Source organism: Cryobacterium sp. TMB1-7 (assembly GCF_004402435.1).
Lineage (GTDB): Bacteria > Actinomycetota > Actinomycetes > Actinomycetales > Microbacteriaceae > Cryobacterium > Cryobacterium zongtaii.
This window is the reverse complement of the sequence record NZ_SOFZ01000020.1, coordinates 56,872-282,313: the sequence shown is the minus strand read 5'-3', so window position 1 is coordinate 282,313 and position 225,442 is coordinate 56,872. Positions and strand designations below refer to the sequence as shown.

The window sequence follows — 225,442 nt, the reverse complement described above, 5'->3', positions numbered from 1 at the left end:
TCCTTGTGATCGGCCAGTACCTCGACCAGATCGACGAGCTCGCCGAGGCCCTGCAGGCGCCCAAGCTCACCGGGGCCACGCCGGTGGATGAACGCGAACGGCTGTACCAGGCGTTCAGGGTGGGAGAGGAGAACCTGCTCGTGGTGTCGAAGGTGGCTAACTTCTCGATCGACCTGCCCGAGGCCTCCGTCGCCATCCAGGTATCCGGATCCTACGGGTCCCGGCAGGAGGAGGCCCAACGCCTCGGACGGCTGCTGCGCCCGAAGGAGTCCGGCCTCACCGCCAGCTTCTACACCCTCGTCGCCCGCGACACCGTCGATCAGGACTTCGCCCAGAACCGCCAACGTTTCCTGGCCGAGCAGGGCTACTCGTACACGATCCTCGACGCGCACTCCCTCGCCCGTCCCACCGTGGCCGCGAACTGAGAGAAAAGCCCCAGAATCGCCAAGTTTTAGGGGCTCAGCTCACAGTTCGCGGGCGCGAAGGTAGCGCAGCAGCAGGGTGTCGCCGGCCGGGAGGGCGTGGGCCAGGCGCATCCGGCGCGGTGATGCGTCCGGCGCGCCGGCGATGCGCGCTGCCCGGCCGGACTCCAGCAGCGGGGCCAGGGTGAGGCAGAGCTCGTCCACGGCATCCGCGGCCAGGAGTGAGCCGAACAGGCTCGGGCCGCCCTCGCAGAGCACCTGCGGGTAGCCCCGCGCGGTGAGCGCGCGCACCATCAACGCATGGTCGACGGATGCCTCCCCGCAGACCCACACGTCGGCCACCGCGGCGAGCGCCGCCCGGCGTTGGGCGGGGGCCTGGGCGTGGGTGATCACGATCGGCCGGGTGGCGGCGGCGGTGAACACCGGGTGCGCCGGGTCCAGGTCGAGACGGCCGGACACCAACGCCACCGGCGGGTGCTCCGGTAGCGCGTGGGCAACTCGCCAGGCCACCGCCTCGTCGGTGAACCGGATGCCCCCGTAGCCCTCGGCGCGCACGGTGCCCGCACCGACGAGGATCACGTCGGTGAGCATCCGCACGGTGTCGAAAACCAACTTGTCGGCGTCGTCGCCGAGCCCGCCGCTCAGGCCGTCGTGGGTGGCGGCGCCGTCCAGGCTGCTGATGAAGTTCACCCGCAGGTGCGGGGCGGACCTGTCGTGCACCGTGTAGCGGGCCAGCACGTCGCCGGGATCGATGGCGCTCATCAGGTGAGGTTGTGGCGCAGGTACGCCGGTTCGCGCCAGCCGAGAATAGCTTCGGTCATCCGCACGGCGTCCACCGCGGCCGCCACGTTGTGCACCCGCACGATGCGGGCGCCCTGCATGATGCAGTAGACGACGGCGGCGAGGGTGCCCTCCACCCGCTGGTCGCGGCCCCGGTCGAGGGTCTCTCCGATGAAGTCCTTGTTCGAGACCGCCACCAGCGTGGGCAGGCCGAGCGTGGTGATCTCCGCCAACCGGCGGGTCAGCTCGAGGGAGTGCCGGGTGTTCTTGTTCAGGTCGTGCCCGGGATCGATCACCAGCCGGTCGGCCGGCATCCCGTGGTCGAGGGCGCGCTGCACCCTGGCCTGCAGGAAGCCGGACACCTCGGCGGCGACGTCGGTGTACTGCGGCGCCGGGTACGGCGTGCGGGGCCGGGCCAGGCTGTGCGTGATCACCAGAGTGGCGTCGCTGTCCGCGACGACCTCGGCCATCCGCGGGTCGTGCACACCGGTGGTGTCGTTGATCACGTGCGCGCCGGCGTTGATGCTGGCCCTGGCCACGTCGGGGTCGAAGGTGTCGACGGAGATCACGACGCCGGTGCCCCGTAGGGCGGCGACGACGGGTACCACCCGGTCGATCTCCTCCGCGACCGGAACGGCCGGACCCGGGGCGAACTTGGCCCCGCCGATGTCGACCCAGTCGGCGCCGTCGTCGATGGCCCGATGTGCCGCCGCCACGGCCTGATCGAGCGCGAAAGTGGCGCCCTGATCATAGAAGGAGTCCGGCGTGCGGTTGATCACCGCCATTACCGCCACCTCACGCGCGAAGTCGAAGTCACGCCCGTTGATGCGGCGCCGGGGCACGTCCAGCCGGGGCCGGATGACCCCGGTCGGGTCGGTCGAGCTGACCATCTGACTCCTTGTGGTGTTGGGCCGCGGTGCGACGGCGACGGGTGTGCGTTCAGGCGGCGCCCGGTGACGGATCGAGCAGGTCTTCCCAGGCTATGCTCTCATCCGCCAGTCGGCGCTGGTCCACCCTGACGCGCCGCGGAAGACGACCTCGACCTGCCGAAAGCGCTGTCACCGGATCATCCGCACACATACCGCCCACTCACAGGAAAGCACCAGCTAACGCGCAGATACTAGGGGCATGACTGACGGCCCCCGCATCCTTATCGTTGACGACGAACCCAATATCCGGGATCTTCTCACCACCAGCCTCCGCTTCGCCGGGTTCGCCGTGCGCGCCGTGGGAAACGGTGCCCAGGCGATTTCCGCCGTGCTTGAGGAAGAGCCCGATCTGATCATCCTCGACGTGATGCTGCCCGACATGAACGGCTTCGGCGTCACCAAACGCCTCCGTTCGGCCGGTTACACCGCGCCGATCCTCTTCCTCACAGCCAAGGACGACACCGAAGACAAGATCACCGGCCTCACCGTCGGTGGCGACGACTACGTCACCAAGCCGTTCAGCCTCGACGAGATAGTGGCACGGATCAAGGCCATCCTGCGCCGCACCATGCACGCCGACGAAGACGCGGTCATCCGTGCCGGCGAGCTCACCATGGACCAGGACACCCACGAAGTCCTCGTCGGCGACCAGCCCATCGAGCTCAGCCCCACCGAGTTCAAGCTGCTGCGCTACCTGATGCTCAACCCGAACCGGGTACTCTCCAAGGCGCAGATTCTCGACCACGTCTGGGAGTACGACTTCAACGGCGATGCGGGCATCGTGGAGTCCTACATCTCCTACCTGCGCCGCAAGGTGGACATGCACTCCAGCGAGCCGCTGATCCAGACCAAGCGCGGCTTCGGCTACATGCTCAAGGCCGCCAAGGCATAGACCCAGTTTCCCCTCCTTAGACTGGAACCATGCATGTGGCCCTGATGGACCGTTGGAGCCGGATTTCGCTCCGCTCCAAGATCACCGGTGTGACCGTGCTGATGCTGACCCTCGGCCTGCTCGTCTCCGGGGTGGGCACCATGGTCATCCTGCGCAACTACGTCGTGCAGCAGGTGGATGCCAGCCTGCAGACCGAGGCGCAGACCACCCTGATGGACTATCGCAACTCGATGGCCAACGGCAGCGCCGCCGGGGTGGACTCCGACTACTTTGTCGCGATCTATGACCAGAACGGTGTTCTGAAGGACCGCACCTGGCGGGACCGCCCGCGCTCCAGCCTGCCCGCGGTGACCATGGCGTTGGACCTGCCCAGCGTGATCGCCATGAACGGCGCCGTGCAGAAGCTCTCTGACGCGGAAGGCTCCACCGAGTTCCACGCGGTGGCGGTGCCGTTCGTGATCAACTCCACCGGCACCTACGGCACCCTGCTGATGGCTGTGTCCCTGCAATCAGCGCAGAACACCGTCAACACGTACCTCAGCATCTTCCTCGGCTTCGGGGTGGGCGTGGTGCTGGTGGGCGCCATGCTCACCCGGCTGCTCGTCACCACGACCTTCGCGCCGCTGCGCGAGGCCGAGCGTACGGCGGCGGCCATCGCCGACGGCGACTTCAGCCAACGGCTGGGCGGGGCCACCCCCAATACCGAGGTCGGCCGGCTCAATCGGTCCCTCAACACCATGCTCAGCCGCATCGACCGGGCCTTCAAGGACCGGGCCCGCACGATCGACCAGATGCGCCGCTTCGTCGGTGACGCCAGCCACGAGCTGCGCACCCCACTGGTCTCGGTACGCGGCTACGCCGAGCTCTACCGGATGGGCGCACTGCAGACCCCCGAAGACGTGGCCCAGGCCATGGAGCGGATCGAGAAGGAGGCGATCCGCATGGGCGGTCTCGTCGAGGACCTGCTCGAGCTCGCCAGGCTGGATGAGACCAAACCCCTCGTCCTCACCCGAGTGGACCTGCTGCCCCTCGCCCACGACGCCGCGCTGGACGCGATGGCCTCCTCCCCCGGTCGTCAGGTCACGGTACTGACCAGCCATCCCACCGAGTTCGACGCGGAAGCCCCGGCGTCGTCCATCGATTTGGCGCACTCCACCGGCGAGGTCGCACCAGCCCCGCTGACGCCTTCGCCGACCCCTGCCGCCGAGGGGACACCGGCCAAGCCCGCGGCAGCCAAAGCCGCCGCGACCAAGGGTGCGGCCACGAAGGGCGAAACGTCCGGCACCGGCACCATCTCGTTCGCCGGCGCCACCCTCGCCCGCCTCCGCACGCGCAGGCCCAGGCGCACGGATGCGGCTACTCCCGCCGCCGAGACCCCCGAGGTAGTGGAGGCCCCACCTGAGCTGGACGCGGTGATCATGGCCGAAGAGAACAAGGTGCGCCAGGTCATCACCAATCTGATGGGCAACGCCCTCCGGTTCAGCCCGGCCGACAGCCCGGTGGAACTCGAGGTCTCCGTCGACCGCCGCAACCAGCGGGCCTCCATCTCGATCATCGACCACGGCGAGGGCATCCCGCCACAGATCCGCGACAAGATCTTCCAGCGCTTCTGGCGGGCCGACACCTCCCGCGCCAGGGAAACCGGCGGCAGCGGACTCGGCCTGGCGATCGTGGCGTCCATCGTGGCCAGCCACAACGGGTCGATCGAGGTCGTCGAGACCCCGGGCGGCGGAGCCACCTTCCGGGTCTGGTTCCCGCTGGCCGAGTCGCCCGCCGCCCCGCAGGCGCTCACGTCGCCGACCCTGGACTGACCGGCGCCGGCGGCGGGGCCCCGCTCCTCCCCAGCCCGGTGGGGCGGCCGGTTGTCCTCAGGGCCGCCTCGGGCCCTTCGGCGGCTTCCCGCACGCCGTAGCGTCGCCCGCGGGCGTCACCCCGACGCCTACACGAGCGGACGGAGCCTCTTGATGACCCAGTTCCAGGTCGACAGCGATGCATTGATCACCACCACCGGCGCGGCACGCGCCACCATGGCCCGCATCCAGGCCGAGGTGGCGGCGCTACTCGGTCAACTCACCGGGCTGGAGGGTTCCTGGACAGGGCAGGCGTCGGCCCAGTTCCAGGGGGCCGTCGCGGCGTGGCGCACCACGCAGCTGCACGTCGAGCAGAGCGCGGATGCGCTCAATCAGGCGCTCGGGCAGGCCGGCCAGCAGTACGCCGAGGTGGAGCAGGCCAACGCCCGGCTGTTCGCCCGGTAGCCCGACACCGGATACGACAAAGGCTGGGCGCCTCCCGAAGGAGACGCCCAGCCTGAGGTGGTGCGTTAGTGCAGGGGCTGCGGGACTTAGAAGTCCATGCCACCAGAGGGGTCGCCGGCCGGAGCCGAGTTCTTCTCGGGCTTGTCGGCGACAACGGCCTCGGTGGTGAGGAAGAGTCCGGCGATCGACGATGCGTTCAGCAGCGCGGAGCGGGTGACCTTCACCGGGTCATTGATGCCGGCAGCGATCATGTCGACGTACTCACCGGTTGCGGCGTTGAGGCCGAATCCGACGGGCAGGTTGCGTACCTTGTCGGCGACAACGCCCGGCTCCATGCCGGCGTTGAGCGCGATCTGCTTGAGCGGAGCGTCGATGGCAACACGCACGATGTTCGCGCCGGTTGCCTCGTCGCCGACGAGGTCAAGAATTGCCTTGCCCTCGAATGCGGTCTTGCCGGCCTGGATCAGGGCAACGCCACCACCGGCGACGATGCCCTCTTCGACGGCTGCCTTCGCGTTACGAACGGCGTCCTCGATGCGGTGCTTGCGCTCCTTGAGCTCAACCTCCGTCGCGGCGCCGGCCTTGATGACGGCAACGCCACCGGCGAGCTTCGCCAGGCGCTCCTGCAGCTTCTCACGGTCGTAGTCCGAGTCGGTGTTCTCGATCTCGTTGCGGATCTGCTGAACACGACCGGCGATGGCCTCGGCGTCGCCGGCACCCTCGACGATGGTGGTCTCGTCCTTGGTGATGACGACCTTGCGGGCGTTACCGAGCAGGTCGAGGGTGACGTTCTCGAGCTTGAGGCCGACCTCCTCGGAGATGACCTGGCCACCGGTGAGGATGGCAATGTCCTGCAGCTGCGCCTTGCGGCGGTCGCCGAATCCGGGGGCCTTGACGGCAACCGACTTGAAGATGCCACGGATCTTGTTCACGACGAGCGTGGCCAGGGCCTCACCGTCGACGTCCTCGGCAATGATGAGCAGCTGCTTGCCGCTCTGGATGACCTTGTCGACGATCGGCAGCAGGTCCTTGATGTTGGAGACCTTGGAGTTGACGATCAGGATGTACGGGTCTTCGAAGACCGCTTCCTGACGGTCGGGGTCAGTGACGAAGTACGCCGACAGGAAGCCCTTGTCGAAGCGCATGCCCTCGGTGAGCTCCAGCTCGGTGCCGAAGGTGTTCGACTCCTCGACGGTGACAACACCTTCCTTGCCGACCTTGTCGATGGCCTCGGCAATGATCGCGCCGATTTCGGCGTCACCGGCAGAGATGGAGGCCGTGGCCGCGATCTCTTCCTTGGTCTCGATCTCCTTGGCGCTGGCGATGAGCTCGGCGATGACCGCAGCGGTCGCCTTCTCGATGCCACGCTTGAGGCTGATCGGGTCGGCGCCGGCTGCGACGTTGCGCAGGCCTTCGCGAACCAGGGCCTGAGCGAGGACGGTGGCGGTGGTCGTACCGTCGCCGGCGACGTCGTCAGTCTTCTTGGCGACCTCCTTGACGAGCTCCGCACCGATCTTCTCGTACGGGTCGTCGAGCTCGATCTCCTTGGCGATGGACACGCCGTCGTTGGTGATCGTGGGGGCGCCCCACTTCTTCTCCAGCACGACGTTGCGTCCGCGCGGGCCGAGGGTCACCTTGACCGTGTCAGCGAGGATGTTGAGGCCGCGCTCAAGGCCGCGACGGGCCTCTTCATTGAAAGCAATGATCTTTGCCATATGTGTTTCTCGTCCCTCCCGGACGTTACCAAAACGATGATGGGTTAGCACTCCGAACAGCAGAGTGCTAAACCGATTCTGGCACTCTGGGGTCGAGAGTGCAAGTGAACGGCGGGGGCCGGTGCCGGGTTCCGGTCGACCTACGGCACCAGTTCCACGCTGCCGTCGTCGGTGGGTACCAGTTCGATCCAGGTGTTGCCCGGTGCGAGCTCGATCGTGGCCCCGACAGCGTCGGCCAGCCGGATCGGCGCGGCCGCGGCATCCTTGAACCAGGTGGCGGGCATCGTCGAACCGCCGGTCGACACCCACGCCGTGCCCGACCCGGTCAAGATGGTGCGGGGCACGTCGCTGCCGCGATCGACCTCCACCCGCAGCACCACGACGTTGGTGGCGTTGAGCTGGGCACCGGTACTGTCCAGGTCGGCAGCGCCGTCCTGGCTGCGAAGGTACCCGGTGGCCGCCGGGTCCCAGGCCCAGGCCCTCCCGCCGGATTCGGAGAACCGGGTGACGATGGTGGTGGTCCGATCGCCGGCGAGGGACGCTGTGGCCTCCGCGGCGCTGTCGGCGTAGTCGAACTGGCCGGGCGGCGGCGCGAGGTCGGAGTGCAGGGTGACGGTCTCGTCCGCGGCGAGCACCACATCGTGCGGTGAATCCCGGTCGTCGGACCGGACGAACAGGCCTCCGGCGTCGTCGTCGAAGACCACGTTCAGCAGCGGAGAGGCCCTCATCGCGGCCACGAACTGCGGCTGGCCGCCGGAATACGCCACGATGCCGCCGAACGAGCTCAGGATCTCCGGGTCCATCGGACGGATGGAACGTACCGGGCCGACAGCATCCGGCACGTCGGAGTGCCAGAGGGCGACGTAGCGGGTGATGCCGCCCTCGACCAGCTCTTCAAAGACCAGGTCGGCGCGCTCGAGACCGAGCTGCGGCCTCGCGGCCGGGTGGTTGTCGATCTTCACGGCCAGGGACGGATGCTCGGCACGGGACGGGTCCACCGGTGTGCCGCGCAGCGGCATGATGCCCGGTTGCGGTGTCGGGTCCGCCGACGCCGTCGCTTCGGGCACCGGCGCAGAGCAGCCGACCAGCCCCAAGCTCAGTCCCAGGCCCAGCCCCAAGCACAGGCCCGCGCCGATCAGGGCCGCGCCGCCAGGCGTCCGCCGTCCGGATCGGATTCGACGGGGAGCAGCAGGGAACATCCGAAACGCAGTCACGCCACACACCCTAGCCCGCCCGGTATGTCTGCCCGGGGTCACGGTGGTGGCGTGACTGACACTCGGTGGTCGACCGATCATCCAATGATCAATGGTCGAGCACGTGCGTGGTGTTCTCAGCTGGTTGAGGCTGGCTGCGTTCGACGCCGGGCGGTTAGGCCGGGCGAACCGACTCGGCCTGCGGACCCTTGGCTCCGGTACCGAGTTCGAAGATGACGTGCTGGCCTTCCTCGAGAACCTTGTAGCCGTGCATGTCTATGGCGGAGTAGTGAACGAAGACGTCCTGCCCACCTCCATCGACGGTGATGAAGCCGAAACCCTTTTCAGCGTTGAACCATTTGACGGTTCCGTTCGCCATGTGAAACTCCCCTGTTGCAGTGTTGTGTTTCGGCACTCACCCGTTGGTGCTACCGGGCCTGGCGCAGAAGCTGCGTCCACCGTCTCGAAACGAGCACTCTCGGGTAGAGAGCGCTCAGCCGAGAAAATGAGCGACCACTGCAGACACTAGTGACGGGAGTGAAACTCAATAGGGGGTTGACTGGGAAGGGCAACCCCAGTAGGACGGGGAGTCGTCGGGCCGGGTCAGCCGGCGGGCATCGCGTAGTCGCTGCCCACGACGACGGTGAGGGTGGCATCCGAGCCCGCGAAGTCATCCGCCAGCAGGACCTCGGAACCGGGCAGCAGAGCCGCCACACCGCGTGCAGCGCCCTCCAGGGCCGCGTCCGCGTAGTAGACGGTCGTCGTGACGACGTCCTCGGTGTCTGCGTCGCTGGTGCTGCCGACGGTCCAGCCGCCGGTCGTGAGCAGGTCGCCAACCGACCGGGCCACCCCGCTCGTCGGAGTCCCGTTGAGCACCGTGACACTCGCACTGGGGTCAGTGGTCGGCTCGGCGGTGGGCACCGGCTCCGGCGTGGGCTCCGCGGTCGTGGTCTCGGCCTCGATGCCGGGAATGGTGATATTCAGCCGGTTGTTCAGGACCGTCAGACCGATCGCGCCGACCCCGATGAGGAGGGCGGTCGCGGCGAGGGCCCACCAGACGGCTACCCAGCGACGCCCCTTCTTGGCTGGTGCGCGGTGCGCCCCCACGCGGTCGAGCTTGTGCGGGAGGTCATCGAAGCGGTCTTTCGGGTACGAAGTGGGCATCGTCTGTCTGGTTCGATCCTCGTTTGGCTGAACACACGGTAGGAGGTTCCCTACTCGATGGGGCGGATGGCTCGGGCCGACCGCGCCTGCGACCGTGCGTCACGCATCCGTTGCAGTCGGTTGACCAGCATGGGATCGTGGGCGAGGGCAAGCGGGGAGTCGAGCAGGGCACCCAACAATTGATAGTACCGGGCGGCCGACAGACCGAATTCGGAGCGAATGGCCTGTTCCTTGGCACCGGGGTGTGACCACAGTCGCCGCTCGAACGCGAGCAGGTTTTCGTCACGAGGGCTGAGCCCGACGGAGCCCTCGGCGCCCCGCGTGCTCTCGTCGTGCCCGCTGGTCGCCATACGCGTCATCTTATTTGGCACGGACTGGGTTTTCGCTGACCGGTCCCGCCTGTCGCGCAACACGGACCCGCTAGCGTCGAGGGTGGGAATCGGCTGGGGAATCACCGGGTGCGCCGCATGCGGGAATGCCGGGGACCCCGGCCGAGTTTACGCTGGAGGCAGTTCTCTGCCGAGACTGGATCGAAAGGACGCACCATGGACTACGAGGTCACCAAGTCTGACGCCGAATGGAAGGCGGAGCTCACCGCCGAGCAGTACGCCGTGTTGCGCGGGGCGGCCACCGAACGCGCCTGGACCGGTGAGCTCCTCGACGAGGGTCGTTCGGGCGTCTACACCTGCGGCGCCTGCAATGCCGAGCTGTTCAAGAGCGGCACGAAGTTCGACTCCGGCTGCGGCTGGCCGAGCTTCTACGAGTCCGTGCGGCCAGAGGCCGTGGAGCTCATCGAAGACCGGTCGCTCGGCGTGGTGCGCACCGAGGTGCGCTGCGCAGCGTGCGGTTCGCACCTGGGCCACGTGTTCGACGATGGTTTCGGCACCCCCACCGGAGACCGGTACTGCATGAACTCGATCTCGCTCAACTTCACCCCCGTCGACTAGTCCGGCGCCGGCCTCCGCGGCCGCGACTGTTACCCGTGCGGACAAGTGCACCCGGCATACCGGGTGCACTTGTCCGCGGCGGGACCAGTTGCGTGGTCACCGGGCACCTCAGCCTTCGCGCAGCGGACGCAGCCGCGCCAGCGCCTTCGGGCCCATCCCGTGCAGTCGGGCGAGGACGTCAAGGTCCGTCGCACGCAGGTCGTCAACGGTCAGGATGCCGGCGGCCACGAGCGCGCGCCGCGCTGGAGCAGGGATCCCCTGAGCCAGCCAGACCGCCTCATCCGCACCCGCACTGCCAGAACCGTCCTGAGCCATGTCTCCAACCTACGATTCGGGTTCCGGAGCCGCAACGGTTCCCCGTACGGTGCAGGGTTCAGGCGAAGGCATTCACTCCGGTGAGCTCGGCCGAGAACGCCCAGAGCCGGGCCGCCGCATCCGGATCGATAGCGTGGTACTCGACCCCGCTGATCCGGGCCGTGGAGCTGTCGGGCTCGGTGGGTTCGGCGATGTCACAGTCTTCGCAGTAAACGCCGCCCATCCCGTCGAGCATCGGCGACGTGGCCGCCCAGGTGGAGGTGGCGGCACCCTGCTCCGGTGATTTGAACAGCGGATTGACGGTGCCATTCTCGGTCATCCAACCCGCGGCGACCATCTCCTCCCGGGGCAGGTGACGCTGCAACTCGGTCATGATGCCGCCGGGGTGCACCGCGAAGGCGCGCACGCCACGGGTGGCGCCGAGAGCATCCAGGTGCACCGCGAAGAGGCTGTTGGCGGTCTTCGCCTGTCCGTACGCCTGCCACTTGTCGTAGCCGGCGCTGAAGTCGGGGTCGTCGAAGCGGATGCCGCTGAGCTTGTGGCCCGTCGAGGAGAGGGCAACGACCCGAGCGCCGCCCTCGGCCGTAAGCGCGGGCCAGAGCAGGTTGGTGAGCACGTAGTGGCCGAGGTGGTTGGTGGCGAACTGGGATTCCCAGCCGTCTCCGACCCTGGCCTCGGCGGACGCCATGATGGCGGCGTTGTTGATCAGGATGTCGAGGCTGCGTCCGGTGGCCACGAATCGTTCGGCGAAGGCGCGCACGCTGACCAGATCGGCCAGGTCGAGGGCCTCGACCTCCACGGCGTTCAGGCCGTGCGCAGCCAGGGCGGCCCGGGCCACCTCCGGACGCCGGGCCGGCACGATCACCTGGGCGCCGGCCGCGGCGAGAGCGGCGACGGTTTCGATGCCGAGGCCGGAGTAGCCGCCGGTGACGATCGCCGTCTTACCGCTCAGGTCGACACCCGCGAGCACCTCGGTCGCGGTGGACTGGGCGGTGAATCCGGTGGACAGGGCGTGCTGGGGCGTGAGGGTCATCGCTCCAGCGTACGCTCGCCCACTGCGGGATCCTGCGAGGTCAGCAGGCCGGGGCCGGCCGGCACGGATAGACTTCCCCCGACCGGCCGGGAAGTCCGGCATTGGGGGAACTGATGCTCAGCAATCTGACTGGTTGGCACGCGCTCATCATCCTGGGCGCGCTCAGCACGATGGTCCTGGTCGCCCTCGCGATCGTATTCTTGGCCATTCGCGTGGCGCGCCGTCGGCAGGTGGGCGATCACGCTGACCGGTTGGCGCAGCTGGAGCAGTTGCATGCCAGGGGACTGTTGTCCGACGCCGAATACGCAACCAAGCGCCAGGATATCCTCGGGCGGCTCTGACGCGACGGGTACTGCGGTCCCGCATACGCTACCGGTCGGCGCCGTAAGTCAGGCCACACCCAGGCCGACCCGGTCGCCCGGCCCGATCTCGCGCACCACGCGGGCCGGGTTGCCGGCGGCGATGACCCCGGCCGGCACGTCCTTGGTGACGACGGAGCCGGCGCCGATGATGCTGCCCGCGCCGATGGTCACGCCTGGGCAGACCACGACGTTGCCGCCCAGCCAGACGTCGTCTTCGATGGTGATCGGCGAGACACGCTCGAAGCCGGCGCGGCGTTCCGCAACGTCCACGGCGTGAGTCGGGGTGTACAGGCGGGCGCTGGGTCCGACCAGCACGTTGGCGCCGATGGTGATCTCGCCACCGCCCAAAGCGAGGAAGTCCGCATTGATGAAGGTGTTGGCGCCCACGTGCAGCCGGGACCCGTAGTCCAGGTACAGCGGCGGCCGGAAGTCCGCGCCCGCTCCCACGCTGCCGAGCAGCTCAGTGAACAGCGCATGCGCCGCGGGCTGGTCGTCGTCGTAGAGCGCGGTGATCTGCCGGCAGGTGCGTTGAGTGCTCGTCGTCATCTCGGCGAGTTCGGGACCGGAGCGATACCGGTACCAGTCCCCCGCCACCATCTTGTCGAATTCGGAGCGAGCAGAATCCTGGGGTGTTTTGTTGTCTGTAACCACAAACCCAAGCGTAGCCCGTTGCCGGGTCGGCGTCAGACCGACGACTCACGCCCCTCCGCCAGCCGGCGTCGTTCGGCCAGCTCGGCCTCAAGACGACGGATGCGGGCCTGTTCGGCGTGGAAGTCGATCTCGCGGTCGAGAGCGGCCAGTTCCTCCTCGGTGCTCGACACCCGGCGTGCGGGCAGCACAGCGGATGCCCCGGCCGATGCGGGCCCGCTGCGCGGCGCGCTTCTGCTCGACCGCGCGGCCGGGGCGGGATACTCCCGGCCGATCGCGAACCAGATCAGGCTGCCGATCACCGGGAGAAAGATCACCAACAGCACCCAGAGGACCTTGGGCAGGTGTTTCACCTGGCCGTCCTGCCGGGTGATGATGTCCACGAGGGCGGCGACGATGAGAACCAGGAGCACAGCGGAGAACAGCGCATACATGCCGGTCAGCCTAGTGAACGGGGCGCTCGACCGACCAGCCCCCATTTGCGGCCGGATGCTGCGACCGGTCAAACCCGCCCCGGCCGGGTCCGTGGGGCCTTGCGTTGTCGATTCGTCCGGGCCAGCGTGGACTGGGACGCCGGCACGCCCGCACCCTATCGAGGAGGACCCCGACATGGACGCGCACCCCGACCCGTCGGCGCCGGCGAAACCATCGCCCGACCCACTGGCGGTGATCCGCTCCCGCGGCTACCTGCGCATCCTGTTGCTGGCCGGGCTCATCGGGGTGCCGGTGTCGATCGCCGCCTACGGCTTCCTCGCGCTGGTCGACTGGCTGCAGGAGTACCTGTTCACCGGACTGCCCGGTGTTCTGGGCTTCGCCGACGTGCCGCTCTGGTGGCCGTTTCCACTGTTGGCCCTGTCAGGACTGTTGGTGGGTCTGTGCATCCAGCGACTGCCGGGCACCAGCGGGCATCCGCCGTCTGAAGGGTTCAAGGCCGGCGGCTTCCCGCAACCCCGGGAGCTGCCCGGAGTGGTGCTTGCTGCTCTGGCCACCCTGGCTCTCGGCGCCGTACTCGGTCCGGAGGCGCCGCTGATCGCGCTCGGTGGCGGTTTGGGCGCCCTGGCGATTCGGCTGATCAAGAAAGACTCACCGCCGTCGGCCGTGGCGGTGGTCGCCTCCGCGGGCAGTTTCGCGGCGGTGAGCACCCTCCTCGGCTCGCCGCTGCTCGGCGCCTTCCTCTTGATGGAGGCATCCGGGCTGGCCGGCGCGATGCTGGGGGTGGGCCTGCTGCCCGGTCTGCTCGCCTCCGGCATCGGCTCCCTGGTCTTCGTGGGCCTGGACTCCTGGACCGGCCTGGGCACGTTCTCCCTCGCACTCCCCGACCTGCCGTCGTTTTCCACCCCCACCGCGGCCATGTTCCTCTGGGCGCTGGGGATCGGGGTCGCCTGCCCGCTGTTGGCGTGGGGCATCCGGGCCCTGGCCCGCATCGTGCGCCCGTACGTGCACGCCCATCGGCTCCTGGTGACCCCGGTGCTCGGCCTGGCGATCGCGGGCCTGGCCGTGCTGTTCGCGCAGGTGACCGGGGAGGACACCGGCGAAGTGCTCTTCTCCGGCCAGTCGGCCTTGCCGTCGCTGATCAATGACGGGGCCTCCTGGCCGCTCGGCGCCGTCGGGCTGCTGATCCTGTGCAAAGCGCTCGCCTACGGCCTGTCGCTGAGCGCGTTCCGCGGCGGTCCGGTGTTCCCGGCCATGTTCGTCGGTGCCGCTTTGGGGATCGCGGCCTCGCACCTGCCCGGCATGGCGCTGGTGCCGGCGGTGGGGGTGGGCATCGGCGCCATGTGCGTGTCGATGCTGCGCCTGCCGCTGACCAGTGTGCTGCTGGCCACGGTGTTGCTCAGCAGCGACGCGTATGCCGTGATGCCGCTGGTGATCGTGGCGGTGGTCGTCGCGCACGTGATCACCGGCCGGTTACCCGAGCCGCCGGGCCGGCGGCTGAGCGGCGCGCTCCCCTCCGCCAGCCCGTCGACGGTCTGACCCGGCCTGCCCGCAATCAGGGTGCGGCGTCCCAGAATCCCGCGTGCACGGAGGCCGCTGCGTCGATCAGGGCGGGGCCGGCGACGATCACGGTGTTGCCGCCGCGGGCGAACACCTCCCGGCAGGGCAGGTCGAGCGTCGCTTCGCCGCCTTGTTCCGGCACCATCTCGCCGAGCATCTGCTCGGGCAGCGCGTAGGCGACCCGGCCGATTCCGGCCCAGTAGATGGCGCCGGAACACATCACGCACGGTTCGGTGCTCGTATAGAGCGTGCTCGCGTGCAGGTCGTCCCTGGAGAGCCGGGCACTGGCAAGGCGAACGAGGTTGGTCTCGGCATGGCCGGTCGGGTCGCCCGCGGTGACCACGCTGTTCTGGCCCTCGATGATCGTGCCGTCACGGGCCACCAGGATGGCGCCGAACGGGTGATTCCCGTTCGCGCGCGCCAGACGAGCCACGTCGATGGCCCGGGCGAGGTGCGTCTCGTCGGCTGCCGAGATCAGGGTCGGGTCGGCGACGGTCTCGCTGTCCGGACGGAATCCGGTCACAGGGCGACGTCCTCCACGGTCTCGGTGAGCAGGGCGCGCGGATTGCGCATCAGAGCAGCCCCCGGACCCTTCCAGAGTTCCTCGAGCGCGACCTTCATCTTCTCGGCATCGGTGCGGGAGCCGAAGTCAAGATCGATCCGGACCGCCGAACGGTCGTCGACCGGGCGCATGACCCGGAAGCTGCTGACGCCGGCCGTCTTGCGGCCGAGCGGATCAGAGTCGAACATCTGCTTCCACGCGTCGTAGTCCCCGACGGAGTGTTCGATGTGCAGGGTGAACATGGGAATCCTCGATTCCGCCGGCACTGAGGCTGGCCGGCACGCGGACATCGTAGCCCGGGCAGTGCCGTCGAGAAGTGCCGAAAAGATGGGGCCGGCCACGGGACTTGAACCCGTAACCCCCACTTTACAAGAGTGGTGCGCTACCAATTGCGCCAGGCCGGCATGAGGCGATCGAACTGCCTCGAGCATTCATCCTAAATCACCCGGCGACCGGATGCCGACGCAATCGTGCATCGGCGCGGCATCCGGCCCGGGAAACGACCGGTTACCCGGCCGGCGTCGGAGTGGGCGTCGGCGTCGCGGTGGAGTACGCCTCGCTGGCGGCCTGCAGCACGAAGGCCGCGAACTCCTTGGCGTCGTCGAGGGCGCCGACGTACTGCTTGCCGTTCACCAGCACCGTCGGGGTTCCGGTGATCGCTTCGAGGGAGGACGAGTTCGGGATCGGTCCGCTCAGAGCCCGATCCGTGGAGGCGAGAACCCAGGACTTGAAGGTGGTCTCGTCGATGCACTCGTTGATTGCGGTGATGTTCTCCGACACACCCGAGCTCTTCACGATCGCCTTGATCTCGTCGTCACTGAGACCGGCGGTGCCTTCGACGGGCTGGGCCGCAAAGAGCGCCGAGTTGAACGCCAGGAAGTCGTCCGGCGCGGAATCCGCCACGCACGCGGCCGCGTTCGCGGCACGCAGTGAGTACTGGGTTCCGGCGGACTTGCTGGTCAGGATCGAGATCGGGTGGATCTCGACGGTGGCGGCGCCGGAGTCTACCCACTGAGAGATCTGCTCGGCGTTGGTGGTCTCGAAGGTGCCGCAGAACGGGCAGAGGTAGTCGACGTAGACGCGGATGTCGGCGATGGTCCCGGTGGCGTCCGGGGTGGACGGCACCGGCTCGGCATCCGGCTGCAGCGCGGGGGTGGTCACCGCGGTCAGGCCCTCGCCGACCAGGAGACCGTCACTGGCCATGTTGCGCGGGCCCGGTCCGGCGGGCTGAACGGAGTTGACGATGATCAGGACGATGGCCGTCACGACGGCGATGGCGGCCAGGGCGATACCGCCCTGCAGGAACACCCGGTTGCGGCGATCCCGCTTCTTCTGCTCGACTCGAATCTGTGCTGCCTTCGTGCGCGCTGCGTCGCGTCGCTGATTCTTCGAGGGACGGGGGTCGCCTGGGCCGCCAGTTGTCATGGATGATCGCTCCGAGTTGAGGGGGTGCGCTCGCGGTTGTGCGCGGTAGCACTCCAAATAGTAGGACCCCAGTCTGGGAAATAACCAACCGGCAGCTCACAGCGGGCTCACTGCGGGCTCACCGAGTCCCTCCGGCGCGCGGTGAGCTGTCAATTCAGCGGTCACCCATCCCGGGCATGCCATACTAGAGAGGTCTTGCGCTGGCGCTACGTCGGCCGGACATAAATCCCATCACAACGGATCGTCCGGCACGTACCTGCCGGTGAAGGAGAATAACGAAAAAATGGCTTCAGTAACCTTTGACAAGGCCACCCGTCTGTACCCGGGTTCCACCCGCCCGGCGGTCGATCACCTCGACCTGTCGGTCGCCGATGGTGAGTTCCTCGTCCTGGTCGGCCCGTCCGGCTGTGGAAAGTCCACCTCGCTGCGCATGCTCGCCGGCCTCGAAGAGGTCAACGACGGCGACATCTTCATCGGCGAGCGCAACGTCACCGACGTTCCCCCGAAGGACCGTGACATCGCCATGGTCTTCCAGAACTACGCCCTGTACCCGCACATGACCGTCGCAGAGAACATGGGCTTCGCGCTCAAGATCGCCGGCGTCAACAAGGACGAGCGCGCCACCCGCGTTCTCGAAGCCGCCAAGCTGCTCGACCTCGAGCCTTACCTCAGCCGCAAGCCGAAGGCCCTCTCCGGTGGCCAGCGTCAGCGTGTTGCCATGGGTCGCGCCATCGTGCGTCAGCCTCAGGTGTTCCTCATGGACGAGCCGCTGTCGAACCTCGACGCCAAGCTGCGCGTGCAGACCCGCACCCAGATCGCGTCGCTGCAGCGTCGCCTGGGCGTCACCACCGTCTACGTCACCCACGACCAGACCGAGGCGCTCACCATGGGTGACCGCATCGCTGTCCTCAAGGATGGCGTCCTGCAGCAGGTCGGCACCCCGCGCGACCTGTACGCCAAGCCGAACAACGTCTTCGTTGCCGGCTTCATCGGCAGCCCGGCCATGAACCTGTTCCTGGCCGACGCCGTCGACGGCGGCATCAAGTTCGGCACCGCGACGGTCCCCGTATCCCGCGAGACGCTGTCCGGAGCCAACGGCCCCAAGGTCACCATCGGAGTGCGCCCCGAGGACATCCAGCTGTCGACCACGATGGGCGAAGGCCTCGCCGTTGACGTCGACCTGGTCGAGGAGCTCGGCGCCGACGGTTACCTGTACGGCCACTCCACCGTCGAGGGCAAGCGCACCGACATCGTCGCCCGCGTCGATGGCCGTTCGCACCCGTCGGCCGGCGACACCGTCTACCTGACCACGACGCCGAACCACCTGCACGTGTTCAACGCAGAGTCCGGTCTCCGTCTCGGCGGCGCCGTCACCGACTAAGCACTGATCGACAAACTCGACCGCCGGCAGTTTCGGCGGTCGAGTTTGTCATATCGGCGCCCGGGTTCCCCGGCGCCTTTTCCTCGTCTTCGTGCCGATTCCGGCCGGGGCGGCTTGCGGCCCTGACGGGCCTTTTCGATAGTTAGGCTCCTCATGAGCGGTTCTCTCAACATCACCTCCGCCACGGCCGATCCGGCCCTGCTCGATCTCCCCTGGAACGTTCCGCTGGATGCCTGGCCGAACGAGAACATCGCCTCGCTGCCCAAGGGCCTCTCCCGGCACCTGGTGCGCTTCGCCCACCTCAGTGGCCGTGTCGTGGCCATCAAGGAGACCACCAGTGAGATGGCCAAGCGCGAGTACGAGATGCTCCGCACCCTGCAGAGCCTGGAAATTCCCTGCGTCGAACCGCTCGCGGTGATCACCAACCGCACCGACGAAGACGGTGACCCGCTCAACTCGGTGCTGGTGACCCGGCACCTCAAGTTCTCGCTGCCCTACCGGGCGCTGTACTCCCAGGCCCTGCGCCCGGATACGGCCACCCGCCTCGTCGATGCCCTCGCCCTGCTGCTGGTGCGCGTGCACATGGTTGGCCTGTTCTGGGGTGACGTGTCGCTGTCCAACACCCTCTTCCGCCGGGACGCCGGGGCGTTCGCGGCCTACCTCGTCGACGCCGAGACCGGGCAGCTCTACCCCGGCGGCCTGTCGAACGGGCAGCGCGAGAACGACCTCGAAATCGCTCGGGTGAACATCGCCGGCGAACTGATGGACCTCGAGGCCGGCGGCCGCGTGGCCGACGAGCTCGACCCTGTGAACGTGAGCAACGGCATCGTCGCGGCCTACCGGCTGCTGTGGAAGGAACTCACCGGATCCGAGTCCTTCGCCAGCAGCGAGCGCTGGCGCATCACCGAGCGCGTGGAACGCCTCAACCACCTCGGTTTCGACATCGAGGAACTCGCGATCAAGACCGACGAGAACGGCACGACAGTGCGCATCCAGCCCAAGGTCGTCGACGCCGGCCACCACCAGCGCCGGCTGCTGCGCCTAACCGGCCTCGACGCCGAGGAGAACCAGGCCCGCCGCCTGCTCAACGACCTCGACTCCTACGGGGTCGCCTACGGCAACCCCGATGCCGACGAGGAGATGATGGCGCACGAGTGGCTGGTGCGGGTCTTCGAGCCCGTCGTGCGCGCCATCCCGCGTGAGCTCAAGGGCAAGCTCGAGCCCGCCGAGGTGTTCCACCAGCTGCTGGACCACCGCTGGTACATGGCGCAGAACGCGAACCGGGACATTCCGCTGGCCGAGGCCGTCACCTCGTACGTTCAGGATGTGCTGCGTCACCGCCGCGACGAAGCCACCGTCATCGACCCGCCCACCACGCCGATCGAGGTGCAGGAAGGCGACGACGACGACCTCGAGTCTGACGAGGTCGGCGCCGACGCCGACGATTGGCGCCTGAACGTTTAACACAGCCCCATGAGTTGCGCCAGAATGCCCCTTCGGCAGGTCCGAAGGGGCATTTTGCGCGTTCTGGCGACACTTGGCTGCGCCGACTTGCGCCCAAAGACCCCTTCGGATGCTCCCTAGGGACACTTTGCGGCAACTCACGCATCTGGGCCCACGAAGTGGCGCCCGCAGGGTCTCCGGGACGGGACGCGCGGCACCCACCGAAGCACCCGCATCCATAATCAGCACGCCCTGAACCGGGCCACAGCACCTCCACCACCAACAAGAAACGGCGCAGACCGACCCCGAAGGGACGATCCACGCCGTTCTCAGACGAACAACCTGGCGGGTTAGGCCTCCGCCGCCGCGGCAGCCTTGGCGGCCTTGGCCGCGAGGGCCTCGGCGCGCAGCTTGGAGATCTCGTACAGGGTGACACCGGCGGCGATTCCGGCGTTCAGCGACTCGGTGTTCGCGTTGATCGGGATCGACACGATGGCGTCGCAGGTCTCGGTGACGAGGCGGGACAGGCCCTTGCCCTCGCTGCCGACGACCACGACGATGGGACGCTCGGCATAGCCGAGGCCCAGCTCGGGCAGCTCGGTGTCGCCGCCGCCGTCGAGGCCGATCACGAGCATGCCGCGCTCCTTGAGCGCCTTGAGCGTCTGGGTGAGGTTGGGAGCCATGGCCACGGGCAGACGGGCGGCCGCACCGGCCGAGGTCTTCCAGGCCGACGCGGTCACGCCGACGGAACGCCGCTGCGGCACGATGACGCCGTGGCCGCCGAACGCCGCGGTGGAGCGGATGATCGCACCCAGGTTGCGCGGGTCGGTGATGCCGTCCAGCGCCACGAACAGCGGCTTGTGGCCGCGGCTGATGGTGAGGTCGAGCAGCTCGATCGGGTGCGCGTACTCGTACGCGGGCACCTTGAGCGCGAGGCCTTGGTGCACGGCGTCCTTACCGGAGAGCCGGTCGATTTCGGGGCGCATGACCTCGAGCACCGGGATGTTGCGGGTCGTGGCGAGCTTGAGGACTTCCTTGACCCGGTCATCCATTTCGATGCGGGTGGCCACGTACAGCGCCGACGCGGGGATCTTGGCGCGCAGCGCCTCGAGCACCGAGTTGCGGCCGGTGACGACCTCGAACTCGGCATCCGACTTTGCCTTGCGGGTAGACGAACCGCCGCCGCCGGTGTTGCCGGTTCCGGTGTTGCGGCCGGTGCGCGGGGCACCGGAGCCGCCCGGGGCGCGGCTGCGGCCGCCGCCGGCCGCGGCGAAGCGGTCCTTGGCGGCCTTGGCCTTACCGGCGGGGTGGTACGGACGGTCTTCGGCCTTGGGGGTGGGCTTCTTGCCCTCGAGAGCCTGACGGCCCTGGCCGCCGGAACCGACCTGCGGTCCCCTGCTGCCCTTGCGCACCGCGCCGGTGCGCGACTTGCGATCTGTGTTCTTCATCAGTCAAAACTCCAATGTGCACCCGACGGGGTGTCTTCGATGGTAATGCCGGCGGCGACGAGCTCGTCCCGGATACGGTCTGCAGCCGCGTAATCGCGGCTCTGCCTGGCGGTCTCCCGGTCGTCGAGCAGGCGCTCGACGAGGGCGGTGAGGGCCACCATGGCGGGTTCATCTGTCGCGACGGCCCAGCCGGGCGACAGGGGGTTGATGCCGAGGACTTCGCTCATCGCGAGAACCTGACCGCGCGCGGCCGCGGCCGCGTGCAGGTCCTCGGCGTCGAGGGCCGCGTTGCCGGCGCGCACGGTGTCGTGCAGCACGCCGAGCGCCTGCGGAACTGCGAGGTCGTCGTCCATGGCCGTGGCGAAGTCATCCGGCACGATCTCGACGCCGGAGCCGGCGAAGCGGGTGTCGGCCAGGCGCCGGTCGGCGCGGTCGAGGAAGCTCTCAATGCGTTCGAGGGCGGCCTCGGCCTCGGCCAGCGACCCCTCGTGGAAGTCGAGGGTGGACCTATAGTGCGCGGCGCCGAGGTAGTAGCGCACCACGATGGCGCGGGCCTGGTCGAGCAGCTCGGCCGCGTAGACCGAGTTGCCCAGCGACTTGGACATCTTCTGGCCGTTGGTGTTGACCAGGCCGTTGTGCACCCAGAAGTTCGCGAAACCGTCACCGGCCGCATTGGACTGGGCCAGCTCGTTCTCGTGGTGCGGGAAGCGCAGGTCGAGGCCGCCACCGTGGATGTCGAACTGCGGGCCGAGGTAACGAGCGGCCATGGCGGAGCATTCGATGTGCCAGCCGGGCCGGCCGGTTCCCCACGGGGAGACCCAGCCCGCCGAGGCAGGTTCGTCGGCCTTGTGACCCTTCCAGAGGGCGAAGTCGCGCGCGTCGCGCTTGCCGCGCGGGTCGGCGTCGGTGGCCGCTTCCATGTTGTCGGGGTTCTGCCGGGTCAGCTCGCCGTACGCGGGCCAGCTGCGGGTGTCGAAGTACACGTCGCCGGAGTCGTCGGCGGCCGGGTAGGCGTGCCCGTTGTCGATGAGGCGGCCGATGATGTCCTGCATCTCCTGCACACTCGCGGTGGCGCGGGGTTCGTAGGTGGGCGCCAGGATGCCCAGCTTCTGGTAACCGGCGGTGAACTCGAGCTCGAAGCGGTAGGCGAGCGCCCACCACTGCTCGGTGGTGCCCGCAGCGTTCAGGAGGATCTTGTCGTCGATGTCGGTGACGTTGCGGATGAAGGTGACATCGTTGCCGCGGTAGCTGAGCCAGCGGCGCAGCTGGTCATAGACCAGGGCGCTGCGCAGGTGACCGATGTGCGGCGACGACTGCACGGTGGGTCCGCAGACGTAGATTCCCACCTTGCCCGGAACGATCGGCAGGAAATCGCGAAGGGTCTGGGCCTTCGAGTCGTATAGTCGCATGCTCACTGGTTCAGTTTAGGCGAGGGTCGGTCGGATGCTCGGGTGGGGCTGATCGGGTGAAGCAGTGCGGTGGCCAGGGCGGCGATGCCCTCGCCGCGTCCGGTGAAGCCCAGAGCGTCGGTGGTGGTCGCCGATACCGACACCGGGGCGTGCAGGATGCCGGTGAGCAGTTCCTGGGCTTCGATCCGGCGAGGGGCGAGCTTGGGGCGGTTGCCGATGATCTGCACCGTCACGTTGCCGACCCTGTAGCCGGCCTCGGTGACCAGGCGCAGGGTCTCGGTGAGGAACACCTCGCCGTGTGCGTCGGTGAGGCGGGGGTCTGCGGTGCCGAAGACCTGGCCGATGTCGCCCAGCCCCGCGGCGGCGAGCATGGCGTCGCAGATGGCGTGCACGGCGGCGTCACCGTCGCTGTGCCCGGACAGGCCCCGCTCCCCCGGCCAGTGCAGGCCGGCCAGCCACAGGTCGCTGGTGTCATCGAAGGCGTGCACGTCCAGCCCCGTACCCACCCGCGGGTCGGTGGATGCCGGTGCGCCGACGTCGTCGCGGAGCAGGAGTTCGGCGCGGCGCAGGTCCCAGGCGGTCGTGACCTTGAATGCCAACGGGTCACCGGGGATGACGCTGACGGTGTTGCCGGATGCGGCGACCAGCGCCGCGTCGTCGGTGAGATCCTGCGCATCCGCTGACGGCAGGGTCGCGGCCCAGGCGAAGGCGGCGTCGAGCATGGCGCGGGGAAAGCCCTGCGGGGTCTGCACGGCGGAGAGCTGTGACCTGTCGACGGTGCCCAGGATGGTGGCAGCCGCGTCGACGCTCTTGATGGTGTCCACCACGGGAAGACCGGGCACAATTCCGTGGCCGGTGCTGCGGACGGCGGCCACCACGGCGTCGATCAGAACGGCGGGGGTCAGCGCTCTGGCGGCGTCGTGCACGAGCACCACGGTGGCACCGGACCGCACCACGGCGAGCCCGCGGGCCACGGATGCCTGCCGGGTGTCGCCGCCGGCGACGACGTCGAGGTACCATGCGGCGGGGCCGGCGACGCGGCCGGCGATGGTCCTGGTCTCGGCCAGGTGCGTCTCGGGCGCCACCACGATGACCTGGGCCGGTTCGTTCAGGCCGAACACGCCGGCGAGGGCGTGCTCGAGGATGCTGCGGTCCCCCAGCGGCACGAACGCCTTGGGCTGGTCTCTGCCGAGCCGGCTGCCGCTGCCGGCGGCGACGACGATGACCGCGACGGCGGATACCGGGAATTCAGTCATGTCTGGAGGCTATCTGGTGGGGCGCGGTGACGCAGGGTGGAAAGGGCTGGGTGAGGCTGGGGCTGAACGTGCGAAAGGCGGCACCGCGGGGTGCCGCCTGTCGTTGGAACAGGATCTTCTACGAGGCGAGCACCTCATCGAGCACGGTTGATGCCTGGTCCTCGTCGGTCTTCTCGGCCAGGGCCAGTTCGGAGATGAGGATCTGCCGCGCCTTCGCGAGCATCCGCTTCTCCCCGGCTGACAGGCCGCGGTCCTGATCCCGGCGCCACAGGTCGCGCACGACCTCGGACACCTTGATGACGTCGCCACTGGCAAGTTTCTCCAGGTTGGCCTTGTACCGGCGTGACCAGTTGGTGGGTTCTTCGGTGAACGGAGCGCGCAGGACCTCGAAGACCCGGTCGAGGCCGTCCTGACCGATCACGTCGCGCACACCGACAAGATCGACGTTCTCGGCGGGCACCTCGATGGTGAGGTCCCCCTGGGTGACGTTGAGTTTCAAATACAGTTTTTCTTCACCCTTGATGATGCGAGTTTTCACCTCGGTGATCGTCGCAGCGCCGTGGTGGGGATAAACGACTGTTTCGCCGACTTCAAATAACATGTATTGATATCCCTTCAGCAACGTCTATGATACCACCCCTCCCCGGCACCCTTTTGAGGGGATATTCGCGGCTCATCAGGGTCCGCCCTGCCCGGCACGATTCCGTAAGGTAAACTCGAGCCAAATCTGCAGCGTTCACGCCACTTGGGCTGAACGCTGAACTCTTGTGGAGGTCTTGTGAGAGCGCGAACCATGGCAACCGTCGTAGTGGCGGCCGGCATCCTGTTGGGCACCAGCGGATGCAATCTGTTCGCCCCCCAGGCGACGACCATCCAGTACGACGCCAGCGACGGCGTCAGCGGGGACCTGGGCGACTTGGCCATCCGCAACGCGATGCTGATCACCGAGGACGGTGAGAACGCCAACCTCGTCGTGCACGTGGTGAACAGCGCCGACGAAGACATCGAGCTGCTCGTGCAGTACGAGGGTGTCGACGAAAAGGTCGACACGACCCTGACGATCGACGCCAACGCGACCACCGAGATCGGGATCCCCGGTGGCGAGAGTGTCGCCGTCCAGAACCTCAACGCAACAGCGGGTTCGCTGTTCCCGGTGTACTTCCAGTACGGCGACCTGACCGGCCTCGAGCTTCTCGTGCCGGTGCTCGACGGCACCCTGGCGGAGTACTCCACCCTGGTGCCCACCGAACCTCCGGTTCCCACGGTGACACCGACGGAGCCCGCCGCCGAGGTCCCGGCGCCCGCGGCGACCCCGGAAGCCACCACGGCCCCGTAACTTCCGCGAACCGCATCACAATGCCCCGTGACCTTGGGTCACGGGGCATTCTGATGTTTCAGGGGCGGATGGCCGCCCGGCGGGTCAGGCCTCGAAGCGGTAGCCGAGCCCGCGCACGGTGACGAGCATCGTGGGCTCCGACGGCGTCGCCTCGATGCGCGAGCGGATGCGCTTGATGTGCACGTCGAGGGTCTTGGTGTCACCGAAGTAGTCGGTGCCCCAGACGCGGTCGATCAGCTGCCCGCGGGTAAGCACCCGGCCGGCGTTGCGCAGCAGGAACTCGAGCAGCTCGAATTCCTTCAGCGGCATGTTCACCACGGCGCCGGACACCGACACCGTGTGCCGTTCGATGTCCATCCGCACGGTGCCGGCGGCGAGGACGCCGTCATCCTCTTCGGCCGGATCGGTGTGCCGGCGCGACACAGCCCGGATGCGCGCGAGCAGCTCACGGGTCGAGTACGGCTTGGTGACGTAGTCGTCGGCGCCCAGCTCGAGCCCCACCACGATGTCCACCTCGGAGTCCTTGGCGGTCAGCATGATGATCGGCACCGCGGAGCGGGTGCGGATCTCCCGGCACACCTCGGTGCCGGGGAGGCCGGGGAGCATGAGGTCCAGCAGCACCAGATCGGCACCGGCCTTGTCGAATTCGGCGAGGGCGCTCGGGCCGTCCTCGGCCACCGTCACCTCGTAGCCCTCCCGTTCCAGCAGGAAGCTCAGCGGCTCGCTCAGCGCCTGCTCGTCTTCAACAAGAAGGATTCGGGTCATGGGGTGTCTCCTGTCGCCGCTGGTGCGGGGTGGGTCGCCTCTGGCAGGCGAATGGTGAAGGTCGAACCATGGCCGGGCTGTGACCAGACCCGGATGTCGCCGCCATGGATCTGCACGACGTGCTTGACGATGGCCAGGCCGAGGCCGGTGCCGCCGGTGTTGCGGGACCGGGCCTGGTCGACGCGGAAGAACCTCTCGAAGATCCGGTCCAGGTCGCTCTCCGGGATGCCGACGCCCTGGTCGGTGACGGTGACCTGGATCACCCCGTCCGACACTCGCGCCCCCACGCCGACCCTGGAGCCCGGCGCCGAGTAGTGCACGGCATTGGCGACCAGGTTGTGCACGGCCATCACGAGCAGTCTCTCGTCGCCGTAGACCTTGGCGCGGGACTTCTTGCCCAACGCGATGGTGATGCGGTCGGCATCTGCCACGACCCGGTTCTGGTCGATGCCGGCGGCCACGATGTCGTCGATGTCGAGCAGTTCAGGTTCCCGGAGGGCGTCTTGGGCCTGCAGCCTGGAGAGTTCGATGATCTCCTGGGTGAGCCGGGCCAGCCGGCCGGCCTCGGTGGTGAGGCGGTCGGCGAAACGCCGCACCTGCACGGGCTCGTCGGCGGCGTGGCCGAGGGCCTCGGCGAGCAGCCCGACGGCGGCGATCGGGGTCTTCAGTTCGTGGCTGATGTTGGCGACGAAGTCCCGGCGCACCTCGTCGAGCCTGAACGCCTCGGTGCGGTCCTCCGCGAGCAGCAGCACGTAGCGGGAGCCCAGCCGGGCCAACCGCACCCGCAGGTGCATGCTCGCGTCGCCGAACGGGCCCCTGGAGAGCACCAGCTCCTCCGACACGGCCTCTCCGGTGCGGCGCACGCCGCGGGCCAGGTCCAGCAGCTCCGGATGGGCCAGCTGCTGGTTCACCACCAGCCCCATGTTCAACGCCCCCGGCGAGGACTTGATCACGTTGTTCGACGGGTCCAGCACCAGCCCGGCGCTCTCCAACGCGTCGAGAACCTGGTCTATGCCGTCCGGAACCGCCGGGTTGACCACCTCGGCGGCCCGCTTGCCGTGCCGTTCCGCGACATACAGCAAGGTCACGAACCCGGCACCGACGGTGAGGCCCAGTGCCAGAGACAGCAACACAAGCCAGGTCGATTCCATTTCACCAGATTAGTGACTCTGGCACGAGTCGATCGCGACGGCAAGGGTGGGCACACGCTACTTTGGTAATTGTTCAGTCGCACGGCACCTGCCGTTAACCCTCGTTCGCCAATATTGTTCGGGGGCCAGGCGGGTCTCATGCGTTCGCGCGCTTTGGCGCGACCAGGAAGGACCACAGACACAATGCGAGAAGTATTTCAGCAAGAGCTCGCCGAGGTGCAGGACCGCCTCGCCGAGATCGCACGCCTCGTGGCCATCTCCATCGAGAAGGCCACCCAGGCTTTCAACAAGTCCGATGTGGCGCTGGCCGAAGAGGTCATCGCCGACGACGACAAGATCGACGCCCTCACCGTTGAGCTCGATGAGCTGGCCATCACCATCCTGGCCCGGCAGCAGCCGGTGGCCCGGGACCTGCGGATCGTCGTGAGCGCACTGCGCATCAGTGCATCGCTCGAGCGGATGGGCGACATGTCAACGCACATCTCGCAGCTGGCCAGGTACCGGTTCCCCGACAAGGTGATCCCCAAGAGCCTGCGCCCGACGTTCGCCGAGATGGGCGCTCTCGACGTGAAGATCGCGAAGATGCTCGCCGAGCTGCTCACCACCGAGGACATGCAGCTGGCCGAGGACATCCGCAACGAGGACGACAAGGTGGACGCGTTGCACCTGAGCGTGTTCGACGCCGTGCTCGGCGAGACGTGGAAGGGCCAGGCCGCCGACACCGTCGACGCCACCCTCGCCAGCCGTTACCACGAGCGGTTCGCCGACCACGCGGTGTCGATCGCCAAGAAGGTGCAGTACCTGGGCACCGGCGACTGGCACCAGCCGACGCCGACCGAATAGGTCGCATCCGCACACGAAAAAGCCCCCGTCAGCGACGGGGGCTTTTTGTTGGGCTGTGGGTTACTTCTTACCCTGGGCCGCGACGGCGGCGGCGCCGGCTGCGGCAGCGGCGGGGTCGAGGTACTCGCCGGCGCCGATCGGCTTGAGGTCTTCGTCGAGGCGGTAGACGAGCGGGATGCCGGTGGGGATGTTCAGCTCGGCGATGTCGGCGTCGGAGACACCGTCGAGGTGCTTCACCAGGGCGCGCAGCGAGTTGCCGTGCGCGGTGACGAGCACGGTCTTGCCGGTGCGGAGGTCCGCGGCGATGTCGGACTCCCAGTACGGCAGCATCCGGGCGATGACGTCCTTGAGGCTTTCGGTGCGGGGCAGGTCGTCACCGAGGTCCGCGTAACGCGCGTCGTTGGCCTGGGACCACTCGGAGGAGTCGTCGAGCACGGGCGGCGGCACGTCGAACGAACGACGCCAGGTCTGGAACTGCTCCGGACCGTAGGTGGCGAGGGTCTCGGCCTTGTCCAGGCCCTGCAGAGCGCCGTAGTGGCGCTCGTTGAGGCGCCAGGAGCGCTTGACGTCGATCCAGAGGCGGTCGGCCTCTTCGAGGGCGATGTTCGCGGTCTGGATCGCGCGGGTGAGCACGGAGGTGTGCAGGATGTCCGGCAGCAGACCGGACTCGGCCAACAGCTCGCCGGCGCGCAGAGCCTCGGCCCGGCCCTGGTCGCTCAGACGCACATCCACCCAACCGGTGAAGAGGTTTTGCTGATTCCAGGTGCTGTTGCCGTGGCGGAGGAGGATGAGGGTATAGGGAGCAGACATGCTCCAACTCTAGCGAGGCGCACGCGGACACACCGTACCCGTCTGCGTGACGAAAGTCCCGCCGGATACCCCGCATTCAGCCGCGGGGAACCCGCACGCCCAACCGCGGCAACCGCGGGATCTCCGCCACGGACCCGGCCGACTCCGGCACGATGACCTCCTGGCTGGCGGTGATCGAGAGGCCCTGGGAGAGCACGTGCAGGGTCACCGTTCCCGGCACCGTGCGCTTGATGACGGCGAGGGCGATCGGTCCGAGCTCGTAGTGGATGGCGCTGGAGGTGATGGCGCCCACGGTGCGGCGCTCGGGTGCGGCGTTGGCGACGAACCTGTCGCCCTGCACCTCGTCGCCGTGCGCGGGCAACACCGAATCGGAACCGTCCAGGTGCAGCAGCACCAGCCGGCGCGGCGGGTGGCCGAGGTTGTGCACCTTCGCGACGGTCTCCTGACCGCGGTAGCAGCCCTTGTTCAGGTGCACGGCGCTGCGCAGCCAGTCCAGTTCGTGCGGGATCGTGCGCTCGTCGGCGTCCAGGGCGCCGCGGGGGCGCCAGGCAGCAATGCGCAGCGCCTCCAGGGCCAGGATCCCCGCGGCCAGCACGGTGCCGGCGGCGATGGCGTCACGCAGAGCCGGCAACGACGACCGCGGGATCAGGACCTCAGTCCAGTGCCAGGCGGCGCCGGGGTGGTCGGTGTCGGCGGCGTACTGCCAGCCGCCCGGAGCGACCTCTGACCACGGGTCGCGCCAGACCAAGGGCACCCCGTTCGGGCTCGCCGGGCCGAGCGGGAGCGCCGCGGGGTCTGCGGCCATGGTGCCGATGGTGGCGTAGGCGAGGGTGTGGTCCACCACCTGCACACGCAGGGTGAACCGCATCCGGTCGAGCCAGGCCTGCAGGCCGGGCAGCTCGGCGGCCTCGACGAGCAGCCAGCTCTCCACTCCGTCGTCGATCAGGGCGATGGCGTATTCGAGGTGGCCGGCGGGGTCGAGCAGCAGGGTCTCGGTGGACTGGCCGGGAGTGAGGCCGCGCAGCTCCTGGCTGGACATCGAGTTGAGCCAGGTGAGCCGGTCGGGGCCGGCGATGGAGAGCACCCCGCGGTGGGACAGGTCCACGATGGCCGTCCCGGCCAGCAGCTTGCGTTGTTCGGTGTTCGGGCTCCCGTAGTGCGCGGCGACGCCGACGTCGATGCCGTCGGCTTGCACGGCGCCGTCGAGTTCGAGAAGCGGCGACCCTGCGGCGGCTGCGAGCGGTTCGGCGGTGGTGGTCATCGAGCTCTCCTTCGGTGAATGCTCCGGGCGCCCTGCCGACGAGACCGCCTGAGCGCTGTCGACAGGGGGGAACTCCGGCCCATATGCTAGCCCAACGGTCTGAGCGGTCCCCCGTATTCCCCTCACGTCCCGGCCGTCACCCGGCAAGGAGCTATAAATGCGTCTTCCCGCCCGTTCGATCGCCGCACTCCGCCTCAGTGCGGCGGCACTGACCCTGATCGCCGTCGGCGCCACGTTCTTCTCCACGGCGTCGCGGGCCACCATCAACCCGTTCAACTTCTTCGGGTTCTTCACCATCCAGTCCAACCTCCTGGCGGCCGCCGCGCTGAGCGCCACCGCGGTGTTGGTGCTGCTCGGCCGGACGGCGCCGGCCTGGCTGGTCCTGGCCAGGGCGGCGACCACGGCATACATGATCGTCGTCGGCCTGGTCTACAACACCCTGCTTGTCGGCCTGCCCGGCGGCGTGGAGCTGCCCTGGGCGAATACCGTGCTGCACGTTGTCTTCCCGGTGTATTGCCTGCTCGATTGGGCGCTCGTGGCTGACCGGGGGCCGCTACCGTGGCGCCGCCTGTGGGTGGTGCTGGTCTATCCGGTGCTCTGGTGCGCGGTTGTCCTGGTGCGCGGCGCGACGGACGGCTGGGTGCCGTACCCGTTCCTGAACCCGGTGACAGGGTACGGCTCGGTGCTGCTCTACGTGCTGCTGATCGCCGTGGCCGTCATCACGGCCGGCGCGGCGGTGTTCGGGCTCAGCCGGTTGCGCCCGGTCACGGTGCGCAGCGAGCCGGTCAGGACGCGCGGCTGAGCCGTCCGGACGCGTGCGATTGCAGGTCCTGGCCGAGCGCGGCGATGTCCCATGCCCAGAGCAGATGGCTGTCGACGAGGCCGTAGAGCCGGGTGGCGGCCGCGTACGGCTTGGCACCGCTGGTCTGCACGATGGCATCGGTGGCGAGATCGATGCGCGGACCCTTCACCTGGCCGAGGTAGAGCTCGATGATGCCGCCAGGATGCACCAGGCTCACCTCGATGTCGAAACCCCCGTCGGTGTTCCGCAGCGTCTCCACGGCTTCCGCGGTCTGGAACGGCGCCGGCCCGACACCGGGCAACAGGCCGGGGCCGGGGTCGCCGGCCTCTTGGGGGCGGCTGAGCCGCCAATAGCCGGTTTCGGTCATCAGCGGGACCGGTGCACCGGTCGGGGCGACGGTGCCGTCGGCATCCGGGTCGGCCGGTTCGGGCTCGAGCCAGGTATACGAGCTGTAGTTCAGGTGCGGCAGACCGTCGTGGCTGAAACTGATCCGGTGCCCGAACTCACGGGTGACCTTCTTGCCGTCAACTGTGTAGTCGAGGATCCCCGACCCCTCCCAGACGCCGATCAGCCACGACAGCGGAACGAGTTCGGACGGGAGGCCGACCGGAAGTTCGTACACGCTGGGTTACCGCTGGCCCCGGAACAGCTTGAACAGCACGATGCCGGATACCCAGGCGATCGACAGGCTGGCCAGCGCGAGGAGGCCCAGGAACAGGATTTCGAGTGCGAGCGTTGACATGCCCCAACTCTAGCCGTTGGCCGGCCGGAAGCCGCCAGGTGAGGCGAAGTGTTATACGAGGCCGATCAGGGCGAATAACCCCGTCGCGGCACCGAGAACGAGCACGGCACCCACCAGGCTGAGCGTGACTCTGTGCACGTAGCCTTCCTTCTGCCCCGTGGACAGTTGGGCGGCCAGGGTGAGGATCGTACAACCGGCCAGGGACAGGCTGACCCACACCAGCCGGTCCGCGGGGGCGACAAGGACGCCGGTCAGCACCGCACAGACGACGGCGACCAACCAAATCATCACTACACTCAAACGCTTCCAGCTCACTGTCCCATTCTGCACGCCCGAGTCGCATTCCGTGGCACGCTAGTATGGGCCGCACGATACTTGGAGGACCTGCGTGGCGCAGCTGTTGATCCTGACCTCGGCCCTGAATAATGACGTTCTACCGGCCCTGGCGTTGCTGTCCCACAGCACACGACTCATTCCGGCCCAGGCCGATCAGCTCGTCACAGCGCCCGATTCCGACCTGATTCTGGTCGACGCCCGGTCCAATCTGATGGCCGCCAAGTCGCTCTGCCAGATTCTGCGCACCACGGGAAGCAGTGTGCCGCTGCTCCTGGTGATCACCGAGGGCGGTCTGACCGCGGTCAGTCCGGACTGGGGTGTCGATGACGTGGTGCTGGACACCGCCGGCCCCGCCGAGGTCGATGCTCGCATCCGGCTCGCCGCCGGCCGCACCCCGCACAACTCGCCCTCCCCCACCATCCGCGCCGCCGGTGTCGTCATCGACGAGGCCAGTTACTCCGCCAAGGTGCACGGCAAACCGCTCGACCTCACCTATAAGGAATTCGAGCTGCTCCGCTTCCTCGCCGCGCACCCGTCGCGGGTGTTCACCCGGGAGCAGCTGCTCAGCGAGGTGTGGGGTTACGACTACTTCGGCGGCACGCGCACCGTCGACGTGCACGTGCGGCGGCTGCGCGCCAAGCTCGGCGACCAGGAGTCCCTGATCGGAACGGTGCGGAACGTCGGCTACCGGTTCAACGTGTACGAGGAAGAAGGAGATCGTGTCCCGCACTCTGTCGGCGCCTGACCTGTCCGACGCCGCTTTCGCGGCACGCTTCCACGACGTGGCCGATGCGGCTGCGCACACGGATGGCTACCGCCCGTTCAACGAACAGGCCTTGCTCGATGCCCGGTCGGGGCGGCGCAGCCCGCAGCTGCTGCTCGAGGGCGAAGAGGCTGTCGGCGCCGCGATCGTCGGGGAGGGGCAGATCGCCCTCGTCGTGCATCCGCGCTATCGCCGGCGCGGCCACGCCACCGCCGCGCTCCGCCGCCTGTTCGAGGATGAGGGCGGCATGTCCGGCGACCTCACCGCCTGGGCCCACGGCGACCTGCCCGGCGCCCGCACCCTGGCCGACAGGTTCGGCTTCAGCGCCGTGCGCACCCTGCTGCAGCTGGAACGTCCGCTGACCGACGCCGACACCGAGGCCTCCCCTGTGCTGCCCGACGGTGTCGCCATCACCGGGTTCCGGGCGGCCACCGCCGACGAGCCCGGCGACAACGCCGACTGGGTGAGCCTGAACGCGCTGGTCTTCGCCACGCATCCCGAGCAGGGCGCCGTCACCGAGGCCGATCTGGCCGCCCGCATGGCCGAACCCTGGTTCGACGCCGGCGACCTGCTGCTGGCCCGGGCGAGCACGGATGACGCCGCGCCCGGACGCATCCTGGGTTACAACTGGGTCAAGATCGAACCGGGCGCCCCGCTCGGCGAAATCTACGTGCTCGGCGTGCATCCGGATGCCGCCGGCGCAGGCCTCGGTCGCGCCCTCATGCTGGCGGGCCTGGCCCGCCTCCGGCGGCGCGGCTGCTCGAGCGTGGAACTGTATGTGGAGGCCGAGAGCGCCGGGCCGGTTCGCCTGTACCGCAGCCTCGGATTCACCGACCGCACGGTGGATGTGCAGTACCACCGTTCGCCTCGTTAACGTTCCGTTCACCGTGAACGTCGCGCCCGCTCGGCGCCGGGTGTCAAGATGGACAGATGGACGGCGACAACATCCCAGGCACCTCAGGGCTCGAGAGCGAACTCGACGACGATTTTGACCCCCAGATCGGCAAAAACGATCCGGCGCTACCGAGCGAGCGGTACCTCGACCGGGAGCTGAGCTGGCTGGCCTTCAACCAGCGGGTACTCGAACTCGCCGAGGACCCGGCCCTGCCGGTGCTCGAACGGGCGAACTTCCTGGCCATCTTCGCCAACAACCTCGACGAGTTTTTCATGGTGCGGGTCGCCGGCCTCAAGCGCCGCATCCTCACCGGGCTGGCCGTGCCCACCAATGTGGGCCGAGCCCCGCAGGATGTGCTCTCCGACATCGCCGCCGCCGCCCACGTGCTGCAGGACCGGCACGCTCACGCGTTCCAGGAGCTGGTGCGCCCGGCGCTGGCCGAACACGGCGTGGACATCGTCACCTGGGACAGCCTGAGCGACGTGGACCGCCGGTCGTTGCGCGGCTACTTCGGCAATCAGATCTTCCCGGTGCTGATGCCGCTGGCCGTCGACCCCGCGCACCCGTTCCCCTATATTTCCGGTCTGTCGCTGAACCTGGCCGTGCGCCTGCACAGCTCCAAGACCGGCAAGCAGGAGTTCGCCCGCCTCAAGGTGCCCTCCATGCTGCCGCGCTTCGTGCGGGTGGACCGCACCGAGTCCGTCGACAAGGTGCGCTTCATCACCCTCGAGGACCTCATTGCCAACCACCTCGAGGACCTCTTCCCCGGCATGGACATCCTCGAACACCACGTGTTCAGGGTCACCCGCAACGAGGACGTCGTCATCGAGGAAGACGACACCGAGAACCTGATCAAGGCCCTTGAGAAGGAGCTGCTGCGCCGCCGGTTCGGCCCGCCCATTCGCCTCGAGGTCACCGAGGACATGGACGAGGTGACCCTGGGCCTGCTCGTGCGTGAACTCGACGTGACCGAGCAGGAGGTGTACAGGCTGCCGGCGCCCCTGGACCTCGGCGGGCTGTTCGATCTGCGCATCGACCGTCCCGACCTGCACTACACGAAGCACGTGCCCACCACGGCCGCGCAGCTGCTCACCGGCGAACCCAACGACGAACCCGACATCTTCCGCGCCATCAGCCGCGGCGACGTGCTGCTGCACCACCCGTACGAATCCTTCGCGACCAGCGTGCAGGCGTTCCTCGAGCAGGCCGCCGCGGACCCGAACGTGCTGGCCATCAAGCAGACCCTGTACCGTACCTCCGGCGACAGCCCGATCGTGGAGGCGTTGATTGCCGCCGCGGAATCGGGCAAGCAGGTTCTCGCCCTGGTGGAGATCAAGGCCCGCTTCGACGAGCAGGCGAACATCTCCTGGGCGCGCAAGCTGGAGAAGGCCGGCGTGCACGTTGTCTACGGCCTCGTGGGCCTGAAAACACACTGCAAGCTGGCCCTGGTGGTGCGTTATGAGAAGGGCGTGCTGCGGCACTACAGCCACATCGGCACCGGCAACTACAACCCCAAGACCAGCCGCATCTACGAAGACATGGGGCTGCTGACCGCGGATGACCAGGTCGGCAAGGACCTGACCCGGCTGTTCAACGAGCTCTCCGGCTACGCGATCGAGAAGAAGTTCAAGCGCCTGCTGGTTGCTCCCCTCCACCTGCGCAAGGCCCTGCTCAAGCGCATCGCCGATGAAACCGCGAACGCGCTGGCCGGCAAGCCCGCCGGCATCCGCATCAAGGTCAACTCGATGGTGGACGAGGACATCATCGACGCGCTGTACCGCGCCAGCCAGGCCGGTGTGCCCGTTGACGTGTGGGTACGCGGCATCTGCAGCCTCAAGCCCGGCGTGCCCGGCATGAGCGAGAACATCCGGGTGCGGTCGATCCTGGGCCGCTACCTCGAGCACTCGCGGATCTTCTCCTTCCACACCCTGGGCGAGACCCAGGTCTACATCGGCAGCGCGGACATGATGCACCGCAACCTCGACCGTCGGGTGGAGGCGCTGGTGCGCCTGGTCGACCCGCGGCACCTGGGCGAGGTGGATGCCCTGTTCACCCGGGCGATGGACGAGCGCACCTCGTCGTGGTGGCTCGACGAGAACGGTGAGTGGACCCGGCACCACCAGGACGCCGACGGGAAGCCGCTGGACGACATGCAGAACCGGTTGATGCAGCAGATCGGCCAGCGCAAGCGACCCGTGAGCCGCCGATGAGCGACCTCGCCCCCGTGTTCGCGGCCGGAGCCGTCTGCTGGCGCCTCATCGACGGCCGGATGCACGTGCTGCTGATCCACCGCACCGTGCACGGCGACATCACCATCCCCAAGGGCAAGGTCGACCCCGGCGAGACGCTGCCGGTCACAGCCGTGCGGGAGATCGAGGAAGAGACCGGGCTGGCCATCGCCCTGGGCGTCCCGCTGGGCGTGTCGGAGTACCCGATGCCCAACGGCAAGGCCAAGATCGTGCACTACTGGGCCGCCGAGGTGCTGCCGGAGCACATTCTGCGCTCCACCTTTGTGCCCAACGGTGAGGTCGCCGCCCTGGAATGGGTGACCATCAAGAAGGCCAGGACCTACCTCAGCTACGCCCCGGACGTGGAGATCATCGACGCGTTCGCCCGCCTGGTGGCCCAGGGCATCACGAGCACCTTCGCGATCATCGCGCTGCGCCACGCCAAGGCCACCGCGCCGCACGACTGGTCTGGCCCGGACGCCACCCGCCCGCTCAGCGAACGCGGCGTGACCCAGGCCGCCGCCCTGGTCCCCACGGTGAGCGCCTGGCAGCCGCAGCGCATCTTCACCAGCACCGCCACCCGCTGCGTGACCACCGTGGCACCGCTGTCGGCCGCGACAGGGGTGCCGTTCAAGCGCACCGACCTGATCAGCCAGGACGCTTGGGAGCAGGGCACCTCCGATGTGCGCCACAACGTAGGCAAGCGCATCCGCGCCCGCAAGACCGCGGTGCTCTGCAGCCACGGCCCGGTCCTGCCAGACATCCTGCGCGAGATCGCCCTGGCGACGGGCTCCCCGATGACCCAGCAGCTGGGCAACGCCGCGGCGTTGTCGCCCAGCGGGTTCTCGGTCGTGCACCTCTCCAGCGACAACCCGAGCGCGGGCATCCTCGCCATCGAGACCCACCCGCCGCGCCTCTAACAAGGTTCTCCCAGCGCTCACAGACCCGACCGGGACTGCGGGCGCTGATGTGCGCAGCGCAGGTGGCACGAGGTCCACTCGACGGATGTCGTTTACCTCCCGTTCACCAAGGAGGGGGAGTGTCGTTAACCACACGGATTAGCGTCTACCGAGGGCCAGCACCGGCCCGAAGTTCGCAGGATTCTCCTGTGATCGCATTCCCTGTAGTCAACCTGAAAAGGATCCTTGTGAATCTCATGCGTTTTGGCCGCCCCGCGGTCATTGCTATTGCCGCAGCCCTCGTTCTTTCCTCCTGCGCCTCGAACGAAGCCGGCAGCACGGCTACCGACGACGCCGCGGACAGCACCCTCACCGGCACGATCAACGCCGCGGGCGCCTCCTCGCAGGGCTCGGCCCAGGAAGCGTGGATCTCCGCTTTCCAGACGGCCAACCCGGACGTCACCATCAACTACGACCCGTCGGGCTCCGGCGCCGGCCGCGAGACCTTCATCGCCGGCGGCACCGACTTCGCCGGTTCTGACTCCTACCTGAGCGACGAGGAGCTGGCCGGCACGTTCGCCGCTTGCGCCCCCGACACCCTCGCCGTCGACCTGCCGGTCTACATCTCCCCGATCGCCGTCATCTTCAACGTTGAGGGCGTCACCGACCTCAACCTGGATGCCGACACGCTCGCCAAGATCTTCACCGGCGCCATCACCACCTGGAACGACCCGGCCATCGTCGCGCTGAACGCCGACGCCGACCTGCCGGCCACCGCGATCACCGCCGTGCACCGCTCGGACGACTCGGGTACCACCAAGAACTTCGCGGACTACCTCTTCCAGGCCGCACCCGACGTGTGGACCGAAAAGCCGGCCGACCCGTTCCCGTACGCCACCGGTGAGGGCGCCCAGGGCACCTCCGGTGTCGTCGACGCCGTCACCAACGGCACCGGCACCATCGGCTACGCCGACGCTTCCCGCGCCGGTGACCTCGGTGTCGCCAAGATCAAGGTCGGCGACGAGTTCGTCGAGTACACGGCCGAGGCCGCCGCAGCAGTCGTCGACGGTTCGCCGCTCGTCGAAGGCCGCGCCGACAACGATCTGGCCGTCAAGCTGGACCGCCTCACCACCGACGCGACGCACTACCCGCTCGTTCTGGTGAGCTACGCGCTGGTCTGCACCGAGTACGCGGACGCCGAACAGGGCGCCCTCGTCAAGGAGTACGTCAGCTACATGGCCAGCGAGGACGGCCAGGCTGAGGCTGCGGCATCCGCCGGCGCCGCACCGCTGTCCGCTGACCTGCAGGCCAAGGTTGCCGCTGTCCTCGAGACCGTCAAGTAACTCAACATCCGCTGAGCTTCCGGCTTCAGTAACACCGCCCGGCAGGGCGATCGCGTTGCACGCGGTCGCCCTGTCGGGCACACTGAGGCTTGGGGTCCGGCTCAAGATCCACCCTTACCGGTAACACCTCACCCCTCCAGGGAGACGCTCGGAATGACGACCGCAGTTGACCGTATTGCGATCAAGGCCAAGGAACGACCGGGCGACCGCATCTTCTCCACCGCAACGGTGGTAGCAGGCAGCCTGATCCTGGCCATGTTGGCCGCCGTGGCCCTGTTCCTCTTCGTGCAGAGCATCCCCGCCTTCGTGGCGCCGGCTGACGCCTTCAAGGGCGACTTCAGCAACTTCTGGTCCTACGTGGCCCCGCTGGCCTTCGGTACGGTCTGGTCGGCCTTCCTGGCCCTGCTGATGGCCGTGCCCGTCGCCATCGCCGTGGCCCTCTTCATCTCGCACTACGCCCCGCGCAAACTCGCGCAGGGCCTGGGCTACCTCATCGACCTCCTCGCCGCCGTTCCCTCCGTGGTCTTCGGCCTCTGGGGCATCGGAGTGCTGGCCCCGATGGTGCAGCCGTTCTACGCCAACCTCGTCGACTGGTTCGGCTGGTTCCCGCTGTTCGCCGGCCCCGTGTCCGGCACCGGCCGCACGATCCTCACCGTGGCCATCGTGCTCGCCGTGATGGTGCTGCCGATCATCACCGCCATCTGCCGGGAGATCTTCCTGCAGACCCCGGTGCTCTACGAGGAAGCCTCGCTGGCCCTCGGCGCCACCCGCTGGGAAATGATCACCATGGCCGTGCTGCCCTTCGGCCGCGCCGGCATCATCTCCGCCGCCATGCTGGGCCTGGGCCGCGCGCTCGGCGAGACCATGGCCGTGGCCATGGTGCTCTCCCCCAACCCCGAGGTGATCTTCCAGCTGCTCACCTCGCAGAACTCCAACACCATCGCGGCCAACATCGCGCTGAACTTCCCCGAGGCACACGGCGTGGGGGTCAACATCCTGCTGGCCACCGGCCTCGTACTCTTTGTCATCACGCTGATCGTGAACATGATCGCCCGCGTGATCATCAACCGCCGCAAGGCCTTCTCAGGAGCGAATTGATGAGCATCACCATGACCGCCTCCTCTCCCGTGACGAACTCCCTCACCGCCGGCAAACTGCCCAAGAACGCCCCCATGATGGTGCTCGCCGCCAGCTGGCTGGTCGTGGGCGCCATCTTCGCGGTGATCTTCCTCTCCGGCGCGACCGAGAGCTTCAACTGGGCCGGCACGCTGTTCTTCGGAACCGTCCTGTACTGCATCGCCCTGTTCCTGTTCTCCTACTTCGTCGAGGGCACCCGCCGGGCCAAAGACCGCCTGGTCACCGCCCTGGTCACCATCGCGTTCGTGGTGGCGCTGATCCCGTTGATCTCCCTGGTCGGCACGACCATCGTCAACGGGCTGCCCGCCTTCATGACCCCCACCTTCTTCACCGAGTCCCAGCGGAACGTCGTGGGCGCCGGCGGCGGGGCCCTGCACGCCATCGTCGGAACCCTCTTCGTCACCGGGTTGGCCACCCTCATCTCGGTGCCGATCGGGCTGCTCACGGCCATCTACCTCACCGAATACGGTCGCGGCCGGCTCGCCCGCGGCATCACCTTCTTCGTCGACGTGATGACCGGCATCCCCTCGATCGTGGCCGGCCTGTTTGCCTACGCCCTGTTCTCGCTGCTGTTCAACGACCCCGGCATCCGGTTCGGCTTCGGCGGCTCGGTGGCTCTGTCGGTGCTGATGATCCCGGTGGTGGTGCGCTCGAGCGAAGAGATGCTCAAGCTGGTGCCCAACGAGCTGCGCGAGGCCGCCTACGCACTCGGTGTGCCCAAGTGGCTGACCATCGTGAAGGTGGTGCTGCCGACGTCACTGGCCGGCATCGTCACGGGCATCATGATCTCGATCTCCCGCGTGATCGGCGAGACCGCGCCGTTGCTGATCGTCGCCGGCTTCACCGCCAGCATGAACTACGACCTGTTCAACGAGCGGATGATGACCCTGCCGGTGTTCGTTTACAACCAGTACGCCAGCCAGGGCGCCGATTCGCAGGCCTACATCGACCGGGCCTGGGCAGGTGCGCTCACCCTGATCGTGATCGTCATGCTGCTCAACCTCGTGGCCCGGCTGGTCGCGCGCACCTTCTCCCCCAAACTCGGCCGCTGACGCAGCCGCCGCCCAGACTCCAGCTTCAACAGATTCGAAGGAACACATGTCCAAGCGCATTGAAGTCAACGACCTCGACGTCTACTACAGCAAATTCCTCGCCGTGGAGGGCGTGTCGCTGACCATTGAACCGCGCACGGTGACCGCGCTGATCGGCCCCTCCGGCTGCGGCAAGTCCACGTTCCTGCGCACCCTCAACCGCATGCACGAGGTAATCCCCGGCGCTCACGTCGACGGTGAAGTGCTCATCGACGGCAACAACCTCTACGGCCCCGGCGTCGACCCGGTGCTCGTGCGCCGTCAGGTCGGCATGGTGTTCCAGCGGCCCAACCCGTTCCCCACCATGTCGATCGGTGACAACGTTCTGGCCGGCGTCAAGCTGAACAACCGTCGGATGGCCAAGAGCGACGCCGACGCGCTGATCGAACGCTCGCTGAGCGGCGCGAACCTCTGGAACGAGGTGAAGGACCGCCTGGACAAGCCCGGCTCGAGCCTCTCCGGCGGCCAGCAGCAGCGTCTCTGCATCGCCCGCGCCATCGCCGTGCAGCCCGACGTGATCCTGATGGACGAGCCCTGCTCGGCGCTCGACCCGATCTCCACCCTCGCGATCGAGGACCTCATCGAAGAGATGAAGACCGACTACACGATCGTCATCGTGACGCACAACATGCAGCAGGCCTCGCGGGTTTCGGACCGCACCGCGTTCTTCAACATCGCGGGCACCGGCAAGCCGGGCAAGCTCATCGAGTACGACGACACCACCACGATCTTCTCCAATCCCACCGTGCAGGCCACCGAGGACTACGTCTCCGGCCGCTTCGGCTAACCACGCACCCGTTGCTCCCGCCGCCCGGTCGACCCCAAGGTCGCCCGGGCGGTCTTTCGTTCCCGCCGTGCGTGTTCCCCGTCTACCACCGTCGTGTCGCGAAAGCGGCCAAACGGTCACCTCGTGCCCCGCGAAGCAGCCACGCGGCCGCTCTCGCGGAACCGTCGTGTCGCGAGAGCGGCCAAACGGTCACCTCGTGCCCCGCGAAGCAGCCACGCGGCCGCTCTCGCGCCACGGGTGGCTGCGCTAGGCGCCGGTGCGAGCCAGCAGGGACGCGTTCAGGGCGCGGGTGAGCTCGGTGTCGTGGGGGAACTCCACGCCGTCCAGGGCGATCACAGCGACCGCGAGACGCACGCTGGAGACCAGCCACGCCGCATCCGCCGCCCGCAGCTCATCGACCGTGACATCGCGGTACTCGACGCTCTCCCCGTGCGCGGTGAGGTACTCGAACACGCTCTGCTGGGTGGTGCCGTGCAGGATGGCGCCGCTCGGCGCCGGAGTGACGTAACGGCCGTCGATGCGCAGAATCACGCTCGACGTGGGGCCCTCCATGACATAGCCGTCGTGGGTGAGGAAGATGGTGTCATCGGCGCCACGGCGCTTGGCCTCGCGCAGGGCAGCCATATTGATGGCATAGCTGAGGGTCTTGGCGCCCATCAGCAGCCAGGGTGCCTGCTCGGCGACCCCGCGCGGGTACCCGCGGTCGAGGGTGATCACCCTGATGCCGTGCTCGCGTACCGCGGTGAAGTCGGCGGCGCGGGTGGCGTGCAGCCAGGCGGTGGGCGCGGGTCCGTGCTCGACGCCGCGGCTGAGCACGAACTTGAGCGCCAGTTCGCCCTCGCCGGGGATCCGGGCCACTGCATAGGCGATCGCGGCGCGCCACTGGGCGGGGTTGGGCACCGGCAGGTCGCAGATCTGGGCGGAGTTGATGAGCCGGCTGATGTGCGGCTCAACCTCTTGCGGGTGCCCGTTGACCACGCTGAGGGTCTCGAAGATGCCGTCGCCGCGTTGGGTGCTCAGCTCGGCGACCCGCAGTGCCGGGGCGCCGGAGTCGATCTCGTGGAACGTGTCCACGAAGTCGGTGCGGGTGGAGTCGGCCGGCTCCGGGTCGATGAGCAGCGTGAAAGGCAGGGTCATGTCTCGAGCCTACCCACCCGGCGCAGCCGGCCTCCAGCTCTAGGGCACACAGCGAGCATGCGCCAGCGAGTTGCCATTTGGCGCCCCTTCCGGCTCCCTGAAGGGGCCCGAACCGGCAACTCACCGCTGGGTGCGGGGCCGACTTGCCAGTTGCTGCCCCTTCCGGCGGGGGGGGGGCTTTGCGGCAAGTAAGGATGCTGCCGGCCAGCGACTTCGGTCAAGGTACCGCTTCAGGGCCCCGGACGGGAGACTCTGCGGCAAGTCGGGGTCATCGGGATGCTGGCCTCGCGCCACGCGGGCCGGCGCCGACCGGCACGGGCAGGTACGGGCAGGCCCGGGCGGGTACGTGCCGGCCGGGCAGGTACGTGCCGGCCGGGCAGGTACGTGCCGGCCCGGTCCGGACCGGCAGGTGCCGGCACCGGGTGCGAGACCGTTGGCGAGCGAGCTAGCTCTGGATGGCGACGATCGGGTCGCTGGTGGGCTGCTCGGATCCACCCGAGGGTTCCACCGTGACACCGACGGCGTCACCGGCGGACATGGTGCCGTCGAGCACCCGCCAGGCGGTGCCGGAGCCGTCGGAGTCGAAGGTGCCCGCCGGGACGGGCCCTGCGGTTCCGATGTACCAGAGCTGGTAGTCCTGGTCGTCGCCGAGGGCGGGCAGGTCGTCGACGATGATCGCGGACAGGCCGAGCTCTCCGGACCACACCAGCGTGGCATCCTGGCCGTCGGCGGTCTTGGTCGACGCCCGCTGGCTGTCGGAGGCCGCGTTGATCTCGGCGAGGCTGGCGGCCTGCTCTTGGGCGAAGTCCTGGCTGGGATCGCCGTAGAGGGCTTGGCCGGCGAACGTGCCGCCGACGAAGAGGGCGGCGGCGGCCGCTGCCGCGACGAGGTACCCGGCGGGACGCTGGAACCAGCGGCGCTGGGCCCGTTCGGCGGCAGAGCCCGGGGCGCCGGCGGATCCCTTGCCGGCGGCGAACTTGTCGGCCGAGGACGCCGAAGTCGAGGCGCTGCCCGGAACGGCAGCGGCGCGAGCGGACGCGGAACCGATCGGGATGGCCGCGGGCGGCGCATCCGTCGTGGCGGTGGGTTCGTCAGGAGTCACCGAGTCGGCCGCGGGCGGGAGCGGGGAGAGCTGCGGGGTGGAGGCCAGCTGGGCCATCAGGCCGGCCTTGAGCGCGCTGGAGGGCTGCACAGGCGCCACCGACAGACTGAGGGCCACGGCGGTGTCGCTGAGTTCGGCGGCCTCGATGCGGGCCTGCTCCGACTGAGCCAGGTACCGCTCGTATTCGGCGGCCTCGTCGGCGCTGAGGGCGTGCAGGGCGTATGCGCCGGCCAGGTCGGCCGGGTTGTTGGTGGGACCGTTGCCGGTCAGATCGATATCGGGCTTGTCGGTGTCGCTCATGCGCCCACCCCCAGTTCATCTCGCAGACGAATTAACCCGTCGCGCAGCCGGGTTTTCACGGTGCCGAGCGGGATGTGCAGGTGGTCGGCGACCTCACGGTGACTGTAACCGCTGAAGTACGACAGGCTCACGGCCTGGCGTTGCAGTTCGGTCAGTCTGGACATCGCCTTCTCCACCCTTTCATGCTCGATTTTGACCTCGACGGTTTCGGCGACGTGGTCATAGGGCACCGCGAGGTCGCGGATTCCGATTTTGGTGTCCCGGTCGCGGCCGGCCTGCGACGACCGAATCCGGTCGATCGCACGTCGGTGCGCCATGGTCATGATCCAGGTCGAGGCCCCGCCACGCTGCGACTCGTACCGCGATGCCGTCTGCCAGATCTCCAGGAAAATCTCCTGGGTCACTTCCTCCGACTGTGCGTGATCGATCAGTACGCGCTTGACAAGGCCAAGCACCCGTGGAGCGATCTGGTCGTAAAGCTCACCGAAAGCCGATTGGTCGCCTTCGGCTACCCGAGCGAGCAGCTCTTCTTTCGAAGGCGCTGTCGACGAGGCGTCGAGGTCGAACTCAGCAGTCATGAGATCCAGCATGTCAGGTCCAGTCCCCTTCCATGCTTAGGGTTCGGTACCGAGTCCCTGCTGGATTGGTCTGGAGCGAAAAAGATCCGCCCGGGTGGCCGCCGGGCAAAGTGAAGGCCGGACCGCAGAACGCCTCTCGGCGTGAGGCCGTTCTAGACGGCGAATATTGGAGCCCGGGGTTACTACGGTCCGGCCAGCATCAAGTGTAAACGACATCGGCTGAGAGTTCATTCCGGGATGCCCGGGAAATTATTCGAGGGAGTCGCTGCGCCACAGCCGGGCGCAGGAGGTGAACTCCTGCGCGGTAGTGGAGAACCGCAGGGCCCGGGTGGTCAGCTCCGAGGAACGGCCAGGTTCGGTGCTGTCCAGGTCGTCGGCGACACTCGCGCAGCCGGCGCCGATCACCCGGCAGAAGGCGGCTGCCCGGTCCAGGGCGACGGCGAAGTCGCCGGTGAATACGCCCCGGAGGATCTCGTCGGCGAGCAGGATGATCTCGGCTGGACCGGTCGGCACCGCCGCACCGGCGACGAGGGGGTCGATGGTGACGGCCACGTCGATACCGCGCTGGTAAAGGAACGCCGTGCCATCGGCATCCTGCCGGATCAGCAACCGCACCAGGTAGATGCGCCAGAGCGCGCCCGGCAGGCTGCGCGGCGTGGCCCGCGACCACAGCTCCGCCACCGCGTCTATGCCGTGCTCGTCGGTGTACGCCACCAGGCGCTCCACGACCTCGGGGTCGGGGCTGTCACGCACCCTGGCGATCAACGCCTGGGCGGTCTCGTGGGCGACCCGGCTGATCTGCGCGGGATCTTCGCCGCCCATCATCGATTCGAACTTGGCGCCCGAGAACTGGGTGGGCTTGTGGAAATCGTCGGCCATCGCTCTCCTCCTGGCTTTCAGGGCAGCGTAGTCGGGTACGTCGCCGGTTGGTGTGGGTGTTGCCGGCCGACGTCTGTGGCGGATGCATCCACGCTAGTCACAAAAACCGTCCGCCAATCCACGCTAAGTTATTAACCGCGGGCCTCTAGCTCAGTTGGTAGAGCAAAGGACTTTTAATCCTTGGGTCGTCGGTTCGAGCCCGACGGGGCCCACTTTCTTAACGCCGGGGGTGTTCTCGGGTGCCGGGACACGGCCGGTCGATCGTGCCGCGTCTGACGGCTCAGGACGGCCCCGATTCGTTGCTGTCGGCATCCCGGATCACCAGGAGCATGGTGCCCTCGGGATCGCGCAGGTACGCGACCCGTTCACCCCACGGCATGTCGGCCGGCGGCACCACGACAGCCGCGGCCGCGGCCTCGACCACGGCCGCCAGGTCGGGCACGTCCGGCTCACCGCGCTCGGGAAACCGGTAGTCGACAACGCCGGACAGCACGCTCACATACCATCTCCAGGTGGTCGCGAGATCGACACAATTGACGACCGGGAACAGCTCACCTCTGGCCATGGCCCCACCCTAGGATCGTCACCGCAATCCCACAACGGCCGCCGAGACTGGGCACGCGCACGGAATGTCCTGCGAGTCTTCAGTGTTTCCCCCTCCCTAGACGCGCATTCTGGTGTGCTGTAGTCCGGCCGCGGGCGCGTAATCGGCGCTTCGGCGCAGGACGGCGCACATACCGCGCGTCAGGAGAGGAGCCCAGTGCGCAAGAACATCGACGTCGAGGTGGAGACCGGCGTGATCGAGAAGTACCGCCGACACCCCAACGGCAATGGGTGGGTGTCCGGCAAGTCGACCGTGCAACCGAGCGCGTTCATCTCCGAGTCCGCCTACATCGAGTCAGGCGCGCAGGTGGGCCGGGAGTCGTGGGTCGGGCCGGGCAGCTGGATCGACCACGACGTCGTCATCGGCGACAAGGTGTTCGTCGGCCAGAACGTGCACATCGGCGAGGGCAGCCTCGTCTCGGGCGGTGCCCACCTGGGCAGCCATGTGCGCATCGGCCGCAACGTGCGGATCGCCGCCGGTGTACGCCTGGACCGGGACACCCGGGTGCCCGACGGCACCGACGTGGCCGCAGGCAACGTGGGCGCGGACGGTCGCCGCTCACACGGGCTGGCCGCGTGAGCATCCGTTTGGCCCGGTAAAAGCGCAAAACCCGCGAGCACCCGGTGCACGCATCCGGCTCCGACAGGAGCAGGATGGGGTCATGACACGTCGCGCACCGGTCAAGGACATCAACGAAGACGACCTCGTTATCGGCACCCCCAAGAAGGCCGCCGCCGGCCTCGAGGCGGTGGTGGTGGCGCTGGACCGCGGCATCGCGCAGGCCGGGGTCGGTCGCACCGCCCGGGCGTTGCTGCGGCTCAACCAGCGAAACGGCACCGACTGCCCGGGCTGCGCCTGGCCGGAGTCGACCGGGCACCGCAAAACCGCCGAGTTCTGCGAGAACGGCGCCAAGGCCGTGGCCGAGGAGAACACCCTCCGCACCGTCGGACCGGGATTCTGGGCCGAGCACTCGCTCGCCGACCTGGCCGACAAGACCGAGTACTGGCTGGGCAACCAGGGCCGCATCTCGCAGCCCGTGGTGGTGCGCCCCGGCGACACCCACTACTCCCCCATCGCCTGGGAAGACGCCTTCGCGCTGATCGGCGAGAAGATCCGCGCCACCACCGCGGACCGCACCGTGTTCTACACCTCGGGCCGCACCGCCAACGAGACCGCGTTCCTGTACCAATTGTTCGCCCGGTCGATCGGCACCAACAACCTTCCGGACTGCTCGAACATGTGCCACGAATCCTCCGGGTCGGCACTGAACCCCACGATCGGCATTGGCAAGGGCACCGTCTCGCTGGAGGACATCCACGTGGCCGAACTGATTCTGGTGGTGGGCCAGAACCCGGGCACCAACCACCCTCGGATGCTGTCCGCCCTGGCCGACTGCAAGGCCAACGGCGGCAAGGTCGTCGCCGTGAACCCGCTGCCCGAGGCCGGGCTGTTCAACTTCAAGGACCCGCAGACCCCCACCGGTCTGGTGGGCCACGGGGTGCCGTTGGCCGACGAGTACCTGCAGATCAAGGTCGGCGGAGACCTGGCCCTGTTCCAGGCGCTCGGCCACCTGCTGCTCGAGGAGGAGGCCCGGGTACCCGGTTCCGTGGTGGACCAGGAGTTCATCGACCTGAATACCGACGGCATCGAGGCGTACCGGGCCGCCCGCACCGAGATCGACTGGGTCGAAACCGAGAATGCCACCGGGCTGTCGCGTCTGGAGATCAGCGTGGTGGCGAAGATGCTGGCCGCGTCGAAGGCCACCATCATCTGCTGGGCGCTGGGCCTGACTCAGCAGCCGCACTCGGTGAACACTCTCAAGGAGATCATCAACCTGCTGTTGCTGCAGGGCAACTTCGGCAAGCCCGGCGCCGGCGCCTGCCCGGTACGCGGGCATTCCAACGTGCAGGGCGACCGCACCATGGGGGTGTGGGAGAAGCCCAAGGAGGCCATGCTCGCCGCGCTCGACGCCGAGTTCGGCATCGTCTCACCCCGCGAGCACGGCCTCGATTCGGTGAATACCGTCGAGGCGTTCGAGAACGACGACGTCGACGTGTTCGTGTCGATGGGCGGCAACTTCGCGCTCGCATGCAGCGACACCGACCTGCTCGAGGCCGCGATGCAGCGGGTGGGCCTGACCGTGCACATCTCCACCAAGCCGAACCGGTCGCACGTGGTGCACGGGGTCACCTCGCTCATTCTGCCGACGCTGGGCCGCACCGACACCGATGACAAGCATCCGTCGGGCCGGCAGGTTCTGTCGGTGGAGGACTCGATGTCGATGGTGCACGCCACCCAGGGCAGGCTCGCCCCGGTCTCCGAGCACCTGCTGGCCGAACCGGTGATCGTGGCGCGGATGGCCAGGGCCACGCTCGGCGACGACCACCCGGTGGATTGGAAGGCGATGGCAGAGGACTACGACGTCATCCGCGACCACATCGCCCGGGTGCTGCCGGGTTTTGAGGACTTCAATAAGCGGCTGCGCGACAAGAACGGCTTTGTGCTGCCCAACCCGCCGCGCGACACCCGCAGCTTCGCCACCGACATCGGCCGGGCCCGGTTCACGGTGAGCCCGCTGGAGTACCTCACCCCGCCGCCCGGGCACCTGATTCTGCAGACCATGCGCAGCCACGACCAGTACAACACCACCTTCTACGGGCTGGATGACCGCTACCGCGGCATCAAGGACGGCCGCCGGGTGATCCTCATCCACGCTGACGACGTCACCGAGCTGGGCTTTGCGGACCGCGATCTGGTCGACGTGATCAGCACCTTCGGCGGGCAGGAACGCCGGGCCGACAAGTTCAGGCTCGTGGTGTACCCCACCCCGCGCGGCTGCGCGGCGGCGTACTTCCCCGAGGCGAACCAGCTGATGCACCGGGAGTTGGTGGCCCGGGAATCGAACACCCCCGGCTACAAGGCCATGAGTGTGCGGTTCATCGCACACGAGGCCGGGCTTCCGGTTCTGAGCTGACGCCGGGCCGCTGAGGCGGGCAGCTGTTGCCCGATCGGACTTCTGCGCCCGGTGCGCCGGACGCAGAAGTCCGATCGGGGCACAGTCGAGGCTGGGTCAGACCGCGGCGAGCGCGCCCTGCACGATGCGCTCCTCACCGGCGTAGATCACCATCGAGTCGCCGCGGACGAAGCCGACCAGTGTCAGGCCCACCTCGTGCGCGAACTCGGCGGAGAGCGACGACGGCGCTGACACCGCGGCGAGCACCGGGATGCCGGCCATCAGTGCCTTCTGGGCGAGTTCGAAGCTGGCCCGGCTGGAGACCATCAGCACGGTCCCGCGCAAAGGAAGCAGGTTTTCTTTGACCGCCCAGCCGATCACCTTGTCGACGGCATTGTGCCGGCCCACGTCTTCCCGCATCACCAGCATCTCGCCCGTGGCCCCGACGAACAGGGCGGCCGCGTGCAGGCCCCCGGTCTTCTCGAACACCGCCTGCGCCTGGCGCAGCGTGTCGGGGAACGTCGTGAGCAGTTCGGCGTCGACGCGGACGGCATCCGCGCGCACGTCCCAGGTGGACTTGGTGCGCACGGCATCGATGCTTTCCTTGCCGCACAGCCCGCAGGAGCTGGTGGTGAGGAAGTTCCGCTCCATGCCGGGGGTGGGCCCGGCGACGCCGGGCGCCAGGCGCAGGTCGAGCACGTTGTACGTGTTCACGCCCTCGGCGGTGGCACCGGCGCAGTACCGGGCGGTGGCGAGGTGCTCCGCCTGGGTGAGGATGCCCTCGGAGACCAGGAAACCGGCGGCCAGATCGACGTCGTGGCCGGGGGTGCGCATGGTCACGGCCAGGGAACGGCCGTTGACCCGCATCTCGAGCGGCTCCTCCACCGCGAGCACGTCCTCCCGGCGGATCGGCGGCTGGCCCACCGTAAGCCGGGTGATCTTGCGCCGTGCCGTGACTCTACTCATGGGTGCCCTCCTCGGGAGTGCGTCGGGTGTGCCCGTGCGGGATCACCGGAACCTCCTTCGAGCCTAATCCTCGGATTCGAATGGTGGGAGGGACCGGGCCGTTCGCGAAAGCGGGCCTATGGCTGCTTCGAGCGCCGCGAAGTAGCCATCCGGCCGCTCTCGCGGAAGGGACAACACGCTAGAGCGGGACTGTGGCTGCTGGATGGTCGGGGCGGCGTGGGCATCCGGGGACGATTGCCGCGTACCGTGGTGTCATGGCACTTCCCCCTCTCGTCGAGCCCACCGGCCCGCTCAGCCCCACCGAAACCGCGCGTCTGCAGCAGGTGCGCAACCTGCCCCAGCTGCGACTGCCGCCGATCGATGACCTCGGGCACCGCCGCCTCGCGGCCGCCCGCGTGCTGGTGCTGGGCACCACGGGACTCAGCGCGCCCGCCGTGCGTTCCCTCGCCGCGGCCGGGGTGGGCACCATCGGGCTGGCCGACGTGGGCCCGCTCGACGTCGACGCCCTGGTGCTCGCCACCACCACCATCCTGACCCTCTCCCCCGACACCGCCGTGACGGCGCACGACGAGGACCTCACGGCCGAGTCGGCTACCCGCATCCTCGGCGGCTACGACCTGGTGATCGACGGCAGCGACCTCACCCCGCAGCCGTTCCTCGTTGGCGACACCTGCGCCAGCCTCGGCCTGCCGCTGGTGTGGGGCTCCGTGGCCCGCGGTAACGCCGAGGTGTCGGTGTTCTGGTCGAGCCCACCACGACGCAGCGGCCAGCGCTCGACCCGGTTGCGCGACTTCTTCGGCACGGATGCGGCCGGCGCGGCCGCTGCCCCCGCCGACCCCGGCGTGCTCGGTGCGCTGCGCGGCCAGGCCGGCGCGATCCTGGCGGCGGAGGCCGTCCGCCTGATCACCGGCACCGGCGAGCCGCTGATCGGCCGGGTGCTCACCATCGATGCCGAGTCCGGCCGGTTCGACGCCGCTCAGCTGCCGGTGGCTCAGCCTGCCGCCTCCGGTGCCGTGATCGAGACCGACGGCGCGGAATCCGCGCCCGGTGCCTCACCCGGTGCCACCATTATTGCCACCGCCACCGCCACCGCCACCGAGGAGTGACACCATGAGCACGAACATCCCGCTCCCTCCCGAAGCCCTCGACGAGTGGCTGGCCGCCCTCGCGACCCGGCTCGGCCTCGACGCCGACGTTGTCCCCACCGGACTGCTACTGGACGTGGCCCGGGACGTGGCGCACAATGTGGCCCGGCCGGCGGCGCCGCTGAGCCTGTTCCTGGTGGGGCTGGCTGCCGCGCAGAACGGCGGCAGCGCCGAGGACATCACCGCGGCGAGCGCCGCTGCGACCGAGCTCGCTCTGGGCTGGCCCGCCCCTTCCGAGTAACGGCTCTCCCACCGAGTAGCCCCGCTCAAACGAGTTGCCCAGGCACACCGGGGCATCTCGTCCGGAACAGGGCATTTCGGCGTTCCCTAGGGCCGCTTCGCGACGGTCAGCAGGATCGCCGCATCCTCTTCGGCCTCGAGGCTGTGCCTGGCGTCGGGCACGATGAGCAGGTCGCCGGTGCGCGCCTGCCAGGAGTCCTCCCCCACGATCAGGCGCACCCGCCCGCTCACCACGAAGACGGTGGCGTCGCCCGGGTTCTCGTGCTCGGCCAGGACGGTGCCCTTGACCATGCCGATGACGGTCTGGCGCAGCACCTTCTCGTGGCCGCCGTATACGGTGTCGGCCGCCCGGCCGCTGCTGGCGGTGGTGGCCGCGGCGAGTTGCTGGCGGGCGAGGGCGTCGATCGAGATCTTCTGCATGTCGCCAGCGTACGACTCCGCCGCCGGTCCGGGTTACCGGGTCGCGCTGGTGGCGCGAATGACCTCGTTGAGGGTGTCCCGCAGGGCGATCAGGGCCTCGGGCGACATCTCCAGGGTGCCGGCCACCCGTTCCGGGATGGTTTCGGCGATGTGGCGCAGCTCGCGGCCGTGCTCGGTCAACGTCACCTGCAGCGCACGCTCATCGGTCGCCGACCGCTCGCGGCGGATGTGGCCGGTCGCCTCCAGCCGCTTGAGCAACGGTGACAGGGTGGCCGGCTCCAACCGCAGCACCTCGGCCAGGCTGCGAAGGGTGCGCGGATGCTGCTCCCACAGCGCCAGCATCACCAGGTACTGCGGATGGGTGAGGCCCAGCGGCTCCAGGATCGGCTTGTACAGGGCCACAGTCGTGCGTGCCGCGACGGTGAGGGCGAAGCAGACCTGGTTCTCCAGGGCGAGCACGTTCGGTTCGGTCATCGCGTCTCCTGAGCGGGCATCCGGGGCCGGGCATCCGTCGTCTGGCACCCGTGGCCACGCCGCCATTTAGTTAGTACACTAACTATTATGACCTCTGCCAAGAAACGCAAACCGACCATCAAGGAGGCCGGCGGCTTCACGGCGTGGTTGAACGGTCGATTGTTGCCCTTCATCGGCCCGCCGCCGCTGGGCCCGTACGACGACGAGGTGCCTGCGCAGGAGCGCCCGGTGGCCCGGTGCCCGCTCTGCGGGGAGCCGATGACCGCGCACGACATCGACCGCAGCGGCGAGCGCACCCAGCTGCGCTGCCCGCAGCCCACGGTGGCCGAGTAGGACCCTGCGCGCCATCCCGTCGCCGGAGCGCACGCGGTCAGGTGTGCGGGCGCCGCGCCGTTATGCGGGTGGCGTGCCACCCGCATACCGGCGCCTGACCCGCCGACCGGCACCCGGTACCGTCATCCACCTAGAACTGGGCGTCGATCTCCACCACGAGGTCCCAGGCGCCCTCTTCGGCGTTGCTGAGCACCACCACGTCGAGACCGCTCTTGGGGTAGTGCCGCAGGATGCCGCTGGCGCCGGCGTTGACGCCGTCCTTGTAGTACGAGCGCACCTTGCCGTTGTCGTCGAGGTCGAACTCGAGGCCGAAGCCGTACTTCACGTCGTCGTCGTAATCCACCTGCGGGGTGAAGAACTCGTCGGTGTACTCCTTGGAGAGCAGCTGGCCGCCGCGGACGGCGTTGAGGAAGTTCATCAGGTCACCGGCGGTGGTGTGGGCGCCGCTATCGGGCGAGCCGATCGCCGGGGAGCTGTAGATGTTCGAGACCCAGCTGCCGTCCTCGCGGCGGTCCCAGCCCTCGGCGACCCGCTCCACAGCGTCGCGGCGGTCGAAGAAACCGGAGTCGGCCATGCCCGAGCGGGCAAAGACCTCTTCGCGCACATAGTCGCGGTAGGACAGGCCGGAGGCCCTCTCCACGGCCAGCCCGGCGAGGATATAGCCGACGTTGCAGTCCTCGACCTGCACCCCAGGCGGGGCCAGGCGCGGCTTGTCGGCGAACAACGGCAGGAAGTCGATCGTTTCGATCAGCGAGTAGTTGGGGGTCACAGCCCAGTACTCGTCGTAGTCCTCGCCGGCCTCCTCGTCGACGTCATCGGCGATGCCGCTGGTGTGGGTGAGCAGGTGCAGCAGGGTGACGTCGGTGCCGATCGAGCTGCCCCCCAGGTCCACGTACTCGTGGATCGACGCCTCGAGGTCGAGCCGGCCGGCTTCCACCTGCTGCAGCACGGCCACACTGGTGAAGAGCTTGGTGATCGACGCCGTGTCGAAGCGGGTGTCCAGAGTATTGGGCACCTGCCAACGCGGGGTGGCGAACCCGCGGGCCGCCTCAAAAATGGTGCGGTCGCCGTCACGCACCAACACCACGCCGGAGAAATCGCTGTCATCGAGAAAAGTCTGTATTGCCTGGGTATCCACCCTTCGAGCGTAGCGAACGGCGACGGCTTTCGTGCCGACGGCTGGGCCGGTGCCGGCCGCCCCGCACGCCCCGGCGCTCAGCGATCAGCCGCGGTGCCGGGACTTCTTGGCCAGGGCGGCGAGGTCGATCTTGCCGACGGCCCGCATACTGGCGGCGCGGGCGGCCTCGTAGCCGGGCTGGTTCGGGTCGACGCGCTGGGCCAGGAGACGGGCCGCGAGCGCGTCGTTGATCTCCTGGAGCGCATCCGCTCGGGCCTTCTGTACGAGAGCGGCGACCTGTTCGTCGTCGTCGGCTATCTCCCGCAACCGTTCGGCGACGTGGTCGTGCAGGGTGCGTCGCCGACCCAGCCGCACGACGTCCCTGCGCTTGTTCTCCAGCTCCCGGCTCTTGCCCGCACCGGTGGTGCGCGAGAGGTGGGCGCCGAGGCGTTCGACGCGGGTGGAGTCCTCGTCGTTCTGCCGGGCCACCTCGAGCAGTGCCTGCCTGGCGAACGCGGCATACTGTGCCGGGTCATAGTCGCTGTGGTCGCGGAGGGCGCCGACGATGATGCGGTTCTTCAGGGCCATCCGCACGGCGGCGAGGGCGATGAGCATGCCCTCGTCGACGATCCTGCCGGTGGAGGGCGTGGCCGGGCCCGGGGTGGCGCTGCCCTGGGTGTTGTGCGAACCGTTCTCCACCGTTTCAGTATGGCTCACCGCGGTGGGCGCCGTCAGAGTGTCCGGGCATCCGCATCGGCCGGATCCGCCAGGTGCCGGGCGGTCACAGGCCGAACACGAGCACCGCCCCCTGGGCGAGCGAGAAGATCAGCAGGCCGGCCAGCGCACCGACGACGGTTCCGTTGATTCGGATGAACTGCAGGTCCTTGCCCACCTGCAACTCGATCTTCTCGGTGGTCTCGGCCGGGTCCCACCGCTCCACGGTTTCGGTGATCACGCCGGCGATCTCGTGCCGGTATTTCTGCAGCAGGTAGCCGGCCGCATCCGCCAGCCAGCGGTCGATGCGGGCGCCCAGCGATGCGTCGCGCACCAGCCGGCCGCCCACATCCAGCACCGTCGAGGTGATGCCGGTGCGCACGGCGCTGGCCGGATCGGCCAGGGCGCTCAGCAGCGACTGCTTGACGGACTCCCACGCGTCGCCGGCGAACTCGCGCAGCTTGGCGTTGTCGACCAACTCGAGCTTGAGCACCTCGACCCTCTCGATCATGGTGTCATCGTGCTGCAAGTCGTCCATCAGCTCGGCCAGGTAGCGGTCGATGGCTGCGCGCAGCGGATGCTCGGGGTCGGCCTGCACCGTCGCCACAAAACCGAGCACCTCGCGATAGGCCTTGTCGTCGACCATTTCGCCGACGAAGCCGGGCACCCAGCGGGGCAGCCGGGTCGACACCGAGGTGCCGAAGGCCTCGGGGTGGGTCTGCAGCCAGCTCTGGGCCTTGTCCACCAGCAGGTCCACCGCGGCGTGGTGCCGACCGGAGACCACCAGGTTCTCGCCCAACCGGCCCAGGCTCGGCGCCCACGAAGGTTCGAGCAGGTGCTCACGGGCGACGCCCTCGAGCAGGTCCTTGATGTCGTCGTCGCTGAGCAGGTCGAGCAGCCCGGTGCCGGCGTGCGCGAGTTCGTCGGTGAGCCGTTCGGCGTTGGCGGGCTGCACCAGCCAGGCGCCGAGGCGGCGGGAGATGCCGATGGACTCGAGCTTGCCGCGCACCACGGCATCGGAGAGGAAGTTCGACTCCACGAATTCGCCGAGGCTCTCGCCGATCTCGTCCTTGCGGTTGGCGATGATGTTGGTGTGCGGGATGCGCAGCCCCAGCGGGTAGCGGAACAGCGCGGTGACGGCGAACCAGTCGGCGATCGCGCCCACCATGCCGCCCTCGGCGGCGGCACGCACGTACTCGAGCCACGGGTAGCGCTCCTGCAGCGCGAACGACACCGCGAAGACCACGGCCATGGCCACGAGCAGACCCAGGGCCAATCGCTTCATGCCCACGAGTGCGACCCGGCGGGCCTCGTCGGAGGCGCTGAGTGGGGCTCGGCCGCCGGGAGCGGTGGGGGCGGATGTACTCAGGGAGGGTGTTGCCATGGGTCTGGTCGTTCCTCGTCGGTCCGGGAGCGCGGTGTGCGCAGCGCTCCCGCCACCCTAGGCCGGGTTGCTCAGGCTGCGAAACCCGTCGGGGTGATTCCCCAGCGAACGACCCAGTCCTCGCCGGGAGCCAGCCAGCGGAGGCCGTGGCCGGAGTTGAAGGCATCCGCCGGAGCGGTCATCGGCTCGATCGCCACGGCCTGGCCGAGTTCGGTGGTCTCGCCGCCGTCCGCGGTGCCGGTGCGCACCGGGAAGTTGCGCGGCGTGAACGCCTGCACGTAGGCCATGTTCTCGTCGCCCCAGAGTGTGACCCGGCGGCCGTCCGGAGCGGTGAGGGAGTGCTCCCCGCGGCCGTCCCGAACGATCACACCGCCGAACCCGTCGTCAAGGTCGAGGTCGTCCACCCGGGCGCCGGCGCGCAGGTCGAACGCGGTGCCGTCGACGGGGCTGACGCCGATGGGGTTGAGCCGGTGGTCAACGTCGATGTGGCTGGTCGCGTTCAGGCGCAACACGAGGTCGCCGGTGGGCACGTCACCGATCTTGAGGTAGGGGTGGGTGCCCAGGGCGACCGGGGCACTCTCGCTGCCGACGTTGCGGATGGTGTGGGTGACGGCCAGGCCGTCGGCCGTGAGCGCATAGCTGACGGTGGTGTCCAGCTGGTACGGGTAGCCGGCCTGCGGGTAGACCGTGGCGGCCAGGGTCACCTCGGCGTCGCTCTGGGCGACCAGCCGATAAGCCGTGACGGCGAGCAGCCCGTGGATGGCGTTCAGCCGCGCCGGCTCGGTGATGGCCAGCAGGTGCCGCACTCCGTGCTGGGTCCAGATCGCGTCGCGGATGCGGTTGGGCCAGGGCACCAGCACGGTCCCGGCGCCGAGCGGCGGTACGGACGTCGCCGCGAAGCCCTCCACCAGGTCTGTGCCGTTGAGTGCATATTCACGGATGCCGGCGGCGACCTCGGTGATGGTCGCCGTGGCCGGGCCCTGCGGGGTCTGCAGGGTGAGGCTGTATTGGGTTCCGGTGGCGGCAGCAAACGACATGGTGGACTTTCGGATCAGCTCGGTTGGAGCACGGCGAGGCCGGCCTCGCGGAGCGGGGCCAGGGTGAGCGGGTCGGCGGCCGCATCCGTCACCAGGGTGTCGAAGGCGGCAAGCGGGCCGATCCGGCCCAGGTGCACCTGCCCTAGTTTGGCACCGTCGGCGACGATGATCGCGCGCGCCGCAGCGGCGAGCATCAGGGTCTTCACGCCGGCCTCCGGCAGGTTGATATTGGTGACGCCGCCGTCGGCGTCGACGCCGTTGCAGCCGATGAAGGCGAGGTCGGCGTGCACCTGGCTGAGCACGGTCGCGGCGAGCGGGTCGACCAGCGAGTGCTGCAGCGGGCGCAGCGACCCGCCGGTGACGATCACGGTGAACCGTGGGATAGCGCTTTCCAGGGCCAGGGCGATGCTCAGCCCGTTGGTGATCACGACGATGTCGGTGAGGTCGGTGCGGGCCACCAGGGCCCGGGCGATCGCGAGAGTCGTGGTGCCCACGTCGAGGATCACGCTCTGGCCGCTGGCCACCAGCGATGCGGCGAGCTCGCCGATCTGCTGCTTGGGGATCACCGAGGAGACGAGCGCTTCCTCGAAGGAGAACTCCCGGTCGGGACGGCTCGTGGTGGCGATCCCTGCGGGCACCGCACCGCCGTGGATGCGGGTGAGCGTGCCGGCGCTCTCCAACTGGTCGAGATCGGCGCGGGCGGTGACGCCGGAGACGCCGAAGGTGTCGCTGAGCTCACTGACGCGCACGAAGCCGCGTTCGTCGACGAGCCGCTGGATCTGTTCCCGGCGCTGGTGGGCGGGCAACAAATCCCGGTCGGTCGGATGTTCCGCTGAGGCCATACCGCAATCTTCACTTATTTTGTGTCGCTTTTCAATACGCAAGTAGTGGTTTCGGTTGCGCAAATCGGCTAGCGTTGATGCCATCATGACTCCCACCCCAGAATTCGTCGCAGACACCGCCATCGCACGCCAGGCGCACACCCTGGCCGACGGCCGCGAGCTCATCTATTTCGATGACCCCGACACCACCCTGTCGCCCGACCGGGCTCCCGACCTGCGCGACCTCGGTCCGCGTCCGGCGAACGCGCGCATGCGCCAGGACCCACTCAGCGGCGAATGGGTGTCCATCGCCGCGGCCCGGCAGAACCGGGTGTTCCTGCCGCCGGCGCACCTGGACCCGCTCGCGCCGTCCACCCCGGAGAACCCCTCAGAGGTGCCCAGCAACTACGACGTGGCCGTGTTCGAGAACAAGTCGCCCTCGTTCGGCCCGCTGCTCACCGACGACGACGCGCCCACCGGCCTGGACGATCTGCGCACGATCGGGCTGGGGCGCATCCGCACCTCGGTCGGCCGCTGCGAGGTCGTCTGCTTCAGCCCCGCCACCGAGGGCTCGTTCGGCAGCCTCTCGGTCACCCGCGCCCGCACCGTGATCGAAGCCTGGGCCGAGCGCACCCACGCGCTCTCCCAGATGCCCGGCATCGAGCAGGTGTTCCCGTTCGAGAACCGTGGCGAGGCCATCGGTGTCACGCTGCACCACCCGCACGGCCAGATCTACTCCTACCCGTACGTAACCCCGCGCACCCAGCGGCTGATCGACTCGATCGAGAGCTACGGCCCCACCCTGTTCGCCGACATCCTGGAAAGCGAACAGGCCGGCGAGCGAGTCATCCTGCGGGGCGAGCACTGGACGGCCTTCGTGCCGTTCGCCGCCCGCTGGCCCGTCGAGGTGCACATGCTGCCGCACCGGCAGGTGGCCGACTTCGCCGGCACCACTCTGGCCGAGCGCGACGAGCTCGCGGTGCTGTACCGCCGGCTGCTGCGCGGCATCGACCAGCTCTACTCCACGCCCACCCCGTACATCGGTGCCTGGCACCAGGCGCCGGTGAACGTGCACCGGGACGACATCCGGCTGATGCTGCAGCTCACCAGCCCGCGCCGCGCCGAGGACAAACTGAAGTTCCTGGCCGGCTCCGAGGCCGCCATGGGCGCCTGGATCGGCGACGTGACGCCCGAGCAGGCGGCCGACAACATCCGTGCAGCGATCGCGCGGTCGGACGCCGCCGATGCCGCAGCCACCGACAGCACCACCGGAAAGGCCCACTCGTGAGCGACCACCAGAGCATTCTCAGCGGCTTCCAGGGCCGGTTCGGCCGCGACGCCGACGGCCTGTGGTTCGGCCCCGGCCGGGTCAACCTGATCGGCGAGCACACCGACTACAACGACGGCTTCGTCTTTCCGTTCGCGATCAACCGCCGTGCCGTCGTGGCCCTCGCGGTGCGAGACGACCGGATGCTACGGGTCGCCAGCTCCTTCACCGACGAGGTCGTCGAGATCTCGCTCGACGACCTCTCCCCCGAGACAGTGTCGGGCTGGTCGGCGTATCCGCTCGGCGTGGCCTGGGCCCTCGGCGAACACGGCGCGGACCTCGAAGCGGTGACCGGCTTTGACGCCTACATCGACTCCGACGTGCCAATCGGCGCCGGGCTGTCGTCTTCCGCGGCAATCGAGTGCGCCACCGCCGTGGCCCTCGACGAGGTCTGGAACCTCGGCTTCGACAAGCGGGTGCTCGTGCGGGTGGGGCAGCTGGCCGAGAACCGGGTCGTTGGCGCGCCCACCGGCATCCTGGATCAGTCGGCGTCGCTACTGGGCCAGACGGATGCCGCCGTGTTCCTGGACTGCCGCAGCTTCGAGTCCGAGGTCATCCCGCTCGGCTTCGACGCCGCGGGCCTCGAGCTGCTGGTGATCGACACCAAGGTCAGCCACGCGCACGCCACCGGCGGCTACGCCGACCGACGTGCCTCCTGCGAAAAGGGCGCGGCACTGATGGGCGTCGGGTCGCTGCGCGACCTCACCGTGGACGACCTGCCGCGGGCCGCGTCGGTTCTCGACGAGGAGACATACCGCCGGGTGCGGCACATCCTCACCGAGAACCAGCGGGTGCTCGACACCGTGCAGGTGCTGCGCGAAGAGGGTCCCAGCGCCATCGGTGCATTGCTGGATGCGTCGCACGCCTCCATGCGCGACGACTTCGAGATCTCGGTCGCCGAGCTCGACCTCGCCGTGGAGACCGCCCGCACCGCCGGCGCCCTCGGGGCCCGCATGACCGGCGGCGGTTTCGGCGGCTCTGCCATCGCGCTCACCCCGCACGCACTGATCCCCGCGGTGCAGCAGGCCGTGTCTTCTGCGTTCGCCGCCGCGGGCTTCACCGCGCCCGACATGTTCGTGGTGCGCGCCGCGGCCGGGGCCGCCCGCCTCGTCTAACGAGACACCGTCCGCGATCGAATTGCGGACTTCCCGCCTTCGTTTCACCAGCTAAGGCGGGAAGTCCGCAATTGAGTCTCAGGGCGCCCCGAGTGTCGGTGGCTCGGCTCACGCTGTCCACATGAACGAGCCGACCCCCACCATCCACGACGTCATCCACACCGTCTTTGGCGGCGCCTTCGACGAGAGCACGGGCATCAGGCGCCGCCGCGTGCAGCAGGACGAACAGGACCTGCGCGCCGCGCGCAGGCGGCCGAGAGTCTTGGCCAAGATGTCCGTGCAGGACCGCGAGCACCTGGAGCGCGTGATCGGCCGCGTCACGGATCACCCATCGTCGACCGGCCCGAGATCGAGGGCAGGCAGTCGACGATCCACCCCAGCTTCGAGTGGGTGAGGCTCCGGAGATCCGCCTTGACGACCTGCCCGAGCGGCCGCGGACGGTTCCAGTGTGCCGAAGGCTGGTGGCGGACGCCTATTTCGCCGGAACGACGGGGGTCGCCTCGCCGCCGGTGAGGCGGAGCAGCTCGGCGAACGTGGTGGGGAAGACCGTGTGCGCGTGCCCCGCCGCGGCCCAGACCACGGGGTAATCGGCCAGGTCCTCGTCAACCAGGGTGCGAATCGGCGACGGATGCCCGACGGGCGCGACCCCTCCGATGACCTGCCCGGTGGCCTCTTTCACCAGGTCTTTCGACGCCCGGCCGATGGTGCCGTCAAGCCGCTCCCCCAGCCAGGCCGTGTCCACGCGGTGCGCGCCGGAGGTGAGCACCAGCAGCGGCGCGCCGTCGAGGGTGAAGACCAGTGAGTTCGCGATGGCGCCCACTTCGATGCCCAACGCGGCGGCTGCCGCGACAGCGGTTGTGGCGGCGTCGTCGAACCAGCGGATCTCGGGGTCGAGACCCTGGGCGTTCAGCGCCAGGCGCACTCTGTCGACGGCCGGATGCGCGGTGTTCACCATTCCTGCATCCTAGATGCCCCCCACCTTCCGCCCACCTGGTCGAACGGTCGAAAGGACATGGGCCGATAAATAGGACGCTTTGGGCCTTGGGCTCAAGGGGTCAGCGCAACACGGCGTCGGATTACTAGGGTGGACCCATGACCGCCGACAGTGCCGCCCGCCTCATCACCCTGCCCGACCGTCCGGGGCCCCGGGTGGCCGAGAGCGCATTCGTCGCCGCCGGCGCCGTGCTGGTGGGAACCGTGAGCCTGGCGGAGCACGCGAGCGTCTGGTACAACGCGGTCCTGCGCGCCGAGGCAGAGCCCATCCGCATCGGCGCGCGCTCTAACCTGCAGGACAACGTCTCCTGCCACGTCGACGGCGGGTTCCCGCTGACCGTGGGCCGCGACGTCTCGGTGGGCCACGGTGCCGTGCTGCACGGCTGCACTGTGGAGGACGGCGCCCTGATCGGCATGGCCGCCACGGTGCTCAACGGTGCCGTGATCGGCGCCGGCTCGCTCGTGGCCGCGGGCGCCGTGGTGCTCGAGGGCACCATCGTGCCGCCGGGCTCCCTGGTGGCCGGCGTGCCGGCCAAGGTGCGCCGCGCCCTCACGCCAGAGGAAATCGAGGGCATCCGGCACAACGCCGTGGCCTACCTGGGCCATGCAGCGCTGCATCGCCTCGCGAACTGAGAGCCCCAGAATCGGCGGGATTCTGGGGCCTACCTCACGGTTCGCGGAACGAGACTAGGGCTTGAGCAGGCGCTCGGAGGCCTTGACCACGTTGGCCAGCAGCATCGCGCGGGTCATCGGACCCACGCCACGGGGGTTCGGCGAGAGGTAACCGGCGACTGACGCGACGTCGGGGTGCACGTCTCCGGTGAGGATGCCCTTGCCGGTCTCCGGGTTCTCCACCCTCGTGATGCCCACGTCGAGCACCGCCGCGCCGGGCTTGATCCAGTCGGCCTGCACCAGGTGCGGCACTCCCACGGCGGCCACGACGATGTCGGCGCGGCGCACCTCGGCGGCCAGATCGACGGTGCGGGAGTGGGTGAGGGTGACGGTGGCGTCCAGGCCCTTGCGGGTGAACAGCAGGCCCAGCGGGCGACCCACGGTGAGGCCGCGGCCGATGACGACCACGTTCTTGCCCGCAATCGGCACGTCGTAGCGGCGCAGCAGCTCCACGATGCCGGCCGGGGTGCAGGGCAGCGGCGAGCTGAGCTCCCCCTCGATGCCGAGTACCAGGCGTCCGAGGTTGGTGGGGTGCAGGCCGTCGGCGTCCTTGGCCGGGTCCATCAGCTCGAGCATGGCGTTCTCGTTGTGGCCCACCGGAAGCGGCAGCTGGATGATGTAGCCGGTGACCTCACGGGCGGCATTGAGGTCGGCAATCGCGGCGCGCACATCCGCCGACGTGGCGGAGCCGGGCAGGTCGACGCGGATCGACTCGATGCCCACCTCGGCGCAGTCCCGGTGCTTGCCGGCCACGTAGGAGCGCGAGCCCGGGTCGTCGCCGACGAGCAGGGTGCCGAGGCCGGGCACAGAGCCCAGCGCGGCCAACGCGCGTACGCGCTCGGTGAGTTCAAGCTTGACCTGGGTCGCGGTGGCGACGCCGTCGAGGGTGAGTGCGGTCATGCGACATCCGATCTGTTGGTAGTACTGCGCGCCGGCCCCAGCCTGGGGCCACGCGCCAATCGGGCAGCGGCCCTGCCGGCCCCCGACGCGGGGGCGGCGAAGTGCTGCCGGGTGCGGGCGGTGACGGATGCGCTGACGCTAGTGGCCGCATCCGTCACGACCCGACGGACCTACTGGGACAGGCCGGGGTAGAGCGGGAACGCGTCGGTGAGGCCCTTCACCCGAGCGCGGAGCGCGGGGATGTCGGCGCCGGGCTTGAGCGCTTCGGCGATGACGTCGGACACGACGGTGAACTCGGCGTCGCCGAAACCACGGGTGGCCAGGGCCGGCGTGCCGATGCGGAGGCCGGAGGTGACCATCGGCGGGCGCGGGTCGAACGGCACCGAGTTGCGGTTGACAGTGATGCCCACCTCGTGCAGCGCGTCTTCGGCCTGCTGGCCGTTGATCTCCGAGTTGCGGAGGTCGGCGAGCACCAGGTGCACGTCGGTGCCGCCGGTGAGCACGTCGATGCCCGCCGCGCGGGAGTCGTCGGCGGTGAGCCGGTCGGCCAGGATGCGGGCGCCGCGGAGGGTGCGCTCCTGGCGTTCCTTGAACTCGGGCAGCGCGGCGAGCTTGAACGCGGTGGCCTTGGCGGCGATCACGTGCATGAGCGGGCCGCCCTGCTGGCCGGGGAACACGTTGGAATTGAGCTTCTTCGCCAGCGCGGTGTCGCGGGAGAGGATGAAGCCCGAGCGCGGACCGGCGAGGGTCTTGTGCACGGTGCTGGAGACGACGTCGGCGTACGGCACCGGCGACGGGTGCAGTCCGGCGGCGACGAGTCCGGCGAAGTGGGCCATGTCGACCCAGAGCTTGGCGCCCACCTCGTCGGCGATGGCGCGGAACGCGGCGAAGTCGAGCTGGCGGGGGTAGGCCGACCAGCCGGCGATGATGACCTGCGGCTTGTGCTCGAGCGCCTTGTCGCGCACGACGTCCATGTCCACTCGGAAGGTCTCCGGGTCGACGCCGTAGGCGACCGGGTTGTAGAGCTTGCCGGAGAAGTTGAGCTTCATGCCGTGGGTGAGGTGGCCGCCGTGCGCCAGCTCCAGACCCAGGATGGTGTCGCCGGGGGTGGCGATCGCGGAGAGCACCGCGGCGTTGGCGGTGGCACCGGAGTGCGGCTGCACGTTCGCGTATTCGGCGCCGAACAGGCTCTTGGCCCGGTCGATGGCGAGCTGCTCGGCCACGTCGACGTACTCGCAGCCGCCGTAGTAGCGACGGCCGGGGTAGCCCTCGGCGTACTTGTTGGTGAGCACCGAACCCTGCGACTGCAGGATGGCGCGGGGCACGAAGTTCTCGCTGGCGATCATCTCGAGGTAGTCGCGTTGGCGACCGAGCTCCTGCTCGAGGATCGCGGCGATCTCGGGGTCGACGACCTCGAGGGGCTCGTTGAAGGTGGAGGGTACGGAACTGGTAAGCACACTGTCGGACACGGGAAAACTCCTTGAGACTATCGATGGATGTGTCGTGGCCCAGGCGTGCGGTCACTAACCGTGTCAGTCGCTCCCCGATGGTGACCCATCTTTCGTGCTACGCCAGTCGCGACCCGGCAATACTATCAGCCGCGTGCGTTCCGAAGCTCGTCGATCACGAGCAGATCGGGCCGCAGGTGGTCGGTCTGGTAGGAGGCGCGGGCCACGAGGTGCGCGGCCATCGGAGCGGTGAGCGCCTGGAAGAGCACGATCGCGACCACCAGGGTCACGGTGCCGACACTGAAATTGGTCACCGCGATGTCCAGGGTGACCGCCATGAGGCCGAGGATCTGCGGCTTGGTGGCGGAGTGCAGCCGGGTGAGCACATCGGGGAAGCGCAGCAGGCCGACGCCGGCCGCGAGGCACATCAGGGCGGCGAGAAGCACAAGGACCGCGGTGACCACGTCGCTCCAGAGGGCGTTCATGCGCGGTTCCGGCCGGGCAGGAATCGGGCGACGCTGAGCGAACCGAGCACGGCGAACAGGGCCAGCACCAGTAGCACCGGCAGGTTGTCGGTGTGCCGGTTGAACGCCATCTCGGCGCCCAGCGCGCAGATGATGGTGGCGACGAGCACGTCGGAGGCGATCACCCTGTCCAGCACCGATGGTCCGCGGATGATGCGGTAGACGGCGGCGAGGGCGCCGGCGCCGAACATGAGGCCGGCGACGATCGCGACGATATCCATGGGGGTCATGCCGGGGCTCCGTTCTGGGGGTCTGTGGGGGTGTGCGGCCCGGCCGACCGGTCGAGGCCGTGGCGCAGGTCTTCTTCGGCGCGCACCCTGGAGACCCGCTCGACGTCTTCGGCGGAGCCGAACGCCAGCACGATGCGTCGCTCGGTGGCCAGCACCCGGGCCCGGAACTTCTGGGTCGCCGCCACGTCGTGCATGTTGATCACGTGCAGGTACAGGGTGGAGTCGAGCCGTTCGATGTCGACCACGATGGAGCCGGGCACGATGGAGGTGGCCACGGCGGTCCAGGTGAGGATGAGGTCGCTGCGGGTGCGCAGGTGCACCGCGACGATGGCGTTGCTCGGGGTGTAGGTGGGGCCCAGGGCGAGCCAGGACACGTCGACGGAGGCGCGCACGATGTCGAAGAGCAGCTTGCCGAACAGCCAGGCGCTGCGCCAGAGGTTGATTCGGCCGCTCAGTTGCACGGCCGGCAGGTAGAAGACGATGGAGACGACAGCGGCGAAGATCACCCCGGTGAGCAGGTTCAGCCAGGAGAATTTGCCCCATAGCAGCGCCCAGAGCAGCACCAGGCCGAGGAACAGCGGCAATTGGTTCAGGGCGGCGGCGAGGCGCTCCCGGCGCGCGCTCACGGGGCACCGCCGGGGAAGACGGCGTCGATGTAGGTCGACGGCTCTTCGATGTTCGCGGCGGCGCGGGCGGCGAGGTCGAAGGCGGGGCCGGCGAAGACGGTGAGGCACACCGTGAGCGCCAGCATGGTCGCGGTGGCCGCGGTCATCAGCGGTGATGTGGTCTTGGTCAGCACGGTGCCCTCGTCGTGCGGGTCGTCCTGCAGGGCGCTGAGCATGGCGGAGTCGTAGTTTTCCACGTCGCGACGCGGCCGCCAGAACGCCATGTTCCAAGCCCGGGCCAGCGCGTACAGGGTCAGCAGCGACGTCGCGGCACCGCCGGCGAGCAGCAGGTAGTTCAGGCCCCCGCCGACCTGCACGCCCGCGTCGAACAGGGCTACCTTGCCGAGGAAGCCGGAGAACGGCGGGATGCCGCCGAGGTTCATCGCCCCGATGAAGAACAGGATGGCGACGAACGGGGCGGCCTTGAGCATCCCGCCGAGCCTGGCCAGCGAGGTGGTTCCGCCAATGCGCTCGATAAGCCCGGCGCACAGGAACAGTGTCGTCTGGATCATGATGTGGTGCACGACGTAGTAGATGGTGGCCCCGATCGCCGCCTCGGTGCCGATGGCGATGCCGAAGATCATGTAGCCGATGTGGCTGACCAGGGTGAACGAGAGCAGTCGTTTGATATCGGCCTGGGCCAGCGCGCCGAGTATGCCGATGACCATGGTGAGCAGGGCCACGATCATCAGCGGCACCTGCAGTCGGTTATCGGGGAAGAGCAGCGTCTGGGTGCGCAGGATCGCGTAGACGCCCACCTTGGTGAGCAGTCCGGCGAACACCGCCGTGACCGGGGCCGGCGCCGTCGGGTAGGAGTCCGGCAACCAGAACGAGAGCGGGAACACCGCCGCCTTGACGCTGAAGGCGATGAGCAGCATCAGCCCGAGGATCAGCTGCACGTCGCCGGGCAGCTCCGGGATGCGTTCGGCCAGCAGCGCCAGCGTGACGGTGCCGGTGGCGCCGTAGATCAGGGCGATGGCGGAGAGGAACAGGATCGAGGAGACCAGGCTCACGACGATGTAGGTCACGCCGGCGCGGATGCGTGCACCGGTGCCGCCGAGGGTGAGCAGCACGTAACTGGCCGAGAGCAGCATCTCGAAGCCCACGTACATGTTGAACAGGTCACCGGCGATGAACGCGTTGAACAGCCCTGCCGCCAGGACCAGGTAGGTGGGGTGGAAGATCGACACCGGGGTCTCTTGGTCGCCCTCCACGATGCCCTGGCCGACGGCGAAGAGCAGCACGCCCAGCAGCATCAGCGCCGAGACTATGAGCATGATCGCCGACAACCTGTCGACGACGAGCACGATGCCCCACGGCGCCTGCCAGTCGCCCACGTGCACCACGGCGGGTCCCTGCTGGTCGACGAGCATGAGCAGGATGGCGCTGATCACCACGACGGCCGCCAGCGAGAACACGCTCACCGCCACCTGGTAGCGCGAGCGGCGGCCGAGGGCGAGGGTGAGCGCGGCGCCGAGCAGCGGGATGGCGACCACGAGGGGCACGAGTATGTTCATCAGGTGCCGGCCTCCCGGTCGCTGTTGCCGGTGTTGTCGGCTCCGCTGCTGTCGTCGTCGCTGCCGTCCTCGCTGGCGTCGAGCGACGCCTGCACGGCGGCCTCGTCGTCGGTGGAGGAGCGGAAGGTGACCTCGGAATCCCCGGAGGTCTCCGCGGCGTGCTCGTCGGTGAGGGTGTCGCCCTCGTCGCCGAGCTGGGCCAGCCACCAGGACCGGTAGATCAGCGCGAGCAGCAGTGCGGTGATGCCGAAGTTGATCACGATCGCGGTGAGCATCAGCACCTGCGGCACCGGGTCTGCCATGGTGTCGTCCAGGGACGTGCCGGTGACGATCGGTGAGCTGCCGGGCCGGCCGCTCATGATGAAGATGAGCAGGTTGGTGGCGTTGCCCACGAGCAGGAATCCGATCAGCACCCGGGTGAGGCTGCGCTCGAGCATGATGTAGATGCCCGCGGCGTACATCACCGCCATCACGATCACCAGGGTCAGGGAGGCGCTCATCGCGGGTCTCCTTCCGGTGCGTTACGGCTCTCGCCGGCCGGCTGAGTGATCGGGGCCGTGTCAGGTCCGGTGCCGGGCGCGGGCGCCTCGGCGGGGGTCCACTCCGACGACGCGTCGAAGCCGAGAGCGTCGCCGGCGTCGCTGGAGGCGTTGCCGATCGGTGGCACGGTGGAGTGGTCTTCTCCGTCGTCGCCGGGTTCGTCGAGTTCGCTCTGCCGGTCGATCTCGCTGCCGAGGCTGCGGAGGATGTCGAGGACCAGGCCGATGACCACGAGGTACACGCCGATGTCGAAGATGCTGGAGGTGCCGAAGGAGAGGTGGCCGAGCACCGGCAGGTCCGCCTCGAAGTACGCCGACTCCAGCGGGATCCCGGTGACGAACAGCGATCCCACGGCCGTGCCGACGGCGAGCACCACGCCGAGTCCCAGGATTTTGCCCGGGTCGATCGGGGCGGCTTCGCCCAATTCGTACCGGCCGCCGGCCAGGTACCTGGCCACCAGGGCCAAGCCCGCCAGCAGGCCGCCGGCGAAGCCGCCGCCGGGCAGGTTGTGGCCGGCGAAGAGCAGGTAGATCGACACGATGATGGCCGGGTGGAACAGCAGCCGCACCAGCACCTCGATGATGATCGACCGGTTCTCGGCCGACTGGGTGCGACCGCCGAGCAGCCAGGACTGGCGGGTCACGGCGTGGCCGGCGGAGCTCGCGTGCGGGTCGGCCACGACGCGGCGGCGGTTCTTCGGCTCGCGGCGTTTGCGGGACTCGCGGAGCCTGGGCATTTCTGTGCTGCGACCGGACACGAACAGCAGGCTCGCGACGCCGGTGGCCACCACGATGAGCACTGAGATCTCGCCCATGGTGTCCCAGGCCCGGATGTCGACGAGCATCACGTTGACGATGTTGTTGCCGTGGCCCTCTTCGACGGCCAGCCTGGGCAGTTCCGCGGCGATGCTCTGCGCCTGGCGGGCGCCGAGGGAGATGACCGCGATGGTGCCCATCACGATGCCAACGAGGGCGCCGATGATCGCCCGCCGGCGACGGTGCATCGGGCGGTTGTGCTCGGCGATGCGGCTGGGCAGCCGGCGGAGCACGAGCACGAAGACCACGAGGGTGATCGATTCGACGAGCGCCTGGGTGAGCGCCAGGTCGGGGGCGCCGTGGAAGGCGAACAGGGCGACCAGGCCGTAGCCGGTGACGCCGGCCAGCAGCACCGCGGTCATCCGCTGCCCGACCCTGGCGGCCATCACGGTGGCGATGATCATGACCAGGCCGATGATCACCTGCCCCGGGTAGTCCCAGAGCACGATGGCGTCGGGCCAGGTGCGGTTGACGAAGGACGCCGCGCCCAGCGCGAGCACGAACACCACGAGGATGGTGGACAGGTACTGCGGCAGACCGCCTCGCTGGGCGAGGTGGGTGGTGCGGGCGGCCACCCTGTCGATGAATCGCACGGTGTGGCCATAGCCGTGGCCGGCGTCCACCCAGGCGGGCACGGCGGCCTGCCAGCGGGCCACCCGCTTGCGCTGGGCAAAAATGACCAGGCCCAGCAGCACCACGATCGTGCTGAGCAACAGGGCCGGTTCGAACCCGTGCCAGAGCGCCAGGTGGTAATCGCCGCCGCCGGGCACGGTGTCGGCGTACGCGGCCAGCATCGGGTCGAGCAGCATAACGAATGGGCCCAGCAGCACGGTGGCGACCGAAAGGATGCCGGGGGCCAGAGCGAAGTCCCACCGACTGGCGTGCAGGGGGGTGTCGCTGATCACCGGGCGGGTGCCGAACGCGCCCCAGAAGAACTTGGCGCTGTAGGCGACGGTGAGCACCGAACCGAGCGCGGTACCGGCCAGGGCGATCCAGCCCCAGCCGTCGCCGGCCAGGCCGGCCTCGAGGAACGCGGTGAACACCGACTCCTTGGCGACGAAACCCAGGAGCGGCGGCAGGCCGGCCATCGACGCGACGGCGATGAGGGCGATGGCGGCGAGCGCCGGTTCGCGGCGGCCGATCCCCGAGAGCTTGCGCCAGTCGCGGGTACCGGCGCGGTGGTCGATGATGCCGACCACGAGGAACAGGGTGGCCTTGTACAGCGCGTGGGCGAGCAGCAGCGCCGCCCCGGCGAGGGCAGCGTCGCGGGTGCCGAAGCCGACGACGACCATGAGGAAGCCGAGCTGGCTGACGGTGCCGTAGGCGAGCATCAGCTTGATGTCGTGTTGGCGCAGCGACCGCCAGGCGCCGACGAGCATGGTCCAGATGCCGATGGTGACCAGCACCGGCAACCAGCCCGGCGAGTCCGCGTAGCCAGGCGCGAACCGGGCGGTGAGGTAGATGCCGGCCTTCACCATCGCGGCGGCGTGCAGGTAGGCGCTCACCGGGGTGGGCGCGGCCATCGCGGCGGGAAGCCAGAAGTGGAACGGGATCAGAGCCGACTTCGACAGCGCACCGACCAGGATCAGCAGCACCGCCCAGATCGCGATCGGGGTCCCGCTGGGTTCGGCGACGATCGCGGCCAGCGAGGTGGTGCCGGCGTCGACGGAGATCATCACAACGCCGATGAGCATCACCAGGCCGCCGAAGGTGGTCACCAGCAGGGCCTGCAGGGCGGCACCGCGGCTTTCCCGTTTGGTCGTGTAGTGCCCGATCAGCAGGTAGGAAAGCACGCTGGTGATCTCCCAGAACATGAACATCACCAGGATGTCGTCAGCGGTGACCAGACCGTACATGGTTCCAGCGAAGGCGAGCAGCAGCGCGGCGAACCGGCCCAGGCTGGGCTCGTCGGCGTCGAAGTAGCGAGCGCAGTAGATGAGCACCAGCGCACCGACACCGGTGACGACGAGGGCCAGCAGCCACGCGAGCGCATCCACCCGGAAGGACAGACTGATGCCCAGCTGCGGGATCCACGGCAGGCTCTGGGTGACGGCGCCGCCGACGGTGACCACGCTCGTCTGGGTGAGGGTGTAGCCGAACGCCACAGTGGGCAGGATGGCCACGACATAAAAAACGCGCAACCCGATCAGGCGGGTGAGCGTGGGAGTGAGAACGGAAACGAGCAGGAAGACCAGGAGAATTGTCGCCATGGGGCCTCCCGGCTCTCTGTAAAAGAGTGTCGTCTCTACGGTCAGAGTGTCGCTGCCCAGTCTACAGGAGGGGTCTTTCGACCCTGACCGTTGAGCATCCGTCGACTAGTGTTGCCGCAAACCCCAGATCGGATGCTCCACGTGACCACTCGCACCACAGGGCCTGACCGCCCCGAGAACTCGCCCGCACGCACCAGCGCCACACCGCACCGCTCCGGCCACGAGGAAACCCCGCTCGAGCACATCGACGACGCCCTGAGCGTGCACGAGGACCAGGGCCTGCACAAGGGCCTCAAGGCCAGGCACGTGCAGATGATCGCGATCGGCGGCGCCATCGGCACCGGCCTGTTCCTCGGCGCGGGCGGCCGGCTGGCCATCGCCGGTCCCGCCCTGGTGTTCGTGTACGCGATCTGCGGCTTTTTTGCGTTCCTGATCCTGCGGGCGCTCGGCGAGCTAGTGCTGCACCGGCCGACCTCCGGCTCCTTCGTGTCGTATGCGCGGGAGTTCTTCGGGGAGAAGACCGCGTTCGTGACCGGCTGGCTGTACTGGCTGAACTGGGTGATGACCGCGATTGTGGACGTGACCGCGGTGGCGCTGTACATGAACTTCTTCGGCAAGTACTGGGCCCCGTTCGGCGACGTGCCGCAGTGGCTGTTCGCGCTGCTGGCCCTCGCCGTGGTGCTGGGCCTCAACCTGCTCTCGGTGAAGGTGTTCGGTGAGCTGGAGTTCTGGTTCGCCCTGATCAAGGTCGTCGCCATCGTGGTGTTCCTGATCGTGGGCACCTGGATGGTCATCTTCGGCACCCCGGTGGAGGGCGCGACGGTGGGCTTCTCCCTGATCGCCGACAACGGCGGCTGGCTGCCCAACGGCCTGCTCGCGTCGGTGCTCGTGGTGCAGGGCGTGGTCTTCGCCTACGCCTCGATCGAACTGATCGGCACGGCCGCCGGCGAGACCGAGAACCCGGAGAAGGTGATGCCCAAGGCCATCAACACGGTGATCGTGCGCATCGCGGTCTTCTACGTCGGGTCGGTCCTGTTGCTCTCGCTGTTGTTGCCGTACACGGCATACGAGGCCGGCGTGAGCCCCTTCGTGACGTTCTTCGGTTCGATCGGTGTCGAGGGCGTCGACGTGATCATGAACCTCGTTGTCCTCACCGCAGCGCTGTCCTCGCTGAATGCCGGCCTGTATTCCACCGGACGCATCCTCCGGTCGATGTCCCTGGCCGGGTCGGCCCCCCGGTTCGCCGACAAGGTGAGCCGCAATGGGGTGCCGTTCGGCGGCATCCTGCTCACCGGTGTCGTCACCCTGCTCGGCGTGGCCCTGAACGCGCTCGTTCCCGACGAGGCGTTCGAGATCGTGCTGAACATGGCCGCGATCGGCATCATCAGCGCCTGGGGCATGATCGTGCTCTGCCAGCTGCGGTTGCAGGCGTGGGCGAAGGCGGGCATCCTCACCCGGCCGGCGTTCCGGATGCCCGGTGCCCCGTTCACCGGGTACCTCACGCTGGCCTTCCTCGCGACGGTGCTCGTGCTGATGGCGTTCGACTGGCCGGTCGGCACCCTCACCATCAGCTCGCTCGGCCTGATCATCCCGGCGCTGATCCTGGGCTGGTTCGCCTGCCGTGGCCGGATCCTCGAGATCGCGGCAGCTCGGCCGCCGCTGCCCACCGCCAAACGCTAGGCCGGTCTGCCCCGCCAACTGTTGCCCGTGCGGACAAGTGCACCCGGTATGCCGGGCGCACTTGTCCGTTTCGGCACCAGTTGCGGCGGGGCTCAGACGGCGCGGCGGCGGATGACGATGTCGCTGAACAGCACCAGGGCCAGGGACAGCAGGATGATGGCCACGTACACGAACGGCACCGTGCCGAGCCCCACCCGGTCCAGCAGGAACGCTCCCACGAACGCGCCCAGGCCGATGCCGATGTTGAAAGCCGTGGTGTACACGGCGCTGGCGGTGTCGCGGATGCGCACCGACGCGGTGTGCAGCAGCCGGGTCTGCAGCAGCGGCGGGAATGAGCCGAACGCCAGGCCCCAGACCAGGAACGCGATGATCGCCACGGGCAGCACCTCGGTGGACAGTGCCAGCACGCTCACGCTGACGGCGGTGACCGCCAGGCCGAGCACCAGGCCCAGCTGCGGGCGCTTGCTGAACACCACCCCGCTGATGAACAGGCCGATCGCCCCGGCGATGCCGTAGGCGAAAAGCAGGGGTGCCACGGCGTCGCTGCCCACGCCGAGGGTGTCGCTGAGGAACGGGGCGATGTAGGTGTAGAAGGTGTAGTGCCCGATCATGGTCAGCGCCGTGATCACGCAGACCAGCGCGACGGCGCCGATCGTGGCATCCCGCGGCAGCTTCGCGGGCAGCGTGACCGTGCCGGTGGCCGTCGTCACGGGCTGTGCCGGCTTGGCGTTGTAGTGGTCGACCTTGGGCAGGAACTTCCAGATCACCACGGCGCCCACGAGCATCAGCCCGGCGAGCACCACGAACGAGAGCCGCCAGCCGAGCAAGTGGCCGAGGAAGGTGCCCAGCGGCACCCCGAAGACGAACGCCAGTGTGCCACCGGCGATGGTGATCGAAACCGCGCGGGCGATCTGGTCCCTGGGCACGAGGTGCGCGGAGTACGCGCCGACCACGCCCCAGAACAGGCCGTGCGCCAGCCCGCCGATCACCCGGGAGATCACCACGAAGGTGTAGTCGGGGGCGATCGCGGTGAGCACGTTGCTCAGCGCGAACACGACCAGGACCATCAGGATCAGCCCGTGCCTGGGCATCCGGCGGGTCAGCAACGCCAGCGGCGTGCTGGTGATCACGACGGTGAAGGCGAACCAGGACACGAGCAGCCCGACCTGGGACTGGCTCACGCCCAGCGAGCTGCTCATTTCCGGCAGCAGGCCGGTGGGCAGCATCTCCGAGGTGACCGAGAGGAACACAGCGGCGGAGAGGGCGATCAGGCCGATCCAGGGGAACGGTCCGGTGGGGGCTTTTTCGTTCGGACCGGGAACGCCGGTCGATGGCAGCGTGATGGGCGCGGTGAATGACATGGGTGCTGTGGCTCACAGACAGGATGCCGCTTGCCCGAGGCCAACGGCTGTCACGGCTGGCTGCGCGGGGTTCTTCAAGCGGTGCGCGCCGACGTGCGCGCCCGGGGCCGGTGAGATTCCGCCGACCACGGACTAGCTTAGCCGAGTGAGCCCGCAAACGACAGGGTCGCCCGGCGCAACCGGCCGGCCGGCCGCTGATGCCGGTGTGCACCGGCAGTCCCGGTAATCTGGTTCGATGAACACCAGTCTTCCGGCTCCCGTGCACCACCACCACCTGGTCGTCACCCTCGTCTGCCCCGACCAGCCCGGTATCGTGCACGCCGTCAGCGGCGCGATCGTTCAGGCCCGTGGCAACATCACCGAGAGCCAGCAGTTCTCCAGCGCCGACACCGGCCGGTTCTTCATCCGTCTGCAGGTGGAGTCCCCCGCGAACCGCGACGAACTGCAGGCCGCGCTCGCGCCGATCATCGAGCGGTACGCCATGGCATCCGTCATCGACGTTGTCGGGCGGCCGCTGCGCACCCTGGTGCTGGCCTCCACCGCCGGGCACTGCGTCAACGACCTGCTCTTCCGCCAGCGCGGTGGCCAGCTGGCCGTCGAGGTGCCGCTGGTGCTCAGCAACCACGGCACCCTGCGCGACCTGGTCGGGTTCTATGGCGTGCCGTTCGAATCGCTGCCGATCACGGATGCGGCCAGCAAGGCCGCGTTCGAGGCTCGCGTGGTCGACGCCGTCGAGGCGAACGACATCGAACTGGTGGTGCTGGCCCGGTATATGCAGATCCTCTCCCCCGAGCTGTGCGCGTATCTCGAGGGCCGCGCGATCAACATCCACCACTCGTTCCTGCCCGGCTTCAAGGGGGCCAACCCGTACAAGCAGGCCCACGCCCGCGGTGTGAAGCTCATCGGCGCCACGGCGCACTTCGTCACCAGCGACCTGGACGAGGGTCCGATCATCGAGCAGAACGTCGTGCGCGTGGATCACTCCCGCACCCCCGCCGAACTCGTCGCGATCGGTCAGGACGAGGAGAGCCGCACACTCACCCAGGCGGTGAAGTGGTTCGCCGAGAACCGGGTGCTGCTCGACGGAGCACGCACCATCATCTTCAAGTAGCCCGGTCGGTAGGATTGGCGGGTGAACGACACCCGCCCCACCCCGACCATCGGCGCCAACGACATCCTGCGTTTTGTGCTTGAACTGTTCGCCTTCGTGAGCCTGGCGCTCTGGGGGTTCCTGGCCTGGCCGCTGCCGTGGCCGGGCATCCTGGTGGGCATCCTCGCGCCGGCCTTCGCGATCCTGGTCTGGGCGCTGTTCCGCTCGCCCAAGGCCGTGTTCCGGCTCGACCCGTTCGGCAAGGCGATCGTGGAGATCTTCGTGTTCGGCGCCGCGGCGTTGGCCTGGTGGGACCTGGGCCAGCCGATTGTTGCCGGCGTCTTCGCGGTGGTGGCCACCGTCAGCGGTGTGCTCTCCGGCCGCAAGGAGCTCAGCGCCTGAGCATTACTGCAGCAGACCGATGATGGCGCCCATCACGGTGAAGGACACCACGTTGTACGACCCGTTGATCGCGAACAGCACGAGGCTTCTCCGTTCGAACAGATAGTTCACGCCGAAGGCTGCGGCCACGAACGTCGAGCCGGTCGCGAATCCGGCGAACGTGCCGAAGCCCGGCCCGTTCGAGCCGATGAACACGGCCAAGCTGATCGCCATGACGATCGCCAGGATCGCCGAACCGATGAAGACCCGCGCGGTGCCGTGCTTCAGCTGTTCGTCGGTGACGCCCGCCGCGCGCTGCCACGGGCGGGCGAACACCACCGAGTACCAGAGCCCGCCGATCACGAACGACGAGAGTGCGGCCAGCGCGACCGCCAGCCAGTTGAATGACACGTCCATGTCTACTCCCGGGATACCTGGTCCCGGCCACTCCGGGACACTGTCACGCTAACCATCAGGGCGCGGTGCGTCTTGTAGAAAATTCCGGCACCGTCGGCGACGGCACACCCTCCGGCTCATCCAGCGGCACGAAGGCGGCGTAGTCCACACCGAAGCGGGTGACGATGTCGAGGTACCGGCTGGGCGAGAAGCCCGTGAACGCCCGGAAGACCCTGATGAAATGGGGCTGGTCGTAGTACCCGGACGTGGCCACCAGATCGGCCCAGCTGGGCATCGGCCCCTGCAACGGCAGTGCCTGGATGAACTGGCGGAACCGGACGATGTCCGCGTAGGCCTTGGGGGTGACCCCGCACCAGGACTTGAAGTCGTCGATCAGGCGGTGGTGGCTGAGCCCGGCGGCCGCCGCGATCTCCGGCACCGGCGCATCCGGGTTCTGGTGGATGCCGGCCCAGGCCCGCAGCACCGCCGGCGGCGCCGAGCCTGGCCGTCGCCGGGCGCGCAGGTGGTCGATCAGCAGCGCCACCGCCACCGCCGGGTCGGGGGCCCGCCGCGCGGTCTGCCGCAGCGCGTCGGTGTCACCGAGCAACCCCTGGCTCTCCCGCACGGTGCCGGTCAGCTCGTCGGCGGGCAGATCGAGGAACCTGGCGGCGGCGAACGGCGCCAGCTCGGCGGCGACGTGCCGGATCGCCGACGGGCTCTGGGTCATCAGGAACCGTGGCTGCAGCCCGGACAGGAAGCCCGCCCCGAGCGTGCGCGCCGCGCCGGTCTCCAGGTCGAACACCCGATACGGGTCGGACAGGTTAAGGATCAGGTGCAGGGCGGGCTGCGGGAAGATGCGCTCGTAGCGTTGCTCCGCGGGCTGCTCGAGGTACCACAGCCGCAACACGTCCGGGGCCAGATCGGCCGGCGCGGGCACCTCGAGGTAGGCCATGCCCCCACCGTAGGACCGACGGCTGCCGCTGGCTACTCGACCGGGCAGGGTCTGCAGGAGTTGTGCGGCTCAGCGGTCGACGGCGTCGGTGACCGGCGGCTCGGCGGCGGGGTGCGCGGGCAGGCCGGCGGGCATCCGCAGGGCGTAGAGGGAGGTGGCGACGAAGAGCAGCCCGCCGAGCAGGAACGCGGCCGGGTACGAGACGGTGTCGGCGAGCAGGCCCGCCACGAGGGGGCCGACGATGGCGCCGAAGTCGGAGAACATCGAGAAGATCGCCACCGGGCGGCCACCCGCGGTGCCGGCCGCGTCGCCGACGGATGCCGCCGGCGCGGTGCCCATGAATGCCGCGGCGACGCCGTAGACACAGAGCAGCGCGGTGAGCAGCCAAATGTTCGGGGCGAATGGGATCGCCGTGATCGTCACGGCCGCCACCAGGAAAGCGCCGATGATGGCAGGTTTCCGTCCGACGGTGTCGACGAACCTGGACGCGGGCGCCAGAGCAAGGGTCTGCGCGACCGCGGCGACGGCGAACGCGATTCCGGTCCAGGCGCTCGGTCCCTTGAGTACCTCGACGACGAGCACCGGCACCAGGGCGCCGCGCACCCCGAACGACGACCAGCCCTGGGAGAAGTTGGCCAGGCAGGCGGCGCGGAACCGGGGGTCGCGGAGCACGCTGCGGAGCGGGAGCATCGGTGTCGGAGCGCCCGTCAAGCCGGCGCCGGCGCGCGTGGCCGGCTGCAGCAGAACCAGCCCGATCACCCCGGCCACGGCGAGGGTGCCGGCGTAGAAGAAGAACGGCGCGGTCAGCGAGATGGTGGCGAGCAGGCCGCCGAGCGCCGGCCCGGCCATTCCGCCGATGAGGAAGCCGCCCTGGTAGAAACCCACGGCGCGGCCGCGGATGCCCGGCGCGGTGGTGCGCAGCAGCAGGGTCATCGCCGCGACGGTGAACATCGCCGAGCCGATGCCGCCCACTCCCCGCAGCAGCAGCAGTTGCGGGTAGCTGCCGGCGATGCCGACCAGGCCGCTGGAGACCGCCACGATGCCGATGCCCACGGCGAGGATGGTGCGTTCGCCGGCCCAGTCGATGAGCTTGCCGCAGACCGGGCTGGCGACGAAGCGCATCAGGGCGAACGCCGACACCACCGCGCCGATCTCGAGGTTGCCCACGCCGAAGCTCTTCACGTACACCGGCAGTACCGGCACCACGACGCCGAAGCCCACCATGACGAAGAACGCGATCACACCGAGCACATAGACATCCCGGCCGAGGCGGGGTTCGTTAGCCGTTCGGCTGGTGGTGGGCCCGAACGGCAAACGGATGCGTCGCATCCCTCCAGATTAGGCGCTCGCGGGCCCCTGGAAGATCGCCAGAGTCAGCGGGTGGGCACCGGCTGTGTGGCCGCGGGAATTCGGGCGGCCACCCCGCGGGCCCGCACGTCGCGGCGCCCGCCGATGGCCCGCAGCGCGTTGAGGATGGTGGCCAGGTCCACCAGCTCCTGCAGCAACGCGCCCACGGTGGCGGGGATCAGCCCGAACGCGGCGGCGATCATCAGGCCGATGCTGAGCGCGATGCCGAGCCAGATGCTCTGCAGGGCGATCCGCACGGTGTCCCGGCCGATTGCGACGGCCCGGGCGGCGCGGGACAGGTCGTCGAGCAGGATCACGGCATCCGCCGATTCGCTGGCCGCGGTGGACCCCTTGGCGCCCATCGCGATGCCCACGTCGGCCACGGCGAGCACGGGCGCGTCGTTGACGCCGTCGCCGACCATGATCACCGGCCGCTCCCGGATGGCCCGCACGGCGTCGACCTTGTCGGCCGGCAGGCAGTCCGCCCGCACCCTGGTGATGCCCACCAGCCGGGCAATGTGGTTCGCGGTCGGCCGGGTGTCGCCGGTGAGCATCACGGATTCGCGCACGCCCAGCCGCTCGAGCGCCGCGATGGTGGCGCGGGCGTTGTCGCGCACCTGGTCGCTGGCGACGATGCAGCCCGCGTACCGGCCGTCCACGGTCAGGTAGATGGCCAGTTCGCCGCCGGACAGGTCGGCCGGGTAGGCATCCGGGGCGTGCTCGGCCACAAACGACAGCTTTCCTACGACCACCTCCTGGTCGCCGAACCGGGCCGTGACGCCGTGCGCGGGCACCTCCACGGCCGACTCGGTGCGCTGCAGCGCGAGGCCGCGCGTTTCGGCGGCGGTGATGACGGATGCGGCGAGCACGTGCGACGAGTACTGCTCGGCCGACGCGGCCAGGCTGAGCAGCTCGTCCTCGCTGAACGGGTCCTCCGGGCAGACCCGGGCGATGGCCGGCGTGCCGTAGGTGAGGGTGCCGGTTTTGTCGAAGACCACAGTATTGGCGCGGGCGAGTTTCTCGAGCACTCCCCCGCCCTTGACGATGATGCCGTTCCGGGCCGCCCGGCTCATCCCGCCCATGAACGCCACCGGGGCGGCGAGCAGCAGCGGGCACGGGGTGGCGACCACGAGCACCTCGGCGAAACGCACCGGGTCACCGGAGACGAACCAGGCCAGGCCGGCGATCAGCAGCGCCCCCGCGGTGAACGGCACCGCGTACCTGTCGGCGAGGCGCACGACCGGGGCCTTGCTCGCGGCGGCCTCCGCCACCAGCGCCACGATCTGCTGGTACTGGCTGTCGGCGGCCAGGGCGGTGGCGCGCACTGTCGCTGCGGCCTGCCCGTTGATGGAACCGCTGAGCACAGGGTCGCCCGCGTGCCGCTCAACGGGCAGGCTCTCGCCGGTCAGCGAGGACTCGTCGAACGCGGCCGAGGCTGAGACCAGGTCGGCGTCCACGGGTACGATCTCGGCGGGCCGCACCAGCAGCAGGTCGCCGATCTGCACCAGGGTGGCCGGCACGTCGTCAACGTCGGAGGAGCCGCCCCGCAGCAGGTGCGCGATCTGCGGCACCCGGTCGAGCAGGGCGTTCAGCTCCCGCTGGGCCCGCCCCGCGGCGTAGTCCTCGAGCGCGGCGCCGCCGGAGAGCATCAGCACGATCAGCAGGGTGGCCACGTACTCGCCCACCAGGATGGTCGCGATGATGGCCATGATCGCCAGCAGGTCCACGCCGAACGAGCCCTGGCGCATCCGTTTGATCATGCCGACGCCCTGGATGCCGACAACGACCAGGCCGAGGGCGGAGAACAGCCACTGCACGGCGACCGTCAGCCCGGCGGCCCACAGCAGCAGTCCGAGCAGGCCGATGAGGATGGTTGCCGCCACAACCGGATACCGGCGGAATGCTCCCGTGAGCGTGGACATGGCTCCATTGTCACCTCGGATGCCCGTAGGCACCAGCAAGGAGAGCCTCCGCTTGTCGCCGTACCCGTCGGGCCAACTGTTCCCGGTGCGGACAATTGCGCCCGGCGTACCGGGCACATTTGTCCGTTTCGGCGACAGTTGGGCGCAGAAAAGGCCCCGCCGGATCGACGGGGCCTTTTCGGGTGCGGGCGGGCGGGTTAGGCCAGGCGGGTCTGCAGGTTCTCGGCGATCGCGGCCAGGAACTCCTCGGTGGTGAGGTAGCCCTGGTCCGGGCCGACCAACAGCGCGAGGTCCTTGGTCATCTTGCCGCTCTCGACGGTCTTCACGACCACATCCTCGAGGGTGTGCGCGAACTCGGCGAGCGCCGGGTTGCCGTCGAGCTTGGCGCGGTGCGACAGGCCGCGGGTCCAGGCGTAGATCGACGCGATCGGGTTGGTCGAGGTGGGCTTGCCCTGCTGGTGCTGGCGGTAGTGCCGGGTCACGGTGCCGTGCGCGGCCTCGGCCTCGACGACGCTGCCGTCGGGGGTGGAGAGCACGCTGGTCATCAGGCCGAGCGAGCCGAAGCCCTGCGCGACGGTGTCGGACTGCACGTCGCCGTCGTAGTTCTTGCAGGCCCAGACGTAACCGCCCTCCCACTTCATCGCCGATGCGACCATGTCGTCGATCAGGCGGTGCTCATAGGTGAGGCCGGCGGTCTCGAAGCGGTCCTTGAACTCGGTGTCGAAGATCTCCTGGAAGATGTCCTTGAACCGGCCGTCGTACGCCTTGAGGATGGTGTTCTTGGTCGACAGGTAGACCGGGTAGTTGCGCTCCAGGCCGTAGTTGAGCGAGGCGCGGGCGAAGTCGATGATCGACTTGTCGAGGTTGTACATGCCCATGGCCACACCGCTGCCCGGCGCCTGGAAGACCTCGAACTGCTGCGGGTCGCCGCCGTCCTTCGGGGTGAAGGTCATGGTGAGGGTGCCTTCGCCCTCGAAACGGAAGTTGGTGGCGCGGTACTGGTCGCCGAACGCGTGGCGGCCGATGATGATCGGCTTGTTCCAGCCCGGCACCAGGCGCGGGATGTTGGAGATGATGATCGGCTCACGGAAGATGGTGCCGCCGAGGATGTTGCGGATGGTGCCGTTGGGCGACGCCCACATCTTCTTCAGGCCGAATTCTTCGACCCGGGCCTCGTCCGGGGTGATGGTGGCGCACTTGACGCCGACGCCGTGCTTCTGGATGGCGTGAGCCGCGTCGACGGTGATCTGGTCGTCGGTCTCGTCACGCTTCTGGATCGAGAGGTCGTAGTACTCGAGGTCGATGTCGAGGTACGGGTGAATCAGGGAGTCCTTGATGGCCTGCCAGATGATGCGGGTCATCTCGTCCCCGTCAAGCTCGACGACAGTACCTGCAACCTTGATCTTCGACAATGGATTCTCCTCAGTGAGTCGGGGCGTGGTGGCCGTCAACAATCCTAGCCGAGGGCGGTAACTGTCTCGACATCGAGACAGTTGGCCGGCGTTTCGGTGACGGTCGCCGAGTCCCCCACAAACCCGACTACCTGCCGCCGTGGCCGGGCGATAGCCTTGGGTGTATGCCTGAACTCCGACTTGAAGAACTGTCCGCGCGCAACATCGTCGCGGCCAATAACCTGAGCCTCAAGCCCGGTCAGGAGCAATTCATCGCGCCGGTCTCGTATTCGGTCGCCGCATCCGTGATCAACCCGGCCACCGCCTGGCAGCGTGTCGTATTGCTCGACGGCGAGGTCGCCGGGTTCATCCACGGTAATTTCGACCCCGAATCCGCCCAGGAGGAATTCCGCGCCTGCATCTGGCGGATCAACGTCGACGCCGAGGCCCAGGGCATGGGTGTGGGCAAGTTCGCCGCCGATGCCCTCGCCGAAGAGGCCCGTCACCGCGGTTTCGACCGCATCACGGTGATCTGGGAGCCCGGCGAGGACGGCCCTGAGGCCTTCTTCCACCGCATCGGCTTCGTCGACATCGGCGAAACCGAGTTCGGTGAGGTCATCGGCGCGCTCACCCTCTAGCCGGTGCGCCTCAACCCGGCCAGCCCGTTCGTGGAGGCCGTGCTCGACGTCGTCGAGGCGATCCCACCCGGCCGGGTGATGACCTATGGCGACGTCGCCGCCGCCCTCGGCTCCCGCGCCGCCCGGGTGGTGGGCCAGACGATGGCGCAATTCGGGTCGGATGCGCCGTGGTGGCGGGTGATCCGCGCCGGTGGGCATCCGCCGATCGGCCACGAGAGCCGGGCGCTGGTGCACTACCGGGCCGAGCAGACACCGTTGCTGCCCGGTCCCGAGCCGGAGTCCGGCTACAGGGTGGACCTCAGCCGAGCGCGCTGGCGTCCCTGACAGGGCCGGCCGGCCCGGCAGTGTCAATGTGGGCGTCGGTGTCGGTGTCGGTGTCGGTGAGGCTCAGGCTGAGCTCGAGCAACCGGGTCCGCCACTCCTCGACCCGCCCGGGCTGGTCGATGCCCAGCACCGCCACCGGCGTCTCGCCACGGCGGTAGACGGCCAGCAGGTCGCCGGTGTCGACCCCGCCCGCCTCGATCGTCATCGACTCGCCACCGTGCACCCGGCCGGCGAACTGCACCAGGGCGCCGGCCTGCTCCGAGGTCAGCGTGGCGGGCGCCCCCGCCCCGCCCGGGTCGACCCCGAGCAGCGCGGCCATGGCGATCGACGGTCGGTTGCGGGTGTCGCTGAAGTGCGCGATGCGGCGGTGCGCCCCGGTTTCCGGGTCAAGCCAGGCCGCACAATCACCGACCGCGACGATCCCGGGCACGCCGGTGCCGCCGGCCGCGTCGGCGACCACCCCGCCGTGCAGGTCCCGGCCACCCGGGTCGAGTGCGGAGCCGCCGAGCCAGCCGACCAGCGGCACCGCGCCGATGTCCAGCAGCACCAGGTCGGCTCCGATCTCTTCCCCGCTGCTCAGCCGCACCCCGGACACCCAGCCGGGGCCGATCAGCTCGGTCACCCGCAGGTCGGTGCGCACGGTGATGCCCCGGCGCTCGTGCAGCCCGAACACGGCGCCGGCGACGGTGGCGCCGAAGGCCGTGTGGAGCGCATCCGTGCTACTGACGAGCACCGTCACCCGCAGACCCAGGTCACGGGCGGTCGACGCCACTTCGAGGCCGACGACCCCGGAGCCGACCACGACCAGGTGGGCGCCGGGCAGCAGTTCTTCGCGGAGCGCCAGGGCGTCCTCCACGGTGCGCAGCGTGTGCACCCCGCGGGGCATGGTCGCCATGCGGCGGGCGGCGGAGCCGGTGGCGATCACCACGGCGTCGGAGTCGACGGTGCGGCCGTTGGCCAGCGTCACCCGGTGCGTGGCCGCGTCGAGCGCGACGGCCGCGACCCCCAGGCGCCAGTCGGCGTCGAGGTCGTCGTGAGGGGCCTCGAGCGCCAGTTCATCGATCGTGGTCTGCCCGGTGAGGAAGCCGCGGCCGAGCGGCGGCCGGTCGTAGGGCCGGTGGCGTTCGCTGCCGAGCACGGTGATGCGGCCGGTGTAGCCGTGGGCGCGGAGGGCGACGGCACTGGCGTGGCCCACCACCCCCGCACCCACGATGGTGACTGAGTCCATGCTGGGTGATCCCCCGATCAGACAGGCTGACACCTACGGATGACCGTGCGGCGCCGGCTCGGGAACGAGGCTGCTCGTTCACGGCGGTTGTGTTCTCTGGCACCAGATTCGCTGCCAGCCCAGGGAGTGTCAAGCGCGTCGGGCCGGTTCCCGGCAAGTGGTTCCCGACCCTCAACATCCCCGAAACACCCCCGACTCAAACCACCCGCGAACCGCGACCCAAGCACCGAAAGCCTCAAGTTTCGGGTACTTGGCTGACAGTTCGCGAGTGGTCAGACGAGGGACTCGCGCCAGGCGGCGTGCAGTCGGGAGAACCGGCCGGTTCCCGAGATGAGCATGTCGGGGGTGCCGTCCTCGACGATGACGCCGTTCTCCATCACCAGCACCCGGTCGGCGATCGCCACGGTCGACAGGCGGTGCGCGATGATCACCGCGGTGCGGTCGCTGAGCAGCGTCTGCAAAGCCTCCTGCACCAGCCGTTCGCTGGGGATGTCCAGCGAACTGGTGGCCTCGTCGAGGATCAGCACCGCCGGGTCGGCCAGGAACGCCCGCGCGAACGAGATCAGCTGACGCTGGCCGGCGGAAACCCTGCCGCCGCGCTTGTTCACGTCGGTGTCGTACCCGCCGGGCAGGCCCACGATGAAGTCGTGCGCGCCGACGGCCCGCGCGGCCGCCTCGATCTCCGACCGCGTCGCATCCGGTTTGCCGATCGCGATGTTGTCGGCGACGCTGCCACTGAACAGGTACGCCTCCTGGGTCACCATCACGATGGCCCGGCGCAGGTCCTTGGGGTGCAGGTCGCGCAGGTCGACGCCGTCCAACAGCACCCGGCCGTGCGACGGGTCATAGAACCTGGAGATCAGCTTCGCCAGGGTCGATTTGCCGGCGCCCGTCGAGCCGACCAGGGCGATGGTCTGCCCGGGTTCCAGGGTGAGGCTGAAGTGCGGCAGGATGACCCGGTCGGCCTGGTACTCGAACTGCACGTTGTCGAAGTGCACGGCACCCTTCGAGGTCCACAGGTCCACCGGCGTGACGGGGTCGGGCACACCGGGCTGCTCCTCGAGCACCCCGGAGATCTTCTCCAGCGCGGCTGCGGCCGACTGGTAGGAGTTGTAGAACATCGCCATCTCCTCCATCGGGTCGAAGAACCGGCGGGTGTACAGCAGCGCGGCGAGCAGCGCACCGATGGCCAGCTGCCCGTCGGCCACGCGGAAGCCGCCGACCAGCAGCACCGCGGCGACGGTGACGTTGCCGATCAGGATCAGCCCGGGATCGAACACGCCGAACAGTTGGATAACGCGGGCGTTGACCAGCCGGTACGACTCGACGAGCTTGCCGAAGACACCCTCGTTGCGCTTCTCGGTGCGGAACGCCTTGACCGCGCGGATGCCGGTCATGGTCTCGACGAACTGCACGATCAGGCTCGCGGACGCGGTGCGGGACTGGCGGAACAGGTGCTGCGAGCGCACCTGGAACCAGCGGGTCAGCGCGAGCAGTGGCACGAGTGCAACGAGCAGCACCAGCCCGCTGACCCCGTCGAGGGCGAAGAGGGCGATGCCGGTGAAGGCCATGTAGAGCAGGCCCTGCACGAGCTGGTTGATGCCGGAGTCCAGCAGCTCCCTGATCGCATCCAGGTCGCTGGTCTGCCGGGAAATGATGCGTCCGGAGGTGTACGACTCGTGGAATTCGAGGCTCAGCCGTTGGGTCTGCAGGAACACGCGCTTCCGCAGGTCGATGAGCACGGCCTGGCTGATCCGGGCGGAGAGCACGGTGTACCAGGCGATCAGTAGCGCCCCGGTGATGCCGGTGATCAGGTAGATCGCCCCGGTCGCCGCCAGCGGCACCCAGTCCTGTTCGAGCAGGGCGGGCAGGCCCTTGTCGATGCCGAACGCGATCAGGGCCGGGCCGGCGACCTGCGCGGCGGTGGACACGACGACGACGAGCATCGCCATGACCACCGACCAGCGCACCGGGAACAGCAGCGAGCCGAGCAGGCGCAACGACCGGCGCCGGATCTGCGCGCTTTCGGCCTTGGTGTAGTCGAGGCGCTCTTCGCCTTCGACACCGATGACACTCACAGTGCTTCTCCCGCTCGCTCGGACTCTCGTCGTTCTTCGTCCTCCAGGCTGGAGATGACGAACTTGTAGTGCGGGCTCGAGGCCAGCAGCTCGGAGTGCGTGCCGACGGCGGTGATCTTGCCCGCCTCGAGCAGCGCCACCCGGTCGGCGAGCATCACCGTGGACGGGCGATGCGCCACGATCAGGGCGGTCGTGGACGCGAGCACCCGGCGCAGGGCGGCCTCGACCAGCGACTCGGTGTTCACGTCCAGCGCGGAGAGCGGGTCGTCGAGCACCAGGACGGCGGGTGCCGCGGCCACGGCGCGGGCCAGCGCCACGCGCTGTCGCTGCCCGCCGGAAAGGCTCATGCCCTCTTCGCCGACGAGGGTGTCGACACCGTTGGGCAGGTCGTGCACAAACGCCGCCTGCGCGATCTGCAGCGCCTCGGCCAGGGCCGCGTCGGCCTCCGGGGTGCGCTCGGCGAACTCCGGGCGGCCCAGCAGCACGTTGTCACGCACGGATGCCGAGAACAGGGTGGCGTCCTCGAACGCCATGGCGATGTGCCGGCGCAGCTCGTCGCGGCGGAGGGCCCGCACATCGACCCCGTCGAGGGTCACCGAGCCATCCGTCACGTCGTACAGCCGGGTGGTGAGCGCCGTCAGGGTGGACTTGCCGGAGCCGGTGAGACCGACCAGCGCCATGGTCTCGCCGGGTTCGAGCACCAGGTTCACCCCGTCGAGCAGGTCGGGAAACCGTTCGGGTGAGTCCGCGTAGCGGAAGTGCACGTTCTCGAACGCGAGTCGGCCGCGCGGGCTGGTGATCGTGACCGGGCGGGGCGGGTCGGTGATGGTGTTTGGCGTGTCCAGGATGTCGAAGAACCTGTCGGTGGCGGTGCGGGTGTCAAAGGTCATCGACAGCAGGAAGCCGATCGACTCCACCGGGAAGCGCAGCACGGTGGCGGTGGCGAAGAACGCCACCAGCTCGCCGACGCTGAGCTGGCCCTGGCTGGTCAGCCAGACGCCGGAGACCAGGCAAAGCGCGAACGCGACGTCGGGCACCAGCAGCAGCCAGAGCCAGATCCCGGCGATGGCGCGGGCCTTCTCGATCTCGGTGCCGCGCAGCTCCTCCGCCTGGCTGGCGAAGCTCTTGAGCGCGAAGCTGCCACGGCCGAACGCCTTGAGCACCCGGATGCCGTGCACCGACTCCTCGACGGCGGTCGCCAGGTCGCCGGACTGGTCCTGGCTGCGCCTCGCGATCACGGAGTACTTTTCCTCGAACACGTAGCCGTAGATCCAGATCGGGATCGAGCAGACCAGGAAGATCACGCCGAGGATCCAGTTCATCGACAGGAGGATCACCACGCCGGCGATGATGGTGAGGAAGTTGACCACGAGCAGCACCAGACCGAACGAGATCCAACGGCGGATCATGTTGAGGTCGCTGACGGCGCGCGAGAGCAGCTGCCCGCTCGGCCAGCGGTCGTGGAAGGTCACGGGCAGGTCCTGCAGCCGGGCGTACAGGGCGTTGCGCATCCGGGATTCGATGTGGGTACCGGGAACGAGCACGAACCAGCGGCGCAGCGCGATCATGCCGGCCTCGAGCACGCCGAGGCCGAGCACGATGAGTACGGCGGGCCAGATCGGTGCAGTGTCTCCCTGGCTGAGGGCGCCGTCGACGAGTTGCTGCAGCACCTGCGGGATGGCCAGGGCCACCAGCGAGGCCAGCAGTGCCGCGAGCATGCCCAGGCCCAGCCTCGGCAGCGCGGGCTTGGCATAGGGATAGAGCCGCAGCAGGGTGCGGAAGGTGTTGGAGCGCGCAGCGGGCGTGGGCGCAGTGTGCGGCGGATGCTGTGGAGCGGTGGTGGTCATGAGAGAGGTTCCTGGCTGGGCCGGCTCCGGCGCTGAAGCGCCGGTGGGCTGGATGATGCGGGGCTGGGTGGGTGCGGGAGCCGCGACGAAGCCGTTGGTGCTGGCGGCGGTGCCGACGGTGCTCCTGGCGGCGTGCGGTGGTGCCCGGTGCCGGCGCGGAATGACCACGTCCGGAAGAGGAAGCGGGCGGTGACGCCCGCTGAAATGTGCGGCCCGCGCAGACGCGGGCGGGTGGAGTTCTCTGGCCGGGACCTTAGACGGAGGCGAGTCGGAGCGCCGAGACGAAGGCAGCGCCGGTCGCAATCGATGCGTACCTGGAGCGAGCTGTCTTGGTCATGTCGGCCTCCTGAGCGTTTCGTGTCATCGTCTTGTGCCCCCCTTGTTCAGGCAGCCTTTCAGGATAGGGCCACGGACGACTCCGGCGCAAGCAGAATTTTCGCTCAGCGAACGCGCACGCTCAGGCAGGTGACACAGCCCTCGAGCTTCTCGAACTCGGTGATGTCCACGGTCACGGCCCGATAGCCGAGCCCGGTGAGCAGCTCGGTGGTGCGCGGCGCGGCGGCCGACATCAGCAGGGTGTGCGCGTCGAGCACAACCACGGCGGTACCCTCCGCTTCGGGTACCGGCACGAACCTCTCGAACAGTCCCGGGTCGTCCACGAGCGGCGGGTAGCCGATGATGGTGCCGTCCGGCAGGGCGGTGATAGCGGTCTTGAGGTGCAGGGCTCGGGTCACCGGAACCGGGACCACGGTGTAGCCGAGGGGTTCGACGATGTCGGCAAGCTGCGCCGCACCCTCAGCGTTGGTGCGCAGGCTCTGCCCCACGTAAACGGTGGCGCCCACCTTGAGCACGTCACCGCCGTCAAGGGTGCCGGGCAGGTCGATCCGGCGCACCGTGAGTCCCAGGGCGCGCACGGCCGCCTCGGCACCGGCCGTCTCGCCGCGTCGGCTGGGCGCACCAGGGCTGGCGAGCACGGCGGTGTCGCCGAAGAGGATCACGGCATCCTCGATGAAGACGGAGTCCGGCTGGTCGGGTGCCGGATCCACCTCGGTGATGGCCCAGCCCTCCGACTGCAGCGCCGCCACGTAGCCGTCCCACTGCGCCCGGGCCAGCCCGAGGTCGATCGGCACACGATCGATGTGGGTGATCTCGCCCTCGGCGAGGATGTCGACGGGCCGGCGGACCAGCACGCGCCGAGCGGTGCCCGGCAGAGTCACATCGCCAGGGAGGGCCGAGTCGCCGGAGGTTGTCATGCGCTCAGCCTAATCGCAGACGAATTGTTCCCCGTGCGGACAACGCGGCAAGCGCAGCATCCGTCAGTTGCCGCAAAGTGCCCTCTCACCCACCGCGAAAGGGCCGGATGCGGCAAGTCGGCGAGCGAAGCATCCGTCAGTTGCCGCAAAGCGCCCTCTCACACGCCGCGAAAGGGGAGGATGCGGCAAGTCGGCGAGCGGAGCTATTGGGCGGACAGGAAGTCGAGGGTACGCGCGACGACGACCTCGGGTTGTTCCTCGGCGATGTAGTAGCCGGTGCCCGGAACGTGCTCGAGCGTGAAGTCGTCGGCGTCCCCTTCGTAGCCGCCGAGGATCTCCGGGTGCTCCCGGGTCGGATCGTTGTTGCCGTAGAGGACGGTCCCGTAGAGCGACAGAGTCGGAGTGGTCAGACGTGTGCCGCGGTAGGCGCCGGTGCTGCTGCGTTTGGCCTCGCTCAGAATGAAGTGCCGGTACAGTGCCGATCCGGCATCCGCTCGCGCCGGGTCCTTTAGCCGGGACACAAAGGCGTCGATGTCTTCGGGTGCGAAGACCGACGGGTCGCTCGTGTCACCGGTCATCAGCCGGCGCGGCAGCCGTTGTCGTCCGGTGCGGAGGAGCCAGGGTCCCAGACCCGGTATTGCGATGGCGAACATCGACCAGATCCGCCAGACGTACAACAGCGCCCGGGGGTGGAATTCGGGGTACGGGTGCGGGGTGGCAAGTGCGACGAATCTCTCGACTCTCTCGGGATGAGCCAGGCACACCCGAAACCCGACGATGCCGCCCCAGTCGTAGCCGAGAATATTCACCTTGTCCAGGTGCAACGCGTCGAGCAGCGCAACGACATCCGCTACCAGCTGCTCGCTCGTGTATCCGTCGGGCGGGGCCTCGGTCCAGCCGGCACCGCGAAGGTCCGGGCAGATCACCCGGTAGTTCGCGGCGAGGGCCGGGATGACCTTGCGCCAGGCCCACCAGTGCTGCGGGAACCCGTGCAGCAGCACGAGCGGCGGGCCGCTACCCGCCTCGGCCACGTGCATCCGCAGCCCCGGAAGATCGAGGAACCGATGTCGGACCCCGGCCAACTCCGGCCACGAGCCCGTGCCCGTGCCATCGAGGCGGCTTGTTCCATGACTGAATTTGCCCGAGGGCTTCATCGCACTCATGCCGCCATAATACTACGGACATAGTGTCTCGTCCACTATGTCTATAGTGAAAGAATGACTCCGATTCGAGTGCGCGTCCTGGAAGCCGCGATCGACCTCCTCGCGACGGGCGGGTTGCGTGCGCTCACCCACGTTCGTGTCGACGAACGCGCCGACCTGCCGAAGGGGTCCACCTCCAACTACTTCCGCACGCGGGCCGCCCTGCTGATCGGCGTCTCCGAGTGGATCGTGGAGCAGGAGCTTCGTCCAGTGCGAGTGGCGTTCTCGCCGCGTTCACCGGCCGAGCTCATCGACGCGATGTGCACCCTGCTCGAGGTGACGACCCACGAGAACAGGGAGCTGACCACGGCGAGGCTCGTGCTGTTCATGGAAGCCAACCACAACGCCGAGCTTCGAGAGGCGCTGTCCCGGGGCCGGGCGGCCCTGGGCGAGGGCATCGTGTCCGCTCTCGCCGAGCTGGGCGCCCGTGATCCGCAGGCCGCGACGGAGGCCATTGCCGCCTGTTTCGAGGGCCTCCTCCTGCACCGCATCGCCCGGCACGACAGCACCGATCCCCGGCCGATCTTCGAGACCGTCGTGATGGGCGCGCTCGCCTGACCCGCACCCTTGCCCGGCCTCGCCGCCGCCCCGCAACGCCGACGCGGCCGCTCACGAGTTGCCGTAAAGTGCCCTTTCGTTCGGCGCGAAGGGGCCGGATGCCGCAAGTCGGCGAACGCCACCTCTGTCAGTTGCCGCAAACCTCGCCTAAACGCGCCGCGACGAGGCAGGATGCGGCACATCGGCGGCCCGACGGAGGGCGCCAGACTAGCGCGGCGCGGGCAGGGTCTCGGGGGCGTCTTCCCAGTCCTGCACGGTGATGGACTCGGTGAAGTGCTGGGCGCGTTCCTTGCCACCCTCGTCGCCGGAGAACAGTCCCGGCGCCTCGATCACCGGGCGCGCGGGCTTGCGCGAGTGGCTCGACGGGCGCACCGGCGGGGTCTCCGGCTGCTGGCGCACCTCGACGCGGTTCAGCGGCAGGGCATCGGGGTTCTCGGCGTTGACCCAGTCGATCAGGTTCTCCCGCACGAAGCAGCGCAGGTCGAACAGGGTGGGTGCGTCCTGCGCCGTCACGAGCACGCGCACGCGCACGAAGCCGCCCACGGCATCCGTCACCTGAAGAACGACAGCCCGGCCGTCCCACAGGTCGGTCTGGGCGACGACCCGGTTGAGCTCGTCGCGCATCGCGGCGGGGTTGACACGCCAGTCCAGGTCGAAGTCAATCTGGCCCAGCAGTTCGCTGTTGTGCCGGGTCCAGTTCTGGAACGGGGTGGTGGTGAAGTAGGTGGACGGCAGCACCATCCGCCGGTCGTCCCAGATGTGCACGACGATGTAGGTGAGGGTGATCTCCTCGATCTTGCCCCACTCGCCCTCGACGATCACGACGTCGTCGACCCGCAGCGCGTTGTTGAACGCCAGCTGCATACCGGCGAAGATGTTCGCCAGGGTGGACTGGGCGGCCAGGCCTGCCACGACACTGAGCAGGCCGGCGGAGGCGAACAGGCTCGCACCCACGGTCGCGGCGCCGGGAATGCTCAGCAAAACCGTGCCGATGGCGCAGATGATGATGATCACAACGCCGATGCGGCGCAGCATCCGCAGCTGGGTGCGTACCCGGCGGGCCACCCGGTTGTCGCGCACGTCGATGCGGTACTTGTTGGCGGTGATTTCCTCGGCGTAATACAGCAGCGCGCACAGCAGCCAGGTGGCGCTGCCGATGAACAGGGCCCGGAAGACGAAGCCCACCGTGGCCTCCCAAGCTTCGGGCACATCGAGGTAGCCGGCGACAGCCAGCCACAGCGCGCCGATCAGCACGGTCATGCGGAACGGCACCCGGATCAGCTTCACGAGCACCCGCGCCCAGGACCTGCGCTTGCCGACCATGCGGAAGGAGAAGGCGGCGATCGCGGTGATCGCGAGGGCGAGAACGATCGCCGCGACAACGGCAACCGGGAAAGCGGGCAGGGACAGCCCGAAAACTTCGATCACAAGGGACCTTTCCGTGTCAGGTCTGAGGAGGACTGCAACGGCGGTGTCACGTGGACCTCCCATCATGTCAGCCCAGACTGAGAAGAGCCACACAACGACGAACGCCGGGGCGACATCCGAGAGATACGGATGCCGCGCCCGGCGTCAGGTCCCTGCCTCACGGTCAGTGGAAGAAGTGGCGCTCCCCGGTGAAGTACATCGACACACCGGCGGCCGTCGCCGCGGCGATGACCTCCTCGTCGCGCACCGAACCGCCGGGCTGCACGACCGCGGTCACGCCGGCCTCCAGCAGCACCTCGAGGCCGTCGGCGAACGGGAAGAACGCGTCGGACGCGGCCACGGCGCCTTCGGCCCGCTCCCCCGCCCGACTCACGGCCAGGTGGCACGAATCGACCCGGTTGACCTGGCCCATGCCCACACCCACGGATGCGCCGGCGTGCGCGAGCAGGATCGCGTTGGACTTCACCGCACGGCAGGCCTTCCAGGCGAACTCGAGGTCGGCGCGCGTGGCGTCGTCGACCTCGGGGCCCGACACCAGGCGCCACTCGGAGGTGTCCAGGGTGTCGAAGGTGTCGGTCTCCTGCACGAGCAGGCCGCCGGAGATCTGGCGCAGCTCCAGCGACGAACGACGGTAGTCGGCCGGCAGCTCGAGCAGACGGATGTTCTTTTTCGCGCTGAGCAGCTCGAACGCGGCCGGCTCGAAGCCGGGCGCAACGAGCACCTCGGTGAAAATCTGGCTGACCGTCTCGGCCATACCCAGCGTGACGACGCGGTTGGCCGCGATGACCCCGCCGAACGCGGAGACCGGGTCGCAGTCATGCGCACGGTGGTGCGCAGACGCGATGGCGTCGGGGGCCTTGGGGTTCGCCACGGCGATGCCGCACGGGTTGGCGTGCTTGATGATCGCCACGGCCGGTTCGCTGAAGTCGAACGCGGCGCGCACGGCGGCATCCGCGTCGACGTAGTTGTTGTAGGACATCTCCTTGCCGTGCAGCTGCACGGCCTGGGCGATGCCCTGGCCGCCCTCGCCGAGGTAGAGAGCTGCGGCCTGGTGCGAGTTCTCGCCGTAGCGCAGCACGGCCCCGCGGCTGGCTTCGATCGCGAGGGTCTCCGGGAACAGCAGGTCGGTGGGGTCATCGCTGTCGGCGCCGACGATGGAGTCGAACGCCTCGAGGATCTCCTCGCCGAGCGACTCCGCGTCGTCCTGCCACTGGTCGTAGACGTTCTCGGTGAACCAGGCCGACACACTGAGGTCGTAGTTGGCGGTGTGTTCGAACGCGAGCGAGGCCAGCTTCTGCCGCAGCCGAAGGGTGCTGCCGCCGGCGCCGACGGCCGTGATGATCTCCGGGTAGTTCTCCGGGTCCACGACGATGGCCACGTTGGGGTGGTTCTTGGCGGAGGCACGCACCAGCGCCGGGCCGCCGATGTCGATCTGCTCGATCACGTCGGCGGGTTCCGCACCCGACTCTACGGTTTCGACGAACGGGTACAGGTTCACCACCACGAGCTGGAACGGGGCGATCGACAGGTCGGCGAGCTGGTTCTCGTGCGCCTCGAGGCGCAGGTCGGCGAGGATGCCGGCGTGCACGCTCGGGTGCAGGGTCTTCACCCGGCCGTCGAGCGACTCCGGGAACCCGGTGACGGCGGCGACATCCGTCACGTCGTGGCCGGCGTCACGGATGGTGGCGGCGGTGGAACCGGTGGAGACCATCTCGACCCCGGCGGCGGCCAGGGCGTTGGCCAGTTCGACCAGGCCGGTCTTGTCTGAAACCGAGATCAGCGCGCGCTGCACGGGAATGACGTCCCGGTCGCGGTAGAGGCTCCGGGCGTTGGTGTGACCGCTCATATGGGGGAATGCTCCTTGAGATCGACGTGTCCGTTGGCGATGTCGAGCACGGCCTGCACGAGCAGGCGGCGTTCGACGAGTTTGATGCGGTCGTGCAGCGAGTCCTGGGTGTCGTCGGTCAACACCGGCACCCGTTCCTGGCTCACGATCGGTCCGTCGTCCACGCCGTTGTCGACAACAATGATGCTGGCGCCCGTCTGGGTCGCCCCGGCGGCGAGCGCGTCGCGCACCCCGTGGGCGCCGGGGAACTCGGGCAGGTAGGCGGGATGGGTGTTGATCAGGTGCGGCGACAGTGCGCCGACGACCCGCGGCGGCAGCAGCCTCATGAAGCCGCTGAGCACGGTGAGGTCGGGCTCCCAGTGCTGGATCTGCTCGAGCAGCGCGTCGCCCCACGCGTCACGGTCGGCGTAGGAGGCGAACGGCACCGTGAAGGTCGGGATGCCGAATTCCTCGCCGAGAGCGAGCCCCTCGGCGTCGCGGTCTGCACCGATGGCGATCACCCGGGCGGGGAACTCCGCATCGGCGGACGCCTCGAGAAGCGCGCGCAGGTTCGAGCCTCCGCCGGAGATCAATACGACCAGTGACAGCACCATCCGAGCCTACCGTTTCGTTGAGAGTTCCTCGGCACCGGAGTCCGTGCTCCGGGCCCGTCGGCCACCGACGAGCATACCGAGTGCGGCGGCGATGCCCACCTCCAGGGCGGTCAACGCCCCGACGAGCAGCGGGTTGGGACCGACTTCGGCGAGCCGCCCCGGTCCCATCGCCCCGGTCGACCACCAGGCGAGCAGGCCAAGCAGGATGCCGGCGACAACGCCCATCAGGGCACCGGTGCCGAGCATCCGCGCCGTGCCGTGCAGGGCGTTGGCGCGCTTGTCGACGCTTTGCCGCACGAGCACCGCCACCACGAAGCCGATCAGCACCGGAACGAGCAGGCCCAGGAAACCGAACTCCAGGGTGCCGTTCGGCAGCGCGCCGAACAGCGGCAGGCCGGGCACGGAGCCGAGCGTCGTGCCGAGCGGGGAGACGCTGTTGCCGGTGCCGAGGGCGATCCCGGGGCCGACGAACCAGCTGGCCGCCCAGACGACGACGTTCGGGATGAAAGCGAGCTGCCCGATCGTGAGGGCGATGCCGCCCATCACCCCGGCCTGCAGAGTCTCGTAGAGCCCGATCACGGTGGCGAAATTGGCCAGCACCGACACGCACACGGCCACGGCGGAGACGACCATGATGCCGGCGACGACGGCGGTGCCACCGCGGAGCGCGGTGCCGAGCTGGCTGCGCAGTTCGGCGGGGATCCGGGCCAGCTGGTTGGCGACCGGTCGTCTCACCCGGTCCGGCAGCACCGTCCCGGCCGTGCGGTTCGCACCGGCCAGGCCGATCAGCACACCGGTGGCGAAGACCAGGGTGGGCAGCAGGATGCCCTGCACCGGCGCCGGTGTGACGACGGCGGTTCCGGCGGAGAAGGTGAGCAGCGCGGCGAGCAGCCCATAACTGAGCACGGCCACACCTGCCGCGGTGAGGCTGTACTCGGTGCCGGCGGCGCGGCGGCCGGTGCGCACACCCAACAGCACCGAGAGCAGGGCGAAACCGAGCAGCGCGATGCTCAGGGTGAACGGCAGTTCTGCGCCGGCCAGGCCCAGCGAGGCCGAGACGTCGACGGGCAGCTGCACCGTGAGGTCGACGCCGTTGCCGAGCAGCCAGACGTCCACGGCGGCACGCCAGAAGACGAACCAGTCGATGCCCAGACCGTAGTGGGTGCCCCACAGGATCGTGAGCGGCACCAGGGCGATGCCGACTCCGATGGCGACGACAACGAGCGCCTCGAGCGCGGCGAGCAGGGCAGTCGTTATACGGTTCATATCCGAGAGGGAGCTTATCCTGGCCCGGCTTCGGGTTCGTCGTACCCCGCCGGGCTCGGGCCGAATCCCCGGCGAATCCGCCTTAGATCCCGCCGTCCACCGACCGGATCACCGGCAGATCCTCGTCGGGCACCAGCACCGCGGTATCCCGGTTGAGCGACTCGCCGCGGAAGAACGGCTTGGCGCCGGCGAAGAACGACCAGACGATCATCAGCAGCACCCCGAACAACAGCGACCCGACGCCGACCACGAAGACACCGCCGACGCCGAACAGCACCGTGTAGCCGTAGTCGGGATCGAGCATGTCCCACACCGAGAACCCGAACGCCGCGGTGAGCAGCAGCGACCCGAGCAGCGGGAAGACGAAGCGCATCCAGGCGTTACGCCAGCTGGTGAACAGGTCGTGCCGGAAGTACCAGACGCAGGCGTAGCCGGTGATGGCGTAGTAGAACGCGATCGCCAGGCCCAGGGAGAGGATGGTGTCGTTGAGGATGTTGGAGCTGACCAGGGTCATTCCCACGTAGAAGGCCACCGCGACGATGCCCATGATCAGGGTGGAGAACGACGGGGTGTGGAAGCGCGGGTGCACCTGGGCGAACCGGCTCGGCAGGGCCTTGTAGACGGCCATCGCGAGGGTTCCCCGGGCGGTGGGCAGGATGGTGGTCTGGGTCGACGAGATCGCCGAGATCATCACGGCGGCCACGAGCAGCCAGGCCCACGGCCCGAACACGGCGTCCTTGAGCGCAAAGAAGACGTCATCGGCGTTGCCATCGTTGCCGAGGCCGAATCCCTCGGTGCCGAGGCCGGCGTAGGCCATTGCCGCGACGGCGACGCCCACGTAGGTGACCAGCAGGATGATCGTGGTCAGCACCGCCGCCTGGCCCGGGATCCGTTTGGGATCCTTTGTCTCCTCGTTCAGCGACAGGCAGGTGTCCCAGCCCCAGTAGATGAACAGGGCCAGCAGCACGCCCTCGACAAGGCCGGAGAACGAGGTGAGGGCGAACGGGTTGAACCACTCCGCCTGCGGGGTGGTCGAGCCGGCCGGGGCGGAGCCGTCGAACACCGCCCACAGGGTGAACACCGTGAAGAGGATCAGCGCCAGGTACTGGAAGCCCAGCAGCACGTTCTGCAGCTTTTCGCCGATCTCGATGCCCCGGTAGCTCACCCACACCATCAGAGCGATGAACACCACCCCGGTGAGGGTCACGAGAAGCGCGTTCTCGGCCAGGTCCGGCGCCACCAGCAGCCAGAAGTAGATTCCGCCGATCTGGGCGAGGTTGCCGAGCACCACGATGCCGGCCACCGCCACACCCCAGCCGCCCATCCAGCCCACCCACGGGCCGAACGCCTTGGTCGCCCAGGTGAACGTCGTGCCGCAGTCGGGGATGTCCCGGTTCAGCTCCCGGTAGGCGAACGCCACCAGCAGCATCGGGATGAACGCGATGACGAACACCACGGGGGCCTGCGCACCCACGGCGAGCACCACAAAACCCAGCGTGGCGGCCAGGGAGTACACCGGGGCCGTGGAAGCGAGCCCGATGACCGTGGAGCCGAATAGGCCCAGCGTTCCGGCGGCCAGGCCTTTGCCCGAGGCGGGGGCGGGCTCGGGCCGGACCGGGGCCGTAGCGTCGTTGCGGGACATGGTCCTCCGATCGAAGGCCGCGGCATCCGCTTGTGCGGGTACACGCGTGCGTGCATAGTACTCGCCGCCCCGCGCGCGACAAAGGGCCCGCCGGATCGGCGGGCCCTTCGTCGTTCGGTGCGGTCTACAGCGCGGCGAGGACCTCGCGCAGCAGGGTCGCGGTCTCGCTCGGCGTCTTGCCGACCTTGACCCCTGCGGCCTCGAGGGCCTCCTTCTTTCCCTGCGCGGTTCCTGCCCCGTCGGAGACGATGGCGCCGGCGTGGCCCATGGTCTTGCCCTCCGGTGCGGTGAAGCCGGCCACATAGCCCACGACAGGCTTGGTGACGTGTGCCTTGATGTACTCGGCGGCCTTCTCCTCGGCGTCGCCGCCGATCTCGCCGATCATGACGATCGCGAGGGTCTCCGGGTCGGCCTCGAACGCGGCGAGCGCGTCGATGTGGGTGGTGCCGATGATCGGGTCGCCGCCGATGCCGATGGCGGTGGAGAAGCCCAGGTCGCGCAGCTCGTACATCATCTGGTAGGTCAGGGTGCCCGACTTGGAGACCAGGCCGACCGGTCCCTTGCCGGTGATGTTCGCCGGCGTGATGCCCACGAGCGCCTCACCGGGCGTGATGATGCCGGGGCAGTTCGGCCCGATGATGCGGGTCTTGTTGCCCTTCTCCTGGGCGTAGGCCCAGAACTCGGCAGAGTCCTGCACGGGCACGCCCTCGGTGATGATCACGAGCAGGCCGATTTCGGCGTCGATCGCTTCGAGAACAGCGTCCTTGGTGAAGGCCGGCGGCACGAACGCGATGGATACATCCGCGCCGGTCTTCTCCATGGCTTCGGCAACCGTGCCGAAGACGGGCAGTTCGACGTCGCCGTGGGTGACGGTGGTGCCGGCCTTGCGGGCGTTGACGCCGCCGACGATCTGGGTACCGGCCTTGAGCATCAGGGCGGTGTGCTTGGTGCCCTCGCCGCCGGTGATGCCCTGAACGATGACCTTGGAGTCCTTGTTGAGGAAGATTGACATTCTGTTCCCTTACTTCGCGGCGTTGGCGAGTTCGGCGGCCTTGGCGGCGCCCTCGTCCATGGTGGCGGCCAGGGTGACCAGCGGGTGGTTGGCCTCGTTGAGGATGCGGCGGCCTTCTTCGACGTTGTTGCCGTCGAGGCGCACCACGAGGGGCTTGTTCGCGGCGTCGCCGAGGGTGGCGAGCGCGCCGACGATGCCGTGGGCCACGGCGTCGCAGGCGGTGATGCCGCCGAAGACGTTGACGAAGACGCTCTTGACCTGCGGGTCACCGAGAATCACGTCGAGGCCGGCGGCCATGACGGCAGCGGATGCTCCGCCGCCGATGTCGAGGAAGTTGGCCGGCTTGACGCCGCCGTGCTCCTCGCCGGCGTAGGCCACCACGTCGAGGGTGGACATGACCAGCCCGGCGCCGTTGCCGATGATGCCGACCTCGCCGTCGAGCTTCACGTAGTTGAGGTCGTTCTGCTTGGCCTTGGCCTCGAGCGGGTCGGCGGCGGCCTTGTCCTCGAGCGCGGCGTGGCCCGGGTGGCGGAAGCCGGCGTTCTCGTCGATGGTGACCTTGCCGTCCAGGGCGATGATGTCGCCCTCTTCGGTGAGCACCAGCGGGTTGACCTCGACGAGGGTGGCGTCTTCGCCGGCGAACACGCTGTACAGCTGCACGAAGACCGGGGCGACCTTGTCAACCAGCTCGGCCGGGAACTTCGCCTGGACGGCGATCTCCTTGGCCTTGGCCAGGTCGATGCCGGCGGTGGGGTCGATGGCCACGTAGGCGAGAGCCTCGGGCTTCTCCACCGCGAGGACCTCGATCTCCACGCCGCCCTCGTAGCTGGCGAGCGAGAGGTAGGAGCGGTTGGAACGGTCCAGCAGCACGGAGAAGTAGAACTCCTGCTTGATGCGGGCTCCCCCGGCGACCATCACCCGGTGCACGGTGTGCCCCTTGATGTCCAGGCCCAGAATGGCGCGCCCGGCGGCTTCGGCTTCATCCGGGGTCTTGGCGACCTTCACGCCGCCGGCCTTGCCGCGGCCGCCGACCTTGACCTGCGCCTTGACGACGACGACACCGCCGAGCTTCTCGGCTGCGGCGCGCACCTCCTCGGGCGTGTCTGCGATGATGCCCGGCAGAACCGGGACTCCATACTGCTCAAACAGGTCTCTGGCCTGGTATTCGTAAAGATCCACGCTGCTCTTCCAATCCGCGTCATAGCGTTCCGTGCATGGGGTAGGTGTGGTCTGGCTCCCGGCGCGAAACTAGCTCGACGTCGAGAGATACTGACCATCTCAAACTCTACCTTCTCAGATGAGCGGCCGTGCCCGCTGGTCGAGCGCCGGTATTCTGGGCCCATGCCGAATCGCAATGCCAGCCTCGCCATCGTTTCGCTTGCGGCAGGTCTGGATGCGGCCATGCTGCTGCTCTTCGTGGTGATCGGTCGGGCCAGCCACGGTGAGGGCCTCTGGGGCGTGCTGGTCACCTGGTGGCCGTTCCTGGCCGGTCTGGTCGTTGCCTGGCTGGTTCTTACGGCCCGGCGCACACCGCTGCGGATCGTCTGGACCGGGGTGGGCGTGTGGCTGATCACCGTAGTCGTGGCGATGCTGCTACGAGTCGTCAGCGGTCAGGGCGTGCAGCTCAGCTTTGTGATTGTGACCTTCCTCGTCCTCGGGGTGTTCCTGCTCGGTTGGCGCGCCATCGCGCTGTTAGTGCAACGCCAGCGCCGCCGCGGCGCATCCGTAGAGGGCTCCCGCCTCGCTGGTTGAGCCTGCCCTCGCGGGTTGAGCTTGTCGAAACCCGGTGACGTGCCGGCGATACCCGGCCCGCTCGCGCGCCCCGACCCCGCCGATGCCCTGTGCCCGGCCGCCGGGCTGGGCCACAATATCTGCGAACGGTTCGCTCGCCCTGGCATCCCCGGGCGGCCCGACCCCGCAGGAGGATCACTCATGAGCACCCTGTCGATCGACCCGAAGACCCTGGCCGAGGAGGCCTACCTCTACCTGTACCCGCTGGTGCTGATGGAGGTCACCCGGCAGCAGAGCATCAACACGGCGCCGGGACGCATCTTCGGCCGGGGTCCCGAGAACACCTTCGTGCATACCCGCAGCTTCCCGGCGGCCGAGTTCCGCGACGTCGTGCGGCCCAACTTCGACACCCTCTATTCGATCGCCTGGCTCGAGCTCGGCGCGGGCCCTGTCGTGATCCACCTGCCCGACACAGCCGACCGCTACTACCTGTTGCCCCTGATCGACATGTGGACCGAGGTCTTCGCCAACCCGGGCAAGCGCACCACGGGGACCGCGGCGCTGGACATCCTCGTGGTGCCGCCCGGCTGGTCGGGCGAGCCGCCGGACGGCCACGCGCTCATCCAGGCGCCCACCCCGCACGTCTGGGTCGTGGGCCGGTTCCAGACCAACGGTGTCGACGACTACCCGGTGGTGCGGGCGCTGCAAGACCAGCTGTCGCTCACTCTGCCGCCGGAATACGTGGAGTTTCCGCTCGACCCGACGGTGGACTCAACCACTCCGCCGTTGCGCACGGTGGCCCAGCTGAGCGGTGTGGAGTTCTTCCGCCGCGCCGCCTCGGCGTTGCGGACCGTGCCGGTGCACGGGACCGACTTCTCGGTCCTTGCCCGGATCCGGCACCTCGGCATCGTGCCGGGCCTGTCCTTCGACAGCACGCGGCTGGATGCGGCGGACACCGCTTTGTTGGAGGACGGGGTGGCCGAGGCCAGGGCGACCATGCTGGCCACCCTGCCGCTGATGGGCCGGCGTGTGAACGGCTGGTTGCTCAACGTGGAGACCATGGGCAACTACGGCAACGACTACCTCAAGCGCGCCGTGGTCGCGCTGGTGGGCCTCGGCGCGAACCCGCCGGAGGACGCGGTCTACCCGATCCTCATGACGGATGCCGACGGCCGGCCCCTCGACGGAGGGAACCGCTATCGGCTGCATTTCGAGAGGCACGAGCTGCCGCCCGTCGACGCGTTCTGGTCCCTGACCATGTACGACGCGGACGGTTTCCCGGCCGCCAACCCGATCGACAGGTACGCGATCGGCGACACGGATGCGCTGCACTACAACGCCGACGGGTCCCTCGACCTGGTCCTGCAGCACGAGCGGCCGGCGGATGACTTGATCGCCAACTGGCTGCCGGCGCCGCTGGGGCCGCTCGGGGTGACGATGCGCCTGTACGGCCCTCGCCGCGAGGTGCTCGACGGCGCCTGGGTGCCCCCGGCGGTCACCCGGCTGGAGGTAAGGAAAAAGTGACTTTACCAGGACGGGATCGGACGCAGCATCCCTTTTTTCGACCGATGTCCTGATAAACGGCCGTCAGCCGCACGAGGCCCCGCACGAGCAGTCGCCCAGGCGCGACGCTGCCGATCCGTCCCACCAGTGTCAGCGGTCGACGGACTCGTCATCGTCAGTGTCGTCGCCGAGGTCGACGAGCCGGTTGTCGGCGTCGTCGCCCCACTCGTCGGTGGTCTCCACGTCGGTCGGCGCGATGTCCTCGGCGTTGGGAAGCAGCTCTTCGTCCGCGGGGATCTCAAGGTCGTCGACGACGCGGTTATCGTCGAGCGCCTCGGGGTCGTGCGGCCACAGGCCGTCGGATTCCTGGGTCATGATCGAACCTCCTTCGGACGCGAGCCGACGCTGAACGGTGCGGGTATCGGGTGACCGGGACGGCTGCAGTGCGCGGGTCCCGGTGCAGGACACCGTACCGTCGTCGGTGGTCGGCGACAAGGCGTCGGTGGCCCACACGGCACGGGTCAGAGTGGGGTGCCGGCGCGCCGGGCCAGGCCCGCGCGGGTGGCGACCACGATCACCAGGGCGACGGCGCCGCCCAGAACCGTTTCCACGACCCTGTCGACCAGAAGGTCCGACACCGGCACCGGGCTGCCCAGGTGCGACACCGTCAGCGCCAGCGGTGTGATGAACAGCAGCGCGGCACCGTAGTGTTTGCCCACCAGGATCTCGGCGCCGAACTGGCCGATCGCGATCACCAGGATCAACACCCAGACGGGCGGGCCCGGCAACAGCACCAACCCCGTCACCAGGACCCCGAGCGCGGTGCCGAAAATACGGTGGAACGCGCGGGAGGTGGAGTGCCTGGCGCCGGGCGGCGGCAAGACTGCCACCACGCTCACCACCGCCCAGTACGGATGACCGATGCCCACGAGAATGGCCAGGCCGCCGGCGACCAGGCTGCCCACCACCATCTGCCCGATCGACAGCCAGACCCGGCCGTCACGGTACGCGGTCGGGTTGAGGCGGGGCTGCCTCGGCAGCTGCTTGAACAGCGGGGCCGACCGCTCCGGCGCGGCCCTGCGCAGCAGAGCGCCCGACATCGTCACCAGCCAAGCGAAGGCGGCACCGGCCACGCCCACGAGCAGCCGGGTCAGCACCTGGTCGGGCTCGGTGGGCACCTGGGCGCACACCGTGTAGGCGAACACGAAGAACAGCGGCGTGCCGGGGAACAGTCCCATCGTGTTGACCAGCAGCACTCCGAGAACCAACACCACGATCAGGCCCAGCGTCAGCAGGCCGAGCGGCGCCCCGAGCGCCGCCAACAGCAACCCGAAACCGATGCTGCAGACCATCCCCACGGCCGCCACGCTCACCGACCTGGCCCGCAGCCGGTACGGTTCGCTGCGTCCGAACAGGGCCGTCATGCCGCCGAACGAGGCGTACACGGCCCAGTCGATGCGCCCGGCAAGCACCAGCACGATGAGCGGAATCACCATAGCCAGCGTCGCCCGGGTGGCGACCTCCAGGTCGAGGGCGCGCAGGGACCGCGCCCACTGCCTCAGTGTCTCGGGCCGGGAGCGGGCATCCGCTGAATCGTCGTGGTGTGGCGCCGTCACTCGATCTTCTCGATCGGGGCGATCTTGATCAAGAGCTTCTTCGCCCCGCTGGTGTCGAACTGCACGTGCGCGATGCGTTTGGTGCCTTCGCCGGTGACCTGGTTGACCTTGCCGTCACCGAAGTCGACGTGACGGATGCGGTCTCCCGCGTTCAGGCTGAGGTCACCGTTGTCGCGCACCTGCGCGGTGACCCGGTTGGCCCACTCGGTCTTCGGCTTGGGTGCCGGCGGCAGCTGGCCCGGGGTGCCGCTGCGGCTGCCGAAGCCGCCGCCGTCGCGGCGCGCGTTGAGCGCCCGGGGCTGGGTGCCGCCGCGGGAATTGGCCATGCCGGGCGACTGTTTCCAGTCGATCAGCGTGGCCGGGATCTCCTGCAGGTAGCGGCTGGGCATGGCCACGTTGACCTCGCCGAACTGGGCGCGGGTCATCGCCAGCGACAGGTAGAGCCGCTGCCGGGCCCGGGTGATGCCCACGTAGAAGAGACGCCGTTCCTCGGCGGGCCCGCCGGGTTCACCGGCCGACATCTGGTGCGGCAGCAGCCCCTCCTCGACGCCGGTGAGGAACACGGCCTCGTATTCGAGGCCCTTGGCGGTGTGCAGCGTCATCAGCGACACGGTGCCGGAGGCGTCGTCGAGGTCGTCGGCGGCCGCGACGAGGGACACCTGGGTGAGGAAGTCGACCAGGCCGGCGTCGGGGTTCTCCCGGTTGAAGTCCTTGGTCTGGGCGACGAGCTCCTCGATGTTCTCCGCCCGCACCTCGTCCTGCGCGTCGCGGCTGGCGCGCAGCACCGCGAGCAGACCGCTGCCGTCGAGCAGGAAGGTGAGCAGGTCGCTGACGTTGGCGGCTCCGGCCGGGTTCTCCGGGTCCATCATGAGGGCGGCCGAATCGAGCAGGGTTGCCAGCTGCAGAATCGCGCCGGTCACCTTGGGCCCCAGGCCCAGCCCGCCGGAGTCACGCATGGCCTGGCGGAAGGAGATGCCGTTGGTCTCGGCGAAGCTGGCCAGCTGGGTTTCGGTGGCCGGGCCGATGCCGCGCTTGGGGGTGTTCAGGATGCGGCGGAGCGCCAGTTCGTCCAGCGGGTTGGCGACGGCGACGAGGTAGGCCAGCGCATCCTTGATCTCGGCGCGTTCGTAGAACTTGGTGCCGCCGACGACGCGGTACGGCACCGCGGCGCGTACCAGGATTTCTTCCAGCGCACGGGTCTGCGCGTTGGTGCGGTAGAACACCGCCATGTCGCGGTAGGCCATACCAGCGCGGTGCAGCACCTCGATCTCGTCGGCCACGAATTGGGCCTCGTCGTGCCCGTTGTACGCGGTGTAGCCCACGATCTTCTCGCCGTCGCCGCCGGCGCTCCAGAGCCGCTTCTCGCGGCGGTCGAAGTTGTTGCCGATCACGGCGTTCGCGGCCGAGAGGATGTTCTGGGTGGAGCGGTAGTTCTGCTCGAGCAGGATCACCTTGGTGCCGGGGAAGTCCCGTTCGAACTCGGTGATGTTGCGGCTGGAGGCGCCGCGGAACGCGTAGATGGACTGGTCGGAGTCGCCGACGACGGTCAGCGACGCACCGGGGATCTGGCCGGAGGCATCCTGCAGGTTCTTGACGTGCAGGCCCGCATCCTCCATGTCGTCGGCCAGTTCGGCGTCGACAGGGCGGGTGAGCTCACGCACCAGCGCGTACTGGGCGTGGTTGGTGTCCTGGTATTCGTCGACCAGGATGTGCCGGAACCGGCGCCGGTACAGTGCCGCGACCTTGGGGAAGGCCCGGAACAGGAACACGGTCTCGCCGATCAGGTCGTCGAAGTCGAGGGCGCTGGCCGCGCGCAGCCGCCGCGTGTACTGGCGGAAGATCTCGACGAACATGACCTCCTGCGGGTCGCTCATGTTCGCGTTGCGGGCGTAGGAATCGACATCCGCGAGCTCGTTCTTGAGCTTGGAGATCTTGGACGCCACGTTGCCGGGTGTGAAGCCGAGGGTATCGGCGTCGAGCTGTTTGATGATGCGTTTGATGGTGACCTTGGAGTCGGCCGAGTCGTAGATGCTGAAGTTCGCCGACAGTCCCGCGCTCTCGGCCTCGCGGCGCAGGATGCGCACGCACGAGGAGTGGAAGGTGCTGATCCACATGCCGTCGGATGCCTGACCGAGCAGGGCCTTCACTCGTTCGCGCATCTCGGCGGCGGCCTTGTTGGTGAACGTGATCGCCAGGATCTGGCTGGGCCACGCCTCGCGGGTCTCGATCAGGCCGGCGACCCGGCGGGTGAGCACGCTGGTCTTGCCCGAGCCGGCGCCGGCGACGATCAGCAGGGCCGGGCCGCGGTACTTGACGGCCTCGAGCTGCTGCGGGTTGAGGCCGTCGAAGAGCGGGCTCTGCTGCTCGGAACCGGCGTCGGGGCCCGCTCGTCCGTCGAGGATGATCGGGGTCGCGGACGCCCTGGTCGCGGGGGCGTTGGGCAGGTCTGGAGACAAAGTCATGGCCAGCCAATTCTAGGCGCAGCCGCCGACATCCGCCCCGCGGCGGGTAGGGGTCAGGCGGGTGAGAGCGGATGCGGCAGCCCGGCGGACAGCCCGTCGCGCACGTGTACCGCCAGGTCGGGCTGGTCGGCGAAGACCCCGTCGATGCCGGTGTCCATGATGGTGCGGAACTCGGCCTGCCAGTTGCCGAAGTCGGCCTTGCGGGTGCCGACCCTGAAGCTGGGGGCCAGGAACCGGTTCTCCGGTCGCAGCGTCCAGGTGTAGATCGCCAGGCCGGCGGCGTGGGCGGCGTCCACCAGGTCTGAGGCGCCGTCGATGTTGCCGTCAGGGCCGGTGTGCAGGATGAGGGATTTGGGCACGCTGATGCCGTCGAGCTGGTGGCCGAGCTGGTACAGCGCCAGGTCGGTGAGGTAATCCGCGTAGGTGGTGGCCCGGTCGCCGAACCTGGCAACGAGATCGGCGGGTGCTCCGCTGGCCTCGAGCAGGAACACCCGACGGCCGAAGACGCCGCGCGCCTGCACCTGGGCCAGCACCGTGCGTTCGAAGCTCTCGATGGTGAGCCGGCCCTCCCCGGTGTTCCAGCCGGCTTCGTTGACCTCGGCGGCGAACAGTTCGTCCAGCGGCAGCCCGATGGACTCGAAGTAGCTGGCGTGCTTGATCTCGGCGACAACGCCGAGCTCCCGATCCAACGGCGCCTCCACCCGATCAACCAGACGGAACACATCGCGCAGCCGCAGGATCGGGAAGAGTCCGTCGAAGCTGGCGCTCAGGCCGCGCAGGGCGGGCAGCCGCTCGCGGGCGCGCAGGGTGCGCAGCTCCGCCCAGGTGAAGTCCTCGGTGAACCAGCCGGTCATGGCGACACCGTCGATCACCTTCTCCGTGCGGCGGCCGGCGAATTCGGGGTGGGAGGCCACATCCGTCGTGCCGGAGATCTCGTTCTCGTGCCGCACTACCAGCACGCCGTCCTTGGTGGCGACGATGTCGGGCTCGACGGCGTCGGCGCCCAGGGCGAACGCGAGCCTGTAGGCGGCTTCGGTGTGCTCCGGGCGGTAGCCGCTGGCACCGCGGTGAGCGATCACGAGGGGTGGCATGTCCCAAGGTTAGCCGCGGCCTGCCAGAATCTTGTGTTGTGACCACCTGGATCGACCCGACACCCCGCGTTCGCTGGGGTGACCCCCGATGGCGGTATGCGGTGGGCCTCCTGATGATCCTGCTCGGCGCGGCCCTGACCAACATGGTCAGCACCTACAGCCTGTGGTTCGTGGTGGTCGGGCCCTGCGCGCAGCTGCTCGGCTGGCTGATCCTGCCCGGTGCCCTTTGGCGCCGGCTGGTCGTGATCCTGCCGTGCCTGCTGGCCGCGCTCGTGCTCATCGCCGGCCCGGATTTCGCGGGAGCATTCGCGGTGTTGCTGGCCGGATGGCTGTTCACCCGGCACCGGCCGGGGCGCAGCTATCTGGCCCTGATCCCGGTGATCGTCCTGAGCTTCGTGCTCAAGGGCGCCCTGAACGAGTACAGCCAGCACTGGATTGGGCTGCTGAGCGGTTCTCTGGCCAGTGTGGCGTGCGCCTGGTTGGGCTGGGCGCTGGCGCTCTGGCGTCAACGCGAGATGGCCGCCGGGCCCGCCGCAGCCACCGTTCCCGACCCGGTCAAGGCTGAGTAGACTCTCAGCAAACTACGGGTTGATCCGGTAGATTTGTGGCACAGACTCGCGCGTCGGACACCGGCGCGCACCCCTCACCAGCTGATTGTTAGGCAGGAAACCATGGCTACCTCCAACCCCGCATTTAGAAACGCCGCGTTCGGCGCTCCCGGCGCCGTTGCCACGTCCAAGGTGCTCTCCGACAACGACCTGCAGGCGCTCTACAACTCGCCCTCCGCCGGTTCGCAGGACACCGACCGGATGACCTACGAGGACACCATCGGGAAGACCGTCCTGGCCTTCGCGATCCTGCTGGCCGCCGCGGCGACAGCGTGGGTGCTCACCCCGGTGATGCCGTTCCTGTTCATCGTCGGTGCAATCGGCGGGCTCGTGCTCGGCCTGGTCAACGCCTTCAAGAAGGAGCCGTCGCCGCCCCTGATCCTCGCCTACGCCGCGCTTGAGGGACTGTTCGTCGGTGGCATCTCCCGCTTCTTCGAGGAGATGTCCGGTGGTGGCGTCGTCGTGCAGGCCGTCATCGCCACCCTCGTGGTCGTCGGCGTCACCCTGGCGCTGTTCTCCAGCGGCAAGATCCGCGCCTCGAAGCGGGCCACCAAGGTGTTCCTCATCGCGATGGTCGGCTACGCGGTCTTCTCCCTGGTCAACTTCGGCATGATGATGTTCGGCGCCGTCGACGGTGCGTTCGGCATGCGCAGCGGCACCATCGCGATCGCCGGTTTCGAGATCAAGCTGGGACTGCTCATCGGGGTGCTGGCCGTGCTGATGGCGGCGTACTCCCTCGTGCTCGACTTCGACTTCATCCAGAAGGGCGTCAATAACCGCGCTCCCCGCAAGTACGGCTGGAGTGGCGCGTTCGGCATCATGGTCACGGTCGTCTGGCTCTACATCGAGCTGCTGCGCATCTTCATGATCGCCCGCGAGTAGCGCTCCCCCGCACACCCCGAAAGGGCCGGCCCACCTCGGGCCGGCCCTTTCGTCGTCTCGCAGGCGCCAGCGCCCAGTTTGGGCTAAGCGGGCAAGGCGCCGTTATGCGGGTGGCGCGCCACCCGCAGAGCGGCGCCTGACCCGCATACCGCGCCCGTGGCCCCCTAACGACGGAAGCACCCTCGCGCAAGGCGAGGGTGCTTCCGGCACAACTACGGGCGCGGCGGAACGCCTACTCCCATTCGATGGTCCCCGGCGGCTTCGACGTGACGTCGAGAACCACGCGGTTGACCCCGTCGACCTCGTTGGTGATGCGGTTGGAGATCTTCGCGAGCAGGTCGTACGGCAGGCGGGTCCAGTCGGCCGTCATGGCGTCCTCGGAGGACACCGGGCGCAGCACGATCGGGTGGCCGTAGGTGCGGCCGTCGCCCTGCACGCCCACCGAGCGCACGTCGGCGAGCAGCACCACGGGGCACTGCCAGATCTCCCGGTCAAGGCCCGCGGCGGTCAGTTCGGCGCGCACGATCGCATCCGCCTGGCGCAGCAGGTCCAGACGCTCCTGGGTTACCTCGCCGACGATGCGGATGCCCAGGCCGGGTCCGGGGAACGGCTGGCGTTGCACGATCTCGGCGGGCAGGCCCAGCTCGGCGCCGATGGCCCGCACCTCGTCCTTGAACAGGGCGCGCAACGGCTCGACCAGCTCGAACTGCAGGTCCTCTGGCAGGCCGCCCACGTTGTGGTGACTTTTGATGTTGGCGGTGCCGCTGCCGCCGCCGGACTCGACGACGTCGGGGTACAGGGTGCCCTGCACGAGGAAGCGGATCGGGTCGCCGTCGATCTCCGCGGCCTCCTTGATGAGCTCGGCCTGAGCCTGCTCGAAGGTGCGGATGAACTCGCGGCCGATGATCTTGCGCTTGGTCTCCGGGTCGCTGACGCCGGCCAGCGCGTTGATGAACTGCTCGCGCACATCCACCGTGACCAGGCGGATGCCGGTGGCCTTGACGTAGTCTTCTTCGACCTGGCGGCGCTCATCCTCGCGCAGCAGGCCGTGGTCCACGAACACACAAACCAGCTGGTCGCCGATGGCCTTGTGCACCAGGGCGGCGGCGACGGCGGAATCGACCCCGCCGGAGAGACCGCAGATGACCTTGCCCGTGCCCACCTGGGCCTGAATCAGCGCGACCTGCTCCGCGATGACGTTGCCGCTGTTCCAGTCGGCGGGGATGCCGGCGGCGCGGTGCAGGAAGTTCTCCAGCACGTGCTGGCCGTGCGCGGAGTGCTTGACCTCGGGGTGCCACTGCACGCCGTAGAGCTGGCGTTCGTCATTGGCGAACGCGGCCACAGGGGTCGACACCGTGGAGGCGAGTACCGTGAAGCCGTCGGGGGCCTTGGACACCGAGTCGCCGTGGCTCATCCACACGGTCTGCTCGGCGGGCTGGTCGGCGAGCAGCGCGTTGGTGCTGTCGGAGACGACCACCGGGGTGGAACCATATTCGCGCTGGCCGGTGTGCGAGACCTCGCCGCCGAGGGCGGTGGCCATCACCTGGAAGCCGTAGCAGATGCCCAGCACCGGGATGCCGAGGTCGAAGATCGCCGGGTCGAAGGTGGGGGCACCCTCGGCGTAGACGCTGGACGGTCCGCCGGAGAGCACGATGCCGATCGGGTTCTTCTCGGCGACCTCCGCGGCGGTGATCGAGTGCGCCACGATCTCCGAGTACACGGATGCCTCGCGCACGCGCCGGGCGATCAACTGCGCGTACTGCGCGCCGAAGTCCACCACGAGCACCGGGCGGCTGATGCCGGAGGTGGCAACTGAAGCGGCGCCTTCCTCGGTTCCGATCAGGTTCTCCAGGCCCTCAGCGCCCTCGGCGCCGTCGGCGCCCACGACGTCCATCGGGTTCACGGCGCTCATGCGCGGACCCCGCTTTCGACGGCGGCGACGGGGTGCGCGGCGAGATATGCCTTGACCCGCTGGCCGACCTTAGCCTCGAGGAAGAAGGACAGGAATGGGATGATGCCTCCGAGCGCGATGAGTAGGAAGGTGGGGAAAGGCCAGCGCATGATGCTCCAGATGCGGAAATCGGCGAACAGATACAGAACGTAGAACCAGCCGTGCACCATCAGCAGTCCAGTGCTCAGATTGACGGCCGTCACGGTGCCATCCGGCACCAGGGCCAGGAAACCGTTCGGGCCGCCGGCTTCAAGCTCGGTGCCGAAGAGGTACTTGGCGATCACCTCGGCGCAGAGCAGTAGCAGCAGAACACCGGTGATGATCGACGAGACCTGGTACAGCCGAAGCGCACCGGGGATTCTGGGCAGGTCGGCGGGCTTGGGTTCAAGTGGCATGGGCTAATTCTACGGGGCGTTGGCGTGCGACCGGTCGGTGCCAGCGGCCGGGCCGGCTGCCTCGTCCGGCGTACCGGCGGCGTCCTCGGCCGCAGCGGCAGCGGCGACCTCGGTTTCGCGCTCCCAGGCATCCCGCACCAGGCGGTACCAGAGGAACACGGCGAAGCCGGCGAAGACGACCCACTCGAGGGCGTAGAAGATGTTCAGCCAGTTCAACGGAACCTCGACTTCGGGCTCCGGGGAGTCGATGACCGTCAGACCGTCGGGGGCGACGGTGTCGACGATGTAGCCCTGGTAGACGGACTGGTCGGACCAGTTGGCCCAGAGGTTGATCAGCGCCGCGGTGGACACCGTGGTCATCGTGTACGGGTCGGCGTCTTCGTCGGGCAGCGCGGGCGCCTCAGACGAGAGGAACCGGCCGGTGAGCGGCTGGAGGGACAGGATCGACATCTGTGTGGCGAGCCGTTCGCGGACCGCGGCCGCCTGGTCGGCGTCTGCGGTCCAGCCGCGGGCCACCGCGATGCTGGCACCCTCATCGGTGACGAAGTGGCTGACTACCCAGAAACCGGATTCGCCGCCGTTGTGTCGGCCGCTGATGATCTGCTCGTCACCGGCCACGAACGAGCCGATCGTCTCGATCATCTGGCCCTCAGCGACCTTCGCGGGCGGCCCATCCGGTGACACCGTGTCTTTGAGTGGTTGCACGGTCTCGGTGGTGCGCTCGATGACCTCGCCGGACGAGATGGCGCGGGCCAGCTGCCACTGGCCGAGGGCAGCGAAGGCGCCGGCGATGGCCAACGCCAGCAGCAGCGCGGCGATCCACCGGGGACGCACCATCATGCGCATCATGAGTAATCACCCGTCTGGTCGTCCTGGCCGGCCTGGTCGGTTTTTTTCTTCGGGGTCGGGTACGTGTCGGAGATGAAGTCCACCATCGGGTCGCCGGATTTCTGGTCATGGGTGACCGCCTCAACCAGAGCGATCTCTTCGGCGCGCATGGCGTCTCGCTCCGGGGTGCGGGTGGGCGGATGCGCCGCTCGGGAGCGGCGGCTGAGGGCAGCGCCGATCTTCTCCGAGTTGGCGGTGAACAGGGGGCCGAGGATCGCCATGGTCAGCACGTAGAGGCCCGCGAAGGGCTGCAGCCGCGGGTCAAGGCCGGCGCTGACCGACAGGGTTGCCAGGATCAGGGTGAACTCGCCGCGGTTGACGAAGATCGCGGCGGTGTTCAGTCCTTCGCGCAGCCCCATCTGGTGCATCCGGGCCAACAGCGCGCCCGAGGCCAGGCTGAGCGCGAAGGTCATCACGATGGCGATTCCCACCAGGACGATGACCGAGCCGAATTCGGCCACGTTCAGCGCCAGGCCGAAGTTGAGGAAGAAGAACGCCCCGAAGACGTCGCGCAGCGGCACCGCCACCCGTTCGATGCGGCCCCGGTAGGTGCTCGCGCCCAGGACCACGCCAATAAGGAATGCGCCGATGGCGTCGGTGACGCCGATGATCTCGCCGATGCCGGCGAAGAGCACGGCCAGGCCGAAGAACAGGATGGTGAAGAGTTCGTCGTCCTTGGTGCGCATCAGTCTGGACACGACCCGGCCGCCCCACCGGGCGACGGAGAACATCACCACGAGGAACAGGAACGCGATGCCCAGTTGCAGCACGATCGGCCAGATCTCGGTCTTGCCGCTGAGCACCACGGACACGATGGCCAGGTACACGGCGATGAAGATGTCACCGACGACGGTCACCCCGAGGATCATCGGGGTTTCCTTGTTGGCCAGCCGGCGCAGTTCGATGAGCAGTTTGGTGATGATCGCACTGGACGAGGTGCCGGTCATGCCCGCGATGACCAGGGCTTCCCTGGCGCCCCAGCCTGTCATCAGGCCGAACGCGAACCCGGCGCCCATGTTGATCAGGATCCAGGAGCCGCCGGAGATCAGCAGTTTTCCGGCGTCGCCGAAGAAGGCCTCCTGGTCGAACTCGAGCCCCAGGCTGAACAGGAGCAGGATGAGCCCGAAGACCGCGATCAGTTCGATGTCGGCCGAATTGAAGTCCAGCGGGAACCATCCGGTGTACGGGCTGGCCAGCAGGCCCACGATCATGTAGATCGGGATCGACGGCAGGCCGATCAGTTTGCCCAACCGGCCGAGCACGTAGGCCACCACGAGCAGGATGCCCAGGGTGAGGAGATCTTCACCGAGGTGCATCGGCTACCCTCCTGGCGGCGCGTCGACGGGCTTGGACGTGATCGCACCGGTGCGGAAGAAGGCGAAGGCCTTCGCCACCTTCTCGGGAGAGCCGGCCACGACGAGGGTGTCGCCGGGGAAGACCTTGAAGTCGGGCGCGGGCGCGGGGTTGGCGGATTCGCCGCGCACCACGGCCACCACCGTGAGCCCGGCGATGCCGCGCTCGGCGGGGTTGCCCAGCGGCTGGCCGGCGATGTGGTCTTCGTAGTCCACGGTGAACCAGTCGATGCTGAGCCCGGGGATCTGGTCGAGCGCGGTGAGCGACTCGGTGATCTGGGTGCCGCCGAGCAGTTCGGCGAGGGTGTGCGCCTCGTCCTCGCTCAGGCGCAGCGACACCTTGCTGGCGTCGGGGCCACCCTCGTCGTCGGCGAAGGTGATCAGATCGCTGTGACCGGAGCGGTGCGCGATGACACCGACCTTGCCGCCGTCATCGGTGATGAAGGTGTGCAGTACACCCACACCGGGGAGCTTGACCCGTCGAACGTCAACCATGGTGCGACTCCTGAAGGCTTGAGGGCGGTCTAGTCATTCTACCGGAGCGTGTTCGCCGGTCGGGCGGGCCGCGGCACCGGCGCATCCGCTCGGCTCGCCCCGCCCCGTGATTGCCCCGGGACGGGTTCGGTGCGCCTCCTACGGGTGACGGCGCCCGCTATAGCGGGCGCGATCGGCCACACGAGGTGCAGTGACGGGCGGGTCGGGCGGGCGGGTTGGGCGGTCGGTCTGCGATCCACAGCCTGGGGACGGGCCGAGGAAGTGCACAGATACGTCCCGCCGCCGCCGCCGGGCCCGACGATGCGCCAGCCTCGGGGCATGACCACCACATCATCAGGCAGCCTGGACGTCCTCGCCGCGTTGTCCGGCCACAGCGGGCTCATCCTGGCGAGCGACGCGGCGCGAGTCGGCCTCCACCACGAGCTCCGCCGAGAATACGAACGTCACACCGTCATCCGCCTCCGCCGGGGGGTGTACACACGCGCTGCCGAGTGGGATGCCCTGGGCGCGGATGCGCGTTACCTCCGTCGGATCCACGCACATGCCGCCACGGCGGAGGCACCGGCTGTGTACTCGCACGTCTCGGCGGCGGCGCTATGGGGATTGCCGATTGTTGGTGCCTGGCCGGCGGATATTCACCTTGCCACCACGACGGCGGCGGGCGGACGGTCCCGGCGCGGCGTGATCCGTCATCCGCAGGAGCACAGCCTCGACGTCGTGGAGCACGAGGGGCTTCGGGTGACCTCGGTCGCGGCGACCGCGGTGGCACTCGCCAGGGTGCTCAGGTTCGGCCAGGCGGTGGCGGTCGTGGACAAAGCCATCCACCAATCACGCGACGGTCACGCCCTGGCGACCCGAGCAGACCTCGACCGCGCGTTCGACCAGCTCGGGCGGGTTACCGGTCGCGCGGCCGCTGGGCGGGTCCTGGAGTTCGCTTCACCGCTCTCCGGGTCGGCCGGAGAATCGATCAGCCGGGCCGGAATCTTCTTGCTGGGTTTTCTCCTGCCCGAGTTACAGGTGCCACACTGGGATCACGCGGGCCTGATCGGGTTCACCGACTTCTTCTGGCGCTCCGTCGGCAGGGTCGGCGAATTCGATGGGCACGGTAAGTACCTGCGCGACGAGTTCACCGGCGGACGCTCCACTGCCGATATCGTCATGGCCGAAAAGATACGGGAAGACCGACTGCGCGCACTGGGGTTGGGCGTGTTCCGGTGGGACTGGTCGGTTGCCACATCCCTCCCTGCTCTGGGAGATCTCCTCACCCGCAACGGCATCCCCCGGGCTCGCTGAGAGCGCGACCTCACCCGCTGCGACCCGCGCCGCTCACTGCACCTCGTACGGGCGACCGCGCCCGCTATAGCGGGCGCGGTCGCCGACAGGAGGCGCAGTGACCCCGCGGGCTCAGCTCGTCACGATGTCCGGCGCCTCCAACCGCACCCGGTCGGCGGATTCGTCGTCGGGCTGGGTCTGCGAGGCCCGTTCGGCGGCGACCCGCTTGAGGTAGATCGACACCTCCCGCTCCTCACGCTCGGTGTCCCAGCCGAGCACCTCGGCCAACAGCCGGGCCGCGACGGGTGCCGCGGACACCCCGCGGTCCCAGGCCTCGATGGAGATGCGGGTGCGTCGGGCGAGCACGTCCTCGAGGTGCAGCGCGCCCATGTGGGTCGCGGCGTACACAACCTCGGCCTGGATGTAGTCGTCGGCGCCGGGCAACGGGTCGGCCAGCTCCGGCTTTTCCTTGATCAGGTCGAGCAACTCGTCGGTGAGGGTGCCGTAGCGGTTGAGCAGGTGCTCGATGCGCACGGTGTGCAGGTTGAACGCATGGGCGATCTTGCCGCGCTTGTTCCACGCCGCCCGGTAGCCCTCGGCGCCGAGCAACGGGATCTCCTTGGTCGTGGACGGCGGAACCAGCCCGTCGAGGGCATCCACCGCGGCGTCGATCGCGTCCTTGGCCATCACCCTGTAGGTGGTCCACTTGCCGCCGGCGATCACTACCAGGCCGGGCACCGAGTGCCCGACGAGGTGCTCGCGGGAGAGCTTGGAGGTCTGCTCGGACTCCCCCGCCAGCAGCGGGCGGAGGCCGGCGTAGACACCCTCCACGTCTTCCCGGGTCAGCGGCACCTGCAGCACGGCGTTGACGTGTTCGAGCAGGTAGTCGATGTCCGCGGCCGTGGCGGCCGGATGCGCCTTGTCCAGGTGCCAGTCGGTGTCGGTGGTGCCGATCAGCCAGTGCCGGCCCCACGGGATCACGAAGAGCACGCTCTTCTCGGTGCGCAGCAGCAGGCCCATCGACGACTGGAACCTGTCCCGCGGCACGACGAGGTGGATGCCCTTGGACGCGCGCACCTTGAAGGTGCCGCGTTCGCCGACCATCCGCTGGGTGTCGTCGGTCCAGACGCCGGTGGCGTTGACGACCTGCTTGGCCCGCACCTCGAAGCGCTCCCCTGTCTGCAGGTCGTGCGCCTGCACGCCGACGACCCGTTCGCCCACCTTGAGGAAACCCTCCACCCGCACCCGGCTGGCCACGTGGGCGCCGTAGGCCGATGCCGTGCGCGCCAGCGACGCCACGTAGAGTGCGTCGTCGACCTGAGCGTCGTAGTAGGTGATGCCGCCGACGAGGGCGTCGTGGCTGAGGCTGGGCACCAGCTTCGCCACCTGGCTGCGGCTGAGGTGCCGGTGGTGCGGCACGCCGGGCCGACCGCCGATATAGGAGAGCACGTCGTAGAGCAGCATCCCGGCGCCCACATAGCCGCGTTCGACGACCCGCTTCTGCAGCGGGTAGAGAAAGCGCACCGGCTTGACCAGGTGCGGGGCGATGCGCTTGAGCAGCAGACCGCGTTCGGTGAGGGCCTCCCGCACCAGCCGAAAGTCGAGCTGTTCCAGGTAGCGGATGCCGCCGTGCACGAGCTTCGACGAGCGGCTGGAGGTACCCGACGCCCAGTCTCTGGCCTCGAGCATGCCCACGCTCAGCCCGCGGGTGACGGCATCCAGCGCGCTGCCGGTGCCGACGATGCCGCCGCCGACCACGAGAATGTCGAGTTCCTTGGATTTGAGGCGTTCGATCGCCGCCGCGCGTTCCTCAGGTCCGAGCTTCGTGGACCTGGTAACCGAGTTATCGTGCGTCATCTGCAAACTCCCATCGCCATCGGTGGTGCTTGCTTCGACGCTAGTTCACTCAGTACGGCGCGACAACTACCTCAACCCGTTGAAATTCCTTGATTCCGCTGTAGCCGGTGGTCGCCATCGAGCGGCGCAGGGCGCCGACCAGGTTAGCGGTGCCGTCGGCGACCGGTGCCGGTCCGTAGAGGATCGCCTCGAGCGGGGCGACGGTGCCGACCTCCACGCGCTTGCCGCGGGGCAGCTGCGAGTGGTGGGCTTCGGCACCCCAGTGGAAACCGCCGCCGGGGGCGTCGGTGGCGCGGGCCAGGGCGGTACCGAGCATCACGGCATCCGCACCGCAGGCTATGGCCTTGACGATGTCGCCGGAGGTGCTCAGCCCGCCGTCGGCGATCACGTGCACGTAACGGCCGCCGGATTCGTCCATGTAGTCGCGGCGAGCGCCGGCGACGTCGGCCACGGCGGTGGCCATGGGGGCGTGGATACCGAGGCTGGTGCGGGTGGTGGACGCCGCGCCGCCGCCGAAGCCGACGAGCACGCCGGCCGCGCCGGTGCGCATCAGGTGCAGCGCCGCGGTGTAGGTGGCGGCGCCGCCGACGATGACGGGAACGTCGAGGTCGTAGATGAACTTCTTGAGGTTCAGCGGCTCCTGGTTGCGCGAGACGTGCTCGGCACTGACCGTGGTGCCGCGGATGACGAAGAGGTCGACGCCGGCGGCGACGACGGTCTCGTAGAGCTCCTGGGTGCGCTGCGGCGACAGGGCGGCCGCGACGGTGACGCCGGCGGCGCGGATCTCGGCGAGACGCTCGGTGACCAGGGCCGGCTTGATCGGCTCGGCGTAGATTTCCTGCATGCGCGCCGTGGTCTTGTCGGCGGGCAGCTCACGGATCTCGGCCAGCAGCGGCTCCGGGTTCTCGTACCGGGTCCAGAGGCCCTCGAGGTCCAGGACACCGAGGCCGCCCAGCTGGCCCATCATGATCGCCGTCGTCGGGGAGACGACGGAGTCCATCGGGGCGGCAAGGAACGGGATGTCGAACTGGTAGGCGTCGATGGACCAGCCGACCGACACATCCTCGGGGTCACGGGTGCGCCGACTGGGCACCACCGCGATGTCGTCGAAGGCGTATACGCGGCGTGCGCGCTTGGACCGGCCGATTTCGATTTCCATACTCACCCGCTCAGTTTAGTCGCAGCCCGCACTCAGCCCCGCCCCCGACCCTTCTGTTGCCCTAACGGACATGTGCGCCCGGCGTACCGGGCGCACATGTCCGTTAGGGCAACAGTTGCGGGATGTTAGCGGCGGTAGTTGGGCGCCTCGACCACGATCTGCACGTCGTGCGGGTGGCTCTCCTTCAGGCCCGCGGCGGTGATGCGCACGAACTTGCCCTTCTGCTTGAGCTCGTCGATGGTGCGCGCGCCCACGTAGAACATCGACTGGCGCAGCCCGCCGATGAGCTGGTACGCCACGTTCGACACCGGGCCACGGTAGGGCACCTGGCCCTCGATGCCCTCGGGGATGAGCTTGTCGTCGCTGGGCACATCCGACTGGAAGTAACGGTCCTTCGAGTAGGAGGTCTTGTTGCCACGGGTCTGCAGCGCGCCCAGCGATCCCATGCCGCGGTAGGTCTTGAACTGCTTGCCGTTGACGAAGACGAGCTCGCCGGGGCTTTCGTCGCAGCCGGCCAGCAGGGAGCCGAGCATCACGGTGTCGGCGCCGGCGACGAGCGCCTTGGCGATGTCACCGGAGTACTGCAGTCCGCCGTCGGCGATGACCGGCACGCCGGTCTCCCGTGCGGCCAGGGAAGCCTGGTAGACCGCGGTGATCTGCGGCACGCCCACGCCGGCGACGATGCGGGTGGTGCAGATCGAGCCGGGGCCCACGCCCACCTTGATGGCATCCGCGCCCGCGTCGATGAGCGCCTGCGCGCCGGAGCGGGTGGCGACGTTGCCGCCGATGACGTCGACGTCGGCGAAGGCCGAGTCGGACTTCAGCTTGCGGATGATCTCGAGCACGCCGGCGCTGTCGCCGTTGGCGGTGTCGACCACGAGAACGTCAACGCCCGCCTCGAGCAGGGCGGATGCCCGGCGCCAGGCGTCACCGAAGAAGCCGATGGCCGCGCCGACGCGCAGGCGCCCGGCGTCGTCCTTGGTGGCGTTGGGGTATTCCTCGCTCTTGTCGAAGTCCTTGACAGTGATCAGGCCGGTCAACCGGCCGGCGTCGTCGACGAGCGGCAGCTTCTCGATCTTGTGGGTGGCGAAGATGGCCACGGCGTCCATGGGGGCCATGCCCACCTTGCCGGTGATCAGCGGCGACGTGGTCATGACCTCGCGCACCCGGGTGGTGTGCTTGGCCACGGCGGAGACGAAGCGCATGTCGCGGTTGGTGATGATGCCCACGAGCACACCGTCGTTGTCGACGACCGGCAGGCCGCTGATGCGGAACTGCCCGCAGAGGGCATCCACCTCGGCCACGGTGGCGTCGGGCGAAGTCGTTACCGGATTGGTAATCATGCCGGATTCGCTGCGCTTGACCAGGTCCACCTGCTCGGCCTGGTCGGCGATCGACAGGTTGCGGTGCAGGATGCCCAGGCCGCCTTCACGAGCCATGGCGATGGCCATGCGGGTCTCGGTGACGGTGTCCATCGCGCTGGACAACAGCGGCGTCGCGACGCTGATTCTGCGGGTTAGCCGGGACTTTGTCTCGGCCTCGCTCGGAATGACGTCGGTGTGACCCGGCAGGAGAAGGACGTCGTCGTAGGTGAGTCCGGTGAAACCGAACGGATCTGGCTGATCCATGAAACCCCTTTTGCATTCGCGGATATGGAAAAAAGTCCGGAAATCCCTGGGATGCAACCGGTACTCAATGTTAAGCGACGATGCGCTTGGCGCATTCCGCGATCCAAAATCGATTGCCCTGAATTCGGCGTACGAAACATATGCGACATAATCGGCACGTACTGTCAGCAAGGTCGCTGGCAGGCAAGTCCGTGCCAGTTCGAATACGCACCGACGGTGCCGCCATGGAGGTGCAGTGAGCAATACACACGCTGTCCGCAGATTCACGCCCAGGATGATGGTGCTGCTTTTCGGCCTACTCCTGACCGCCCTGACGTTTTCAACGTTCGCGGCGAGCGCGGCTCATGCCGACGAGATCAACACTGACCAGTACGAATATGTGCTCTCGGGAAATGTGCAATTCGGTGGCGAACCCATCGAAGACGTGCTCATCTCCGTTGAAGGCTCCGGCTACGAGGCCGAGGTCGTCACGGATGCCGAGGGCAAGTGGCGCATCGGCGTTCCGGAGAAGGAGACCTACACGGTCACCCTCGACGAGGACACTCTCCCTAAAGGTGTGGTCGTCGCCAAGGGCGGTGCCGAGATCGAAGCCGAGTTCGGCCTCACCCAGGTGAAGTCGGTGAACTTCTTCCTCGGCGAGGGCGAACGCACGACGGTCAGCTTCTTCGACCAGTTCGTGAACCGCTTCGTCAACGGCCTGAACTTCGGTCTGCTGCTGGCCTTGGCCGCGATCGGCATGTCGCTGATCTTCGGCACCACGGGCCTGAGCAACTTCGCGCACGCGGAGATGATCACCTTCGGTGCGTTGGCCACCCTCACCCTCAGCACGACGCTCGGGCTGCCGATCTGGCTGGCGATCCTGTTGGCGATCGCCCTCAGCGGTCTGTTGGGCTTCGGGCTCGACGCCACCATCTGGAAACCCCTGCGGAAGAAGGGCGTCGGGTTGATCCCGCTGATGATCGTCAGCATCGGCCTCTCGCTGGCGCTGCGGTACACCTTCCAGCTGTTCTACGGCGGCGGCACCAGCCAGCTGCCCGGCTCCGGCATGACCGACCTCAAGTTCGGCCCGATCTCGCTGTCGCCGATCGACCTCGCCAGCATGGGTATCAGCATCGTCGTGCTTCTCGCGGTCTCCTACTTCCTGCTGCGCACCCGGATCGGCAAGGCCACCAGGGCCGTTTCCGACAACCCCAGCCTCGCCTCCGCCAGCGGCATCGACGTGGATGGTGTCATCCGCATCGTCTGGATCGTCGGCGGGTCGCTCGCCGGCCTCTCCGGTGTGCTCTGGGCCTACTTCCGGCCGGGGGTCAGTTGGGACATGGGCTTCCAGATCCTGCTGCTGGTCTTCGCTGCCACCACCCTCGGCGGTCTCGGCACGGCGTTCGGCGCCCTCGTGGGATCGATCATCGTGGGCCTGTTCGTCGAGCTGTCGACGCTGTGGATTCCGTCCGACCTGAAATACGTCGGTGCACTTGTCGTTTTGATCCTGGTGCTGCTGCTTCGGCCGCAAGGCATCTTGGGTCGCAAAGAGAGAATTGGCTAGGGGCTGACGATGATCGACTGGGGAGCAATCTTTAGCAACGCGGCCGTCGAGCTGATCAGCCCGACCACCGCCGCCTACGCCCTCGCGGCGTTGGGACTGGCAATTCACTTCGGCTACACCGGCCTGCTCAACTTCGGCCAGGCCGGCTTCATGGCCCTCGGCGCCTATGGGTACGCCATCTCGACCCTGAGCTTCGGCTTCCCGGTCTGGGCGGCGGTGCTCGTAGGGATCGGCGCATCCGTGATCTTCGCGTTGGTTCTGGGTATCCCGACCCTGCGGTTGCGGGCGGACTACCTGGCCATCGTCACCATCGCGGCCGCGGAGATCGTGCGCCTGCTGTTCACGACCAACACCTTCGAACCGATCACCGGTTCGGCCAACGGGCTCAGCGGGTACAAGGGCGGATTCGCTGCCCTCAACCCGATCCCCGACGGCACCTACGGGTTCGGTCCGTTCGAGTACAACGCCTACGACTGGTGGCTGCGCATCGTGGCCTGGACCATCGTGATCCTCGCCTGCCTGTTCACCTGGCAGATCATGCGCAGCCCGTGGGGCCGCGTGATCAAGGGCATCCGCGAGGACGAAGACGCCGTTCGCGCCCTGGGCAAGAACGTGTACTTCTACAAGATGCAGTCGCTGATCCTCGGTGGCGTCTTCGGCACCATCGCGGGCATGATCTTCGTGCTGCCGCGTGCCGTGGTGCCGTCGAACTACCAGACCTCGCTGACGTTCTTCGTCTACGCCATCCTGCTGCTCGGTGGAGCGGCGACCATCCTCGGTCCGGTCATCGGCTCGATGGTCTTCTGGGTGCTGCTGTCGTTCTTCTCCGGGTTCATCGCCCGGGCCGTGGAGGCCGGCTGGATCCCGTTCCTGACGAGCATCCAGGCCGGACAGCTGCGTTTCATCCTGGTGGGCGTCGCGATCATGCTCATTGTGATCTACAGACCCCAGGGCATCTTCGGAAACAAGAAGGAGCTGGCTTTTGTCAAGTAACAGTGTTCCCACCGGCAAGCCCGTCAAGACAGTTGACATGCACATCGGCGAGGCCGTCCCCGGCTGCAAGAAGAAGGACCCGATCCTCGTGGTCGACGGCGTCAGCCGCACCTTCGGCGGCCTCAAGGCGGTGGATGTCGAGCACCTCGAGATTCCCCGCGGCGCCATCACCGCTCTGATCGGGCCGAACGGGGCCGGCAAGACCACCCTGTTCAACCTGCTCACCGGGTTCGACAAGCCGGACACCGGCTCGTGGACCTTCGAGGGCACCCCCATCGGCGGCATGGCCGCGTTCAAGGTCGCCCGGATGGGTCAGGTGCGCACCTTCCAGCTCACCAAGGCCCTGGGCCTGCTGACGGTGATGGACAATATGCTGCTCGGCGCGAAGGCGCAGGTGGGCGAGAACCTGTTCCGCGCCGTCCTGCCGTTCCTCTGGCGTCAGCAGGAGGCCGACAACAAGGTCAAGGCGCTGGACCTGCTCACCCGGTTCAAGCTCGACACCAAGAAGGACGACTACGCGGCCAGCCTCTCCGGCGGGCAGCGCAAGCTCCTCGAAATGGCACGGGCGCTGATGAGCGACCCCACCCTGGTGATGCTCGACGAGCCCATGGCCGGCGTCAACCCGGCGTTGACTCAGTCGCTGCTCGACCACATCCTCAACCTCAAGGCCGAAGGCATGAGCGTGCTCTTCGTTGAGCACGACATGCACATGGTGCGGCACATCGCCGACTGGGTGATCGTGATGGCCGAGGGCAAGGTGGTCGCCGAGGGCGACCCGCACGAGGTGATGCGCAATCAGGCTGTCATCGACGCGTACCTGGGCCAGCACCACGACGAGGACCTCGGTGAGGATCCCGACGCCGAGAAGGAACATGTCGGAGCCATTAAGGAGCTGCTCGATGACGAACTCTAGCCCGCTGATCGACGCCACCCCGGCCCCGGTGCGGAAGGCGGTCGTCGAGGTCAAGAACGTGACGGCCGGGTACGTGCCCGGCGTCAACATCCTCAACGAATGCTCGCTCACCGCCTACGACGGCGAACTGATCGGCATCATCGGCCCGAACGGGGCCGGCAAGTCGACCCTGCTCAAGTCGATCTTCGGCCTGGTCAAGGTACGCGAGGGCGAGATCCGGTTGCGCGGTGACGACATCACGAACCTCAAGGCCAACAAGCTGGTCGCCAAGGGCGTGGGCTTCGTGCCGCAGACCAACAACGTCTTCCCGACGCTGACGATCCAGGAGAACCTGGAGATGGGCATGTACCAGAAGCCCAAGGGCCTGGCCGAGCGGCTCGAGTTCGTCACCGAGATCTTCCCGGAGCTGCGCAAGCGCCTCGGCCAGCGGGCCGGGTCGCTTTCCGGCGGCGAGCGCCAGATGGTGGCGATGTCGCGGGCGCTGATGATGGGCCCGCACGTGCTGCTGCTCGACGAGCCTTCGGCCGGTTTGTCCCCGGTGCGTCAGGACGAGGCGTTCCTGCGGGTGAAGGAGATCAACAAGGCCGGCGTGACCACGATCATGGTGGAGCAGAACGCCCGCCGCTGCCTGCAGATCTGCGACCGAGGCTACGTGCTCGATCAGGGTCGGGATGCCTACACCGGCACCGGGCGGGAGCTGCTGAACGACCCCAAGGTGATCGGCCTGTACCTGGGCACCCTGGGTCAGGACGACTAACCCTCCCGCACCATCCGCACCACCGACTTGCCCCGTTGCGGACGAGTTGCCCCGGTCTACCGGGGCAACTGGTCCGCAGCGGGGCATCTCGCGTTTCACCGGCGGCGCCAGGAGCCGTTCCGACGCCGTTGGCCGCCCCAGCCGCGCAGCTCCGCGCCTCCGCCGCCTAAAGACCCGCAGCGGGCCCGTGGCGGCCGCCATCTACTGGCCGGCCTCCGCTGCTGCCGCCCACGGCTGCCGCTCCCCCTGGCCGGCATCCGGCGCCCCGTCACTCGGCGGCGACCGGCCACCGGGCACGCGAAAGGGCCCCGGCCGAAGCCGGGGCCCTTCTGTGCGTGTCGCGGTACGTCTGCTGTGGTGTACCGCGAGTCAGCGGGGGTGACTAGTTGATGCGGCTGTACTTGTTGTCTGCACCGAATTCGAAGATGCCGATGGTTGCGTCGGTCGGGTCGCCGTTCTCGTCGAACGTGATCGTGCCGGAGTAACCGTCGTAGTCGATCTGCTTGCCCTCGGCGAGGAGCGCGGCGCCCGACGCGAAGTCGGTGACCTTCTCGCCCTCACCGGAGCCACCGGATACCTGCTGGAGGTACTTGGCGATCGACTCACCCGACACGTCGTTGGCTGCGTACGCAGCCAGGGCGATCAGGATGACGGCGTCGTAGGATTCAGCCGCGTAGCTGAAGTCGGTCAGGGCCGGGTCGATCTCGAGCAGACGGCCGGTGAAGTCACCGAGGGTCGCGGTGTCCAGGCCGGGCAGCGTGCCCTTCGAGCCCTCGATCAGGCCGGCAGCGAAGTCCTCGCTGTAGTCGGCCAGGTTGCCGTCGACGAAGTACAGCTTGTCGCCGGGGAAGCCGCTCGCCACGAGGTCCGGGGTGATGACCTTGGCCTGGTCGAACGTGATCAGAGCGATCGCGTCGGGGTTGGCCGCGGTGACTTCGGCGATCTGGGCCGAGAAGTTGGCGTCGCCCTCGTTGAAGCTCGCGCTGGCGACGACCTCTCCGCCGGCAGCCTCGAAGGCCGTGGTGGTGAACTCGGCCAGGCCGGTTCCGTAGGCGTCGTTGAGCACGATCAGGCCCAGGGTGCTGTTGCCGTCTTCGGCGATCAGGTTGCCCAGGACTTCACCCTGCAGGATGTCGGACGGAGCGGTGCGCCAGAAGAGCCCCTTGTCGTCGTAGTCCGTGAAGTCGGCCGAGGTGTTGGCCGGCGAGAACTGCACGACGCCGGCGCCGGTGATCTGGTCGATGACGGTCTTGGAGACACCCGAGGACGCCGCACCGACGATCGCCGAGACATCCTGCGAGAGCAGGTCGGTCACGGAAACGGTGGCGGTATCGGTCGTGGTGTCGCCCGAGTCGCGGAGGATGGCTTCGATGTCGATGCCCAGGCCGGCAGCTTTGATCTCCTCGACGGCGAGCTGAACACCGGCTTCTTCGGGCGGGCCGAGGAAGGCGAGCCCACCACTCTGGGGGAGGATCGTGCCGACCTTCAGGTCCAGGGCGCGGTCGCCGGCGGTGATCTCAGCGACAGTGCTTTCCGCCGCGGGTGCGTCCGAAGCGGCCGGCTCGGCTGCGTCGGTGCTGCATCCGGTGAGCAGAAGGGCGCTGACGCCGAAGATGGCGACGCCGGTGACGACGGCGCGGGCCGAGCGGGAGGCCGAGGCCTTCGCGAATACGCTCATGTTGCTCCTAGGGTAAGGGGAATCGAAGGTTAGAGCACGGCAAACGATCGTTGCCGTGCTGCAAAGGTATTCACCCGAACGACATCAAACAAGGCGGTCGTGTTACAGCCGTGTAACGCGACCAAATCGTTACGAACGGCCCCCTGATCAGGATGCTTGGCTCTGAGCCCCTAAATCGGGTCGATAACCGGCCGGCGCTGCGCCCGCCCCGCCCGCACCATATCGACAGTCAGCACGATCAGCGCGAGCCAGACCAACCCGAATCCGAGCCACCGTTCCGGCGGCATCGGCTCGTGCAGGATGACCACGCCGGCGATGAATTGCAGCACCGGTGCGAGGTACTGCACGAGTCCCATCGTGGTCAACGGCAGGCGCCGGGACGCGGCCGCGAAGAAGAGCAGCGGCACCGCGGTGAGCACACCGGTGCCGATCAGCGCGATGGTGTGCACCGTCGAGACGGTGCCGAAGGTGAGGCCGGAGATCAGCGAGACCACGACCAGTTGGATGATCGCGATCGGCGTGAGCCAGAGAGTTTCCAGGGTCAGCCCGGAGAGCGCGTCGATGTGACCGCCGACCCGCTTCTTGATCAGGCCGTAGAAGCCGAAGGAGAACGCCAGGATCAGGGAGATCCAGGGCACGGTGCCGTAGCCGACGCTGAGCACGATCACGGCGATGAAGCTGATCACCACGGCAGCCCACTGGGCCCTGCGCAGCTTCTCGTGCAGCACCAGGACGCCCAGCAGCACCGTGATGATCGGGTTGATGAAATAGCCCAGCGCCGTTTCGACGACGCGGCCGCTCAGGGTGCCGAGGATGAAGGTCTGCCAGTTGATGAAGATCAACACCCCGGCCAGCCCCATCGTCCACACGATGCGCGGCGAACGCAGTGCGGCCACGAGCGGTCGCCAGGCCCGGGTGGCCAGGATCAGGACCGCGCAGAACACCAGCGAGAACAGCACCCGCCAGGCCACGATCTCGAACGCTCCGGTCGGGGCCAGGAAAAGGAAATACAGCGGCAGGAATCCCCACATGCCGTAGGCGCAGATCGCGAAGATGAGGCCCGTGCTCGCGGAACTGCGGACCGGGCGCATCCCGCTCCGGGCCGCATCCACCGGCTCGGTCGGCTCGGCGGCCCCGGTGGGATCTGTCGGATTCTCGTGCACGTTGCTACCCCTCTGGACGCGAAAAATCCCGGATGGCCGAGGCCATCCGGGATTCAACGATATGCGGTGTGACTAGCGAACGACGACCGCGAGAACGTCGCGAGCCGACAGAACGAGGAGGTCCTCGCCACCGAACTTGACTTCGGTTCCACCGTACTTGGAGTAGATCACCTTGTCGCCGACGGCGACGTCGAGCGGGATGCGGTTGCCGTTGTCGTCGATGCGGCCGGGGCCGACGGCGACAACTTCGCCTTCCTGGGGCTTCTCTTTGGCGGTGTCCGGGATCACAAGTCCGGAAGCGGTGGTCTGTTCTGCATCCACCTGCTTGATGACGATGCGATCTTCGAGCGGCTTGATGGAGACCGACACGGTTGACCTCTTTCTTAGCTAAGACGTAGTTAGCAGACTCACAGCGAGAGTGCTAAGTCGAGTTTAGGGCGCAACTGGCACTCACGCAACGTGAGTGCCAGAGTGCTCGGGGTGCGGCCCGGTTTGGCTTGATAGGTTTGCGGGATGGAACGCGCCGAGCTCGTTGAGCTGCTCTCACCCGAAGGCCTGCGCCTGCTGGACTCCCTGCCCGTCTACGAGGCCGGTGCCGACGTCGTGCGCACGGTCAGTGCCCTACGCAAGGCCGGGCACTCCCCCGCCCTGGTCAACGCGGTGCTCTACCAGTCCCGGCTGCGGGCGAAGGCGACGGGCAAGTTCGGCGACTTTGCCAGCCGGATGCTGTTCACCGAGGCCGGCCTGGAGCAGGCCACCCGGTTGCGGGTCGCCGCCCTGCACGCCGGCCGGTTCGTGGAGGCCGGCCTCACCCGGGTCGCCGACGTGGGCTGCGGCATCGGCGGCGACGCCATGGCGATGGCCGCGATGGAGCTGACGGTGACCGCGATCGACGTCGACGAGGTCACCGCCACGGTCGCCAGCTTCAACCTGGCCCCCTTCCCGACCTCCTCAGTGCGCTGCGCCGACGCGGCCGACATCGACCCCACCGAGTTCGACGCGCTCTGGTTCGACCCGGCCCGCCGCACGGCCGGGCACGGCAACACCAGCCGGCTCACCCGGTCAGAGGACTACTCCCCCAACCTCGATGACGTCTACGCCCTGAGCAAACGGATGCCCGTCGGCGTCAAGCTCGGTCCCGGCCACGACCGCGACCAGATCCCCGAGACCGCGGAGGCCCAGTGGGTGTCGGTGGACGGCAAGCTGGTGGAGATGGGGCTGTGGTTCGGTGCGCTCGCGCGGCCGGGTATCCGCCGGTCGGCGCTACTGCTCAGCAAGGACGGAGTCGCGGAGCTGACCGCGCCTGCCGACAGCGAGGATGTGGCTGTCGGCGAGCTCGGCGACTACGTGTACGAACCCGACGGCGCCATCATCCGCGCCCGGCTGATCGGTGACCTCGCCCGATCGATGGATGCGTCGATGCTCAGCGAGGGCTTGGCCTACCTGACCAGCCCGACGCTGACCCGCACCCCGTTCGCCACGGCGTTCCGGGTGCTCGAGGTGCTGCCCACCGACGAGAAGAAGCTGCGGCTGGCGCTGGCTGAACGGAAGATCGGCACCCTGGAGATCAAGAAGCGCGGCGTGGATGTGGATCCGGCGACCCTGCGCACCCGGTTGAAGCTCAAGGGCCCGGAATCGGCCACCCTGGTGGTGACCCGCGCGGCCGGGCACAAGGTGGCGCTGCTGGTGGAACGGGTCTGACCGGCGTCAGCCGGCTCGCGGGTTCGGCTCAGCCGAAGTAGGCGGGCAGCATCCGGGTGATCACGACGAACCACAGCACCGCCATCAGGATGCCCAACAGACCGCTGAGCAGGCCGAGGAGCCAGAGGCCGCCGGAGCGGCGCTCCACGTACCTGGCCACCAGAGCGAGCACGACCGCGGCGATGCTCAGGGGCGCCCCCCAGATCACGAATATGCCGGCCAGCACCCCGAGCACCCCGCAGACCGCGGCAGCGACGCCGAGACCACGGCGGGCCGCATGGGTCTGGATCTCGGCGGTGGTGTACACGTACGGCACCCACTCGGTGGGCGCGGTGATGGTGGACTCGTAGGCGAGCTCGCCGGCGACCGGCGGCCGGGTCAGGTCGGGCGAACGCCCGGCGGGTGCCCGCAGCTCAGCGGCCCTGGCCTCGGCAGCCCGCGCCTGTGCGCGCGACAACGCCGGCGTCCCGGCGGGCGGAACTGACTGCTCCCGCTCCGCCCGGGTTTCGGGCTGCCCGGACTGCGACATGCGTGTGGACTCGATTCTCGACTACTCGCTGTGCGGTTAGTAGTTGTAATTGTTCATCGGCACGGTCGCGAACACCAGCGCCCAGAGCAGAATGCTGAGCAGCGCCAGGGCGATACCCACGAAGCCTGTGATGATCCCGGTCAGCCAGAAGCCCTTGCCGTTCGGTTCCTTGTTGCGGGCGATGAAACCCAGGACCACGCCGGCGGCCGGCAAGATGATGGCGAGGATGCCACCGAAAATCGGGAAGAACGCAACCGGGGACCCGAGGATGCCGATGACACCGGCGATCATCGACAGGATGCTCAGGATCGGCTGCTTGGTGGCCGACGGCATCCCGGGCTGGCCGGCGTAGTAGCCGGCGGCGGGGCCGCCAGAGGGCGGCGGGGTGCCGTAACCGGAGCCCGGCGGGGTGTAGCCCGGCGGGGTGTAGCCCGGCGGCGGCGAACCGTAGGGCGGCGGCGGGGTGCCCTCGCTCGGGGCGGGCGGGCCGTAGGCGGGCGGCGGCGTCGGCTGGCCGGCCGGACTCACCGGCGGAACCGGCGGCGGCTGCTGGGCGCCCGACGGGGTGGATTCGGCATCGCCGGCGGGGCCGCTCTGGCGATCCGGTGGGCCGCCGGCCATGCTGTCCTGCGGGAAGTCGGGCACCTGCGGCACGTCGGGGACCTGCGGCACGCTCGGAACCTGGGGAACCTCGGGATGTGGTGTGTTCGGATCGGTCATGATCGTCATTCCTTTCCTGTGAACGCCTGGTCTGATCCAGGCCGCCCGGCCGCCCGATCGGGCGGCCGGGGTGGCCGGCGAGCGCGGTCTGCCGAGCCTTCTAGTAGGTGGTGTACGAGCCTTCGCTGATGCCCGCCATGATCACGCCGATCGTGACGATGAGGAAGATGAGTCCGCTGATCAGGCCGACGTAGCCGAGCACGAGGCCGGCGATGGCGAGGCCGCGACCCTTTTCGCCGGTGCGCTTGATCTGGCTGAGCGCAATGTGGCCGCAGATCACGGCGGCGAGGGACACGAAGAACGCGCTGACCAGGGAGATGATCGCGAGAACGTTCCACTTATCGCCGGCGGCCGGCTGCCCGTAGCCCTGCGGTGCGTAGGCCTGCGGGGCGGCAGGTGCGGCGCCGTAGGCCGGGGCGGCCGGGGTTGCACCGTAGGCCGGCGGCGCGGGCGGGGAGTAGGCCGGCGGCGGCGTGGGCTCGTTCGAGTCCGGCTTGTTCACGGCGGGCTGGTTCGGGTCGGTCATGGGTGACTCCTTCACGTGGTGCAGCGTAGGGAATGCAAGGGCACTGGGTGCGATGGGTGCCATAGTGGCACCCGCGCCGTGGGGGTGTCAACGTGCTGGCTCTGCGTAAAACCCCCACCATGACAGTATCGCGTCCGCGCGAGAAACTCTTGGTGAGATGCGGTTTCAGGCCTGGATGAGGCCCACCGGGAGGGTAGAGTCCGCCCCGAAATCGAGGGTGGAGGGCGCGCGCCCCGCCATGATCAGCTGCGCGCCGAGCGCCGCGATCATGGCGCCGTTGTCGGTGCAGAGCGACAGGGGCGGGATGCGCAGCGCGATACCGGCCGCATCCGTGCGTTCCTGGGCCACCTGGCGCAACCGCGCATTGGCGATCACCCCGCCGCCGAGCAGCAGCCTGGGCACCCCGAGGTCGGTGCAGGCCGCGACGGCCTTGGTGAGCAGCACGTCGACGACGGCCTCGCGGAAGCTCGCCGCAACGTCATTGATCGGCACGGTTTCGCCGGCGTCACGCTTCTGTTCCACCCACCGGGCCACCGAGGTCTTCAGGCCGGAGAAGGAGAAGTCATAGCGGTGCTTGGCGACATCCTTCTGGTGACTGAGGCCGCGCGGGAAACGGATGGCGGTGGGGTCGCCGGTGGCCGCGACCCTGTCGATCTGCGGCCCGCCGGGGTAGGGCAGGCCGAGCACCCTGGCGACCTTGTCAAAGGCCTCACCGGCGGCATCGTCGATAGTCTCGCCGAGCAGCTCCACGTCGGAGACCAGGTCGCGCACCAGCAGCAGCGAGGTGTGCCCCCCGGAGACCAGCAGGGCGATGGTGGGGTACTCCAGCGGCGCATCTGTGTCGACGCCCTCGCCGCGCAGCAGGTCGGCGCCCACGTGGCCGACGAGGTGGTTGACGGCGTAGATCGGCACGTCCAGCGCCACCGCGAGCGATTTGGCAGCGCCGACGCCGACCATGAGTGCACCGGCGAGGCCGGGTCCGCTGGTGACGGCGATGGCGTCGATCTCGTCGAGCCGGATGCCGGCTTCAGCGACGGCCGCGTGGATGGCGGGCACCATCTCTTCGAGGTGGGCGCGAGCGGCAACCTCCGGCACGACGCCGCCGTAGCGGGCATGCTCGTCCATCGACGAGGCGATGGTGTTGGAGAGCAAGGTGGTGCCGCGCACAATGCCGATGCCGGTCTCGTCGCAGGAGGTTTCGATGCCGAGCACCAGCGGGTTGGTGCGGTTGAGCGGGCGGGCCGGGGCGGCTGATGCTGCAGGGTCGGCGGCGGGTGCGGCCGGGTCGGCGGCGGGTGCGGCCGGGTCGGCGGCGGGCGGCGCGGCGGCGGCATCCGTGAACTGCATCTCGGCGGGCGGAATGGGCAGGCGCATCACGATCGCATCCACGTTGTCTGGTTGGTAGTAGCCCCGGCGAACGCCGAGGTCTTCGAAGCCGAGCGAGCGGTACAGGTGCTGGGCGCCGGGGTTGTCGGCGCGCACCTCGAGGAAGGTTTCGCGGGCGCCCCGCTTGCGGGCCTCGGTGATCAGGCTGAGCATGAGCACCCGGCCGAGCCCGCGGCCGCGGGCCTCTTCGGCCACGGCGATGGTCTGGATGTCGCTCTCCGGCGAGCGCAACGCCGCCTGCAGTCCGGCATACGCGACGATGTGCTCCGGCGAGTCCGGCGGGAAGGCGACCAGGTAGTAGCAGCCCGGGTCGGCGACATCCCGAGCCATCATCTCGGTGGACCAGGCGTCGTTTTCGAAGATGTGCGTCTCCAGGGCCATGATCGCCTCGACGTCGGCGGGCTGGGCGCGGCGCAGCTGCCAGGTCATCAGCTCACCCGCTTGGGACCGTTTTTGGACACCGTCACATCGGGTGAGCGCAGGTAGAGCGCCTCGTCGGCGGCAAACGGTCGGCCGGCCGCGAAGGCGAGTTCGGCGACCATCCCGAGGTCGCCGGCCGAGATGGTGGCGGCGTCGAGGCGGGGCAGGCCCGCGTGCACGAAGTCGGCCTCGAGCAGCTCGGCCGGTTTGGCCAGGGCCGGGGCGCCGAGACGCACCGGGAGGTGCTCGGCATCCGCCCCGCTGTACGCGGACCAGTAGACCTCGCGGCGCCGGGCGTCGGTGACCACGAGCAGCGGCCCGGTGTGGCCGGTGCAGTAGTGGCCGTAGGCGATGGCGTCGTGGCTGACCACGGGAACGAGAGGGCGCCCGATGCCCAGCGCGAAGACCCGGGCGGCGGCGATGCCGACGCGGAGGCCGGTGAACGGTCCGGGGCCCATGCCGCCGACGACGCCGGAGAGCGCCGAGACGGGGATGGCGGCCTCGGAGAGGCACTCCTGGATGAGGCGGCCGACCACCTCGGCGTGCCGCATGGTGTCGGGGACGCCGCGTTCGGCGATCACGCCTTGGGTCAGGTCGACGACGGCGACGCTGGTGCCGGCGGAGGTATCGATGGCGAGAAGCACCCGTCCAGCCTATGCGGCCCGGGCGCCTCCGCCCGCCGGGTGCCTCGCCGGCTCGTTCACGGGCAACTGTTGCCGAATCGGACATTTGCGTCCGGCACACCGGGACCATTTGTCCGCACGGGCAACAGTTGGGCGCGGCAGACGCGGGGCGGGTGGGCGTCAGGCGCGCTTGGTGCGCAGGGCCTTCACCGTGAGCTGCCCGGCGGCGAGAATCAGCAGCACGGCGAACAGGATGCTCGACAGGCGCGGCGGGATCAGCACGGCCAGGGCCACCCCGGGCACCGCCGCGACGGTGGCAGCGGCGCCGACCACGAGGCCGGCGGGCAGATCGACGAGCCCGGCGCGCAGGTTGGCGATGGTGCCGACGAGGCTCGTGGGCACCAACACCAGCAACGAGGTGCCCTTGGCGATGAGGTCGCTCACGCCGAACACCGCCACGAGGGCCGGCACCGCGATCACTCCCCCGCCGATGCCGAACAGACCGGATGCGATGCCCATCGTCAGCCCCAGAGCGAGGTAGCCCAGCACCACGACCCAGCTCAGCTCGAGGGCGGCTCCGCGTTCCGGCTCCACGACAAGCATGCGCGCGGCCACCACGATGAGCAGCGCGATGAAGAGCCAGCGCAGCCAGAACAGCGGGATGCGCTGCAGCAGGTTGCTGCCGATCAGGGCGCCGACCACGGCGCCGGCGGCGATGATCGCGCCGGCGATCAGGTCGATGTGGCCGTTGGCCAGGTAGGTGAGCGACCCCACGATGGAGGTGGGCACGATCGCGGCCAGCGACGTGGTGGCCGCCCGGCGCTGGTCCATGCGCACCAGCGAGATGAGCAGGGGCACCATCACGATGCCGCCGCCGACACCGAACAATCCGGAGAGCAGTCCACCGATGACGCCGGTGAGCACGAGGGCGCTCCAGTACCAGGCGCCGGTCGGCCGGGCGGCGGTCATGCGTGCACCGGCTCATCCGGGCCGGCCGGGTCGCTGCGGAAGCCGAGGCCGTCCTGCCAGCGCGGTCCGTGGCCGGTCACCGTGACGGTGCGAGGTTCCGGCAGGTCCAGGGCGACGGCATCGTCGACGTCGGCGTCCGGGTCGGCCTGCGAGGCGCCGAGCGGACGCTCGATCTCCATGTCCAGCCACGATTCGGTGATCCCCTCGAGCAGGCCGCGGCCCCACTCCACCACCACGATCGAGCGGGCGAAGTCGATGTCGAGGTCGTCCAGCTCCATCGCGCTGCTCAACCTGTAGGCATCCACGTGCACCAGCGGCGGTCCGCCGATCGTGCTCGGATGCGTGCGGGCGAGCACGAAGGTGGGGCTGGTGACCGCGCCGCGCACGCGCAAGCCCTCGCCGAGGCCGCGGGTGAAGGTGGTCTTACCGGCACCGAGCGGGCCGGTGAGCACCATCAGGTCGCCGGCGCGCAGCAGCCCGGCCATTTCCAGGCCGAAGGCGTGCATGGTTTCGGGGTCGGCGATGGTGCGGCGCATCGGGCTACGACCTCGTGGTTTCGGTGCTGTCGGCGTCGGTCAGGGACCCAGATCCCACATACCGACGCGGCACCCGTGCGCCCACCCGGGTGACGATGTCGTAGTTGATGGTTCCCGCGGCTGCGCCCCACTCGGCGGCGGTGGGCACCCCGGCCGCGGCGTCGCCGAACAGCACCACCACGTCGCCGACGGCGACAGGGTCGGTGCCCACGTCTACCAGGAACTGGTCCATCGCGACGCGGCCCACCACGGGGTACTGGGTTCCGTTGATGGCCACCCTGGCGGCGTTCATGGCCTGCCGGGGTACCCCGTCGGCATAACCCAGCGGCACCAGGGCGAGGGTGGTGTCGGCGGTGGCGCGCCACAGGTAGTCATAGGAGACGCCCGCGCCGGCGGCGACCCGGCGCACGGCGGCGACCCGGCCGCGCAGAGTCATGGCCGCGGTCAGGCCGAGGTCGGCGGCATCCGCGTCGGCGAAGGGCGACTGCCCGTAAATACCGATGCCCAACCGCACCATCGAGTGGCGGGCGGCGGGCAGGCGCAGGGCGGCGGCCGTGGACGCCAGATGGGCGAGGTCGATGGTGAGTCCGGCGGCGGTGGCGGCCTCCAGCCCGCGGCCGAAGCTGGCGATGGCGGCGAGGTCGTCGTCGGGTGAGGTGTTGGCCAGGTGGCTGAACAGGCCGCGCACCCGCAGCCGGTCGACGCGCTCGAACGCGGCAGCGAGGCCCAGCACCTCGGCCCAGTCCGATTCGTCGACGCCGTTGCGGTTGAGGCCGGTCTCGAGTTTGATCTGCACGGATGCGGGCCGGCCCAGTGCGTTGGCGGCCGCCGCGACCTGGCGCACCTGCGCCGCCGACGACAGTCCGAGGTCGATGTCCGCGGCGATGGCGGCGGCGAAGTCGGCATCCGGACCGTGCAGCCAGGCCAGCAGCGGGGCGTCGATGCCGGCGGCGCGGAGGGCGAGGGCCTCGTCGATGTCGGCGACACCGAGCCAGTCGGCGCCGCCGGCAAGGGCGGCGCGGGCCACCGGCACGGCGCCGTGACCGTAGCCGTTGGCCTTGACCACGGCCATGGTGTGCCGGGTGCCGATCAGGCTGCGCAGGTGTTCCACGTTGGCCTGCACGGCACCGAGATCGATGACGGCCTCACGGAAGTCGGTCATGAGTTCCCCTCCAGGACCACGAACGCGCAGGCCACCCCGGCGTCGTGGGTCAGGCTCAGATGCGCGCTCGTGATACCGCGGGCGGTGAAGGCGGCCTGCACCGCTCCGGTCAGCGCGAAGGACGGGTTGCCGTGCGGGTCGGAGACCACTTCCATCTCCTGCCAGCTGGCGCCCACACTGTCGCCGAGGGCCTTGATCAGAGCTTCCTTGGCGGCGAACCGGGCGGCCAGCGAGTGCGTCGGCAGGGTGCGCTCGGCCGGCGCGAACAGCCTCGGCACCAGCCCGGGCGTGCGGGCCACCTGCCGGTCGAAGCGTGCCAGGTCGACGATGTCGACGCCGATGCCCTTGATCATGCTCTGCTCAATCCTCGTGTGCTGTTCTCAGCGAAATGCCCAGGACCCGGTGCCATCGCGAGGCGATGACGCGGCGAGCCCTGGGCATCCGTGGCCTATTCGGCCGGCTTACTCGACCGGCCTTATTCGACCGTGACCGACTTCGCCAGGTTGCGCGGCTGGTCGACGTCGAGGCCCTTGGCGGTGGCCAGCTCGATGGCGAACATCTGCAGCGGCACCACGGCGAGCAGCGGCTCGAACAGCGGGCCGGCGAGCGGGATGTGGAACACGGTGTCGGCGAACGGCAGCACCGCGGCGTCACCCTGCTCGGCGATCGCGATGATCCGGGCGCCGCGAGCGCGGATCTCCTGGATGTTGGAGACCACCTTGGGGTGCAGGTGCGCGGACCCGCGGGGGCTCGGCACCACGACGAAGACCGGCTGGCCGGGCTCGATCAGCGCGATCGGGCCGTGCTTGAGCTCACCGGCGGCGAAGCCCTCGGCGTGGATGTAGGCGAGCTCCTTGAGCTTGAGCGCACCCTCGAGCGCGATCGGGAAGCCCACGTGGCGACCGAGGAAGAGCACGGCGCGCGAGTCGGTCATCCACACGGCGAGCTGACGCACGGCGTCTTCCTGCAACAGGGTGGTGGCGATCTTCTCCGGGATGGCCTGCAGCTCGACGACCTGCGCGGCCAGCTCCTCCAGGGACATGGTGTTGCGCACCCGGGCCAGGTGCAGCGCGAAGAGGTACAGCGCGGCGATCTGGCCGGTGAACCCCTTCGTCGACGCGACGGCGACCTCGGGTCCGGCGTGCGTGTAGATCACGGCGTCGGATTCGCGGGGAATCGTGGCGCCCTGGGTGTTGCAGATCGAGATGGCCTTGGCGCCGGCCTCGCGGGCGTACTTCACGGCCATCAGGGTGTCCATGGTCTCGCCGGACTGGCTGATCGAGATCACCAGGGTGTCCGGGGTGAGCACCGGGTCGCGGTAGCGGAACTCGTGGCTGAGTTCGACATCCACCGGCACCTGCGCCCACTTCTCGATGGCGTACTTGGCGGTCTGGCCGGCGTACGCGGCCGTGCCGCAGGCCACAATCACGATGCGGCGGATGCCGGCGAGCACGTCATCGCCGAAGGCCTCGAGCTCGGGCACCACGGCCTGGCCGTCGTGGATGCGGCCGCGCAGGGTGTTGGTGACGGCATCCGGCTGCTCGGAGATCTCCTTGGCCATGAAGCTGGACCAGCCGCCCTTTTCACTGGCGGAGGCGTCCCAGGCGATGTCGAATTCTTCGACCTCGACGGGGGCGCCGAAGAAGTCGGTGACGGTGACGAGGTCGGGGGTGATGGTCACGATCTGGTCCTGGCCGATCGCGACGGCACGACGGGTGTACTCCACGAACGCGGCGACGTCGGAGCCGAGGAAGTTCTCGCCGTCGCCCAGGCCGATCACCAGCGGCGAGTTGCGGCGGGCGCCGACCACGACGCCGGGCTGGTCCTGGTGCACGGCCAGCAGCGTGAACGCACCGTCCAGGCGCGCGACGACGGTGCGGAACGCTTCGCCCAGGTCACCCAGGCGGCGGTATTCGCGGCCGAGCAGCACGGCGGCCACCTCGGTGTCGGTTTCGCTTTCGAAGACGTAACCCTCGGCGAGGAGTTCGTCCTTGAGCGGCGAGAAGTTCTCGATGATGCCGTTGTGGATGAGGGCGAGCTTGCCGTCGTCACCCAGGTGCGGGTGCGCGTTCTGGTCGGTCGGACCACCGTGGGTGGCCCACCGGGTGTGCCCGATTCCGGTGCGCCCGTTGTTGATCGGGTGCGCCTCGAGCTCGGCGGCGAGCACGGCGAGCTTGCCGGCGCGCTTCGCGGTGTTGAGCACTCCCGCGTCGTCGATCACCGCTATCCCCGCGGAGTCATACCCCCGGTACTCGAGTCGACGGAGACCTCCCATGAGGACCTCGACGCTTTTGTTGTCTCCGACATATCCTACGATTCCGCACATAGCCCTGATTTTAGTCGCACTATGCTTGGTCTCGATGTCCGAGCCGGTGGTGAGCCCCAGTAATAACGGTCACAGCACCCCCTTTGTGGAGCTCGACCGTGCTGTGTGGGCATCCCTCGCACCCTCGACCCGGTTGCCGTTGCGGGAAACCGAGGTCGTGCAGCTGCGCGGCCTGGGCGAACCGCTCGACATCAACGAGGTGTCGGATGTCTACCTGCCGTTGAGCCGGCTGCTCAACCTCTACGCCGCGGGAGCCCGCAAGCTGCACCGCGACACCAGCGACTTCCTCGGGGAACGCGCCCAGCGCACCCCGTTCGTGATCGGCGTGGCCGGGTCCGTCGCCGTGGGCAAGTCCACCATCGCCCGGCTGCTACGGGAGCTCCTGGCCCGCTGGGAAGACACCCCCCGGGTGGAACTGGTCACCACTGACGGGTTCCTCTTCCCCAACGCCGAACTGGCCCGTCGCGGCCTGATGGAACGCAAGGGCTTCCCGGAGTCGTACGACCGGCGCACGCTGCTGCGTTTCGTCAGCGCCATCAAGAGCGGCGCCGCCGAGGTGCGCGCCCCTTTCTACTCGCACCTGAACTACGACATCGTGCCCGACGCGCAGGTCGTCGTGCGTCAGCCCGACATCCTCATCGTCGAGGGCCTGAACGTGTTGCAGCCGCCCGCCCCGGGCCACGGGCTCGCGGTGAGCGACCTATTCGACTTCACCATCTACGTGGATGCCCGCACCTCCGACATCTCCCGGTGGTACGAGGAGCGGTTCCTGCGGCTCCAGCGCGGCGCGTTCACGAACCCCAAGTCGTTCTTCCACAGGTTCGCCTCCCTCAGCGAGGACGAGGCCCGGGCCCGCGCCCGCACCATCTGGGGCAGCATCAACGAACCCAACCTGCTGCAGAACATCCGCCCCACCCGCTCCCGCGCCACCCTGGTGCTGCGCAAGGACTCCGACCACACCGTCGACAAGGTGCTGCTCCGCAAGGTCTGAGTGTCGCGGTGGGCGGCCATGGGGCGTTGTCGCCCATGCGCTCGGCCGCCCGTAGCGTCGCGCTGATTGTGCTCGGCTGCCCGTAGCCCCGCGCCCGTCGCGCTCGGCAGCCGGCCCAACCGGCAACTGGGCCCCGTCCGGACAAATGGTCCCGGCACACCCGGCACGAAAGTCCGCATCGGCAACAGTTGTGTCCGGGAGGCCGCCGACCGCTCATTCGCGGCGGCGTCGGCGCGTGGGCGCCGCCGCGGCGACGACGTGGGCGCGGCCGCGGGGTGTCCGCGAGCCCGCGCCTCCCCCGGTTTGAGCCCGGGTTGGGCCCCGGTCGGCACGCATCCGCCCGAACTGTTGCCGCAGCGGACAGGTGCGTCCCGCGTGCCGGACGCAGAAGTCCGGATGGGCAACAGTTACGGCGCGGCTGGGATGCGGCGGGCGGCAGCGGCACGGCTACGGTGGAACGATGGACCTCGACGTGCGCACCGACCGGCTTCTACTGCGGCGCTGGCGCGAGACCGACCTCGAGCCGTTCGCCCGGCTCACGGCGGATGCGGAGGTGATGCGCTACTTCCCCGCTCCACTGAGACGTGCCGAAAGTGATGCCCTCGCCGGCCGGGCGGACGCGATGTTCGACCTGCACGGCTACGGGCTGTGGGCGCTGGAACGCCTGGACACCGGCGAGTTCATCGGCTTCACCGGCCTCGCGCCGATGCTCGAGGGCGTCCCGGGTTCCGGCGGCGTGGAGGTGGGCTGGCGGCTGGCCCGATCCGCCTGGGGTCAGGGTCTCGCGACCGAGGCGGCGACGGCCGCCCTGCAGTTCGGCTTCGAGACCCTCGTCCTGGCGGAGGTGAACTCGATCACGGCGGGCATCAACATCCGTTCGCGCAAGGTGATGGAACGGCTCGGCATGCACATCGCGGGTGAGTTCGATCACCCGCGGCTACCCGAGGACTCGCCCCTGCTCCGTCACGTGCGCTACCTGATCGCCGCTCCCGGCTAGGCCCGGAATGCGGCAGGAACTGTTGCCGCAACGGACAATTGCGGCCGGCGTGCCGGACGCAATTGTCCGGACGGGGAACAGTTGACCACGCACGGACGACCGAAGCCACGCGACCGATCCGAGCGGCGGGAGCATGGTGAGCGCCACCGGGCCTCGGCCGGGCACCGTCCAGGGCCGGCTACCTGGGCCGCGCTTCGTTCGCTTCCTGCGGCACTTTGTACTTCGTGGTACCTGTTTGAACCTTCGCCGCGGCACGCGGTGTTCTCACGGCACGCACTAGTGTTCGCGGCACGTGTTTTATCCTGTGCCACGACACACGACCCGTGCCGCGAGACGCAAGACGGGCCACGACGGATGCCCGTGGGTGCGAAATGCGGATACCGACCGGGAGAGTCGGGACAGGCGGTACTAGCTGGGCTGCAGCGCCAGGCGGGACTGCACGACGTCGGCCAGGGCGTGCGCCAGACGGTCGGCGGTGGGCTGGTCGGCGGCCTCCACCATGACCCGCACCATGGGCTCGGTGCCGGAGGGGCGCAGGAGCACCCGGCCGGTGTCGCCGAGTTCGGTTTCCGCGTCGCGCACGGCCTGCGCGATGACCTCGTCGCCGGCGAGGGCGTGGTGGTCGACGCCGCGAACGTTCACGAGGATCTGCGGGAACACCTTCATCACGCTGGCCAGCTCGGCGAGGGTTTTTCCGGTGCGGGCCATTTCGGCCACGATGTGCAGACCGGTGAGGATGCCGTCGCCGGTGGTGGCGAACTTGGTCATGATGACGTGACCGCTCTGCTCGCCGCCGAGCGACAGCCCGTGCGCGTCGAGCTCCTCGAGCACGTACCGGTCGCCCACCTTGGACTCGATCATGTTGATGCCGTTGGCGGCCATGGCCTTCTTCAGGCCCAGGTTGCTCATGACCGTCGCCACGAGGGTGCGGTCCTTGAGCACGCCGCGTTCGGCCATCGACACGGCCAGGATCGCCATGATCTGGTCGCCGTCGACGATGTTGCCGTCGCGGTCGACGGCCAGGCAGCGGTCGGCGTCACCATCGTGGGCGATGCCCACGTCTGCGCCGTGCTCGAGCACCGCTCTGGCGAGGTTGTCCAGGTGGGTGGAGCCCACGCCGTCGTTGATGTTGAGGCCGTCGGGGTCGGCGCCGATCACGGTGACCCGGGCACCGGCATCCGTGAAGACCTGCGGGGACACGCCGGCGGCCGCGCCGTGGGCGCAGTCGAGCACCACGTGAATGCCGTCGAGCCGGTGCGGCAGGGTGCCGAGCAGGTGCACGACGTAACGGTCCTCGGCGTCGGCGAAGCGACGGATGCGTCCGACGTCACCGGCAATCGGGGTGAGGAGCTGATCGCCCGCGTCGAGCACCGCTTCGATGCGGTCTTCGACGTCATCGGGAAGTTTGGTGCCGCCGAAGTTGAAGAATTTGATGCCGTTGTCGGGCGCCGGGTTGTGCGAGGCGGAGATCATCACGCCGAAGTCTGCGCCGATGTCGGCGATGAGGAAGGCGGCGGCGGGCGTCGGGATGACGCCGGCATCCAACACGTCTACGCCGGAGCTGGCCAAGCCTGCTGCAACGGCGGAGGTGATGAATTCACCGGAAATGCGGGGGTCGCGGGCGACCACGGCGACGGGACGACGGCCTTGGGCACGTCGTTCCTCTGCGCGGCGGCCACTGGTGAGCACAACGGCGCTCGCCTGGGCGAGGCCCAGGGCCAGGCCAGCCGTGAGATCACGGTTAGCCAGGCCCCGGACGCCGTCCGTGCCGAAAAGTCGAGCCATATGAGTGTGTACTCGACTAACGGGTTAGCGCTTCGAGAACTGCGGCGCCTTACGGGCCTTCTTGAGTCCGGCCTTCTTGCGCTCCTTGACGCGAGCGTCACGGTTGAGGAAGCCGGCCTTCTTGAGGATGGCGCGGTTGTTCTCTTCGTCGATCTGGTTCAGCGAGCGGGCGATGCCGAGGCGCAGCGCGCCAGCCTGGCCGGACGGGCCACCACCGGTGATGCGGGCGATGACGTCGTAGCTGCCGATGAGGTCGAGGACCTTGAACGGGTCGTTGATCAGCTGCTGGTGCAGCTTGTTCGGGAAGTAGTCGTCGAGCTCGCGCCCGTTGACGACAATCTTGCCGGCGCCGGGGACGATGCGCACGCGGGCGATGGCCTGCTTGCGACGACCCACGGCTGCGCCGGGAACGTTGAGGACGGCGCGGGGCGCCTTGGTTGCAACTTCAGCGGGAGTCTCGGTGGAGTAGCTCTCGGGAGTTGCGTCAATCTGGTCTGCGATCTTCGCCACGATGGTGTGAATCCTTTTTTCTTAGATATCGAGAAGTCTGGGGCCGACGCTACTGAGCGACCTGGCTGAGGGTGTACGGCTTGGGCTGCTGCGCAGCGTGCGGGTGCTCGGGGCCTGCGTAGACCTTGAGCTTCAGCAGCTGTGCACGGCCGAGCGAGTTCTTCGGCAGCATGCCGCGAATCGCCTTTTCTACCGCACGGGTGGGGTGCTTCTCGAGCATCTCCGAGTAGTTCGTGGCCGTGAGGCCGCCCGGGTAACCGGAGTGGCGGTACGCCATCTTGAGGTCGAGCTTCTTGCCGGTCAGGGCAATCTTCTCGGCGTTGATGATGATGACGAAGTCGCCACCATCCATGTGGGGGGAGAAGGTCGCCTTGTGCTTGCCGCGAAGAAGAATCGCGGCGTGGCTGGCGAGCCGACCCAGAACGATGTCGGTGGCATCAATAACGACCCAGTCGTGCTGGAGTTCGCTTGCCTTGGGGGTGTAAGTGCGCGTCACTGTTGTGCTGCTTTCTTGTTTTCGAACGGAGGTGTTCGTGAATCCCGCTCCGGGTGTGTTCTCGAAGAGAACACGATCGATGGAGGGCTCACGTTCGTGTGCCTGGCTGCAACGCCTAAGACACCAAGGAACAACACTAGTTCACGACACGCCCCGGCACAACTCGGGCCGGTAAACCGGGCGTGCTAGCTCACTCGTCTTCGGGCAGCTCCCGACGGGCACGCGTCTGCGCCGCACGGATGGCCATCCCCGCGTCCTCGGGGTAGCCCACCTCCATCAGGGTCAGGCCGTGCGCCTGCATCACCTTGAACTCGCTGGTGCGGGCCCGCTCGATGCGCAGGTCCACGAGTCGGGTGCCCACCAGCTTGCCCTCCCCCACCGACACGCAGGCGCCCACCAGTGCGCGCACCATCGAATGGCAGAACGCATCCGCCTGCAGGGTGGCCACGAGCACCCCGTCGGGGTCCCGCCGCCACTCGAAGGACTGCAGGGTACGGATGGTGGTGGCTCCGGGCCGCGGTTTGCAATAGGTCGCGAAGTCGTGCAGCCCGATCAGGGTGGCCGCGGCCTCCTGCATCGAGGCGAGGTCGAGCGCGAAGCCGTGCCAGGTGGTGCGCAGCCGCTGCAACGGGTCGCGCAGAGCGCCGGTGTCGGAGATGCGGTACTCGTAGCGGCGCCACAGTGCGGAGAAGCGGGCGTCGAAACCGGCCGGGGCCAGGCTGGCGCGGTGGATCACGATTTCGGGCTGGGTGACCAGGATGCCGCCGAGGCGACGCTGCACCATCGTGGCCAGCTCGTTGGGGTACGTGGGTGCGGCCTTGCCCCGTTTGACCCGCACGAGGGCGTTGACCTGGTCGGGGTTGAGATCGAAGTGGGCCACCTGGCCCAGCGCGTGCACACCGGAGTCCGTGCGCCCGGCGACCACGAGGGTGGGGGTGGGCTGGTGGCGCTTGAGGATGGCGCCGAGGCCCTCCTCGATCTGGCCCTGCACGGTGCGGTACCCGGGCTGGCTGGCCCAGCCGAAGAAGTCGGTTCCGTCGTAGCCCACGTCGAGGCGGATGCGTTTGGAGCCTGCTGGCGGCATCGAATCGGACGGTGCCGCCAGGGCGCCATCCGGGTTGAGCTCGGCCAGCACCAGCGGAAGGGCGCCGTCGACGGGCTCGGGAAAACTCACAGAGGTCAGTGTAGAGGCCGGGCCGGGTTATCGTTGGACGGGCCCGTCTCAGGCCGCACAGTTATGACCAGTCTCCTTCGCACCGCGCCCCGCTCCCCCGCCACAGCTGTCGCCGTTCGCCACCCGGACGTTCCGGCCGGCCGCCGGCTCAGCGGCCTCGACGGTCTCCGGGGCATCGCCGTCATCCTCGTCGTTGTCTACCACCTGTTTCCGCCGGTGTTGCAGGGCGGTTTTATCGGCGTCGACATCTTCTTTGTGATCAGCGGTTTCCTGATCACCGGCCTCATCGTGGCCGAACACGACCGCACTGGCCGGTTCTCGCCGCGGCGGTTCTGGCTGCGTCGGGCCCGGCGCCTGGTGCCGGCACTGGTGCCGGTGGTGCTCGTGGCCTGCACGGCGGCCTGGTTGCTCGGCGGCGATGTGCTCGTGGGCCTGGGCTGGAAGCTGCTGGGCGCCGCGACGTTCAGCTACAACTGGGTGTCGATGGCCACGAACACCAGCTACTTCGGCTCCGGCCAGCCCGAGCTGCTCCGCAACCTCTGGTCGCTGGCCGTGGAGGAACAGTTCTACCTGCTCTGGCCGCTGCTGCTGCTCCTGCTGCTTAGGGTCCGCCGGCCGGGCCTGCGCCTGGCCCTCGTCGTGGCGCTCGCCCTCGCGTCGGCAGTGTGGATGGGCGTCGGCTTCTCCCCGGGCAGCGACCCCACCCGGGTGTACTACGGCTCGGACACCCACAGTTTCGGCCTGCTGATCGGCGCCGGACTGTCCCTGCTCCTGCGTCCGCTCGGGCCCGTGGCTGCGGGCGGCACGGTGGCGGCCCCGGCCGCGCGCCGGACCCTCACCGGGATGCGGCCCTGGTGGGGCGCGGCAGCAGTGGCCGGCCTGATCGCCGCCGCGATCTGGCTGCCGGCAGACGCCGCCGCCACCTACCGCGGCGGCCTCCTGCTGGTGAGCGCACTCACCGCCGTGGCGATCTGGGCGGGCGTGGCCGGCGACCGGCTCGGGCGGATGCTCGACACCGCTCCGTTGCGCTACCTCGGTGAGCGCTCCTACGGCCTGTACCTCTGGCACTGGCCGCTGCTGGTGCTGGTGCAGCTCGTGGCGCCGTTCGGCCGCGGCCCGGCGAGTGTCGCGGCGACCGGATTGCTCACCCTGGTGCTGGCCGTGGCGGCCGCTGCGACCTCGTACCGGTGGCTCGAGATGCCGATCCGCCGGCAGGGCCTCCGTGGGACGGTCGGGCAGCTGCGCGCCAGGGTCATGCGGGCGTCTGCGCCGGGCACCCGCCGCCGCTACCGCTCCCGTGCGGCACTCGTTCTCGCCGCGGCCGTCGTGCTGATGTTGCTGGTGGGCACCGGCGCATCCGTGGTCACGGCGCCCACCGTCACGACGGCCCAGGCGGAGGTGCTCCGCGGCCAGCAGGCGCTGGCCCAGGCCGCTCAGGCGGCACAGGTACAAGCCGCCAAGGATGCCGCCGCCCAAGCCGCAGGTGTGGTCACGGAAACCACCAGGGGGTCCAACATCACCGCTGTCGGGGACTCCGTGATGCTCGCCTCCGCGGCCGAGTTGCAGGCCGAGTTCCCCGGCATCACGATCGACGCCGCCGTGTCCCGCGGCATGGACGCCGCCCCGGAAATCCTGGCCGCACAACGTGCCGCGGGCACCCTGCGCCCCGTGGTTCTGCTGGGCCTGGGCACGAACGGTCCCGTCGACCAGGCCGACCTCGCCGCCGTCATGCGGGTGATCGGTCCCTCCCGCGAACTGATCGTGGTGAACGCGTTCGCGGACCGGGACTGGACCGCGGGGGTCAACACGGAGCTGGCGGAGTTCTCGGCGCGCCGCAGCCAAGTGGTCCTGGCCGACTGGAGCGCCGCGATCGCCCCGCACGTCGACGTGCTCGCCGATGACGGCATCCACCCCGGCCCCACCGGCGGGGCGATCTACGCCGACTCGGTGGCGGTCGCCCTCGAACGGCTGCCCGGTGCCGCACCGAGCCGCGCGCCCGGCGCCGACACCCTGCAGGCCTTCCGCGTGCGCTGACCCACCCGCCGCGGCGGTTGGGCCGTGCGACGGATGCGGCGACCGGGCATCCGACGCATGTGGGCGACGCACCTCGAGGCATGTGGGCGACGCACCTCGAGGCATGCGGGCGGGACATCTCGAGGCATGCGGACGGGCCTCTGGAGGCATGCGGCGGGGCCGCTCGAGGCATGCGAGCGGGCCTCTCGAGGTGTGCGGGCAAGGCGCCGCCATGCGGGTGGCGCGCCAGGCGCATAGCGGCGCCTGCCCCGCGTACCTCCGGCGCAGCCACCACACCGCCATCGACCCTGCGTTCCCAGCCGGCACGCCATCACCGCACCTCGTGTGGCCGAGCGCGCCCGCTATAGCGGGCGCATCCAGCCGCAGGGGGTGCATCGAGCCGAAGCGGGCGCCTCCAGCACTATCCTCGGGCACACAAAAAGGGCCCGACCGAAGTCGGGCCCTTTCAGGTACAGCGAGTGAAGCTGGTGTTACTTGGCTTCCTCAGCGGATGCGTCAGCAGCGTCGGCCTCAACGGTCTCGGCTTCAACAGTCTCAGCTTCGACGGTCTCAGCCTCAACCGGGGTCTCCTCGGCGACGGGCGCGGACGCCTTCGCTGCGGAGGCCTTGTTCGACTTCACCTTGGGCGAAACGGGCTCGAGAACGAGCTCCATCTGCACCATGGAGGCGTTGTCGCCCTTGCGGAAGCCGAGCTTCGTGATGCGGGTGTAGCCGCCATCGCGCAGCGCAACCTGGGGCGCGATCTCGGTGAAGAGCTCGTGCACGACGGTCTTGTCGCCGATCGTCGCGAGAACGCGACGACGAGCGTGCAGGTCGCCACGCTTGGCGAAAGTCACCAGGCGCTCGGCAACCGGACGCAGGCGCTTGGCGCGCGTCTCGGTCGTCTTGATGGACTTGTGGGTGAACAGGGCGGCAGCCAGGTTCGCGAGCATGAGGCGCTCGTGCGCCGGTCCGCCACCGAGACGGGCTCCCTTAGTGGGCTTAGGCATTATCGGTAATCTCCAGTATCAAAGTCGAAAGGCGTCGAGGAACGACGAGCCTTAGATGGTTTCTTCGTCGTAACCGCTGTAGAAGTGCGCACCGTCAAAGCCGGGCACAGAATCCTTCAGCGACAGGCCGAGCTCTACGAGCTTGTCCTTGACCTCATCCACCGACTTCTGACCGAAGTTGCGGATGTTCATCAGCTGGGTCTCCGAGAGGGCGACCAGTTCGCTGACGTTGTTGATGCCTTCGCGCTTGAGGCAGTTGTACGAGCGCACGGACAGATCGAGGTCTTCGATCGGCACGGACAGCTCGGTGGAGAGGACGGCGTCGACCGGCGCGGGGCCGATCTCAATGCCCTCAGCAGCGGTGTTCAGCTCGCGGGCCAGACCGAACAGCTCGGTCAGCGTGCGACCGGCGGATGCGATGGCGTCGCGGGGCGAGATAGCCGACTTGGTCTCCACGTCAACGACGAGGCGGTCGAAGTCAGTGCGCTCACCGGCACGAGTTGCCTCGACACGGTAGGTCACCTTGAGAACCGGCGAGTAGATCGAGTCGACCGGAATCTGGCCGGCCTCGGAGTACTCGTTGCGGTTCTGGGTAGCCGACACGTAACCACGGCCACGCTCGATGGTCAGTTCGAGTTCGAACTTGGCCTTGTCGTTCAGGGTCGCGATGACGAGCTCGGGGTTGTGAACCTCGACGCCGGCCGGAGCCGAGATGTCGGCGGCCGTGACCTGGCCGGAGCCCTGCTTGCGCAGGTACGCGGTGATCGGCTCGTCGTGCTCGCTGGAGATGACCAGGCCCTTGATGTTCAGGATGATCTCGGTGACATCTTCCTTGACCCCGGGAACGGTGCTGAATTCGTGAAGCACTCCATCGATGCGGATGCTGGTGACAGCAGCGCCGGGAATCGAGGAAAGCAGGGTGCGGCGCATCGAGTTACCGAGGGTGTAGCCGAAGCCGGGCTCGAGGGGTTCGATGACGAACCGGGACCGGAACTCCGAGATGTTCTCTTCGGTGAGCGTGGGGCGCTGTGCAATAAGCACTATTGATTCCTTTCGGCGAAGTGTCCGCTATATGACACTTAGTGGCGAGTTGTGAAATTGTGAGTCTCGACGGGCCCGCGAGAAGCGGCCCTGTCGCGGTGAACGGCGAGTGAGCCTGCCCGGATCTTTCGACCCAGACAAGCCCAATCGCCAGTCACTGAAAGGAATTAAACGCGGCGGCGCTTCGGGGGACGGCAACCGTTGTGGGCCTGGGGCGTCACGTCGTTGATCGAACCAACTTCGAGGCCAGCGGCCTGCAGCGAACGGATAGCCGTTTCGCGGCCCGAACCCGGTCCCTTGACGAAGACGTCAACCTTCTTCATGCCGTGCTCCTGGGCCTGGCGAGCTGCAGACTCTGCAGCCAGCTGAGCGGCGAACGGGGTCGACTTGCGCGAACCCTTGAAGCCAACTCCACCTGAGGACGCCCAGCTGATGACCGCACCGGTGGTGTCGGTGATCGAGACGATGGTGTTGTTGAAGGTGCTCTTGATGTGGGCCTGGCCCACAGCAATGTTCTTCTTTTCTTTCTTACGCGGCTTCCGTACGGCCGACTTTGGTGCTGCCATGATTTCTCCTGAATCCTAGAGGCGTGACGGGCTAGGCGAGGCCTAGCGCGCCTTCTTCTTGCCGGCTACGGTGCGCTTCGGGCCCTTGCGGGTACGAGCGTTGGTCTTGGTGCGCTGGCCGCGAACGGGCAGGCCCTTGCGGTGACGAATACCTTCGTAGCTACCGATCTCGACCTTGCGGCGGATGTCAGCGGCGATCTCACGGCGAAGGTCACCCTCGATCTTGAAGGTTCCTTCGATGTAGTCGCGGAGCTGGACGAGCTGCTCGTCAGTCAGGTCCTTGACGCGAATGTTTCCATCGATCTCGACGTCGGCGAGGGTCTTGAGTGCCCTCGTACGGCCAACACCGAAAATGTAAGTAAGTGCAACTTCCACGCGCTTATCGCGCGGAATGTCTACGCCGGCTAGACGTGCCATTGTGGCTTCTCCTGTGGGATGAGTGGAGGTCTGTAGCAGCACCTGTGCATCGGCCTCCAACCGATGGTGTCCCCCCGAAGGGTTCCCGGCACTGCTATGTATTTAGTTGTGTCGTGCGTGGATCTCGAGAACGACCATCGCTGGTCGAGCGTGTCGAGACCTAGCCCTGACGCTGCTTGTGACGCGGGTTCTCGCAGATGACCATCACGTTGCCGTTACGGCGGATGACCTTGCACTTGTCACAGATCTTCTTGACGCTGGGCTTGACCTTCATGGGTGTGTCCTTGTAATCGCTGTCTTCGTACCCACGGAATGCCGCAGGCCGTTACTTACAGCAACGCTTACTTGTAGCGGTATACGATCCGACCGCGGGTCAGGTCGTAAGGGCTCAGTTCCACGATCACACGGTCCTCAGGAAGGATGCGGATGTAGTGCTGACGCATCTTGCCCGAAATGTGGGCAAGAACTTTGTGGCCGTTGGTCAACTCAACGCGAAACATCGCGTTGGGAAGAGCTTCGACTACTGCGCCCTCGATCTCGATGACACCGTCTTTTTTGGCCATAACTCACTATCGCTAAAGTATTGGTTGCTGGTCTTGCGGGATTGTGGCCTCCAGACACGCCAGTAAAGGCAGTGCTAGACACCAAGGATTTATCCTATGCTATGCGATTGCCCTTTGGCAATTCATCCCTATAATCTGGTCGCCGCTGCCACGACCGCGAGCACGTCGGCGTAGAGCGGATGCGTGGCCTCAAGCCCGCACACGTTCGCCACGATGGTCTCGGCGGAGTCGGTGGCGAGCATCCGCTGCAGCTCAACACTCTGCTCGTCGTCGGCGACGTCGAAGCGGAGGGCCGCGGCAATCGCCTCCAGCAGCGCCACCGGGCGGGTGCCCCGTTCGGCGATCTCGGCGGCCGGGCCGATGAAACGTTCGTGCCTGCTGAGCTTGCGCAACGGCTGACGGCCGACTCGTTCGACGGTGTCCGGCAGCGACGGGTTCGCAAACCGGCCGAGGATCTTCTCCCGGTAAGCGCGCTGGGTGGCCTCGTCGAGGCCGTGCTTGGCCACCAGGAGGGCGCTGGTCTCTTCGAGTACCCGGCGGGCACCATCCGCGACCGACGGCACCAGAAGCGCGTCGGAGAGCTTGGAGACGCCGGCCTGGGTGCCGAGGTAGGCGACGGTGGCGTGTCCGGTGTTCACGGTGAAGAGCTTGCGCTCAATGTAGGGCGCGAGGTCCTCCACGAACGTGGCGCCGGGAATCGATGGCGGGGCGGAGCCGAATGCGGGGCTTTCGATGACCCACTCGTAGAAGGCCTCGACGGTGACGTCGATGCCGGCATCCTTCGATTGGCCGGGAACGATGCGGTCCACGGCGGTGTTGGCGAAGGCCACCCGGCCTTTCAGGGCCGCGCGGTCACCCTCTGGCACGTTCGCCCAGACCTGCTCGGCGAGCACATCGGTGGCGTTGATCGCGTTCTCGCAGGCCATCACGGCCAGCGGGGGCAACCCGGCCTCGCGGCGGGCCAGACCCGCCGCGATGACCGGGGCCACGAACCGCAGCACGGTGGGACCCACAGCGGTGGTGACAGCATCCGCCGTGGCGATCTCGTTGATGAGATCGGCCTCGGAAGTGGCGCTGTTGAGGGCGCGGAAGTTGTCGACCACCTTGTCGGTGGGGGTCTCCCCCGCCTCGTGCACGGTGTAGGACGGCGCCTGCTGCAGCGCCTCAATGAGAGGGCCATTCACATCGGCGAAGACAACCTCATAACCGGCCTCATGGAGCAGGAGACCTACGAAGCCGCGGCCGATGTTGCCCGCGCCGAAGTGAATGGCTTTCATTCTGCGTTTACCTCCTCGAGCAGGGCGAAGATCTCGTCCTGCGAACCAGCGTCGATCAATTTCTGTACTTCGTCCTCGTCGGAGAAGACGACGGCGATCTTGGAGAGGATCTCCAGGTGTTCGTTGTTCAGGCCGGCGATGCCGACCGCGAACTTGACGGGCTGGCCGTCCCAATCGATCGGCTCCGCGTACCGCACCAGCGAGAGAGCCGATCGTACAATCGACTCCTTCGCGTCGTTGGTGCCGTGCGGGATCGCCAGGAAGTTGCCCATGTAGGTCGAGACGGAGTTTTCGCGCTCGAACATCGAGTCGACGTACTCCTGCTTCACCGCTCCGGCGGCGACCAACAGGGCACCGGCCTCACGGATGGCCTCGTCCCGCGTGGTGGCCGCACCCGCGGCCACCACGTTCTGCGGTTCCAGAATGCTCTGGGTCATTACTTGGTCACTCCTTCGTTGGTGCCCTGGAGGGACTGCACGACCTCGTCGTACTTCGGGCTGTTCATGAAGTTGTCCACCGAGACGTGAACCGACTTGGGGCTCTTGCCGCGGGCGCGGTCCGTCAGGTCCTGGTGGGTGATCACGAGGTCGGCGGTGCCGTCGAGGTTCGCGATGGCCTGGTTGGTCACCGTGACCCCTTCAATGCCGGCCTTCTTGATCTTGTTGCGCAGCACCGAGGCGCCCATGGCGCTGGAGCCCATGCCGGCGTCGCAGGCGAAGACGATGTTCTTCACTGCGGAACCGGTCGTGGCCGAGGCGCCGAGGTTGCCCAGAATGGAGCTGGACTTGCCCTTGTTGGCTTCGGTCTTGGCGATCGCGGCGGCCAGTTCGTTGTCGTTCTCAGCGGCGAGGTCCTTCTTGCGGCTGGCGCGGAGGATGACACCACCGATCGCGAACGAGACACCGGCTGAAGCGATGACCGAGAGGATGACGCCGATGAAGTCGGTTGCCGGGGTCTGCGCCAGCACGGCGATGATGCTGCCGGGCGAGGCGGGGGCGCGGAGGCCGGTCTGGAAAGCGACGTTCACGGCAACACCGGTCATGCCGCCACCGATGGCGGCGAGCACCATCATCGGCTTCATCAGCACGTACGGGAAGTAGATCTCGTGGATGCCACCGAGGAACTGGATGATGATCGCGCCGGGTGCACTCGCGCGGGCCAGGCCGACGCCGAAGAACGAGAACGCGAGCAGGATGCCCAGGCCCGGGCCGGGGTTCGCCTCGAGCAGGAACAGGATGGACTTGCCGGACTCCTGGACCTGCTGCACACCGATGGGGGTGAGCACACCGTGGTTGATGGCGTTGTTGAGGAAGAGGATCTTGCCCGGTTCGATGAAGATCGACGCGATCGGCAGCAGGCCGTTGACGATGAGCCAGTCCACGATCATCTCGAGGAAGGCGCTCAGGCCGGTGACCAGCGGGGCGATTCCGAAGAACGCACCCAGGGCCAGGGCGAAGCCGAGGATACCAGCGGAGAAGTTGTCCACCAGCATCTCGAAGCCGGGGCGGATCTTGCCGGCCCAGATCTTGTCGACCTTCATCAGGATCCATGCGGACAGCGGGCCGACGATCATGGCGCCGATGAACATCGGGATCGAGCTGCCCACGATGACACCCATGGTGGCGATCGAGGCGATCACTCCACCGCGGGTGCCGTAGACCATCCGGCCACCGGTGTTGGCGATCAGCAACGGCAGTAGGTACAAGATCATCGGGTCGACGAGCGTGACCAAGGTCTCGTTCGGGGTCCAGCCGGTGGGGATGAAGAAGGCGGTGATGATGCCCCACGCGATGAACGCCGCGATGTTGGGCATGATCATGCCGCTCAGGAAGGTGCCGAAGGCCTGTACGTGGACCCTCGCGCCCTTCTTCTCGGTGACAGACGTCGTTGTCATTTCTGTATACCTCTCTCGGGGGTTGCAAGCACGGTAGGGCCCGTGCCGGTGGGGGCGGTGCTGGTGTAGCTGTGTGCGATTACGGTTGCCGCGGCGCGAGCGGATGCTGCGCCGTCGGCGGACAGAGCGGCGTCGGCGAGGTGCCGGGCCTGCTCGAGTGTGAAGTCGGCCAGGGAGGCCCGAACGTCGGCGAGGGCTGACGCCGACATCGACAGGGTGGTGGCGCCGAGGCCCACGAGCACCACGGCCAGCAGCGGGTCAGCCGCGGCCTCGCCGCAGACACCGACGGGCTTGCCGAGGCTCGCGCCGGCGGCGCCGACCTCGCCCACCAGGCGAAGCACCGCGGGGTGCCACGGGTCCTGGAACGCGGCGACGCTGCCGAGCATCCGGTCGGCCGCCAGCGTGTACTGGGTCAGGTCATTGGTGCCGATGGAGGCGAAGTCGGCGTGCGCCAGGATGTGGTTGGCGAGCAGTGCCGCGCTCGGCACCTCGACCATGACCCCGGCGGTCTTCAGACCCAGCTCGTGGGCGAGGGCGGTGAAATACACGGTCTCTTCCACGGTGGACACCATCGGCGCCATCACCCAGAGGTCCGCGTCGGTGGCCGCGTCGGCTTCGGCGAGGGCGGTGAGCTGCTCCCGCATGATGTCCTCGCTGGCACGAAGGGCACGCAGGCCGCGCAGGCCCAGGGCGGGGTTCTCCTCGACGGCGTCGTTGAGGAACGCCAGGGGCTTGTCGGCGCCGGCGTCGAGCGCCCGCACCACGACCTTCTGGCCGGGGAAGGCGCGCAGCATCCGCTCGTACTGCTCACGCTGCTGCGTCACTGTGGGCGCGGAGGTGGAGTCGAGGAAGAGGAACTCGGTGCGGAACAGGCCCACACCTTCGGCGCCGAGGGCGACGGCCTTGGCGGCGCCATCCGCCGAACCGAGGTTGGCCAGCAGCGGCACAGGCGTGCCGTCCTTGAGCCGGCCGGGGCCGATCGGGGCCAGCGCGCGGGCTTCGCGGGCGGCGATGCGGGCGCGGGCCTCTGCGAGCTGCTTCGCGGTGGGGGCCACGAGCACGATGCCGTTGGCGGCGTCGATGATGACCTCGTCGCCGTCGGCGAGCTGCGCGGCGGCGTGGGTGCCCACGATCGCGGTGATCGACTTCTCCCGGGCCAGGATGGCGGTGTGCGAGGTGGGTCCACCGTCGATGGTGATCAGGCCGAGCACCTTGTCGAGGTTGAGCAGGGCCGTGTCGGCGGGGGCGAGGTCGTGGGCGACGAGCACGAAGGGCTCTTCGGGGTCCGGCACACCCGGCGCGGGCAGGCCGCCGAGGTCCGCGATGACCCGCTGGGCCACGTCGTCGAGGTCGGCGGCGCGCTCACCAAGGTAGCCGCCGAGGGCCAGCATCTGGTCGCGGAAGACGGCGAAGGCCTCGAACACGGCGCGTTCAGCGGTCTGGTGCTTGTGCAGCCGGGCGGTGACCTCCTCGAGGAGGGTGGGGTCCTCAGCCATCATGGCCTGGGCCTCGAGCACCTCCTGGGCGGTGCCGCCGGCGCGTTCGCCCCGGGCTTCGAGGTCTTCGGCGACGGTGTGCATCGACGCGGTCGCCCGGGCCAGTTCGGCATCCGGGTCGAGGGTGCTGCGGGTGCTGAGCGGCTCCGGCAACGGTGCGGGCATGCGCAGGACCCGGCCGATGGCGACGCCCTGGCCGATCCCGATGCCCTGAAGCTCAATCATGTGCGCGTCCCGCCTAGGCGTCGTGGTCGGTGAGGAGGAGCTCGACGAGGCCGTCGAGCACGGTGTCGGCATTGTCGCCGTCGGTGGCGAGGGTGACGCTGTCACCGTGGTTGATGCCCAGCGAGATGACGCCGAGGATGCTGGCGGCATTGACCGGCTTGCCGTCGCCCTTCTGCAGGGTGACCGGGGTTCCCGCGGCGGCGGCGGCCTTCGTGAAGAGTTTCGCGGGGCGCGCGTGCAGCCCGTGCGTCGATCCGATCTGTACGGTGCGTTCGACCATGTGTCGCGCCTGCCTTTCCAACGTGTGGGAGTGTCACCGGGGCCTCAGTCGAGGTCCCGGCTTCGTGCGGGCAGCCGGCGGCGGCCGGCACAACAAATAACGGATGGAACGGTGCGGGTGACCTGCGAAGTCAGACCCACGACCGTTCGTGTTCGGCATCCACGGCCAGATCAAGTGCCACGACGCCGTCACGCGCCGAGAACACCGAGTCGGGCAGCAGTGCCACGCCCACGCCGCGCTCTTTCGCTTGGGCGCTGATGCGCTCGAAGCGGGGGGCGAGGTGGGGACCGACCAGGAGTACGTCAATGGTGTCGAGCGAGGACGGGAGATCCCCTTCGCTACCGGCGACGACCGCGAGGGTGAGCCCACGTTCCTTGCCGGTGACCCGCAGCCTGTGCGCCACGAATGCGCTGGACGCTCCGGCACCACACACGATGAGAATCTTCATTGATTCTTTCCTTTCATCGATCTTTGAATTCAACACTTACTGTCCTCTCTTCGGACTTGCGGCGCCACCAGACCCTTTTCCGCAGGGTGCGGAAACACGTCGGGGTCCTACCGTGCCGGGCTCGCACTCTGCTTGACTACTCTTGAGACGATGGAGTTGCGCACGATGAGTGATAAACAGACGCGGATGCTGGACTTCCTGTCCCAGACATCCAGCTGGATCACGGCAGGCGAACTTGCTGACCGCCTGGGGGTTACCCCGCGCAGTGTGCGCAGCTATGTCACGGCGGTGAAGGCGGCCGCGCATCCGCTCACCGTCATCGAATCCGGCACCGCCGGCTACAGGCTCAACCGCGACGAGTTCGCCAGCTTCACCGCCCAGCACCGGTCCAAGCCGCGCGAAACGGATGCGGACACCCCGCAGCAACGGCTGTCCAGCCTGGTGCGGCGGCTCACCGAATCGCCCGCCGGGCTGGACGTCTACGAGCTGGCCGCGGAGAACTTCGTCAGCGACTCCACGGTGGAGGCCGACCTGGCCCGGGTGCGGCTGATGCTGCCCGACAGCGGCCTGACGCTAGTGCGGCACGGCAGCGTGGTCACCCTCACCGGCTCGGAGACGGACCGGCGCCGGCTGCTCAGCCGGATGTTCCGCGAGGAGAGCGCCCGCGGCATGATCGACCTGGAGACCATCCAGCGCGAGTTCACCTCCGGGCAGGCCGGCGCCGACAGCCTGGGCGCGTTCAAGACCGACCTCATCGAGCTGCTCGACGGCCAGGGCTACTTCGTCAACGAGTACGGCATCAACAATGTGTTGCTGCACGTGGCCATCGCGATCGACAGGGTCACCAAGCACCTCTCCCCCGCCCCGGCCGTCGCCGAACCGCCGTCGGAGCTCGCCACCTCGTTGTCCGGCCTGATCACGAAGCACTTCGACGTGCGCCTGGGCAGCGGTGACCTCGCCTATCTGGCGTTCCTGCTGACCACCCGGGTGATCACCCCCGGCCACGACCAGCCGGCCGAGACCCTCATCGAAAGCTACGTGCGGCCGGAGGAGCTCGCGATGATGCGCGCCATCGTGGACCGGGCCAGCCGGGAGTACCTCGTCGACCTCGACGACGACGACTTCATCGTGCGGCTGACCCTGCACGTGCGCAACCTGATCAACCGGGCACACGACAAGTCGTACTCCCGCAACCCGCTCACCCGGTCGATCAAGACCTCGTATCCGCTGATCTACGAGCTGGCCGTGTACATCGCCAGCCAACTGCAGCGCGCCGAGCAGATCGTGATCAACGACGACGAGATCGCCTACATCGCCATGCACGTGGGCGCGCATCTCGAGCAGCAGGTGCGCCGTGTGGAGCTGGTGACCTGCGCGATAGTGTGCCCCAACTACTACGACATGCACGTGCTGTTGCGCGAACGCATCGAACGGGTGCTCGGCGACGACCTCGAGGTCGTCGCGGTGATCACCCGTTCCGATGTGGACTGGGACGCTCTCGACGCCGATCTGGTGCTCACCACCATCGACCCGCAGTTGCACGCCGACGGGGTCATTGTGATCCAGCCGTTCCTCACTCAGAACGACATCGACCGCATCCGCCAGCAGGCCAGCCGGGTGCGACGGATGCGCCGGCGCGCGCGTCTGAAGGACGACCTGCTGCAGTTCTTCGACGAGTCTCTGTTCTCGCGCAACTTCTACGCCCCGGACGAGACGGCGATGATCACCGCGCTGGGCGAGCGCATGATGGCGCGGGGCATCATCGATCAGAGCTACGTGGACGGCGCCATCGAGCGGGAGCTGATGTCATCCACCGCGTTCACCGACAACCTCGCCGTGCCGCACGCCATGGCGATGAGCGCCCAGCAGACCTCGATCGCCATCGTGATCAACGACGCCCCGATGGACTGGGGCGACAACCGGGTGAACGTGGTCGCACTGATCGCCTTCAGCGCCGCCGGCCGCAGCACCTTCCAGGCGGTCTTCGACCAGTTCGTGGAGGTGTTCTCCGACCGCCTCGAGGTGCAGCGCTTGATCAAGCGCTCCGTCGACTTCGCGTCCTTCATCGACGAGCTGGTCCACGTCATGGACGCCTAGCCCCGCTCGTTCTCCCGCTCCACGGCCAACTGTTACCGAAACGGACAAATGCGCCCGGCACACCGGGCGCATTTGTCCGCATGGGCAACAGTTAGCCAGGGCTGTCGGTCGGGGCGAGGGAGCTTAGGGGCGGAGGGTGGAGACCAGGCGGCGCACGAGACGGGTACGGCGGCGCACGTACGGCGCGGCCACCAGGCCGAGCACATCCGGATGCGCCGGCGTACGCAGCACCGACTTCTCATGACTGAACTGGGCCACCGACCGCTCCCCGTGGTAGCTGCCCATGCCGCTGGCACCCACCCCGCCAAACGGCAGGCCGGGAACCGCGAGGTGCGACATCGGCGCCCCGATCCCTACCCCGCCGGAGGACGTTCGTGTGAGCAGGGCCCGCGCCACCGCACGGCTGCGGGTGAACGCGTACAGCGCGAGCGGCTTCTCCCGCGCGGTGATGAACGCGATCGCCTCGTCCAGTCCCGACACTGTCACGATCGGCAGGATCGGCCCGAAGATCTCCTCGGTCATCACCGGTGAGGCCACGTCCACGTCGGCGAGAATCGTCGGGGCGATATAGAGCTCGGCCGCGTCCACCAGCCCGCCGGTCACCAGACGACCCTGGTCGAGCATCCCGGCCAACCGGTTGAACTGCCGGACATTGACAATGCGGCCGTAGTCTCTGCTCGCCCGCGGGTCGGCGCCGTACAGCTCGGCGATAGCGCTCACCAGCAGCGGCTCCAGCCGCGCCGCCACCGCGGGGGTGGTCAGCAGGTAGTCCGGCGCCACGCAGGTCTGCCCGGCGTTCACGAAGCGACCCCAGGCGATCCGCCGAGCTGCGCTGGCCAGGTCGGCGGTGTCGTCCACCCACACCGGCGACTTCCCGCCGAGCTCCAGGGTGACCGGGGTGAGATGCAACGCGGCGGCCCGCAGCACGATCCGCCCCACCGTGCCGTTGCCGGTATAGAAGATATGGTCCACCCGCTGGGCGAGCAGCTCGGTAGTCTCGGGCACTCCGCCTTCGACCACGGCCACGGCGTCGCGGTCGAGGTATGTCGGCACCAACCGGGCGATCAACGAAGACGTGGCCACGGCCAGTTCGCTCGGCTTGAGTACAACGGTATTGCCGGCGGCCAGAGCTCCGATCAGCGGCGCAAACAGCAACTGAACCGGGTAGTTCCACGGCGCGATCACGGTCACCACGCCCAGCGGTTCGCGCACGATCTGCGCGGTGGAGGGCAGCACCACCAGCGGCACCGGCACCCGGCGCGGCCGCAGCCAGCGCCCGAGATGCTTGAGGGTGTGGTCGATCTCGCGCACCAGAATACCGATTTCGGTGAGGTCGGCCTCGGTCGGGCTCTTCCGCAGGTCGGCGTACAGGGCGTCCCGCAGCTCCGCCCGGTTCTCCACCAGCAGCCGGCGTAACGCGCGTAGCTGAGCGCGCCGCCAGGCGACCGGCCGGGTGCGGCCGGAGTCGAAACCGTCGCGCATCCGCTGCACGGCAACTACGGCCGTGTCAGTGGGTGCGCCTGTCGGTAGGTTCACGACGGTCGGGTCGGCGAATGCGAGACTAGAGGTCATGCCGACAGCCTATTACGAAACAGTTCGCTTTCGTTTCTTAAAGGGAGTATTTTCGAGTGCATGTCCTCACCGTTCACTTCTTCCACTGATATCCCGGATGCGCCCTCGTCGCTCGCCGCACTCGTCACCTTCGTCGACACCCTCGAGTCGCGGGTGCGCCAGCAGGGTTCGGGGGCGGCCCTGCTCAGCCCCCGCGGCACGTACAGTTTCTCCGAAACCGCGCAGCATGCGGCGCAGAGCATCGGCTACTCCATGACGGGCTACCCGCACCTCGCGCCCGTCTCACTGCGGGTCACGGTGGGCCGAGCCGTCAAGCACCTCTTCCTGCGTCGCGGAGCCATGCGGCACAACCTCTCTGCCCCGGTCTCCGGCGCCCCGGAGCTCGACCCCGCAATGCCCGACCTTGCCGCTGTCGCCGTGCTCCGCACCGCGGTGAACGCGCTCGTCGCCTTCACCGGCGACCTCCAGCCGCACCCCACCTACGGCCGCTGCACCAAGGCCCAGGTGGCCAACCTGCAAACCCAGCACCTGCGCGAGCACCTGCCCGGCGCGGATGCGCCCGCCGCACCCCAGCCCGCCACCCCGGCCCGATGATCACCGCAGTCCCCCGCGGCCGCCCGATGGATGCCAGGGTCGACGACGCCGTGGTCGCCGCCACTACCCTGCTGCTGGCCGAGCACGGCTACGGCGCCCTCACCACCTCGGCCATCGCTCGGCGGGCCGGGGTCTCCACGGCGTCGCTGTACCGCCGGTGGGCTACCAAGGAAGAGCTCGTCGCATCCGCTGCCCGCACGATCGTGGCCGACTATCTCAGTGGCGACGACACCGGTTCGCTCGATGGCGACCTGACCGCGCTCCTCGGCAACAAGATCACCGCGCTCAGCGGCGACCTCGGCATCGTACTCAAGTCCCTGGTCGGCCAGGCCGCGCACGACCCCGCCATCGCGGAGATCATCGAGCGCGAAATCGTCGGTGCCACCGAGACGCACATCGCGGCGATCCTCGACCGCGCGATGGCCCGAGGCGAGATTCAGCCGGGCTACAACGCGCAGGATGCGGCAAAGCTCGCCATCGCCCTCGTCACGACCCCGCTGCTCCTGCGAGCCGACGGCCCCGCCGCGGTGGCCCGCCTGGTCCCGGCGCACCTCGCAGCCGCCATCCGGGCCACCCTGCCCACCGCGATTTAGCCCACCAACTGGTCCCGAAGCGGACAAGTGCGGCCGGCGTACCGGGCGCAAATGTCCGCTTCGGGCACAGTTACGAGACGCGAGGGAGGCTAGGCCGGCGGGGTGGGGGTGATGCCGAACTGGGCCAGGCCCGCGGCGCCGCCGTCTTCGGCGGTGAGCACCCAGATGCCGTCCTTGTGCACGGCGACGCTGTGCTCCCAGTGCGCGGCAGCCTTGCCGTCGCTGGTGGCGACGGTCCAGTCATCGTCACGGGTGTAGGTCTCGATGTCGCCGAGCACCACCATCGGCTCGATCGCCACGACCAGGCCGGGCTTCACGTCCGGGCCCTTCTGGCGCACCCGGTAGTTGAACACCGGCGGTGCCTCGTGCATCGACTTGCCGATGCCGTGGCCCACGTAGTCGGTGAGGATCCCGTAGCTGCCTTGCGATTCGATGTAGTCCTCGATGGCCTCGCCGACCTCGTTGAGGTGCCGCGCCTCGGCCAGGCGGGCGATGCCGTGCCAGAGCGACTGCTCGGTCACCCGCGAGAGTTCCTCGCGCTCGGCGACGAGCTCGGGCCGCGACGGGTCCGGCAGCACGAAGGTGAATGCCGCGTCGCCGTTCCAGCCGTCGATGATCGCGCCACTGTCGATTGACACGATGTCGCCGGCACCGAGCACTCGACCATTGGGGATGCCGTGCACCACGTCGTCGTTCACCGAGGCGCACACCGTGTGGAAGTAGCCCTGCTCGAGCTTGAAGTTGGGCCGGCCGCCCAACGCCACGATGGCCGCCTCAGCGGCGGCATCCAGCTCGAGGGTAGTGACGCCCACCTGCATGGCTTCCCGCGCCGCCACGAGCGACGCAGCGGTCGCCAGGCCGGGGGCCAGCATCAGGCGCATCTGCGCCGGGGACTTGTAGATGGAGCGGCGAAGGGCCACGGTCATACCTGCAAACTAAGTCGTCGTACGGAGCCGGCGCCGGAGAGCGCCCGGGTGAGAAAACGAAAGGGCGCCGACCGAAGCCGACGCCCCATCACAGCAAATCTAGACGGATGCCGCCACGGCGTCGGTGGGACCGACGGCGTGCAGACCGCGTTCGGCCAGCGCGGCCACGATACGGTCGGTGACCTGGTCGACGGCACCGAGGCCGTCGATGGTGACCACGACGCCGCGCTTGTCGTACAGGTCGATGAGCGGTGCGGTCTGCTCTTCGTAGACGTCGAGACGGTGCCGGATGACCTCGGCGGTGTCATCCGCGCGGCCCTGCTCGGCGGCCCGCTTGAGCAGCCGGGCGACGACCTCGTCGGTGTCCGCGACGATCTGCACCACGGCGTCGAGCGAGGTGCCTTCGGCGTCGAGCAGGCGGTCGAGCTCGAGCACCTGGTCGGTGGTGCGCGGGTAGCCGTCGAGCAGGAAACCACCACGGGCATCCGGCTCCTGGAGGCGGTCGGCGACGATCTCGTTGGTCAGCGAGTCGGGCACGTACTTGCCGGCCTCGATGAACGCCTTGACCTTCAGGCCCAGCTCGGTTTCGGTCTTCACGTTGTGACGGAAGATATCGCCGGTGGAGATGGCGGGAATGCCGAAGGCTTCGGCCAGGCGCACGGCCTGAGTGCCCTTGCCGGCCCCGGGGGGTCCGATCACGAGAAGACGGGTCATCGCAGGAGCCCTTCGTAGTGGCGCTGTTGCAGCTGGGAGTCGATCTGCTTGACCGTCTCCAGGCCGACGCCGACGATGATCAGGAGGCTGGCGCCACCGAACGGGAAGTTCTGGTCGGCGCCGATCAGCGAGAACGCGATCAGCGGGATCAGCGCGATGAGGCCGAGGTAGAGAGCACCGGGCAGAGTCACGCGGGTGAGCACGTAGTCGAGGTACTCGGCGGTGGGCCGGCCGGCACGGATGCCGGGGATGAAGCCGCCGTACTTCTTCATGTTGTCGGCGACCTCTTCAGGGTTGAAGGTGATCGCGACGTAGAAGTAGGTGAAGCCCACGATGAGCAGGAAGTAGAACGCCATGTACAGCGGGTGGCTGCCCTGTGTGAGGTTGTTGGTGACCCAGGTGACCCAAGCCTGCGGCGTCTCGCCGGCGGCGGGCTGGTTGAACTGGGCGATCAGGGCCGGCAGGTACAGCAGCGACGATGCGAAGATGACGGGCACAACGCCGGCCATGTTCACCTTGATCGGGATGTAGGTGTTGTTGCCGCCGTAGGTACGGCGACCCACCATGCGCTTGGCGTACTGCACCGGGATGCGGCGCTGCGACTGTTCGACGAAAACCACACCCGCTACGACCACGAGGCCGATCGCGAGGACGACCAGGAAGATCTCGATGCCCTTCTGCTGGGCGATGGAGATCAGCGAGTTGGGGAACTGGGCAGCGATCGACGTGAAGATCAGCAGCGACATTCCGTTGCCGATGCCGCGCTCGGTGATCATCTCACCCATCCACATGATCACGCCGGTACCGGCGGTCATGGTGATGACCATCAGCATGATGGCGTACCAGGCGTCGTTGGTGAGCAGCTGGGAGCACTCGGAGGAGGCCGAGGTGCCGAACAGGGCGCCGCTGCGGGCCACGGTGATCAGCGTGGTCGACTGCAGGATGCCCAGGGCGATGGTGAGGTACCGGGTGTACTGCGTGAGCTTGGACTGGCCCGCCGCACCCTCCTTGTAGAGGGTCTCGAAGTGTGGGATCACCACGCGCAGCAGCTGCACGATGATGGAGGCCGTGATGTACGGCATGATCCCCAGCGCGAAGACTGACAGCTGCAGCAGGGCGCCACCGCTGAACAGGTTCACGAGCTCGTAGAGGCCGCTCGTTCCCTGGTTCGCTGCAAGACAGGCTTGCACGTTGCCGAAGTCCACGAACGGGGCGGGGATGAACGAGCCCAGACGGAACAGGGCGACGATGCCCAGGGTGAACCCGATCTTCTTACGAAGGTCCGGCGTGCGGAATATCCGCGCAATGGCGCTAAACAAAAAAGGCCTCCAGTTAGTAACAAAGAACGAGCTTGCCGAGTCAGCACCAGCGCTTTAATCGCTGGGCAGGCTCGACAAGCTCGATCTCGTCTACGGGTCTTACTACTTGATCGAGCCACCTGCTGCGACGATCTTCTGCTCTGCTGAGCGGGAGACCTTATCGACTGCAACAGTCAGCTTAACCGCAATGTCACCATTGCCGAGAACCTTGACCTTCTCGTTGTCGCGAACGGCACCCTTGGCGACCAGTGAAGCGATGGTTACATCGCCGCCGGTCGGGTACAGCTCGGCGAGGCGCTCCAGGTTTACAACCTGGTACTCGACGCGGAACGGGTTCTTGAACCCGCGCAGCTTCGGGGTGCGCATGTGCAGCGGCATCTGCCCACCCTCGAAGCCGATACGCACGGTGTAGCGCGCCTTGGTGCCCTTGGTTCCACGACCCGCGGTCTTACCCTTGGATCCTTCACCACGGCCAACGCGCTGCTTGTCCTTCTTCGATCCGGGCGCGGGACGAAGGTGGTGCACCTTCAGTACCTGCGGACGGACCTCAGTGGGCTCAGTCGGCGCGGCGGCCTTCTTAGCGGCAACAGTCTTGGCCGGAGCCTTGGCTGCAGCAGCCTTCGTGGTCGTCGCCTTGGGGGCGGCGGCCTTCTTAGCGGCGGGCTTGGTTGCTACCTTCTCGGTAGCTTCCTTCTCGTCAGCCATTAGTCAATCTCCTCGACCTTCACAAGGTGAGCAACGGTGTTGACGTAGCCACGGTTCTGCGAGTTGTCCTCGCGGATCGTGACGGCGCCAATGCGACGCAGGCCCAGGCTGCGCAGTGTGTCGCGCTGGTTCTGCTTCTCACTAATTTTGGACTTGATCTGCGTAATCTTCAGCTGAGCCATTAGGCACCTGCCTTCGCGCTTGCGGCGGCTGCTGCTGCAGCCGCGTCGGCACGCAGAAAACGGGCCGGAGCCACGTCTTCGTAGGGAAGGCCACGGCGAGCCGCGACTGCACGAGGCTCTTCGAGCTGGTGCAGGGCCTCCACCGTGGCGTGCACGATGTTGATGGTGTTCGACGAACCGAGCGACTTGCTCAGAACGTCGTGGATGCCGGCGCATTCGAGTACGGCGCGCACCGGGCCACCGGCGATAACGCCGGTACCTGCTGCGGCCGGACGGAGAAGAACGACTCCGGCAGCTGCTTCACCCTGAACGGGGTGCGGGATGGTCAGGCCGACGCGGGGAACGCGGAAGAAGTTCTTCTTCGCTTCCTCGACGCCCTTGCTGATTGCGGTCGGGACCTCACGGGCCTTACCGTAACCAACGCCAACCAGGCCGTTACCGTCTCCGACGACGACCAGAGCGGTGAAGCTGAAGCGACGACCACCCTTGACGACCTTGGAAACACGGTTGATCGTGACGACGCGCTCGAGGAACTGGCTCTTCTCGGCGTCACGGCTTCCGCGCTCACGGTTCGGGCTGCGCTCACGGCCACCACGGCGAGCCTCACGAGGCTCGTTCTGCGGCGGCGTGGTCGAAGCTGCGGTTTCCACCGGAACTTCAGTGACGACGTCAGCTTCCTTCGCTGCTGCGGTGCTACTGGATTCAGTGCTCACAGGTCCAACCCTCCCTTTCGGGCTCCTTCGGCGATGGCTGCGACGCGTCCTGCGTACTTGCTGCCACCACGGTCAAATACGACGGCTTCGATACCGGCGGCTTTGGCGCGCTCGGCGACGAGCTCGCCGACCTTGTGCGCCTTGGCGGTCTTGTCACCATCGAAGGTGCGCAGACCGGTTTCGAGAGTCGACGCCGACGCGAGGGTGAAACCCTTGCTGTCGTCAACGACCTGCACGAATACGTGGCGAGCCGAGCGGGTGACGACGAGACGCGGACGAAGCGCGGTCCCCTCGATCTTCTTGCGAAGACGTGCGTGCCTGCGTCCGCGGGCAGCCGACTTGCTTTTTCCTCTAGTTCCGAGACCCATGGTTACTTACCACTCTTTCCGGCCTTGCGGCGAACAATCTCGCCGGCGTAACGCACACCCTTACCCTTGTAGGGCTCAGGCTTGCGAATCTTACGGATGTTTGCGGCAACCTCACCGACGGCCTGCTTGTCGATACCGCTGACCGTGAGCTTGTTAACGCCCTCGACGGTCAGGGAGATACCAACGGGCGGCTCAATGAGGACCGGGTGCGAGAAGCCAAGGGCGAACTCAACGGAGGTGCCCTTCTGCGCAACGCGGTAACCGGTACCGACGATCTCGAGTCCCTTGGTGTAACCCACGGTGACCCCGATGATCTGGTTGGCGATCAGGGTACGGGTCAGTCCGTGCAGCGAACGCGAAGCGCGCTCGTCGTCGGGACGCGTGACCAGAACCTGGCCATCGGTGACCTGAACCTCGATGGGGTTGGCGACGGTGAGCGCGAGCTCACCCTTCGGACCCTTGACGCTAACGGCCTGGCCGTTAGCTTCGACCGTGACACCCGCGGGGATCTCGATCGGAAGTCTTCCAATACGTGACATTGTCGGCTACCACACGTAGGCGAGAACTTCTCCGCCTACGCCCTTCTTCTCAGCCTGGCGGTCGGTGAGCAGACCGCTGGAGGTGGACAGGATGGCAACGCCGAGGCCGCCGAGAACCGTGGGGATCTCAGTCGACTTTGCGTACACGCGCAGGCCGGGCTTGGAAACCCGCTTGATGCCGACGATGGAACGCTCGCGGTTGGGGCCGAACTTGAGGTTCAGCGTGAGGGTCTTTCCGACCTCTGCATCCTTGACATCCCAGGCAGAGATGTAACCCTGTGCCTTGAGGATGTCTGCGATGTGCGCCTTGAGCTTGCTGTGCGGCATCGACACTGTGTCGTGGTACGCCGAGTTAGCGTTGCGCAGTCTGGTCAGCATATCTGCGACCGGATCTGTCATTGTCATTTGTGGTGCCTTTCTCGCCTGGTTTCGTGCACCCGTTACACGGATGACGACCTGTGGTGGTGGAGGGGGCCGAACGGTTGTCCGGCCCCCGGGGTATAGCTAGTTTAGGAGTTCTCGGCCGTCTTGAACGGGAAGCCGAGCGCCTTGAGCAGCGCGCGACCCTCGTCGTTGTTCTTGGCGGTCGTCACAACAGTGATGTCCATACCGCGAACACGGTCGATCCGGTCCTGGTCGATCTCGTGGAACATGACCTGCTCCGTGAGACCGAACGTGTAGTTGCCGGCGCCGTCGAACTGCTTGTCCGAGAGGCCGCGGAAGTCGCGGATACGGGGCAGGGCGAGGCTGAGCAGCCGGTCGAGGAACTCCCACATGCGGTCGCCACGAAGTGTGACGTGCGTGCCAATGGGCTGTCCTTCACGCAGTTTGAACTGCGCGATGGACTTGCGTGCCTTGGTGACCTGCGGCTTCTGGCCGGTGATCTTGGTGAGGTCGGCGACGGCGCCATCCATGATCTTGCCGTCGCGTGCTGCCTCGCCGACACCCATGTTGACGATGATCTTCGTCAGGTTGGGTACCTGGTGGACGTTGGTGAAACCCAGGTCCTTGGCGAGCTGCAGGGAGATCTCTTCGCGATACTTCTGCTTGAGACGCGGCAGAACGACGGGCTTTGCGCCCTCGGTTGCGATGTCAGTCATTAGAGGTCCTTACCTGACTTCTTGGCGTAACGAACGCGGACCGTCTTGGTGACGCCGTCCTTCGTTACCTCTTCGAGACGGAACCCGACCTTGGTCGGCTTCTTGGTCTCCGGGTCGACGAGCGCGACGTTGGAAGCGTGAATCGATGCTTCCACAGTCTCGATGCCGCCGGTCTTGGAGCCGCGCTGGGTCTGGCCGACGCGAACGTGCTTCTTGACGAAGTTGATTCCTTCGATCAGGACGCGGTTCTTCTCGACCTGTACCTCGAGCACACGACCCTGCTTGCCACGGTCTCCGCCGCGAGCCTGGGTGCGGCCGGTGATGACCTCTACGAGGTCACCCTTCTTGATTCTGGCCATGATTTAGATAACCTCCGGTGCCAACGAAATGATCTTCATGAACTTCTTGTCGCGGAGTTCGCGACCGACCGGTCCGAAGATACGGGTACCACGGGGGTCTCCGTCAGCCTTCAAGATCACTGCGGCGTTCTCATCGAACTTGATGTACGAGCCGTCTGGACGACGGGTCTGCTTTTTGACGCGAACGATGACGGCTTTGACGACGTCACCCTTCTTGACGTTGCCGCCCGGGATGGCGTCCTTGACGGTGGCGACGATAACGTCACCCAGTCCGGCGTAACGACGGCCGGAGCCACCGAGAACGCGGATCGTCAACAGGACCTTGGCACCGGTGTTGTCGGCAACTTTGAGTCGTGATTCTTGCTGAAGCACTTTCTAACTCCTTCTATCAAGTAAGCGCGAGGCTTACTTGGCCTTCTCGAGAATCTCGACCAGGCGGAAGCGCTTGGTAGCGCTCAGCGGGCGAGTTTCGCTGATCAGGACCAGGTCGCCGACGCCGGCGGTGTTCGCCTCGTCGTGAACCTTCAGCTTGGACGTACGGCGGATGACCTTGCCGTACAGGGGGTGCTTCACGCGGTCTTCGACCTCGACAACGATGGTCTTATCCATCTTGTCGCTGGTCACGTAACCACGCATCGTCTTGCGGTAGCCGCGCACGAGAGCCTCGGCGGGGACGACCGTTTCGTCAGTCTTCGCCATGATTAGGCCTCCTTCGTCTCGACGGCGTCAGCCTCGGGAGCATCCGTGGATGCGTCCTTGGCCTTGGCCTTCTTGGTCGTCTTCTTCTCAGCCTTGGCCGGAGCCTCGACTGCGACGGGAGTGGCACGAATGCCCAGCTCGCGCTCACGGAGAACCGTGTAGATGCGTGCAATGTCCCGCTTGACCGCGCGAAGGCGGCCGTGGCTTTCGAGCTGGCCGGTGGCCGACTGGAAGCGCAGGTTGAACAGCTCTTCCTTGGCCTTCTTCAGCTCGTCGAACAGTCGTTCGTTTTCAAAGGTGTCGAGCTCGACTGAGGCGAGCTCCTTGGATCCGATCGCCATTATGCGTCGCCCTCCTCGCGCTTGATGATGCGTGCCTTGAGGGGCAGCTTGTGAATTGCACGGGTGAGCGCTTCGCGAGCAACGGTGTCAGAGACACCGGAAAGCTCGAAGAGCACGCGGCCCGGCTTGACGTTCGCGACCCACCACTCGACCGAACCCTTACCGGAACCCATGCGGGTTTCGGCAGGCTTCTTGGTGAGCGGGCGGTCCGGGTAGATGTTGATCCAGACCTTGCCGCCACGCTTGATGTGACGCGTCATGGCGATACGAGCGGACTCGATCTGACGGTTGGTCACGTACGCGGGGGTGAGGGCCTGAATGCCATACTCGCCGAACGAAACAGTGGTACCACCGGTTGCGTGGCCGGTACGGCCGGGGTGGTGCTGCTTGCGGTGCTTAACTCTGCGGGGAATCAACATTATTTAGCCTCAACTCCTGCTGCAACCGGAGCCGCGCCCTCTGCGCGAGGCGCACGGCGGGGACGGTCGTCACGACGCTCGGGGCGGGACGACTTAGCGTTGGCCTGCTCACGAGCGAGTTCCTTGTTGGTGATGTCGCCCTTGTAGATCCAGACCTTCACGCCGATGCGGCCGAAGGTGGTCTTGGCTTCGTAGAAGCCGTAGTCGATGTTCGCGCGCAGGGTGTGCAGCGGCACACGACCTTCGCGGTAGAACTCCGAACGGCTCATCTCAGCGCCACCGAGACGACCGGACACCTGGATGCGAACACCCTTGGCGCCGGCGCGCTGGGCGCCCTGCAGGCCCTTACGCATCGCGCGGCGGAAAGCCACACGAGCGGAGAGCTGCTCTGCAATGCCCTGCGCGACGAGCTGTGCATCCTGCTCGGGGTTCTTGACCTCGAGGATGTTCAGCTGGATCTGCTTGGCGGTGAGCTTTTCAAGGTCGGACCGGATGCGCTCTGCTTCCGCGCCGCGACGACCGATCACGATGCCCGGACGGGCGGTGTGAATGTCGACACGGACACGATCGCGGGTGCGCTCGATCTCGATGCGGGACACGCCGGCGCGGTCGAGGCTGGTGCTCAACAGGCGGCGGATCTTGACGTCTTCAGCGACGAAGTCGCTGTAACGCTGGCCCGGCTTCGTGCTGTCAGAGAACCAACGCGACACGTGGTCGGTCGTGATTCCCAGACGGAAGCCATACGGGTTTACTTTCTGACCCATTACTTCGTACCCTCCTCAGGAGTGGCGAGCACAACAGTGATGTGGCTCGTACGCTTCTTGATCTGGAATGCGCGACCCTGTGCGCGGGCCTGGAAACGCTTGAGCGTCGTGCCCTCGTCGACGAATGCCTGGGAGATGAACAGATCCTGTTCGTCCAGGAACTCGTTCGCAGCATCGGCCTTGACCCGTGCGTTCGCGATGGCCGATTCGACCAGCTTGTACACGGGGTCGGACGCGCCCTGCGGCGCGAACTTGAGAATTCCCAGCGCTTCGTGCGCCTGCTTGCCACGAATCAGGTTGACAACGCGACGGGCCTTCTGGGCGGTAACGCGGATGTGACGCACGCGTGCGATCGACTCCACCATTTCTCCTCCTTCACGTCACCGCGTTAGCGGCGACGACCCTTCTTGTCATCCTTCACGTGACCACGGAAGGTGCGGGTGGGAGCAAACTCGCCGAGTTTGTGCCCAACCATGCTCTCGGTGACGAACACCGGGATGTGCTTGCGACCGTCGTGAACCGCGATGGTGTGCCCGAGCATGTCGGGGATGATCATCGAACGGCGCGACCAGGTCTTGATTACGTTCTTGCTTGAGGCTTCATTCGCCTTGACAACCTTGCGAAGCAGGTGGTCGTCAACGAAGGGGCCCTTCTTAAGACTTCTTGGCATCGTCTACTCCTACTTACGCTTCTTGCCGACGGTACGGCGACGAACAATGAGCTTGTCGCTTTCCTTGTTCGGGTGGCGGGTGCGCCCTTCCTTCTGGCCCCAGGGGCTGACGGGGTGACGTCCACCGGACGTCTTACCCTCACCACCACCGTGCGGGTGGTCGACCGGGTTCATGGCAACACCACGAACGGTCGGGCGAACGCCTTTCCAGCGCATCCGGCCGGCCTTGCCCCAGTTGATGTTCGACTGCTCGGCGTTGCCGACCTCACCGATCGTGGCGCGGCAGCGAGCGTCGACGTTACGGATTTCTCCGGACGGCAGGCGCAGCTGGGCGTAGATGCCATCCTTCGCGACCAGGCGAACCGACACTCCGGCGGAGCGGGCCAGCTTGGCGCCACCACCCGGACGGATCTCGATGGCGTGAATGATGGTACCGGTGGGGATGTTCTTCAGCGGCAGGTTGTTACCGGGCTTGATGTCAGCACCGGCACCCGACTCGACGATGTCGCCCTGGTTCAGCTTGTTCGGCGCAATGATGTAGCGCTTGGAGCCGTCCATGAAGTGCAGCAGCGCGATGCGCGCCGTGCGGTTGGGGTCGTACTCAATGTGAGCGACCTTGGCGTTGACACCGTCTTTGTCGTTACGACGGAAGTCGATCACGCGGTACTGGCGCTTGTGGCCACCACCGATGTGACGCGTCGTGATGCGACCCTGGTTGTTACGACCACCGGTCTTGGACAGCGGACGAAGCAGCGACTTCTCGGGCGTCGAACGGGTGATCTCTGCGAAGTCCGCAACAGATGAACCGCGACGACCGGGGGTCGTGGGCTTGTACTTACGAATAGCCATTTCTTATTCCTCTAGTCCTGGCCGCTTAGCCGACGGCCGTGAAGATGTCGATGGAACCGGACTTGAGCGTGACGATGGCACGCTTGGTGTCCTTGCGCTTACCCATGCCGAACTTGGTACGGCGAGTCTTGCCGATGCGGTTCATGGTGTTGATCGACGCAACCTCAACCTTGAAGATCTTCTCGATCGCCAGCTTGATTTCGGTCTTGTTCGAACGCGGGTCCACGATGAAGGTGTACTTGCCCTCGTCGATCAGGCCGTAGCTCTTTTCAGAGACGACCGGAGCGATGATGACGTCGCGGGGGTCCTTTTGAATCGGGGTAGCCATTATGCGGACACCTCTTCCTTCTTGGTCTTGTGCGCCACGAACGCGTCAAACGCGCCCTTGGTGAAGACGATGTCGTCAGAGACGAGAACGTCGTAGGCATTCAGCTGGTCCCACGACAGCACGTGCACCGTCGGGAGGTTGCGGATGCTGCGGAGAGTCATCTCGTCGGTGCGCTCGAGAACGACCAGCACGTGCTTGCTGCTGGCGATCTGGGTGAGCAGCGTGATGGCACCCTTGGTGCTGGGCGTCTCGGACGAGAACAGCGCGGTCACCACGTGCAGACGGTCACCACGGGCGCGGTCAGAGAGTGAACCCTTGAGCGCGGCGGCAATCATCTTCTTCGGGGTGCGCTGGTCGTAGCTGCGCGGGGTCGGTCCGTGGACGATGCCACCACCGGTCATCTGAGGGGCGCGGATCGAGCCCTGACGAGCGCGACCGGTTCCCTTCTGCTTGAACGGCTTGCGGCCGGCACCGGAAACTTCTCCGCGGCTCTTTACCTTGTGCGTTCCCTGGCGTGCGGCAGCGAGCTGCGCGACAACAACCTGGTGAATCAGCGGGATGTTGGTCTGGACGTCGAAGATTTCGGCGGGCAGCTCAACGGAGCCGGCCTTCTTGCCGTTGGCATCGATGAGGTCGAGTGCGGTAGCCATAGGACTACGCTCCCTTCACTGCGGTGCGGACGAATACGAGGCGGCCCTTGGCGCCGGGAACGGCACCCTTGACCAGAATGAGGCCCTTGTCGGCGTCGATCGCGTGAACCTTGAGGTTCAGCACGGTCACGCGCTCGCCACCCATGCGACCGGCCATGCGCATGCCCTTGAAGACACGGCTGGGGGTCGAGGAGGCACCGATGGAACCGGGCTTGCGGTGGTTGCGGTGCGAACCGTGCGAAGCGGAAACACCCTTGAAGTTGTGACGCTTCATAACACCGGCGAAGCCCTTGCCCTTGGAAGTGCCCATGACGTCAACCTTGGTGCCGGCGACGAACACACCGTCAACGGTGAGCTCCTGGCCCAGGGTGTAGTCAGCGGCATCCGCGGTGCGGAGCTCGGTAACGTGACGGCGCGGCGTGACGCCGGCCTTCTCGAAGTGTCCTGCGGACGGCTTGTTCACCTTGCGGGGGTCGATGGCGCCAGAGGCAATCTGGACGCCGGCGTAGCCGTCGATGTCCTTCGTGCGGATCTGGGTGACGACGTTCGGCGAGATCTCGATGACGGTAACGGGAACAAGCTTGTTGTTCTCGTCCCACACCTGAGTCATGCCGAGCTTCTTGCCGAGGAGGCCCTTGGTGGTCTTGGTATCTGCGTACGACATCGCGGGCCCTAGAGCTTGATCTCGATGTTGACGTCTGCCGGGAGGTCGAGACGCATGAGCGAGTCGACGGCCTTCGGCGTCGGGTCAATGATGTCGATCAGACGCTTGTGGGTGCGCATTTCAAAGTGCTCCCGGCTGTCCTTGTACTTGTGAGGGGAACGGATGACACACACCACGTTCTTCTCGGTCGGAAGCGGCACGGGGCCGACAACGGTTGCACCCGCACGGGTGACGGTGTCGACGATCTTGCGCGCCGAGATGTCGATGACCTCGTGGTCATACGACTTAAGTCGAATGCGGATTTTCTGTCCCGCCATGTCGAACTCTCTTTCTTGTCAAGGCTTCTTACATCCCGAGGGCTGCATTGGACGCCGTAGTAGCACTGCTGCTATCGCACCACTGTTCATCTGTCAATTTCGATCCGGCCGGGAATCCGACCTTCTCGAGCCAACTCCCCCAGGCCGGGGCCTGGCGGATGACATGGTTTTACCCGGGCATCCAAGGAGTTGATTTAAGCTTCGTTCTGCTACCCGCGGCCTAACTCCGACCCTCAAGGGGCGAGCTATGCACTGCCTGGTAGTGATTCCGGTCTCGCGTGCAGCGCGATCCGAAAGTGTTGAACTAGAAGAGTCTGCCACAGGAATAGGTCATTGTGCAACCCGGGCGTGTCGCGTTGGGCGTGTCGCGCGATCCGCGTCGTTCCGCGGGAGTTCAGCTACGCCCCTCCGCTGCTCGAGCTGCTCGAGACCCCGGAATTCATCCGCTGGTCGAGCCTGTCGAGACCCCTCCAGCAGGCGGCTAAACGGCACCCTCGGGAGTGACCACGGCACGCACCGTGCGCCACAGAATCAGGATGTCGGCCGTGAGCGACCAGTTCTCCACGTAGTACAGGTCCAGGCGAATACTGTCTTCCCAGCTGAGGTTCGACCGGCCGCTGACCTGCCAGAGCCCACTCATGCCCGGCTTCATGATCAGCCGGCGGTGCGCGGCATCGTCGTAGAGGGCCACTTCGGCGGCGCGCTGCGGCCGCGGACCCACCAGGCTCATCTCACCGAAGAGCACGTTGAACAGCTGCGGCAGCTCATCGATGGAGTATTTGCGCAGGATCTGGCCGATCGGGGTGATGCGTGGGTCGTTGGTGACCTTGAAGAGCGGAGTGTCCGAGGTGCCCTGTGCGTCGAGCAGGCTCTCCAGCTGGTCGTCGGCATCCTGCACCATGGAACGGAACTTGTACATGCCGAACGTGGCGCCGTGCCGGCCGATGCGTTCCTGCCGGTAGACGATGTTGCCGGGGCTGGACCGCTTGACCGCGATGGCCACCCAGATGAGGCCAGGCGAGCTGAGCAGAATGAGCAACGCCGCACCGACGATGTCGAAGGTGCGCTTGGTCACCCGTTTCGCGCCCTCGAACTGCGGGTAGCTCACATGGATAAGTGGCATACCGGCCACGGGCCGTGAATGGATGCGCGGTCCGGCAATGTCGGTGAGCGCCGGCGCCACGATCAGCTCCACGCCGCGGGCCTCGAGCTCCCAGCCCACCCGGCGCATGTCCTCGGGGGCGATGTCGTCGGCACCGGTGAGGATCACGGTGTCGGCGTGGGTCTCGTCCACGGCGGTGAGTAGATCCGCGTAGTCCCCCGAGATCGGAACCCCGTTGATCGGTCCCTCGCTGAGGCTACCTTCCCGCGTGAGAGCGCCCACGAGCAGCAGCCCTGAGCCGGGCGTGCGGGCGATGGTGGTCGCCACATGGGCGGACTTCCGCCGCTCGCCCATAAGCAACGCCCGGGATAGATAGAAACCTCTGGCCTGGCGCCTACGCAGCCACTGGCGCCAACGCCACCGCGTGCCGATCAACAGCGCCAGGCCCAGAGGCAGCGCCAAGAGGAAGTAGCCCCGTGCAACTTCGATCTTCAAGAGGTAGGCGATAATCGCGAAGAGGCCGAAGAGGCGGATAGTCGCATCGGCGACCCGCTTGTATTCGAGCGTGCCGCTGCCGATCACCTTGTGGTCCCGAGTGGCAAACACGTCGAGCATTATCATCCAGGCAACGACGAGAACGAGGGAGACGGCCGTGTAGCTGGCGCCGAGGCTAAACGGCTGCGGAGCCGACACCTGCACGGTTTCGAGTCCGAACCAGATGAACTGAGACCCAAACACCGCCGCCAGAACCACCGCGATGTCGGTGCTGAACAGCCGCACCGCAAAGGCCCGTTGCCAGGAACGACGTCTCAGCACCCCAGCCGTACGTGTATCGCCGATTGCCATTGGTTCCCCCATCAGAATGCGCGCCTGACCTAAACAAACGGTAATTTCGGACGCGCCTGTTTTCATCGTTCCACAGTTTGAGCACTCCCAGCCCTTTCTCAGGCCACTTGTGCGTACCCCGTTGTGGGGCCATTGAGGTCAGAAGACCCGTCCGTTCCCGGACCACTCGACTCTGCTCCCCTAAGGTGGACCTGTGAATCCACGAGTCTCTCGGCGCGCTCCGGCACGCACCTCCCGCACAGTCGCGCGTCATGAACGACGGAAGTCCACCACTAGACGCCGCGTCAGAGTCGGTTTGGTAATAGCGGGTATCTTGCTCCTGGGATCCGTCACTTGGTTGGCCACACGCGTGCTCGTCGTGAAGACCGATCTGGAGGCGTCACAAGCCCTGGTCGATCAATTGCAGACCGAAATCACTAGTGGCGACTTCTCGACTCTCACCTCAACCGGCGCAGAGCTCGAGGCCAAGTCAGCAAGTGCGGCCGCTGGCACCCGGGACCTCACGTGGCGTGCCGCCGAGTTCATTCCTCTGGCTGGCGAGAACCTTCGAGCCGTCCGCGCAGTCTCCGAGAGCATCGACGCCATTGTGAGTGACGTTGCCGCTCCTGCAGTCAAGATTGCGTCGTCCTTCGATCTGAGCGAGCGCGACCCCGTTACCGGCGGATTCGACATCACTCCCTTGGAGGACGTTGTCGCGATCGCAGCTACGGCTCAGACCGTCTTCACGGAGAGCCTGGCGAAACTGGAGATTGTCGATGCGTCGGCCACAGTCGGACCGGTCTCCGCGGCGGTATCGAAACTCGACAACTTGCTCACCAACGCGAACGATGCAGTTACAACTGCCGCCCCGCTGCTGCAGCTTGTTGGGCCAGCTCTCGGGGCTGACGGACCGCGAACATATCTGCTGGCCTTCCAAAACAACGCTGAGAGCACCGCACTCGGTGGCAGTGCTGCGTCTTATACGCTCATCAACGTGGACAACGGCGCCATCTCCGTTGCCGCACAGGGCGCCGGCAGCCAGGACCTGGTTGAGGGAACAAAGCTCGACGTTGCAGTTGATCAGAGTGCGATTGATCTGTTCACCGATTACCTGGTCTCGTTCCCGAATACCTCCACCAGCCGGCCAGATTTTCCCACCGCCGCTGAGTTGATGCGCGCGTATTGGATTCGGGATAAGGGCCTGACTGCCGATGGAGTCATTTCAGTTGACCCGCTCGCCCTGGCGAAAGTCCTCACGGCAACTGGACCCATCGCTTTGCCAAGCGGCGATGTTCTGTCGAGCGATAACGCAGTCAACCTCCTCGTGCATGACATCTATTTCCGCTTCGACTCGTATGCAGAACCCGAGAAAGTTGATGCGTTCTTCCAGGAGGCTGCAGCAGCAATTCTCACCAAGGTGATGAGTGGCGAATTCGACATGAAAGCAATGCTGGCCGCGGTCACCCAGAGCGTCGATCAAGGAAGCATCATGGCATGGAGCGCCAACCCGACCGAACAAGCCGCCTTGGACGGCACACGCATCCAGGGTGCGCTTCCCGCAGATAACGCCGAGAGGACCGTGATGGGCATCTACTACCAGGACACGTCCGCGTCAAAGATGGACTACTACCTCCGAACCGCAACGAACACCACCAGTGACATCTGCACCGCCGGCACCACGCCGACATTCACGAGCACGGTCACGGTGCACTCGGATATCACCGCCGAGGAGGCCAAGGCACTGCCCGAATACGTTGCCAGTGGCAATTACGGGCCGGGTATGACAAGTACCAAGGTGTTCGTGTACGGGCCCGTCGGCGCGACGCTCACTGACGCCCACGTTGAAATTGCCGGTGAGGCGACGACGGTAAATGCGCCCGGAAATGACCTAGGGCGACCGGTGGCCTCGTTCACGGCCTACTTGGTGCCTGGAGAGTCCAGCACCGTTACGGCTACCTTCTCAGGCGCAGAAGGTTCATTTGGCCCCCTGGAGGTTCGCGGAACGCCGATGATCAACGCGACGGCCCAGACTGTGGAGCCTGCCTGCGGGTAGTCGCACTGACCGGCCAGGTGGCAGTTGGGCTATATCTAGTGGAGACGTCGAAGTCACCACGAAGACGGATTTCTCCTGGCACGACCATACGAGATCGCCCCTCCAAGAGAGCCATGGATGATCCAACGCGTGGCCACAGAAAATGTGCCGATGCGGACCGGCATCAGTCTCACGTTTGGGGCAACCGATCGGTGGTGACTAAACCCTCACACCGTGCTGCCAGAGCGCGCGCGCAATCACCTTCTGGTCACGCTCGTAGACCACTGAGCGCAGCACCACTGCAATCAAGATGCCGAGCACGGCACCGATCGAATTCGAGATTACGTCGGTAGCAGCGGCGAATCGTGCCGCCAAAAAGGTCGCCTGAGTTAGCTCGATCCCGATGGACAGAGCCGGGCAAATCAGCAGCGCTAACCACCAGACCCGTGCAGGCAGTAACAACGCTGCCAGGAAACCAAGTGGAACGAACATCACAACATTCGCTGAGAACTCCAGCTTGTTGTAGCCAAACCACTCCGGGACGCCATTTCTGTGCACCACATCCAGCACCTTTTCAATGGCGGCGCCATAGCCCTGATCCAGCGGCGTGGGCCACATCGTGGCGAAGAGGATCACTACGACATAGGCAGCCAGAAGAACGCCGCCAATGGAAGTTCGGGCTTTGCTCTTCGGTGGTGCCGCGTTCGTCAATGCAGTTCTCCTAGATGTCGTCCGGTGTCCAGCGGCTGGACTATTGGCGTAGCGAGTCCACGTGGCTTCGGTACCAGTCGACCGTTGAGCGGAGTCCGTCTTCGAGGCCGATCTTTGCGGTCCAGCCCGCCTGGGCGAGTTTGCTCACGTCGAGCAGTTTCTGCGGGGTGCCGTCGGGCTTGTCGGTGTCCCACTCGGTAGTGCCGGTGAAGCCGACGACATGCGCGATGGTCTCGGCGATCTCGCGGATGGTGACGTCGCTGCCGGTGCCGACGTTGACCTGTTCGGGGCCGTCGTAGTGCTCCAGCAGGTGCAGGCAGGCCTCGGCCATGTCGTCCACGTGCAGGAACTCCCGCCGCGGTGTGCCGGTCCCCCAGTTGGTGACACTCGCCGCGCCGGACTGCGCGGCCTCGTCGTACCGGCGGATCAGCGCCGGCAACACGTGCGAGCCCTGGGGCGAGAAGTTGTCGCCGGGTCCGTAGAGGTTGGTGGGCATCGCCGAGATCCACGGCAGGCCGTACTGGCGTCGGATCGCTTGGATCTGAAGGATTCCGGCGATCTTCGCGATCGCGTATGCGTCGTTGGTGGGCTCGAGGTGTCCGGTGAGCAGCGTGTCTTCCCGGATCGGCTGCGGGGCCAGGCGCGGGTAGATGCACGACGAGCCCAGGAACAGCAGGCGTTCGACACCGTATTTAAGGGCGGCGTCGAGCACGTTGACCTGGATGCGGAGGTTGTCGCTGAGGAAATCCACCGGGTAGGTGTTGTTGGCCAGGATCCCGCCGACCTTCGCCGCGGCCAGCACGACGTAACGCGGCGTGGTCTCGGCGAAGAACGCGAACACCGCGTCGCGGTCCTTCAGGTCCAGCTCTGCGGAGCTACGGCCGACGAGGTCGGTGAAGCCTTCCGCTTCCAGGCGTCGCCAGATCGCGGAGCCGACCAGGCCGCGGTGCCCGGCGACGTAGAACCGGGCGTCCCGGTCGAGGGCTGCCGGGGTGAAGTCGACTTGGTCGCGGGTGTCCGTCGCTGCGTCGGTCATGATTACTTGGTTCCCCAGCTGGTGAGCTTGACCTCGTCGATCCACGGCCGACCGGAGCACGCCAGTGCGGCGATGTCAGCGTCGACCATGATGCGGGCCAGCTCGGCGGTGTCGACTTCGGCCTTCCAGCCGAGCTTGTCCTGTGCCTTGGACGCGTCGCCGACGAGAGCGTCGACCTCGGTCGGGCGCAGGTAGCGCTCGTCGAACTTGACGTGGTCTTCCCAGTTCAGACCAGCGTGACTGAAGGAGGTCTCCACGAAGTCGCGCACGGTGAAATTGCCACCGGTGGCGAGAACGAAGTCGTCGGGTTCGTCGACCTGCAGCATCCGCCACATGCCTTCGACGTATTCGGCGGCGTAGCCCCAGTCGCGGATCGAGTCCAGGTTGCCCAAGTACACGTGGTCCTGGGTGCCGGCCTTGATCGCGGCGACGGCGCGGGTGATCTTGCGGGTCACGAACGTTTCGCCGCGGCGCGGGGACTCGTGGTTGAACAGGATCCCGTTCACGGCGAACATGTCGTACGCCTCACGGTAGTTCTTGGTCACCCAGTAGGAATAGACCTTCGCGGCACCATACGGGGAGCGCGGGTAGAACGGGGTGTCCTCGTTCTGCGGCGGCGGGGTCGCGCCGAACATCTCTGAGCTAGACGCCTGGTAGAACCGCGGGTGAATGCCCGCCATCCGCACGGCCTCCAGCAGCCGAATGGTTCCCATCCCGGTGGTGTCACCGGTGTGCTCGGGCTCGTCGAAGGATACGCGCACGTGCGACTGCGCCGCGAGGTTGTAGACCTCGTCAGGCTGAATCTCAGCCAAGAGCGTCACCAGGCGGGAACCATCAGAGAGGTCACCGTAGTGCAGGAACAGCTTCGCCGACGGGTCGTGCGGGTCCACGTACAGGTGATCGATCCGGGAAGTGTTGAACGTCGATGCGCGACGGATCAGACCGTGTACCTCGTAGCCCTTCGCGAGCAGAAGCTCCGCGAGATAGGAACCATCCTGGCCGGTAATACCGGTAATGAACGCACGTTTCGCCACGAAATCTCCCCTAAATCAGAACAATAAAACACGCCCGGGATATGCCCGAGCGCGTTCCTAAGCTGTGTCTGAAACCAGCATAGCGAGCCGCCCACCCCCGGCACCTCGGAAGAAGCACATGGTCAGGACAATCGTTAGGCAGGCCCGAGTTATTTTCGCGAATATGCTTAGCGAAGTAGTACACGGGGGCTTTCCACGACGCACCAGGCCGGAACCGAACCTAGGTCGCTTAGGACAGGTCGGCGGGAATCTCCTCCAGCGAAACTAGAGGAACTCATGACCACCGGCACTCTCACAATCTCCACTGTTCTCTTCGGCGGCGCCGAAACACTGGCCAGGACCATCCCCACCTGGATTCAGTCGCTAAACGGCACTGAGATTGCCTGCAGGTTCATCGACAATTCTCCTAGCGATGACGTAGAAAACCTCATCCGGTCCATGGACTGGGGATCCGTGTCGTTTTCGCTCGAACGTCACCCAGGAAATCCGGGATTTGCGAGCTCGGCCAATTCAGCTGTCGGCGGCGCGGATACGCCGTGGGTCTTTCTGCTCAATCCCGATGTTTATCTCACGCCAGCCAAGCTTCGGGAACTCATTGGCTATGTCGAAGCTTCCGATGCCGCCGGCGACAACTCCCCCATTGCCGTGTCGTTGCTCACAGACGGCTCGCACACCTGCGGGATCAGCATGGACCGCCTCGGCTACTTTTCCGATCGACCTGTTGCTTCCGGTCGTCCATGTCTGGGCCCCAGCGGTGGAGCAGCGGTATTCCATCGAAGTACCTTCGTGAAGTTCGGCGGCTTTGACGCTGATCTGTTTGCATGGGGCGAAGATGCAGGGCTCGCGGTACGCATGTACGCAAGCGGGATCAGAACCAACCTCCTGCCATTGGAACTGGAACATGAGGGTGGGCACAGTGTCGGATCATTGTCCGGCCAGCGATTTAAGGCAAGTTTGCTTTCGAGGAATCGACTCTGGGTGATTAAACGCGACTTTTCACGAGCGTTCGGCGCAACGATTGGAATTGCACAACTCGCCATGATCCTGGCGAACGGCATCCGTAAGATCACCCTCGGAACCGGCAAGGAGCACTTCCAAGGCGTCGCACGAGGCCTCCTTCAGAGCAGCCAACCCACCCGACTCTCCTCACGAATGACTCTGGGACAGTTCACCAGCTATCACCGAAGTGGCCGCGTGCTCTGAAAAGTCTCTCTGAGGCCGTGCAGCCCAAGCCGAGAAGGCGCCGCGCAAGGCGAGCGCCTGTCGTTGGCCACCCTGTGAGTGGAGCCTGGCTCGATTGGTCTAAGTGACCATTGACCGTACTTCATCGACTTCGGGTTCCGTACGGAACAAAGACTGAGGTTTCAAATATGGCTTCTCTAGGAAATGAGAACTCAACCAGGAAGCCAAAGCGGGCAACGCTGGGTCAGCGACGCAGGCTGCCGTCGACAGGGCGCCAGCCCAACAGCACTAAGTCGCGATATGCGAATCGGGTGCTGAGTTTCCGGGTATTGAACGTGGGTCTCACTTGAGCCGCAGCTCTCACCGACAGGGCCGGGCGAACTCCGTGAAACACTAAGAAACGAGGTCCCGCGCCGGCGGTGTGCTCAGGGACGCCCGGCGGAACGCAGTCGACTTGAGGCCGACCAAGGACGCGAGGCACACCGTTAGTGCGATTTCAACGACCGACGCCAGGACAGCGACGGAAACCGACGTGCCCGCCGTCATGCAGACCGCAAAGCTCAGCACGACTGCAGTGATCGCCAGCGCTGTGGTGGCAATTGTTCGTTCCTTGAGGATGTTCACTGCCATTGTCAGGGAGATCAAGAAATGATTGGCGAACTTGAAGGGGAGGCTCAGAATCAGAATGAGGAGCACGACCTCGGTTCCCGCCGGAAAGACGATGAGAATGGCCAAGACGTCTCTCAGAAGCCAAATAGCCAGTCCGACAAGAGCTCCTAAGGCGGCGAACATCCCGACGCGTCGCCGGCTCCTGCCGAGGCTGGTGGCTATCCGAGGCAAGAGCTGCTGGGCAAAGGTGCTGGGTACGAATTCGGCGGCCTGAGCGATCCGATATGCGACCGCAAGTGGTGCCGCAACGGCCGGCGCCAGCACGATGCTCGCGATCATGACCGGGCTCTGCGAGTAGAGGGAACTGATGGAGCCGGACACTCCGTAGAGCAGCACGCTCCGGAAAGGGACCGCGACCGCGGCAGAGGCTCTGTCGAAGTGCCGGGCGACTGCCCACCAGCTGTATCCGAGCGCCAACAGTGACGGGATCCATGCTAACCAGAGCCAGATGGCGTCACCGGTGAAGATCGCGGCCAACATGACTGCCGTTCGAACGCCCGCAACTACGAACTCGGGAACTGCAAATGACATGGGCTCGCCACGGATTAGGAACACACTGCGGACGATTCGCGAGAGGCCATCGGCAAGCTGAACTGCGGACAGGGCGACGAGAACGGCCAACAATTGAGGTTCGTGCACTCCAACGAAAACGATCGCGCACGCTACGCCAGCAACCAGGCCGGCTCCAACGGTAAAGGTTTGGATGAGCAGGACTCGAAACACGGCGCGGGCGTTGGAGGCCAGGCTGCCATTTACCAGGAGATATGCGATCGCACCCGAATCTGACAGCTGCACAAAAGAGCTAATCAGCAGGTAGGCGACGAGCATCACGTTCGCGCTCTCACCGAGGTAGACGTAGCTGATCGCGGAAATCAGAAGGAGCTGCGAGACCTTGGATGCGGCGGTCGAGATGGCCGGCATGAGATGGCGTGCACGCCTAATCATCGGTGCGTTCCTTGCCGCGCGGCGTTGTTCGTCGACGAGGCACATAGCGACTCATCCTCGCATCGAGAGTCTGAATTGCCAGGCTCGCCGTCGGCCGACGAAGGACGGCAGCGCCAAGGATGAGAGCAGCCAGTACAGCGGCCCAAAAGACGAACGGGACGTCAAACAAGGTGACATCGACGAAGAGCTGGTAAGTGATCGCGATGAAACTGCAGCCGATTGCCCCGCCCACCCGCGTCCAGCCGAGCATGTAGAGGCCCGCGAAGACGGGAATGACTAAGCCCCACCAACCGAGGTTTCCGAAGTAGTCGATCACAAGACCAGGGTTTGGTCCGAACCCTGCCCATTGGTCGAAGCGGGTGCCATGAAGCCACACGCCCGGAGAGTAGTCGTAGGCGAGCCCAAAAGGCTTCAGGAACATAGGCGCGAGTGCACCGACGCCGGCGAACGGATACTCCCCAGGTGCCTTACCGATAGCCACGAGATACTCAAGACTGTCCGTATTCGCGACAAAGCGGTACAGCGCCTGCTGCGCCAGTTCCATGAGGCCGGTGGACGGAAAGAAGAAGATGTAGCGAACCCCGATGACGATACCGCCTACACCGGCCAACACCAGCCACAGCCGCATTTCGCGCAGTGGCTTCTTGAAGAAGGAAATCGCACCGAAGAAGATGAGAATGACGGGCAGGATTGCGACCTTCGATCCCGTGCCCAGGTACCCCACGACCACAAGTACAAGAACGGCGTAGTCGAGGACTCGGAACCGGTATCCCTTGCGAATCCAAACCGAGACACATGCCGCAATGGCGGGGAACACCGCAAGTCCGAGGAAGAAAAGCACCCGGTTGTCTTGCCCGGCTTCAAGCCGAACAGTCAGATCCAGCTCCCCCGCAATGTACGGGTAGAAAATCAGACGACAAGCCCAGTAAACGAGAAGAAACCATTTGGCGGAAAGCACCCACCATTTCTCGACTCCGGCCAGCTGCGATCGCCAGATCTGATCCTTTTCAAGGAGCGCGTCGGAGACCCGCGCAACTCCCTCAGATCGTCCCCGAACAAACAGCGCGAAGGTGCGCGCCTGTTTCTGCACCCGCGGCGTGAGCGTGCCGACGAAGAGCAACCAGAAGAAGACGCAGAAGATTGCGATGTCCGAGAGGATCCCGAAGGCCATGACCGCATGCACAACGTACTGGGAGATAAACCCCAGCGCGATGAATTTGAAGTCCAAGAGACGCGCCCTCATCAGGAGCGTCCCGCCCGCCATCAGGAGTGCGAAGCTGGCCCAGTAATACGGGCTAAGGAAGATGTCTTCAAGCATCGACGCCACGCCCCCGAAGGATCCGGCGCCGAGTCACGTTTGCGATGCCCGCGAGATAGAGAACGTAGGAGAGACCGGCGAAGACGTGCTTGCTCCGAAGGGAGTGCATCCCTCGGTACAGTTCGTACTCGTTGGACGTCCTGCTGATTCCGTCAGCTCCACACTGCGAGATCAGAATCGAGGTATTAAGAACTGCAATAGCCTTTTGCTGAAGCAACACGTTCAGTTCGTAGTCGGCGATCACGGGAACCGAAAGGTCATAGCGAAAGCTGTCAAAAATCGAACGCGCGTAGAGAGCCCCCTGGTGGTGCACGCTGTTGATCACAAGCGTGATCCGCCCAATTCTGGAGGCGAACTCGTCTTCATTACCAGTACGGACGTTTCCGAGGACCAAAGCCGGCTCGGAAGATGCGGACTCGATTGCTGCCTGAAGACGTTCCAGAACGGTCTCGTCGGCGAACCGATCGTCAGAGCCTATGAAGATGACGTACCGGCCACGGGCACGGTCGAGAGCAGTGTTAAAAGCGTCATAGATGCCCGAGTCCTGTGCAGATGCGAAGCTCAACGACGGGACATCGCACGAGTTCAAGAACGTCGCAGTGTCATCCTTGGAGAGGCCGTCCTGCACGATCCACTCGAAGTCCTGGCACGACTGCTCCCGCAACGACTCAACCAAAACTGGCAGGTCTTTCATGGAGTTGTACGTTGCGGTGATGACGCTGAAGAACGGTGGCTTCTCACTCATCGGGATACCTCCGCCGCTGACGGCTTCGCCGCAGCGCGGGCTTGTCTTGCACGCATGACAGCGGAGATCGCCAATTCCGATCCAAGCCGGGTGAGAATTGCAGCACCCACACCGACCTTGCCGACCCGTGACTTGTTTAGGTTCTTGACGTAATAGGTGTACATGGCCCGGTGAAATTCGATATTGGATTTCTTACCCCTGGGACGTCCGCTGGACACGCCCTTCGTGTGCACGGACGGTGCCCCTTCCGCCATCAAGACCTGCCAGCCCTCGGACCGGGCATCTGCACACAACTGCAGATCTTCGCCGTACATCCAGTAGTCCTGGTCGAAGATTCCCTTGTCAGCGGTGCGGAAACCAGGGTTTACCAGCATCAGCGCTCCGGTCGTGGCCTCGACCGCCGTCACCCGATCGCCAACTGGATAGAGCACCGGCGACGCCTCCTGGCTGGGAGCCTGCCTCCTGTTGTATCGGAGTGCGGGGGGAGTCAGCCGGCCGAGAACGGCGTAAACGGCAGCCTTGCCGAGGGTCGGAAGCACGCGGCGACTGGCCGTGTCAGGCTCGCCGGTTTCAATGACGAGCGGTGCCGTGACTATGCCGATTCGGTCCGCTCCCCCGAGGACGCTGAGCATGCGCTCGAGGGCGCCAGGCTCGAGCTCAACATCGGGGTTCAGGCAAAGTGTGGGCAGGGTGAGATTGCGGATCTCGGTTCCACCCCTGGCGTATCCGCCCGCGAACCCCGTGTTGGCGTTGGCGACGACGGTTATGTCGAGTGAGGAGGCCGCCGCTAGGGCGCGCGTCTGCTCTAACGTGTCGTCGGTGCTTGCATTGTCGACAAGGACCACCTGGGCAACGAAGTCGTGTTGGGCTTCCAGCCCGCTCAGGAATCCTGCCAAGGTCGAGACGTTGTTGTAGAGGACGGTGACGACATTTGCACTACTCATTTGAAACCCTCATTCGAGTCCAGGTTGAATGGTCGCCATTTTTCCGATGGGAGTGCGCCATTTCGATTCGCGCCCGAGTCATTCAGTCACGACCGAGGTCACTGCGCCGGTCACGTAGACCGGGCTGCCGGTGAGTTGAAGAGACACGATTCCAGCAGTGGGCTTCATCGTCTGGACGTGCCCGAGCACGTCAGTTACAGTTACAGACTTTTCAGCGGAGATTTGCACGCTTGCTTCGACATCGGTTGTCCACATGACTCGGGTGGCTTCCTTCTCGGTCCCGAAAACGTAAGAGTACGAGCCGTCGGCGACCGCGTCCTTGGCGTTGAATTCTTGACTGCCGAGTTTGTTGGCCAACACGGCCTGCGCCACGGCGGCGGGTTTTGGAGCGTTGGAATTGGGGAGGAACGTGCTGGGCGCGTCGAACAAACCGAAATTGGTCTCGATCGTCCCCGGGCTGAGGTCGAGGCTGGCAGCTTCGAACCAGTAGACGCGGCTGACTCCGTTGCCGAGCGCAAGGGCCATGGTGCGCACCATGTATTGGGCTTGCTGATCCTTGGTGACCCAATTGGGAACCGACGCCCAGCCCATTTCCGTGAGCCAGACCGGCTTAGCAACGCCACCGTTCGAGTCTTTAATCATTTGGTTCAACTGCTCGAATTGCGGAATCAGCTTTTCCGGCGCGTCCGGCTGGGTGTACGGGTGAGCACTGACGACGTCGGTGTACTCCAGGCCGCCGATTTCGAAGAACTCCTGCAACCAGTCAATTTTGATGCCCATGCCTGCGTTGCCCGGACTGGCGATTACTGCATCGGGATTCGCCGCTTTCACCGCGTTAACGGTCGGTACCAGCATCTCCATGTAACATTCCGGCGTTCGCCCACACCGACCGTTGTTGAAGGTGTGGTCGAACTCGTTATAGACCTCAATGTCTGTGCCCACCGCCGCATAATGCGAGACGACATCGCGACTGAACTTGGCGTAGGCGTCCAGCCCCTCGGGCGTATTGGGAGTCAGAGTCTTGTCATAATTCGGGTTGTAATACGCGGGCACCAAGAGGGGATCGATCCCGGCGTCCTTAAAAGCTGCGAGGGTGTCCTCCACGTGCTTCGGATAGACGTACTGTCCAGGAACGCTCTCAACGAGGTCCCACGGGATCTCCACCCGAACGTGCCGGATACCGGCGCTGGCGAGGGTGTCCACCATGTTGTCGATTCGTGATTGCCCGCCGAGGTAGTGGATGAAGGCGCCAAACGGAGAGGTCGCGTCTTCGGCGGCGGTCGTCTCTGCGGGTTTCTCCACGACCGCCACGGTCGTGGTCCGCGGGATGACCTTGTCAGCGAGCGTCGCTTGAAAATCGACCGTATACAAGCCGGTCGGCAGCTCCGACAGGTCAGCGTCCGCTGAGAAATCTGAGAGAAGTGAACTCCCCTTCGCCACGACTGGGCCATCCCCTTCCCGTGCAGCCCACTGTACCCAGCCTTCAGCATTGCGCCTCGTGGCAACCTCGAGGTGGGCATCTCCGACAGTGAGAAGGAGGGATGGGCTAACGACGGTGAGCTCTGCGGAGTTCAACTCAAATTCCGAATTCGATATCGGGATGTTGCTGCCGTCCTGCGCCGTGAGCGTCAGCCCATCTATCCAGGTGCCCTCAGTGGCACCGTCTACCGAGAACCCCAGATCGAGGTCGGGCTGACCGGCTACTGTCGTGTACTCCTGGGAAACGTAGGTCCAGTCGTATGTTCCAGCGGGAACGGGTAACACCGTGGAGACGCGGTCCGGGCTGAGAGCCAACACCACTGCATTCTCGGCCGCATTCGTTGCCTTCGCCCAAAAACCAACCGTCACCGTTTGGATGGCGCCGATGGCGACATCTTGCGACAGACGAGTGGGAGCCGTATCTGGATCCGCAATCGCGCTGACCACGACCAACGAATAAGCGCCTCCCTTTGCGTCATCGTTGGCCAGAAACTGGACCAGGTCGGATTCTGACGTATGGTCCCACTCCTCGAACTCATCGGAGGCTACCGCTGACGTGCTGAGCGCCATTGGGGCTGAGGGTGCGGGAATCTTGAAACGGGCGGGCAGCTCCGTCAAGGTCTTAGTCTCCACCGAAACCTGCGCCCAAGGCTGAACGGTCAGTACCGCCGCGAAGCCCACCGCGAGGATTCCGCCTAGTCCGACGATCCACCAGGTCCGTTTCTTCAGCGCGGTCATTCTTCGGCGTCCTCGATTGCGAGGCTGCTGGCTGGTCATTGGTAACTGCTCCGTAAGGTGCCTAGTGTCGGTGGCGCTCGCGAGAGCAAGCACCAGCTGATCGCTCCCCCATGTGAGCACTCTGCATTCTTACACTAGGCCACGCACATCTAGGGCACCGCGCGCCAATCACTGCCTGGCACCCGCTTGGGGGCGGTGCGTCGGATTGCTAACCCCGGTCGCCGGAGGTCGACGGCGGCGCAAGCGAGCGATGAGGAAGGCCGCCAAGGCGGCGCCCAGCAGCACAACCGCTGCCGAGATGCAGGGAACGATGTTGGCCCACCCTCGGCGAGACCATTGTGGTTCTCGGGGGAGGGGGAGGGCGAAGGGGTTGCCGTGGGGACAGTGTTCGTGCGTGCGGGGGTCGGGGGTTGCGTCAACTTAATTCCGACGGTCGCGGTCAACTTGCCGAGCGCCGCGGTGATGAGGCGTGGAGAAGGCTCCGAAAATATCGCCTTCGCACCCGAAATAATGTCGTCCGGGCGGTCGCTACTGAAGTCAGCCTGCCCGCTCAGGTCCCGGTGTCATTGCATCAGCATCAGTCCCCTTCACGAGCAGTGAAACTGGCTCCCCAAGCTCAGCCGTTTTCTGACTGGACCTTAAGACGATTTCGGACGGAGGACCGGCCGCCACGGTGACCCCAACGGTGGTGCTCACCTCACCGATCCAGACAGTGATGGTGTGGTTCCCGACGTGGGTGAATGTGATCGTCGTTGCCAACGACGACGCCCGGCAGTGCCGACCCCGTGCCCAACGTGTAAATCGCGACCTGGCCGGTCTGGAGCCCGCCGGTGGCGCCCCCCGCTGCCACGTCGAAGGTGATCGGTGTGCCAACCACGGCCGTGAAGCTGATACCGCCTGGCGATTGCGGGGCGACCACCACAGAGGAGGGAACGCCGGCGTTTACGAGTAGGGCTCAATGGACGAAATTGCGCTCGGCTGTGTCCCGTTTGCCGCAGAAACAGTGACGGTCGACTCGCCAGCCGCTGTGGGGGTTCCGGCTAGCACTCCCGTCGAGGCGAGCGTAAGTCCCCCTGGGAGTGCGCCGGCCGTCACGCTGAAGGTGGGAGCAGGGTTGCCCGATGCCGCAAACGTGTAGCACGTATGGCACTCAGGCGATTGCCGATGGCGGTGTTTCAGCGGTCCATAGCGGGGCACCCGACACAATGACGGTGTGCGAGGCACCCATGGCGGCCGGGAAGATACCGTTGTCGGCCACGACGGTAAAGGCTGTGTCCCCCGCATCTGTGGGCGTGCCTTTGAGCAGGCCGCCAGGGCTCAGTGTGAGGCCAGCGGGCAACGTTCCGACAGCGACCGTCTAGGTCGGCGCAGGTGTGCCCGCGGCGGTGAACGCGTAGAGGTAGGGAGTGGAGATCGTAGCAGGCGGTGGCGCGTCGAGGAGGAAGGTCGGGGCGGCCGGAACCACGATGGTGCGTGGGGCGCTCGCCACGACCGGCGCGGCTCCATTCTGCGCGGTGAAGGCGAAGACGCCAGGCTCAGTGGGAACTCCGGAGAGCAGTCCGGCCTGATCGATTACGATGCCGGGCGGCAGCGTGCCGCTGGCGAGCGAGAAGAGCGGTGCCGGCTGGCCGCTTGCTGCAAACACGTACGAATAGGCGGCACCGAGACTCGCCTTGGCTGGCGGGAGATCCGCGGTGAACACCGGGGCCGCAGAACTACTGGCTGCGATGCCTGCAGCGGAGGCAGCCTTTCCCCCCCCAGCGCCAAGTGGGGGCACCAGCCCACTCAAGACCGCCACAGCAGTCGCGCACATCCAAGGCTGAGAGAGGGCATCGGCCGCCGAGTTGCAAATAACCACATCGCAGCCATTTGCACCCCCGAGTCCACGAAAACCCCTCGGTGGGTCACTCACCCCAGATTAGGGGACGTGAGTGAGGAATTCGTTGGTTTCAGCCCTGAACGGGGGGAGGTAGCTGGCCAAGGTACCCGCAATCCAGCCCATAGGCTGAGCCCGGGGTAGGTTCAGGGGCCGCCCGACATGATCTCTCCGGTAGGCAGCACACGTTGCCCCAAAGCCGGGATTCCTATTGGCGGTCTGATTTCTCGTGGTCTTCTCCAGTCCTACTTTCCTGTTCCTCTTCCTCCCGGTCACGCTGCTCGTATATCACGCGATACCAGTTAGGTCACGGGGCCGAAACGCGTGGCTGCTTGCGGCCAGCATCCTGTTCTATCTCTGGGGCGCCGGCAGCGCAATCCTGGCAATCCTATTCGTCAGCTTGTCCAGCTTCGGCGGCGCCTACATTGCCTGGCTTATAGTGCGCAGACAGCGTCAGGAATACCGCGATGGAGAACCGAGGAAGATCTCGATCCCGTCGTTAGTCATTCTTCTGATCATCTTGGTACCGCTGGTGGTGTTCAAATACCTACCGCAGGCGTCGACGTTGGCAATTCCCGTACTTTCACCAACTCTGACGGCTCTGGGCGCCAACACATGGGCGCTTCCGCTTGGTATCTCCTTCTTCACCTTCCACGCTCTTTCTTTCGTCATTGACTCAGCTCGTGCCGGACGCCCACTGACAACTTCTTTCCCGTCGTATTTGCTGTATCTATTCGTGTTCCCGCACCAGATCGCTGGTCCCATCGTGCGCTACTCCGAGATCGGTGCGCAGATAACTGCCGTGCGTCGAATCACAGCACGACAGATGGGCTACGGGATTACCCGGTTCACTTGGGGCCTGGCGAAGAAAGTGCTCATCGCGGACAACTGCGGTGCGGTGGCAAACGCGATGTTTGCCAATGCGACCAACCCGGCGCTGATGTCTGGAACGGGTGCCTGGCTCGGCGCTCTGGCCTACACCTTGCAGATCTACTTCGACTTCAGCGGATACTCCGACATGGCTATCGGACTCGCGCAAATGTTCGGATTTAGATTCCCTGAGAACTTCCGGGCGCCGTACACCGCGGGCAACATCACCGACTTCTGGCGCAGGTGGCACATCACGCTGACCACTTGGTTCCGGGACTACGTCTACATTCCGTTGGGCGGCAACCGCCGCGGAATCTGGGTCGAGTACGGGTCGTTGCTCCTCGTCTTTCTGCTCACATCTCTTTGGCACGGTGCTCTTGCCGGATTCCTTATCTGGGGCGGGCTGCACTCGCTTGCCCTGCTCTTTGAACGCATAACAGGACTCAGAAAGGTGCGATCGTTCTTAGTTGTGCGCCGGGCACTCACCATGCTGTTCGTGATCGTTGCGTGGGTACCGTTTAGGGCCCTTGACGTGCATACGAGCGTCGACATATGGCAGGCAATGCTCGGAGGGCCGTGGGATTTCCTGTCGCCGACCCTGTTCGTGTCACTCACTCCGTTCGCCATCGCCGCGCTGCTTGTTGGCGCGCTCAGCTTTTTCATGCCATCAGGGCGCACCGGATTTCAGACCGTTTTTGGACGGTCTGAACCAGGCACGCTGAGCTCCTTCCGTTGGAAGACCGCGCTCGTAGTCGTTCCGTTCACTCTTGTGGTCACGCTCGCCATGGTGTTGCACTCCGATTTCAGTCCCTTCCTGTATTTTCAGTTCTAAGGCGGCACCGTGACCACCGATAACATCACCCCAGATGACGACCCCGGCACCCTCAACGGATGGCGGCGCTGGGCACTCGGCGCCATAATCGGTACGTTCAGCCTGGGGTTGCTGGCCATATGGCTAATTCCCGGCGATACTGCTGGAGCGCAAAACCGCGAATCGGTTGCGTTCCCATCGCTCACTCCAGAAGGGTTGACCGACCGAGCCACGTTCGAGGGCATTGACGCGGCCCTCCGTGATCGCCTCGGCGCTCAGGTCTCGGTGTCTGCGGCGTTAGGCCAGATGACGGTGCATCTGCTTGGGCGGAGTCCTACCTCGTCAGTAATCATCGGCAGCGACGGACAGCCTTACTACACGGTGGATCTCACCCTTCCGTGCAGAGAGACCGAGGAATCGCTCTCTACCGTTAAGGATGGTCTCGCGGCCGACTACGACGCAATGACCGCAGCTGGCAAGTATGTGCTTTTCATGGTGGCTCCGAACAAAACAGACATCCTTCGACCTGCTGTCGACGATGTGGACCCGAATCTAATGCGATGCAGCGACTTCGTTCGTGGTCATTTCGATGCGTGGGAGGCCAAAGGAAACCTGCCGCTCGTCACTCTTTGGGAGGACGTGGCCGCCCTCGACACTGAGGCGGCACCCACCTACTTGTGGAATGACACGCACTGGACTACTTCTGGTTCGATGGCTTTGAGCCACGCCCTGATGAATCGGCTGGTCGACGACAATCAGGCGCCGGCCTCGATCCTCGATGATCTATCAAACCCGGTTGCAACCGTGCCGGTGAGATATGTCGGGGACCTGAGCCGTTTGATGGGAATGGACGACGTTGACTACATAACCACAGCCTCGTTCGAGCGGCCCGGCGTGACCACGGCATTGAAAACAACGATGGGCAGCGGGGGCACGCCGCTGTACCACTACACGTCGACGTCGGACTCGCGGCCGCTCGTGACCGGGAAGACCTTGTTCATTGGAGACTCGTTTCTTCTGAGTCAGATTCCCACGCAGCTGTCCAATTTCTTCGAGGATGTCACGATGGCCGATATGGCGGAGTCTGCTCAGGCCGGGGACTACGACCGCGTGATTGCTGTTCGGGTTGAGCGCTTCATAGGTACCGATATGTGGCCGTCATTCACAGAGGTGCTGATGCATTAGGTTCATTCAGCCATTTCGTGCTGTCACGCGGCCGAATGCCCGCACATCCCGTCCAAAGGCCGCACCTCTGACCTAGAATCCGCTTCCCTAATCGCAAGGATTCCCTGAGGAGGTTCCGTTCGGCTCCGTCTGCACCAATGGCGGTTGGACTCGCTGAGCTTCGTTGTTCCGCCGCAACGCACCGGATTTCATCACTCGTCCGGCTACGCCCTGAACGCGTTCCAGTAGGAGCGTGCGTATCAGCGATAGTTGCCCTCACCGCATCTCACTCGCCACTCCAACTTCAGTCCCTCCCAATTACGTCCAGTCCCGAGGCGCCCAATGATCAACGCAGAAGAAACGAAACCCGAGATAGTCGGCCTGGAGGGATGGCGCTCGTGGGGGGCGACCGGCCTTATCGCGGCCTTCAGTTTAGGCCTGTTGGCGCTCTGGCTGGTGCCGGGCGATACTGCCGGGGCCGAGAACCGTGCTCCACTCCCCTGGCCCGCGATCACCGCCGAGTCCGCCGCTGACACGGCCACCTACCAAGACTTCGACGCTGCCCTGCGCGACCGGCTCGGCGCCCAGGCAACAGTCTCGGAGGCTCTCGGCGACCTGTCTGTCCACGGGCTCGGCCGCAGCCCGACGCCCTCAGTCATCATCGGCACCAACGGGGAGCCGTTCTACGCGGCGGAACTGCACTGGCCGTGCCGCGAGACCGAAGACTCGCTCGCCGACGTCAAGGCCGACCTGGTGCAGGACCAGAAGGCCATGACCGCCGCAGACAAGTACGTGTTGTTCCTGGTGGCACCGGACAAGTCATCCGTGCACCGGGCGGCAATCGAGGGCTTGGCACCGGACCTCCTGCGCTGTCAGGACTTCGTGCGCGGCCACTTCGAAGACTGGGAAGCCGAAGGAACCCTCCCGGTCATCACACTGTGGGATGACGTCGCCGCCCGGGACACCGCCTCCGCACCGGCCTACCTGGCCAATGACACCCACTGGAGCGCGTCAGGGTCGTTAGCGTTCAGCCACGCGCTGCTGCAGCGGCTGGTGGCTGACAACCGCGCCTCCCCCGACATCCTCGATGACCTGGCGAACCCGATCTCCAGTGATCCTGTGCCCTATGTGGCCGACCTGAACCGCATGATGGGCGTGACGGACATCGACTACACGAACACGATCTCGTTCGACCGACCCGATGTCGTCACGACGGATGGCACCGGCATCGGTGTCGCCGGAATGCTGAAACACCACTTCACGTCCACCTCGACCACGAGCGAACTGGTGCCAGGCAAGACGCTGCTGATTGGCGATTCGTTCCTGCTCAACCAAATACCCACTCAACTGTCGAACTTCTTCGCCGACGTCACCATGGCCGCCCACGAGGAGCCGATTCTGACCAGTGAGTATGACCTCGTGATCGTGGAACGCATCGAGCGGTACAGCGGCACCGATGAATGGCCCGATCTTTCGTCGACGCTGAAGTAGCGCTTCGAGCCGCGGTGCCTACTTCGGCTCGGGAGTGCTGTCGCGGCCGGCGGTGCCGTCGTTGCGGCCGATGTGCTTGTCGGCCGCGTCGCGGGCACCCTGGATCTTGTCGGCGTGCTTGTTTCCGGTGACCTTGTTGGCCGCGGCAGCTGCGCCATCGATGACCTTGTCGGACATCTCCTCGCCCTTGTCGCTCTTGAGGAAGTCCTGGGCCTTGCGGGTGATGTCGTTGAGGTTCATGTGGGTCTCCGATCCTTGAGTGTGGTTACGAGGTTAGTTCGGGGTGCGGGGTCGAGACAAGCTCGACCAACGGAACGCGCTCAACCAGGGCAACGCGCTCGACCTGCGGCGGCCGGGGACGACAAAAGGGCCGGTCCCGAAGGACCGACCCTGTTGTTGTTGACTAGCTCAGCGAGTGAGCAGGTCTACTGAATTACTTGAGAACCTTGATGACGGTTCCGGCGCCGACGGTGCGGCCACCTTCACGGATAGCGAAGCCGAGGCCCTCTTCCATGGCGATCGGCTGGATCAGCGCGACAGTCATTTCCACGGTGTCGCCAGGCATGACCATCTCGGTGCCCTCGGGCAGCGTGATGACGCCGGTGACGTCCGTGGTGCGGAAGTAGAACTGCGGGCGGTAGTTCGCGTAGAACGGGTTGTGACGCCCACCCTCATCCTTTGACAGGATGTACGCGGTGCCCTCGAAGTCGGTGTGCGGCGTAACCGAACCCGGCTTGACGACAACCTGACCGCGCTCAACGTCTTCGCGCTTGGTGCCACGAAGAAGAAGACCACAGTTCTCGCCGGCCCATGCCTCGTCGAGCTGCTTGTGGAACATCTCGATACCAGTGACCGTGGTCTTGATGGTCGGGCGGATGCCGACAACCTCGACCTCGGAGTTGATCTTGAGGGTTCCACGCTCGGCGCGGCCGGTGACAACGGTTCCACGACCGGTGATCGTGAAGACGTCCTCGATCGGCATCAGGAAGGGCTTGTCCTTGTCGCGGACGGGCTCCGGGAAGTAGTCATCCACTGCCTGCATGAGCTCGAGGATCTTTGCAACCCACTTGGGGTCACCCTCGAGCGCCTTGAGGGCGGAAACCTGAACGACGGGGGCGTTGTCGCCATCGAAGCCCTGGCTGGAGAGCAGTTCACGAACCTCGAGCTCAACGAGCTCAAGGATCTCTTCGTCGTCGACCGCGTCGGACTTGTTCAGCGCGACGAGCAGGGACGGCACGCCGACCTGCTTGGCGAGAAGAACGTGCTCACGGGTCTGAGCCATCGGGCCGTCAGTAGCGGCAACCACGAGGATCGCGCCGTCCATCTGAGCAGCACCGGTGATCATGTTCTTGATGTAGTCAGCGTGGCCCGGAGCGTCAACGTGTGCGTAGTGACGCTTCTCGGTCTCGTACTCAACATGCGAGATGTTGATCGTGATGCCGCGCTGGCGCTCTTCGGGAGCGGAGTCGATCGACGCGAAGTCGCGCTGAACGTTGGTCTTGGAAGGGAACGTGTCGGCAAGGACCTTCGAGATAGCTGCCGTCAGCGTGGTCTTTCCGTGGTCAACGTGACCGATCGTTCCGATGTTTACGTGCGGCTTGGTCCGCTCGAACTTGGCCTTGGCCACTGTGGGTCCTCCTCAGGACTCTCGGCTCCACCGGACGTTGGTTTACGCCCGGTGGAACTGCTGGATTTGTGTACTTATGTTACTCGGGCCAGGAGGCCTAAGCGATTCGGCCCGAAGGCCGGTGGGTTATTCGCCCTTGTTCTTCTGGATGATCTCGTCGGCAACAGCCTTCGGGACCTCCTGGTAGCTCTCGAAAGTCATCGAGTACACCGCGCGGCCCGAGGTCTTGGACCTCAGGTCGCCGATGTAACCGAACATCTCCGACAGCGGAACGTGTGCGCGGATAACCTTCACGCCCTGTGCGTCCTCCATGGTCTGGATCTGGCCACGGCGAGAGTTGAGGTCTCCGATGACGTCACCCATGTATTCCTCAGGGGTGCGCACCTCGACGGCCATCAACGGCTCGAGAAGAACCGGGTTTGCCTTACGAACGGCTTCCTTGAAGCCCATCGATCCGGCAATCTTGAACGCCATCTCCGAGGAGTCGACGTCGTGAGCGGCACCGTCAAGCAGGCTCGCCTTGACGCCGACCATCGGGTAGCCGGCGAGCACACCCACGTTGAGGGCATCCTGGATTCCGGCGTCAACCGAAGGGATGTACTCACGCGGGATACGGCCACCGGTGACCTTGTTCACGAACTCGTACGACTTGTCGGCAGTGATTTCAAGCGGCTCGATCGCGAACTGAATCTTCGCGAACTGGCCGGATCCACCGGTCTGCTTCTTGTGCGTGTAGTCGTGACGCTCGACGGCCTTCTTGATCGTCTCGCGGTAAGCAACCTGGGGCTTGCCGACGTTCGCCTCAACGTTGAATTCACGCTTCATGCGGTCGACGAGGATGTCCAGGTGAAGCTCGCCCATTCCCTTGATGACCGTCTGACCAGTTTCCTGGTTCTGCTCGGTACGGAAAGTGGGGTCTTCTTCGGCCAGCTTCTGGATCGCGAGACCCAGCTTTTCCTGGTCCTGCTTGGTCTTCGGCTCGATGGCAACTTCGATAACCGGGTCAGGGAACGTCATCGACTCGAGTACGACCTGCTGGGCAGGGTCGCACAGGGTGTCGCCGGTGGTCGTGTCCTTGAGGCCGATGACCGCGTAGATGTGACCAGCGGTAACGAAACCGACCGGGTTCTCCTTGTTGGCGTGCATCTGGAAGATCTTCCCGATGCGCTCCTTCTTGCCCTTGGTGGAGTTGATGATCTGGGCGCCGGATTCGATGCGACCGGAGTAGACGCGCACGTAGGTGAGGCGACCGAAGAACGGGTGCACCGCAACCTTGAACGCCAGAGCCGCGAAGGGCTCGTCCGCGTTCGGGTGCAGCATGACAACCTTCTCTTCGTCGCGTGCGTCGTGCGCCTCAATGGCGGGAACGTCAAGCGGCGTCGGCAGGTAGTCGACAACGGCATCCAGCATCGGCTGCACACCACGGTTCTTGAACGCGGAACCGCAGAGGACCGGGTAGATCTCGCTGGCGACCGTGAGCTTGCGGATCGCGTGCTTGATCTCGGACACGGTGAGCTCTTCGCCGGAGAAGTACTTCTCCATGAGCTCGTCGTCGGTCTCGGCGACGGTCTCGAGGAGCAGCTTGCGGTATTCCGCAGCCTTCTCGACGAGGTCGGCGGGGATCTCTTCGATGGCGTACTTGGAGCCCATCTCGACGTCACCCTTGGAGTCGCCGCGCCAGGTCAGCGCGCGCATCTCGACGAGGTCAACGACCCCTTCGAAGTTCGACTCTTCACCGATCGGCAGCTGGATGACCAGCGGCTTGGCGCCGAGGCGCTTGATGATGGTGTCGACGGTGTAGTAGAAGTCGGCGCCGAGCTTGTCCATCTTGTTGACGAAGCAAATGCGGGGCACGTCGTACTTGTCGGCCTGGCGCCAGACGGTTTCGGACTGGGGCTCAACGCCCTCCTTGCCGTCGAACACGGCGACAGCGCCATCGAGGACGCGGAGCGAACGCTCCACCTCGACGGTGAAGTCCACGTGGCCGGGGGTGTCGATGATGTTGATCTGGTTGCCGGCCCAGAAGCACGTCGTAGCAGCGGACGTGATCGTGATGCCACGTTCCTGCTCCTGTGCCATCCAGTCCATCGTGGAGGCGCCATCGTGCGTCTCACCGATCTTGTGGTTCACACCCGTGTAAAACAGGATGCGCTCGGTCGTGGTGGTCTTGCCGGCATCAATGTGGGCCATGATGCCGATGTTGCGGACCTTGCTCAGGTCGGTGAGCACGTCAAGTGCCACGGGTGTCCTCCGGAAGTTTTGTGATAGATGAGGTTGAACAGGCCTTGCGCCGGTCGAGCTTGCCGAGACCGTGGTCCCGGCAGGCTCGACCGGCGTGGACGACTACCAGCGGTAGTGAGCGAAAGCCTTGTTCGCTTCAGCCATCTTGTGAGTGTCCTCACGACGCTTCACAGCGGCGCCGAGGCCGTTGGACGCGTCGAGGATCTCGTTGGTGAGACGCTCGGTCATGGTCTTCTCGCGACGCGCCTTGGCGTAGCTGGTCAACCAACGCAGCGCGAGAGTGTTCGCACGGTGCGGCTTGACTTCGACGGGCACCTGGTAGGTGGAACCACCGACGCGGCGCGAACGCACCTCGAGGGTCGGGCGCACGTTGTCGAGTGCCTTCTTCAGCGTGACAACAGCATCCGCACCGTTCTTGGCAACGACGCCTTCGAGTGCATCGTAAACGATGCGCTCGGCGAGGCCCTTTTTGCCGTCGAGGAGGATCTTGTTGACCAGCTGGCTAACAATGGGGGCGCCGTATACCGGGTCAGCGATAACGGGACGCTTGGGCGCTGGGCCTTTACGAGGCATTACTTCTTCTCCATCTTGGCGCCGTAGCGGCTACGAGCCTGCTTGCGGTTCTTGACTGCCTGGGTGTCCAGGGCGCCACGAACGATCTTGTAACGAACACCGGGGAGGTCCTTAACACGACCACCGCGAACGAGCACCATCGAGTGCTCCTGCAGGTTGTGGCCTTCACCGGGGATGTAGGCGGTGACCTCGGTACCGTTGGACAGCTTGACGCGAGCAACCTTGCGGAGAGCCGAGTTCGGCTTCTTCGGGGTGGTCGTGTACACACGCGTGCAAACGCCGCGCTGCTGGGGGTTGGACTTCAGGGCGGGAGCCTTGGTCTTGGTGACCTTGGGGCTGCGTCCCTTTCGCACCAACTGCTGAATGGTGGGCACTAATAACTCCTTGTTTTTGCTGCACGGTGACAGCTGACTGATGTCAAAGCATTCGAATCGCACTTCTCAGTGCTCATCGAGTTCATCTGGACCCTCCGGACATCACGGAATTGCTTCCGGTCGTTCTGGTGGGTATGCCGTGGGGGCCGCTCGGAGAGCAAACCCTGTTTGCGTGGAGTGTCGGGGCGTCTGAAGTGCAACCCGATGTCAGACAACGAAGCGGCATAACTGAAGCGCACGACAAAGCGCACACCGGATAATTCTAAACCCCGCCGGGGTGGCGGGTCAAGCGAGCCCCGTCGGTCGAGCCTGTCGAGACCCCGCAAGCCGATCCACTCACGTACTGTGCGGGTCCAGCGTGCTGCCCAGATCGGCCAGCAGCGCCTGCACCTGCGGTTCCACGAACGCGGCGATGGCCTGCTGAAGCTCGGCGCGGTGCCCGCGCAGGTCGGCGCAGACCCGCTTGCCCACCAGGGTGGCGTAGTCATCCGCCAGCCGCATCTCCACCCGCAGGCCCGCCTTTTCCTCGATGCTCAGCGGCGGCGGCACGAGCTCGGGATCGTCGGCGGTGAGGGGCTGTACGAACTCTTCGAAGGTGAACAGGTAAGGAGAGCCCGGCTCGGCGGGCGGGTCGAGGTCGATTCCGTCGAACTCCGGCTCGAGGCCCTCGAGTGGCCGGTACGCCTGCGCGGACCGGCGCAGTTCGATGAGGCCCAGCTCGCGGTTGAGGAGCGGCAGGCTCTGCGCGGTGTACGTCTCCACCTCGTCGTCGACGAGCGTTTTCATGCGCATTGAGAGCGGATGCTGCACCGCGTGCGGCACATCGGTGTCGAGTCCGGCGGCGCGCAGCACCGGGGAGCCGAAGCAGTGTTGGCAGAGTCTGGAGCGTGCCCGGTGCGTGCCGGGCCGCCACCGCGGAACCCAACGCAACCAGGCCTCGACCTCGCGGTCGACCCGCGACTCGATGGATGCATCCATGGCTGTCAAGTTTAGTCGCTGCCGGCCCCGGAGTCACCAGGTTTCGACAAGCTCAACCCGCGGACCGGGCCGAGCGGGCTGATTAGCCGAAGTAGCGGTCGGGGCGGTGGTTCATGGCGATGATCATGTTGAGGATGACCGCACCCACCACCGAGAGCAGCACCATCGGCAACGGCAGCGTCGCGAAAGCGGCGAGCACGATGAGCACGTCCACGACGAGCTGCACGTAGCCGGCGCGCCATCCGCGGCTCTTCTGCAGGTACAACGCGAGGATGTTGACCCCACCCAGGCTGGCCTGGTGTCTGAACAACACGATGAGACCGATGCCGGCCAACAGGCTGCCCAGCAGCGTGGCGTAGATCGGGTCGATGTGCCGAATCTCCAGCAGCAGCGGGTGCACCTCGGAGAAGACCGAGACCAGCACCACGGCGATGAGGGTCTTGACGGTGAAGCGCCAGCCCATCCGCCAGATCGCCAGCGCGAAGAACGGCAGGTTGACCAGCACGAACCACACACCGAACGACCAGCTGGTGACGTAGCTGGCCAGCAGCGCGATACCGGCGGTGCCGCCGGTGGCCACGCCGACCTCTTTGAGCAGGTACAGCCCGAACGAGACGGCGAAGGTGCCGATGAACAGCGCCACCACGTTCTCGAACCGGGAGTGCGGCACCCGCTGCGGACGCTCGGACGGGTCGACGATGGGTACAGAACCGGTGCGCGTCACGCGCGCGGCTCGGGGGTGAAAATGGCACAAGTCATTACGCCATGGTATCGAGCCGTGGGGTCAGCCCAGCGCGGCCGGCTTCTCCGGCACCGGGCCGGGCCAGGGCCCGTACCGGTCGGCCATCTCGTCCATGGAAACGGCGAGGGTGGGGCCGGTCATGCCCGTCCAGCCGAGGGCAGCTGCGGCCGGAGCCAGGTCCAGTGCCGAATCCCCGTCCCGGAACGCCACGGCCGCCGTGGTGGTGGGTTGCTCAACGGTTGCGGACCAGGCCATGGCGAGCGTGTAGTCCAGCAGGGCGGGCACGTCCCCCGGGTAACCGGCCTCGAGGTTGAGCCCGACGGTCAGTTCCAGTTGATTGGGCAGCCCCACCGGCCCGGTCGACACGAACGCGGCGCTCACTCCGGGCAGTTGGCCCAGCTCGTCGGTGACCTGCGCCGTCGTCCGGCTGTCGGATGCCGGGTCGTTCGGTGACGTGGACGCGGGCTGGCCGGACCGGCCGACGGCGACGCATCCGCCCAGCGTTACCGCAGTCAGGGTTGCGACGACGAGCAGAGCCGTTCGGCGGGTCGTCAACGATCGGTGCTGGCCGTTCATGGTTGGCGTTGCGCTCCGTAGTCGGTGGTTTCGGATACGACCGCGCCGGTTTCGGTGTTGGTTGTGGTGGTCGTGGTGATGTGGGTTTCGGGGTCGGTGATCATTGTCACTTCGAGCTTGTCGCCCGCGTCCGGGAAGTACCCCGCCGCGGAGTCGGTCCACGCGGCGATGCTGGGATCGGAGGAGTCCTCGACCTCGCCGGCCGTGATCGCGTACCGTTCGGCGTTGTGGGCGCCCTGTTCGCCGGCGATACCGACCGGAACACCGTTGTCGCCCGGCAGCGACGGGGCAGGCGCCTGCACGGTGGTCCAGTTCGCGGCGTCGGGGTTGTTGTGGCCGTCGAGCTTGGCCACCGGGTCTTCGTCGAATTCGAGCGAGAGCACCTGCACGTCGCTGGGGATGTCGAAGTTGGCGACGGGTGATCCCCCGGTGACAACGTGGGTGAAGTTGTAGTTCAGGCTCGGGTCGGCCGCCATCTGCCCGGCGACGATGCCGCCCAGGCTGAAGCCCTGGATCATCACGGGATTCTCGTTGGTGATGCCGGCCTCCCTCATCGCCGCATCCACGGCGCTGGAGAGCGCCGTCTGCTGGGCCAGCATGGCGTGGGTGTCTGCGGTGACGTCGTTCGGGGTGCTGCCGGCGGCCGGGTCCCACACCTGGGTGCTAGGCACCTGCACGATGAAACTCGGCGGGTTGCCGGGCACCTCGGTGATTCGGATGCGCGCCAGCGCGTCCTCGTCGCCCGTGGCGGAGGTGTCGTACTTGTCTATCTGCGCCGACCCGGTGAAGAGTCCCTCGAGGCTGGTGGGGGTGGCGACATCCGGACCGATGATTTCCGGCGGGTTCATCAGGTCGTCGCGGGTGAGCAGCGGACCGTCGTCGAAGAGGCCGGCCTTGTTGCCGCCGCCGATGATGGCCTGCAGTGCCTGTTCGTAGCTGGTGGGCGGCCACGGCACCCCGGTGAGTGCCGTCAATGCCAGCCGGGTGCGAGCCGGACCCAGGACCAGTGCGAGCGGCAGGGTGAGACCGGCGAGGAGCCCCGGGGCGCCCTGTGCGATCAGGTCGACGGCCCAGGCGTTCTCCCCCGCCAGCTCGTTGAGCTGGGCCAGCTGGTCGGCGAGAGTGCCGGCCACGGTCTCCTGTGCCTCGTCGGAGTCATAAGCGTCGACGGTGTTGGCTGCCAGGCTGCCCAGGAAGACGCCGGGCAGGGCGAGTTTCCACGGGTCGGCCAGGGTCTCGTTTAGGCCCTCACCGAGCGACTCGAGCGCTTCGCCGCCGTAACCGGCAACGTAGACCAGGGCCACATCGGCGGCGGCCACGGCGGCGAGGCCCACGGCCAGCGGTACGGCCATCACCCCGATGAAGAAGGTGGTGGTGTTCGCGGCCGCGTCGGCCAGGATCGACAGGCTGCGGTCAACGGCTTCGTATGCATCCACGGCACCGGCCAGGAACACCGCGGTGACGCCCGCCTCGGTGGCGAAGAGCAGCATCTGGCCGGTGGCGAACACGATCTGCTGCTCGGCGGCCGCCGCGGTGATCGGCGAGAGGATGGCGGAGGCCAGCAGGTCGCCGTCCACGGCGATGCCGGCCGCGGTGAGAGCCTGGTCCACGAGCTGCTGGGCCATCGCGGCGAGGTGCCCGGATTCGGTGCGCATGTCGTCGAGGTTCGCGCCGATGCCGCCAGCTCCCCCGGACACGGTGAACGTGGGCTCAGCCACGGAGCACCCCGAGCAGCGAGCCGATGGCGGTGGTGACCTGGCCGGTGATCGCGGCCGGGCCGGTGGTCTCGATGCGCACCCGGCTGGAGTCGACGAAGTCGACGGTGGACTCGATGCGACCCACCAGTGGGGTGTCGGCGCTCATCTGGAACCAGCCGGCCGCGCTGCGGAACCAGTGCACGGCGAGGCTGTCGCCGGTGAGGGAGGTCGCCGCGACGCTGTAGCCGGCGTCGATGCCGAACGCGGGTCCTTCGAGGACGTGTTCGGCCTGCGGCAGCCCCACCGTGAGCGCGGCGGCGTGGATGATCTCGGGGTTGCCGGTGCGGATGGCGCCGATCATGCCCTGCGCCAGGGTGAGCGGCAGCACGACGGCAGCGGCGGGCCTGCCGTGCGGGGGCCGTGGGTGGTATTTCGGTTCGAGGCGCACGAGCGAGCGCAGCGTTTCGCCGATCAGGGCCGAAACGGGGAACGCGGAGAGTTCCACGGCATCCTCGTTGGCGGGATGGCTGCCGTGGTCGTCCAGTCGTTGGCCGCGCACCAGGGATGCGGCGAAGCCGGCGCGCACGGCGATGGTTTGCACGATGGTGCGGCCGCCGCCCCAGGAGTGCACGGCCAGGAGCAGGGCGGGTTCGGTGAACAGGCCGAGGAAGCCGAGCACGGCCGGGTGCACCCGGGCGGCGAAGTCGTCGGTGGGTGTGTCGGTGGGTGCTGCGGTGAGGGTGTCGGTGGGCGCCGCGCGCAGCAGGCCCTGGTCGATGAGACCGAGTTCGGCGACGAGCATCCGTTCGGTGCGTTCGATCTCGGGTGCCTCGGCGGCCCAGGCGGAGTAGAACTCGGCCGGCAGGGTGAGGTCGGGGCAGCGATTCTGCAGCAGGTGCAGCTGGTCGGCGGTGAGGCCGAACCGGGCCGGCGTGGTTGGGGAGGTGGGTGCGGTGGAGAAAGCCATGGTTACCAGCCCCGTCGGTGGAAGGTGTCGGCCAGGTCGAGCCAGCCGGGCGAGCCCGGGGTCGGCAGTTCCCGCACCGTGCGGATGAGTTCGTCGGCTTCGCTCACGAGCGCGCGGGGCACCTCGGTGCCGAAGAATTCGAAGACGTTCTCGGCGCCCTCGGTGATCACCTCGACGGTGTTTCCCACCAGCCGGGCGGCGTCGTTCCAGCGCTCGGAAATCCACTGTTCCGCTTCGACGATGGCCTGTTTCACGGCTTCGACCGAGCGGATGTGGGCGTCGATCGCGTCGGCCGCCTCGTCGAGCGAGGTGGCGGAGGCGTCGAGGTTGTTGGCCCGCTGGCCGAGCTGTTCGATGAAGGTCGCCGCGGCGGACGACACCCAGGTGGTTCCCACGGCCGAGCGCAGCGTGGTGGCGCGGGTGCGGGTGTCCTCCGCCAGGGTGCGCAGCTCGGTGGACTGCCGGCCGAGTGCCGCCATATCGCCGTACATGCGGTCTCCCTGGGGTTGGCTGCTCGGGGTGGGGCTTGTGGCTTGGGGTGGTGCGGATTGACCAAAGGCGTGACCGGAATCCGGTCACGCCTTTGCTCTGAAGAAGCGGAATTAGCCGCCGATGCCGCGGGCGAGTTCGCTGTCGACGTTCTCCAGGGCGGTGGCCGCCCGGGTGAGGAACTCCGACATGCCCTGGAGGCCGTTGACGGCCTCGGTGGTGCCCTTGGTGAACTGCTCGTACGAGGTGTGGAAGGCGCCCGACGCGGCGTCGGTGACGAAGCCACCGGCGACGAGGTTGTTGACCAGGCTCTGCAGCTGGGACAGCTTGGCGGTGAGGTCGTCCTTGCCAGCGATCAGGCTGCGCGACGCGTCGTTCATTTCGCCGTAAGTTACGTTCATATTCGCCATGAGTTACTGCTCCTCTTATTAGTAGTTCGGGGCCAACCCCCAAAGGCCGACCGACTACGTACAACCTAACGAACCCAGGTCGCAATGCGGAATGGGCAGCACTCCCCATGCTCTCCCCCGCCGCTGGCCGACCGGGTCGAACGAGGTGAGACGCATCCGTCGGTAGAGGCGGAGTTTTTCGGGAAGCACCCGGGCTGCGCGCCACGACACGCCGACCCCGGCCGGACTGCGCGCCGGACGAAGACCCGGGTTAGGAGTAGGACTCGCCCGCGCCCAGGGGCTCGCCGGCACGCCAGTAGTTCACCGCGAGCAGCAGGCCGGCCGCCAGCAGGGCCAGGCCGATAGCCAGGGTGGTGACGAAGAACGGGGTGTCGTCGAAGCCGAGGGCGATCCAGCACAGCCCCACGAAGGCCCCGCCGAGTCCGGCCAGCCACAGGTCGAAGCGCCAGCGGAAGGTGACCCAGCGCCAGAGACCCTTACCGGCGCTGCCATCAACGGCCTCCGGGTGCCGGGCAACACGCGCGGTGTAGACGACCTTCTTGATCAGCGACACCACGATCGCCGCGAACAGCGCCGCGGCCAGACCGCCGTACGCGGCCAACAGCATCCATACCGCCGAAGAGTTCTCGTCCTTCAGACCCGCCGGCCAGGCGGTACCGCCGATGAGGTTGCGCAGCGGAATCACGACGAGCAGCACCCATGCGGCCAACGGCAGCAGTGCCCACGCCGCGTGCAGGCCCAGCGGCAGGGGCTTGTACTTGGCGGTGTGGGAGCCGCCGCGCCAGAAGGTGGTGTCGCGTTCGGCGATCACGCCGCGTCGGCGCAGGTAACCCGGAATGAGGAAGCACACGGCGACGATCAGCAGCATGGCCGGGACCGCGGTCATGGCGGAGAGCACCGAGAGCTCCCGCTCGACGAAACCGAACTCGGCCCGGTACGACAGGTTCTGCTCGTTGATTCGGGCTAACGCGTCGGACTGCAAGGTGGAGATACCGACCACGGTGATGAAGAGCATCACCACCGCCGCGATGGCGAACACCACCCCGGTCGAGAGCAGGAACAGTCCGCGGGTGTTGCGACCGGTCGTGGCTTCGGGCGTGGTGGTGCTCTGGGTCATAGGGTCTCGGCCTTCCAGGCGATCGAATCAACGATCGCGTCGAACAGTTCGGTGAAGAGGTCGGCATCGTCGACCATGGGCGCGGAGATCGTGATGCGCAGCAAATCGTCGGTCTGTGGCCTCGGCAGCCAATAGGTGGCCCGCAGCGACGGCACCGTTTCCTGGCCCACCCGCTGCCGGGCGCTTTCGGCCTGCCGGGCCACCAGGCCGCTGCGCTGCTCGAGCACCACGGCATCGGGCACCATGGCCCGCAGCCGGTCGGCCGGGTCCAGCTCTGCGGATGCCGATACCGGCCAGGTCTCCACAGTGGTGATCATCGCGGCGGGAAACGGCACGCCGGGCAAAAGTTCCATCGACAGAGCGAACGAAATGGCGCCGGCATCCCGGGCCTGCTGGGCCGTCTTCACGAACTCGTCGCGGGTCTGCCGGCGCAGGCGGGCCGCACGGTCACCGCCGCCGACCTGTTTCTTCACCAGGGCCACGATGCGCTTGGTCATGGCCACTTCGTCTTGCAACGGGATGACCGCCCAGGTCCCGGGCAGGATGATCGAAAAGGTCTGGTCAGGGCTGACTACCTTGCGGGTCACGCGGTCGCCTCCAGTTCGATGCGCAGGGCCGCGACAACCTCTTCGGTCTGTCGGGGCATGTTGACGAACGCGCCGACACTCTCGGCGGAGAAGACCAGCTGCACCATCTGCGCGGCGCCGGGCGGGAAGACGGCGAAGACCGTGCGTTCCTCAATGACGGCTTCATCGTCGCCCGGGTTGCGCAGGGCGATGAGGTTGTGCGCGGCGACGAACGGACCGGCCGCGACCTCACCCTCCCAGGTGGTGACGCTCAGGTATTCGATGCCGGGTGTACGGCGGCCCTCGTCGGCGCGAAGCTCGGCGAGGTAGCTGTCAGCGGCCGCTTCGGAGGTGCCGGCGGGCAGGTCGTTGAGCTGGAAGGCCAGCGCGCTGGACGCCCGGCCCGTTTCGGGGTACGGGATCCAGACGGCACAGCTCATCCGCGGGTTGCCGATGCCGATGAGCCGGATCTGCAGCGCTTCGAGCTGACTGCCGAGCGTGCGCCGGCTGCTTCCGGCCCCGGTCACCTCGGCGGCCAGGGTCTCACCCCAGAGCAGCTGTTCAGACCGGTCGAGCGGAACTGGATACCAGGTGGCGTCGGCGTCAACGCTGAGGTCGACAATGTCCCTGGTGGAAGGCGAATTGCGAAATGTCATCGGTCTAGTCTCTCCCGAAGGTCTTCTCGACCTGGTGCACCAGAGGCGCGTACTCGCCGAGGAACGGGTCGATCGGGTTTTCCATCAGGCTCTGCACGGCCGTGACCGAGGTGTGCATCTGCACCACCGTGAGGGAGACACCCTGCACGACGAGCGGCGTATCGAGGATCTGCGGCGCCTTGCCGGCCATCCGGTAGAAGTCCATCAGGTCGTCGTTCAGGCTCAGCAGACTGGAGGGCGTGAAATCGTCGAGGGTCGGCAGGGCTTTCTTCGCCGCCTCCTTGAACATCTCCATCGCTTTGACGGGCGCACCATCGGGAACCAGGTCCTTCTTGAAGGCCCCGAGCACCGAATCCTTGAACGGCTTGCTGACCACCTTCGCGGCGTCGTCGATGCTCATGAACGCCTTGCTGTGCCGGCCGACCCCGCTGAGCTGGCGGGTCAATGCCGGGGCGCCGTCGAGCCTGGCGGCGGCCTTGGTGATCATCGAGGCACGCACGTACTTCGCGCCTACGGAGAAGATCTTGCCACCGAAGATCGACATCACCGCACCGACCGCGGCGCCGGCGACTGCCCACCAGCTGCCGTCGCCGTTGACGGCCGCGATGGTGGCCTCGATGAGGGTGAGCACCGCGCCGACGGCTGCGAGCACCATCAGCACCTGGCCGAGGATGGGCACCCAGGCCAGGAAGACGGCGAACACGCCGGCCCAGTCGCAGATGGTCTTGAGGATGTCGAGCGCCTTGGCGCCCCAGTCGTCCCACCAGGTGTCGTTGAGGTCCTGGCTCTTCTTGCCCTCGACGACCTCGAGGATGGCCGTGATCGCCGACTCGGCCGCCTGGTTCTTGATCGCGAGGGCCGAGTGCCATTCCGCCTGGGCCGCCTGCAGCGCCTGGCCGGCCGCTTCGGCGGCATCCTCGGCCTTGTCGGCGGCGGCGGTGTCGGTGGCGCTGGACTCCGGGGTGGCGCTCTCGGCCGTGGCGGCGGTGCGGGTGGCTGTGCGACCGGCGGTGTCGGCGGCGGTTTCCTTGTCGCCGATGTGCGCAATGGCGGTGGTCGCGGCATCCTGCGCCAGGCGCAGCTGCGCCGAGTAGGTGATCAGGGCCTGAGCGGTGCCGGCGTACCGGTCCTTGGCCTTGCCGATGTCGTCGGCGACGTTACCCGCCTCTTCGCGGATCGCGTCGATGGCTTTGGACGTCATGCCCTCCACCGACTTGATCGAGTTGAGGGTGGTCACCGACCGGGCGATGGCGTTGGCGATCTCGGCGTAGTGCTGCGCCTTGGTGCGCACCAGGTCGGGGTCACCCTCGAGGGCACGGAATTCGGTGTCGGTCATGATGATTCCTTCGGCAGGCTGCGGGAAGATCTCGGGGTGGCCGGGCGGGCGGACGGCATGGGGTGGGTCACAGGGGGGTGGCGGTCTGCAGCGGCGGAGTGGCGTCGGTCAGGGCTTTCGCGAGGCCGTCATCCACCTGGGTGAACCCGTCGGTGATGCCCTCGATCTTCTTGCGCAGACCCTCGACCGCCTCGGTCATGGCTTTGCGCTTGTCGTTCCACTTGTGTGCGAAATCGCTGACATGGTCACCGAGGTTCTCGTGACCGGTGGCAATGGCCACGTCGTCGCTGAAGTCGTCGGCGTTGGTGAATTCCTTCACGACGGCGTCCAGGTCGTCCCGCAGCTGATGAAGCAGCTCCAGGTTGATGATGAGATCACTCATGATCGGTTCCCCCTAAGTGTTCGGCTTGACCGGCCTCGTTGCGACGGATGCGCGTGGGCCGGCTGCCTGTTAGAACAGTACCGAACCCGGTGAACGGGTTCGATGGGCAGCGGTCCCCATGACGTGAACTGTTGCCCATGCGGAACAGAAGGTCACGAGAGCAGCGGCAGCTGCACCCGCACGAAGTTGCCCTTGGCGATCAGCACGCCCCGGCCGGGCGGGAACTCCGCCCGGTTCATCCGCGGCAGAGCGGTCTTCAGCAGGATGTCCCCCTCGACCGATTCGGGCTGCAGCAGCAGTCCGCGTCGGGCGTTCTTGATCTCGCCGAACAGCGGCCAGGACGAGTTCCAGGCGCTGGTCTCGGCCTCGGCGAGCAAGAAGTGATCGCTGCGCTTGACCGCCCGGGTGAGTTCGAGGATGCCGCCGTCGGCGGGCGTCTGCAGGAAGTCGCCCAGACTCTCGACGAACACCGCGATGCGGCCCTCGGTGTCGGGGTCGGCGACCGCCGCCGCAAGGTCCTTGGCCAACGCCGCGATGGCGTCCACCGTGGTCGCGGCCTCGGTCCACAAACCCAGCCGGGAGATCGGCGAGCGGGCGTTGCCGAAGTAGTACAGGCGCGCATCCGGTTCGAACCGTTTGAACGCCAGCGCGATCGATTCGATGGCGGTGCTGCGGCCGCTGGCCGGCGGGCCCGCCAGCAGCAGGGTACCGCTGGGCTCGAAGCCGGCCGGGCCCAGGTCGATGTCGCCAAGGCCGAGCACCACCCGGTCGCCGATCCGGGCGGGCAGCTGCGCCTGCGGGAACTCCTTGGGCAGCGCCCCGATCGACGGCGCCTCGGCCACGCCGGCACGGCGCATGGCGTCGGCGAGCCGCTTGGTGGCGGCCGACTGCGCGGACTGCGCCGACAAGCCGCCGAGGATGGCGATCTGGGTTTCGAAGCCGTCCACAATGGCGCGGCCGGCCGGCGACTTGATGCTCAGGATGTCGCCGGGCACGTCGAGCATGCCGTAACCGTCGTCGGCCAGGCGCAATACCACCTTGCGCTGGATCGCCGAAGAGATCGACGCGGGCACCGCGCCGGCCCGGTCGGCGGTGATCGCCACGTGCATGCCCAGCTGGCGGCCGTCGGAGAGGATGTCCTTGAACACGTCGAACCACTGCGCGCGGCCGGCCGCGATCTCGAAGTCGTTGCGGAAGTTGGGGAACCCGTCGATGAGCAGCAGGATGCGCGGCTCGGCCGGCTGGTTGGCCAGCTGACGGTACTCGGTGATGTTCGACGCGTTCGCCTCGGCGTACAGCGCCTTGCGGCGGTCGATTTCACCCTGCAGAGTGCGGAACAACCGCACGACCCGTTCGACGTCCTCACCCATGATGATCGAACCGACGTGCGGCAGCTGCTCGAGCATGCGCAGGCTGCCGGCACCGAAGTCGAGCCCGTACACGTGCACCGGGCCACCGCGCGGGGTGATCGCGGCCGCGCAGGCGAGGGTGCGCAGCACCGCGGACTTGCCGGAGCCGCCGGTGCCGAAGATGGAGATGTGACCGTCGATGTCGGGCCGGAAGTACGCGGAGACCTGCTGCTGCTGCTCGGCGATGTCGGAGACGCCGAGAAGGAGTTCGGCATCCGTGCGCTGCCTCAGCAGGCTGAGGTCGTAGGCGCCGGCGAGTTCGTCGAGCCACGGCCGGCGGGGCGCGGGGATGCCGGTGGCGGCGTTGGCGCCGATGATGGTGGTGACCAGGCGTTGCTGGTCGGTGGGGCCGAGGTCGCGGTCCTCGTCGACGTAGTCGACCGCTCGCGGCTCCTCCCAACGGCTTTCCGCGCCGAACCGCAGCTCGTGCACGTCGATGCCGGCCCGCTCGGGTTCGCGGCTGGTCCAGCCGCCGGCGTAGGCGGACTGGAACTGGGCAAGCCGGCCGGGGCCGGTCTTGGCGACGCCGCGGCCGGGGATGGCCGGGTCGAAGTGGGCGGATTCCTTGGTGCCGATCACGTCGGTGCTGTCGGACTCGTCGGCCATCCGCAGGGCGATGCGCAGCGGGGTGTTGGCGCGCAGGTTGTCCTTGATCACACCGGCGGGACGCTGGGTGGCCATGATCAGATGGATGCCGAGCGACCGGCCGCGCTGGGCGATGTCGACGACACCGTCGACGAACTCGGGCACCTCGGTGGCCAGGGCGGCGAACTCGTCGATCACCAGCACCAGGGCGGGCGGGCTGTCGGGGTCGCCGCGCTTCTCCAGCTCGAGCAGGTCCTTGGCCTTCTTGCGGTTGAGCAGGTGCTCGCGGTGGTGCAGTTCGGCGCGCAGGCTGGTGAGCGCGCGGCGCACCAGGTGCGGGCTGAGGTCGGTGACCAGTCCCACGCAGTGCGGCAGGGTGACGCAGTCGGCGAAGGCCGAGCCGCCCTTGTAGTCCACGAACAGGAAGGTGACCCGGTCGGGGCTGTACTCGGCGGCCATGCCGAGCACCCAGGCCTGCAGGAACTCGCTCTTGCCGGCGCCGGTGGTGCCGCCCACGAGGGCGTGCGGGCCCTGGGTGCGGAGGTCCAGGTGCATGGCGTCGACGCCGGCGGAGCCGATGATGGCGCGCAACTTGCCGGCCCGGCGCGGTTTGGGGGTGCCGCCGCTTCGGTCGTGGATGGAGGTGTTCTGCTGCCACCGGTCGATGACCGCGGCGCTGGTCTCGACCATGTCATGGCCGAGCAGGGTGACCAGCGACACGGTGCGGGGCAGGTCGCTGGCGTCGGCGACGAGGGCGCCGGCGTCGATGACCGGGGCCATCCGCTTGGCGAATTCGAGGGCGGCAGCGGAGTCGACCTGTTCGGTGACGACGTTGTCGATGGTCTCGCCCAGGCGCACGAAACCGACGGTGGCGATGCCGGGTTCGTCGCCCAGGTGCAGGTAGGTGCGGCAGACGGCGGGCAGTGCCGCCACGGTCGGGCCGATCCAGATGGGGTACACGCCGGCGTCGGCGGCGATTTCGGCGAGCTGCACGAGCCGGGCCCGGTCGATGGCCACGTCGTCGGAGATCAGCAGCACAATCGCGGGGATGGCCGACTTGGTGCCCTCCTTGGTGCCGGATGCGCCGACCTCGCCGCCGCGCTCGAGCGCGGCATCCGTTTGCACCATGGCGCCGCGGCGGCTGGCCTTGGCCTGGGCGAGGCGCTGCTCCACAACACCCTCGATGCCGGAAAGCACCGCGCTGGCACTGGCGGCGCTGTCGGCGAGGTGGCTCCCTTCAATGGGGCTGTGCGGGGAGGAAGTGTGGGGCATCCACTTGAGCCATTCCAGCTCACGGGACCAGCGGGGCGTGACCAGGGAGGCGACGACAAGTTCGGCCGGTGAGTGCAGTGCGGTGAGCTGCACCAGGATCGAGTTGATCGAGCCCATCGCCTGGGCGGGTGAGCCGGCGATTCCGAGTGCGCCGGAGTCGTAGAGGTTGTCGATCAGCGGCACGCCGTCGAGGGTGCGATTGGCGTTGATGACTTCGGTGAGCTTCTCCTCGAACTCCGGCAGCATGTCGCCGCGGCTGGAGTCGGAGATGGTGTTGCGGGAGTTCATGGTGCCGCAGCCGAGCCGCACGTTCAGGAACGACCAGTGTTCGGGACGGCGGGTCCAGAGCATCGGCCCCCGGTTCATGGCGTGCTCGTGTGCTTCCAGAGTGGAGGGCGACTCCTTGAGCCGCAGCTCGTGCTCGATGACCCGTTCGGTGGCCAGCCGATTGGTGAGGACCTCGAGCCTGGCGCTGAACTTGGCCACGGCCTTGGCCATCCGGCGTTTGTCACGGCCCTTGGTGGTGAAGAAGTTGCCGATCAGCATGACCGGGGAGAGCAGACAGAACAGCAGGGTGGTGGGGCTCTTGGTGAGCGCGAACATCGCCCCGCCCAGCAGCAGCGGGGTGATCATCGCCAGCAGCGGGAACGGTGCGTCCTCCTTCTCGGTGGGCACCTCCGGGGAGACGAACTCCTGGCCGATGTAGCGTTTCTCCACCTTGGGCGACCGGTTGAAGAAGATCGGGCCCGGTTTGGGCGCGCTTTCGGGCGCGGCGCCGGCGACCAGACTGATCTCCACCTCGGAGTCGCCGAGCAGCATCCGTTCGGTCTTGGCGATGCGCAGCCGGCCCACGATGCCGCCGTCCACAACGACCCCGTTGGCGCTGCCGAGGTCGATGACCTCCACGGCCTCGCCGATCTCCAGCCGCACGTGCTTCTTCGACACCAGGCTGTCGTGCAGCACGATGTCGCAGGCGGCGTCGCGGCCCACCAGCAGGCTGCCGGGCGCCAGCGGGAACTCGCGGCCTTCATCCGGCCCGGAGAGCACCTTGAGTTGGGCTACCGGCTGCGCCGTCAGCGTTGACGGGGCCTGGTAGAGCACACCGGCGTCGGCGAGGCTCACGGATGCGCCGGAGCCAATCCAGGCCTCCCCCACCGGTCCGTCCGGCGGCAGGGTGAGTGGCACGCTCTGGCCGGGCAGCGTTGCCCGCAGGGTGAGGAACCGGTCCGGTGAGTGCGTGGTTTGCGCGTCGACTCGGCTGATGGTGCCGGCGATTTCGGAGATCGTGGCTGCCGCATCCGCGGTGACGATGATGTCGCTGGCGGCGCCGTTGGGGCGAACCAGGGTGAGCTTGAGGCGCATTCAGTTCCTATGTCAGTAGAGCTGGCGGTGCGGGGTGACGTGCTATTCGCCGCGGCGCTCCCACGGCCAGAGCGGCCGGCCGTGCTCGCCGTAGTGCGAGGCCAGCAGGATCGAGTAGACGAGCGCGACGAGAAAGGCCAGCGCACCCACGGTGAGGGCGAACGGGCTGGCGAGCATGCTGCCGGCGAACAGCAGCACGCCCAAGGGTTGGCCGTTGCCGGCGGCCACGAGGATGGCTCCGGTGACGATGAACAGGCCGTACGCGGCGATGCCGGTGGCAACAGCAAACCCCACCACGACGCGTTGCTTGTCGGGTGGGGTGTTGACGCCGAGAACGATCAGCATGAGCAGCACCAGCAGCACGGCGACGGCCGTCATGGTGGGGCCCACCAGGGTGCCGGCCGACCTGTCGGCGATGACCTCGAGGTTGGTGGCCAGGCTGATCAGGCCGAACGCGGCCACGAGCAGTGCGGCGTAAAGCACGGTCGCGAAAACCGCGACGACGGTCGCATATTTCTGGTAGTCGCGCATTCTGTGCTCCCCCCGCACTGCCAGCGGTTAGACCGGACGGGCGAGCTGCGGTCCTTCGGCGAGCTGACGCTCGTATTCGGCCTTGGCGGCGATGTTCTTCGCGGTGATGCTGCGGCCGCGGCGGGCGATCCAGGCGCCGAACCAAATGGGCACCTCGCGGGCCACGACGGCCGCGGCGATGGCGCCGGGGTTCAACCACTGAGTGCTCACGAAGCGGGCCGCTTCGGCGGGGGTCAGGTTCCACGCCTGCACGGCGAGCAGGGCGCCGCCGATGTAGGAGAAGTACACGACCACGGCGACAAGGAAGCCGCCGAGCACGTAGGCCCACCAGCCGGCACGGTTGAGCACCGCGACCAGCAGCGCGAAGGCGAGGAAGAAGAAGATCACCGGCACGTAGAAGACCGGCAGCACCAGGAAGTCGGTGAACCGGGTGGTGGCGTCGGCGACGGTGGCGGCGTTGGCGGCGGAGATGAAGAACGCGATGACCGCATAGACGCCGGCGAAGACCGCGGTGGCAATCAGGCCGATGAGGATGCCGGCGGCCCGGTTGCCCAGGGTCTTGGGCGGGGTGGGCGCGGTGACGTACACCGGGCTCTGCGAGAACTGCTGGGTCTGCTGCTGCACCGGCGGCTGCACGGTGGGCTGCGCGGCTGCGGCGGGGACCGTCGCGGCTGCCGGGGTGGGCACGTAGGTGGGCGTGTAGTTCTTCTGCTCCGCAGCTGCTTCATCCCGGGCGACCTCGGCCGGGGTGGGCTCGGCGGTGAGGCGTTCGACCTTTTCGGTCTGCGCCTCCGACGCGTTGACCGTCACCGGGGTGGCCGGCTCGTAGTCGATCGGCTCGCCGGGAACGTAGGCAGGCTCCGGCGTCGAGGTCTCGGCCACCGGTTCGCGCACAGGCTGGTCGACGGTCTTGCTCGGGTCGGCCACGGTGGTGGGCTCCGGGTTCGCATCGTCGTAGATGTGCTCGGTGGGCGCATCCGGGTTGTGGTTCTTGTTGCCCTCGGGGGGCGTGGTGTCGGTCATGCTGCACTCCTCGTGAGCCTCGCGGCCGTAGCTCTGTGCTGCCACTGTAGCAATCCGGGGCGACAAGTCGACGGAAGTTCGGGGCGCGGGGCGGCTATTCTCCCGTATCGCCAGTCACTCAGCTGGGGCTAGTTCAGTCGGTGCGTCTGGCAGGAGTACATAAACCAGTCCGGTGATGAGGGCGGTGACGTTCGATTCACCCTCCTCTACGGTCTCGGCAGTGGTGGTGACGCCCGACACGAGAACGAGTCGCTCGCCGGTCTGCAGACCATTGACAAATTCGAGGGCGTTTCCGTAGCTGCCGTTGACCGTCACGGTCACAGTGAGGGAAACGAAGTTGCCGGCCGTAATCTGAGCATTCGTCACGGGTGGTACGCCGGCAAGAGGGGCATCGACGGCGCCTTCGGTCGGTGCCCTGTTCGTTGCGCTAGGCTCTGTCGTTTCACCCGCATCCTCGGCGGCGACAACCTCGACCGGCGCATAGGGCACTGCATCGGACACGGTAAATCCACTAAGGACGACTTGGCTTCGTTCAGCAAGAACGCCCAGCTGCTTGACGAACGCGGGCATCTCGGTTGTGTTCGGCACTGAGTCATGCAGGGGCTCCAGGTCGGCCTTCAGTTCGTCCAGTCCCTCGAAATCTCTCTCAAGCTGGGCTAAAACTGTCGCCTGGCTCGCGTTAGAGGCTGCCACTGATTCGCGCTGTTCATCGGCAGCTGCCTTGGCGGCCAACTGGGGTTGGATGCCCAGCAAAACACCGACCACGATCACGATGACCATGACAAGGACGGACCCGATCATCCAAAGCTTGTTTCTATCCACAATTACTCCCCCTCGGTGACGAAGCGGTGCGCAAACGCGGCGTCATTAATGTGCATGGTGACTTCGGCGGTGTAGACCCCGGCGTCGTCACGGGTCACCGATCCGGGGAGAGCGTCGGCGAACCCGGGAAGTGTCGCTAGGGAGTCCAGCCAGGTCGGCACGTCGGGAAGGGTGGAACTCGTTGCGGTGAAGGTAACCGTAGCGACTCTTGCGCCTTGAAGCGGTGCCGTGGGCTGGACATATCTCGTCAATGGTGTCGCGGAGTCGACGGCAACTGAATTTATCGTCACACTGGCCGGCAGAATGGCCTGCACGCCCTGGAGGTACTCTTTCCAATCGATCTCGGTCGAGGCGCCCACCTGCTGGGCAGCCTCGATCAAATCGACTTCACGTTGTACCGTGCGCACCTCAATGAACTCGTACTGCTTTTCCAAGAGTGCCGGGGTCAGTGCCTGCTCGCTCGTCAGTTGAGCCTGCGCCTGCAGGGCTACCGCGAACGATGCCGCCGTTCCCACGACCACGATAGCCACTACTCCAATGACAGCGAGACCCAGCTGGCGACGGACCGCCGTGGCGGCACGCTCCTTTTTTACTTCCGGCGGAAGCAGGTCTACGGACGGTTCGCCTCCGACCACCAGCGAGTCGTTGTTCGCAACCCTACTCACGCGGCACGACCGAGTGCGAGGCCGAGGGCCACCGAGTAGGCAGACACGTTGGTAAGCAATTCTTTGGTGTCAAGCTCGTGCGCTAAAACGACGGTTGACAGCGGGTCACCAACGACAACTGACAGGCGGGTCATTTCGGCCAGCGCCTCTGGAAGGCCGCGCAATTGTGCGCCACCGCCACTCAATACGATCAGGTGCACCGAGTCCATGGGGCGAGTGTTGACAAAATAGTTGATGGTGTTACGGAGGCTCGAAAGCTGCTCTTTCGCGATTCGATAAATTACCTCGACCGCCACCTTGTCCGCGGCAGCCACCGCACCCACCGCCAGACCGAGACGTCGCTTCAGGTCGGCGGCCTGGGTGGCTTCTAGCTCGAAGTCACGCTCCAGCGCCTGAGTGATGTCATCACCGCCGGTGGCAATGATTCGGACAAACTGCGGAACGCCGTTGGTGGCAATGACGACGCTCGTAGTGCTGCCCCCGATATCGACCAGGGCGACCGTGCCCTCGACGCCAGGACGGGAGAGCAGCAATCGGCTCAGCGCGAAGGGAATAAGGTCAACGTCGATTGTGGTCAGCCCCGCCAGGGCGGTGGTCTTGATATTGGCCAGGACTGCAGCCTTGATTGCAGCGATGAGGAGGCCGCGTACCATGGGTCCATTTTCGCCTTCCACCTCCGCGATCGGGTAGAAGTCGAGGACAGCTTCAACGACGGGGATCGGCAGCATGTCCTGCACTTCGAAGGGCAAGTTTTCCCGAATCCGTGCCAGCGGCATCTTCGGCACGGATAGTTCGCGGGCGAGCACCCGCTGGTTCCCCATGCCAAGCACCACGTTCTTGCTCTTGAACCGTCCTGCCGACCACAGTTGCCTCAAGACCGAGGCCACTGCCTCGATGTCGACGACTTCGCCCCGGCTCACCGATCCCACCGGCAGTGGAACCTCGTGGTATCGCAGCAGCGTCGGCTGCGACTTGCCCGGGTTACTCACCTCAACAGCGCGCACCGACACCGTGCCGATGTCAATCCCTACGACGTTCGTGGCCACTTGAGTGCTCCTCTATTGCTGATAAAGTCCTTCATTGCTATACCGCTCCCAGAAGCGTCAAGTAACCGTCCCACACTCGGTCACCAAAGAAGATTCCTACCCACGCACCGGCCAGCATCCAGGGACCGAACGGAATTCCGCTCTTTCGCGTCGCCCGCCGAGCGACGAGCAGTCCGACGGCGTAGAAACCGCCGAGAAGGAACGCCGCGAATGATCCAACTGCCAGCTCTCCCCAGCCCAAGTAACCCAGGAACAGCCCGAGAACTCCTGCAAGCTTGACGTCGCCGAAGCCCATACCGCCGGGGTAGGCCATCGCCATCAGGAAGTATGCGAACCACATCGCCACTAGGCCAATGCCGGCACGTAGGACCGGCCCGAGATCGCCCGATGACAAGGCAGCCAGTGAAAGCAGGACGGTACCGACGACATACCCCGGCAACACGATCGAATTCGGGAGCCGGTGCACGTCTACATCGATCAGGGCCAGCGCGATGCTCACTGCTGCTAGGTAGAAGTACGCACCCAACACCAGCAACGCGCTCGTGATTCCGCCAGTGATCGTCGACTCGTCGGAGATCAGGTGCAATGCGACAGCAACGAACGCCGCACCGGTTCCAGCTTCGACAAGTGGGTAACGCACCGAGATGGCCGTGCGGCAACTACGGCACTTGCCTGCGAGAAGAACCCAGGACAGCACAGGAACGTTGTCCCGGGACGTGATCGCCGCGCCACAGCGAGGGCAGGCGCTGGGCGGGGCGACGACCGACATGCCGATCGGCACCCGGTACACCACGACATTTAGGAACGACCCGATGGCAAGACCAAGAACGGCGCTGAGCACCGAAACGAGGACTGCAAAATTGGCCAACAACGGCTCGATCACGGAATCGCCACTCCCTTTGCCGTGAAGGCCGGCTTGACGTCGACCACGACGTTCACGCCGTAGGTGGTCGACACTGGCGAGAGGAACTTCGGCGGCGCGACGTAACGGAATCGGTCATCGTAGCCATAGGCCTTTGTATACCCGTTGGTGCCGCTGCGAACGATTCCTCGGAACTTCTGGGAGATTGCTCCTTTTACGGTCAAGATGCCCTGGCCGCCTCCGCGGTCATAGTTCTGCACCTGGAAGGTGTGCGAAACCGAAAGGATGGCCGCATTGATCACTCGATTGTTGCCGAGGAGCGCCGAGTACGATCCACTCGAGTACTTCACGGGGTTCCACACCCACACGGCATTCTGGCCGACCAGGCCGAGCACGTCATCCTGCGAAGTCGCGTAGGTGACGTCGCCTGTGATGTACACGTAGTTCTCCGCGGCGAGAGTCATCGCGCCGCGTAGCGTACCCTGCACGAAAAGATCGCCGTTTCTACAGCCGTAAGACGACGAGATCGAGTCGACGAACTCGCTGGCTCGCGGATACCCGATGCCGTTTCCGGCGGCGCAAACCGAGTTCGAATACCCGCTGGGGTACATCAATGTGCCGCTGGTCGGCCAGGTGTTCGGATTTCCGACAGTCGTGGGAACATTTTGCACAAAGATCAGATTGCGGTCTAGCACATCAATTGTCGCGCCGGTGGAGGAAGCCAACCCGTTGGTGCCGGCTCCCGGCGTGCCACATACGGCCGGAGCTGTACCGGACGTTGCCGGATCACCAGCCACATTCGTCTTTTTCGTCCACGGTGATTTCACGGTCATCTTGCCATCGCTGGTGAGGGTGATGCTCGTGGGCCCTGTGTAGAGGCATCCGGGCACAGCCACCACGGCGATCGGTAGGTCGGAGCGGGTCTCGTCTTTCATCTCCGCGTTCGTCTGGGGCATGCCCAATTTGGCTCGGTAGGTCGGGTTGCCCTTAGAGAAGACCTGACCGGTGCAGGTGGCGCCATTCGAGTCCCGCTTGAGGTATCGCAAGCCGGTCGCCGGGTTGTTGGAGGTCGTCACGATTCCGTTGAAGGTTGCCTGACAGACACGGAGGGTGTCGTTGGAATGCAGCGGCCCGTTTATGACGTCACCATTGCCGAACGCAATATCACTGCACTGACTGTAAGGCGGGTTGGGTCCGGGCCGACCCTGCCAGGCGTATTTTTCGCAGGTTGCCACGTCGTCACCGTTTTGATCGGGATCCTGAATTTCGTAGTCGGTGAAGTAGAGGAAGTCGATGAAACCTTGCTGTTTCAAGTTAGCAACGATGGATCTGGTGGCGTCCCCTACCCGGCCGGTGGCGCGAATGCGCAGGATGCCAGAGTCAGAGTACTGCGAGGTGTCCACCTCGTAGCGGTAGGAGGCCCGCCCTCCACTACCTTCGACTACTCCCCAAGTTCCGCTCGCCCCCACGCCGAAGGCAGGGTTGGCTTGGGTGCCAGTTGGAAGGCTCAGTGTACTGGTGCTGCTGAACGGTGCGGCCGAGTTGCCATAGATCATGTAAGCATTGTCGTTAGCCAGCCGGCTCTCGTATTCCTCAACACCCGCATAGGCAGCGGAGCCTGCTGCGCTCCAGTTTTGGTCGGAGTTGGCCTTGATGAGTCCGCTCACGGACGTCGTCAAGGCCATCGTCACCAGAATCAGCATGACCATACCGGTACCGATCACCATTGGGAGGGCGACACCGTCATCTGTGCCAGCGGCGCGGAAACGAGCGAATATGCGATTGATCGTGAGCATCAGGGACCCGTCCGGAAGACTGGGAGGTTGGGCATGCCGACGGTGTTCTGTAGCGTCACCGCTGATCGAGAGTCGGTTGCACTGCCCTGGAGGGTCATGGTGACCTTCACAGCGGCGATCGTATCTCGCTGGTCCAGGGTGAGCCCAGCGGAAGGTGCTGTGAGTTCAGTTCCGTCCTTGAGCACGTAGGTGAAGAGGGAGGGCGCGCCGCCGGTCGGCGCCGCAACTGTTCCTGCCATGATCCTGGTGGAGCTCGACGTGGGCGAAAAGGTGAAAAAGCCCGAGCCGACGGGCGACTCGATGGCCGGCCATTGCGTTTCGATCAGCCGACGGCTGGTGTCCAGGGAGAGCCGAATCTTCACTGGCAGTTCAGCGGAAGACACCAGGTTGATGTAGGCATAGAGAGTGACCGACTCCGGGAGCGCCGATTCGAGCGCCGGCTGGTTGGCCGCTCCGGAGACCGGATTTTCTGTCGCGGCGCGGATGACCCGCGACACCTCGTTCATGCCGTTCGACGCCTCACGGCTGTTGGCGCTCACGATGCGCGTTTGCGACACCGTTCGCATGGTACTCAAATAGAGGCCGGAGATCATCGTGGCCACGATTGCGAGCAACAGCATCGCCACCAGAAGCTCCACCAGGCTCAGGCCCTGCTCGCCGCCCGTCGACCGGCGCCGGCCGGCGGTGATCACGGGGCCACCACAATTCGCGGGTCGAGAGTCAGGAGACCGGCCGACACGGTCGACGGCGGCGGGGCAGTCAAGCCGGCCGACACCGGAATTGTGGCGGTAGCTGAGGTACTGCCGTAGTAAAGCTTCCAGACCCCGTACGGGAGAGCTACCGAGACCGAGTTATTGGTGAGCTTGTCGAAAGTGTAAGTCATGGTGTCCGCACAGCCGGCTGCTCCCGTTCCCGGCGCATGGGCCTGCGAAATCGCCTTGAGAAACTGCCCGTTGAGCCCGGTAACCGTGACCAGTCCCATCGGCACCGCGGTCGCCACGCTACCTCCAGGAACCGTGGCTACGGCCGGAACAGCAGGGCCCACCGCACCGCCTGCGCCGGGAGTGGTCCATTCGGCGGGGTCTGGCGAAAGGCACCCGGGCAGACTGGCGCTTGGCGCAACATACTTGCCACTGAAGACTCGGTAGCCGGAAGGGAACGCATGCAGCGCGAACGCCTTGGAGAGGGCGTTGGTCGCGGCCGACGGGGTGTAGAGGGGGTAAGTACTCTTAAACGTGGTGTCCAGGTTAGTCGGAATCACGGTCGAACCCGCAGGGGCGTTGGACGCGTAATTGACGGTGTAGGCGCCGGACCTGTCGTATTGAAATGAGACCGATGCTGCCGTGCCGGCAGTGACGCCAACGAAGGTCAACGGGGTGGCCTTCTGATTCACGTCCACGGAGTTGGCCGCCGTGATCGACACGTTATAGTTCCCGGGTACAACTTTGAGAATATAGCTGCAGCCCTGAGCATCTGTCGGCTCCGGGGGCTCGGTCAGAGCCACGGCGCCTGCACCAGGAGTGGCCGGTGCGGCCGTGACTGTCACACCAGCGTTGCCAGCTCCCGATGCGCCGCGCACGGATACCAGAATGGTTCCCAACGTCGGGTCATTGATTCGGGTACCGGGCGCAATCACGGTGTCGGCGCGAACCGGGGGCGTGGACGCTCGCATACCGGCCCAAGTGACGGAGACGTTGACACGCTTGTACTTGAGTTGGCCGCCGCCGGACCCGCAGGTGGCGTCAGCGCTCGTGCTTGTGACCCAGTTGGTTGTGCGGTGGATGTAGAAGGTCGTGCCGTTCATCGTGGACGTTTTGTCGGCGTCCACCAGCGTGAAGAGATCCTCGACTGCCCGGCTAAGGTCAATTTCTTGCGCTACCAAGTTGACTGCCGCCGTGCGGGAGCGGTTATCACTGCCCATCGTGAGCGACAACGTAAGCGCATATGCGACCGACACCGCGATCATCGCGAAGACCATCATGGCAACGATGATCTCGATGAGAGTGAGACCCGACTGCCGAGTGTGACCGTCCCCGAGTCGAGCACGAATCCAACTCATGTCACAACTCCTGGCGTTGTTTAGGGCAAGGTACGGCTTTTCTCACCGCGTGGGGTGCCGCATACTGCAACACCCCACATGGTGCGCCCGACGTATTTCGGGCCCATCTATTGCTACGGAGCCGTGCAAGCAGTGGGAAGAGTAGCCGGTGAGACTAACTTTACAACCCCACCCGATTCAAGTGCGTAGAAGACGGAAGCGCCGGAGCTTGTGCTCTTTCCGGCCACACAGAATGCGCTGCCGGTGCCAGCCTTGTAGCTCAGCGCGGAGGTGTTCGCGCCCTTGGATGCACCGGCGTTGCCCGCGTCGGTGGTCGGCGCGCCGCCGGTGATCACGGCGGCAACCGTTGGGAGCGTACCTGTGCCCGTCTGCATGCTAACGACGGCCGTCTTGAGGTTTGAGACGTCGGACTGCGCCGAGCTGTCCTTGGCATTGTCCTGCACACCCAAGTACACCGGGATGGCAATGGCGGCGAGGATTCCGATGATGATCACCACGACCAGGAGTTCGATCAGGGTGAAACCTTTTTGGTTTTCTTCGGGGTTGTTGCGACGGCGGTTGAGAGCGGCGAGGCTGCGAGCTAGCACGAGAGATCCTTTTCTTTGGGCGTCGGTGACCTTGCGGTCGGGCCCGTTCGGCCTTGCCTAATATTCGCAGGTTATTTTCAGGTAAAAACCCAAAAGAAGAGTATTTTGCCAAGTCCGACCCCCCAGAACGGGGGGTACGTCAAAGTGACTACATCCATCGCCGTACGCGCGACCACGGCACCGAATCAACCCAAGCCATCTCTGACGTCCAAATCGTACACAGCTACTTAATGGCACCCGCGATGCTGAAGATTGGCATGTACAGCGCGATGACCATGCCACCGATAATCACACCAAGAAATGCGATCAACAGCGGTTCTATAGCCGCCGTAAGTTGCTCAGTTGAGGATTCGACTTCTTGGTCGTAGAACTGCGCAATCTTGTTGAGCATCGTCTCCAGCGAACCGGCGTCTTCTCCCACCGCGATCATCTGAGTGACCATCGGTGGGAATACCGGCTGTTGCCGCAGCGGCGCCGCGATGGACTGGCCCTGGCGAACTGATTCAGCAACCTTAGTGAGGGCGTTTTCAATCACCCAGTTGCCGGAGGTTTCGCCCACGATCTTCAGCGCCTGCAGAATGGGGACACCCGCACCGATCATGTTCGCAAAGTTTAGGCTGAACCGAGCGACCGCGATCTTCTGCAGGAGCGGGCCGAAGACCGGCAGCCGGAGCTTGAGCGGATCGAGCTTCATGCGCACTCGCAGGGTGTGTTTGTTTGTTCGCCACCACAGCGCGAAACCAACGCCGACGACCAGCAGGACAGGCACCACGAAGACCATGGAATTTGAGACGTGCACCAAAATCATGGTGGGCAGGGGTAGCGCACTGCCCAGTCCTGTGAACATTTCCTCGAAGATTGGGACAATGAAGATCAGCATGATCATCACTGACACCAGGGACATCAGCAGCACGATAACTGGATAGGTCATCGCCGACTTGATGGTGCCTCGAAGCTTGACTTCTTTTTCGAAGTTCTCCGCAACCGATTCCAGGGCACCATCGAGGAAGCCGCCTGTTTCGCCGGCTCGCACCATGTTGATCATCAATGGGGGAAACGCCTCGGAGTGCAGCGACAGAGCATCGGAGATCGAAATCCCCGTTTCGACATCGTCCCTGACTTTAATCAGGATCGTGGTGAGCGGTTTGCTCTCTGTTTGATCAGCAAGAATGTTCAGGGTTCGTAGCAGCGACAGCCCCGCGCCGATCATGGTGGCCATCTGGCGACTCATGATCGCCAGGTCTTTCAGACCGACACCCTTGCTGAGCCCCGGAATGTTGATTTCGCGGCTGAGTCCGCTTGCCGCAGGCACTAGGGACATCGAAATCGGCGTGAGTCCCATAGTGCGCAGGCGCGCAACGGCGGCGCCTTCGGAGGACGCGTCCAGCCGTCCCTTGGTCGCTTTGCCCTCGGCATCGCGGGCAGTGTACGCGAAGGCGGATGTTGATGGCATTAGTGCCCCTTACCGCCCGAGTAGGCGTCACCGAAGTCGATGCCGTCGGCCGACATCGGTGAGTTTGCTGTCGCCGTTGCCGCCGGGTCCACCCGCCGGATCAACTGGGTGAGGCCCTTCGGATCCTGCGCCTTTTCCTCGGCCGATGCATGGCTGATCAGACCCGCGTCTACGAGTTCAGCCAGGTGCTGGTCCATGGTGTGCATCCCCTGCGCACGACCGGCCTGCATGGCCGAGGGAATTTGGTAGGTCTTCCCCTCGCGGATCAGGTTGGCAATAGCTGGAGTCGCAAACATCACCTCCGTGGCTACCACCCGGCCGTGGTCCACCCGTTTCACCAAGGTCTGGCAGACGACTCCCTGCAGGGTCGCCGCCAGCTGTGAGCGCACCTGCGCCTGCTGTTCCGGCGGGAAGACGTCGATCAGGCGGTCAATGGTCTGCGCTGCGCTCTGGGTGTGCAAGGTCGCGAAAACGAGGTGACCCGTTTCCGCGGCGGTGATTGCCACCGAGATGGTTTCGAGGTCCCGGAGCTCGCCGATCAGGATCACATCGGGGTCCTGACGGAGGACGTGCTTGAGGGCTGCAGCAAAGCTCTTGGTATCGCTGCCAACTTCGCGCTGGTTTACCAGCGACATCCGGTGCTTGTGCAAAAACTCGATCGGGTCTTCCACCGTGACGATGTGGTCAGCGCGGGTGCGATTGACCTCGTCCACGAGCGCGGCCAAGGTGGTGGATTTACCCGATCCCGTGGGGCCGGTGACGAGCACGAGCCCACGTGGCATTGCCGCGAAACGGGACACTGCCTCGGGCATACCCAGATCTTTGAGCGGCTTGATCTCGCGCGGGATCAACCGGAAAGCGGCACCGATAGACCCGCGCTGCTGGTAAAAATTCACCCTAAAGCGGGCACCGTTGGCCGTATAGGCGAAGTCGAGTTCCAGCTCTCTCTCAAACTCCATGCGTTGGGCAGGAGTAAGGATACTGAGCAGCGCGTTCGAGACCTTTTCGAACGCCCAAATCCTCGCGGTGTCGAACGGGCGCAGGCTGCCGTTCACCCGTAGGTTGGGTGGAGCGCCGACGGTGATGTGCAGGTCCGAGCCGTTGAGATCGAGCACCTCCTGCAGTGCGTCCAGGAGGTCCTGGTCGGGTCCTGTCGTGACTTCCGGCCGCTCGGCGCGCCTCGGTCGGGTGGCATCGGAACGTGCATCCGCCCGCGGGCGAAGGACACGCCCAGAATTTGAACCATCCAGTGCCGACCGGGTGAGGTCTGGCGGAGATTCTGCGCCGGTCCGGGCCGGCTCAGCATGGGTCGGAAATACCGTCACGGCCTCGGCAGGATCACCGTACTTTGACTTGAACGGGACCGATTCAGTGGCCGGAGAATCTGCCGGGTCGGCTAGGTACCACGGCACCGGCTCGGCAGTGGGAGCCTCTGGTTCCGCTCCGATATCGTCATCACCGTGAGGACGTTGCGGCGGAGTCACCGGAATGTCGTAGATGGGCTGGCTCATGTGGATGTCCCCTTTTGCACTACGCGACCACTCGCAAGATTTCTTCGATCGATGTCAAACCCAGGCGGGCCTTCGCCCAGCCGTCTTCGCGGAGGGTGATCATGCCCTGGTCGCGCGCGACGCGGGCGATTTCGGCGCTCGATGACCGGGCGACGGCGAGACGCTCGATCTCCTCAGTCACGGTCATTACCTCATGGACGGCAATTCGTCCGCGGTAGCCAGTCTTAGAACACTGCGTACAGCCGACCGGCTCGTAGATTGTCGGCAAAGGCAGAGCCGGATCGAAAGCAAAACGCAATCGGGTCAGGTCCGCTGCGGTAAGTGCCGACGGTGCCTTGCATTTGTCACACAGGCGCCGGGCAAGCCGCTGGGCAACCACGCAGTCCAAGGCAGACCCGACGAGGAAGGGTTCGATGCCCATCTCGGTAAGCCTGGTGATCGCGCTCGGCGCGTCATTTGTGTGCAGCGTCGACAGGACGAGGTGCCCTGTGAGTGAGGCCTCAATGGCGATCTGCGCAGTCTCGTGGTCGCGGATCTCACCCAGCAGCACGACATCCGGGTCGCTACGCAGGATGGAGCGCAACGCGCTGGCGAAGGTGAGACCCGCCTTCACGTTCACCTGCACCTGATTGATACCCGCCATGCGGTACTCCACTGGGTCCTCGACAGTGATGACGTTAATTTCGGGGCGGGCGACCGCGCCAAGTGTGGTGTACAGGGTGGTGGACTTGCCCGAACCAGTGGGGCCAGTGATCAGAATCATGCCGTACGGCTTGCTGTATGAGGTCTGATACGCCTCGAAGTTGCGCTCGAGCAGCGCCAACGCCCGAACGTCCAGGGTTGTGTTGGAGTTGTCGAGAATTCGCATGACGACTTTCTCTCCCCACACGGTCGGCAGCGTCGCCACCCGCAGGTCGATCTGTCGACCGGCGTGCCGCACGGTCATTCGCCCGTCTTGGGGCTTGCGGCGCTCCGCGATGTCGATGTCGCTCATGATCTTCAGCCGAGAGATGACGCCGTTTTGGATGCTCTTCGGGGCGGTCTGCATCTCGTGCAGCACGCCGTCGATGCGGTAGCGTACCCGCAGGCTGTGCTCACCGGGTTCGATGTGGATGTCGGAGGCGAGGTCCTGAATGGCTTGGCTGACGAGCAGGTTCACGAATCGAACGATCGGAGCGTCGATCTCCGCCGGGTCGGAGACACCGAACGTGGCGCCTTCGGCGGCAGCAGTGGCGTTCTCCTCCTCGAGTGTGGAAGTCAGGTCGCTGAGCTCGCCGTCCGCTCGGTGGTATCGGCTGATGGCCGCGAGCAGATCGGCTCGTTCCGCTACAACCTGGGTGACCCTCATCCCGGAGGCCGCTCGAACATCGTCGACGGCGAAGACATTTCCGGGGTCGACCATGGCCAGTACCAGCCGGTTTCCGTCGATGAGAATCGGCAGTACCTCATGCCGTCGGCAGACCGAGACCGGTACGAGGGCCACGGCCAGCCGATCCACCGGGTAGTCGGTGAGTTCCACGAACGGCAAGTTCGCTTGGGCGGCCCGGGCCTTGGCGAACTGGGCCTCGGAAATGACCCCCTCGGCGACCAGGGCGCGCACCGCGGTCTCGTCGGCGGGATCACCGGCCATAAGCGTGTCCAGAACCTCGATGGGCAGCAGGCCGTGCAAGATCAGGATCTCCGTGATAGTCGCCATGAGAACTTTTTCCTACGGGTGGGGCTGCGCGGAAACGGAGCGCACGCAGCTGGTGAACCAGCGCCCGAATGAGATGACGAATCACGCTATCCCAGACCTCTTCAGGTGGCGAGAACCACCTTCGGGGGCCAGAGTTTTTTTGGCCAGCCAGTCCGGTGCGATCCGGGAAGTCGAAGCCTATCTGTACCTTACCGGCTGAGCCACC

228 protein-coding genes, 2 tRNA genes and 1 riboswitch (1 of these 231 cut by a window edge) are annotated in these 225,442 nt (G+C 67.0%); of the genes, 57 read left to right on the top strand and 173 right to left on the bottom strand.

Features of this window, described 5'->3' with window-relative positions; all coding sequences use genetic code 11:
- Nucleotides 1-425, top strand: the end of a protein-coding gene (locus E3O60_RS08420) for a DNA repair helicase XPB (RefSeq protein WP_134497757.1). Its footprint begins 1,234 nt before the window's first position; the window shows 425 of its 1,659 coding nt (coding positions 1,235-1,659); the start codon falls outside the window, past its left edge; its stop codon occupies nt 423-425.
- A 39-nt stretch (nt 426-464) separates the two neighbouring features.
- Here E3O60_RS08420 and E3O60_RS08415 read toward each other — a convergent pair whose 3' ends face one another.
- Together E3O60_RS08415 and folP are read right to left on the bottom strand one after the other, a co-directional pair.
- Complete coding sequence (locus E3O60_RS08415) at nt 465-1,184, bottom strand: pyrimidine reductase family protein (RefSeq protein WP_088457031.1); 720 nt, start codon at nt 1,182-1,184, stop codon at nt 465-467.
- A complete protein-coding gene (gene folP / locus E3O60_RS08410; RefSeq protein WP_134408124.1) occupies nt 1,184-2,092 on the bottom strand; it encodes a dihydropteroate synthase in 909 nt (302 codons plus the stop codon). Before folP ends, E3O60_RS08415 begins: the two co-directional genes overlap by 1 nt.
- A 238-nt stretch (nt 2,093-2,330) precedes the next feature.
- Between folP and E3O60_RS08405 the strand changes: the two genes are divergently transcribed.
- From E3O60_RS08405 to E3O60_RS08395, 3 genes are all read left to right on the top strand, one after another.
- Nucleotides 2,331-3,023, top strand: coding sequence for a response regulator transcription factor (locus tag E3O60_RS08405; RefSeq protein WP_066597326.1), 693 nt, complete (start codon nt 2,331-2,333; stop codon nt 3,021-3,023).
- 29 nt (nt 3,024-3,052) lie between these two features.
- The gene (locus E3O60_RS08400; protein WP_088457033.1) at nt 3,053-4,834 is read left to right on the top strand and encodes a cell wall metabolism sensor histidine kinase WalK; all 1,782 of its coding nucleotides are present in this window, start codon (nt 3,053-3,055) and stop codon (nt 4,832-4,834) included.
- Between the two features lie 153 nt (nt 4,835-4,987).
- Entirely contained in the window at nt 4,988-5,278 is a 291-nt protein-coding gene (locus E3O60_RS08395; RefSeq protein WP_088457034.1) for a WXG100 family type VII secretion target, read from the top strand.
- An 86-nt stretch (nt 5,279-5,364) separates the two neighbouring features.
- Here the strand turns inward: E3O60_RS08395 and groL are convergent, their stop codons facing one another.
- From groL to E3O60_RS08370, 5 genes are all read right to left on the bottom strand, one after another.
- The gene (groL, locus tag E3O60_RS08390) at nt 5,365-6,993 is read right to left on the bottom strand and encodes a chaperonin GroEL (RefSeq protein ID WP_088457035.1); all 1,629 of its coding nucleotides are present in this window, start codon (nt 6,991-6,993) and stop codon (nt 5,365-5,367) included.
- 140 nt (nt 6,994-7,133) lie between these two features.
- Nucleotides 7,134-8,207, bottom strand: a complete 1,074-nt coding sequence (locus E3O60_RS08385; RefSeq protein ID WP_166788781.1) for a DUF3048 domain-containing protein — start codon at nt 8,205-8,207, stop codon at nt 7,134-7,136.
- A 154-nt stretch (nt 8,208-8,361) separates the two neighbouring features.
- Complete coding sequence (locus E3O60_RS08380; RefSeq protein ID WP_088457037.1) at nt 8,362-8,565, bottom strand: cold-shock protein; 204 nt, start codon at nt 8,563-8,565, stop codon at nt 8,362-8,364.
- A 224-nt stretch (nt 8,566-8,789) separates the two neighbouring features.
- Nucleotides 8,790-9,350: a LytR C-terminal domain-containing protein gene (locus E3O60_RS08375; RefSeq protein WP_134408123.1), complete on the bottom strand. Its 561-nt coding sequence runs from the start codon at nt 9,348-9,350 to the stop codon at nt 8,790-8,792.
- A gap of 50 nt (nt 9,351-9,400) precedes the next feature.
- Nucleotides 9,401-9,700: a DUF3263 domain-containing protein gene (locus tag E3O60_RS08370; RefSeq protein WP_198415021.1), complete on the bottom strand. Its 300-nt coding sequence runs from the start codon at nt 9,698-9,700 to the stop codon at nt 9,401-9,403.
- Nucleotides 9,701-9,895: 195 nt separating this feature from the next.
- Here E3O60_RS08370 and msrB point away from each other — a divergent pair, with 195 nt between their 5' ends.
- The gene (gene msrB / locus E3O60_RS08365) at nt 9,896-10,297 is read left to right on the top strand and encodes a peptide-methionine (R)-S-oxide reductase MsrB (RefSeq protein WP_088457040.1); all 402 of its coding nucleotides are present in this window, start codon (nt 9,896-9,898) and stop codon (nt 10,295-10,297) included.
- A gap of 108 nt (nt 10,298-10,405) precedes the next feature.
- Here msrB and E3O60_RS08360 read toward each other — a convergent pair whose 3' ends face one another.
- Both E3O60_RS08360 and E3O60_RS08355 read right to left on the bottom strand, forming a co-directional pair.
- Nucleotides 10,406-10,612 (bottom strand): helix-hairpin-helix domain-containing protein, encoded by a 207-nt coding sequence (locus E3O60_RS08360; protein WP_088457041.1) that lies wholly within the window; start codon nt 10,610-10,612, stop codon nt 10,406-10,408.
- A 58-nt stretch (nt 10,613-10,670) separates the two neighbouring features.
- Nucleotides 10,671-11,645 carry an SDR family NAD(P)-dependent oxidoreductase gene (locus E3O60_RS08355; RefSeq protein WP_134497755.1) on the bottom strand — a complete coding sequence of 325 codons (975 nt, stop codon included), beginning with the start codon at nt 11,643-11,645 and terminating at the stop codon, nt 10,671-10,673.
- 113 nt (nt 11,646-11,758) lie between these two features.
- Here E3O60_RS08355 and E3O60_RS08350 point away from each other — a divergent pair, with 113 nt between their 5' ends.
- A complete protein-coding gene (locus E3O60_RS08350; protein WP_134408121.1) occupies nt 11,759-11,986 on the top strand; it encodes an SHOCT domain-containing protein in 228 nt (75 codons plus the stop codon).
- Nucleotides 11,987-12,034: 48 nt separating this feature from the next.
- Here the strand turns inward: E3O60_RS08350 and E3O60_RS08345 are convergent, their stop codons facing one another.
- Both E3O60_RS08345 and E3O60_RS08340 read right to left on the bottom strand, forming a co-directional pair.
- Nucleotides 12,035-12,658, bottom strand: coding sequence for a sugar O-acetyltransferase (locus E3O60_RS08345; protein ID WP_240632253.1), 624 nt, complete (start codon nt 12,656-12,658; stop codon nt 12,035-12,037).
- Nucleotides 12,659-12,690: 32 nt separating this feature from the next.
- Complete coding sequence (locus tag E3O60_RS08340; RefSeq protein WP_134497753.1) at nt 12,691-13,089, bottom strand: PLD nuclease N-terminal domain-containing protein; 399 nt, start codon at nt 13,087-13,089, stop codon at nt 12,691-12,693.
- 175 nt (nt 13,090-13,264) lie between these two features.
- On the opposite strand from E3O60_RS08340, the gene E3O60_RS08335 reads away from it, so the two are divergent.
- Entirely contained in the window at nt 13,265-14,626 is a 1,362-nt protein-coding gene (locus tag E3O60_RS08335; protein ID WP_088457046.1) for a chloride channel protein, read from the top strand.
- Between the two features lie 16 nt (nt 14,627-14,642).
- Here E3O60_RS08335 and E3O60_RS08330 read toward each other — a convergent pair whose 3' ends face one another.
- The 4 genes from E3O60_RS08330 to E3O60_RS08315 form a co-directional block, all read right to left on the bottom strand.
- Complete coding sequence (locus tag E3O60_RS08330; RefSeq protein WP_240632254.1) at nt 14,643-15,170, bottom strand: nucleoside deaminase; 528 nt, start codon at nt 15,168-15,170, stop codon at nt 14,643-14,645.
- Nucleotides 15,167-15,451 (bottom strand): hypothetical protein, encoded by a 285-nt coding sequence (locus E3O60_RS08325; protein ID WP_103459229.1) that lies wholly within the window; start codon nt 15,449-15,451, stop codon nt 15,167-15,169. Before E3O60_RS08325 ends, E3O60_RS08330 begins: the two co-directional genes overlap by 4 nt.
- Before the next feature lie 86 nt (nt 15,452-15,537).
- A tRNA-Thr gene (locus E3O60_RS08320) sits at nt 15,538-15,613 on the bottom strand.
- 103 nt (nt 15,614-15,716) lie between these two features.
- A complete protein-coding gene (locus E3O60_RS08315; RefSeq protein WP_088457048.1) occupies nt 15,717-16,634 on the bottom strand; it encodes a thioredoxin domain-containing protein in 918 nt (305 codons plus the stop codon).
- Between the two features lie 283 nt (nt 16,635-16,917).
- On the opposite strand from E3O60_RS08315, the gene E3O60_RS08310 reads away from it, so the two are divergent.
- Nucleotides 16,918-18,015, top strand: a complete 1,098-nt coding sequence (locus E3O60_RS08310; RefSeq protein ID WP_088457049.1) for an ABC transporter ATP-binding protein — start codon at nt 16,918-16,920, stop codon at nt 18,013-18,015.
- Nucleotides 18,016-18,168: 153 nt separating this feature from the next.
- On the top strand, nt 18,169-19,479 hold the full coding sequence (locus E3O60_RS08305; protein ID WP_103459227.1) for a DUF4032 domain-containing protein: 1,311 nt from the start codon (nt 18,169-18,171) through the stop codon (nt 19,477-19,479).
- Nucleotides 19,480-19,808: 329 nt separating this feature from the next.
- Here the strand turns inward: E3O60_RS08305 and rlmB are convergent, their stop codons facing one another.
- The 4 genes from rlmB to E3O60_RS08285 all read right to left on the bottom strand — a co-directional run bounded on the left by rlmB (nt 19,809) and on the right by E3O60_RS08285 (nt 24,172).
- Nucleotides 19,809-20,906, bottom strand: a complete 1,098-nt coding sequence (rlmB, locus tag E3O60_RS08300) for a 23S rRNA (guanosine(2251)-2'-O)-methyltransferase RlmB (RefSeq protein WP_134497752.1) — start codon at nt 20,904-20,906, stop codon at nt 19,809-19,811.
- Nucleotides 20,906-22,321, bottom strand: a complete 1,416-nt coding sequence (gene cysS, locus E3O60_RS08295) for a cysteine--tRNA ligase (RefSeq protein ID WP_088457052.1) — start codon at nt 22,319-22,321, stop codon at nt 20,906-20,908. Before cysS ends, rlmB begins: the two co-directional genes overlap by 1 nt.
- Nucleotides 22,318-23,571: a 2-C-methyl-D-erythritol 4-phosphate cytidylyltransferase gene (gene ispD, locus E3O60_RS08290; RefSeq protein WP_134497750.1), complete on the bottom strand. Its 1,254-nt coding sequence runs from the start codon at nt 23,569-23,571 to the stop codon at nt 22,318-22,320. The genes cysS and ispD overlap by 4 nt, the downstream gene beginning before the upstream one ends.
- A gap of 118 nt (nt 23,572-23,689) precedes the next feature.
- Nucleotides 23,690-24,172 carry a CarD family transcriptional regulator gene (locus E3O60_RS08285; RefSeq protein ID WP_088457054.1) on the bottom strand — a complete coding sequence of 161 codons (483 nt, stop codon included), beginning with the start codon at nt 24,170-24,172 and terminating at the stop codon, nt 23,690-23,692.
- A 192-nt stretch (nt 24,173-24,364) separates the two neighbouring features.
- Here E3O60_RS08285 and E3O60_RS08280 point away from each other — a divergent pair, with 192 nt between their 5' ends.
- Nucleotides 24,365-24,907, top strand: coding sequence for a hypothetical protein (locus E3O60_RS08280; RefSeq protein ID WP_088457055.1), 543 nt, complete (start codon nt 24,365-24,367; stop codon nt 24,905-24,907).
- 84 nt (nt 24,908-24,991) lie between these two features.
- Here the strand turns inward: E3O60_RS08280 and E3O60_RS08275 are convergent, their stop codons facing one another.
- A complete protein-coding gene (locus E3O60_RS08275; RefSeq protein WP_088457056.1) occupies nt 24,992-25,672 on the bottom strand; it encodes a response regulator transcription factor in 681 nt (226 codons plus the stop codon).
- Nucleotides 25,669-26,823 carry a cell wall metabolism sensor histidine kinase WalK gene (locus E3O60_RS08270; RefSeq protein WP_088457057.1) on the bottom strand — a complete coding sequence of 385 codons (1,155 nt, stop codon included), beginning with the start codon at nt 26,821-26,823 and terminating at the stop codon, nt 25,669-25,671. Before E3O60_RS08270 ends, E3O60_RS08275 begins: the two co-directional genes overlap by 4 nt.
- Before the next feature lie 183 nt (nt 26,824-27,006).
- Here E3O60_RS08270 and phoU point away from each other — a divergent pair, with 183 nt between their 5' ends.
- Nucleotides 27,007-27,666 carry a phosphate signaling complex protein PhoU gene (gene phoU, locus E3O60_RS08265; protein WP_088457058.1) on the top strand — a complete coding sequence of 220 codons (660 nt, stop codon included), beginning with the start codon at nt 27,007-27,009 and terminating at the stop codon, nt 27,664-27,666.
- 60 nt (nt 27,667-27,726) lie between these two features.
- Here the strand turns inward: phoU and E3O60_RS08260 are convergent, their stop codons facing one another.
- Entirely contained in the window at nt 27,727-28,476 is a 750-nt protein-coding gene (locus tag E3O60_RS08260; RefSeq protein ID WP_088457059.1) for a phosphoglyceromutase, read from the bottom strand.
- Between the two features lie 76 nt (nt 28,477-28,552).
- Nucleotides 28,553-29,737, bottom strand: a complete 1,185-nt coding sequence (locus E3O60_RS08255) for a folate-binding protein YgfZ (RefSeq protein ID WP_134497748.1) — start codon at nt 29,735-29,737, stop codon at nt 28,553-28,555.
- A 157-nt stretch (nt 29,738-29,894) separates the two neighbouring features.
- Between E3O60_RS08255 and E3O60_RS08250 the strand changes: the two genes are divergently transcribed.
- Nucleotides 29,895-30,539 carry a Pr6Pr family membrane protein gene (locus E3O60_RS08250; protein WP_088457061.1) on the top strand — a complete coding sequence of 215 codons (645 nt, stop codon included), beginning with the start codon at nt 29,895-29,897 and terminating at the stop codon, nt 30,537-30,539.
- On the opposite strand, the gene E3O60_RS08245 is transcribed toward E3O60_RS08250, so the two are convergent.
- Together E3O60_RS08245 and E3O60_RS08240 are read right to left on the bottom strand one after the other, a co-directional pair.
- Entirely contained in the window at nt 30,523-31,161 is a 639-nt protein-coding gene (locus E3O60_RS08245) for an FABP family protein (RefSeq protein WP_103459220.1), read from the bottom strand. The two genes, E3O60_RS08250 and E3O60_RS08245, sit on opposite strands and share 17 nt — an antisense overlap.
- 171 nt (nt 31,162-31,332) lie before the next feature.
- The gene (locus E3O60_RS08240) at nt 31,333-31,569 is read right to left on the bottom strand and encodes a hypothetical protein (protein WP_088457063.1); all 237 of its coding nucleotides are present in this window, start codon (nt 31,567-31,569) and stop codon (nt 31,333-31,335) included.
- Nucleotides 31,570-31,669: 100 nt separating this feature from the next.
- Between E3O60_RS08240 and E3O60_RS08235 the strand changes: the two genes are divergently transcribed.
- The 8 genes from E3O60_RS08235 (at nt 31,670) to pstB (ending at nt 40,760) form a co-directional block, all read left to right on the top strand.
- Nucleotides 31,670-32,362, top strand: coding sequence for a response regulator transcription factor (locus E3O60_RS08235; protein WP_088457064.1), 693 nt, complete (start codon nt 31,670-31,672; stop codon nt 32,360-32,362).
- The gene (mshD, locus tag E3O60_RS08230; protein WP_241993227.1) at nt 32,337-33,254 is read left to right on the top strand and encodes a mycothiol synthase; all 918 of its coding nucleotides are present in this window, start codon (nt 32,337-32,339) and stop codon (nt 33,252-33,254) included. The genes E3O60_RS08235 and mshD overlap by 26 nt, the downstream gene beginning before the upstream one ends.
- A gap of 56 nt (nt 33,255-33,310) precedes the next feature.
- Complete coding sequence (locus E3O60_RS08225) at nt 33,311-35,485, top strand: RNA degradosome polyphosphate kinase (RefSeq protein WP_103432229.1); 2,175 nt, start codon at nt 33,311-33,313, stop codon at nt 35,483-35,485.
- Nucleotides 35,482-36,423: an NUDIX hydrolase gene (locus E3O60_RS08220; protein WP_088457067.1), complete on the top strand. Its 942-nt coding sequence runs from the start codon at nt 35,482-35,484 to the stop codon at nt 36,421-36,423. The genes E3O60_RS08225 and E3O60_RS08220 overlap by 4 nt, the downstream gene beginning before the upstream one ends.
- A 227-nt stretch (nt 36,424-36,650) precedes the next feature.
- Nucleotides 36,651-37,745 (top strand): phosphate ABC transporter substrate-binding protein PstS, encoded by a 1,095-nt coding sequence (gene pstS, locus E3O60_RS08215; RefSeq protein ID WP_370028165.1) that lies wholly within the window; start codon nt 36,651-36,653, stop codon nt 37,743-37,745.
- 153 nt (nt 37,746-37,898) lie between these two features.
- Complete coding sequence (gene pstC, locus E3O60_RS08210) at nt 37,899-38,843, top strand: phosphate ABC transporter permease subunit PstC (protein ID WP_088457069.1); 945 nt, start codon at nt 37,899-37,901, stop codon at nt 38,841-38,843.
- Entirely contained in the window at nt 38,843-39,934 is a 1,092-nt protein-coding gene (gene pstA / locus E3O60_RS08205) for a phosphate ABC transporter permease PstA (protein WP_103432227.1), read from the top strand. The genes pstC and pstA overlap by 1 nt, the downstream gene beginning before the upstream one ends.
- Nucleotides 39,935-39,980: 46 nt before the next feature.
- On the top strand, nt 39,981-40,760 hold the full coding sequence (gene pstB / locus E3O60_RS08200; protein WP_088457071.1) for a phosphate ABC transporter ATP-binding protein PstB: 780 nt from the start codon (nt 39,981-39,983) through the stop codon (nt 40,758-40,760).
- A gap of 246 nt (nt 40,761-41,006) precedes the next feature.
- On the opposite strand, the gene E3O60_RS08195 is transcribed toward pstB, so the two are convergent.
- From E3O60_RS08195 to E3O60_RS08180, 4 genes are all read right to left on the bottom strand, one after another.
- Nucleotides 41,007-41,897 carry an aminodeoxychorismate lyase gene (locus E3O60_RS08195; protein WP_134408115.1) on the bottom strand — a complete coding sequence of 297 codons (891 nt, stop codon included), beginning with the start codon at nt 41,895-41,897 and terminating at the stop codon, nt 41,007-41,009.
- A gap of 445 nt (nt 41,898-42,342) precedes the next feature.
- Complete coding sequence (locus tag E3O60_RS08190; RefSeq protein WP_134497745.1) at nt 42,343-43,299, bottom strand: anti-sigma factor; 957 nt, start codon at nt 43,297-43,299, stop codon at nt 42,343-42,345.
- Nucleotides 43,296-43,877, bottom strand: a complete 582-nt coding sequence (locus tag E3O60_RS08185) for a sigma-70 family RNA polymerase sigma factor (RefSeq protein WP_240632256.1) — start codon at nt 43,875-43,877, stop codon at nt 43,296-43,298. Before E3O60_RS08185 ends, E3O60_RS08190 begins: the two co-directional genes overlap by 4 nt.
- 249 nt (nt 43,878-44,126) lie before the next feature.
- Nucleotides 44,127-44,756: a DNA-directed RNA polymerase subunit beta gene (locus tag E3O60_RS08180; protein ID WP_088457075.1), complete on the bottom strand. Its 630-nt coding sequence runs from the start codon at nt 44,754-44,756 to the stop codon at nt 44,127-44,129.
- A 139-nt stretch (nt 44,757-44,895) separates the two neighbouring features.
- Between E3O60_RS08180 and E3O60_RS08175 the strand changes: the two genes are divergently transcribed.
- A tRNA-Lys gene (locus tag E3O60_RS08175) sits at nt 44,896-44,968 on the top strand.
- Between the two features lie 68 nt (nt 44,969-45,036).
- Here E3O60_RS08175 and E3O60_RS08170 read toward each other — a convergent pair.
- Nucleotides 45,037-45,321: a hypothetical protein gene (locus tag E3O60_RS08170; protein ID WP_134497743.1), complete on the bottom strand. Its 285-nt coding sequence runs from the start codon at nt 45,319-45,321 to the stop codon at nt 45,037-45,039.
- A gap of 195 nt (nt 45,322-45,516) precedes the next feature.
- On the opposite strand from E3O60_RS08170, the gene E3O60_RS08165 reads away from it, so the two are divergent.
- Nucleotides 45,517-45,939, top strand: coding sequence for a hypothetical protein (locus E3O60_RS08165; RefSeq protein ID WP_165787893.1), 423 nt, complete (start codon nt 45,517-45,519; stop codon nt 45,937-45,939).
- Nucleotides 45,940-46,021: 82 nt separating this feature from the next.
- Nucleotides 46,022-48,334 (top strand): FdhF/YdeP family oxidoreductase, encoded by a 2,313-nt coding sequence (locus tag E3O60_RS08160; protein ID WP_134497741.1) that lies wholly within the window; start codon nt 46,022-46,024, stop codon nt 48,332-48,334.
- A gap of 96 nt (nt 48,335-48,430) precedes the next feature.
- Here the strand turns inward: E3O60_RS08160 and fdhD are convergent, their stop codons facing one another.
- The gene (gene fdhD, locus E3O60_RS08155; RefSeq protein ID WP_088457079.1) at nt 48,431-49,279 is read right to left on the bottom strand and encodes a formate dehydrogenase accessory sulfurtransferase FdhD; all 849 of its coding nucleotides are present in this window, start codon (nt 49,277-49,279) and stop codon (nt 48,431-48,433) included.
- Nucleotides 49,280-49,533: 254 nt separating this feature from the next.
- Here fdhD and E3O60_RS08150 point away from each other — a divergent pair, with 254 nt between their 5' ends.
- Nucleotides 49,534-50,385 carry a ThiF family adenylyltransferase gene (locus E3O60_RS08150; RefSeq protein WP_134497739.1) on the top strand — a complete coding sequence of 284 codons (852 nt, stop codon included), beginning with the start codon at nt 49,534-49,536 and terminating at the stop codon, nt 50,383-50,385.
- 4 nt (nt 50,386-50,389) lie between these two features.
- A complete protein-coding gene (locus E3O60_RS08145) occupies nt 50,390-50,665 on the top strand; it encodes a DUF6457 domain-containing protein (RefSeq protein ID WP_134479901.1) in 276 nt (91 codons plus the stop codon).
- Nucleotides 50,666-50,751: 86 nt separating this feature from the next.
- On the opposite strand, the gene E3O60_RS08140 is transcribed toward E3O60_RS08145, so the two are convergent.
- Nucleotides 50,752-51,084: a cupin domain-containing protein gene (locus E3O60_RS08140; protein ID WP_088457082.1), complete on the bottom strand. Its 333-nt coding sequence runs from the start codon at nt 51,082-51,084 to the stop codon at nt 50,752-50,754.
- A 33-nt stretch (nt 51,085-51,117) separates the two neighbouring features.
- On the bottom strand, nt 51,118-51,558 hold the full coding sequence (locus E3O60_RS08135; protein WP_088457083.1) for a MarR family winged helix-turn-helix transcriptional regulator: 441 nt from the start codon (nt 51,556-51,558) through the stop codon (nt 51,118-51,120).
- An 87-nt stretch (nt 51,559-51,645) separates the two neighbouring features.
- Between E3O60_RS08135 and E3O60_RS08130 the strand changes: the two genes are divergently transcribed.
- Nucleotides 51,646-51,891, top strand: coding sequence for a hypothetical protein (locus tag E3O60_RS08130; RefSeq protein WP_088457084.1), 246 nt, complete (start codon nt 51,646-51,648; stop codon nt 51,889-51,891).
- A gap of 130 nt (nt 51,892-52,021) precedes the next feature.
- Here E3O60_RS08130 and E3O60_RS08125 read toward each other — a convergent pair whose 3' ends face one another.
- The 5 genes from E3O60_RS08125 to E3O60_RS08105 form a co-directional block, all read right to left on the bottom strand.
- Nucleotides 52,022-53,029 (bottom strand): serine hydrolase, encoded by a 1,008-nt coding sequence (locus E3O60_RS08125; RefSeq protein WP_088457085.1) that lies wholly within the window; start codon nt 53,027-53,029, stop codon nt 52,022-52,024.
- A gap of 84 nt (nt 53,030-53,113) precedes the next feature.
- A complete protein-coding gene (locus tag E3O60_RS08120) occupies nt 53,114-53,707 on the bottom strand; it encodes a hypothetical protein (protein ID WP_134497737.1) in 594 nt (197 codons plus the stop codon).
- 82 nt (nt 53,708-53,789) lie between these two features.
- Complete coding sequence (locus E3O60_RS08115) at nt 53,790-55,106, bottom strand: DUF445 domain-containing protein (protein ID WP_134479903.1); 1,317 nt, start codon at nt 55,104-55,106, stop codon at nt 53,790-53,792.
- A gap of 71 nt (nt 55,107-55,177) precedes the next feature.
- Nucleotides 55,178-56,143, bottom strand: a complete 966-nt coding sequence (locus E3O60_RS08110; protein WP_134497735.1) for an aldose 1-epimerase family protein — start codon at nt 56,141-56,143, stop codon at nt 55,178-55,180.
- A gap of 14 nt (nt 56,144-56,157) precedes the next feature.
- Nucleotides 56,158-56,985, bottom strand: a complete 828-nt coding sequence (locus E3O60_RS08105; RefSeq protein WP_088457088.1) for a DeoR/GlpR family DNA-binding transcription regulator — start codon at nt 56,983-56,985, stop codon at nt 56,158-56,160.
- Nucleotides 56,986-57,070: 85 nt separating this feature from the next.
- Between E3O60_RS08105 and galT the strand changes: the two genes are divergently transcribed.
- The 3 genes from galT (at nt 57,071) to E3O60_RS08090 (ending at nt 59,800) form a co-directional block, all read left to right on the top strand.
- Nucleotides 57,071-58,252: a galactose-1-phosphate uridylyltransferase gene (gene galT, locus E3O60_RS08100; protein ID WP_088457089.1), complete on the top strand. Its 1,182-nt coding sequence runs from the start codon at nt 57,071-57,073 to the stop codon at nt 58,250-58,252.
- Nucleotides 58,249-59,406 carry a galactokinase gene (gene galK / locus E3O60_RS08095; protein WP_134408108.1) on the top strand — a complete coding sequence of 386 codons (1,158 nt, stop codon included), beginning with the start codon at nt 58,249-58,251 and terminating at the stop codon, nt 59,404-59,406. Before galT ends, galK begins: the two co-directional genes overlap by 4 nt.
- Before the next feature lie 121 nt (nt 59,407-59,527).
- Nucleotides 59,528-59,800 carry a hypothetical protein gene (locus E3O60_RS08090; RefSeq protein ID WP_134497733.1) on the top strand — a complete coding sequence of 91 codons (273 nt, stop codon included), beginning with the start codon at nt 59,528-59,530 and terminating at the stop codon, nt 59,798-59,800.
- 78 nt (nt 59,801-59,878) lie between these two features.
- On the opposite strand, the gene E3O60_RS08085 is transcribed toward E3O60_RS08090, so the two are convergent.
- Nucleotides 59,879-60,361 (bottom strand): YbaK/EbsC family protein, encoded by a 483-nt coding sequence (locus tag E3O60_RS08085; RefSeq protein WP_088457091.1) that lies wholly within the window; start codon nt 60,359-60,361, stop codon nt 59,879-59,881.
- Between the two features lie 137 nt (nt 60,362-60,498).
- Here E3O60_RS08085 and E3O60_RS08080 point away from each other — a divergent pair, with 137 nt between their 5' ends.
- Nucleotides 60,499-61,032: a gamma carbonic anhydrase family protein gene (locus E3O60_RS08080; protein ID WP_134408107.1), complete on the top strand. Its 534-nt coding sequence runs from the start codon at nt 60,499-60,501 to the stop codon at nt 61,030-61,032.
- A gap of 54 nt (nt 61,033-61,086) precedes the next feature.
- On the opposite strand, the gene E3O60_RS08075 is transcribed toward E3O60_RS08080, so the two are convergent.
- From E3O60_RS08075 to E3O60_RS08040, 8 genes are all read right to left on the bottom strand, one after another.
- On the bottom strand, nt 61,087-61,971 hold the full coding sequence (locus E3O60_RS08075) for a bifunctional methylenetetrahydrofolate dehydrogenase/methenyltetrahydrofolate cyclohydrolase (RefSeq protein ID WP_103432208.1): 885 nt from the start codon (nt 61,969-61,971) through the stop codon (nt 61,087-61,089).
- Between the two features lie 170 nt (nt 61,972-62,141).
- Entirely contained in the window at nt 62,142-63,440 is a 1,299-nt protein-coding gene (glyA, locus tag E3O60_RS08070) for a serine hydroxymethyltransferase (RefSeq protein ID WP_279327050.1), read from the bottom strand.
- Between the two features lie 30 nt (nt 63,441-63,470).
- Nucleotides 63,471-63,560, bottom strand: a riboswitch (ZMP/ZTP riboswitch).
- A gap of 5 nt (nt 63,561-63,565) precedes the next feature.
- Entirely contained in the window at nt 63,566-63,904 is a 339-nt protein-coding gene (gene mnhG, locus E3O60_RS08065) for a monovalent cation/H(+) antiporter subunit G (protein ID WP_103432207.1), read from the bottom strand.
- Nucleotides 63,901-64,173, bottom strand: coding sequence for a monovalent cation/H+ antiporter complex subunit F (locus E3O60_RS08060; RefSeq protein ID WP_088457095.1), 273 nt, complete (start codon nt 64,171-64,173; stop codon nt 63,901-63,903). The genes mnhG and E3O60_RS08060 overlap by 4 nt, the downstream gene beginning before the upstream one ends.
- Nucleotides 64,170-64,799 (bottom strand): Na+/H+ antiporter subunit E, encoded by a 630-nt coding sequence (locus E3O60_RS08055; RefSeq protein WP_121678497.1) that lies wholly within the window; start codon nt 64,797-64,799, stop codon nt 64,170-64,172. Before E3O60_RS08055 ends, E3O60_RS08060 begins: the two co-directional genes overlap by 4 nt.
- Complete coding sequence (locus E3O60_RS08050) at nt 64,796-66,355, bottom strand: Na+/H+ antiporter subunit D (protein ID WP_088457097.1); 1,560 nt, start codon at nt 66,353-66,355, stop codon at nt 64,796-64,798. The genes E3O60_RS08055 and E3O60_RS08050 overlap by 4 nt, the downstream gene beginning before the upstream one ends.
- Nucleotides 66,355-66,855: a sodium:proton antiporter gene (locus tag E3O60_RS08045; protein WP_088457098.1), complete on the bottom strand. Its 501-nt coding sequence runs from the start codon at nt 66,853-66,855 to the stop codon at nt 66,355-66,357. The genes E3O60_RS08050 and E3O60_RS08045 overlap by 1 nt, the downstream gene beginning before the upstream one ends.
- On the bottom strand, nt 66,852-69,920 hold the full coding sequence (locus E3O60_RS08040; protein WP_134497731.1) for a Na+/H+ antiporter subunit A: 3,069 nt from the start codon (nt 69,918-69,920) through the stop codon (nt 66,852-66,854). Before E3O60_RS08040 ends, E3O60_RS08045 begins: the two co-directional genes overlap by 4 nt.
- Before the next feature lie 243 nt (nt 69,921-70,163).
- On the opposite strand from E3O60_RS08040, the gene E3O60_RS08035 reads away from it, so the two are divergent.
- The gene (locus tag E3O60_RS08035) at nt 70,164-71,600 is read left to right on the top strand and encodes an amino acid permease (RefSeq protein WP_240632507.1); all 1,437 of its coding nucleotides are present in this window, start codon (nt 70,164-70,166) and stop codon (nt 71,598-71,600) included.
- 92 nt (nt 71,601-71,692) lie between these two features.
- Here E3O60_RS08035 and E3O60_RS08030 read toward each other — a convergent pair whose 3' ends face one another.
- Nucleotides 71,693-72,961: an MFS transporter gene (locus E3O60_RS08030; protein ID WP_134497729.1), complete on the bottom strand. Its 1,269-nt coding sequence runs from the start codon at nt 72,959-72,961 to the stop codon at nt 71,693-71,695.
- A gap of 235 nt (nt 72,962-73,196) precedes the next feature.
- Here E3O60_RS08030 and purU point away from each other — a divergent pair, with 235 nt between their 5' ends.
- Complete coding sequence (gene purU / locus E3O60_RS08025; RefSeq protein ID WP_103478929.1) at nt 73,197-74,072, top strand: formyltetrahydrofolate deformylase; 876 nt, start codon at nt 73,197-73,199, stop codon at nt 74,070-74,072.
- 21 nt (nt 74,073-74,093) lie between these two features.
- Complete coding sequence (locus E3O60_RS08020) at nt 74,094-74,453, top strand: YrdB family protein (protein ID WP_134497727.1); 360 nt, start codon at nt 74,094-74,096, stop codon at nt 74,451-74,453.
- 3 nt (nt 74,454-74,456) lie between these two features.
- Here E3O60_RS08020 and E3O60_RS08015 read toward each other — a convergent pair whose 3' ends face one another.
- The 5 genes from E3O60_RS08015 to E3O60_RS07995 form a co-directional block, all read right to left on the bottom strand.
- A complete protein-coding gene (locus E3O60_RS08015) occupies nt 74,457-74,849 on the bottom strand; it encodes a DUF1761 domain-containing protein (protein ID WP_134408908.1) in 393 nt (130 codons plus the stop codon).
- A gap of 55 nt (nt 74,850-74,904) precedes the next feature.
- Nucleotides 74,905-75,780 (bottom strand): AraC family transcriptional regulator, encoded by an 876-nt coding sequence (locus E3O60_RS08010; protein WP_134497725.1) that lies wholly within the window; start codon nt 75,778-75,780, stop codon nt 74,905-74,907.
- Between the two features lie 69 nt (nt 75,781-75,849).
- A complete protein-coding gene (locus E3O60_RS08005) occupies nt 75,850-77,109 on the bottom strand; it encodes an MFS transporter (RefSeq protein ID WP_088457106.1) in 1,260 nt (419 codons plus the stop codon).
- A gap of 44 nt (nt 77,110-77,153) precedes the next feature.
- On the bottom strand, nt 77,154-79,049 hold the full coding sequence (locus tag E3O60_RS08000) for a heavy metal translocating P-type ATPase (RefSeq protein ID WP_134497723.1): 1,896 nt from the start codon (nt 79,047-79,049) through the stop codon (nt 77,154-77,156).
- Nucleotides 79,050-79,246: 197 nt separating this feature from the next.
- The gene (locus E3O60_RS07995; RefSeq protein WP_134497721.1) at nt 79,247-80,461 is read right to left on the bottom strand and encodes an NADP-dependent isocitrate dehydrogenase; all 1,215 of its coding nucleotides are present in this window, start codon (nt 80,459-80,461) and stop codon (nt 79,247-79,249) included.
- A 164-nt stretch (nt 80,462-80,625) separates the two neighbouring features.
- Between E3O60_RS07995 and E3O60_RS07990 the strand changes: the two genes are divergently transcribed.
- Both E3O60_RS07990 and E3O60_RS07985 read left to right on the top strand, forming a co-directional pair.
- Nucleotides 80,626-81,078 (top strand): GNAT family N-acetyltransferase, encoded by a 453-nt coding sequence (locus E3O60_RS07990; protein WP_088457109.1) that lies wholly within the window; start codon nt 80,626-80,628, stop codon nt 81,076-81,078.
- Nucleotides 81,079-81,081: 3 nt separating this feature from the next.
- Nucleotides 81,082-81,402 carry an MGMT family protein gene (locus tag E3O60_RS07985; protein WP_134408912.1) on the top strand — a complete coding sequence of 107 codons (321 nt, stop codon included), beginning with the start codon at nt 81,082-81,084 and terminating at the stop codon, nt 81,400-81,402.
- Here the strand turns inward: E3O60_RS07985 and E3O60_RS07980 are convergent.
- The 5 genes from E3O60_RS07980 to E3O60_RS07960 all read right to left on the bottom strand — a co-directional run bounded on the left by E3O60_RS07980 (nt 81,377) and on the right by E3O60_RS07960 (nt 88,839).
- Complete coding sequence (locus tag E3O60_RS07980; RefSeq protein ID WP_174776220.1) at nt 81,377-82,630, bottom strand: NAD(P)/FAD-dependent oxidoreductase; 1,254 nt, start codon at nt 82,628-82,630, stop codon at nt 81,377-81,379. The two genes, E3O60_RS07985 and E3O60_RS07980, sit on opposite strands and share 26 nt — an antisense overlap.
- Nucleotides 82,631-82,902: 272 nt before the next feature.
- Entirely contained in the window at nt 82,903-84,708 is a 1,806-nt protein-coding gene (locus E3O60_RS07975; RefSeq protein ID WP_088457111.1) for an ABC transporter ATP-binding protein, read from the bottom strand.
- Nucleotides 84,705-86,555 carry an ABC transporter ATP-binding protein gene (locus E3O60_RS07970; RefSeq protein WP_088458105.1) on the bottom strand — a complete coding sequence of 617 codons (1,851 nt, stop codon included), beginning with the start codon at nt 86,553-86,555 and terminating at the stop codon, nt 84,705-84,707. The genes E3O60_RS07975 and E3O60_RS07970 overlap by 4 nt, the downstream gene beginning before the upstream one ends.
- Before the next feature lie 440 nt (nt 86,556-86,995).
- Nucleotides 86,996-87,808, bottom strand: a complete 813-nt coding sequence (gene ddaH / locus E3O60_RS07965) for a dimethylargininase (RefSeq protein ID WP_134408913.1) — start codon at nt 87,806-87,808, stop codon at nt 86,996-86,998.
- Nucleotides 87,809-88,011: 203 nt separating this feature from the next.
- Nucleotides 88,012-88,839, bottom strand: a complete 828-nt coding sequence (locus tag E3O60_RS07960) for an alpha/beta fold hydrolase (RefSeq protein WP_198415699.1) — start codon at nt 88,837-88,839, stop codon at nt 88,012-88,014.
- Nucleotides 88,840-89,025: 186 nt separating this feature from the next.
- Here E3O60_RS07960 and E3O60_RS07955 point away from each other — a divergent pair, with 186 nt between their 5' ends.
- Nucleotides 89,026-89,568 (top strand): TetR/AcrR family transcriptional regulator, encoded by a 543-nt coding sequence (locus tag E3O60_RS07955; protein ID WP_134497719.1) that lies wholly within the window; start codon nt 89,026-89,028, stop codon nt 89,566-89,568.
- Between the two features lie 207 nt (nt 89,569-89,775).
- Here E3O60_RS07955 and E3O60_RS07950 read toward each other — a convergent pair whose 3' ends face one another.
- The 7 genes from E3O60_RS07950 to sucC form a co-directional block, all read right to left on the bottom strand.
- Nucleotides 89,776-90,996 carry a mechanosensitive ion channel family protein gene (locus E3O60_RS07950; RefSeq protein WP_241980198.1) on the bottom strand — a complete coding sequence of 407 codons (1,221 nt, stop codon included), beginning with the start codon at nt 90,994-90,996 and terminating at the stop codon, nt 89,776-89,778.
- 163 nt (nt 90,997-91,159) lie between these two features.
- Nucleotides 91,160-92,842, bottom strand: coding sequence for a bifunctional phosphoribosylaminoimidazolecarboxamide formyltransferase/IMP cyclohydrolase (gene purH / locus E3O60_RS07945; RefSeq protein WP_088457115.1), 1,683 nt, complete (start codon nt 92,840-92,842; stop codon nt 91,160-91,162).
- Nucleotides 92,839-93,432 carry a phosphoribosylglycinamide formyltransferase gene (purN, locus tag E3O60_RS07940; RefSeq protein WP_088458107.1) on the bottom strand — a complete coding sequence of 198 codons (594 nt, stop codon included), beginning with the start codon at nt 93,430-93,432 and terminating at the stop codon, nt 92,839-92,841. The genes purH and purN overlap by 4 nt, the downstream gene beginning before the upstream one ends.
- A gap of 9 nt (nt 93,433-93,441) precedes the next feature.
- The gene (locus E3O60_RS07935) at nt 93,442-94,701 is read right to left on the bottom strand and encodes a DUF6350 family protein (RefSeq protein WP_134497717.1); all 1,260 of its coding nucleotides are present in this window, start codon (nt 94,699-94,701) and stop codon (nt 93,442-93,444) included.
- 82 nt (nt 94,702-94,783) lie between these two features.
- Nucleotides 94,784-96,343 carry an APC family permease gene (locus tag E3O60_RS07930; RefSeq protein ID WP_134497715.1) on the bottom strand — a complete coding sequence of 520 codons (1,560 nt, stop codon included), beginning with the start codon at nt 96,341-96,343 and terminating at the stop codon, nt 94,784-94,786.
- A gap of 124 nt (nt 96,344-96,467) precedes the next feature.
- Complete coding sequence (gene sucD / locus E3O60_RS07925) at nt 96,468-97,355, bottom strand: succinate--CoA ligase subunit alpha (RefSeq protein WP_088457117.1); 888 nt, start codon at nt 97,353-97,355, stop codon at nt 96,468-96,470.
- Between the two features lie 9 nt (nt 97,356-97,364).
- Nucleotides 97,365-98,534: an ADP-forming succinate--CoA ligase subunit beta gene (gene sucC, locus E3O60_RS07920; RefSeq protein ID WP_103432187.1), complete on the bottom strand. Its 1,170-nt coding sequence runs from the start codon at nt 98,532-98,534 to the stop codon at nt 97,365-97,367.
- A gap of 162 nt (nt 98,535-98,696) precedes the next feature.
- Between sucC and E3O60_RS07915 the strand changes: the two genes are divergently transcribed.
- Both E3O60_RS07915 and E3O60_RS07910 read left to right on the top strand, forming a co-directional pair.
- Nucleotides 98,697-99,107 (top strand): DUF3054 domain-containing protein, encoded by a 411-nt coding sequence (locus E3O60_RS07915; RefSeq protein ID WP_088457119.1) that lies wholly within the window; start codon nt 98,697-98,699, stop codon nt 99,105-99,107.
- 180 nt (nt 99,108-99,287) lie between these two features.
- Entirely contained in the window at nt 99,288-100,610 is a 1,323-nt protein-coding gene (locus E3O60_RS07910; RefSeq protein WP_134497713.1) for a DUF1254 domain-containing protein, read from the top strand.
- Between the two features lie 129 nt (nt 100,611-100,739).
- Here the strand turns inward: E3O60_RS07910 and E3O60_RS07905 are convergent, their stop codons facing one another.
- The 4 genes from E3O60_RS07905 to E3O60_RS07890 all read right to left on the bottom strand — a co-directional run bounded on the left by E3O60_RS07905 (nt 100,740) and on the right by E3O60_RS07890 (nt 105,758).
- On the bottom strand, nt 100,740-100,964 hold the full coding sequence (locus E3O60_RS07905; protein WP_133159732.1) for a hypothetical protein: 225 nt from the start codon (nt 100,962-100,964) through the stop codon (nt 100,740-100,742).
- 146 nt (nt 100,965-101,110) lie between these two features.
- Nucleotides 101,111-102,205, bottom strand: coding sequence for an FUSC family protein (locus E3O60_RS07900; RefSeq protein ID WP_241983597.1), 1,095 nt, complete (start codon nt 102,203-102,205; stop codon nt 101,111-101,113).
- The gene (locus tag E3O60_RS07895; RefSeq protein ID WP_088457122.1) at nt 102,202-104,667 is read right to left on the bottom strand and encodes an ATP-dependent helicase; all 2,466 of its coding nucleotides are present in this window, start codon (nt 104,665-104,667) and stop codon (nt 102,202-102,204) included. The genes E3O60_RS07900 and E3O60_RS07895 overlap by 4 nt, the downstream gene beginning before the upstream one ends.
- A gap of 53 nt (nt 104,668-104,720) precedes the next feature.
- Nucleotides 104,721-105,758, bottom strand: coding sequence for a glycerophosphodiester phosphodiesterase family protein (locus E3O60_RS07890; protein ID WP_103478920.1), 1,038 nt, complete (start codon nt 105,756-105,758; stop codon nt 104,721-104,723).
- Nucleotides 105,759-105,796: 38 nt separating this feature from the next.
- Here E3O60_RS07890 and E3O60_RS07885 point away from each other — a divergent pair, with 38 nt between their 5' ends.
- Both E3O60_RS07885 and E3O60_RS07880 read left to right on the top strand, forming a co-directional pair.
- A complete protein-coding gene (locus tag E3O60_RS07885; protein WP_134479928.1) occupies nt 105,797-106,327 on the top strand; it encodes a hypothetical protein in 531 nt (176 codons plus the stop codon).
- A 102-nt stretch (nt 106,328-106,429) separates the two neighbouring features.
- Complete coding sequence (locus E3O60_RS07880; RefSeq protein ID WP_103478919.1) at nt 106,430-107,248, top strand: Bax inhibitor-1/YccA family protein; 819 nt, start codon at nt 106,430-106,432, stop codon at nt 107,246-107,248.
- 232 nt (nt 107,249-107,480) lie between these two features.
- On the opposite strand, the gene guaA is transcribed toward E3O60_RS07880, so the two are convergent.
- From guaA to E3O60_RS07855, 5 genes are read right to left on the bottom strand one after another with little or no spacing between them, the layout of a single operon-like run.
- Complete coding sequence (guaA, locus tag E3O60_RS07875; RefSeq protein ID WP_255416755.1) at nt 107,481-109,160, bottom strand: glutamine-hydrolyzing GMP synthase; 1,680 nt, start codon at nt 109,158-109,160, stop codon at nt 107,481-107,483.
- Nucleotides 109,157-109,594: a DUF3817 domain-containing protein gene (locus E3O60_RS07870; RefSeq protein ID WP_103432178.1), complete on the bottom strand. Its 438-nt coding sequence runs from the start codon at nt 109,592-109,594 to the stop codon at nt 109,157-109,159. Before E3O60_RS07870 ends, guaA begins: the two co-directional genes overlap by 4 nt.
- Nucleotides 109,595-109,603: 9 nt before the next feature.
- Nucleotides 109,604-110,434, bottom strand: a complete 831-nt coding sequence (locus E3O60_RS07865) for an SURF1 family cytochrome oxidase biogenesis protein (protein ID WP_166788974.1) — start codon at nt 110,432-110,434, stop codon at nt 109,604-109,606.
- A gap of 5 nt (nt 110,435-110,439) precedes the next feature.
- Nucleotides 110,440-111,798, bottom strand: coding sequence for a cation:proton antiporter (locus E3O60_RS07860; protein WP_088457128.1), 1,359 nt, complete (start codon nt 111,796-111,798; stop codon nt 110,440-110,442).
- A 3-nt stretch (nt 111,799-111,801) separates the two neighbouring features.
- Complete coding sequence (locus tag E3O60_RS07855) at nt 111,802-112,329, bottom strand: cation:proton antiporter regulatory subunit (RefSeq protein ID WP_088457129.1); 528 nt, start codon at nt 112,327-112,329, stop codon at nt 111,802-111,804.
- A gap of 318 nt (nt 112,330-112,647) precedes the next feature.
- Here E3O60_RS07855 and E3O60_RS07850 point away from each other — a divergent pair, with 318 nt between their 5' ends.
- The gene (locus E3O60_RS07850) at nt 112,648-113,622 is read left to right on the top strand and encodes a hypothetical protein (protein ID WP_088457130.1); all 975 of its coding nucleotides are present in this window, start codon (nt 112,648-112,650) and stop codon (nt 113,620-113,622) included.
- Between the two features lie 111 nt (nt 113,623-113,733).
- Here the strand turns inward: E3O60_RS07850 and E3O60_RS07845 are convergent, their stop codons facing one another.
- The 3 genes from E3O60_RS07845 to guaB all read right to left on the bottom strand — a co-directional run bounded on the left by E3O60_RS07845 (nt 113,734) and on the right by guaB (nt 118,245).
- Complete coding sequence (locus E3O60_RS07845; protein WP_088457131.1) at nt 113,734-115,458, bottom strand: glycerol-3-phosphate dehydrogenase/oxidase; 1,725 nt, start codon at nt 115,456-115,458, stop codon at nt 113,734-113,736.
- Between the two features lie 49 nt (nt 115,459-115,507).
- A complete protein-coding gene (locus E3O60_RS07840) occupies nt 115,508-116,617 on the bottom strand; it encodes a GuaB3 family IMP dehydrogenase-related protein (protein ID WP_088457132.1) in 1,110 nt (369 codons plus the stop codon).
- A gap of 125 nt (nt 116,618-116,742) precedes the next feature.
- Nucleotides 116,743-118,245 (bottom strand): IMP dehydrogenase, encoded by a 1,503-nt coding sequence (guaB, locus tag E3O60_RS07835; protein WP_103459177.1) that lies wholly within the window; start codon nt 118,243-118,245, stop codon nt 116,743-116,745.
- A 277-nt stretch (nt 118,246-118,522) separates the two neighbouring features.
- On the opposite strand from guaB, the gene E3O60_RS07830 reads away from it, so the two are divergent.
- The 4 genes from E3O60_RS07830 to E3O60_RS07815 are packed head-to-tail and all read left to right on the top strand — an operon-like array spanning nt 118,523 to nt 122,451.
- Nucleotides 118,523-119,788, top strand: coding sequence for a branched-chain amino acid ABC transporter permease (locus tag E3O60_RS07830; protein ID WP_088457134.1), 1,266 nt, complete (start codon nt 118,523-118,525; stop codon nt 119,786-119,788).
- A 12-nt stretch (nt 119,789-119,800) separates the two neighbouring features.
- The gene (locus E3O60_RS07825; RefSeq protein WP_088458110.1) at nt 119,801-120,781 is read left to right on the top strand and encodes a branched-chain amino acid ABC transporter permease; all 981 of its coding nucleotides are present in this window, start codon (nt 119,801-119,803) and stop codon (nt 120,779-120,781) included.
- Between the two features lie 37 nt (nt 120,782-120,818).
- Nucleotides 120,819-121,694 (top strand): ABC transporter ATP-binding protein, encoded by an 876-nt coding sequence (locus tag E3O60_RS07820; protein ID WP_088457135.1) that lies wholly within the window; start codon nt 120,819-120,821, stop codon nt 121,692-121,694.
- Nucleotides 121,681-122,451, top strand: a complete 771-nt coding sequence (locus E3O60_RS07815) for an ABC transporter ATP-binding protein (protein WP_088457136.1) — start codon at nt 121,681-121,683, stop codon at nt 122,449-122,451. Before E3O60_RS07820 ends, E3O60_RS07815 begins: the two co-directional genes overlap by 14 nt.
- A gap of 382 nt (nt 122,452-122,833) precedes the next feature.
- Here E3O60_RS07815 and E3O60_RS07810 read toward each other — a convergent pair whose 3' ends face one another.
- From E3O60_RS07810 to groES, 3 genes are all read right to left on the bottom strand, one after another.
- Entirely contained in the window at nt 122,834-124,129 is a 1,296-nt protein-coding gene (locus E3O60_RS07810) for an ABC transporter substrate-binding protein (RefSeq protein ID WP_088457137.1), read from the bottom strand.
- A gap of 170 nt (nt 124,130-124,299) precedes the next feature.
- Nucleotides 124,300-125,220: an EamA family transporter RarD gene (gene rarD / locus E3O60_RS07805; protein WP_088457138.1), complete on the bottom strand. Its 921-nt coding sequence runs from the start codon at nt 125,218-125,220 to the stop codon at nt 124,300-124,302.
- 144 nt (nt 125,221-125,364) lie between these two features.
- Nucleotides 125,365-125,661, bottom strand: a complete 297-nt coding sequence (gene groES, locus E3O60_RS07800) for a co-chaperone GroES (RefSeq protein ID WP_066597535.1) — start codon at nt 125,659-125,661, stop codon at nt 125,365-125,367.
- A 144-nt stretch (nt 125,662-125,805) separates the two neighbouring features.
- Here groES and E3O60_RS07795 point away from each other — a divergent pair, with 144 nt between their 5' ends.
- Complete coding sequence (locus E3O60_RS07795; RefSeq protein WP_134408923.1) at nt 125,806-126,993, top strand: SAM-dependent methyltransferase; 1,188 nt, start codon at nt 125,806-125,808, stop codon at nt 126,991-126,993.
- 28 nt (nt 126,994-127,021) lie between these two features.
- Here the strand turns inward: E3O60_RS07795 and E3O60_RS07790 are convergent, their stop codons facing one another.
- From E3O60_RS07790 to glmS, 10 genes are all read right to left on the bottom strand, one after another.
- Entirely contained in the window at nt 127,022-127,522 is a 501-nt protein-coding gene (locus E3O60_RS07790) for a hypothetical protein (RefSeq protein ID WP_088457140.1), read from the bottom strand.
- A 36-nt stretch (nt 127,523-127,558) separates the two neighbouring features.
- Nucleotides 127,559-128,242, bottom strand: a complete 684-nt coding sequence (locus tag E3O60_RS07785) for a DUF4190 domain-containing protein (protein WP_166788973.1) — start codon at nt 128,240-128,242, stop codon at nt 127,559-127,561.
- A 100-nt stretch (nt 128,243-128,342) separates the two neighbouring features.
- On the bottom strand, nt 128,343-128,768 hold the full coding sequence (locus E3O60_RS07780) for a DUF4190 domain-containing protein (protein ID WP_088457142.1): 426 nt from the start codon (nt 128,766-128,768) through the stop codon (nt 128,343-128,345).
- Between the two features lie 165 nt (nt 128,769-128,933).
- Nucleotides 128,934-130,583: a tRNA (adenosine(37)-N6)-threonylcarbamoyltransferase complex transferase subunit TsaD gene (gene tsaD, locus E3O60_RS07775; RefSeq protein ID WP_134497707.1), complete on the bottom strand. Its 1,650-nt coding sequence runs from the start codon at nt 130,581-130,583 to the stop codon at nt 128,934-128,936.
- On the bottom strand, nt 130,583-131,218 hold the full coding sequence (gene tsaB, locus E3O60_RS07770; protein WP_134497705.1) for a tRNA (adenosine(37)-N6)-threonylcarbamoyltransferase complex dimerization subunit type 1 TsaB: 636 nt from the start codon (nt 131,216-131,218) through the stop codon (nt 130,583-130,585). The genes tsaD and tsaB overlap by 1 nt, the downstream gene beginning before the upstream one ends.
- Before the next feature lie 159 nt (nt 131,219-131,377).
- Nucleotides 131,378-132,166 carry a sulfite exporter TauE/SafE family protein gene (locus tag E3O60_RS07765; RefSeq protein WP_088457145.1) on the bottom strand — a complete coding sequence of 263 codons (789 nt, stop codon included), beginning with the start codon at nt 132,164-132,166 and terminating at the stop codon, nt 131,378-131,380.
- Nucleotides 132,163-132,702 (bottom strand): tRNA (adenosine(37)-N6)-threonylcarbamoyltransferase complex ATPase subunit type 1 TsaE, encoded by a 540-nt coding sequence (gene tsaE / locus E3O60_RS07760; protein WP_088457146.1) that lies wholly within the window; start codon nt 132,700-132,702, stop codon nt 132,163-132,165. Before tsaE ends, E3O60_RS07765 begins: the two co-directional genes overlap by 4 nt.
- 4 nt (nt 132,703-132,706) lie before the next feature.
- A complete protein-coding gene (alr, locus tag E3O60_RS07755) occupies nt 132,707-133,864 on the bottom strand; it encodes an alanine racemase (protein ID WP_134497703.1) in 1,158 nt (385 codons plus the stop codon).
- On the bottom strand, nt 133,861-134,217 hold the full coding sequence (locus E3O60_RS07750) for a holo-ACP synthase (protein ID WP_088457148.1): 357 nt from the start codon (nt 134,215-134,217) through the stop codon (nt 133,861-133,863). Before E3O60_RS07750 ends, alr begins: the two co-directional genes overlap by 4 nt.
- Nucleotides 134,218-134,339: 122 nt before the next feature.
- The gene (gene glmS / locus E3O60_RS07745) at nt 134,340-136,190 is read right to left on the bottom strand and encodes a glutamine--fructose-6-phosphate transaminase (isomerizing) (RefSeq protein WP_088457149.1); all 1,851 of its coding nucleotides are present in this window, start codon (nt 136,188-136,190) and stop codon (nt 134,340-134,342) included.
- A 34-nt stretch (nt 136,191-136,224) separates the two neighbouring features.
- Between glmS and coaA the strand changes: the two genes are divergently transcribed.
- On the top strand, nt 136,225-137,181 hold the full coding sequence (coaA, locus tag E3O60_RS07740) for a type I pantothenate kinase (protein ID WP_088457150.1): 957 nt from the start codon (nt 136,225-136,227) through the stop codon (nt 137,179-137,181).
- Between the two features lie 460 nt (nt 137,182-137,641).
- Nucleotides 137,642-138,178: a GNAT family N-acetyltransferase gene (locus tag E3O60_RS07735; RefSeq protein ID WP_134407856.1), complete on the top strand. Its 537-nt coding sequence runs from the start codon at nt 137,642-137,644 to the stop codon at nt 138,176-138,178.
- A 408-nt stretch (nt 138,179-138,586) separates the two neighbouring features.
- On the opposite strand, the gene glmM is transcribed toward E3O60_RS07735, so the two are convergent.
- The 4 genes from glmM to truA all read right to left on the bottom strand — a co-directional run bounded on the left by glmM (nt 138,587) and on the right by truA (nt 142,053).
- Complete coding sequence (gene glmM / locus E3O60_RS07730) at nt 138,587-139,963, bottom strand: phosphoglucosamine mutase (protein WP_088457152.1); 1,377 nt, start codon at nt 139,961-139,963, stop codon at nt 138,587-138,589.
- A gap of 24 nt (nt 139,964-139,987) precedes the next feature.
- A complete protein-coding gene (gene rpsI / locus E3O60_RS07725) occupies nt 139,988-140,473 on the bottom strand; it encodes a 30S ribosomal protein S9 (protein WP_088457153.1) in 486 nt (161 codons plus the stop codon).
- A 49-nt stretch (nt 140,474-140,522) separates the two neighbouring features.
- Entirely contained in the window at nt 140,523-140,969 is a 447-nt protein-coding gene (gene rplM, locus E3O60_RS07720) for a 50S ribosomal protein L13 (protein ID WP_088457154.1), read from the bottom strand.
- 190 nt (nt 140,970-141,159) lie between these two features.
- Nucleotides 141,160-142,053, bottom strand: coding sequence for a tRNA pseudouridine(38-40) synthase TruA (gene truA / locus E3O60_RS07715; protein WP_088458111.1), 894 nt, complete (start codon nt 142,051-142,053; stop codon nt 141,160-141,162).
- A gap of 153 nt (nt 142,054-142,206) precedes the next feature.
- On the opposite strand from truA, the gene E3O60_RS07710 reads away from it, so the two are divergent.
- The gene (locus E3O60_RS07710; RefSeq protein ID WP_134497701.1) at nt 142,207-144,177 is read left to right on the top strand and encodes an acyltransferase family protein; all 1,971 of its coding nucleotides are present in this window, start codon (nt 142,207-142,209) and stop codon (nt 144,175-144,177) included.
- A gap of 470 nt (nt 144,178-144,647) precedes the next feature.
- On the opposite strand, the gene rplQ is transcribed toward E3O60_RS07710, so the two are convergent.
- The 12 genes from rplQ to E3O60_RS07650 form a co-directional block, all read right to left on the bottom strand.
- Entirely contained in the window at nt 144,648-145,166 is a 519-nt protein-coding gene (rplQ, locus tag E3O60_RS07705; protein ID WP_088457156.1) for a 50S ribosomal protein L17, read from the bottom strand.
- Between the two features lie 51 nt (nt 145,167-145,217).
- Complete coding sequence (locus E3O60_RS07700; RefSeq protein WP_066597571.1) at nt 145,218-146,207, bottom strand: DNA-directed RNA polymerase subunit alpha; 990 nt, start codon at nt 146,205-146,207, stop codon at nt 145,218-145,220.
- Nucleotides 146,208-146,374: 167 nt separating this feature from the next.
- Nucleotides 146,375-146,773 (bottom strand): 30S ribosomal protein S11, encoded by a 399-nt coding sequence (gene rpsK, locus E3O60_RS07695; protein WP_055821293.1) that lies wholly within the window; start codon nt 146,771-146,773, stop codon nt 146,375-146,377.
- A 42-nt stretch (nt 146,774-146,815) separates the two neighbouring features.
- Nucleotides 146,816-147,190: a 30S ribosomal protein S13 gene (rpsM, locus tag E3O60_RS07690; RefSeq protein WP_066597575.1), complete on the bottom strand. Its 375-nt coding sequence runs from the start codon at nt 147,188-147,190 to the stop codon at nt 146,816-146,818.
- A gap of 160 nt (nt 147,191-147,350) precedes the next feature.
- A complete protein-coding gene (gene rpmJ / locus E3O60_RS07685) occupies nt 147,351-147,464 on the bottom strand; it encodes a 50S ribosomal protein L36 (RefSeq protein ID WP_035834639.1) in 114 nt (37 codons plus the stop codon).
- 67 nt (nt 147,465-147,531) lie between these two features.
- Complete coding sequence (gene infA / locus E3O60_RS07680; RefSeq protein WP_022883252.1) at nt 147,532-147,753, bottom strand: translation initiation factor IF-1; 222 nt, start codon at nt 147,751-147,753, stop codon at nt 147,532-147,534.
- A 128-nt stretch (nt 147,754-147,881) separates the two neighbouring features.
- A complete protein-coding gene (locus E3O60_RS07675; RefSeq protein ID WP_088457157.1) occupies nt 147,882-149,030 on the bottom strand; it encodes a mannitol-1-phosphate 5-dehydrogenase in 1,149 nt (382 codons plus the stop codon).
- On the bottom strand, nt 149,027-149,467 hold the full coding sequence (locus tag E3O60_RS07670; RefSeq protein WP_088457158.1) for a PTS sugar transporter subunit IIA: 441 nt from the start codon (nt 149,465-149,467) through the stop codon (nt 149,027-149,029). The genes E3O60_RS07675 and E3O60_RS07670 overlap by 4 nt, the downstream gene beginning before the upstream one ends.
- Nucleotides 149,467-150,924, bottom strand: a complete 1,458-nt coding sequence (locus tag E3O60_RS07665; RefSeq protein WP_088457159.1) for a PTS mannitol transporter subunit IICB — start codon at nt 150,922-150,924, stop codon at nt 149,467-149,469. The genes E3O60_RS07670 and E3O60_RS07665 overlap by 1 nt, the downstream gene beginning before the upstream one ends.
- Entirely contained in the window at nt 150,921-152,645 is a 1,725-nt protein-coding gene (gene ptsP, locus E3O60_RS07660; protein WP_134497699.1) for a phosphoenolpyruvate--protein phosphotransferase, read from the bottom strand. Before ptsP ends, E3O60_RS07665 begins: the two co-directional genes overlap by 4 nt.
- 13 nt (nt 152,646-152,658) lie before the next feature.
- On the bottom strand, nt 152,659-152,925 hold the full coding sequence (locus E3O60_RS07655) for an HPr family phosphocarrier protein (protein WP_134409466.1): 267 nt from the start codon (nt 152,923-152,925) through the stop codon (nt 152,659-152,661).
- Between the two features lie 130 nt (nt 152,926-153,055).
- Nucleotides 153,056-153,373, bottom strand: coding sequence for a PTS sugar transporter subunit IIB (locus E3O60_RS07650; protein ID WP_088457162.1), 318 nt, complete (start codon nt 153,371-153,373; stop codon nt 153,056-153,058).
- A 165-nt stretch (nt 153,374-153,538) separates the two neighbouring features.
- Here E3O60_RS07650 and E3O60_RS07645 point away from each other — a divergent pair, with 165 nt between their 5' ends.
- On the top strand, nt 153,539-155,470 hold the full coding sequence (locus E3O60_RS07645; protein WP_241993226.1) for a BglG family transcription antiterminator: 1,932 nt from the start codon (nt 153,539-153,541) through the stop codon (nt 155,468-155,470).
- A 123-nt stretch (nt 155,471-155,593) separates the two neighbouring features.
- On the opposite strand, the gene E3O60_RS07640 is transcribed toward E3O60_RS07645, so the two are convergent.
- Entirely contained in the window at nt 155,594-157,042 is a 1,449-nt protein-coding gene (locus tag E3O60_RS07640) for an aldehyde dehydrogenase family protein (protein ID WP_134497697.1), read from the bottom strand.
- A gap of 60 nt (nt 157,043-157,102) precedes the next feature.
- Between E3O60_RS07640 and E3O60_RS07635 the strand changes: the two genes are divergently transcribed.
- Both E3O60_RS07635 and E3O60_RS07630 read left to right on the top strand, forming a co-directional pair.
- Nucleotides 157,103-157,636 (top strand): DUF1569 domain-containing protein, encoded by a 534-nt coding sequence (locus E3O60_RS07635; protein ID WP_134497695.1) that lies wholly within the window; start codon nt 157,103-157,105, stop codon nt 157,634-157,636.
- On the top strand, nt 157,633-158,229 hold the full coding sequence (locus E3O60_RS07630) for a TetR/AcrR family transcriptional regulator (protein ID WP_134497693.1): 597 nt from the start codon (nt 157,633-157,635) through the stop codon (nt 158,227-158,229). Before E3O60_RS07635 ends, E3O60_RS07630 begins: the two co-directional genes overlap by 4 nt.
- An 89-nt stretch (nt 158,230-158,318) precedes the next feature.
- Here E3O60_RS07630 and map read toward each other — a convergent pair whose 3' ends face one another.
- The 24 genes from map to E3O60_RS07510 form a co-directional block, all read right to left on the bottom strand.
- Nucleotides 158,319-159,155 (bottom strand): type I methionyl aminopeptidase, encoded by an 837-nt coding sequence (map, locus tag E3O60_RS07625; protein WP_240632261.1) that lies wholly within the window; start codon nt 159,153-159,155, stop codon nt 158,319-158,321.
- 99 nt (nt 159,156-159,254) lie between these two features.
- On the bottom strand, nt 159,255-159,869 hold the full coding sequence (locus E3O60_RS07620) for an adenylate kinase (protein WP_088457167.1): 615 nt from the start codon (nt 159,867-159,869) through the stop codon (nt 159,255-159,257).
- Nucleotides 159,866-161,188, bottom strand: a complete 1,323-nt coding sequence (gene secY, locus E3O60_RS07615; protein WP_088457168.1) for a preprotein translocase subunit SecY — start codon at nt 161,186-161,188, stop codon at nt 159,866-159,868. Before secY ends, E3O60_RS07620 begins: the two co-directional genes overlap by 4 nt.
- A gap of 102 nt (nt 161,189-161,290) precedes the next feature.
- Nucleotides 161,291-161,893: a 50S ribosomal protein L15 gene (rplO, locus tag E3O60_RS07610; protein WP_088457169.1), complete on the bottom strand. Its 603-nt coding sequence runs from the start codon at nt 161,891-161,893 to the stop codon at nt 161,291-161,293.
- Entirely contained in the window at nt 161,893-162,075 is a 183-nt protein-coding gene (gene rpmD, locus E3O60_RS07605; protein ID WP_066597599.1) for a 50S ribosomal protein L30, read from the bottom strand. The genes rplO and rpmD overlap by 1 nt, the downstream gene beginning before the upstream one ends.
- A complete protein-coding gene (gene rpsE / locus E3O60_RS07600; protein ID WP_088457170.1) occupies nt 162,075-162,788 on the bottom strand; it encodes a 30S ribosomal protein S5 in 714 nt (237 codons plus the stop codon). Before rpsE ends, rpmD begins: the two co-directional genes overlap by 1 nt.
- Nucleotides 162,785-163,156: a 50S ribosomal protein L18 gene (gene rplR, locus E3O60_RS07595; RefSeq protein ID WP_088457171.1), complete on the bottom strand. Its 372-nt coding sequence runs from the start codon at nt 163,154-163,156 to the stop codon at nt 162,785-162,787. The genes rpsE and rplR overlap by 4 nt, the downstream gene beginning before the upstream one ends.
- 2 nt (nt 163,157-163,158) lie before the next feature.
- The gene (gene rplF, locus E3O60_RS07590) at nt 163,159-163,695 is read right to left on the bottom strand and encodes a 50S ribosomal protein L6 (RefSeq protein ID WP_088457172.1); all 537 of its coding nucleotides are present in this window, start codon (nt 163,693-163,695) and stop codon (nt 163,159-163,161) included.
- A 6-nt stretch (nt 163,696-163,701) separates the two neighbouring features.
- On the bottom strand, nt 163,702-164,100 hold the full coding sequence (gene rpsH / locus E3O60_RS07585; protein ID WP_066597609.1) for a 30S ribosomal protein S8: 399 nt from the start codon (nt 164,098-164,100) through the stop codon (nt 163,702-163,704).
- A 104-nt stretch (nt 164,101-164,204) separates the two neighbouring features.
- Nucleotides 164,205-164,795 (bottom strand): 50S ribosomal protein L5, encoded by a 591-nt coding sequence (gene rplE, locus E3O60_RS07580; protein WP_088457173.1) that lies wholly within the window; start codon nt 164,793-164,795, stop codon nt 164,205-164,207.
- Nucleotides 164,795-165,154 (bottom strand): 50S ribosomal protein L24, encoded by a 360-nt coding sequence (gene rplX, locus E3O60_RS07575; RefSeq protein ID WP_088457174.1) that lies wholly within the window; start codon nt 165,152-165,154, stop codon nt 164,795-164,797. The genes rplE and rplX overlap by 1 nt, the downstream gene beginning before the upstream one ends.
- 3 nt (nt 165,155-165,157) lie before the next feature.
- Nucleotides 165,158-165,526, bottom strand: coding sequence for a 50S ribosomal protein L14 (rplN, locus tag E3O60_RS07570; protein ID WP_066597616.1), 369 nt, complete (start codon nt 165,524-165,526; stop codon nt 165,158-165,160).
- Between the two features lie 33 nt (nt 165,527-165,559).
- Nucleotides 165,560-165,853 (bottom strand): 30S ribosomal protein S17, encoded by a 294-nt coding sequence (gene rpsQ, locus E3O60_RS07565; RefSeq protein ID WP_088457175.1) that lies wholly within the window; start codon nt 165,851-165,853, stop codon nt 165,560-165,562.
- A gap of 2 nt (nt 165,854-165,855) precedes the next feature.
- Nucleotides 165,856-166,194 (bottom strand): 50S ribosomal protein L29, encoded by a 339-nt coding sequence (gene rpmC, locus E3O60_RS19005; protein ID WP_066597620.1) that lies wholly within the window; start codon nt 166,192-166,194, stop codon nt 165,856-165,858.
- Nucleotides 166,194-166,613: a 50S ribosomal protein L16 gene (gene rplP / locus E3O60_RS07555; protein ID WP_066597622.1), complete on the bottom strand. Its 420-nt coding sequence runs from the start codon at nt 166,611-166,613 to the stop codon at nt 166,194-166,196. Before rplP ends, rpmC begins: the two co-directional genes overlap by 1 nt.
- Complete coding sequence (gene rpsC / locus E3O60_RS07550; RefSeq protein ID WP_066597624.1) at nt 166,613-167,377, bottom strand: 30S ribosomal protein S3; 765 nt, start codon at nt 167,375-167,377, stop codon at nt 166,613-166,615. The genes rplP and rpsC overlap by 1 nt, the downstream gene beginning before the upstream one ends.
- Nucleotides 167,377-167,742, bottom strand: coding sequence for a 50S ribosomal protein L22 (gene rplV / locus E3O60_RS07545; RefSeq protein ID WP_066597626.1), 366 nt, complete (start codon nt 167,740-167,742; stop codon nt 167,377-167,379). Before rplV ends, rpsC begins: the two co-directional genes overlap by 1 nt.
- Before the next feature lie 23 nt (nt 167,743-167,765).
- Complete coding sequence (rpsS, locus tag E3O60_RS07540; RefSeq protein ID WP_066597628.1) at nt 167,766-168,047, bottom strand: 30S ribosomal protein S19; 282 nt, start codon at nt 168,045-168,047, stop codon at nt 167,766-167,768.
- A gap of 9 nt (nt 168,048-168,056) precedes the next feature.
- Entirely contained in the window at nt 168,057-168,896 is an 840-nt protein-coding gene (gene rplB, locus E3O60_RS07535; protein ID WP_066597631.1) for a 50S ribosomal protein L2, read from the bottom strand.
- Nucleotides 168,897-168,921: 25 nt separating this feature from the next.
- Complete coding sequence (gene rplW / locus E3O60_RS07530) at nt 168,922-169,224, bottom strand: 50S ribosomal protein L23 (protein WP_088457176.1); 303 nt, start codon at nt 169,222-169,224, stop codon at nt 168,922-168,924.
- Entirely contained in the window at nt 169,224-169,874 is a 651-nt protein-coding gene (rplD, locus tag E3O60_RS07525) for a 50S ribosomal protein L4 (RefSeq protein WP_088457177.1), read from the bottom strand. The genes rplW and rplD overlap by 1 nt, the downstream gene beginning before the upstream one ends.
- A gap of 4 nt (nt 169,875-169,878) precedes the next feature.
- On the bottom strand, nt 169,879-170,538 hold the full coding sequence (gene rplC / locus E3O60_RS07520; RefSeq protein ID WP_088457178.1) for a 50S ribosomal protein L3: 660 nt from the start codon (nt 170,536-170,538) through the stop codon (nt 169,879-169,881).
- Nucleotides 170,539-170,546: 8 nt separating this feature from the next.
- The gene (rpsJ, locus tag E3O60_RS07515; protein ID WP_035834607.1) at nt 170,547-170,855 is read right to left on the bottom strand and encodes a 30S ribosomal protein S10; all 309 of its coding nucleotides are present in this window, start codon (nt 170,853-170,855) and stop codon (nt 170,547-170,549) included.
- A gap of 481 nt (nt 170,856-171,336) precedes the next feature.
- Complete coding sequence (locus E3O60_RS07510; protein WP_241993225.1) at nt 171,337-172,773, bottom strand: sugar transferase; 1,437 nt, start codon at nt 172,771-172,773, stop codon at nt 171,337-171,339.
- Nucleotides 172,774-173,161: 388 nt separating this feature from the next.
- On the opposite strand from E3O60_RS07510, the gene E3O60_RS07505 reads away from it, so the two are divergent.
- The gene (locus tag E3O60_RS07505) at nt 173,162-174,835 is read left to right on the top strand and encodes a DUF4012 domain-containing protein (RefSeq protein ID WP_206750852.1); all 1,674 of its coding nucleotides are present in this window, start codon (nt 173,162-173,164) and stop codon (nt 174,833-174,835) included.
- A 198-nt stretch (nt 174,836-175,033) separates the two neighbouring features.
- Here E3O60_RS07505 and E3O60_RS07500 read toward each other — a convergent pair whose 3' ends face one another.
- From E3O60_RS07500 to gmd, 3 genes are read right to left on the bottom strand one after another with little or no spacing between them, the layout of a single operon-like run.
- Complete coding sequence (locus E3O60_RS07500; RefSeq protein WP_134497687.1) at nt 175,034-175,525, bottom strand: VanZ family protein; 492 nt, start codon at nt 175,523-175,525, stop codon at nt 175,034-175,036.
- A 40-nt stretch (nt 175,526-175,565) separates the two neighbouring features.
- Nucleotides 175,566-176,561 (bottom strand): GDP-L-fucose synthase, encoded by a 996-nt coding sequence (locus E3O60_RS07495; protein ID WP_134497685.1) that lies wholly within the window; start codon nt 176,559-176,561, stop codon nt 175,566-175,568.
- Nucleotides 176,562-176,563: 2 nt separating this feature from the next.
- Nucleotides 176,564-177,595 carry a GDP-mannose 4,6-dehydratase gene (gene gmd, locus E3O60_RS07490; RefSeq protein WP_134497683.1) on the bottom strand — a complete coding sequence of 344 codons (1,032 nt, stop codon included), beginning with the start codon at nt 177,593-177,595 and terminating at the stop codon, nt 176,564-176,566.
- 276 nt (nt 177,596-177,871) lie between these two features.
- Here gmd and E3O60_RS07485 point away from each other — a divergent pair, with 276 nt between their 5' ends.
- Nucleotides 177,872-178,798: a glycosyltransferase family 2 protein gene (locus E3O60_RS07485; RefSeq protein WP_134497681.1), complete on the top strand. Its 927-nt coding sequence runs from the start codon at nt 177,872-177,874 to the stop codon at nt 178,796-178,798.
- A gap of 372 nt (nt 178,799-179,170) precedes the next feature.
- Here the strand turns inward: E3O60_RS07485 and E3O60_RS07480 are convergent, their stop codons facing one another.
- From E3O60_RS07480 to E3O60_RS07445, 8 genes are all read right to left on the bottom strand, one after another.
- Complete coding sequence (locus E3O60_RS07480) at nt 179,171-180,436, bottom strand: hypothetical protein (RefSeq protein ID WP_166788971.1); 1,266 nt, start codon at nt 180,434-180,436, stop codon at nt 179,171-179,173.
- Nucleotides 180,384-181,709, bottom strand: coding sequence for a hypothetical protein (locus E3O60_RS07475; protein WP_134497677.1), 1,326 nt, complete (start codon nt 181,707-181,709; stop codon nt 180,384-180,386). The genes E3O60_RS07480 and E3O60_RS07475 overlap by 53 nt, the downstream gene beginning before the upstream one ends.
- The gene (locus E3O60_RS07470) at nt 181,702-182,454 is read right to left on the bottom strand and encodes a glycosyltransferase (protein WP_134497675.1); all 753 of its coding nucleotides are present in this window, start codon (nt 182,452-182,454) and stop codon (nt 181,702-181,704) included. Before E3O60_RS07470 ends, E3O60_RS07475 begins: the two co-directional genes overlap by 8 nt.
- The gene (locus E3O60_RS07465; protein WP_134497673.1) at nt 182,451-183,398 is read right to left on the bottom strand and encodes a glycosyltransferase; all 948 of its coding nucleotides are present in this window, start codon (nt 183,396-183,398) and stop codon (nt 182,451-182,453) included. The genes E3O60_RS07470 and E3O60_RS07465 overlap by 4 nt, the downstream gene beginning before the upstream one ends.
- Nucleotides 183,399-183,476: 78 nt before the next feature.
- Nucleotides 183,477-185,615 carry a glycosyl hydrolase gene (locus E3O60_RS07460; protein ID WP_166788970.1) on the bottom strand — a complete coding sequence of 713 codons (2,139 nt, stop codon included), beginning with the start codon at nt 185,613-185,615 and terminating at the stop codon, nt 183,477-183,479.
- A 942-nt stretch (nt 185,616-186,557) separates the two neighbouring features.
- A complete protein-coding gene (locus E3O60_RS07455) occupies nt 186,558-186,812 on the bottom strand; it encodes an Ig domain-containing protein (RefSeq protein ID WP_370448636.1) in 255 nt (84 codons plus the stop codon).
- Entirely contained in the window at nt 186,766-186,954 is a 189-nt protein-coding gene (locus tag E3O60_RS19095; protein WP_134497667.1) for a hypothetical protein, read from the bottom strand. The genes E3O60_RS07455 and E3O60_RS19095 overlap by 47 nt, the downstream gene beginning before the upstream one ends.
- Nucleotides 186,955-186,972: 18 nt before the next feature.
- The gene (locus E3O60_RS07445) at nt 186,973-187,260 is read right to left on the bottom strand and encodes a hypothetical protein (RefSeq protein WP_134497665.1); all 288 of its coding nucleotides are present in this window, start codon (nt 187,258-187,260) and stop codon (nt 186,973-186,975) included.
- A gap of 460 nt (nt 187,261-187,720) precedes the next feature.
- On the opposite strand from E3O60_RS07445, the gene E3O60_RS07440 reads away from it, so the two are divergent.
- The 3 genes from E3O60_RS07440 to E3O60_RS07430 all read left to right on the top strand — a co-directional run bounded on the left by E3O60_RS07440 (nt 187,721) and on the right by E3O60_RS07430 (nt 191,827).
- Complete coding sequence (locus E3O60_RS07440) at nt 187,721-189,193, top strand: MBOAT family protein (RefSeq protein WP_134497663.1); 1,473 nt, start codon at nt 187,721-187,723, stop codon at nt 189,191-189,193.
- Between the two features lie 9 nt (nt 189,194-189,202).
- Nucleotides 189,203-190,357 (top strand): hypothetical protein, encoded by a 1,155-nt coding sequence (locus E3O60_RS07435; protein ID WP_134497661.1) that lies wholly within the window; start codon nt 189,203-189,205, stop codon nt 190,355-190,357.
- A 321-nt stretch (nt 190,358-190,678) separates the two neighbouring features.
- Nucleotides 190,679-191,827, top strand: a complete 1,149-nt coding sequence (locus E3O60_RS07430) for a hypothetical protein (RefSeq protein ID WP_134497659.1) — start codon at nt 190,679-190,681, stop codon at nt 191,825-191,827.
- A gap of 18 nt (nt 191,828-191,845) precedes the next feature.
- Here the strand turns inward: E3O60_RS07430 and E3O60_RS07425 are convergent, their stop codons facing one another.
- From E3O60_RS07425 to E3O60_RS07270, 31 genes are all read right to left on the bottom strand, one after another.
- Nucleotides 191,846-192,067, bottom strand: a complete 222-nt coding sequence (locus E3O60_RS07425) for an antitoxin (protein ID WP_134497658.1) — start codon at nt 192,065-192,067, stop codon at nt 191,846-191,848.
- Nucleotides 192,068-192,260: 193 nt separating this feature from the next.
- On the bottom strand, nt 192,261-193,454 hold the full coding sequence (tuf, locus tag E3O60_RS07420) for an elongation factor Tu (protein ID WP_088457194.1): 1,194 nt from the start codon (nt 193,452-193,454) through the stop codon (nt 192,261-192,263).
- A 126-nt stretch (nt 193,455-193,580) separates the two neighbouring features.
- Nucleotides 193,581-195,695 carry an elongation factor G gene (gene fusA, locus E3O60_RS07415; RefSeq protein ID WP_088457195.1) on the bottom strand — a complete coding sequence of 705 codons (2,115 nt, stop codon included), beginning with the start codon at nt 195,693-195,695 and terminating at the stop codon, nt 193,581-193,583.
- A 102-nt stretch (nt 195,696-195,797) separates the two neighbouring features.
- Nucleotides 195,798-196,268 carry a 30S ribosomal protein S7 gene (rpsG, locus tag E3O60_RS07410; protein ID WP_066597688.1) on the bottom strand — a complete coding sequence of 157 codons (471 nt, stop codon included), beginning with the start codon at nt 196,266-196,268 and terminating at the stop codon, nt 195,798-195,800.
- The gene (rpsL, locus tag E3O60_RS07405; protein ID WP_055811472.1) at nt 196,268-196,642 is read right to left on the bottom strand and encodes a 30S ribosomal protein S12; all 375 of its coding nucleotides are present in this window, start codon (nt 196,640-196,642) and stop codon (nt 196,268-196,270) included. The genes rpsG and rpsL overlap by 1 nt, the downstream gene beginning before the upstream one ends.
- A 336-nt stretch (nt 196,643-196,978) precedes the next feature.
- Nucleotides 196,979-197,620: a spermidine/putrescine ABC transporter substrate-binding protein gene (locus E3O60_RS07395; RefSeq protein WP_134408180.1), complete on the bottom strand. Its 642-nt coding sequence runs from the start codon at nt 197,618-197,620 to the stop codon at nt 196,979-196,981.
- Nucleotides 197,621-197,702: 82 nt separating this feature from the next.
- Complete coding sequence (locus tag E3O60_RS07390) at nt 197,703-198,344, bottom strand: YitT family protein (protein ID WP_240632262.1); 642 nt, start codon at nt 198,342-198,344, stop codon at nt 197,703-197,705.
- Nucleotides 198,345-198,404: 60 nt separating this feature from the next.
- On the bottom strand, nt 198,405-198,917 hold the full coding sequence (locus E3O60_RS07385) for a hypothetical protein (RefSeq protein WP_133160202.1): 513 nt from the start codon (nt 198,915-198,917) through the stop codon (nt 198,405-198,407).
- A 17-nt stretch (nt 198,918-198,934) separates the two neighbouring features.
- The gene (locus tag E3O60_RS07380) at nt 198,935-200,656 is read right to left on the bottom strand and encodes a hypothetical protein (RefSeq protein ID WP_134497656.1); all 1,722 of its coding nucleotides are present in this window, start codon (nt 200,654-200,656) and stop codon (nt 198,935-198,937) included.
- Complete coding sequence (locus E3O60_RS18975; protein WP_134408177.1) at nt 200,649-201,602, bottom strand: hypothetical protein; 954 nt, start codon at nt 201,600-201,602, stop codon at nt 200,649-200,651. Before E3O60_RS18975 ends, E3O60_RS07380 begins: the two co-directional genes overlap by 8 nt.
- Nucleotides 201,603-201,604: 2 nt before the next feature.
- A complete protein-coding gene (locus E3O60_RS07370) occupies nt 201,605-202,093 on the bottom strand; it encodes a hypothetical protein (RefSeq protein WP_088457200.1) in 489 nt (162 codons plus the stop codon).
- Between the two features lie 111 nt (nt 202,094-202,204).
- On the bottom strand, nt 202,205-202,501 hold the full coding sequence (locus E3O60_RS07365) for a WXG100 family type VII secretion target (protein ID WP_088457201.1): 297 nt from the start codon (nt 202,499-202,501) through the stop codon (nt 202,205-202,207).
- A gap of 250 nt (nt 202,502-202,751) precedes the next feature.
- A complete protein-coding gene (locus tag E3O60_RS07360; RefSeq protein WP_134408175.1) occupies nt 202,752-203,618 on the bottom strand; it encodes a hypothetical protein in 867 nt (288 codons plus the stop codon).
- Nucleotides 203,615-204,205, bottom strand: a complete 591-nt coding sequence (locus tag E3O60_RS07355) for a hypothetical protein (protein ID WP_134408174.1) — start codon at nt 204,203-204,205, stop codon at nt 203,615-203,617. Before E3O60_RS07355 ends, E3O60_RS07360 begins: the two co-directional genes overlap by 4 nt.
- A complete protein-coding gene (locus E3O60_RS07350) occupies nt 204,202-204,840 on the bottom strand; it encodes a hypothetical protein (RefSeq protein ID WP_088457204.1) in 639 nt (212 codons plus the stop codon). Before E3O60_RS07350 ends, E3O60_RS07355 begins: the two co-directional genes overlap by 4 nt.
- Nucleotides 204,841-204,844: 4 nt before the next feature.
- Nucleotides 204,845-206,176, bottom strand: a complete 1,332-nt coding sequence (locus E3O60_RS07345; RefSeq protein WP_088457205.1) for a hypothetical protein — start codon at nt 206,174-206,176, stop codon at nt 204,845-204,847.
- Nucleotides 206,177-206,243: 67 nt separating this feature from the next.
- Nucleotides 206,244-206,558, bottom strand: coding sequence for a hypothetical protein (locus E3O60_RS07340; protein ID WP_088457206.1), 315 nt, complete (start codon nt 206,556-206,558; stop codon nt 206,244-206,246).
- 152 nt (nt 206,559-206,710) lie between these two features.
- Nucleotides 206,711-211,186, bottom strand: coding sequence for an FtsK/SpoIIIE domain-containing protein (locus E3O60_RS07335; protein ID WP_134408173.1), 4,476 nt, complete (start codon nt 211,184-211,186; stop codon nt 206,711-206,713).
- A gap of 42 nt (nt 211,187-211,228) precedes the next feature.
- The gene (locus E3O60_RS07330) at nt 211,229-211,717 is read right to left on the bottom strand and encodes a hypothetical protein (protein ID WP_088457208.1); all 489 of its coding nucleotides are present in this window, start codon (nt 211,715-211,717) and stop codon (nt 211,229-211,231) included.
- Between the two features lie 27 nt (nt 211,718-211,744).
- Nucleotides 211,745-212,740 (bottom strand): hypothetical protein, encoded by a 996-nt coding sequence (locus E3O60_RS07325; protein WP_088457209.1) that lies wholly within the window; start codon nt 212,738-212,740, stop codon nt 211,745-211,747.
- Between the two features lie 114 nt (nt 212,741-212,854).
- Nucleotides 212,855-213,541 (bottom strand): hypothetical protein, encoded by a 687-nt coding sequence (locus E3O60_RS07320; protein ID WP_134497654.1) that lies wholly within the window; start codon nt 213,539-213,541, stop codon nt 212,855-212,857.
- Nucleotides 213,542-213,564: 23 nt separating this feature from the next.
- The gene (locus E3O60_RS07315; RefSeq protein ID WP_241993224.1) at nt 213,565-214,092 is read right to left on the bottom strand and encodes a hypothetical protein; all 528 of its coding nucleotides are present in this window, start codon (nt 214,090-214,092) and stop codon (nt 213,565-213,567) included.
- Between the two features lie 131 nt (nt 214,093-214,223).
- Complete coding sequence (gene pilM, locus E3O60_RS07310; RefSeq protein WP_134497650.1) at nt 214,224-215,273, bottom strand: type IV pilus assembly protein PilM; 1,050 nt, start codon at nt 215,271-215,273, stop codon at nt 214,224-214,226.
- A 37-nt stretch (nt 215,274-215,310) separates the two neighbouring features.
- The gene (locus tag E3O60_RS07305) at nt 215,311-216,156 is read right to left on the bottom strand and encodes an A24 family peptidase (RefSeq protein WP_134497648.1); all 846 of its coding nucleotides are present in this window, start codon (nt 216,154-216,156) and stop codon (nt 215,311-215,313) included.
- A complete protein-coding gene (locus tag E3O60_RS07300) occupies nt 216,153-217,931 on the bottom strand; it encodes a hypothetical protein (protein WP_134497646.1) in 1,779 nt (592 codons plus the stop codon). The genes E3O60_RS07305 and E3O60_RS07300 overlap by 4 nt, the downstream gene beginning before the upstream one ends.
- Nucleotides 217,931-218,623, bottom strand: a complete 693-nt coding sequence (locus tag E3O60_RS07295) for a type II secretion system protein J (protein ID WP_166788969.1) — start codon at nt 218,621-218,623, stop codon at nt 217,931-217,933. Before E3O60_RS07295 ends, E3O60_RS07300 begins: the two co-directional genes overlap by 1 nt.
- On the bottom strand, nt 218,620-219,990 hold the full coding sequence (locus tag E3O60_RS07290; protein WP_134497642.1) for a prepilin-type N-terminal cleavage/methylation domain-containing protein: 1,371 nt from the start codon (nt 219,988-219,990) through the stop codon (nt 218,620-218,622). Before E3O60_RS07290 ends, E3O60_RS07295 begins: the two co-directional genes overlap by 4 nt.
- A 113-nt stretch (nt 219,991-220,103) precedes the next feature.
- Nucleotides 220,104-220,577 (bottom strand): type II secretion system protein, encoded by a 474-nt coding sequence (locus tag E3O60_RS07285; protein ID WP_134497640.1) that lies wholly within the window; start codon nt 220,575-220,577, stop codon nt 220,104-220,106.
- Nucleotides 220,578-220,800: 223 nt separating this feature from the next.
- A complete protein-coding gene (locus E3O60_RS07280) occupies nt 220,801-222,030 on the bottom strand; it encodes a type II secretion system F family protein (RefSeq protein WP_166788968.1) in 1,230 nt (409 codons plus the stop codon).
- Nucleotides 222,030-223,541, bottom strand: coding sequence for a type IV pilus twitching motility protein PilT (locus E3O60_RS07275; protein WP_134497638.1), 1,512 nt, complete (start codon nt 223,539-223,541; stop codon nt 222,030-222,032). Before E3O60_RS07275 ends, E3O60_RS07280 begins: the two co-directional genes overlap by 1 nt.
- Before the next feature lie 19 nt (nt 223,542-223,560).
- Nucleotides 223,561-225,237: a GspE/PulE family protein gene (locus E3O60_RS07270; protein ID WP_134497636.1), complete on the bottom strand. Its 1,677-nt coding sequence runs from the start codon at nt 225,235-225,237 to the stop codon at nt 223,561-223,563.
- Between the last annotated feature and the right edge of the window lie 205 nt (nt 225,238-225,442).

Coding starts and splice junctions, on each gene's coding strand:
- alr (WP_134497703.1), bottom strand. CDS start 133,864: ATGACCGACTTCCGTGAGGCCGTCATCGATCTCGGTGCCGTGCAGGCC.
- ddaH (WP_134408913.1), bottom strand. CDS start 87,808: ATGACAACCTCCGGCGACTCGGCCCTCCCTGGCGATGTGACTCTGCCG.
- E3O60_RS07395 (WP_134408180.1), bottom strand. CDS start 197,620: ATGGATGCATCCATCGAGTCGCGGGTCGACCGCGAGGTCGAGGCCTGG.
- E3O60_RS07480 (WP_166788971.1), bottom strand. CDS start 180,436: ATGTGCCTCGTCGACGAACAACGCCGCGCGGCAAGGAACGCACCGATG.
- E3O60_RS07485 (WP_134497681.1), top strand. CDS start 177,872: ATGACCACCGGCACTCTCACAATCTCCACTGTTCTCTTCGGCGGCGCC.
- E3O60_RS07330 (WP_088457208.1), bottom strand. CDS start 211,717: ATGCGCGACTACCAGAAATATGCGACCGTCGTCGCGGTTTTCGCGACC.
- E3O60_RS07930 (WP_134497715.1), bottom strand. CDS start 96,343: ATGTCCCGCAACGACGCTACGGCCCCGGTCCGGCCCGAGCCCGCCCCC.
- E3O60_RS08030 (WP_134497729.1), bottom strand. CDS start 72,961: ATGTCATTCACCGCGCCCATCACGCTGCCATCGACCGGCGTTCCCGGT.
- E3O60_RS08045 (WP_088457098.1), bottom strand. CDS start 66,855: ATGAGCGCCTCCCTGACCCTGGTGATCGTGATGGCGGTGATGTACGCC.
- msrB (WP_088457040.1), top strand. CDS start 9,896: ATGGACTACGAGGTCACCAAGTCTGACGCCGAATGGAAGGCGGAGCTC.
- E3O60_RS07815 (WP_088457136.1), top strand. CDS start 121,681: ATGACGAACTCTAGCCCGCTGATCGACGCCACCCCGGCCCCGGTGCGG.
- tsaD (WP_134497707.1), bottom strand. CDS start 130,583: ATGACCTGGCAGCTGCGCCGCGCCCAGCCCGCCGACGTCGAGGCGATC.
- E3O60_RS08075 (WP_103432208.1), bottom strand. CDS start 61,971: ATGACCGCACTCACCCTCGACGGCGTCGCCACCGCGACCCAGGTCAAG.
- E3O60_RS07675 (WP_088457157.1), bottom strand. CDS start 149,030: ATGAAAGCCATTCACTTCGGCGCGGGCAACATCGGCCGCGGCTTCGTA.
- E3O60_RS07665 (WP_088457159.1), bottom strand. CDS start 150,924: ATGACAACGACGTCTGTCACCGAGAAGAAGGGCGCGAGGGTCCACGTA.
- E3O60_RS07915 (WP_088457119.1), top strand. CDS start 98,697: ATGCCGAATCGCAATGCCAGCCTCGCCATCGTTTCGCTTGCGGCAGGT.
- truA (WP_088458111.1), bottom strand. CDS start 142,053: ATGCCGCCAGCAGGCTCCAAACGCATCCGCCTCGACGTGGGCTACGAC.
- E3O60_RS08150 (WP_134497739.1), top strand. CDS start 49,534: ATGGCACTTCCCCCTCTCGTCGAGCCCACCGGCCCGCTCAGCCCCACC.
- E3O60_RS08225 (WP_103432229.1), top strand. CDS start 33,311: ATGGACGGCGACAACATCCCAGGCACCTCAGGGCTCGAGAGCGAACTC.
- rpmJ (WP_035834639.1), bottom strand. CDS start 147,464: ATGAAGGTCAAGCCCAGCGTCAAGAAGATCTGTGACAAGTGCAAGGTC.
- E3O60_RS07360 (WP_134408175.1), bottom strand. CDS start 203,618: ATGACCCAGAGCACCACCACGCCCGAAGCCACGACCGGTCGCAACACC.
- E3O60_RS07630 (WP_134497693.1), top strand. CDS start 157,633: ATGATCACCGCAGTCCCCCGCGGCCGCCCGATGGATGCCAGGGTCGAC.
- glmM (WP_088457152.1), bottom strand. CDS start 139,963: ATGGCTCGACTTTTCGGCACGGACGGCGTCCGGGGCCTGGCTAACCGT.
- rplP (WP_066597622.1), bottom strand. CDS start 166,613: ATGTTGATTCCCCGCAGAGTTAAGCACCGCAAGCAGCACCACCCCGGC.
- rarD (WP_088457138.1), bottom strand. CDS start 125,220: ATGCGCCCGGTCCGCAGTTCCGCGAGCACGGGCCTCATCTTCGCGATC.
- groL (WP_088457035.1), bottom strand. CDS start 6,993: ATGGCAAAGATCATTGCTTTCAATGAAGAGGCCCGTCGCGGCCTTGAG.
- E3O60_RS08110 (WP_134497735.1), bottom strand. CDS start 56,143: ATGTCGTTTGCTGCCGCCACCGGAACCCAATACAGCCTCACCCTGCAG.
- rpmD (WP_066597599.1), bottom strand. CDS start 162,075: ATGGCTCAGCTGAAGATTACGCAGATCAAGTCCAAAATTAGTGAGAAG.
- E3O60_RS07935 (WP_134497717.1), bottom strand. CDS start 94,701: ATGAACCGTATAACGACTGCCCTGCTCGCCGCGCTCGAGGCGCTCGTT.
- rpsJ (WP_035834607.1), bottom strand. CDS start 170,855: ATGGCGGGACAGAAAATCCGCATTCGACTTAAGTCGTATGACCACGAG.
- rplX (WP_088457174.1), bottom strand. CDS start 165,154: ATGGCCAGAATCAAGAAGGGTGACCTCGTAGAGGTCATCACCGGCCGC.
- E3O60_RS08185 (WP_240632256.1), bottom strand. CDS start 43,877: ATGACTGCTGAGTTCGACCTCGACGCCTCGTCGACAGCGCCTTCGAAA.
- E3O60_RS08285 (WP_088457054.1), bottom strand. CDS start 24,172: ATGTTATTTGAAGTCGGCGAAACAGTCGTTTATCCCCACCACGGCGCT.
- rpsK (WP_055821293.1), bottom strand. CDS start 146,773: ATGGCAGCACCAAAGTCGGCCGTACGGAAGCCGCGTAAGAAAGAAAAG.
- E3O60_RS07810 (WP_088457137.1), bottom strand. CDS start 124,129: ATGAGCGTATTCGCGAAGGCCTCGGCCTCCCGCTCGGCCCGCGCCGTC.
- E3O60_RS08255 (WP_134497748.1), bottom strand. CDS start 29,737: ATGACCACCACCGCCGAACCGCTCGCAGCCGCCGCAGGGTCGCCGCTT.
- E3O60_RS07320 (WP_134497654.1), bottom strand. CDS start 213,541: ATGATCGGGTCCGTCCTTGTCATGGTCATCGTGATCGTGGTCGGTGTT.
- galT (WP_088457089.1), top strand. CDS start 57,071: ATGACTCCCACCCCAGAATTCGTCGCAGACACCGCCATCGCACGCCAG.
- pstB (WP_088457071.1), top strand. CDS start 39,981: ATGTCCAAGCGCATTGAAGTCAACGACCTCGACGTCTACTACAGCAAA.
- E3O60_RS07710 (WP_134497701.1), top strand. CDS start 142,207: ATGACCAGTCTCCTTCGCACCGCGCCCCGCTCCCCCGCCACAGCTGTC.
- E3O60_RS08060 (WP_088457095.1), bottom strand. CDS start 64,173: ATGACCCCCATGGATATCGTCGCGATCGTCGCCGGCCTCATGTTCGGC.
- E3O60_RS07870 (WP_103432178.1), bottom strand. CDS start 109,594: ATGCCACTTGAACCCAAGCCCGCCGACCTGCCCAGAATCCCCGGTGCG.
- E3O60_RS08220 (WP_088457067.1), top strand. CDS start 35,482: ATGAGCGACCTCGCCCCCGTGTTCGCGGCCGGAGCCGTCTGCTGGCGC.
- E3O60_RS07855 (WP_088457129.1), bottom strand. CDS start 112,329: ATGGTTGACGTTCGACGGGTCAAGCTCCCCGGTGTGGGTGTACTGCAC.
- ispD (WP_134497750.1), bottom strand. CDS start 23,571: ATGACTGAATTCCCGGTATCCGCCGTCGCGGTCATCGTCGTCGCCGCC.
- E3O60_RS07325 (WP_088457209.1), bottom strand. CDS start 212,740: ATGACCGACACCACGCCCCCCGAGGGCAACAAGAACCACAACCCGGAT.
- E3O60_RS08005 (WP_088457106.1), bottom strand. CDS start 77,109: ATGCGACGCATCCGTTTGCCGTTCGGGCCCACCACCAGCCGAACGGCT.
- E3O60_RS07780 (WP_088457142.1), bottom strand. CDS start 128,768: ATGACCGACCCGAACCAGCCCGCCGTGAACAAGCCGGACTCGAACGAG.
- E3O60_RS08400 (WP_088457033.1), top strand. CDS start 3,053: ATGCATGTGGCCCTGATGGACCGTTGGAGCCGGATTTCGCTCCGCTCC.
- E3O60_RS07640 (WP_134497697.1), bottom strand. CDS start 157,042: ATGACCTCTAGTCTCGCATTCGCCGACCCGACCGTCGTGAACCTACCG.
- E3O60_RS08405 (WP_066597326.1), top strand. CDS start 2,331: ATGACTGACGGCCCCCGCATCCTTATCGTTGACGACGAACCCAATATC.
- E3O60_RS08115 (WP_134479903.1), bottom strand. CDS start 55,106: ATGGCAACACCCTCCCTGAGTACATCCGCCCCCACCGCTCCCGGCGGC.
- E3O60_RS08140 (WP_088457082.1), bottom strand. CDS start 51,084: ATGCAGAAGATCTCGATCGACGCCCTCGCCCGCCAGCAACTCGCCGCG.
- E3O60_RS07955 (WP_134497719.1), top strand. CDS start 89,026: ATGACTCCGATTCGAGTGCGCGTCCTGGAAGCCGCGATCGACCTCCTC.
- E3O60_RS08305 (WP_103459227.1), top strand. CDS start 18,169: ATGAGCGGTTCTCTCAACATCACCTCCGCCACGGCCGATCCGGCCCTG.
- rpsC (WP_066597624.1), bottom strand. CDS start 167,377: ATGGGTCAGAAAGTAAACCCGTATGGCTTCCGTCTGGGAATCACGACC.
- folP (WP_134408124.1), bottom strand. CDS start 2,092: ATGGTCAGCTCGACCGACCCGACCGGGGTCATCCGGCCCCGGCTGGAC.
- E3O60_RS07840 (WP_088457132.1), bottom strand. CDS start 116,617: ATGGAAATCGAAATCGGCCGGTCCAAGCGCGCACGCCGCGTATACGCC.
- rpsM (WP_066597575.1), bottom strand. CDS start 147,190: ATGGCACGTCTAGCCGGCGTAGACATTCCGCGCGATAAGCGCGTGGAA.
- rplW (WP_088457176.1), bottom strand. CDS start 169,224: ATGGCTACCCCGATTCAAAAGGACCCCCGCGACGTCATCATCGCTCCG.
- infA (WP_022883252.1), bottom strand. CDS start 147,753: ATGGCCAAAAAAGACGGTGTCATCGAGATCGAGGGCGCAGTAGTCGAA.
- E3O60_RS08170 (WP_134497743.1), bottom strand. CDS start 45,321: ATGGCCAGAGGTGAGCTGTTCCCGGTCGTCAATTGTGTCGATCTCGCG.
- E3O60_RS07290 (WP_134497642.1), bottom strand. CDS start 219,990: ATGAGTTGGATTCGTGCTCGACTCGGGGACGGTCACACTCGGCAGTCG.
- rplD (WP_088457177.1), bottom strand. CDS start 169,874: ATGGCTACCGCACTCGACCTCATCGATGCCAACGGCAAGAAGGCCGGC.
- E3O60_RS08260 (WP_088457059.1), bottom strand. CDS start 28,476: ATGTCTGCTCCCTATACCCTCATCCTCCTCCGCCACGGCAACAGCACC.
- E3O60_RS07890 (WP_103478920.1), bottom strand. CDS start 105,758: ATGCCACCCCTCGTGATCGCTCACCGCGGTGCCAGCGGCTACCGCCCG.
- E3O60_RS07345 (WP_088457205.1), bottom strand. CDS start 206,176: ATGACCGACACCGAATTCCGTGCCCTCGAGGGTGACCCCGACCTGGTG.
- pstC (WP_088457069.1), top strand. CDS start 37,899: ATGACGACCGCAGTTGACCGTATTGCGATCAAGGCCAAGGAACGACCG.
- map (WP_240632261.1), bottom strand. CDS start 159,155: ATGACCGTGGCCCTTCGCCGCTCCATCTACAAGTCCCCGGCGCAGATG.
- glmS (WP_088457149.1), bottom strand. CDS start 136,190: ATGTGCGGAATCGTAGGATATGTCGGAGACAACAAAAGCGTCGAGGTC.
- E3O60_RS08355 (WP_134497755.1), bottom strand. CDS start 11,645: ATGACCCTCACGCCCCAGCACGCCCTGTCCACCGGATTCACCGCCCAG.
- E3O60_RS08080 (WP_134408107.1), top strand. CDS start 60,499: ATGACCGCCGACAGTGCCGCCCGCCTCATCACCCTGCCCGACCGTCCG.
- E3O60_RS07275 (WP_134497638.1), bottom strand. CDS start 223,541: ATGAGCCAGCCCATCTACGACATTCCGGTGACTCCGCCGCAACGTCCT.
- E3O60_RS07750 (WP_088457148.1), bottom strand. CDS start 134,217: ATGATCAAGGGCATCGGCGTCGACATCGTCGACCTGGCACGCTTCGAC.
- E3O60_RS07850 (WP_088457130.1), top strand. CDS start 112,648: ATGACCACCACATCATCAGGCAGCCTGGACGTCCTCGCCGCGTTGTCC.
- E3O60_RS08415 (WP_088457031.1), bottom strand. CDS start 1,184: ATGAGCGCCATCGATCCCGGCGACGTGCTGGCCCGCTACACGGTGCAC.
- E3O60_RS07910 (WP_134497713.1), top strand. CDS start 99,288: ATGAGCACCCTGTCGATCGACCCGAAGACCCTGGCCGAGGAGGCCTAC.
- E3O60_RS08370 (WP_198415021.1), bottom strand. CDS start 9,700: ATGGCGACCAGCGGGCACGACGAGAGCACGCGGGGCGCCGAGGGCTCC.
- E3O60_RS07830 (WP_088457134.1), top strand. CDS start 118,523: ATGGTGCTGCTTTTCGGCCTACTCCTGACCGCCCTGACGTTTTCAACG.
- E3O60_RS07465 (WP_134497673.1), bottom strand. CDS start 183,398: ATGAGTAGTGCAAATGTCGTCACCGTCCTCTACAACAACGTCTCGACC.
- E3O60_RS08010 (WP_134497725.1), bottom strand. CDS start 75,780: ATGGCCTACCTCGAGGTGCCCGCGCCGGCCGATCTGGCCCCGGACGTG.
- E3O60_RS07895 (WP_088457122.1), bottom strand. CDS start 104,667: ATGACTTTGTCTCCAGACCTGCCCAACGCCCCCGCGACCAGGGCGTCC.
- E3O60_RS08160 (WP_134497741.1), top strand. CDS start 46,022: ATGACACGTCGCGCACCGGTCAAGGACATCAACGAAGACGACCTCGTT.
- rplC (WP_088457178.1), bottom strand. CDS start 170,538: ATGTCGTACGCAGATACCAAGACCACCAAGGGCCTCCTCGGCAAGAAG.
- E3O60_RS08310 (WP_088457049.1), top strand. CDS start 16,918: ATGGCTTCAGTAACCTTTGACAAGGCCACCCGTCTGTACCCGGGTTCC.
- rpsG (WP_066597688.1), bottom strand. CDS start 196,268: ATGCCTCGTAAAGGCCCAGCGCCCAAGCGTCCCGTTATCGCTGACCCG.
- E3O60_RS08130 (WP_088457084.1), top strand. CDS start 51,646: ATGACCTCTGCCAAGAAACGCAAACCGACCATCAAGGAGGCCGGCGGC.
- E3O60_RS08145 (WP_134479901.1), top strand. CDS start 50,390: ATGAGCACGAACATCCCGCTCCCTCCCGAAGCCCTCGACGAGTGGCTG.
- E3O60_RS08050 (WP_088457097.1), bottom strand. CDS start 66,355: ATGAACATACTCGTGCCCCTCGTGGTCGCCATCCCGCTGCTCGGCGCC.
- E3O60_RS07335 (WP_134408173.1), bottom strand. CDS start 211,186: ATGCGCCTCAAGCTCACCCTGGTTCGCCCCAACGGCGCCGCCAGCGAC.
- rlmB (WP_134497752.1), bottom strand. CDS start 20,906: ATGAAGAACACAGATCGCAAGTCGCGCACCGGCGCGGTGCGCAAGGGC.
- rpsQ (WP_088457175.1), bottom strand. CDS start 165,853: ATGGCGAAGACTGACGAAACGGTCGTCCCCGCCGAGGCTCTCGTGCGC.
- guaB (WP_103459177.1), bottom strand. CDS start 118,245: ATGGATCAGCCAGATCCGTTCGGTTTCACCGGACTCACCTACGACGAC.
- E3O60_RS07765 (WP_088457145.1), bottom strand. CDS start 132,166: ATGACCGCCGCCCGGCCGACCGGCGCCTGGTACTGGAGCGCCCTCGTG.
- purU (WP_103478929.1), top strand. CDS start 73,197: ATGAACACCAGTCTTCCGGCTCCCGTGCACCACCACCACCTGGTCGTC.
- rplQ (WP_088457156.1), bottom strand. CDS start 145,166: ATGCCTAAGCCCACTAAGGGAGCCCGTCTCGGTGGCGGACCGGCGCAC.
- E3O60_RS07860 (WP_088457128.1), bottom strand. CDS start 111,798: ATGCACCTCGGTGAAGATCTCCTCACCCTGGGCATCCTGCTCGTGGTG.
- E3O60_RS07880 (WP_103478919.1), top strand. CDS start 106,430: ATGGCTACCTCCAACCCCGCATTTAGAAACGCCGCGTTCGGCGCTCCC.
- coaA (WP_088457150.1), top strand. CDS start 136,225: ATGTCCGAGCCGGTGGTGAGCCCCAGTAATAACGGTCACAGCACCCCC.
- E3O60_RS07340 (WP_088457206.1), bottom strand. CDS start 206,558: ATGAGTGATCTCATCATCAACCTGGAGCTGCTTCATCAGCTGCGGGAC.
- ptsP (WP_134497699.1), bottom strand. CDS start 152,645: ATGATTGAGCTTCAGGGCATCGGGATCGGCCAGGGCGTCGCCATCGGC.
- E3O60_RS07495 (WP_134497685.1), bottom strand. CDS start 176,561: ATGACCGACGCAGCGACGGACACCCGCGACCAAGTCGACTTCACCCCG.
- E3O60_RS07980 (WP_174776220.1), bottom strand. CDS start 82,630: ATGGACTCAGTCACCATCGTGGGTGCGGGGGTGGTGGGCCACGCCAGT.
- E3O60_RS07735 (WP_134407856.1), top strand. CDS start 137,642: ATGGACCTCGACGTGCGCACCGACCGGCTTCTACTGCGGCGCTGGCGC.
- E3O60_RS08275 (WP_088457056.1), bottom strand. CDS start 25,672: ATGACCCGAATCCTTCTTGTTGAAGACGAGCAGGCGCTGAGCGAGCCG.
- E3O60_RS07785 (WP_166788973.1), bottom strand. CDS start 128,242: ATGACCGATCCGAACACACCACATCCCGAGGTTCCCCAGGTTCCGAGC.
- E3O60_RS08375 (WP_134408123.1), bottom strand. CDS start 9,350: ATGCCCACTTCGTACCCGAAAGACCGCTTCGATGACCTCCCGCACAAG.
- E3O60_RS08325 (WP_103459229.1), bottom strand. CDS start 15,451: ATGTTCACCCTGCACATCGAACACTCCGTCGGGGACTACGACGCGTGG.
- E3O60_RS08040 (WP_134497731.1), bottom strand. CDS start 69,920: ATGGCGACAATTCTCCTGGTCTTCCTGCTCGTTTCCGTTCTCACTCCC.
- rplE (WP_088457173.1), bottom strand. CDS start 164,795: ATGACTGACATCGCAACCGAGGGCGCAAAGCCCGTCGTTCTGCCGCGT.
- E3O60_RS07425 (WP_134497658.1), bottom strand. CDS start 192,067: ATGAACCTCAACGACATCACCCGCAAGGCCCAGGACTTCCTCAAGAGC.
- E3O60_RS08190 (WP_134497745.1), bottom strand. CDS start 43,299: ATGAGCGACACCGACAAGCCCGATATCGATCTGACCGGCAACGGTCCC.
- E3O60_RS07365 (WP_088457201.1), bottom strand. CDS start 202,501: ATGGCGAATATGAACGTAACTTACGGCGAAATGAACGACGCGTCGCGC.
- E3O60_RS08135 (WP_088457083.1), bottom strand. CDS start 51,558: ATGACCGAACCGAACGTGCTCGCCCTGGAGAACCAGGTCTGCTTCGCC.
- E3O60_RS08270 (WP_088457057.1), bottom strand. CDS start 26,823: ATGGAATCGACCTGGCTTGTGTTGCTGTCTCTGGCACTGGGCCTCACC.
- fdhD (WP_088457079.1), bottom strand. CDS start 49,279: ATGAGTAGAGTCACGGCACGGCGCAAGATCACCCGGCTTACGGTGGGC.
- E3O60_RS08195 (WP_134408115.1), bottom strand. CDS start 41,897: ATGACCCTGCCTTTCACGCTGCTCATCGACCCGGAGCCGGCCGACTCC.
- E3O60_RS07670 (WP_088457158.1), bottom strand. CDS start 149,467: ATGACCCAGAGCATTCTGGAACCGCAGAACGTGGTGGCCGCGGGTGCG.
- sucD (WP_088457117.1), bottom strand. CDS start 97,355: ATGTCAATCTTCCTCAACAAGGACTCCAAGGTCATCGTTCAGGGCATC.
- E3O60_RS07620 (WP_088457167.1), bottom strand. CDS start 159,869: ATGACCCGTCTTCTCGTGATCGGACCCCCCGGGGCCGGCAAGGGCACT.
- E3O60_RS07460 (WP_166788970.1), bottom strand. CDS start 185,615: ATGACCGCGCTGAAGAAACGGACCTGGTGGATCGTCGGACTAGGCGGA.
- E3O60_RS08085 (WP_088457091.1), bottom strand. CDS start 60,361: ATGGTGAACACCGCGCATCCGGCCGTCGACAGAGTGCGCCTGGCGCTG.
- E3O60_RS07790 (WP_088457140.1), bottom strand. CDS start 127,522: ATGTCGCAGTCCGGGCAGCCCGAAACCCGGGCGGAGCGGGAGCAGTCA.
- rplF (WP_088457172.1), bottom strand. CDS start 163,695: ATGTCACGTATTGGAAGACTTCCGATCGAGATCCCCGCGGGTGTCACG.
- rpsS (WP_066597628.1), bottom strand. CDS start 168,047: ATGCCAAGAAGTCTTAAGAAGGGCCCCTTCGTTGACGACCACCTGCTT.
- E3O60_RS07845 (WP_088457131.1), bottom strand. CDS start 115,458: ATGACGCACGATAACTCGGTTACCAGGTCCACGAAGCTCGGACCTGAG.
- purH (WP_088457115.1), bottom strand. CDS start 92,842: ATGAGCGGTCACACCAACGCCCGGAGCCTCTACCGCGACCGGGACGTC.
- E3O60_RS07370 (WP_088457200.1), bottom strand. CDS start 202,093: ATGTACGGCGATATGGCGGCACTCGGCCGGCAGTCCACCGAGCTGCGC.
- E3O60_RS07990 (WP_088457109.1), top strand. CDS start 80,626: ATGCCTGAACTCCGACTTGAAGAACTGTCCGCGCGCAACATCGTCGCG.
- E3O60_RS07475 (WP_134497677.1), bottom strand. CDS start 181,709: ATGCTTGAAGACATCTTCCTTAGCCCGTATTACTGGGCCAGCTTCGCA.
- E3O60_RS07470 (WP_134497675.1), bottom strand. CDS start 182,454: ATGAGTGAGAAGCCACCGTTCTTCAGCGTCATCACCGCAACGTACAAC.
- pstA (WP_103432227.1), top strand. CDS start 38,843: ATGAGCATCACCATGACCGCCTCCTCTCCCGTGACGAACTCCCTCACC.
- E3O60_RS07820 (WP_088457135.1), top strand. CDS start 120,819: ATGCACATCGGCGAGGCCGTCCCCGGCTGCAAGAAGAAGGACCCGATC.
- rpmC (WP_066597620.1), bottom strand. CDS start 166,194: ATGGCGATCGGATCCAAGGAGCTCGCCTCAGTCGAGCTCGACACCTTT.
- E3O60_RS08180 (WP_088457075.1), bottom strand. CDS start 44,756: ATGGCCGACGATTTCCACAAGCCCACCCAGTTCTCGGGCGCCAAGTTC.
- E3O60_RS08250 (WP_088457061.1), top strand. CDS start 29,895: ATGCGTCTTCCCGCCCGTTCGATCGCCGCACTCCGCCTCAGTGCGGCG.
- E3O60_RS07635 (WP_134497695.1), top strand. CDS start 157,103: ATGTCCTCACCGTTCACTTCTTCCACTGATATCCCGGATGCGCCCTCG.
- rplO (WP_088457169.1), bottom strand. CDS start 161,893: ATGGCTGACGAGAAGGAAGCTACCGAGAAGGTAGCAACCAAGCCCGCC.
- E3O60_RS18975 (WP_134408177.1), bottom strand. CDS start 201,602: ATGGCTTTCTCCACCGCACCCACCTCCCCAACCACGCCGGCCCGGTTC.
- E3O60_RS08315 (WP_088457048.1), bottom strand. CDS start 16,634: ATGACAACTGGCGGCCCAGGCGACCCCCGTCCCTCGAAGAATCAGCGA.
- E3O60_RS08105 (WP_088457088.1), bottom strand. CDS start 56,985: ATGGCCTCAGCGGAACATCCGACCGACCGGGATTTGTTGCCCGCCCAC.
- E3O60_RS07645 (WP_241993226.1), top strand. CDS start 153,539: ATGAGTGATAAACAGACGCGGATGCTGGACTTCCTGTCCCAGACATCC.
- rplB (WP_066597631.1), bottom strand. CDS start 168,896: ATGGCTATTCGTAAGTACAAGCCCACGACCCCCGGTCGTCGCGGTTCA.
- guaA (WP_255416755.1), bottom strand. CDS start 109,160: ATGAGCGCCGTGAACCCGATGGACGTCGTGGGCGCCGACGGCGCCGAG.
- E3O60_RS07270 (WP_134497636.1), bottom strand. CDS start 225,237: ATGGCGACTATCACGGAGATCCTGATCTTGCACGGCCTGCTGCCCATC.
- E3O60_RS07970 (WP_088458105.1), bottom strand. CDS start 86,555: ATGACCACCACCGCTCCACAGCATCCGCCGCACACTGCGCCCACGCCC.
- E3O60_RS08090 (WP_134497733.1), top strand. CDS start 59,528: ATGAACGAGCCGACCCCCACCATCCACGACGTCATCCACACCGTCTTT.
- mnhG (WP_103432207.1), bottom strand. CDS start 63,904: ATGAACGCCCTCTGGAGCGACGTGGTCACCGCGGTCCTTGTGCTTCTC.
- E3O60_RS07650 (WP_088457162.1), bottom strand. CDS start 153,373: ATGAAGATTCTCATCGTGTGTGGTGCCGGAGCGTCCAGCGCATTCGTG.
- E3O60_RS08015 (WP_134408908.1), bottom strand. CDS start 74,849: ATGGACGTGTCATTCAACTGGCTGGCGGTCGCGCTGGCCGCACTCTCG.
- phoU (WP_088457058.1), top strand. CDS start 27,007: ATGCGAGAAGTATTTCAGCAAGAGCTCGCCGAGGTGCAGGACCGCCTC.
- rplR (WP_088457171.1), bottom strand. CDS start 163,156: ATGGGTCTCGGAACTAGAGGAAAAAGCAAGTCGGCTGCCCGCGGACGC.
- E3O60_RS08340 (WP_134497753.1), bottom strand. CDS start 13,089: ATGTATGCGCTGTTCTCCGCTGTGCTCCTGGTTCTCATCGTCGCCGCC.
- E3O60_RS07655 (WP_134409466.1), bottom strand. CDS start 152,925: ATGGTCGAACGCACCGTACAGATCGGATCGACGCACGGGCTGCACGCG.
- E3O60_RS08380 (WP_088457037.1), bottom strand. CDS start 8,565: ATGGCGAACGGAACCGTCAAATGGTTCAACGCTGAAAAGGGTTTCGGC.
- rpsH (WP_066597609.1), bottom strand. CDS start 164,100: ATGACAATGACAGATCCGGTCGCAGATATGCTGACCAGACTGCGCAAC.
- E3O60_RS07280 (WP_166788968.1), bottom strand. CDS start 222,030: ATGCCATCAACATCCGCCTTCGCGTACACTGCCCGCGATGCCGAGGGC.
- E3O60_RS07430 (WP_134497659.1), top strand. CDS start 190,679: ATGATCAACGCAGAAGAAACGAAACCCGAGATAGTCGGCCTGGAGGGA.
- E3O60_RS07300 (WP_134497646.1), bottom strand. CDS start 217,931: ATGCTCACGATCAATCGCATATTCGCTCGTTTCCGCGCCGCTGGCACA.
- E3O60_RS08335 (WP_088457046.1), top strand. CDS start 13,265: ATGGACGCGCACCCCGACCCGTCGGCGCCGGCGAAACCATCGCCCGAC.
- E3O60_RS08360 (WP_088457041.1), bottom strand. CDS start 10,612: ATGGCTCAGGACGGTTCTGGCAGTGCGGGTGCGGATGAGGCGGTCTGG.
- E3O60_RS07350 (WP_088457204.1), bottom strand. CDS start 204,840: ATGACATTTCGCAATTCGCCTTCCACCAGGGACATTGTCGACCTCAGC.
- E3O60_RS08000 (WP_134497723.1), bottom strand. CDS start 79,049: ATGTCCACGCTCACGGGAGCATTCCGCCGGTATCCGGTTGTGGCGGCA.
- E3O60_RS08240 (WP_088457063.1), bottom strand. CDS start 31,569: ATGATTTGGTTGGTCGCCGTCGTCTGTGCGGTGCTGACCGGCGTCCTT.
- E3O60_RS07905 (WP_133159732.1), bottom strand. CDS start 100,964: ATGACCCAGGAATCCGACGGCCTGTGGCCGCACGACCCCGAGGCGCTC.
- E3O60_RS08350 (WP_134408121.1), top strand. CDS start 11,759: ATGCTCAGCAATCTGACTGGTTGGCACGCGCTCATCATCCTGGGCGCG.
- rplV (WP_066597626.1), bottom strand. CDS start 167,742: ATGGTGGAGTCGATCGCACGCGTGCGTCACATCCGCGTTACCGCCCAG.
- E3O60_RS08280 (WP_088457055.1), top strand. CDS start 24,365: ATGGCAACCGTCGTAGTGGCGGCCGGCATCCTGTTGGGCACCAGCGGA.
- tsaE (WP_088457146.1), bottom strand. CDS start 132,702: ATGCGCCGCACCATCGCCGACCCCGAAACCATGCACGCCTTCGGCCTG.
- E3O60_RS07865 (WP_166788974.1), bottom strand. CDS start 110,434: ATGATGGTGCGTCCCCGGTGGATCGCCGCGCTGCTGCTGGCGTTGGCC.
- E3O60_RS07795 (WP_134408923.1), top strand. CDS start 125,806: ATGGAACGCGCCGAGCTCGTTGAGCTGCTCTCACCCGAAGGCCTGCGC.
- E3O60_RS08395 (WP_088457034.1), top strand. CDS start 4,988: ATGACCCAGTTCCAGGTCGACAGCGATGCATTGATCACCACCACCGGC.